This is a genomic window from Vibrio sp. L5-1 (assembly GCF_021728315.1).
In the GTDB taxonomy this organism is placed as follows: domain Bacteria; phylum Pseudomonadota; class Gammaproteobacteria; order Enterobacterales; family Vibrionaceae; genus Vibrio; species Vibrio splendidus_K.
The window spans coordinates 120,165-330,738 of record NZ_JAKKCQ010000004.1; the positions used below are offsets into that span (position 1 = coordinate 120,165).

Genomic DNA, 210,574 nt, shown 5'->3' on the forward strand with positions numbered 1-210,574 from the left:
TTCATCATCAGGAAGGTGTGTTTTGTTTGGAAGTCGTTTTGCGGATATCAGTCTCAAAGGAGACATGTTTGGCGGTGTCACCACTGCCATCATCTCATTGCCTTTAGCGTTGGCATTTGGTGTTGCGTCTGGTGCGGGCGCGGAAGCTGGCCTTTGGGGCGCTATCATGGTCGGTCTATTTGCGGCGTTGTTTGGCGGTTCGAGCAGTCTGATATCAGAACCTACCGGACCAATGACGGTGATCATGACGGCTGTGATGACGAGCATGGTGGCTAAGTACCCTGAAACCGGAATGGCAATGACCTTTACCGTGGTCATGATGGCGGGTGCTTTTCAGATATTACTTGGCACCTTAAAGCTCGGAAAATACGTTACTTTGATGCCATATAGCGTGATTTCTGGGTTTATGTCGGGTATCGGCGTTATTCTGATTATCTTGCAGATATCACCATTGTTAGGACATGCGGCTCCATCTGGCGGGGTGATGGGCACGCTTTCCGCATTGCCTGATACGTTAGCCCATCTGAAAATAAGCGAACTGTTTTTAGGGGCATTAACACTCGGTATTTTGTTTGGTTTTCCGGCTAAATATCGTAAGTATGTGCCCGCTCAACTGGTTGCTTTGGTTGCTGTCACCCTTTTATCCGTCATTATTTTTGATACCGACTCTATCCGCCGTATCGGTGAGATCCCCGCGGGTTTGCCCTCTCTCGTTATTCCGACAATCAGTTCTGAACAATTTACGACCATGGTTATCGACGCCTTGGTGCTGGGTACGTTGGGTTGCATTGATACGCTTCTGACTGCGGTTATCGGAGATTCACTGACTCGTAAAGAACATGATTCAGATAAAGAACTTCGTGGCCAAGGCATCGCGAATATGATCTCTGGTCTGTTTGGTGCGCTACCTGGTGCGGGCGCAACCATGGGTACCGTAACCAATATTCAGGTGGGTGCTCGTTCTCCACTTTCTGGTGTTATTCGAGCTTTAGTTTTGGCATTGGTGGTATTGGTTGCTGGTGGCTTAACTGAACCTATCCCTATGGCGGTATTGGCTGGCATTGCGATGTATGTTGGTTTCAATATTCTTGACTGGAGCTTTATCCAGCGAGCACACAAAGTGAGTTATGCCGGCATGGGTGTAATGTACGGCGTGATGCTGTTGACTGTATTCGTGGACTTGATTATTGCTGTTGGTCTTGGTGTCTTTATATCGAACATCCTGATTATTGAAAGATTGAGCCGAGAGCAAGCCAGACAAGTTAAGGCGATCAGTGATGGTGATGATGAAGATGATATCCCATTGACCGATAGCGAACGTCAGCTACTGGATAGTGCCAATGGTAAAGTGCTGTTCTTTTACCTTTCTGGGCCGATGATCTTCAGTGTTTCAAAGGCGATTTCACGTCAGCACTCTAGTATCTCTGATTACGAAGCGATGATTCTAGATCTAACAGATGTGCCGATGATTGATGTGACGGTTGGGCTTGCACTAGAAAATGCGATTAAAGATGCGTTGGATGCGCAGTGTGAAGTGTACTTGTTGTGTCCGAATGAGAATACTCGTCAGCAGCTAGAGAAATTCCACGTGCTTGATCTTGTGCCGGAATCTAACACTTACCGATTCAGGTATGAAGCTCTGACAGCTGCAACAAGCTATGTTGATAGAGATGAACATCAATTTGAGTCAGTCTAATTTTCAGTAATAATCTGACATGAATCAGTTATAGATGCCAAATCTAGTATTGGTGATTAATGCCGTTAAGTTATTAACTTAACGGCATTTTTATGTTTACTGAACACTAAACTGGTCTTTACGTAGCTAATATTCTTGTTCGCTTTCGAAAGAAACCCTCACTCGGTATTTGTATTAATCGTTAATCAACGATAGACTTGTTTGCAAAATGGCCGAGTAAATAAGTTTGGGTTAGTTTTCTGCTAGCTCGTTTTAAGCATTACTATCTTCCTCAAGCTCGGTCATCAACATCTTATCTATAGCAAATGGCAGTCTATCTCTATGTATGCATTAGAAATTGAGCAATTAAGAAAAACTTATGCTGGGGGCTTTGAGGCTCTTAAAGGCGTTAGTTTACAAGTAGAAAAAGGCGATTTTTACGCTCTGCTTGGTCCAAATGGTGCAGGTAAATCAACCACCATTGGTGTTATCTCTTCACTGGTTAACAAAACTTCAGGCAAGGTTAAAGTGTTTGGCTACGACATTGATACCGATCTGGAGTTGGCGAAACAGAACTTAGGTCTAGTGCCGCAAGAGTTTAACTTTAACCCGTTCGAAACCGTTGAGCAGATCGTGCTGCAACAAGCGGGTTATTACGGTGTGCCGAAAGTACTGGCGAAAGAGCGAGCGAAAAAATACTTATCTCAGCTCGATTTGTGGGAAAAGCGTAGCGAACGTGCACGTAACTTGTCTGGTGGTATGAAGCGTCGTTTGATGATCGCACGTGCACTGATGCATGAGCCTCATTTGTTGATTCTTGATGAGCCAACGGCGGGCGTTGATATTGAATTGCGCCGTTCAATGTGGGGGTTCCTGAAAGAGATCAATGAGAAGCAGGGTATTACCATTATCTTGACTACACACTACCTAGAAGAAGCGGAAATGTTGTGTCGTAACATTGGTATTATCAACCGTGGTGAGCTGATCGAGAATACAACAATGAAGTCGCTGCTGGGTAAGTTGAGTGCCGAGACCTTTATTCTTGATCTTGAAGAGGGCGTGACTGAACCTAAACTTGAAGGTGTGAATAGCCAAGTGATGGTTAATGGTTCGCTAGAAATCGAAATCGACAAGAACCTAGGTTTGAATACCATCTTTGCTCAATTGAGTGAACAGCAGGTGAAAGTCCTCTCTATGCGTAACAAAGCAAACCGTTTAGAAGAGCTATTTGTGAGTATTGTCCGTGAGGGGAGTAAATAATATGTACAGCCTATATTGGACCGCTTTCTGTAGCTTGTTGACCAAAGAGATCAATCGCTTTACTCGTATCTGGGTGCAAACGCTTGTCCCGCCCGCGATTACCATGACGCTGTATTTCATCATCTTTGGCAACCTTATCGGTGCGCGTATTGGTGAAATGAACGGCTTTAGCTACATGGAATACATTGTTCCCGGCCTGATCATGATGTCGGTGATCACTAACTCATATTCCAACGTTGCTTCATCGTTTTTTAGTGCCAAATTCCAGAAGAACATTGAAGAGTTGCTTGTAGCGCCAGTTCCTAACTACGTGATTATTGCTGGTTTCGTCATGGGCGGTGTGGTGCGTGGCTTGTTAGTGGGTACCATAGTCACATTCGTATCGCTTTTCTTTGTCGACCTGCAAGTTGACCATTGGGGCGTGATTATTGCGACAGTATTTCTAACGTCGGTTGTGTTTGCTCTGGGTGGTTTAATCAACGCTGTATTTGCACGCACGTTTGACGATATCTCTATTATCCCGACCTTTATCTTAACGCCGCTGACGTACCTTGGTGGTGTGTTTTACTCGATCAGTCTATTACCTGAATTTTGGCAAGGTGTGTCGAAACTGAACCCGATTGTGTACATGGTTAACGCGTTCAGATATGGCTTCTTGGGAGTGTCTGATGTGGGTATTGTAACGTCGTTTGGTGTATTGGGTGTGTTTATCGTAGCGCTGTATGGCGTTGCACACTATCTAGTGACTAAGGGGATTGGCTTACGTAGTTAATAAATAGCGGATTAAGCTCTGAATGACAGACAAAGAAAAAGGTCGATATTACATCGACCTTTTTTATGTCTTGCGTTCAAGCTAGAGGCTGATTACTCCGCCGTTTCTTCTTTCACTTCTTCTTTAGTTTCCGTTACCAAATCGAGAACTTGGTTGTCGATAAGACGCGTCTTACCTAGGAAAGCTGACATCAGGATCACGGCTTGTGTGGATTCTGAAGTGATAGCTTGCAACGTCTTAGCATCGCAAATGAAGATTTCATCGGGTTGAAGATCGGCTGCACGAAGCTGGTCTGTCGCATCTTCAATAACAGATGCGTAGTCATCACGACCGCCACGAATTGCGCTGCTGACCCAACGCATAGTACGCGCTAGAACAGGAGCTCGTTGACGCTCGTCAATCGTTAGGTTGCTATTGCGAGAGCTCATTGCCAAGCCATCCATTTCACGAACGGTCGCTACGCCGACAACTTCAATGTCTAACGCTAAATCTGTTGTCATCTGGCGAATAACAGCAAGTTGCTGAAAGTCTTTCTCACCGAAGCATGCAAAGTTTGGCTGAACGATATTAAACAGTTTAGTGACAATCGTTGATACGCCGCGGAAGTGACCTGGACGAGACGCGCCTTCAAGCATGTGAGATATGCCTGGAACTTCAACAAACGTCTGTTTATCTAATCCATCTGGGTACATGACTTCTGGTGTCGGTGTAAACACGAGCTCAACACCTTCGGCTGTTAACTTACTTAAATCAGCTTCTAACGTACGAGGGTAGTTGTTCAAGTCATCGGTACGATCAAACTGCATCGGGTTAACAAAGATGCTTACCACAACAATGTCCGCCAGTTCACGAGCTTTCTTGACCAGAGTCAGGTGACCTTCATGCAGGTTTCCCATTGTCGGGACAAAAGCAACCGTACGTCCATCACGCTTAAACTGTTTAATCTGCTCACGAAGAGCCGCTATTTCAGCAAAAGTTTGCATAGTTACTCCTAAGCGATTGTATGAGCATCATCAGGGAAACGTGCGCTCTCTACTTCTTCTTTGTATAGAGCGACGGCTTTACGCATATCACCTGTTTCAGCTAGGAAATTCTTAGAGAATTTCGGCATGTAGTTCGCAGAAATACCGAACATGTCATGCATAACCAGGATCTGACCATCGGTAACATTACCTGCGCCGATACCGATAACGGGTACGTCACAAGCTTCTGTAATTCGTTTTGCCAATGAAGCGGGTACACATTCAAGGAGAACGATTTGAGCACCTGCGTTTTGTAGTGCTAGAGCGTCAGCAACCATTTTGTCGGCTTGCTCGTCGTCACGACCTTGTACTTTGTAACCACCAAAAATGTTCACAGACTGAGGCGTTAAGCCTAAGTGTGCACATACTGGTACTGCACGCTCTGTTAGCATCTTCACAGTATCAACCAACCAGCTTCCGCCTTCGATTTTTACCATGTTCGCACCAGCACGCATCAATGTTGCTGCGCTCTCACAGGCTTGCTCTGGCGTTGCGTAGCTCATGAAAGGCATGTCAGCCATAAGAAGACAGTTTGGGCTACCTGCACGCACTGAGCGAGTATGGTAAGCAATGTCTTCAACGGTTACTGGTAATGTGTCGTTATGGCCTTGTAGAACCATACCCAGTGAGTCACCGACAAGCAGAACTGGCATTTCTTGGCTTTCGAATAACTGAGCAAAGCTCGCATCATAAGCTGTCGACGTCGCGAATTTACGGCCTTCACTTTTGCATTTGATCAGGTCGTTAATGGTTACTTTTTTCATTGGTTTTCCTTAATGCGCTTGGCTATTGTTGCCAAACATTGAGCCTGTTCTTATCAACTGTTTTGAGTAGTTCTGTCAGCTCAGTCCCATCAGGGAGTTGTAAACTTGGTGCGATTTCAGCAAGCGGGTAAAGTACAAACTCTCGTTCTTTCATTCCGTAATGAGGAACGATTAAGCGCTCTGAATCGATCACCTCATTGCCGTATAACACAATGTCGAGATCCAAGGTTCTTGGCCCCCAACGCTCGTCTTTACGGACGCGCCCTTGTTCTAGCTCGATCTTTTGAGTGCAATCAAGTAGTTCAATTGGCGTTAATTCGGTTTGGATTGCTACTACCGCGTTGATGTAGTCAGGTTGGTTTTGCGGCCCCATTGGAGTGCTACTATATAGCTGAGAGGTCGCAACAAACGTTGATCGCGGTAGGCTTTTTAGCGTTTCGATAGCCAAGTTTGCTTGGCTAACTGGGTCGGCAAGGTTGCTGCCGACCGCAATATAAGCCGTTATCATTCGGACTGCTTACTCTTTTTATTTCGGTAAGTCTTACGGCGACGATGGCCAGATTTTGATGGTGCTGCAACGTCGTTAGCCATCGCTTGACGCATGTTGCGGCCTGCGGTCTGATAACGCTCCCACCATTTTGCTAGTTCTTTGGTTTCGCCACCCTCAATCTCGCCACGCATTTCTAGGAAGTCGTAACCAGCACGGAACTTATTTAGTTCCATAAGACGAACGGCACGTTTACCGTTACGACGAGGCAGTCGCAATTGCAGTTGCCAAACTTCACGAACGGTCGCCGTGTGACGACGAGGAATAGCAATAGACTTAACTTGTTGGTCAAGAATGATGTTGCTCGCTTCCATGATCGCATCGTAATGCGCCATACCCTGTTCAGCGACAAGCTTGTCTGCGAGCTTGTTCATTGGGTACCAAAGAATCGCTGCAAACATAAATGCAGGGTTTACTCGCTTGCCATCTTCTATGCGAAGGTCGGTTGAGTCGAGTACTAAGTCAAGCATCTGCTCTGTATGAGAGTCGTAACCTTCAGTGAAGTGCTCTGCAATTGCAGGGAACATCTGTTGGAACAGATTGTATTCACGCATTAGGTGATAGGTTTCTAAACCGTGACCTGATTGAAGTAATTTCAGAGACTCTTCGTAAAGGCGCGCTGCTGGGATATCTTTTAGCAGGTGTGCCAGCTCTTCGATAGGGTCTGCTGTATCTTCTTCAATATCGAAATCCAGTTTAGCGGCGAAGCGCATTGCGCGAAGCATACGTACCGGGTCTTCACGGTAACGAGTTTCTGGATCGCCAATTAAGCGGATCAGCTTGTCTTCTAAATCTTCCACACCACCCGCGTAATCGTGAATGCTGTAGTCTGCAATGTTGTAGTACATCGCATTAATAGTGAAGTCACGACGCTCTGCATCTTCATCAACATTGCCGTACACGTTATCGCGTAGCAACATGCCTTCATCAGATTGCGCAGAAACGTTTTTCGATGGCTCTTGGTGGTGGCCACGGAAAGTTGCCACTTCAATGATGTCACGACCAAACATGATATGTGCTAAGCGGAAACGGCGGCCGATAAGGCGACAGTTTCTGAAGAGGTTTTTGATTTGTTCTGGTGTTGCGTTGGTCGCAATATCAAAATCTTTTGGCTGTGAGCCTAATAAGATATCGCGAACACCACCACCGACTAGAAATGCGTCAAAACCCGCACCATTCAGGCGATATAGCACTTTTAGTGCGTTGTCGCTGATCTGCTTGCGTGAAATATTGTGCTCTTGACGAGTATATATATTCAGAGCTAATTCGTGGAATCCGCGTTGTTCGCTTGAGGTATTGTCGTTTGTATTCATTAGTTTAGAACAAAGTAGGTATCGCCAACTTTGTTTTTCTCTTAGTCCAAAGTGGTAGTGCAGAGTATAATTGCGGCTAATGATAGCTTAGCGCGAGCCATTTGAGAACATCGTCTGCTTAACCACTGCTGTTGGTTATGGCATTTTTATGTGTCGTTTTTGCTATTTGCCGTTAGTTTTGAGTTAATCGCTGTGCTCTTTTTGTAAACTATCAGGTAACTGGCTGACGTTCCATTGCTGAGTTCCCCATAACAAAATCTCATCCATTGAAGCCTCACAGAGGGCATGCGGGATACCAAAACCTAAGAATCGCATAGCGTCGAGCAGCGTTGGTTTTGGGTTGTCGAGATCGATCGCGGTGGCATGGTTCTGTTTTGACAGTTTATTCCCCAAGCCATCGGTTGCCAATGGTAAGTGCAAGTAACTCACGGTTTTTTGCTTGAGTGTCTTATACAAACTGATTTGTCGACCTGTAGGCTCTATCAGGTCGGCGCCTCTTACGACTTCTGTTACCCCTTGATCGATGTCATCAAGGACAACCGCCAAGTTATAGGCAAACAATCCATCTCTGCGTTTGATAATAAAATCTTCTTCAGCTAATGCTTTAGGGATTTGAATCGTGCCGTGACGAACATCGTCAAAAGACTCGACTGGAAAGTCCATGCACAAGCGCACGGCTTGTTCGCCTGAATCAACCAAACCTGCGTTTCGGCAGTGACCATTATAAAACCCACCCAAAGACTTTATCTGCTTGCGTGTGCATTCACAGTAATAGGCTTGCTTGTCAGCGACCCATTGATCAATTTGAGCTTGGTAAAGGTTATGGCGTTGGCTTTGATAGACGACTTCGCCATCCCAAAATAGGTGGTAAGCCTCAAGCGTCTTAAGAATGAGGTCTGCAGCGCCGGCCATTTCTCTTGGTGGATCGAGGTCTTCCATGCGAACTAACCATTGTCCTTGGTTCGATTTCGCTTGAAAGTAGCTACCAAGAGCAGCAACAAGTGATCCAAAATGAAGAGGACCTGACGGTGATGGTGCAAAGCGCCCGATATAATTCATAAGTGAAAAACCTAATCTTGATGGTACCGCAGTAGCCGATTCTTAAGACGTTTATCTATTGCTTTGGTTCGTTTAGTCATCGTATTAATACGTAAAAACAAGCTAAAGCTGTTGATTTGTTATCAAAATCTTGAAATATCCAGCTTGGATAACAAACAAAAAAGGGAGCCAAAGCTCCCTTTCTTTACATCCGCAAGAATTAACCTTGCATCTGTTTCTCTTTGATCTCTGCAAGTGTTTTACAGTCAATACAAAGGTCAGCAGTTGGACGAGCTTCAAGACGACGAATGCCAATCTCGACACCGCAAGAGTCACAGAAGCCGAAATCGTCTTCTTCGATCTTGTCTAGTGTCTTCTCAATTTTCTTGATAAGACGGCGCTCACGGTCACGGTTACGTAACTCTAGGCTGAATTCTTCTTCTTGAGAAGCACGGTCAACTGGGTCTGGGAAATTTGCTGCTTCGTCCTGCATGTGGTGCACAGTACGATCAACTTCTTCCCTGAGCTGGTTGCGCCAAGCTGCTAAAATTTTTGTAAAATGTTCCGTTTGCTCAGGTGACATGTATTCTTCACCTGGTTTTGCTTGGTACGGTTCAACACCTGCGATGGCTAGGATGCCTAGCGCTTTTTTCTTAGATTCTGGCATACAGCATCTCCTATTTACACCTAGTCAACTGCAAAGCAGCTAATTTTAAGGCGGGTATCTATAGCAGAAAGAACGAATGGTGGCAAATACTCTTGCTCAAACTTGCAATCAATGTGAATAGTTCAGCATTTTTGCTTAGCTATTGATAAATTCAACAGCTTGTTTTAGTTGTATTTGAGTACTGCTGAGCTCTGCTTTATAGCAAAGCACTTCAACACCAGCGTCTTGTGCTTGTTTTAGTAATAACGAATATTTGGCGTCTATATGGTGTGCCGCAGACACTTTTTCAATACCTGAATGCAAAACAGTGAATAAAAGTACGGCTCTATTTCCAGATTCGACCATTTCTGTGAGTTCACGCAGATGTTTCTGGCCTCTGGTGGTGACCGCATCAGGGAAAAAGCCTTGCCCTTTGGTTGACGCTTGTTGTTTAGTTGATATTTGTTGCTTAGTGGACGTTTGTTGTTCATCGAGCAAAGTGACGCTTTTTACTTCGATATAGCAAGGTGGCTTTTCGTTATCTTCAAGCAGAATATCAATTCGACTATTCTCACTGCCATATTTCACTTCGGTTCGTAACGCGTTATAGCCTAAGAGTTCAACTATAGTATTATTTTCAATTGCTTCCACTGCCAACTGGTTTGCTCGCGCAGTATTTACACAAATACGGTGACCTTTGTCTGTTTCTGAGATCTCCCAGCTGTTTGGGTATTTTCTTTTTGCATTATCGGATGTTGAGTACCACACCGTATTGCCAGGGGTAGCACATCCCGTCATTGCTCCAGTGTTAGCGCAATGAATAGTACGTTCGCTGCCGTCTGGAAGTTGGATGTCAGTGAGAAAACGTTTATAGCGTTTAATAAGAGTCGCTGGCTCTAATGGAGGATTGAAGTGCATATTACTTATTTAGACAGGTAGGTTTTTATGTACAATGTTGCCAACATTACACCACAAGGTTCTCCCATTGCCACAACTGCCCATAGAAGCTGTGATGCCAGATCTGCTCGCTGGCGTAGAAACACATTCTCAACTTATTCTAAAGGCCGCTCCCGGTGCGGGTAAGTCAACGTTTTTCCCTCTGCAGTTGGTTAAAACCAATGCCGTTAAAGGGAAGATTATCATGCTCGAACCTAGGCGTTTGGCGGCAAGGAATATCGCAACTTACTTAGCCAGCCAATTGGGAGAAAAAGTGGGAGAGAGCATAGGTTTTAGAGTTCGTGGTGAATCTAAAACCAGCAGTGCGACTCGCTTGGAAATCGTCACTGAAGGGATTATGACGAGAATGATCCAAACCGACCCTGAATTGACTGGGGTTGATATGGTGATCTTTGATGAGTTTCATGAGCGCAGTATTCATGCAGATACCGCGCTGGCCTTTAGCTTAGAGATCCAAGAAGCACTGCGTGATGATCTAAAAGTGGTGGTGATGTCGGCAACCTTAGATCAACACGCGCTGCAAACTTTGTTGCCTGATGCCAAGTATGTTGAATCACAAGGGCGAACTTTCCCAGTTGACTTCCGTTATCAGCCATTAGGCTCGAATGAATATTTAGCCCCTAAGATGGCCAACGTGATTCGTTCTCTGATGGAGAAACAGTCAGGCTCACTTTTGGCTTTCTTGCCGGGTGTCTCGGCGATAATACAAGTGGAATCTCAACTAGAACAACTCGCCAGCGATATCGATGTTTGTCCTTTGTACGGTCAGCTCTGCTTCCCTCAACAACAAAAAGCGATCGCGCCATCAGAGAAAGGGCGCCGAAAAGTAGTGTTAGCCACCAATATCGCGGAAACTTCTTTGACGATTGAGGGGATTCGCTTAGTTGTTGATTCGGGATTGGAGCGAGTAGCAAAGTTCGATCTTAAAACCGGCATTACCAAACTTGAGCAAGTAAAAATATCACAATCCTCAGCGGAACAAAGAGCGGGTCGTGCAGGGCGAATCGAAGAGGGCTTGTGTGTTCGCTTGTACAGTGAAACACAGTTGGTGCAACAACCATCCGTTCCAGAACCTGAAATACTTCATTCCGATCTCTCTTCGCTGGTGGCTGAATTGACGCAATGGGGAGCAAGCCGTGCCGATGAGCTTCATTGGTTAGATGTTCCGCCACAGGCATCGATTGAGCAAGCGACAGAACTGTTACAAGAGCTTGATTTATTAGATAGTAATGGGCAATTTACTCCAGTCGGAAAGCAAGCCCAGCGCTTAGGTATTGAGCCACGGGTCGCCAGTATGCTGATCAAAGCGCAGCAAAACAGCCAAGCCTTGTTGAATGTCGCAATTGTCGCTGCCGCTTTGCTCGAAGAACCTGAACGTAACGTGACGGATATTCAACACTCGTTGCATCGACTTAAGCAAAGAAAGCACTCGAAAAACAGTGTTGTGATGCAGCGAGCGAAAAGTCTCGCCAGCAAACTCAAACATCACTTAGATTTGTCACAAGTTGACGAATCATTGCTACCATTAGTGCTTTGTTTTGCCTTCCCAGACCGAATTGCACAAGTGAGAAGCGCAACCAGCAGTGCTTTCCTTCTTGCGAATGGCCACGGGGCTGAGGTTCGTGACGATGATCCATTGGCGAACAATGACTATATCGTAGTGATTGATTTGATGCGCAGCACAGGGCGAGCCAGTCAGATTTTCTTAGCCACCGCCGTTGATATTTCGCAGCTAGAAGCTGAATTCCCAAAACTGTTTGTGCGTTCAGATTACGCCGATTGGGATGAGAAACGTGGCCGCTTAGTGGCAGAGCAGCGAGTGTCTTTGGGCAAGTTGATTATCAGCACCAAAGCTTTACCGGAGCCTGATGTGAATCAGGCGAGCAAAGCGCTACTCAATTATATCGCTCGATGCGGACTGGATCGCTTACATTGGACCCCTTCGGCTAAACAGTTTGTTGAGCGTGTACGCTGTGCAGAGCTTTGGATGCCTGAACATGATTGGCCAGCGATGGATGATGCGAGCTTAATTGAACATATTGATGAGTGGCTTTCGCCGTATTTGAATGGCATTAAATCAGCTAAAGGGCTATCGAATGTGTCGACTGAGCAAGCTTTGTCGGCGTACCTTGGCTGGCCTCTGAATCAAGAAATTGATCAATGGCTACCTACGAATTACCTGATGCCAACGGGCAGTAAGAAGTCGATTCGATACCAATATCTATCTGAGCCAATGATCTCTGTTCGAATGCAGGAAGTCTTTGGTGAGCAAGATTCACCCTTGATTGCCCAAGGGCGTAAAAAGGTGGTGCTTGAGTTGCTTTCTCCTGCGCAACGACCACTGCAAATTACTCAAGATTTAGCTGGCTTTTGGGCTGGCGCGTATAAAGATGTTCAAAAAGAAATGAAAGGCCGTTACCCCAAACATCCTTGGCCGGATGACCCTGCTAATCATGTAGCAACCACTAAAACTAAACGACAGTTGAACCGATGATGACCAAAATGTTAACGCCAAAAAAGGCACCACCTAAAAAAGCGCCAGCAAAGAAGTCACCAGCGACCAAAGCCAAGCCTAGAAAGCCAAGAGCAGCAGCGAAAAAGACTAAACCTAAAGCTAAGTCGTCTGGTAAGAGAGGTTGGTTGAAGATCCTGTGGGGCATTTCTTGGAAAGTGGGCCTAGCGCTCGCCGCATTGCTGTTGTTCGTCGGTATTTATCTTGATTCTGTGGTCAAGCAACGTTTTGAAGGTCAGCTGTTTGATTTGCCAACCGTGGTTTATGCGCGAGTGCTGGACCTGTCTCCGGGAACTCAGGTGAGTTTGGTGCAGGTTAAGAATGAGCTGGATGTACTCAATTATCGTAAGGTGAACGCTCCTCGTCACCCTGGCGAATACTCTTCTTCCTCAACCAAGATTGAAATGATTCGTCGCCCGTTCGAGTTTGTCGATGGACCGGAAGCGGATCGTCATGTGATGCTGCATTTCAACGGTAACGAGTTAACTCGTATTCAGTCGCTAGAGAAGAAAGGCGACATGGGGTATCTGCGTGTTGAACCAAAAATGCTTGGCATGCTTGAAAAAAGTAGCGATGAGCAGCGTCTGTTCTTAAAACGTAATCAGTTCCCAGAGGTGATGGTTGATGCATTGCTGGCAACCGAAGACCGAAATTTCTATCAGCACGATGGGGTATCGCCACTGGCAATCGCTCGTGCGATGGTGGTCAATGTAAAAGCAGGGCGAACCGTACAAGGTGGTAGTACGTTGACGCAACAGTTGGCAAAAAACCTGTTCTTATCTAGCGAGCGCACATTATGGCGTAAGGTTCGCGAAGCCTATATTGCACTTATTTTGGATCATCGTTACAGCAAAGACCGCATCTTAGAAGCCTACTTAAACGAGGTTTATCTTGGGCAAAATGGTGGGCAAGCGATTCATGGCTTTGGATTAGCATCTCGCTTGTATTTCGGGCAACCGATTCAAGAACTCCGAATCGACCAACTAGCACTGCTGGTCGGTATGGTCAAAGGACCTTCGTATTACAACCCGGTTCGTTACCCTGAGCGAGCTAAGACTCGACGAAATTTGGTTCTACGTTTGCTGATGCAACAAGACATATTGACGCCGAAACAGTACGAAGAAGCCGCAAGCCGAGACTTGGATATTCAAGATAACCCACGCATTGCGAGCCGTCAGCCCGCTTACTTCCAGCAAGTCAATATTGAGCTTAAGAGATATGTCGGTGATCGATTTGAAGCACAGAAAGGCATTCGAGTATTTACCTCTCTGGATCCGGTGTCCCAAGATAAGCTAGAAAAGTCGATTGCTCGTAAGGTGCCTGATTTATCTAAAACTGCAGGTAACAAGCTAGAGGCTGCTGCTATTGCAGTGGATAGAAATACTGGTGAAATTCGTGCGATGGTCGGTGGTAAACGCACTGGCTACGATGGTTTCAATCGAGCCTTGAATGCGAGTCGTCCTATTGGTTCTTTGGTTAAACCAGCAATCTACTTAACCGCATTAGAGCAACCCCAGAAGTACACATTGGCGACAACCTTGATGGATACTCCACTAAGCTTGAAAGGCAGTAAAGGCAGCGTATGGAGCCCAAGAAACTTCGATCGCAAGTTTCGCGGAGAGGTGCCTTTGTATGTGGCGCTTTCTAAGTCTTACAACGTACCAACGGTTCGCTTGGGCATGCAGTTAGGTATTGATAGCGTGTCGGATACGATTGGAAAACTGGGTGTCGATAAAAACGAAATTCGCCCAGTGCCATCGATGTTTTTGGGTTCATTCTCATTGACCCCATTTCAGGTAGCGCAGATGTACCAAACGATTACCAACTCTGGCCGTATAGCACCTTTGTCTGCGCTTCGTTCAGTGGTTGATAACGATGGTGAGGTTTTATATCAGTCGATCCCTCGTGTATCACAAAGCGTTGACCAGCAAGCAGCTTGGTTGACAACTTATGCCATGAAACGTGGTGTGTCGGAAGGTACTGGACGTTTCCTACAAGGTCAGTTTGCATGGGCAGGATTAGCCGGTAAAACGGGTACCAGTAATGACAGCCGAGACAGTTGGTTCGTGGGTGTTGATGGTCGTGAAGTCACTACCATCTGGCTAGGACGCGATGATAATAAGCCGACTAAACTTACGGGCTCTAGTGGTGCGTTACGTGTCTATGCCGATTACTTGAAACATCGAACTCCAGAGCAGTTATTGTTGCCTTGGCCGAATGGCATTACGACGGCAAGTTTTACTCGGACTTCTGAAGGGGCTTTAGAGTTTGACTGTGACGGTAAGGTTAAACTGCCGGTTTGGGATGAGAATGGAAACATTAAAAAGGGTTGTGAAAGTCAACCAAAACAGTGGCTAAAAAAGCTTTTTCAATGGTAAAGTCGTAAAAGAAAAGAATAACAAGGATAGTTTAAAGAATGATTTCTCGTTGGATTGTGAGCGGCTTAGGCATTGTCGGTACTGTGATCAGTTTTCAGCTGTTTGCATCTACTGTGACACCGGTGGAGCAATCTCAGCAAGCTCATAAAAGACCAACCGTTGCTGTCGTGCTTGCTGGTGGAGGGGCCAAAGGAGCGGCTCACATTGGGGTGCTTAAAGCCTTAGAAGAGATGCAAATTCCGGTTGATTACATTACCGGTACCAGTATGGGCGCTTACGTTGGTGGTCTTTATGCGACAGGGATGAGCGCAGATGAGATCGAGAGCTTTATTTATACGGTGGATTGGAATCGTGGCTATCGCGATCGCGTTAACCGTAGTGATCGCCGTGTGCGTGACAAAGAGTATGAAGACCGTTATCAACTGAATACCGACCTCGGTTTAGGTTGGGGTGAAATCAAAGCCAGAAAAGGTGTGGTTCAAGGCCAGAATATGTTGCGTATTCTGCGTGAGACCACAGGTAACTTATCTCCACTCGATTCTTTCGACAACCTCGCTATTCCATATCGCTCTGTTGCAACCGACATTATCGATCTTGAAGAAGTGGTCATCGACCATGGTCATCTTGTTGATGCGATGATGGCGAGTATGTCGGTACCCGGCGCGCTTCCTCCTTATGAGGTTGATGGACGAATGCTGGTTGATGGTGGTGTCACCAATAACATGCCAGTGGATGTTGCTCGAGCAATGGGAGCCGACATCGTTATTGCCGTTGATATCAGTACTAACTACAAAAGCAAAGAAGACTTTACTAACTTTTTAGCCGCAGCAGACCAACTCTCTAATTACCTTGTTCAACGCAGTACTCAAGAGCAAGCCGCTACGTTAACAGACGATGATTTTTTCCTACGTCCTGATGTTGGGCAAATGGAGACCACAGAGTTCGATAAAATGCCGACGGCTTATCATGCAGGATACGAAGCAACAAGGCAGTATACGGATCAGCTCTCTAAGTTGTCGCTCTCGAATGCGGACTACCAACACTATATTGATGATAAACAGAAAGCTCGAAAGCAGCTCAAGCATGGTGATAAAACGGTGGTGGATAAGGTCGTTATCAATAATAACACCCACTATTCAGATAAGTTGATTGCCAATCGTTTGAACCTCGATTCTGGCAAAATCCTTAAAACCAGTGAAATTGAATCTCAGGTTAAAGACCTCTATGCGCTCGACCGTTTTGAATTGGTCACCTATGAATTTGGAAATGTAGACGGTGAAGATCAACTGCAGGTAGATGTAAATGAAAAATCATGGGGTCCTAATTACCTCAACTTTCGATTTTATCTTGAAGATGACTTTGCAACCGAGAGCCAATATTCAATTGGTATGTCGGCTAATTTTACGGATATTAACTCGCATGGCGCAGAGTTAAGAACGAATGTAGAAATGGGCACTGATAAGCTCATTGAGGCTGAGTTATATTCTCCTTTTTTCTCAAGCCAGAAGTTATTTACATCGGCATCACTTGTTTATAGCAATCAGAAGAGAAACTTACCCGCCAATATTGACGATATCGAAGAGCCCACTCTTGACGTAACTAAAGACTACTTACCAATGACTTATCAAGAGTATATTGGTGAACTGGCATTAGGTTACCAGCCAACATTGTGGCAAGAATTTAAAGTGGGGGCTCGATACACCGATGGTGATGTTGAGGTAGCCTCGTTACCGTCTTTAGGTAGCGGTGGATATACACGTATTGGTGGGTTTATGAGTTATCGATTGGATACCTTAGATAACTTCAGTTTGCCAACCAAAGGGTATTTCGTTGATCTGGAGTATCTCGTTTCCCATGATGATTTTGATAATGACTCTTCTCTTGCTGATTCTGAATTTAACTCTGAAAGCGATACGGTTTATGAGATTTCAGCTAATTTCATGGCGGCGCAGAGTATTGAAAAGCATACTTTAGTCGCAAAGTTCGATTTTGGTATGGTAGAGAGTAAAAATTCCGTGTTCCCTATTGATCCAAAGGAGCTTGGAGGCTTCTTAAATTTATCGGGAATACCAAGAAATAGTCTTATTGGGCAAAACTTGGCGTATGGCAGTTTAATTTATCGCTATAAATGGTTTGAAAATGATTTTGGCTTGTTTAAGTCACCGTTCTACGTGGGTGCGTCCATTGAGCATGGTGGTGTATGGTCGAATAATGATTTGAACATTGACGAAGCGCCAATGTTCACCGCTGGTTCGGTCTTTGCCGGAGTCGACTCCCCATTAGGGCCGATTATTTTGGCTTATGGTAGAACCGAAGATAATTACGACTCGGTCTACTTAATTATTGGAACGTCTTACAAATAAACATGCGTGGGATAGCTCTTTTTCCGACTAAATAGGCAAAAATCGTAGGACTTTCGTCTTAACTTGCTATGTTGGTCAAAATGATAAGATTTTAATTTAACGTTAAATTTGCTATTCTACCGCCCACAGTTTGGCCTCTATGATGCCGCTCATCAATACAAATTGAATGACAAAAATGGCAATGGAGAGCCAAGTTTCCAAGGATGTTCACTTCTTTATTTTACTAATAATTATGAAGATAAGAAGTGAACCGCAATGAGAGGAAAAAAGTCGTGCTTGAAGCCTACCGTAAACACGTCGAAGAACGTGCTGCCGAGGGAGTTGTTCCAAGACCACTAGATGCTGAGCAAGTCGCTGGCCTAGTTGAACTTCTAAAGAACCCACCTCAAGGTGAAGAAGAATACCTTCTTGACCTACTAGAAAACCGAATTCCACCAGGTGTAGATGAAGCTGCTTACGTTAAAGCGGGCTTCCTAACTGCTATCACTAAAGGTGAAGTTGAATCTCCACTAGTAAGCAAAGCAAAAGCTGCGGAACTACTTGGCACAATGCAAGGTGGTTACAACATCGAATCTCTAGTTTCTTTGCTGGATGATGCAGAGCTTGCTCCTATCGCTGTTAAAGCGCTTTCTCATACTCTACTGATGTTTGACGCATTCTACGATGTAGAAGAAAAAGCAAAAGCAGGTAATGCTTCAGCACAACAAGTGCTTCAATCTTGGGCTGATGCTGAGTGGTTTACAGCTAAAGACAAAGTAGCGGAAAAAATTACCGTTAAAGTATTTAAAGTCACTGGTGAAACGAACACCGATGACTTATCTCCAGCGCCAGATGCATGGTCACGTCCTGATATCCCAGTACACGCAAAAGCGATGCTGAAGATGGAACGTGATGGTATTACTCCTGATGAGCAGGGTCACGTTGGTCCAATTACTCAAATTGAAGAAATGCAAAAAGACGGCATTCCACTGGCTTACGTTGGTGATGTTGTTGGTACTGGTTCTTCACGTAAATCAGCGACAAACTCAGTACTTTGGTTCATGGGTGAAGATATCCCATTCGTACCAAACAAGCGTACTGGCGGTGTTTGTCTTGGTGGTAAAATTGCTCCGATCTTCTACAACACAATGGAAGACTCAGGCGCGCTACCAATTGAGCTGAACGTACAAGACATGAACATGGGTGATGTGATTGATATCTATCCTTATGAAGGTGTTGTTCGTAAAGACGGTGCAGATATCTCAAGCTTTGAGCTAGGCAAAGTACTTCTAGATGAAGTGCGTGCTGGTGGTCGTATTCCACTGATCATTGGTCGTGGCTTAACGGGCCGTGCTCGTGATGCTCTAGGCCTAGCTGAAACCGATCTGTTTGCTAAACCAATCGATCCTTCTGCTTCTGATAAAGGCTACACGTTAGCTCAGAAGATGGTAGGTAAAGCGTGTGGCGTTGAAGGTGTGCGTGCGGGTCAGTACTGCGAACCTAAAATGACAACAGTAGGCTCTCAAGATACTACGGGTCCTATGACACGTGATGAGCTGAAAGATCTAGCTTGTCTTGGTTTCTCTGCGGATCTTGTGATGCAGTCTTTCTGCCACACATCTGCATACCCGAAACCAGTTGATGTAAACACTCACCATACACTGCCTGATTTCATCATGAACCGTGCGGGTGTTTCACTTCGTCCGGGTGATGGTGTTATCCACTCATGGCTAAACCGTATGCTTCTGCCTGATACTGTTGGTACAGGTGGTGACTCGCATACTCGTTTCCCTCTAGGTATTTCATTCCCTGCAGGTTCTGGCTTAGTAGCATTTGCTGCAGCAACAGGTGTTATGCCTCTTGATATGCCTGAATCAATCTTGGTTCGCTTTAAAGGTGAAATGCAGCCGGGTATCACGCTACGTGACCTTGTACATGCAATTCCTCTTTACGGTATCAAGCAAGGCCTACTGACTGTTGAAAAAGCTGGTAAGATCAATGAATTCTCTGGTCGTGTACTAGAGATTGAAGGTGTTGACCACCTGTCTGTTGAGCAAGCATTTGAACTTTCAGATGCATCTGCTGAGCGTTCTGCTGCTGGTTGTACTGTTAAGCTTTCTCAAGAGTCTATCGAAGAGTACTTGAACTCGAACGTCGTTATGCTTAAGTGGATGATTGCTGAAGGTTACGGTGATGTTCGTACTATCGAGCGTCGTATTACGGCAATGGAAGAGTGGCTAGCGAAGCCTGAGTTGCTTGCTGCTGATTCAGATGCTGAATACGCTCATGTTATCGAGATTGACCTTGCTGACATCGATCAGCCAATCCTATGTGCACCAAACGATCCAGATGATGCTCGTCTTCTTTCTGACGTTCAAGGCACTGAGATTCAAGAAGTGTTCATCGGTTCTTGTATGACCAACATCGGTCACTTCCGTGCTGCAGGTAAGATGCTTGAAGAGTTTAATGGCTCTTTGAATACTCGCCTATGGGTTGCTCCGCCAACTAAGATGGATAAAGACCAACTGACAGAAGAAGGCTACTACGGCATCTTCGGTCGTGCTGGGGTTCGTATTGAAACTCCGGGTTGTTCATTATGCATGGGTAACCAAGCTCGTGTTGCTGATGCTTCGACGGTTATGTCGACGTCTACTCGTAACTTCCCGAACCGTTTGGGTAATGGTGCGAACGTTTATCTAGCTTCTGCTGAGCTTTCTGCTGTTGGTGCGATTCTTGGTCGTATCCCAACTAAAGAAGAGTACTTAGCGTACGCTGAGAAGATTAATGCAACCGCTGCAGATACATACCGTTACCTGAATTTCCATAAAATGGGTCAGTACACGGAAAAAGCAGACACTGTTATCTTCCAAGAGCCTGCGTAAGCGGTTAATGGATTGCGATAAAGTGCCTACTGCGCTGCAGTAAAGCACTCGCTGCTAATACAACGCCTTCTCTTTGTGAGAGGGCGTTTTTGTTTATGCGCGTTGCTGGTGGTTTGTTCTTGGTGATTTGTTCTTGGTGGTTTAGTGCAGCATTAAACACACTCGATCTCTCGTAGACTTAGCTATATACTCTCGCCTCATTTTTGCTACTACCTATTTATTGAACCTTCTTTTTATTAGAACTTTGGAGCCTTATGGAATTCGAATTTACTAGAAGCACTCTAATGGGTGAATACTATGTGAAATGCAGCATGGGCCATGAGATTGTTGGCCGCTGGCTTCAAGAAGAGATCGGGAAAGATAAGCAGAAACTGGATCATGTGATGGCGTTGATTGAACAATCTCGACAGGATCTGAGTAATGAAGTGACGCTGCTTGGCAAAGAGATCAGCCTTGCTATCAATGAAGATGACGTAACGATTCAGGAAAACGTGTTAGCGCATGAGCAAGAGATGGAAGAGGGCAGTGAATTCGACTTCTATAACTGTGAAAGCCAAGCAAGCTGTGGAATCGATGATTTCGAGCGACTTATCGAACGCTGGATGGACTTTCTAGGCTATTAAGGTCTAACTTTCTACTCGCTAGTTAGCCCCTATTCTTGAGTCATTTAGAGCTTTGAAGGCTTGGTTGCCCAAAACTGGAGCAACAATAGCGCAACGCATTAAGATAGTGAAAAGGCCGCACCATATTGGTGCGGCCTTTTTCGTTTTTATGACCTTACCATTTACATATTATTTAAAATCAATAACTTAACATTTTGGCACGCTACTTGGATTGTAATAAGAGAATTAACGGATTAAGTGAAGAATTTAAGGAACGAATATGAAATTAATAAATGCCATTGTTAAGCCATTCAAATTAGACGATGTACGCGAAGCGCTCTCTGATGTGGGTATTGAAGGTATGACAGTTTCTGAAGTGAAAGGTTTTGGTCGTCAGAAGGGACACACTGAATTGTATCGTGGTGCGGAGTACCAAGTGGATTTCCTACCAAAAGTGAAGCTAGAGATTGCTACCCAAGCTGAAAACGTTGACCGAGTTGTTGAAGCGATTAGCCAAGCAGCACATACCGGAAAAATCGGTGATGGCAAAATTTTTGTGTATGACCTAAGCCAAGCCGTACGTATTCGTACTGGTGAAATGGATGCTGAAGCACTTTAAAGAATTACAAGGACTGGAGACTTTAATATGGAACTTACGACAACAGTAATGGAACTACGTTACGCACTAGACACTTTTTTCTTCCTCATTTCAGGTGCGTTGGTCATGTGGATGGCAGCAGGCTTCGCAATGCTTGAAGCTGGCCTAGTTCGTTCAAAGAACACCACAGAAATTTTAACTAAGAACATTTGTTTATACGCTATTGCTTGTACGACTTTCTTAGTGGTTGGCTACAACATTATGTACGTAGATAACGGTGAAGGTGGTTGGTTACCTTCATTTGGTACTTTAATCGGTACTCAAGGTGAAGGCGCAGACCATTCACTAGAATCTGACTTCTTTTTCCAAGTTGTGTTCGTTGCAACGGCAATGTCGGTCGTTTCGGGCGCAGTGGCTGAGCGTATGAAGCTTTGGTCATTCCTTATCTTCTCTGTGGTTCTAACTGCGTTTATTTACCCAATGGAAGGTTACTGGACTTGGGGTGGTGGCTTCCTATCAGAAGCAGGCTTCAGTGACTTCGCAGGTTCAGGTATCGTGCATATGGCTGGTGCTTCGGCTGCGCTTGCTGGCGTATTGTTACTCGGTGCTCGTCGAGGTAAATACGGTAAAAATGGTGAAATCTACCCAATCCCTGGTTCAAACATGCCGTTGGCAACATTAGGTACGTTCATCTTATGGTTCGGTTGGTTCGGCTTCAACGGCGGTTCTCAGCTAATGGTTTCAGACTTTGAAAACGCGACAGCGGTTGGTCAGATCTTCCTTAACACCAACGCAGCAGCAGCAGCAGGCGCAATCGCAGCATTACTAGTATGTAAAACAACTTGGGGTAAAGCAGACTTAACAATGATTCTTAACGGTGCGTTAGCTGGCCTAGTAGCAATCACTGCGGACCCTCTATCACCATCACCTTTATTTTCTGTAGCGATTGGTTCGGTATCTGGTGCCTTGGTTGTATTCAGCATCATTGCTCTAGATAAAGTGAAGATTGATGATCCAGTGGGTGCTATCTCAGTTCACGGTGTATGTGGCTTCTTCGGTCTAATGGCTGTGCCTCTAAGCAACGCGGATGCAACGTTTGGTGCTCAACTATTGGGTGCAGCAGTAATCTTTGCATGGGTATTCGGAGCTAGCCTAGCGGTATGGGCAGTGCTTAAAGCAACAATTGGTATCCGTGTAACCGAAGATGAAGAACTAGAAGGTATGGACATGCACGATTGTGGTGTTGGCGCTTACCCTGAATTTGTATCAGTAAAGTAATCAAAGAATAAAGCTTAATGTAGACAAAGAGTAAGCTAGTCTAAGAAACCCCATAACCATTGGTTATGGGGTTTCTTGTTATCTATGTCTAAGCAACAATGATCTCTCAAGAGAGAGTGAGCGAGTATTTTGAATAGGAGATGACATGAATATCCCCTGAAATACATTGTTACAAAAGTGCGAGCTTGATGGTGCTGAGTAGACGAATTTTTTGTCGGACATCATTGTAATTATGTTACTGATGAATATAATAACGCAACTGATATAGATTATCATTTCGATATAAAGGATTTTACAATGAAAAAACTGCTAACACTTTCAGCTCTAGCGTGTAGTGTGATTGCCCCGACAGCAATGGCTGCGGAAGAAGTGAACGTATACTCTTACCGTCAACCTTTCCTAGTTGAGCCTATGTTCAAGGAATTCACGAAAGAGACTGGCATTAAAGTAAACGTTAAGTTTGCTAAAAAAGGTTTAGCAGAGAAGTTAGCTCAAGAGGGTGAATACAGCCCAGCTGACGTTGTATTAACTGTCGATATTAGTCGTTTATCTGAACTAACTAAACAAGGTCTAGTTCAGTCTGTTGAAAGTGATGTACTTGAAAAGAACATCCCTGCTCAGTACCAAGATACTGCTAACGAGTGGTTTGCTCTAACAACTCGTACGCGTAGCGTTTATTCTTCACGTGACCGTGTTGGTCGTCTAGGCGAAGAGTTCACTTACGAAGATCTAACTAAGCCTGAATTTAAAGGCAAAATCTGTACTCGTAGCGGTAAGCACCCATACAATGTTTCTCTAGTATCTTCGATGATCGCTCACAAAGGTGAAGCTGAAACGAAAGAGTGGCTAGAAGGCGTAAAAGCAAACCTAGCACGTAAGCCTCAAGGTAACGATCGCGCACAAGTTAAAGCGATTAAAGAAGGTCTATGTGATGTTGCTCTTGGCAACAGCTACTACCTAGGTAAGATGGTTAACGATAAAGAGCAAAAAGCTTGGGCTGACTCTGTTTACATTAACTTCCCTAACCAAGAGACAACAGGTACTCACGTGAATATCTCTGGTATGGCAATGGCTAAATACTCTCCAAATGAAGAGAATGCCGTTAAGCTAATGGAATTCCTATCTGGTAACACAGCGCAAAGCATGTACGCAGAAGTAAACTACGAATACCCAGTGAAAGCAGACGTTAAACCTTCTGAGCTTGTTGCTTCATGGGGTGAATTCAAAGCTGATACAATTTCTCTAGACCAGATCGCTGAACACCACGCAGCAGCAATCAAGTTATTAGATGAAGTTAAGTTCGATCTTTAATTTATTACTGTAGGCTTCGGCCCAAGTAAAATGACAACCTCAAGTCACCATTTTCGGTCACTTGGGGTTGTTTGTTTTTGGAAAATCACTTTTTGATACAAAGCTCGTCGTTGATCCCTTGAGTTATTAGCATCTCACCTTGAAGTCGTTACAGTATATGGGTATAAATAACCCCACCATTAAAAGGATATGAGATGTATTTGCAAATGCATTTGTGTTTCATTAAGCCTCGTTGTAGTTAGGCGATGAAAGAAAAGAATTATTTATGGAACACCAGTAGCGGCATTATTGCAGTATTGCTGGTTTTACCGATCTTAGCGATTTTTACGACGGCTGTTGGAGAAACAGATGAGCTATTTTCTCATCTGATGTCCACAGTGATGCCCACCTATGCTTACAATACGGTGGTTTTAGTCATAGGAACCATGTTCCTGTCTTTAGTTTTTGGTATTCCGTCTGCTTGGATTATGGCAATGTGCCGTGTGCCGGGTGAGCGTGTTTTACAGTGGGCACTGGTACTGCCATTAGCTATGCCTGGCTATATTGTCGGGTATATCTTTACCGATTGGTTCGACTTTGCAGGCCCTGTTCAAGTGCTACTGCGAGATCTGACTGGGTGGGGGCCCGGTGAGTATTGGTTCCCGGATATTAGAACCTTATCGGGTGCCATTATTGTTTTGTCCCTCGTTCTTTACCCGTATGTTTACTTGTTGTGCCGCGCGGCATTTATGGAGCAAAACGTCTCCTTATTGCAATCCGCTCGGTTGCTAAAATGTTCACCTTGGGAAAGCTTTCGTCGTATTTCTTTACCGCTTGTTCGTCCTTCTATGGCGGTAGGTCTATCGCTTGTCGCAATGGAAACCATCGGTGATTTTGGTACCGTGAGTTACTTTGCTGTCAACACCTTAACGACAGCGGTTTACGATACCTGGTTAGGTTACTCAAGTTTAACGGCTGCAGCGAAAATATCGGCAATTATGCTGGTTATCGTGATCCTACTGTTGAGTTCAGAGCGCTATAGCCGTCGTAAACAGAAACTGTTCCAGAATCAATTCAGCAGTCGTGAAGACTTTCGCTACGACTTGTCCGGTTGGAAAAAATGGTTGGCACTGTTCTGGTGTTGGGGATTAGTGTGCGTTGCATTCTTGTTTCCTCTCGGTCAGTTGATGATCTATGCCTACAAATACTTTGCGCAAAGCTGGACGCCTGAATTCAGAGAGTATGCGATTAACAGCCTTTATGTGTCAGTAGTCGCGGCGATTATTGGCGTTATCATTGCGATGATTGTGAATTTTAATCAGCGTGTTAGCCCAAGTAAGAAAAATCAGGCTTACATGCGTATTGCTTCGATGGGCTATGCCGTTCCAGGCACCGTGTTAGCGATTGGCGTGATGGTACCTGTTTTGTTTATGGATCACTTGGTCAATGACATCGCTAAAGTGATGGAGTGGGGACGACCTGGTTTGATCTTCTCTGGTTCCATGTTTGCGCTTATCTTTGCAATGGTCGTGCGTTTTTCTGCAGTGGCGATCGGCAGTATCGAAAGTAGCTTGAGTAAAGTATCTCCTTCATTGGATATGGCTTCTAAAACCATGGGTTGTAATACCAACCAGATGTTACGTCGTGTTCATTTACCTTTGATTAAACGCGGCGCGTTGATCGCGGGTTTACTGGTGTTTATCGAATCAATGAAAGAGCTAAATGCAGCTTTGCTGTTACGTCCTTTCAACTTCGAAACATTGGCGACCTATGTTTATAACTATGCCTCAGATGAGCACCTAGAGTTGGCGGCAATGCCTGCTGTATTATTGGTGTTGGTGGGTTTAATTCCTCTGATCATCGTTAACCGTTCTTTGGAGCAGAAACACTAATGAGTTGTGCATTATCAATTAAAGATCTGACTTGTAAATATGAGTCGCAAACCATCTTGGAATCGCTCTCGTTAGAAGTTGAGCATGGTGAAATTGTTTGTCTTCTTGGTGCCAGTGGCTGCGGAAAAACGACTTTGCTTAAGGCGGTTGCAGGGCTGCTTCCATTAAGTAGCGGAATCATGAGCTTGAACTGTCAAACCATTGATGATGGTGATAATTGGTTGCCACCAGAGCAACGAAACATCGGTATGATTTTCCAAGATTACGCTCTGTTTCCGCACCTAACGGTAAACCAGAATGTCGGTTTTGGCCTTAAAGATCTCTCTGAACAGCAAAAGAAAGAGAAAGTCCAAGAGATGTTGGAGCTGGTTCATTTAGATGAATTCGGTGACCGATACCCACATCAACTTTCTGGTGGTCAACAGCAGCGCGTAGCGATTGCTCGTTCTTTAGCATACAAGCCAGATTTATTGTTATTGGATGAACCTTTCTCAAACATCGATACTCAGGTTCGCCATGAGTTGATCTCTCAGATTCGTAAAATATTTAAGAAGCAGGGTGTGACGGCTATTTTTGTGACTCACAGTCGTGAAGAGGCGTTCGCGTTTGCAGATAAGATGGCAGTAATGAACCATGGTGTGATTGAACAGTATGGTTCGGCATCGGAGCTTTATTTCCACCCTTCGAGTAAGTTTGTTGCAGACTTTTTGGGCGGCGGCAGTTACCTCAATGCACAGCGTATCTCAGAGCTGGAGTTTGAAACCAGCTTGGGTGTAGTTGAAGCTAAACCACAAACGGAGATTGAATTTGGCAATGCGTGTGAGCTTCTTTTAAGACCACAGCATATCCAAGCTAGTTACGAACAAGACAGTGCTATTTCAGTACTAGAGCAGCAATTTATGGGCGATCACTGTCGTTATGTTATTGAAGCACATGGTCAAAAGCTATTGGCAACCTCGTCAGAAGCGCTTGAAGTTGGTATGCCGGTTAACGTAAAAGTGGATACCAAAGGCGTATTGGCGTTCTAATTAGGTACAACTCATAGTACCGCTAATTCTTGATGAACCATAAAAAAGCCCAGCACTTTAATCTAAAGTACTGGGCAAAAGCTCTTCATCTATAGGGGTTAACAAGGCAGTGATTTGTTAAGTCCCATACAAGACTGCTGCGCTCTATAAGCCTATAGAGAGAGGAAGTCTTTCACTTTTTGAAGAACATGTTCTGCAGTGTCTTTATCTTCCATTTCTGCGAAAATTCGTAGCAATGGCTCAGTTCCTGAGAAACGAGCAATCACCCAGCCGCCATTCTTGAAGTACACCTTGGCACCATCTTCATAGCTGACTTTTTCAATTTCGTATTCAAATTCAGGCAGTTGTTTTTCGACGTAGATCTTGGTGTAGAGCGCTTCCTTCTCTGAAGGTTTAAACTTGCAATCGCCTTCCGCCGTATACGCATAGCCATACTTAGAGTAAATCTCATCAAGCAGCTCAGACAGCTTCTTGCCTGTCACACTGATCATCTCAACCAGTAAGCTCGATGCGAACACGCCATCCTTACCTTTGATGTGACCTCGAATGGTTAAACCGCCAGAGCTTTCACCACCAATTAGTGAATCATCGGCTTCCATTTGAGAGCTGATATGCTTAAAGCCTACAGGAACCTCAAAGCTCTTCTCACCATGATCTGCCGCTACTTTGTCAAGCAGATGTGTGGTGGCGATGTTACGCACGACAGAGCCTTTCCAGCCTTTGTATTCCAATAAGTAGTAGTAAAGAAGCAGTAACACTTCGTTAGGGTGAATGAAGTGACCTTTCTCATCGATGATGCCTAAACGGTCGGCATCGCCATCGGTACCAATACCAATGTCATAGCCTTCTGCTGCCACCAAATGCTTCAAACGGTAGAGTGTAGCTGCATTAGGAGATGGCATGAGACCACCGAAATCTGGGTTTTTACCATCATTGATTACATCAACATCACAGCGAGCGCTGATTAACACGGTTTGCAGTGCGTTTTTCGCTACACCGAACATTGGATCGATCAGAACTTTTAGGTTGGCTTGTTTAATCGATTCAATATCAATAGCATTAATGATCGAGTCAACAAAGGCGTTCATCGGATTGATGATTTCAATTTCTTTGTCGTTCAATGCTTGTTCAAAATCGACTCTGACGACATCCTCACTGGTTAGGTTCGAAATTTGTTGTTCGATCTTTTCTGTGATGATCTCGTCTGCATCACGGCCACCTTCAATGAAGATCTTTATACCGTTATAGTCTGCTGGGTTGTGAGAAGCAGTAATACAGGCTGAGTAGACACATCCCATCTCTTTCGCTTGGAACATCACGATAGGAGTAGGTACGAACTTATCGATAAAGCTCACTTTGATGTTGTTGGCTGCCAATACTTCAGCAAACCAGCACGCGGCTTTATCTGAAAGGAAGCGGCGGTCATAGCCGATAACGAAGCCGTTTTTCGCTGCATCTTCATTATTGATGATGTTTGCCAGTGCTTGTGCCACTAAGCGGACGTTTTCTCTAGTGAACTCTTCACCAATAAACGCGCGCCAGCCGCCAGTACCAAATTTAATCATTAGAAAATCCTTTTAGTCTCACTATCTCAAGCCAGTAAAGGCTTGAGATAGGAGCTGTTCATCAAATTAAGTGATTAGCCGAGTACAACGATAACTTCGTTCACGCTGCCTTCTGCTTGTACTGGGATTACGCCTTCAATCTGCTCACCGTTGATAGTGATAGAGGCAACTCCTTTACTTACCGCATTCGGGTTCTGCACTGTGATGTTGTAAGTTGCGCCACGCCATTGACGAGTTACTTCAAACTCAGGCCAATCAGTCGGGATACAAGGATCAACCGTTAACCCTTCAAAGCCAGTACGAACACCAAGAATGAAGTTGGTTACCGCAAAGTAAGCCCAACCAGAGGTGCCAGTTAACCAAGGGTGGTTTGCACGACCATGGTCTTGGTGATCTTTACCCATGATGAACTGCACGTACGAGTATGGTTCTGCGTAACGCGTTTCAATCATGTCGTTTTGGTTGTACGGGTTAAGTGCGTCGTAGAACTTCATCGCACGGTCACCACGACCTAGCTTCGCTTCTGCTACCCAAGCCCATGGGTTCGGGTGAGAGAAGATAGCGCCGTTCTCTTTAACGCCTTGGTAAACGCGAGTCACAAAGCCGATATCATCGTTTGGTGTTGCGAATGAAGGAGAGTTTAGGTGTAGGCCGTATTCAGAGAAAAGGTTCTCATCGACAGCGTCCATCGCTTTCTCGCCACGCACTTGAGATACCGCGCCAGAGAGAACCGCTAGCGTGTTTGACTCAAGGTGAACTCGACCTTCAGCTTGTTGAGCAGTGCCTATCTTGTCGCCATTTTTAGTCAGACCACGGATGTACCAGCCACCCTCGTCATCCCAAAGGTGCGTTTCACAAGCTTCGCGAACGTTCGCTGCCATTTCAGTGTATTTAGTAACGTCAGCATCGTTATTACGGAACTTAGCTAGGTCTAAGAATTCTTGTAGCGCCCAGAAGTGTAGGAATGAAACCATTGAAGACTCACCGCCACCAAGGTTCAAACAGTCATTCCAGTCTGCACGAAGGCCTTTACAGATACCGGTTTGACCAACGTATTCTGCAGAGAAATTCAGTGCGGCTTTCATGTGCTCGTAAACCGTTGCTTCGCCACCGTCTGCGTATGGAATCACTTCATCAAAGAAATCGTGTTCACCGGTTTCCATCACATATTTGATGATGGTTGGTACGATCCATAAGTGATCATCAGAACAGGTATCGTCAATGCCGTGGATCTTGTCGTCATCTGACGGTGTTGGAACAACCGTTGGTGATTTTGATGGCTCAACGTCGGCTTTCTCTGGATCGAACCAGTCAGGATCGAACAAGTGTAGACCGTAGCCCGCTTTCACTTGGCCGCGAAGCAGGTCGATAATACGTTTCTTGGTCATTTGTGGGTTGGCATGAGGTACTGAGATAGCATCTTGCGCCGTATCACGGTAACCAAGGCCAGTACGACCACCAACTTCGATGAATGAAGCAAAGCGAGACCAAACCACACAGGTTTCCGCTTGGTATAGCGTCCACGTGTTGATCATTGTGTCTAAGCCTTCGTTTGGCGACTTAACTTGGAATTTGTTGCAACGCTCGTCCCAGTGATCTTTGATACCTTGGAAAGCCGCATCTACGTTTGCTGTATCTTGGTATTTCTCACGTAGGCGTTCACCGTTGCCTTTACCGATACCGAGTACATAAGCAAAGCGAACTTCTTCACCCGGTTGAATCGTAAATTGCTTGTGCAGAGAACCACAGTGGTTGTAACAGGTTTGAGCGCTGTTAGAACACTTACCGTTTTCAACCGCAATTGGATTTGCTTCATCACGGTACATGCCTAGGAAGTTGTCACGTTGGCCATCGTAGCTGTCTGGTGAGAAAGTTGAAGCTAGGTAGTAGAAGCCTTCAAAGTCGTTAGTGTTGTAGTACAGGTCGTATTCCAGAACACCTTCTTGGTAAGACGTGCCTGCAGAGTACAGAGACATCTGATGGTTCTGGTTATCAGATTGGATGTGGCTGAAAGAGAACTCAACAAACGAGAAAGTGCTGATAGTACGTGGCTTGTCAGTGTTGTTCTTTAATACAACGTCCCAAACTTCTGCATCTTCACCTTTAGGTACGAATAGCGTCTTCGTTGCGGTAATGCCGCTGTATTCACATTTGAATTTTGAGTATGACAGGCCGTGACGAACTTCGTAGTTCGCTTCATCTAGGCTCTTTGCCACTGGCTGCCAAGAGATAGACCAGTAATCACCTGTCTCATCATCACGCAGGTAAACATAGTGTCCTGGACGGTCGAATGTGCCGTTTGGACGGAACTTAGTAACACGGTTGTATTCCGGAGAATTGTAGAACGAGTAACCGCCCGCATTGTGCGAAATTACGGTACAAAACTTTTCAGTACCTAGGTAGTTGGTCCAAGGTGCTGGTACATCAGGGCGAGTGATGACGTATTCGCGATTGTCGTTATCGAAATAGCCGTATTTCATTGTCATTTCCTTTTTAACAAACTGCATCTATGCAGCTAATTTTTAAATAGTGATGCTGAGTCTTATCTGACTGAACACCTTAATCAGGATTAAGCTGACACTCGGTGTGAGTGTGCTTTGGTTTTGTTTTATTGAGTATTCCAAGGGTTGCGATAGTCAACATTGAGTCTGTCGAGTAATGGCAGGTGACCCTTTAGGCGAGACAAGTAATCTAGCCAGTTTCGGTTGTTTTTATGTGTCCAACATCCTTCAGCTAAAGCGCTAATTCTTGGGAATACCATGTAATCCATACGCTTTTGATTGGTGACGATCTCACACCATAGAGCACACTGAATTCCGCGGATCCGCTTACGAATTGGGTCGGTGTCGGATATTTCAGCAAGCGCTTCGTAGGTATAAGCTTGTTCTAATGGGATTACGGCAGCCCAATCTACGCCCGGTTCTTCCGGTGCATAATCTTGGGCCATGTCGAGATAGGTAAATTGTGCCGGTTGCAGCACCACATCAAAGCCTTGGCGAGCGCAATTCACTGCCGCTTCTTCACTGAGCCACGAGTAGATGATGGTCTCTTTACTGACTTTGTCGCCGTGTTGCGCTTCTTCCCAGCCCACCATGCGCTTGCCAAGTTGCTTGAGTTTGTTCTCGGCATAACGGAATAGGTGACCTTGCAAGTCTTTACTGTCTTTATATTGATGCTCTTTCATCAGAGCTTGAGCAGCAGGGCTGTTGCTCCACACTCCTGGTGGCACTTCATCTGCGCCCATGTGGATCAATTCGCTAGGGAAAAGCTCTGCCACTTCTTCAATAACGGCATCTAGGAATTGGTAAGTACCCGGTAAACCTGGATTTAGCACGTTGTCGTTGTAGTGCTGAATGCTCTTGTATTGTGTGGTGTCTGCTTGCTCAACTAGCATGTCTGGCAGTGATTTGATCGCGGCGCGACAGTGTCCTGGGATATCGATTTCAGGAATAACCGTGATACTGCGCTGCTCAGCATATTCAATCACTTCACGAATCTGTTGTTGCGTGTAGAAGCCGCCATAATTGTCAGCAATGTGGGTGTATTGCGGTTCTAGTGCATGATCAGGACCACGCCAAGCGCCGATTTCAGTAAGCTGAGGTAGGCTCTTAATCTCAATTCTCCAACCTTCATCGTCAGTTAGATGCCAATGAAAAACGTTGAACTTGTAGTGCGCCAGTTGATTGATTAAGCGCTTCACTTGCTCTACCGAGTGGAAGTGACGAGCGCAGTCCAACATCATGCCTCGGTATTTGAAACGAGGCTGATCGGCGATTTTGCAACATGGCACAGAGAAGTTCTCGGCATCCAGTTGTTGTACCAATTGAATTAAGCTTGCTACAGCGTGTGTGAAGCCTGATTGGCTACCTGATTCAACCATTATTTGTTGTGCCGTGACGGTTAGCTTGTACTCGGCTTCGTCTAACGTCGGGTTGCTGCGAAATAGAATGTCGCAACTTTCGTCTTTTGAAAGTTCAGTTGAAAGCGCGTTCGAAAGAGATAGTTCAAAGGTAGAAAGCAATTCTTGTTGCAGCCAAGATACCGCCTTATCAGCAAGGTGAGATTGAACCTCAATTCTGCAGTCGTTATTTAGCGCGAATCTACTTAGCGCGAAACTACCTTGCTGAAATTCGATCTGATTCGGCTGAGGAATCAATGCCACTTCAGCTGCGCTTACTTCAGGAATTTGATTGCGTTCACGGTATGGCGAAGCCAGTACAATGGGTGATATCGCGACAGGCAGTACCGATGTTTCTCCATCATGATGTGATTGGATAAAGGCATCATTCAAGCCATCCGAATAGAAACGAAATGGTGCACTTTGAATACTGAATTCAAGGTAGTAATGGTTATTGGCCTTTAACACTGGCGAACTTGGTTTGAACGAGCAATAGCTTCCAACTTGAGTCAGTTCACCTTGCGATAAACTCTCAGGAAGGATGAATCGGTCAAAGGCAAAATGCAGTGACCAATCTTGTACGTCAAGATCACTTAAGTTATGTACCGTAAGGCCAAATCGGCAGTTATTTTTTTGTTCAGAAAGAACAGCTAAGTCGATGCGATAATTCATATAACTTCCCTGCTAAGCCTGTTGATACAAGTTGTGTTGTGGTTTCCCGGCAAACATCAATGCGCCTTCAATAGCGTCGAATTGAGGTTTAACTATCCATTGTTGTACTGGTGGTGATAGCCAGTTGAGAATACGCTCAGCGATACTTCCCATTAAGCACACCTTGTCAGCGCCTTTTCGATGAAGTGCCAAGACAAACATTTCGATATCAGCCGCGGTTTGCTTGAGCATCTCGATAGCCAGTTCATCGCCTTCGTTAGCGAGTTGAAAAATCACTGGCGAGAATTGACCGTAATCCTTTGGAATCGCGCCTTTCGACCACTCCACAATGGCATCTACATCATTATTGAAATGATTCATAACGTGTTGAGTCAGTGGAGTTTTGTTGCGAATGCCGTCTTCAGCGAGTAGAACTTGTTGAATTAAACGAAGGCCCATCACTGCGCCGCCGCCTTGGTCTGAAATTGGGAACTCACGACCGCCAACAACATGTTGCTCGCCGTCTTTTAGGTAGATTCCACAAGAACCCGTACCACCAATCATGATTGCGCCGTTTTGGCCGTTGTGAGCACCAATACAAGCTCCATAAGCGTCGGTATTTAGCGTCACGCTTGCGAAAGGCTGTGGTTGAGCCATGAAGTCGAACCATGCTGATTTTTGCTCAGCGCCAGCCAGTGCTAGGCCAACATGCATATTTGAAAAATGGTCTGAGTTGAGTTGCCCTTGTTGTGCCGCTTTTGTGATGGCATCAACAATAGAGTTCATCGCAACATCCACGCCCAGTAGGATGTTGGCACTGCCACTTTTCGCTTCACCAATCAGTTTGCCCTGGGCATCTCGAATTCGAGCTCGACAAGATGTACCGCCTCCATCAATACCTACGTAGTAAAGAGTCATGATTGTTGCTCCTTACTTTGTGCTAGGAAGTTGAATTGCGAAGCCGTTGCCAATAGGAACCAAGCGCCGTGAGGGATCCATTGTTCGCCCCAGCGCCAGTTTTGGAGCATGTCATCTTTTTGCGCTGGTGGGTTGAATGCGATGTCTTGCTCATCGTCAAAGCCCGCCGTGATGCCGTTGCAGACACCACCTTTTGCATTGAAGAAACCAAGCTGTGGTAGGTAGTCTGGGTTGTTATGACCGTGACCATCAAGCATGCACATGTGGTAAGGATTCAATCCTAAAATCCAATCAAGGCTGTTTTGTGAAAGCTGGATTAAGCGCTTTTGAAGATCGGCATCTTGAATGTGTGGTTGCACTAAATACGCCATGGTCGCAATTGAGCCAAGACGCGCGTTTTCACCTTGCCACCAGTAACCTGTCTCGTTCTGTTGAGCGACGAAGAAGGCATCACGCTTATCACCATCGACAGACTTAACGTATTGTCTTGGGTAGCCAAATGGGTTGATGACTTTGTCGGTAATGTTGATTTCGAACTGGCAAGCTTGCTCAACAGCTGTACGGGCCTGTTCTTTTAATTCAGCATTGGTTTCGTTGTCGATGTATTCGCATAGCGCAATCACAGGAAGGCCAGCTTCTGCTGCATGAAAGTATGGGCGAGAGCCATCAGAATTTGCAGACCAGAAGTACTCAAAGGAATCATCCGATTGCTGACGAGAGAGCAAGCGACTAGCCCAAGTTCTTGCTTCTGATAGATATTGAGAATCTTGTGTCACTCGGTACAACTCATTGGCAGCGAGTAGGGCACAATACTCATCGATGATGTTCTCTTCGCCATCGTTTAGGTATTGAAGGTTGTGTTCTTTAAGATGCCAATAGCCTTTCACAGCTGTATCAAGATAGGTTTGGCTAGAGTAACTACCAGAGGTTTCAAGCTCAGATGCAGCAGCCAGTGCTGCAATAGCAACGCCTGCACCTTGTCGGTAGCCCGCCTGTAAGTCCGTTGATTTATGACCCTCTTGAGTGGCATAAGCGCAGATGTCGCGCTGATTGATATCTTTGCTCCATTTGTCGAATACCGTCATATAGAAGTATCCGTCAGCGTCTTGCATACGCACTAAAAAGTCGGTACCGAACAGAGCCTCTTCCGTTAGACGAGTCATGGAGAATTTTGGGAAGTCTGGGTTATGGCTAGTCAAGCGTACGCTTTTTAGCATGTTCCAAACGACCATTGGAATTTGTTGTGGGTTGAGGTAATTGCCATAAGATAGGTGGCTAAAGTACTTGCTTACGTCACCCGATGCGTCGTACCAACCGCCATGGACATCGACGTATCTGTCAGTGCCCAGAATTTGTGCCTGTTGATCTTTCTTGTCGAAAGTACCGCCGCAACGTTGAGACTTAAAGTAATGAAGCACATCAGAAAACGTGTGGTTCATTAATAGGTTGCTACCAATCTCGAAGACTTCTGAACGCAGGTTGTCAAAGCGCACGTAGTAGCGACCAGGTTCAGCGAATAAACTGAAATCGATGGTGAAGAATTGCCCTTGATGCCAATTGGCTACGTAGCCTTGTTTAACCACATCAAAATTTCCGACAGTCATATGATTGTCTGCACAAACGAGTAAAGCCGTAGTGCTCGATAGACGAGCTTTCTTTGTTTGTAAGATAGCTTGCTTTGGGCCTGTGGATTCATAGCCAATATGGTTGGTCAATAACAGCATCAATATTCTCCGACAGTCCTAGTTTCTATTGGCTAGGTACTTGAATTTTTTGGACATAGATAGTTAGGGCCCGCAGACCCTAACTTGGTTTTATTGCTTAGCTTTCGTGTAGGTAACAACGTACAAAGTGGTTATCAGCTAACTGTGTAACCCCAGGCAGCTGTTCTTTACACTTGTCCATCGCGTGAGTACAACGGCCTGCAAATGGGCAACCTGCTGATACTGGTGTCCAAAGTGGGATCTCCCCTTTGTTACCTGCTAGTTGGTCGTGGATCGATTTCTTAGGATCTGGAACTGCCGAAACCAATAGCTGAGTGTAAGGGTGTTGAGGGTTAGCAATAACGTCATCGGTATCGCCCCATTCCACCATGTGTCCAACGTACATTACGGAAAGATCTTCAGCGATGTAACGAGCAGTTGCGATGTCGTGAGTGATATAAAGTAGAGACATTTGCTTCTCAAACTTCATCTCTTCCATTAGGTTCAAGACACCGGCTCGAATCGATACATCAAGCATTGAGGTTGGCTCATCTGCTAGAACAACTTCCGCACCTACCGCGATGTTACGTGCAAGGTTGACACGTTGACGCTGGCCACCTGAGAGTTGGTGAGGGTACTTTTCTGCCGTCGCTTGCGGTGGTACTAACCCCACTTGCTCTAGAAGATCGTATACACGTTCCTGTAACTCTCTCTTGTTGCCCGGAGATACTTTTTTGTGGATCAACAAAGGGCGAGCGATGTGGTGGAAGATGTTATGTGTTGGGTTCAGAGAACCAAACGGGTCTTGCCATACCATCTGCACGCCTTCACGGTAATGCATTAGATCTTTTCTGCTTGAGATCTCTTGGATGTCACGGCCTTTGTACTCGATCGTACCGCCTGATGGCGCATACATTTTTGCGATCATTTTTGCCGTTGTTGATTTGCCTGAGCCAGACTCACCAACCACCGCTAGGCCGCGGCTTTTGTACATTTTGAATGACACGTCGTTAATCGCACGCATCATCGGGGTTTGAATAGTGGTACTGCTTATTGGGAAGTCTTTTACGACGTTCTTACCTTCTACCAATAATTGACCGAAATCTTTGCTCATAATTGTCTCCAGAATCCTTGTTCGCTTTGCTTGCTTTTCGGCGGTCGAGCCGCCTTATTCGTTATCCACGCTGAGTGAGCGTGCAAGCTATAGCTTCCTTTGTACTATTGGGTCACCGTACAGGTGGCAGTTAGACAAGTGTCCCGGGTCGATAGAGCGCAGCTTGGTTGGCACCTTAGTACAAGCTTCATGTACACGGTCACAACGAGCTTGGAAACGACACCCTTCAGGAATCTCTAAGAGGTTCAGAGGGTTGCCCGGAATACCCGCTAGTTTTGTCTTTGGCCCTGTTAGTGGAGGGAAAGAACTACCCAGCCCCTTGGTGTAAGGGTGGTAAGGGTTTTCTAGAATATCTTGAGAGTTCGCGACCTCGATAAGCTCACCTGAGTACATGATGCCGATACGGTCAGAGAACTCGACCATCAATGACAAGTCATGGGTGATGAACAGAATTGAGAAACCAAACTCTTCTTTTAGTGCATAGATCTTTTGTAGAATTTCGCGTTGAACAACCACATCAAGCGCGGTCGTTGGCTCATCCATAATGATCAGCTTTGGATTCAATGCTAAAGCGATAGCAATAACTAAGCGTTGACGCATGCCGCCAGAGAATTGGTGAGGGTAGTCACTCAATCGGCTCGGGTGAATATCGACAATTTCAAGTAGACCTTCAGCACGTTGCTTAGCTTGTTCACGAGTCATGTTGGTGTGATGCATAATCACATCACAGAACTGTTCTTCCATTGGAAGTACAGGATTGAGTGCGTTCATTGCACTCTGGAATACCATCGACATCTCGCTCCATCGGAACGCTTGCATACGTTCGTCACTGTATTCAAGGATGTTCTCACCATTGAAGATGACTTCACCACCACTGATGTAAGCGGGCGGCTTATGAAGACGCATAAGAGAGAAAGCAACGGTTGATTTACCACAGCCAGATTCACCAGCTAAGCCGAATACTTCACCCGGAGCGATGTCAAAACTTACGTTATTACACGCGCGAACATCGCCAGACTCTGTGATGTAATCCACGCATAAGTTACGGATTGAAATTAGTGGTTCAGACATGATTATTTATCTCCGCTCCAAAGTGCATTTTGTGGTGGTAGTTCTGGTTCACGTTCTTCTTTATCTTGAGCCGCTAGTTTTTTCCAACGCTTCATGCCTTTGTGAGAACGCAGTTGCGGGTTGGCAATTTCATCGACCGCGAAGTTAAGTAGAGCGAGGCCAGTTACAAGTAGTGTCAATGCGATACAAGGAGCCAACAGTTCCCACCAAGCGCCAATCAGCATTGATGAAGAGGTTTGAACGTTGTAAAGCATGATGCCCCAGCTGATTGTGTTCGGGTCACCAAGGCCTAGGAACGAAATCGTAGCTTCCATCATGATTGCGTACATCACCGAACCGATGAAGCTCGCGCCAACGATAGAGATAAGGTTTGGAAGAATCTCTACGAAGATGATACGGAATGAAGATTCACCCAAAACTTCAGCGGCTTTTACAAACTCTTTTTCACGCAGTGCTAACGTTTGGGAACGAACAACACGCGCGCCCCAAGCCCAGGACATAAAGCCGATAACTAAGGTTATGGTGAGTGGCCCAGCCTCACCGATAAAGGCTGCAACTACGAACAGTAATGGGTATTGAGGAATAACCAGCATGATGTTCATTGCGGCTGTCAAAATGTCATCGACACGGCCGCCAAAGTAGCCCGCGGAAACACCGATAACCGTTGCTAGTAAACATACGGTAAGGCCCGCACCAAAACCTACAGCCAGAGATACACGTGCGCCGTATACCACTTGTGACCAAACGTCACGCCCCATACGAGTTGTCCCCAGTACATGGTCTGCCTTCTTAGACATGATAAGTGTGCGACGGTCGTCTGCTAGGTTTTGAGCAACCCAGCCGTCAGGGTTCGTTTGTGCAGACTTTACGACGAAGCCAGGGTACTCGTGTGGGTTACCTGTACGCTTGTCTGGTACATGTTTGGTGATCAATGGAGCCGCAATAGCACCAAGAATAAAAATACTTAGGATAATGACACCGGTTAGGGCCATCGGATTGCGCCAAATGAGTTTTAGAATATCTTTCATGATTATTTACCACCCTTACGAAGACGAGGGTCAAGAACAACGTAAAGCATGTCTGCAACTAGGTTAAAGAACAGCATGAATAGCGTCATGATAAGCAGTTGGCCTTGCAATACTTGGTAGTCACGAGCGTTAATTGCGTTGAAAAGTACGCTACCAAGACCTGGGTAGTTAAAGATGATTTCGATAATTAACTGACCGCCGATTGCCATACCTAGAGACATCGAAAGTGCTGTCACACTTGGTAGCATCGCGTTACGAGCTGCGTAATTGAATACCACTCGGTTTTCGCTAAGGCCTTTGCCTTTCGCCATGGTGATGTAGTCTTCTGCGAGTAGGTTGATCATGTTGTTACGCATGTTTACTAGGAAGCCACCAATTTGAACAACCGAAGCACATACCAGAGGTAAGAAAGCGTGGTAAGCAACGTCTTTGATGAATGTCCAACTTGTCCAGTCAGGTATCGTACCAGCGGTATAGGCGTAGCCAGTTGGGAACCATTTCAAACCAATTGCGAAGGTAAATAGCGCAAGCATGGCAATAACAACTTGAGGAACGGCTTGTAGAATAAGCATCCCTGGAGTAACAAAGGCATCGTATTTACTGCCACGTTTCCACGCTGCAAAAATACCTAGGATTGAGCCAATCGAGAAAGAAAGAATAACGGCAGTGCCTGCTAAGAATAGCGACCAACCGAATGCGCCACCTAACAGTGTATTTACTGAAAGTGGGTAGAATTGAATTGATGTACCAAGCTCCCAGCTTAGAATGTTCTTCATGTATGCGCCGTATTGAACCAGTAAGCCGCCATCAACGAAGCCTAATAGTTCTTTCATTGCCGCAATACGCTCAGGAGTAACTTGAACAGAAGCGTTCGCAAACATCATGGTAACTGGGTCACCAGGCATTGCTCTTGGAATAATAAAGTTTAACGTCGCTGCAACTAATAGCGCGACAAAATAAAATGACAAACGTCTTAAAAAATAACCCATAACTCACACCTTACTCACCCAGATTGTTTCCCTGTTTCTGGATTCAGGTCGCTCCTAGCGAAATTTGGAACGAAAAATCCCCTGACGACTAGCGCCATACTTTCAATTGATAGTGTGGGGATTTTTATAAGCGGCGTAAGAAGTTACGCCGCAAAGATTGAACGATTACTTATTTAACTGGTTTTAGGTCCAGTACATGAAGTAGACGCTCTGGAATACCAGCCCAAATGTTTGGACGGCCTTTTGGATTTTCTTCGTTCCACCAACCAGTGAAGCGAGTCGTGTTGTATTGGTACATGTAAGCACCAGACATCACTGGGATTGTCACTTGGTCTGCAGCGATGATTTGCTGGATACCGTGTGCAATATCTAGCTGCTCGTTCTTGTCAGCTGTTTTGTAGAAGCTGTTTAGAAGACCATCTAGCTTGTCGTTTTGGTAGAAGTGCATCGCGAAACGAGGCATACCATCACCAGATTGAAGTGATGAGTTGTAAGCACTGTTCCAGTACGTGTATGGATCCGCACCGTGGAAGTAGTTTGTGTATGCTACGTCGTATGTACCTTCAAGCATTGCTTGGTTGTAAACAGAGAAGTCAGGTGTACGAGCTTTCGCTTTAATACCGATTTCGTTTAGCTGTTCTACCGCTAGTTGAACTGTGTTGTTGAAGTCAGTCCAGCCGTTTGGCGATTGAATCATTAGTTCGAAAGACTTGCCTGATGGAGTATCAACAAAACCATCTTTGTTTACATCTTTGAAGCCAGCGTCAGCAAGAAGCTTCTTCGCGCCTTCAGCGTTGTAAGTGTTGAAGCCCTTGTACTTGTCGTGAGTTTTTTCATCAGACCAAGCTTCAAATGCGTAGCCAAGACCCGATGCGAAATCGTTCACAGTACCGCCACCGTAGAATGCGATATCGATGATAGTTTGACGGTCAAGAGCCATAGAGAAAGCACGACGGAATTCAACGTTGCTCAATGCTTCATGCTTCGCAGCATCAGGGTGCTTGAAGTTAACGATGAATGCCTGTGTACCTGCTGGCGGGTACCAGTAGTGGTGTTTAGGGCTAGCTGCAGCGTATGTACGATCGATATCTGGAACGAAAGAAGAAGTCCAGTCCATTTCACTGTTTACAACTTTACCTAGGAACTGGTCGTTGTTCGCAATTTGTGGAACACGTAGACAGTCAACATCTAGGTTGTCTGCATCCCAGTAGTTCGGGTTAGCACACTGGATGTATAGCTGAGCTGTAAACGTATCGATTTCTGTAAACGGACCAGAACCTACTGGGTTCTCATTGGTAAACGTTGATGGATCTTTCACGTCTTTCCAGATGTGCTTAGGTACTACTGGTACTTTAGCAATCTCGTAAGGTACGTTCGAGTTAGCTTCTGTTAGGCTGAACTTAACTTGGTAGTCGTTCAGTTTTTCTACAGAAGTTACCCAAGAGTTGATGCCAGATTGGTCAAGCTCTGGTTTCTCTTTTACAAGGTTGAAAGAAAAAACAACATCATCAGCAGAGAAAGTTTCTCCGTCAGACCATTTAACACCCTTACGAATGTCGAAAACTACGCTCATCAGATCATCTGACATTGTGAAGTTTTCAGCTAGACGGAACACTGGAGTGTTACCGTGCATTTCGTTAAATACTACTAGCGGCTCATAAAGGAAGTCGGTTGTAGTATGTAGGTTGGTAGCACCAAGGTACGGGTTAAAGTTACGTACGAATGTAGTGTACTCTTTCGGGTGAATAGTCAACTCACTGCGTTCTGCAGCTGTTGCTACTGATGCAAAACCTGTTGTAGCAGTTGCAATAATTGCTGTTGCTATTGCTGTTTTTTTTATATTGGCAAGCATAGCTGTTCCTTACTATTTGCTTTCATTTCACTAATGGATTGAATGTTATCTGTCGCTAAATTGTTTAGTAGATACACACTCTAGTTAAAGGCCTACCTCTTCTTCATTGCTCCAGATTCATCGTTGATTCTGAGAAGTGGTAAGAGTGGCCTGTAGGCCTTTGGCAGGAGTAAGAAAACACCTTATCGATGAATTAATCAAACTCGTTTCCCGTCAAAAACGTTAAAAAGACACAATCCCACGTCATTAACGTCAAAATGGGGTGCTTTGATGGTTTTTTGTGCGTAATTGTTAAGGTGATGTGACTCGCATTTGGTTTTGCTGTGTCGGTTAATTGTAAGTGGTCACTAACTGTATAGGCTTTTTATTATAAAGTCTTAGTCTGGAATGGTGTAATTGTAGATCTTGGTCACTTGCCGATTTTACGTTAAATTTCCCTAGAAAATTAAATCTGCCGTTCTGTTGTGACTCGCTTCTCAAACTGCAACAAAGAGTCAGAGGAATGTGAAATTCAGCCAAGAAAAAGCTTCCAAAGAGTGATTGAACTGATGATTGTTTAAGCTTGAGTAACGTGTCACTTTGCTTGTTTAATACAGTGAAATAAGTGTATCTGAATAGACGTTATTGTGCTTTGTTCGTGAATGATACTCATAAAAAAGCCCACGCTAGGTGGGCTCCATTATTTACAGTATCGTGATATTACTTCAGGGTTAGCTGGTCAGTAGTTTCTGCAGTTTATCTCTTAGCATCTCGATATGAGTTCTTTCTGGTGTTTGTTCTTTACAGTGCTCAAGAATGAATTCGATAGAGCTCAGTACCGTTCGCCAGCGAGGTGTTTTCGGTAGAGTTTCTACGCGTAGGTATTTGTCTAGCGTTCTAGTTTGTAGGGTACTACGGTCTAAGTAGACTCGCCACAAGCCACTCTTTTCTGCAAAAGCAAACTTAGTCTCCCCTGTAACCGACTCCCAGTAGATAATGGCATTGGTCATGACATCGACTAGTACTTCACGCATCAGCTCTTGTTTGTTTTTACCTTCACCGGTTGCCTTATCAGCAAGGCGAGTAAATTCACCGCCAAGCTCCTTCAGTTGTTGAAGCTTATCTTTGTCACCTTCAAAGGCGTAGCTTGAAAGTGCCTCAACCGCTGTTTCAAGGTTATTGACTCGGTTTGAGTTAACGCCACCACCGACATTGAAGATATACATGGTGTCGAGCCCTGAGCCTTCAGGTAGCTTAAGGATGTCACTTGGAATGCGCTGACGTGTGTCGTCTATATATATATCAATATCACCACAGTAGTGAGCTTGTTCCACCTTCAGGTATTTAGGCGCGATGATCTCGTCGGCCATTGAGCGCTTGAGTTGTTCTTGCCCACGTCTAAACAGCTTAGCAGCCGCTTCGTTGGCGAAGCGAATACGTTGGTCATCACGAATACAGATGATGGCTTCAGGGGCTGACTCCAACTGCTCCAACAAGCGACCTTGAGTTTCTAGTAGGTTAGCTTCAACCATGGCCCTGTGTTTAAGTTCTAGTTGCAGCTGATCATTCTCAAGACGTCTTTGCTCAGCTTTGCTTGCTGATAGGTGCGCAGTAATTCGAGCCGCCAGTTCTTGTTTGTTGAAAGGCTTGGATAAATAGTCATTGGCACCCGCTTCGAAACCGCGAACCCGGTCTTCTGCTTGATTAAGAGCTGTGAGCATGATGATTGGCAATTGTGCATGGTCATACTGTTTACGTAGCGCCTCACACACTTGATAGCCACTCATACCTGGCATCATAATGTCGAGCAGAAGTAATTCTGGTTTCTCTTTCTCAATCAGTTCAATCGTTTCTGGGCCGTCACATGCGGTGCGAACTCGATAACCTTCCAATTTCAAGAAGCTGTCTAGCACGCGTAAGTTTACCGGCTCATCATCAGCAATTACTAACAGCGGGCCATTCGGGTCTTCACTGATAGCGCTATTTTCTTGCTGAGTGTTATCAATCAAATCAGGCGCTTGGAAGTGTGAGTAGCTCCCTGATTCATTGTAACTATCCAATTCGTCTTGAGTAGCTAAAGGTAATGTAAAGCTGAATGTAGTGCCAAGCATAGGTTGGCTACTTACGTACAGTGAGCCACCCATTAGCTCAATCAGCTGACGACTAATGGACAATCCAAGTCCAGCACCTTGGCGATAGTTACTTGAGTCTTGTCCTGCTTGAATCAGTGGTTCAAAGATGTGTTCTAGGTACTCTGCTGGGATACCTTGGCCGGTATCGACAACTTGAACTCGAATATTGTCGTCGATAACACTCGCTGAGATAACAATCTTACCTTCGGATGTGTACTTGATAGCATTGCCGACCAAGTTATACATTACTTGTTCAAGGCGTTGTGGATCAGATGAGACTAAACCTAAGTCACTTGGCACTTGGTTAATAATACGGATCGGTTTGTTGCCTAACAGGTGATGAGATAACTCAAGCACTAAGCTGGTGGCAGCAGATAAATCAACAGCAGACTTCTTAATATCCAAGCTGCCATAGCGCATCTTGTGATAATCAAGCAGGTCATCAACCAGTGTCGCCAACCTCTGACCACTATTGATGATGATATCCAATTGGTACTTCTGGTTGGCAGGAATAGGGCCGTTAGCACCAGATATTAGCGCTTCAGCGATACCAACCATGCCATGCAATGGCGTTCTCAATTCATGTGAGGTGGTGGCTAAGAATTCATCTTTAAGTTTGTTCGCCAGTTGTAACTCTTCGTTTTGCTTTTGAATGGTCTTAAGGTTGTCCTCAAGCTCACCGTTTTGGCTCTTGATGAGTTGCATTTTTTCACGGATCGATCGCTGCATTCTTTCGAAGCTAACCGCGAGTCGACCTATCTCATCTTTGCGTTCGGTATTGATCATGGTTTCATCAAGATCACCAGCAGAGACTTTCTCGGCAGCCCATGTGAGCTTGAGGAGAGGGGAAGTGATGAAATTGGACAGATAATGCGATGCGACAAACACAAGAATGATCGCCGTTAGCATCACGATCACGAAGATCTTCTCTAACTGATGAATACGGGCAAACGCCTCTTTTTCTGGCAGCTCTACGACAAGAGCCCATGTTGCGTATTTCAGCTCAATTGGGGTATATGCTGCGATGATCGCTTGATCTTGAGTGTTGTTGAACGTACCTACGGCCGTTTCGCCAGCCAATGCTTTGTCGACAACGTCTAAGCTTAAATTAATCGACTCTTGCGAATGGGCGAGGCTGCGTGGCAGGTGATCATCACCCACAAGCAGTGTTTGAATATTTGAACTCTTGTTGAGATCCGCGATCAGCTTAGTAATCCCATTGATTGGCAGCCTAAACATGGCGTAACTGTGCAGGTAGCCTTGTTGAACAATAGGCGCACCTAACCAAGCCGTCTGCTTACCGTTCTCATCTTTAAAGTCAGAAACGATAACCGGTGTATAGTCCTCGTTGGATTTACGTTTGTCTTTTACGTCTTTTGCTAAGCGTTGAAAGGTAACGCCTAGGTTTGAATCTTTGTACTTACCTGTTAGCAAGTTAGTGCCGTAATCATCACGCTTAAAGATTGAGTAAGCGACGTTACCGTTAATGTCGACTAATAGAATGTCATCAAAGTCTGAACGCTTAAGCAATTCTTGATATGAGTTATGGTAGCGCTTGTGAAGCAGTCGATAACGTTCGCTGCCAATAAAGCTACTAGATTCTGGAAGAATCGACGTCTTGATTTGATCGCCAGAGCCTTGAATGTAACGCTGCTGCGCATTACTGCGTGCTTCGTCAATATCTAACCCTAAGCGTTGGAATGCATTGATTAAACCATAGAATCGCCCGCCACTGGCATTGGCAAGTTCTGAGCGAACAAAGCCCATGACTTGGGACTCTTGAGCTTGTAGGTAATCGACAATTTGCTGTTGCTTAGTATCACGGACCGAAACAAGGTGCGAAGTACTTTGTTCCTGAAGATCCTGACTGTGCGACTGGAGGAAAAATATCGCGATAAGTGTCACTGGGGTAATACTGAGGACAAGAAATGCCAGCATTAGGGTATTTTGAAGGCGCTTAAACTTCTGCTTACGATAGAATCTAAACATAAATTGGGTACTACTTTCCTTTGATGTACTGCTAAAAGGGGTGAAAACAAGTACAGAGAATAGAATTAACGGGTTCCAATTTAACGAAATTAACGAGTTTTTTTACTTTGACAAGTAAGTGGTATTTAAAGCGTGTGCAAAAGCTCATTTTTATAGAGTTTTGACAAAAATATGAACAGACAGCGCAGATAATGACCCTGCGCTGTGCTAGATAGGCTATTTGTTTGCGTGATAGATCGCGAATTTAGTGGTCTTATTTAGAGTCGCGCATTTTCCAAACGCTTGTTCAATAATTGGAACGTATTTTAAGAAACTGTTCGCAACAATAATCATCTCGCCAGAACGCTTCAAATGCTTAGGAGCCTGAGCAAGTAAGGTCTCAGTCGCGCTGTAGCTTGTATCCAAACCAGAATGGAATGGTGGATTACTGATGATGAATTGGTAGTCTTTTGACGTATCAGAATAGACATCTGAAGCAAACACATGACCTGTCAAACCATTCGCTTGCAAGGTGGCTTGACTCGATGCTACTGCGAAAGCGCTAATATCACACATTTCCAGCTCGATATCAGGGTTGCGAGATGCCATTACCGCGCCTAATACACCTGCACCACAACCGAAATCCAGTACCTTACCTTTCAGCTTTGGCAGAGTATCAAGTAGCAGTTGGCTACCTACATCAAATTGGCCGTGACTAAACACACCTGGAAGGCTTTTTACAGTCAGTGACTGTTCATCAATGTTAACCGTATAGGTTTTAAACCAGTCTTGCAGATTGAAGGCTTGTGGTTGCTCGAAGCATTGACCCCAGTAGAAAGAGCAACGACGTGCCGAATCGTATTTCACGACTTTACCGTAAGGAGCGAACATCTTCTCGATACTTTTAACACCAGAACGATTCTCGCCAACTACGACAATCTCGGTATCTTTACCTAGCTTGGCAAATAACATCGCCAACAGAAATTCCGCTTCCGCTTTAGCCTTTGGCCAGTACAGCATTACTAAGTCGGCTTTGGTTTCTTCGGTAAACTCCGCACCATAAAAACGTTGGATGGTGTTGCAGCCTTCTAATTGACGGTAGTAGCTGTAATTAGAGGTAAATACGGTGACTGATTCACAATGTTTCGCTAATTCAACAGGGAATAAGTCTTCTGCCTCACCTGCAACTAAAACATGTTTGCCTTCAAAGTAGGCGAGTTGGCGTTGAGCAATCTGGCTTGGGGCAATATAAGCTGACATAGGACACTCTATTGAATCGTTAGCAAAAAATGAGGGCGGATTTTCGCATAATCCGCCCAAAGCTTGAAGTGTTTAATACGTGTTCGCCAATCAAGTTGACGTCAAGTTCGTTAACTCTTGTCTTGCTGGTTCAAAAAGTCTTTAAACTCTTCATCGTAAATATTGAAAAGGACAATGGTAATCGCAAAGATCAGTGGGCCGTAAATAAGACCAATTAGGCCAAACAATTGAATACCACCTAACAGTGAGAAGAAGATCATCAAGGTATTCATGCCTGCACTGCCTTGCATCAGCAGCGGACGAAGCAGGTTATCAATCGAACCAACAATCGCTACACAGTAAACAGTTAGGAAAATAGCCCACGTTGTATCGCCTGTTAGGAACAAGTAGGTCGCCGCAGGGATCCAGATTAGAGCGGTCCCCACAACTGGGATGAAAGAGGCAAAGCCCATCATGGTGCCCCAGAATAGGCCTGGGAAACCGGCAATCCACATACCTAAACCGCCCGCAAAACCTTGTGCTATTGCGGTTAAGAATGAACCCATTACAGCTGATTTCGATACTTGCTCAATCTCTGTTAGAAGCTTGTCTTCTTGACTACGAGATAGTGGCAGAATATGGCGAACCACACTGATGATTTTGTCGTGATCTCTTAATAAGAAGAACAGAACAAACAGCATCAAGAAGAAATCCATCAAGAAATTGGTCGCATCACCAAGGATTTTTGCACTGATACCAACCAGTTTTGAGCCAAAGCTGGTCGCAAATTCACCGACTTTCTGTGCGATGGCTTGAGGCTCAATGTTGTCGAAAGGCAAGTAGTTATTCACAAATGACAGCGCTTTGACCACTAATGGGTGTGCAAAAAGAGTCTGAATACCGCCGTGGGTCACCCATTGGTAGGTGTTCTGAGAGAATAGAGAACCTTGCTGAACAATTGCTGCGAATACTGCCAATAAAGGGATAACAATAATGAAAGTCAGAATCACACAAGACAGCAGAGAGACGATATTTTCTTTATTCGGGAGTTTTTTTTCAAGCCACTCATGGATTGGGAACATCAATAGTGAAATGATAAAGGCCATCACGATTGAGTTGACGTACGGCTCTATAAGCAAGTAACAAGCATAAGCCGCCGCAAGTAGGGCGATGATGATCACCCAGTGGCTGGTATTGATTTTGAGTTTTTCTGACACGTTAATGGTCTCTATATTTGCGTTCTGAGTTTATAATGGCTGCAAAACAGAGAGTTAGCAATGAGGAGTTTTGATAATGGGATGCTGTAATAAAGATAAGAAATGCCAAGATGAAGAACAGCAAGCAAAAAAAGAGATCCCTTGGTTCAGAATGTTCCTTGGCACCTTGATGTTGTTGGTTTTTCTTTTCTGGGAACGTTAGTCGCTTTTGGTTTAGCTTTAGCCTTAATCGACGGCCAAATAAGCTGTCATATTTGTGGCTAATGAACGCGATGTATAAAAAAGGGCTGCATCTAATGCAGCCCTAAATTCAATCGGTTAGCGACTTATAAAGTGCTTTCGATTATTTGCTTTCAGCAGCAATGATCGCAAGAGAGCGGTCAGCAGCTTCTAGTGTTGCATCCAGTTCTTTTGAACCATGAGCAAGAGAAGTAAAGCTTGCTTCGAATGCTGAAGGTGCAAGGTAAACACCGTGATCTAGCATTAGGTGGAAGAAGCGCTTGAAGCGTTCTACATCACACTTAGTTACATCTTCGTAGCACGTCACAGTTTCTTGGTCAGTGAAGAAGAAACCAAACATACCGCCAACTTGATGAACTAGCATCGGGATGCCGTGCTTGTCAGCAAGTTGCTTGAAGCCTTTTGCCAACTGCTTGGTTTTTGAAGCTAGACGCTTTTCGTTGCCTTCTTCTCTTAGAAGGTTCAAACAAGCGTAGCCAGCTGCCATAGCAACAGGGTTACCTGAAAGCGTACCCGCTTGGTAAACAGGGCCTGTTGGTGCGATGTATTGCATCACGTCTTTACGACCACCGAAAGCACCCACTGGCATGCCGCCGCCGATCACTTTACCAAGACACGTTAGGTCTGGCTTGATGTTGTAGTAAGCCTGAGCACAACCTTCAGCAACGCGGAAACCTGTCATTACTTCATCAAAGATTAGCAACGCACCTTCTTGGTCACAGATTTCACGTAGACCTTCGTGAAAGCCTTCGACTGGAGGGATGCAGTTCATGTTACCCGCTACAGGCTCAACGATGATACAAGCGATCTCGCCTTTGTTTGCTGCGAAGATTTCACGTACTGAATCTAGATTGTTGAAGGTTGCTGTTAGCGTTAGTTTCGCAAAATCAGCTGGTACGCCAGGAGAGCTTGGTTGACCTAAAGTCAGTGCACCAGAACCTGCTTTTACCAGTAGGCTGTCTGCGTGACCGTGGTAACAGCCTTCAAACTTAAGAATTTTGTCACGACCAGTAAAGCCACGAGCAAGACGAATCGCACTCATTGTTGCTTCTGTACCTGAGCTCACCATACGTAGCTGTTCCATTGATGGAACCATCTCAGAGACAAGTTCAGCCATTTTGATTTCAGTTTCGGTTGGAGCACCGAAGCTAAGGCCGCGTTGCGCTGCATCAATGACAGCTTCACGGATAACTGCGTGGTTGTGACCAAGGATCATTGGGCCCCAAGAACCAACGTAATCGATATATGCTTTCCCATCAGCATCAAAAAGAAGTGGGCCGTCAGCTCTATCAACGAAGATTGGAGAACCACCTACACCGTTAAAAGCGCGCACTGGAGAGTTAACGCCACCTGGAATAGTTTGCTGTGCCTTTTGATACAGTTCTGCTGATTTGGTCATTGATATATCCTCTTTTGACTGTCGGACCAATTGGCACGCATTGTACCTATCCAGAATCCAACTAGGAATGCTTTCGCCGATATAATCCCCCGAATCTGGTTGTTTTGTGTGGTTACACGTTTTAATTGTCAGATATGGGCGAGTTTACGGCAGTAAAAGGAACGATCCTGTGGTGAATACTTGAACGTTTCAGTCAGGTATTAGATAATCACTAGAATATAAGAAAATACTCAACAACTATGGTCTCGAATTAGATTTGTATCATGTTGTTTTTGACACAGGTAAGAGAGGTTGTCGTGAGCGAAGTAAATATCCCATTGTCTTTTTCTGATGCAGCAGCTACACGCGTACAAACGCTAATTGCTGAAGAAGAAAACCCAGAACTAAAACTGCGTGTATACATTACAGGTGGTGGTTGTAGTGGTTTCCAATACGGCTTCACATTTGATGAAAAAGTAAATGATGGCGACACTACTATTGTAAACAGCGGTGTTACGCTGGTTGTTGACCCAATGAGCCTACAGTACTTAATGGGCGGCATGGTTGATTACACTGAAGGCCTAGAAGGCGCACGTTTCTTTGTGAACAACCCGAACGCGACAACAACATGTGGCTGTGGTGCATCATTTAGCGTCTAACGTGAACTGAAAGGTAGCTTGAACTGAGAGCTACATTAGAAATATTTTAAACGCTGAGCTCATGCTCGGCGTTTTTGTTTTTAAGAAATACATCATATAAAACAGACAGTAATTCGACCTATTCTAGCTATACACATTAAGAGGTATTTAGAGTGGGAATGTGTAATCTTTATTTCATCTACCTGACTTATAGTAAACGCCATATTTTTTAAACTGTCGATAGAGTCCAACTTCGTTGGGTGTGGGTCTGTTAAGGTTACCGCAGTGCATCAGGATGTTGCATATGACAGTGTTAAGCTAATTAGCGCGCCTTAATAACATCGGACAAAAGGATTTGCTATGCCCACTCTATTTTCTAACTCTCCACTTTTTCAGAAACTGAAGCAGCCGTGGTTGGTTTCTCTGATGCTAGTTGTACTGTTGTCGATTTGGCTTGGTTTAGGAGTGGGGCAAGCGGAAGAGTCACCTGAAAAAAAAGCGACAGAAATTCCGTTGGCTAAGGTTTCCTTTCAAACATTTACTTCATCACCGACCTTTAAAACGATTGATCTCTATGGTCGAACGGCGCCCGATAGGCATGCTCGTTTGGGAGCAGAAGTTGCGGGTAAGGTTGTTAGATTGAACGTTGTAAAGGGCGATGCGGTTAAATTTGGACAAGCCATTGCCCAGATAGATAAAGGTGATTTAGAGATTCAACTAGAGCGAGCATCTGCGTTATATCGCTTGAAGCAGAAAGAATTCAAAGCGGCGCAATCTTTGAAGAAAAGAGGGCTGCAAGGTGAGATAGCTTATACCACCGCTGAGGCTTCATTAACGGAAGCAAAGGCCATGAAGCGCAATGCGGAACTGGCTTTAAAGAATACTGTGATTACTTCGCCTTTTTCGGGTGTGGTTCAAGATTTGATGGTGGAGCTTGGTGACTTTGTTGGGGTTGGCGACCCGGTCGCGGGCGTGATTGACCTCGATCCTTTGGTTATTGAGGCCGATGTCAGTGAGCGTCATATCCAACACTTGTTAGTCAATCAATCTGCTTTGGTTCGTTTGTTAGGGCGAGAAGAAGCGGAAGGCCGTTTACGCTATGTTTCTCGTATCTCTTCTGCTGCTACCAATACTTTCCCAATAGAGATTGAAATTGATAACTCCAAAGGCCTATTACCTGCAGGTGTTAGTGCAGAAGTAACACTCAACCTAGAAACAAGAGATGCAATCAAGATTACACCTGCCATGCTGGCACTGGATGAGGCAGGTAACCTTGGGGTCAAAACTTTGGTTTCATTCGATGACTCACCAACCGTGAAATTTGTAGGCATTCAGCTAGTAAAGGCAGAGCAAGATGGAGTTTGGCTCACAGGACTTGGACAACGCGTCGATATCATCACAGTAGGCCAAGGGTTTGTACGTGATGGTGATTCGGTGATTGCTGTTGAGCAAGGCGCTGAACTCTCTAATGTAATTGCTGAGTAGGAGATAGCCGATGTATTCAATTATTGATGCAGCCTTGTCTCGCGCTCGAACAATGCTCTCCCTTTTAGCGTTAATCCTTGTCGCGGGTGCTGCGACTTATATTACGATCCCTAAGGAATCGAGCCCTGACATCACGATTCCTATTATCTATGTTTCTGTAGGGCATCAAGGTATCTCTCCTACTGATGCCGAACGTTTATTAGTTCGACCAATAGAACAAGAGCTTAGGTCTATTGAAGGCGTAAAAGAGATGACGGCAACGGCAGCAGAAGGCCATGCCTCTGTTGTGTTGGAATTTAACGTTGGTGTCGATCTGACTAAAGCTATGGCGGATGTGCGTGATGCGGTTGACCTTGCCAAACCAAAGCTACCAGAAGACAGTGACGAGCCGACCGTGAATGAGGTGACACTCGCTTCTGAGCAACCTGTGTTGTCAGTGGTTCTGTTTGGCACCGTCCCCGAACGCACCATTGTCCAAATTGCCCGGGATCTCGGAGATAAACTCGAAAGCTATCGTCAGATCCTTGAAGTCGACATTGCAGGCGATCGCGATGACATAGTAGAAATCATCGTTGATCCATTATTGATGGAGAGTTACAGCCTAGATCAAGCGGACATCTATAATCTGATTGCTTTGAATAACCGAGTGGTGGCGGCCGGTTTTGTTGATACGGGTTACGGACGTTTCTCGGTCAAAGTCCCTTCGGTGTTTAACTCTCTAAAAGATGTGCTTGAGCTACCAATTAAAGTGGATGGTAAACAGGTGGTCACTTTTGGCGATGTGGCTACGGTTCGCCGAGCGTTTCGAGATCCTGAAAGCTTTGCCCGTTTAGATGGCAAATCCGCGGTTGTCTTGGATATCAAGAAACGTGCGGGTGAAAACATCATTGAAACCGTTGAGCTAGTCAAAGCGGTAATGGCTGGTGCTCAGCAGCAAGCTGAATGGCCAAATAACCTATTGGTCAAATACACCTGGGATGAATCTAAAGATGTGAAGATCATGCTCAACGATCTTCAAAACAATATCTTATCCGCCATCATTTTAGTGGTGATCGTTATCATCGCCATTCTTGGTGTTCGAACCGCGCTATTGGTCGGAATTTCAATTCCTGGATCATTCCTCACTGGGTTGTTGGTATTGTCTGTGTTTGGTCTAACCGTCAACATCGTGGTGCTGTTCTCGTTGATCATGGCGGTTGGTATGTTGGTCGATGGCGCAATTGTGGTTACCGAGTTTGCCGACAGGCGAATGCAAGAAGGTGAAGGACGTAAAGCCGCTTACCGGGATGCCGCTAAGCGTATGGCATGGCCGATAACAGCGTCTACTGCGACAACGTTGGCGGCATTTGCTCCGTTACTGTTTTGGCCGGATGTGACGGGCGAATTCATGAAGTTCCTGCCATTAACGTTGATTGCAACCTTAACCGCTTCATTGATTATGGCGTTGTTGTTTGTGCCAGTGTTAGGCGGTTTGATTGGCAAACCTCAATACGTATCACCCCAAAGCCAAGCGCGAATGGTGGCATTGCACAATGGTGATTTCTCACAGGCTACTGGTTTAACCAAGGCTTATTACCACACGCTTTCGATTGCGATTAAACACCCATTTAAGATTCTCTTCAGTGCGATATTACTCGCGGTTGCGGTTGGTTTTACTTATTCAAAAGCGGGTCTAGGTGCAGAGTTCTTTCCAGAAGTTGATCCGCCATTCTTTAACGTCAAAGTTCGTTCTCATGGTGATCTATCCATCCAAGAGAAAGATGTCATCATGCGTGATATTGAACAGATGATGCTAAATCATGATGAGTTCGATACTGTTTACACGCGAACGGGTGGGGACGATCAGATTGGTTTGATATCGATCACCCCGGTGGATTGGCAATACCGTCGCAGTGTTAAGGCGATCATTGAAGAATTAAAGGTGCACACCGATCAATACGCAGGGGTCGAGATTGAATATAAGTTTCCAGATGCAGGGCCTCCGGTTGAGAATGACTTAGTGATTGAGCTGTCGGCAAGAACACCAGAGCAGCTGAATCAGGCTGCAAAAATTGTGAGAAACTGGGCGGATGGCAATCAGGCGCTGACCAATATAAGTGATACCGCGAGTAAAGATGGCATCGATTGGAAAGTGGATATTCGCAGAGATGATGCTGCGCGTTTTTCGGCTGATGCGACCTTGGTGGGTAATACGGTTCAATTCGTCACTAACGGGCTAAAGATTGGCGATTACCTCCCAGATGATTCTTCAGAAGAGGTCGATATCTTGGTGCGCTATCCAAGTGATAAAAGAGATATTGGGCGCTTTGACCAACTAAGAGTTAAAACACCAGCAGGCTTGGTGCCGATCACTAACTTTGCTCAGATTGTGCCAGACCATAAGCAGGACACGATAAAGCGTCTTGATGGTAAGCGTGTTGTGAACATCATGGCGGATATGGAAGAGGGTTATAACCTTGCACTCGAACTGCCAAAGATTGAGCAAGCGTTAAGTGAGTTAGGTTTACCAAGTAGTGTCGAGTTTCGTATTCGTGGTCAAAATGAAGAACAAGAAAACTCGTCAGCCTTCTTACAAAGTGCTTTCTTAGTTGCATTGGCGGTGATGGCTTTGATTTTGATTACTCAGTTCAATAGCTTCTATCAAGCGTTTTTGATTCTTAGTGCGGTGCTGTTCTCAACGGTTGGTGTGTTTGTTGGTTTGCTTATCTTCCAGCGTCCGTTTGGCATTGTGATGTCCGGTATTGGAGTGATAGCGCTGGCAGGAATTGTGGTAAACAACAATATTGTGCTGATTGATACCTATAACCAACTGATAAAACGCGGCTTGGACAAGCGAGATGCGATTCTCAGGACGGGTGTTCAGCGTTTAAGACCAGTAATGCTTACTACGGTTACCACCATTTTAGGCTTGATGCCGATGGTGTTAGAAATGAACATCGATCTGATTAATCAAAAGATAGAATTCGGAGCGCCGAGCACGCAGTGGTGGTCGCAACTCGCTACGGCAATTGCGGGAGGTTTGGCCTTTGCAACGGTACTAACCTTGGTCCTGACACCTTGTCTGTTGATGTTAGGGCGAGATAAGAAGCCCGATGTGCTCCCAAGCAACGACGGTTAAAGATAAGTCCTAGTTCGACGGAAATAAAAAGAGCGCCTAGGTGGGCGCTCTTTTCGTTGGTCTATATGGCTATTAATCTAATTGGTCACTAGTAGCCTAATTAGTTGCTAGTAACTGGCCGTATCGCTCAAGGTTACTCAATCGAATTTCTGAGTTCGCAATAAATGTTGCTTTTGCTTTACCTGTTAACGACTTAGATTGCGGTAATTTCACGGTACGCGCATTCTTATGTACGCCATTGACCAAGAATTCATAGTGTAAGTGCGGACCAGTAACACGACCTGTGCCACCCAAAGTACCAATGGTTTGGCCTTGTTTTACACGTTGGCCTGTTTTCACCATACGTCGCTTCATGTGCAGGTATTTGGTGATGTAGGTGTTGCTGTGTCGAATGAACACGTAGTTACCATTGAATTGGTTGTAACCCGACTTCTGGACAATACCGTCCCCGGCTGCCCATATCGGCGTGCCAACAGGAGCTGCATAGTCGGTGCCTCGGTGAGCTCGAACCTTGCCTGTTACTGGGTGTTTTCTGTTAGGGTTAAAGTTCGATGTCACACGACGGAAATCAATCGGTGAGCGCAGGAAGGCTTTCTTCATTGCGCGACCGTTCTCATCGAAATAGTTGCCACTCTTATCATCCAATACCGCGGTAAATGAATCACCTTGGTTTTTGAATACGGCCGCCATAATCTTACCGCGACCAACAACTTCGCCTTCAACCACTTTCTCTTGGTACAAGATTTTGAAGCTGTCGTTGTTGCGAATATCTAACGCAAAGTCGATATCCCAACCGAATATACCCGCCAGTTCCATGATTTGGTTTGCAGTTAGGCCTGCATTGACGCCTGCATTCCAGAAGTTAGAAGTGATGTTGGCTTCGGCATAGTTGTACTGGTAGGCCACTTCTTTTTTGTCGAAACTTGATGAGAAAGAATCGCCAGACTTAGTGATCTTGAAGCTTTCAAACGCACTAAGTTGTCGCTTTAACTGAATAAGGTCGTTGTTTTCATCAAAACCAAACTGCAATACATCGCCAGGTCTTAGGTTAGACAGCTGCTTCTTAATATCATTATTGGTATTGAGTAGCGTGATCAGCAAGCGGTATGAGAGGCCAATACGTTCAAATAAGACAGAGGTGCTTTCGCCAGAACGAACGGTGTATTTCTCCCAATTAAGCACTGCCGTCGGCGGAGCGTCACTTGAACTAACAAGCGCGGATGTATTGATAGTCAGTGGGTAATGTTTCCCCACCACTAAAGCGCCCGTATCGTCACGTAAACTGCTGACATCGGGGAGTAAGAAGATCGCGACGAAAATTACGGCACTAAAAAATGCGATAAAAGCCCGGTGCAAAATAGGAAGGCGTGCAAAAATAGACAACATGTTCCGGTTCGTTCTGTAAATATTATGAAAATCGACGACGGAATAGTGTAACTGGTTTCAAAATACATCGCTATTCAAGTAAGATGTCTAATTATTATATTTTTGCCAAATCTGTGGGAGTGAACAAGAATGGCGAGTATTGAAGCTGCACTAGCCGAGATCAAACGTGGCGTAGAAGAACTGATTCCAGAAGACGAACTGATTGCTAAATTAAAAGAAGGTCGTCCTTTACGCATTAAGCTGGGTGCCGATCCAACTGCTCCAGATATCCACCTAGGCCATACGGTTATCTTTAACAAGCTTCGTGCTTTCCAAGAGCTTGGTCATGAAGTGACATTCCTTATTGGTGATTTCACTGCAATGGTTGGTGATCCATCAGGTAAGAACTCAACGCGTCCACCGCTAAGCCGTGAAGACGTATTGAAGAATGCTGAAACTTACAAAGAGCAAGTATTCAAGATTCTAGATCCTGCGAAAACGCAAATTCGTTTCAACTCTGAGTGGCTATCTGAGCTTGGCGCTGAAGGCATGATTCGTCTTGCTTCTAACCAAACTGTTGCTCGTATGCTTGAGCGTGATGACTTTAAAAAGCGTTACGCTGGTGGTCAACCGATCGCAATCCACGAATTCATGTACCCACTTCTACAAGGTCACGACTCTGTTGCACTAGAGAGTGATGTTGAGCTTGGTGGTACTGACCAGAAGTTTAACCTTCTAATGGGTCGTGAACTGCAAAAAGCAGCAGGTCAAAAACCACAAGCGGTACTGATGATGCCATTACTTGTAGGTCTAGACGGCGTTAAGAAGATGTCTAAGTCTGCGCACAACTACATCGGTATTAGCGAAGCACCAAGCGAGATGTTTGGTAAGATCATGTCTATCTCTGACGATCTAATGTGGAGCTACTACGAGCTACTGTCTTTCCGTCCACTTGAAGAAGTTGCGGAACTGAAAGCTGGCGTTGAGGCGGGCAAAAACCCTCGTGACGTTAAAGTACTTCTAGCGAAAGAGATCATTGCTCGTTTCCACAGTGAAGCGGATGCTGAAGCGGCTGAGCAAGAGTTCGTTAACCGTTTTGCTAAAAACCAAGTTCCTGATGAGATGCCTGAATTTGAATTCGAAGCCGGCCTACCGATTGCTAACGTTCTAAAAGAAGCGGGTCTTGTAAACTCTACTTCTGATGCGATGCGTATGATCAAGCAAGGCGCTGCTAAGCTTGAAGGCGAGAAGATTGAAGACAGCAAGTTCGTACCTGAAGCTGGTACTGCAGTTTACCAAGTAGGTAAGCGTAAGTTTGCTCGTATTACTATTAAGTAATAACGCACATCAATAATTGAACAAAAGGCATCCACGGATGCCTTTTTTATTGACACAAAGTTGACGAAGTTTTTGAACGTGCATTGCTACACTATGCGCGCTGTCATATTGACAGTAATTCTGGAGATTTTTATGAACAATACCGACCATCCTCCTAGTTTGAATGGAGAAGAATAACCCGTCTCGGTATTGATCTATTGTCCTGCCGTTCGGGTAGGGTATCTTTGTTTTTCCCCCTCATTCTTTTCCACACACTAGATTCTAACAAGTAGACACACCAGTAGCTTTCAGCTTTTGGTGCGCATAAATCCATAAATCCATAAATCTATAAATCTATAAATCTATAAACTTATGCTATTTGTTTTGATGGTCGTTACCTTTGCCAATCGGGAGATTCGCCATGACGGTAATGAACAACACTTTTTTATCTATCGAAGCTTTGTACACAGAGCAAGACATCCAAGCTGTATCGAATGCATTTCAACAGTATGGGCGTGAGCAACAAATTAACCTTTTAAACCGAATGCCACTTGAAGATGCGGTGTTAGTACTTGGGCAATGCTCTCTCAGTATTATTCAGACTTTACTTAGTGAGCTAGAAGAGCAGGGCTTTGAGAAGCGTTCTCGACATCTAGCTCACCAACTAGGGCTGATCTACTCAGAGGTTGAGCCTCAACAAGGTTACCTTTCAACTGGAGTGCTTAGCCATGTTAGGCAGCGTATCGGTTGGATTATTGCATTAGCACTGCTGGGTATTGTCTCTGGGCTTATCATTGCTCAGTATGAAGACATTCTCAGTCAGTTGGTACTTTTGGCAATTTACATGCCTGTAATTGCTGCTGCTGGTGGTAACACCGGAACACAAGCCGCGACTTTGGTCATCAGGGCCTTAGCCACAGGCGAGTTGAAGAAGCGCCAATGGGCGAACGTTCTGTGGAAAGAATTTAGAGTTGCTATCTGCTTGGCACTTGCGATTGCCTTGGTGATGATAGGTCGCATCTTACTGTTCAGTGACAACCAATCAACGGGTGGTTATGACATTAATATGATTGCTTACGCGATTGCTGTCGCTCTGTTTATTCAAGTGACAATATCAACCGTGCTTGGCGCTGGATTGCCGATTGTTGCTCGGTTATTCAAGTTAGATCCGGCGGTGCTGGTGAGCCCTGTTTTGGCTTCAGTAGTCGACATTTCGGGGATGTGGATTTACTTCACGGTAGTGAATTCATTCTTGGGCATTGCTTAACGCCTTTAAATAAAGACTTTGGAAACAAAGAGTACCTCCGAAGAAAAACATCTTAGGAATAAAAATGGCGCTGAAGATCATACGATCTTCAGCGCCATTTTTATTGTTTAAGTAGAAGCTTACAGAGAGCTAAACATTACTTAGATTTGCTTTGTGTTTGACTGAATTCGACCACATCTTTGTAGAAAGCTCGTTCAAACTGGGTGATTGGTGCTTCTACAGGTTTTTCTGAATCTTGCTCTTCAGGGAAGTAATCACGGACAAACTGTACAAACAGAGAGTTTGGATTGCCAGCTTTATCTAAACCAAAACCTGCCATGTTGTAGCTACCGTACAAAGACCCACTTTTCGCAATAATATTACCTTGGATTGGTGCTTTTCTCATACTCTGACGGTATTTGAGCGTTCCATTAGTGCCAGATGTAGGCATAGCCTCAATCAGGTTGAGCTGTTTGTCGTTATCCCAGATGTAACGCAGAACCTGAGCCATAGTTTGCGAGGTCATGCGATTATTCCTAGATAACCCTGAGCCATCAACCAACTGTGCTTTGTTTAGGTCAATGTTGGCCTTGGTCAGTAATATCTGTTTTATCGCTTCGGTGCCGTTATTGAAACTACCAGGCTGGATATAAAACGTTGCACCCAGTGTTTTGGTAAGGTTGTCTGCGATTAGGTTGTCTGATTTCTTCAACATGGTATCGAGCAGTTCAGGAAGCTTTTCTGAGTTGTGACTAGCCACTAACGTGGTTTTTTCTGCTTTTGCTTTTTTGCCAACAATCACATCGCCTTTAACTTGGATTTTCAGCTCTTCAAGAAGCGATGTCACGACTTGATAGGTATAAAGCTCGGGGTTTTGAATCGCAAACTTGAGTGGTAGTGGCTTCTTACGCTCTACTAAGCAACCAGAGAGCTTGTAAGCGTTGTCTGGAGTGGTAATAAGCTCTAAGTCGCATTGTGTCGCCTTTTGCCCTGATCGAGTTACGGTGGCTGCGGTGGTTGTCACGTCTATCGGATAGTGAGCGGGAATATAGACACGAGTGCTGCCGTTATCTTTTGTATAAATAGAGGCTTGTGCGCAGTTGCTGTCTAAGGTCATCGCACTCGAAGGCGCGCTGTAACAAACCCCTAGAATGTCCCAAGGCCAACCCACCGCTCGCTGATAGCCCGTAAAAGTCGAGTTATCTAGGTATAAGTTGCCCTTGATGGTTCTGGGTTGAGATTTTGCGTATTGAGCCAAAAGGCTTTTAAGCTGTTCTCGTTGTAGGGTCGGGTCGCCACTAAATGAAATGATTGAATCATTACCAGAACGAACAATACTGGTCGTGTAGTGAAAGTCATCCCCTAGCTCCAACTTAGCCGCCAAAGCTGTCACCAGCTTTAAAGTACTAGCGGGGGGATAGAAGCCATCACTGTTGGAATTCATCTTGTTTGAATCGCCTCTCAGGGATTCCAAAATAACACTGGTGCTACTGCCATCAGGCAGTTTATCTAGAGGGGGGTAAGCGAAAGCGTTAACTGAGAAAGCGCTAATTGAAAAACTACATACAAGTAGTGTGGATAGAAGGCGCATAGAAGATTTCTTGGATGGCTGATGTTTTTCAAGTATACAGATATAAAAAACGCCCGCTAGAGAGCGGGCGTTTTGATTCTCAATTAACTAATTAATCAATTAGATAATCAGAATTAGAAGTCGTAACGTAGACCAATAGCTAGCTCGTCTTCAGCTTGTGCTTTAGTTGCACCACGGTTAACTACAGTATCAGCTGTACCGAACTTGTCGCCTTCACTGATTAGGTTGAAGTTGTACGAGATGTAAGTACGGAAGTTAGGCTTGAAGTAGTAAGTCGCATCTACAGCAACGTTATCAGCTGATGTATCACCATCTGTTTCTGCGTTGTTGTACGTTAGCGTGAATGCAGCTTTGTCTAGCGTGTAAGCAGTTGCGAATTCGTAGCCAGTGTAGTCGCCGTTGTCTTTCGATAGTTCACCGTCTGTGAATACACCAGCAAAGTATAGAGCTTCAGTACGGAAAGATGCCGCTAGCATGTATTCGTTTTGCTCTGCTTGATCAGCGTAACCTGCACCTAGCTTAACGCCAGAATCGCCGATTGCGTAGATACCAGATAGAGAGTAGCCATCTTCGTTGTTGTCATCGAAACCAGTGTCAGTTGTTGAATCTGTACGATCTGCAAAACGGTAGCTTGCTTTAACTGCTAGGTCTTGGAATTCACCTTTGTAAGAAAGCATGTTGTCTGTACGGTCAGCCGCTGCAATTTTGTATGCCGCTGAGTTACCGTGGTAAGACATGATATCGGTAAAGTCAGTGATTACGCCTAGCGCACCGTCGTTTTTACCGTAAGTTACTTCACCGAATGTACCGCCGATACCAGCGTATGTGTAACGGTGATCGATAGAATCAGCATCGCCTTCGTAGTCGTTTGCGTTGTATTCTGCTTCGTAGAAACCAACGCCGTATAGGCCGTCTTGGATTTCAACTTTACCTAGGAAGTTAAGACGTACTCGAGTGTTGTCTTGTGCTTTGCCATCTTTTAGAGATAGACGAGCTTCCGCACGACCACCGATCTCTAGAGAAGTGCCGTTTGAGCTGTATACAGAAGTACCGTCAATACCACCAGCTTGTTTACCGTCCGCTGCCACTGCGTTAGTAGCAAGAGCTGCAGCAGATACAGCAAGCGCGATCATAGTCTTGTTCATGTTATTATTTCCTAATTACTGTCCATAGAAGTTTTATCAAGGATTTGAACCCTTTTGTGTATTGCCTGTATTAATCAGGCTTCATAATCATGATTAGAACAGAAGTCTGAAAAATGCCAGTGCAATCCATGGGTTACTTTTTACCTCTAAAGTTCCATAGTCAGTTAGTAAAATGATATAAAACTAAAAAATGAACACTGTTTTATTATATCTCTTGTTGTTTAAGTATATGTTTTAAAGTGTTTTTTATAAAAGTGTGATCTGTGTTTATTTTGTTTGTTTTTTGTTTTTTTAGGTATTTAACTTTCTGCTTATTGATGAGGGAGTTATTATTCATTTTTGTGATGTCTGTAATTTAGACCTAGATAAAGCTTTTATAACGCAAAGTGGAATAAAGGTGATTTAGCCATAAAGTTTGTTTACACTAAGCCAAATCGTTTTGTTTCTATCACCCAATAAATGCGTTGGGTGTATTTATGTTGGCCAAAGAAAGCTTTGGCATAGAGGTAAAAAATGGAAAAGGTTCCAATGACAGTGCGTGGCGCTCAGCAGCTACGTGACGAATTAGATCGCCTACTTAAGCTACGTCCTATTATTTCAGCAGCTATTGGTGAAGCACGTGAACTCGGTGACTTGAAAGAGAATGCAGAGTACCACGCCGCTCGTGAAGAGCAGGGTATCTGTGAAGCTCAAATTCGAGATATCGAATACAAGCTATCGCTAGCTCAGATCATCGACGTAACTCAAATGGATAACACAGGCAAGGTTATCTTTGGTACTACGGTTACTTTGATTGACGTAGATACTGATGAAGAGTTCCGTTACCAAATCGTTTCTGAAGATGAAGCTGAAATCAAAACTGGCCGCATTTCGGTGAAATCACCGATCGCTCGTGGCCTTATTGGTAAGATGGAAGGTGACGAGGTTATTATCTCTACACCTGGCGGCGATAAAGATTTCGAAATAGACAAAGTAGAATACATCTAATTGAATTTACTTTGGTTTTAATAAGTAAAAAGGTCGCTAATGCGACCTTTTTCGTTTCTCACGCTACACTAAAAGATAAGCACAGTGGCTTTCTTATTGTGGAGCTAGCTTGATGTCAAACTAGCTTATTTGCGTGGAATCTCGATTTTACGTGCTTCTGACTGACGGAACAGTACTAGAACTTTACCGATAGTCTGTACTTTCTCAGCTTTAGATTCACGTACAATTGCATCGATAATCAGTTGCTTAGTCTCACGGTCTTCTGATGCAACTTTAATCTTGATCAGTTCGTGGTGGTCTAGAGCTAATTCGATTTCCGCTAGAACAGCTTCAGTAAGTCCATTTGCGCCCATTAGCACTACAGGTTTTAAACTGTGAGCTAGGCCCTTTAGATGCTGCTTTTGTTTGGTACTTAGGTTCATTACGCGGCCAATTTTATTTAGTATTAGGGTTGAAAAAACCTATTTTAACGCCATCTAAAGCTGAAGACTATAATTTATTCAGCAATTAGTACTTTCCTCCAATTTAGGTATCCAATGAGCAAACAGAAACACTCGGCCAGTTCAGGCCGTTGGTTGAAGGAACACTTCGACGACAAGTATGCAAATGAAGCAAGAAAAAGAGGCTATCGTTCGCGTGCTTATTTCAAAATGGAAGAGATTCAAACGAAAGATAAATTGCTGACTCCTGGGATGACCATTGTGGATTTGGGCGCAGCGCCTGGCGGTTGGTCTCAATATGCTGCTAAGATTATCGGAGGCAACGGTCAAATCATTGCTTGTGACTTGCTACCTATGGATCCGATTGCTGGAGTGAGCTTTTTACAAGGTGATTTCCGCGAAGAAGCTGTGCTAGATGCCTTGTTGGAACGTATACAACCAAACATGGTTGATGTCGTGATGTCTGATATGGCACCTAATATAGCAGGCAACAATTCTGTGGATCAGCCGAGAGCTATGTATTTAGTTGAATTAGCTTTGGATATGTGTCGACAAGTTCTAGCTACCAATGGTAGTTTTGTTGTAAAAGTATTCCAAGGCGAAGGGTTTGACCAATATGTTAAGGACGTCCGTGAGATGTTTAAAACAGTCAAAGTGAGAAAACCCGACTCTTCTCGAGCTCGATCTCGTGAAGTGTTTATCGTAGCAACTGGTTACAAAGGTTAACGATTCTCTTCCAAGAGTGAGAGTTAACAACATGGCTACAGGTTACAAACTGTAGTACCCTACCTTTAATTACAATTAGTTATCGAGAGGCTTACACCTTGAGTGACATGGCAAAAAATTTAATTCTGTGGCTTGTTATCGCGGTTGTGTTGATGTCGGTCTTCCAGAGCTTTGGCCCTGGGGAAAGTAACGGCAGAGCAGTAGATTACACCACGTTTGTACAGGAAGTTGGCCAAGGCCAGATTCAAGACGCACAGTTCAATAACAGCGAAATTACTTTCACACGTCGTGGCGGTGGTTCTAAGTATGTAACTTACATGCCTGTTTATGATCAAAAGCTACTTGATGACTTAATTAATCAAAACGTAAAAGTTCAGGGTACACCACCTGAAGAGCAGAGCCTGCTTGGCACTATCTTCATCTCTTGGTTCCCAATGATCTTACTGATTGGTGTGTGGATTTTCTTCATGCGTCAAATGCAAGGCGGCGGCGGCGGTAAAGGCGCGATGTCTTTCGGTAAGAGTAAAGCTCGAATGATGAGCGAAGAACAAATCAAAACGATGTTTGCTGATGTTGCTGGTTGTGACGAAGCAAAAGAAGACGTGAAAGAGCTTGTGGATTACCTTCGTGACCCAAGTCGCTTCCAAAAACTGGGTGGTAAGATCCCGACAGGTATCCTGTTGGTCGGTCCTCCTGGTACTGGTAAGACATTGCTTGCAAAAGCAATTGCTGGTGAAGCGAAAGTACCGTTCTTTACTATCTCAGGTTCTGATTTCGTTGAAATGTTTGTTGGTGTTGGTGCATCTCGTGTGCGTGACATGTTCGAGCAAGCGAAGAAAGCAGCACCTTGTATCATCTTTATCGATGAAATCGATGCTGTAGGTCGTCAACGTGGCGCTGGTGTTGGTGGTGGTCACGATGAACGTGAGCAAACACTTAACCAAATGCTGGTTGAGATGGATGGTTTCGAAGGTAACGAAGGTATTATTGTTATCGCTGCGACTAACCGTCCCGACGTGCTAGACCCTGCATTACTTCGTCCTGGTCGTTTTGACCGTCAAGTTGTGGTTGGTCTACCTGATGTACGTGGTCGTGAACAGATTCTTAAAGTGCACATGCGCAAAGTTCCACTATCAGGTGATGTTGAACCATCTCTGATTGCTCGTGGTACTCCAGGTTTCTCTGGTGCAGATCTTGCGAACCTTGTGAACGAGGCGGCGCTATTTGCAGCTCGTGGTAACAAGCGCAATGTATCGATGGTTGAGTTTGAACTTGCGAAAGATAAGATCATGATGGGTGCAGAGCGCCGTTCAATGGTGATGTCTGAAGAAGTGAAAGAGTCAACAGCTTACCACGAAGCAGGCCACGCAATTGTTGGTCGTTTGGTACCTGAACACGATCCAGTGTACAAGGTGTCAATCATTCCACGTGGTCGTGCACTTGGTGTGACTATGTATCTACCTGAGCAAGATCGCGTAAGCATGTCTCGCCAACACCTAGAGTCAATGATCTCTAGCTTGTACGGTGGTCGTCTTGCTGAAGAACTTATCTACGGTAAAGATAAGGTTTCGACTGGTGCGTCTAACGATATCGAACGTGCAACTGATATTGCTCGCAAGATGGTAACGCAGTGGGGCTTCTCTGAAAAACTAGGCCCTCTTCTATATGCTGAAGAAGAAGGCGAAGTTTTCCTAGGTCGTGGCATGAGCCAAGCGAAACATGTTTCTGACGATACAACTCGACTTATCGATGAAGAAATTCGTATTCTTATCGACCGTAACTATGCTCGTGCGAAGCAGATTCTTGAAGAGAACATGGATCTAATGCACTCGATGAAAGATGCGTTGATGAAGTTTGAAACGATTGATGCAGGTCAGATTGATGACTTGATGGAACGTAAAGACGAGATTCGCGAGCCTGCTGGTTGGGGTGATCAAGCAAAAGCAGAACCTGCAAAGGAAGAAGCCAAGCCTGAAACTGAAGCTAAATCAGAAGAACAAGCTAAAGCCGACCCAGAAGAATCGAAAGTTGAAGACGTTAAATCTGAATCAGATGATACTCAAAACAAAGATTCTTAATCGCTAAGCTATAAATTAAAACCCTGAGTACGCTCAGGGTTTTTCTGTTTATAGCCCAAGGTGTTTTTTACTCTTTAAGACCTGCCTTTCATGATATTAAAAGCAAATAATAAAACGCTCGTTTTAGATCGCCCACATGTAATGGGTATCCTCAATGTCACGCCTGATTCTTTCTCTGATGGCGGAAAATTCAACTCATTAGACAATGCATTGCTGCAAGCTGAACGAATGATTCAAGCCGGCGTTAGCATTATTGATATTGGTGGTGAATCGACTCGTCCTGGAGCACCGGACGTTTCCTTAGAGGAAGAGCTCGCTCGAGTTATTCCTGCAATTAAAGCGATTCGTGCCAAGTTTGATGTTTGGATTTCTATTGATACCAGCAAAGCGGAAGTGATGCGCCAAGCTGTTGAAGCGGGTGCTGATTTGATCAATGATGTACGCGCTTTACAAGAGCCAGGTGCCCTACAAGCTGCCGCTGAGGCTAATGTTCCTGTTTGCTTGATGCACATGAAAGGCCAACCAAGAACCATGCAAGCTAGCCCAGTTTACGACGATGTTCTAATGGATGTTGAAGCATTCCTACAAGAAAGAGTGGAAGCTTGTGAGGCTGTAGGAATCTCAAAAGAACAGCTGATTCTGGACCCTGGTTTTGGTTTTGGTAAAACCATTGAACACAATTACCACCTATTAGCGCACCTTGAAAAATTTCATGCGCTTGGGTTGCCAGTTTTAGCTGGGATGTCGAGAAAATCGATGATCTTTAAGCTACTGGACAAGGCCCCAGCAGATTGCATGGTAGCCAGTGTCACTTGCGCGACTATCGCAGCAATGAAAGGCGCACAAATTATTCGCGTTCACGATGTTGAAGATACACTGGAAGCGATGAAGATAATCGAAGTGATGAATAACAATCACTAATAATAATTAAGGAAAATCAATATGTCTGATAAAAGACGTTACTTCGGCACAGATGGTGTGCGTGGCAAAGTTGGCCAATACCCGATTACACCTGATTTTGTTCTGAAGCTTGGCTGGGCTGCAGGTCGTGTTCTTGCGAAGCAGGGCACCAAGAAAGTGATCATTGGTAAAGATACTCGTATCTCTGGCTATATGCTTGAGTCTGCGTTAGAAGCTGGCCTTGCTGCTGCGGGTCTTCAGGCTACGTTTACTGGCCCAATGCCAACTCCTGCTGTTGCTTACTTAACACAAACTTTCCGTGCTGAAGCGGGGATCGTTATCTCTGCATCGCATAATCCTTTCTATGACAACGGCATTAAGTTCTTCTCTTCTGAAGGCACTAAATTGTCGGATGACATTGAGTTGGCTATCGAAGCTGAACTAGATAAAGATATCGAGTGCGTGGAATCTTCTGCATTGGGTAAAGCTGTACGTTTAAATGATGCAGCTGGCCGTTATATCGAATTTTGTAAAAGTACATTCCCACACAAAATGACGTTAGCGGGCATGAAAATTGTGGTGGATTGCGCACATGGTGCGACTTACCACATTGCGCCAGCGGTATTTAAAGAGTTGGGTGCTGAAGTGATTGCAATGGGTGTTGAGCCAAATGGTACTAACATCAACCACGAAGTGGGTGCGACAGATGTGCGTGCTCTACAAGCTAAAGTACTTGAAGAAAAAGCAGCGTTAGGCCTAGGCTTTGATGGTGACGGTGACCGTATCATCATGGTTGATGAGCTAGGTAATAAGGTTGATGGTGACCAAATCGCTTACATCATTGCTCGTGATGCGTTGCGTCGTGGTGAGTTGAAAGGCGGCGTTGTTGGTACGCTAATGACGAACCTTGGTATGGAAAATGGCCTTAAGCAATTAGGTATTCCATTTGTACGTGCTGCTGTTGGTGACCGTTACGTTATGGAGCAACTTCTTGCTAAAGGCTGGAAGATCGGTGCAGAAAATTCGGGTCACGTTATCCTATTGGATAAAGTGACGACAGGTGATGCTATCGTTGCTGCTTTACAAGTATTGGCTTCAGTTGTTGATAGCGAAATGACACTGAATGAACTTTCTCAAGGTATGACGTTATACCCTCAAGTTCTAGAAAACGTTCGTTTCAGCGGTGACTCAAATCCACTCGAAGCAGAAGCGGTGAAAGCGGCGGTTGTAGAAGTAGAAGCTGAGCTTGGCGAGAAAGGTCGTGTGCTATTACGTAAGTCTGGCACAGAGCCATTGCTGCGTGTCATGGTTGAAGGCGAAGATGCTGAGCTTGTTCAATCTTCAGCGCTTAAGATCGCTGATGCAGTAAAAGCAAACTGCTAATTTAACCTTTTACTTAACGGGCGCAACGAATAGCGCCTGTGATTAGAAGTGATTGAGTTATATCAAGGTCAAAAGATATAACGGTCAAAAGAGACGTAAATGAGTTTTGTGTCGCTTTTGACCTTTTTTTAACCATTCGCTTGGTAAAGGCTTATTTTTTAGCAAATTCCCCTTGTCAGCCATCGTCGCATTCGCTAGTATTGCTCGGCCTTCAGTTAGGAGGTCGCTAGCCTTGTTCTTGAAAATAGTTTTTTGAACGGCGCTGGCTCAACAATTAGGAACATAGGTGGAAAAATGTTTACAGTTCTACTTGTGATTTACCTGTTGGCAGCGCTTGGTGTAATTGGCCTAGTGTTGATTCAACAAGGTAAAGGCGCAGATATGGGAGCCTCTTTCGGTGCTGGCGCTTCAAACACTGTGTTTGGTGCTGGTGGCTCAGGAAATTTCCTTACCCGAATGACTGCAGTTTTTGCAACTACATTTTTTATCCTTAGCTTAGTGCTTGGTAATATGTCTACACATAAAACTGAGTCACAATGGATTGACCCGACTCAAGGTCAGGTAATTCAGCAAGCTGAAGATGCAGTGAGTGAAGTTCCGACGCAAGGCGACGAAATTCCACAATAAGCTGCAAAGATTTGATGCCGAGATGGTGAAATTGGTAGACACGCTAGCATGAGGTGCTAGTGCCTTAGGGTGTGAGGGTTCGAGTCCCTCTCTCGGCACCATGTTTACAAACTTGTAAAACATCTTGTTGGGCGTATAATGCTCACAAGTCGGACGCGGGATGGAGCAGTTTGGTAGCTCGTCGGGCTCATAACCCGAAGGTCGTCGGTTCAAATCCGGCTCCCGCAACCAATTTCAATGCTATTATATAGCTTGTATTGGTAGCAAGTTTGCACAGTGTGAACCTCACTGTGAGTTAAGTGTGATATCGAATGTGATGACACTTAACATATAAGGGTCCAGCAACAAAAACCCCGGCTTATACGGGGTTTTTTGTTATCTAAGCATTTGTAAATGCCTTTAGATGATAATGTTTGCTTGGAATTTAAATTGGGCTTTGAGCCCTTTTTTTGTTTCTGGAGTGGTTAAATGACTGGTTTAGAGAGACAACTTACTGAAATGCTTGACGCTCCAGTAGCAGCATCAGGTTATGAGTTAGTTGGATTAGAATTTATTCGTGCTGGTGAGCACTCAACGCTACGTATTTACATCGATTCACCAAATGGTATCAATGTAGATGATTGCTCTGAGGTTAGTCACCAAGTAAGTGCCGTAATGGACGTTGAAGATCCAATTTCAGTGGCTTATAACCTTGAAGTGTCTTCACCAGGTTTAGAGAGACCACTGTTCAAAGCAGAGCATTACCAACAATTTATTGGTCACGAGGTAAGCATCGTTTTGAAAATGGCTGTCGGCAACCGTCGTAAATGGAAAGGTGATATCCAATCTATCGAAGGCGAGACAGTGAAAGTATTGGTTGAAGGACAAGAAGAAGAATTCGTCCTGAGCAATATTGCGAAAGCTAACCTGATCCCTAAATTTTAGTTCTCCTAGTGAGAAGAGCTTAAGAGGCTAGATTAATGAACAAAGAAATTTTGGCGGTAGTAGAAGCTGTTTCAAATGAGAAAGCAGTTCCTCGTGAGCGTATTTTTGAAGCGCTTGAAATCGCGCTTGCAACGGCAACAAAAAAGAAAAGCGAATTAGAAATTGAAGTTCGTGTAGAAATTGACCGTAAAACGGGTAATTTCGAAACTTTCCGCCGTTGGGAAGCTGTTGAGGAAGTTGAATTCCCAACAAAAGAAATCTCTATTGAAGCTGCAAAGTACGATGATCCAGAGATCGAACTTGGCGGTTTCATTGAAGATGATATCGAATCAGTAACGTTTGACCGTATTACGACTCAAACGGCTAAGCAAGTTATCGTACAGAAAGTACGTGAAGCAGAACGTGCTCAAATCGTTGAACAGTTTATTGACAACGAAGGCGAGCTCGTAACTGGCGCAGTTAAGAAAGTTAACCGTGACACAGTTATTCTAGACCTAGGTAACAACGCTGAAGCGGTAATCCTTCGTGACGACCAACTTCCTCGTGAAAACTTCCGTCCAGGTGACCGTGTTCGTGGTCTTCTTTACGCAGTTAAACCAGAAGCTCGCGGTTTCCAGCTTTTCGTTACTCGTTCGAAGCCAGAAATGCTAGCTGAACTATTCCGCGTTGAAGTGCCTGAGATTGGTGAAGAGCTAATTGAACTTAAAGGTGCTGCACGTGACGCTGGTTCTCGTGCTAAAATCGCTGTGAAAACAAACGACAAACGTATTGACCCTGTTGGTGCGTGTGTTGGTATGCGTGGTGCACGTGTACAAGCTGTTTCTAATGATCTTGGCGGTGAGCGTATCGATATCGTTCTTTGGGACGATAACCCAGCTCAGTTCGTTATTAACGCAATGGCGCCTGCTGATGTTGCTTCAATCATCGTTGATGAAGATGCACACTCTATGGACATCGCTGTTGAAGCCGATAACCTGGCACAAGCGATTGGCCGTAGCGGTCAAAACGTACGTCTAGCTTCTCAACTAACGGGTTGGGAACTGAATGTAATGACTGTTGCTGATCTAGAGAAGAAGCACCAAGAAGAAGCAGTTGCTTCTATTGAAAACTTCATGAAGCACCTAGACATTGAAGAAGACTTTGCTCAAATGCTTGTTGAAGAAGGCTTCTCTACACTTGAAGAAGTGGCATACGTTCCTGTGAACGAGCTTCTTGAAGTAGACGGTCTAGACGAAGGTATCGTTGAAGAACTACGTAACCGCGCGAAAGACGCACTGACTACTCTAGCGCTAGCGAAAGAAGAGACTTTCGACGGTGTTGAGCCTGCTGAAGACTTACTTGCACTTGAAGGTCTTGAGCGTGAAATGGCTTACAAGCTAGCAGCAAAAGGCGTTGCGACATTGGAAGACCTAGCTGACCAAGGCGTTGATGAACTAGAAGGCATCGAAGACCTAACTGCAGAGCGAGCAGGCGAGCTGATTATGGCTGCGCGTAACATCTGTTGGTTCGGCGACGAAGAATAATTCAGCAAGGAGAGAAAGCGGTATGACACAATTAACAGTTAAAGCACTGAGTGAAGAGATTGGTACGCCAGTTGACCGCTTAATTGAACAACTTGCTGATGCAGGAATGAAGAAAGCAGGGTCGGATCAAGTGACTGATTCAGAGAAGCAAACATTGCTAACGCACCTTAAAAAGGAGCATGGCGATACTTCAGGCGAAACAGAACCGACTCGTTTAACTCTTCAACGCAAGACCCGCAGCACGCTAAGTGTTGCCGCTGGAGGCGGTAAGAGTAAGGATGTTCAAGTAGAGGTACGTAAAAAGCGTACTTACGTGAAGCGCAGCACTATTGAAGATGAAGCGAAACGTGAAGCTGAGGAAGTAGCTAATCGTGAAGTGGAAGAGAAAGCACAACGCGATGCTGAAGAGCAAGCGAAACGTGATGCTGCAGAGAAAGCACAGCGCGAAGCCGAAGAAAAAGTAACACGTGAAGCGGATGCAAAACGTGATTCTGAAGAGAAGGCTCAACGCGCACAAGCTGAAAAGGCTAAAAAAGACATGAATTCAAAAAATGCAGACGCTAACGCACAAGCGAAAAAAGAAGCGGATGAACTTAAAACTCGTCAAGAGCAAGAAGCAACTCGTAAAGCCGAAGCTGAAGCAGCTAAGCTTGTTGAGGAAGCTCGTAAGTTAGCAGAAGAGAACCAAGAACGTTGGTCTGAAGAAGAGAAGAAGAAGAAAGAGCAAGAGAAATCTGCGGATTACCATGTGACTACTTCTACTTATGCTCGTGAAGCAGAAGATGCGGCTGATAAAAAAGATGAGAAAGCTCCTCGTCGTCGCAAGAAGAAACCTGCTCCAGCAGCTCAACCTGGCAACAACCGTGGTGGTCGTAACCAACGTGGTCGTGGCGGTAAAGGTAAGCTTGCTAAACCAACTTCAATGCAGCAAGGCTTTGATAAGTCAGCAACTGTTGCTAAATCTGATGTTGCTATTGGCGAAACTATCGTTGTTTCTGAACTGGCTAGCAAAATGTCAGTTAAAGCAACTGAAGTTATCAAAGTAATGATGAAGATGGGCGCTATGGCGACTATCAACCAAGTGATCGACCAAGAAACAGCACAACTTGTTGCTGAAGAAATGGGTCACAAGGTTATCCTACGTAAAGAAAACGAACTAGAAGAAGCAGTGCTAGCTGACCGTGATAGCGATGCTGTCGCAGAAGGTCGTGCTCCTGTTGTTACTATCATGGGTCACGTTGACCACGGTAAAACTTCTACACTTGATTACATTCGTAAAGCACACGTTGCGTCTGGCGAAGCTGGCGGTATCACACAGCACATTGGTGCTTACCACGTAGATACTGACAACGGCATGATCACGTTCCTTGATACTCCTGGACACGCGGCGTTTACAGCTATGCGTGCTCGTGGTGCTCAAGCGACAGATATCGTTGTACTTGTTGTTGCCGCTGATGATGGCGTAATGCCACAAACAATCGAAGCTATCCAGCACGCGAAAGCGGCAGGTGTTCCTCTGATTGTTGCTGTGAACAAGATCGACAAAGAGGGTGCAAACCCAGACAACGTTAAGAATGAGCTAGCTCAATACGACGTTATCCCTGAAGAATGGGGCGGTGAGAACATCTTCGTTCACATCTCTGCAAAACAGGGTACAAACATCGATGGTCTTCTAGAAGCTATCCTTCTTCAGTCTGAAGTTCTTGAGCTTACAGCGGTTAAAGAAGGCATGGCATCTGGTGTTGTTGTTGAATCTCGTCTTGATAAAGGTCGCGGTCCAGTTGCAACAGTACTAGTACAGTCTGGTACTCTAAACAAAGGCGACATCGTTCTTTGTGGTCAAGAGTACGGCCGTGTTCGTGCAATGCGTGATGAAAACGGTAAAGACATCGAAACTGCAGGTCCATCTATCCCTGTAGAAATTCTAGGTCTTTCTGGCGTTCCTGCTTCAGGTGATGAAGCAACGGTTGTACGCGATGAGCGTAAAGCGCGTGAAGTTGCGAACTACCGTCAAGGTAAATTCCGTGATGTTAAACTAGCTCGCCAACAAAAAGCGAAACTAGAGAACATGTTCGCGAATATGACGGCTGGTGAAGTTGCTGAACTTAACGTTGTACTTAAAGCTGACGTTCAAGGTTCTGTAGAAGCAATTGCTGACTCTCTACTGAAACTGTCAACTGACGAAGTTAAAGTGAACATCGTAGGTTCTGGTGTTGGTGGTATTACGGAAACTGATGCAACTCTTGCAGCCGCTTCTAACGCTATCATCCTTGGTTTCAACGTTCGTGCTGACGCAACTGCGCGTGGTACTGTTCAGAATGAAAACCTAGATCTACGTTACTACTCAATCATTTACCAACTGATCGACGAAGTGAAACAGGCGATGGGCGGTATGCTTGCTCCTGAATTCCGTCAAGAGATCATTGGTCTTGCTCAAGTTCGTGACGTATTTAAGTCGCCTAAACTTGGTGCAATCGCTGGTTGTATCGTTACTGAAGGTACGATTAAACGTAGCAGCCCAATCCGCGTACTTCGCGAAAACGTTGTTATCTACGAAGGTGAACTAGAGTCACTTCGTCGCTTTAAAGATGACGTTCAAGAAGTTAAAAATGGTTACGAGTGTGGTATCGGCGTTAAGAACTACAACGACGTTCGCGTTGGTGACCAGATCGAAGTATTCGAAATTGTTGAAGTTAAACGTACTCTAGACTAATCAGTCAGTACGACTCGACATATTGACTAAGGTTACTAACATTACCTGTAAAGGTAATAAGTAATCGGTTGTTGAATACACCATGGGGGGCTGGTAATTACCAAGCCCCCCATCTTTCTAAGTGAGAAAAGAAAATGTCAAAAGAATTTAGCCGCACACAACGTGTGTCTCAGCAGCTTCAAAAAGAGCTCGCACTTATCCTCCAACGTGAAGTTCGTGACTCACGCATTGGTATGGTAACTATTTCAGATGTCGAAGTGTCTCGTGACCTTGCATACGCAAAAGTGTTCGTGACTTTCCTATGTATCGGTGAGCAAACACCTGAATCATGTCTTGCTGCTCTTAAAGAGCATGAAGTGCCAGTTCGTATGGCTCTTGGCAAGCGTATTCGTCACCGTCTAACACCTGAAGTTCGTTTTACTTACGACAACACATTGGTAGAAGGCATGCGTATGTCTAACCTAGTAAGTGAAGTACTGAACGATGACAAGCGTAAGCAAGAAGAATCTGGCCGCACTGACGAAACTCAGTCTAAGGATGAAGAGTAATGGCTCGCCGTCGTAAAGGTCGCCCTATAAACGGGGTAATTCTATTAGATAAGCCAACAGGCATTTCATCTAATGATGCACTGCAAAAAGTAAAGCGTATTTACTTTGCAGAGAAGGCAGGGCACACCGGTGCTCTGGATCCTCTTGCGACTGGCATGCTGCCAATTTGTCTTGGTGAAGCAACGAAGTTCTCTCAGTTTCTTCTAGATTCTGATAAGCGCTACGTTGTTGTCGCGAAGCTTGGTGAGCGTACCAACACCTCAGATTCTGATGGTGAAGTGGTTGAAACGCGTGAAATCAACGTGACTCAAGAGCAACTTGAACGCTGCATTGCAAGCTTCAAAGGTGAAACCGACCAGATTCCATCAATGTTCTCTGCATTGAAGTATCAAGGTAAGCCTTTGTATGAGTATGCACGTGCAGGTATCGAGGTGCCTCGTGAGTCTCGCAAGATCACTGTGTATTCTATTGAGCTGCTTCGCTTTGAAGGTGATGAAGTTGAGATGGAAGTGCATTGTTCTAAAGGTACTTACATCCGTACAATCACCGACGATCTTGGTGAAATGTTAGGTTGTGGTGCTCACGTGACAATGCTTCGTCGTACTGGTGTTGCAAAGTACCCGTATGAACGCATGGTTACCTTGGAACAGCTGAACGAAATTCTAGAGCAAGCACAAGCGCAAGAGATTGCACCTAAAGAGTTGCTTGATCCATTGCTAATGTCAATGGACACGGCTGTAGAAGATTTACCTGAAGTTAACTTGAATGCGGAACTGACTGATCTTGTTCAGCACGGTATGCCCGTTCAAGTCGCAGGCGCTCCTACTGAAGGTACCGTTCGCATGACAAGCGGTGAAGAAAAGCTGTTTGTTGGTGTTGCTCAAATTGCTGAAGATGGCCGAGTTGCACCGAAACGTTTGGTTGTTTTCAGAGATGAAGAGCCACAAGCGTAGCGCTTAAGTCGAATCAGATAGTAGCTGTTCGTGTTTAAAGCGATCAAATAATTCAGAAAGCGGGCTCTTAAATTAAGTGGCTCGCTTTTTTAGTTTTTAAGGTGTTCGATTGTTATTGCACCAATTCATAAACTTCCCTATAATCCTCGGCTCGCGTAGCGGCTGAATCAGAGATTGGCTGCTACAAATATAAACTTACTCTTATCAGGAGAGATTTATGTCTCTGAATGCAGAAACTAAAGCAGCAATCGTTGCAGAATACGCACAATCTGAAGGCGACACAGGTTCACCAGAAGTACAAGTAGCACTACTTACTGCTTCTATCAACCACCTACAAGGTCACTTCAAAGCGCACAAACACGATCACCACAGCCGTCGTGGTCTATTACGTATGGTTTCTAGCCGTCGTAAGCTTCTTGATTACTTGAAAGGCAAAAACCTTACTCGTTACCAAGACCTAATCAAGCGTCTAGGCCTACGTCGCTAATAGCGATGTCTGCAAAGACAGTTTGAAGAAAAGGAGCATTTATGCTCCTTTTTTTGTGCCCGTAAGAAAATGTTTGGCTGGATGCACAGAATATCATCTGGCTTTTTCTGATAGGAAATATCTCTCCTAATAAAAATAGTTTATACTACGCCCGCCTATGCGTTTTCAACGCTGGGCAATCAACCTCTCAAGACGTTACAGTCACAGATGTCGGCCAATAGGTCGCGACTATTCAAAGGCGGATTTGGTCTTAATTCGGCGTATGAACTCATACAAAGAAGCATCATTCCCAAGTCTCTTTTCACTAGTCGCGATTGGTAATATCTTGAGTCAATCTTCACTTAATCTAAAGTCATGACTTTAGAGCTAAGGATATACAATGTTTGAAAAACCAGTTGTAAAATCGTTCCAGTACGGTAACCACACCGTTACTCTAGAAACGGGCGTAATGGCACGTCAAGCTACTGCTGCTGTAATGGCGACTATGGACGATACATCAGTATTCGTTTCTGTTGTTGCTAAAAAAGAAGCTGTTGCAGGCCAAGATTTCTTCCCTCTAACAGTTAACTACCAAGAGCGTACATACGCTGCGGGTAAAATCCCTGGTGGTTTCTTCAAGCGTGAAGGTCGTCCTTCTGAAGGCGAAACGCTAACAGCTCGTCTGATTGACCGTCCAATTCGTCCACTTTTCCCAAGTGCGTTTAAAAACGAAGTTCAAGTTATCGCTACGGTTGTTTCTATCAACCCTGACGTAAACCCAGACATGATCACTATGATCGCAACGTCTGCTGCACTTGCTATCTCTGGTGCACCATTCAATGGTCCTATCGGTGCTGCACGTGTTGGTCACATCGACGGCGAACTTGTTCTTAACCCATCAAATACTGAGCTTGAAAACTCTAAACTAGACCTAGTTGTGTCTGGTACAGAAGGCGCAGTACTTATGGTTGAATCTGAAGCAGATAACCTATCTGAAGAAGAAATGCTTTCAGCTGTTGTTTATGGTCACGACCAACAACAAGTTGTAATCAAAGCGATCAACGAATTTGCAGCTGAAGTTGCAACTCCATCTTGGAACTGGGAAGCGCCAGCAGTTAACACTGAGCTTAAAGCTAAAGTTGCTGAGCAAGCTGAAACTCGTCTATCTGACGCGTACCAGATCACTGAGAAAATGGCTCGTTACGAGCAAGTTGGCGCAATCAAGAGCGACACTGTTGAAGCTCTAATTGCACAAGACGAAAACCTAGATGAGCGCGAAATCCGCGGCATGCTTGGTTCTCTAGAGAAAAACGTAGTACGTAGCCGCATCATTGCTGGCAACCCACGTATCGATGGCCGTGAAAAAGACATGGTTCGTGCGCTAGACGTACGTACTGGTGTTCTTCCACGTACACACGGTTCTTCTCTATTCACTCGTGGTGAAACTCAAGCACTTGTTACTGCAACGCTTGGTACACAACGTGATGCTCAAATCATCGACAGCCTAATGGGTGAGAAGAAAGACAACTTCCTTCTACACTACAACTTCCCTCCATACTGTGTAGGTGAGACTGGTTTCGTTGGTTCTCCTAAGCGTCGTGAAATTGGTCACGGTAAGCTTGCTAAACGTGGTATCCAAGCAGTAATGCCTTCTGTTGACGAATTCCCATACACAGTTCGCGTTGTATCGGAAATCACAGAATCTAACGGTTCTTCTTCAATGGCTTCTGTATGTGGTACATCTCTAGCACTTATGGATGCTGGTGTTCCAATCAAAGCTTCTGTTGCAGGTATCGCAATGGGTCTTGTTAAAGAAGGCGACGATTTCGTTGTTCTTTCTGACATCCTTGGCGACGAAGATCACCTAGGTGACATGGACTTTAAAGTAGCAGGTACTAACGCTGGTATCACTGCACTTCAAATGGACATCAAGATCGAAGGTATCACTAAAGAGATCATGCAAATTGCTCTTAACCAAGCGCAAGGTGCACGTAAGCACATCCTTTCTGTAATGGATGAAGCTATCTCTGGTGCTCGTGAAGATATCTCTGAATTCGCTCCACGTATCCACACAATGAAAATCAGCTCTGATAAGATCAAAGATGTTATCGGTAAAGGCGGCGCAGTTATCCGTGCTCTTTGTGAAGAAACAGGTACTACAATCGAAATCGAAGACGATGGCACAATCAAGATTGCTGCTACTGAAGGCGCAGCTGCTCAAGAAGCTATCCGTCGTATCGAAGAGATCACTGCTGAAGTTGAAGTTGGCCGCATTTACCAAGGTAAAGTTGCTCGTCTAGCTGACTTCGGTGCATTCGTTACTATCCTTCCAGGTAAAGATGGTCTAGTACACATCTCTCAAATCGCTGACAAGCGTGTTGAGAAAGTGTCTGACTACCTAACTGAAGGTCAAGAAGTTCCTGTTAAGGTTCTTGAAATTGACCGTCAAGGCCGTGTACGTCTGAGCATGAAAGAAGCAGTTGAAACGCCAGCTGAAGGCGAAGCACCTGCAGCTGAGTAATTCTTAGCCTATTAATGGGACTATCGCTTTTTAGTGATTTCTAACCCATTGGTAAAAAAGCATGTTATAAAGGGGAGCATATCGCTCCCCTTTTTTATTGCGGTCATAACAGGAGTAATTATTTGTGAAATGGTTTCAAACCGCGAGTATGTGTTTACTGCTTGTACTAACTGGTTGTGCGACAACATCAGATAACACCTCACGTTGGGTTTATCCACCAATGGCTGTGCCGCTTCAACCAAGTGTTCAGCAAGAAGTGCAAATAGCGCGCCTTAGTCAGTTATTACAGCGCCCAGATTTGAACGATGAAGTTCGAGCTAAAATGTTGTTCGAGCGCGGTAACTACTACGACAGCGTTGGCCTGCGTGATTTAGCACGTCTTGATTTCAATCAGTCTCTTTCATTGAACCCCGCTCAGCCTGATATTTTCAACCTTTTGGGTGTTTACTTTACGCAAGTAGGGGAGTTTGATGCCGCTTATGAATCTTTTGATTCTACGTTAGAGCTTGATCCTGCAAACTCATATGCAGAACGAAATCGCTCTATCGCACTCTACTATGGCGAGCGCTATGACTTAGCCAATGAAGAGATGATGAAGCACTACGCCGATGATCCTAGCGATCCGTTTCGCGCTCTGTGGCTTTACATCATTCAGCATGAACTCACACCAGAACAAGCAAAGCTTGATTTGCAAAAGCGTTACGAGAGCCGTGATGAGCAGTGGGGCTGGGTATTAGTTGCGATCATGCTTGACGATATTACCGAAGAGCAGGCTTTCAAAGCTATCCTTACGGGGACTCGTGACAATACGCTCCTAGCTCAACGTCTGACTGAAACGTACTTCTACCTTGCTAAGCGTCACCACATGAATGGTGATTACGCGAATGCGATCTCTTTGTACAAGTTAGCGGTTTCTTTTAACGTGTATGAATACGTAGAACACCGCTACTCTTTCTTAGAGTTAAGCCGTATCTTCACTACGCTTAAAGCCGAGCATTTAGCGCAAGTTAAGTTGGCTGAGGCCGAAGAAGAAGCTAACGCTAAGTAAGCGATACATTTTGATTCTGAAAAGCCGCTGCCTGTCAGCGGTTTTTTTATGCTCCTTTTTTATAAACGGGGGTCTCGTTTTTGATTGCATTTTATTTAAACAAGATTAAAATAGTTAGCCTTGCTAACTAAATGTAAATTCTGTGGTTGGAAATCTATGCTGGACCAAAATCTAGAAAAAATTGAACGCTTTGCTTCTAAGATATGGCGAACTCAAGTTAATGAAGATCCTATCTGCCAGTTGAGCTTCAATGAGTACGATTATTTGAAGGTCATTCAAGCATCGTTAGAGCCTATTCGACTAACAGACCTCGCTATTGAGATGCAGGTGACAAAACCTTCTGCGACGACTATGGTTCAAAGGCTAGAAAGAAAAGGTCTAGTTGAGCGCAAAGCGTCTCTTGAAGATGCGAGATCAAAGCTGGTGATTTTGACCCAAAAGGCTGAAGTCGGTTTGGAAGAAGAAAGTAAAATCTATCAGGTCATGGCACAGGTACTGGAAAGTCGCTTGTCTGAGCAAGAATCTCACCAGCTGAACCTATTATTAAACAAGGCTTTGAAATAAATAATTTAGATATTTAGTTAGCCTTGTTAACTAGTTTTACGAGTCATATCCCATTGATATGCGACTCACTGAAGAAAGTAGAGTAAGAAATGAGTAACTCAATTAGTCGTCAATTCTGGCGATACACAATTCCTACGGTAGCGGCCATGTTAGTTAATGGCCTTTACCAAGTGGTGGATGGTATTTTCATTGGCCGTTATGTGGGGGCCGATGGACTTGCGGGCATTAACGTCGCGTGGCCTGTTATTGGGTCGATCCTCGGTATTGGTATGCTAGTAGGCGTGGGGACGGGTGCGCTTGTCTCGATCCGTCAAGGCGGAAAAGACACGAAAGGCGCTAAGCAGATCTTAGCAACTGGTCTAACATTGTTGTTGGCGATAACCCCCATTGTTTCTGGATTGTTGTTTCTGTTTGCCGATAACTTCTTGCTTTGGCAGGGTGCTGAAGGGCGAGTGTATGAACTAGGCCTGCAATACTTACATATTCTGATTGGCGCTAGTGTCTTCACTTTAGGCTCTATCGCGATGCCGTTTTTACTGCGTAACGATGACAGTCCTAACTTGGCCACCATACTGATGATTGTCGGTGCGGTGATTAACATTGTATTGGATTACCTATTTATCGCGCAGCTTGGTTGGGAGTTGAAGGGTGCAGCATTGGCAACCGCACTTGCTCAGTTTGTGGTAACGGGTTTGGGGTTGGCTTACTTTTTCTCACGTCGAGCAAACTTACGCTTACGTTGGAATGAACTGAGACTGAAGTTATCGGTGATTCCTGAAATCTTCGCCATTGGTACCTCAAGCTTCTTTATGTACGCTTACGGTTCGATGATGGTGGCGCTGCACAATGCCTTGTTCTCTCAATATGGCGACCAGCTGATGATTGGTGCTTACGCTATTTTGGGCTACATAGTGACGGTTTATTATCTCACGGCGGAAGGTATCGCCAACGGCATGCAGCCATTAGTGAGCTACAATCATGGTGCGCGTAATCAAGCCAATATTCGTAAGTTACTTAAGATTGCGATGGTAAGTTCAGTATTGATCGGTGTCGCGTTTGTATTGCTGCTGAACGCATTTCCAGGTGAGTTCGTTTCTGTGTTTAGTTCAGATGAGCCACAGCTAGTCGAGTACACAGTATTGGGTATCCGATTACACATGTTTGCACTTGCGCTTGATGGCTTCTTGGTGGTAGCGGGTGCTTACTATCAGGCGGTGAACAAGGGCAGTAAGGCGATGTTTGTAACGATAGGTAATATGCTTATCCAGTTACCTTTCTTGTACATTATGCCTAAATTGTACGGTGTGCCGGGGATCTGGATTGCCTATCCTCTGTCTAACATCGCGCTAAGTGTAGTGGTTATGATTATGCTCTATAAAGACGTAAAGAAGCTCGACGATGCGCCGCTAGAAACAGCGACAGCATAGGTCGCCTTTCTTGAACTGAATAAAAAAGGTCTAGCGAATGCTAGACCTTTTTTGTATCTGTTGCTGACAAGTTCAATTCGAGGAACTAGATGTTCTTAACGTCTAAACCCGCAAGCTGATGCCAATAGCCGTTGCATTGGCGGCTTTCAATGGTCTTTGGATTTTTACCTTGTTCGTTCGCTCTGAAGTTATTGATTTCAGAGAAGGTATCGATGCCCAATGGACTTAAGCGAACCACATCAACCAAGTCATGCATACTCGGTAGATCATTGACTAGGTTGTAGCAGTAACCGGATTGAGTTTGAATACCGTTAAGGTTAAAGACTGACTGGCCTTCTTGGCTATCGACCTGTAGGCCGGTAGGGTATTTGATGCAGCAGGTTTCGCAATCGTCTTTGGCTTTGTTTTCTGCGCGAGCGGTAAAGCATCGTGCTGAGTAAGCAAGCGGTAGGTAGCCGTGGCTAAATACTTCTACTTCGAACTTATTACGGATATTAAGCTCTTCGCACTGTGTCATTACGTTGCTTAGCCATTCGCGAGAAAGCTCAACAGGCATACACCAACGTGTCATACCTTGTTTCAAGAACAGGTTCAAAGTACGTGCGTTGTAGGTGTTAACCGCCGGGCCAACCACAAAAGGCACTTTGCTTTCGCTTGCTAATTGAATCGCAGACACGTCGTTGGCTTCAATCGCAAAGTCACCGTTATCAATGTACTTCTTCATGATGTTGACTTCGCTTGGTGCTTCTAGCAATGCCATGGTGGAAAGTACGACTTGTTTACCTGAAGCCGACAGCTCTTTGGCAATATCCATCCAGTGTTTTGCTTTCATCTCACGACGCTTTGAACACACGGCTTCACCTAGATAGATGATATCAGCAGAGCTTGATTTCGCTTGCTCATAGAAGCTTTCAACGTCTTGTTTTGGCCAGAAATAAAGAAGAGGGCCTAATGCGTATTTCATTGAGTTCTCCATTTGGCTCTATTGCCATTTACGGTGATAAGCGCCAAGCGTGGTTTGTGTACCTTCAGATACATTCGCCAGTGTCGCATTCCAAGCTTGTTCCACTCGGTATTGTTCTGGGTTCGCTAAGTAGCGGTCGATAGCTGCGCGCCAAGTACGAGTCACTTGCTCGACATAAGCAGGGCTACGTTGGCGACCTTCAATTTTCACTGAGGCAACGTTGGCAGCAAATAGCTCAGGTAGCATAGACAGTGTGTTGAGGCTGGTTGGCTCTTCAAGTGCGTGATAGCGTTTACGCTCACCATCGATTTCTGCTTCAAAGCGACCTTTACACAGTGTAGGGTAACCCGCGTTTTCGCCGGCTACGTACTTGTCGATAAGAATCTCATTCAAGCGCGACTCTAGGCCTGTTTCTGTTTCTTGCCAGCGAACGTATTTTGCTGGAGAGCAAGCACCAACGGTATTGGGTGATTCGCCGGTCATATATGAAGAGAGGTAACAACGACCTTCTGCCATGATGCACAAGCTACCAAAAGCGAATACTTCAAGGTCAACGTCAGAGGTGATGTTACGAGAAAGCTGTTTGACCTGATGAATCGACAATACGCGAGGCAATACCACACGCTTTACATTGAAGTTCTTGTGGTAGAAGTCGATTGCAGCCGCATTGGTCGCAGAAGCTTGAACCGATAGATGCAATTCTAGTTCTGGATATTTGTTTGCTGCGTACTCAAGCACTGCGATATCAGCAATGATCAGCGCATCAACACCTAGTGCTGCGGCGTTGTCTACGGCATTTGTCCAGCGTTCGAAGCCATTTGGGTGAGCAAAAGTATTTAAGGCAACGTGAATTTTCTTGTTGCGGTCATGCACATATTGCACAGCACGATCGAGCTTTTTACCCGCAAAGTTAAGGCCTGCAAAGTGTCGGGCATTGGTATCGTCTTTGAATCCGATATAGACAGCATCCGCACCACAATCAATAGCGGTTTTCAAAGCAGGTAAGTTACCCGCTGGGCATAAGAGTTCCATTTGCTCACTACCAGTAGAATGAAATTGAAGCGAGTATTTTATGAAGAATTATGAATGACGGAATTGATGTAAGGCAGGTTTAGATGGATAAATCTGCTTTTACTCCGTTTGGGGTACTGACTAGTAAGGCTTTTGTGCTTTCGTGTGGCTTTTGACAGGGTGATAGTTGAATCGTGTACTAGTTCTTATGGCGACGATTTTGGGCAAACAGCTCTTCGACGTCTTGTTTTGGTTGAGGACGATAGAAGTGGAAACCTTGAATGGAGCTACAGTTGAGGTTTGATAGAAGCGTCGCTTGTTCACTGGTTTCGACGCCTTCTGCCACTACGGTTAAATCGAGAGATTTACCAAGGTTGATGATGTTTTCGATTACTGTAATTTGTTTCGGCAGAGTATCGATATCAGAGATAAAAGCGCGGTCAATCTTAAGCTCATCAATTGGGAATCGAGCCAAATAAGACAGAGAAGAGTAGCCCGTACCAAAATCATCGATAGATAAAGCAAAGCCGAGTTTCTTTATAGCGTTAAGCATTTGAAGTGTGTGTTCACTATCACTCATCACCGCGCTTTCTGTCAGCTCAAAAGTAATTGCGCTTGGATCAAGCTCTGTTGAACGGAGTAGCTTTTCAACGTAATCAATCAGTTTCGGGTTACCAAATTGCTCTGGAGACAAGTTGATAGCCACTCTACCTGGCAAGATACCTTGCATCTTCCAGCGCTTAACCGTGGCAAATACTTCACGCATCACTACTCGGCCAAGTTGTTCAATAAGGCCAGCTCGTTCCGCAACTGGGATAAATGCGGCAGGGCTGATGTAGCCTTCTACTGGGTGCTTCCAGCGCACTAACGCTTCTGCACCGTTGATGGTGAAGTCACGCGCATTGACCTTAGGTTGATACCAAACCTCAAGTCCATTCTGTTGCAGTGCTTTTTGCAGCTCTATCTCCAACCACAATCGCATACGCGCTTCTTTGTTCATCTGTTCGTTGAACTTGATCAGGCGGTTACGTCCACGATCTTTCGCTTCATACATTGCGGTGTCTGCATTTTGCAGCAAGATACGTGCGTCTGTGCCATCTTGAGGAAAGCTCACGCTGCCAATCGAGCAGGCTAAGCGCTTACTAAAGTGGTGAAGATCGAAGGGTTGATTGATCAGGGAAATGATCTTTTCAGCGAGCATTTCAGGCGTTCGCTGATGTTCAGGTTCTGGCAGGATAATACCAAACTCATCCCCGCCTAAATGACCAATAACGGCCTGACGAGGTAGTAAACGTTTTAGGCGTGAAGCGACCTCTTTAATCACTTTATCGCCAATGTGATGACCTAGTGAATCATTGATATTCTTAAAGTTATCAATATCTAAGTAGAGCATCACAACTGGCGTATCGTTTTGAATGAACTGCTCAAGACGTTTGGTGAACCCAACTCGGTTGTAGAGCTTGGTCAGTGCATCGATGTAGGCATCTTCACTGTTTGCAGGCGTATACTGCTTTGTGGTCTCTTGTGCATCTTGGATAAGCACAAGCTGAGTGTTACTTCCAAGAATAGTGGTGGAGTCGATGTTGAGTTGAACTTTACGTTCAAAGCCGCATCGGGCACCCGTTAAGCAAACCAAACCAGACTCAGAAATAATAGAACTGAGGTTATTATTGAAGACTGTTTTGGTTTGTTCATCGATGAATAATCGTCCCAACTCTTCGCCAATTAACTCGGTGGTGGAGTTAAAGCCGAGCAAGCGTGCTGCTGCTGGGTTTGATGACAAGATGTAGTCACTTTCAACTAACAGTAATCCGTCAGGGAGTAGGTGAGATAGCTTGTGAAATTTCGCTTCGGATTCTTCTAAAGAACGTGCAAGTACTTGGTTTTCTGATGTGTCGAAGGCATGAAAGACAATGTAGTCGGTTTTGTTGCCATTCGTCAGCGGAGATAGGCTGAAATGAAGGCTGGTATCGAGGTCAGTTTCGTTGAGCGTGACTTCGGCCTCAATCGTTTCACCATTGAATGCACGCTCATAGTAAGGCTTAAGGTGTTGGTAGAATCGCTCACCTAATGTTTGGCGGTCATTCATGCCAGCAAGCTCGGTTTTACTCAAACCAGCAATATCGCAGTAACGCTCATTAACCATAAAATAGTTATGTTGGGCGTCAAGTACCGCAAAAAAGAACGGACTGTTTGCTGTTAGCTGGGTAAACCAATGTTGTAGTTGCTGGGGAGGCATCAAAGTACTACCAATTCTCCAAGAGCTTGAATATTCACTATCGATAAATATTTATTACTTTTTGTGTGGCTATCGATATTTACCTGTGAGTGCAGCGATCCGCTGTAATTCTCATGACCTGAGTTACTATAACTGTGATTTTCAGGATATTAAAGGTCGAGTATCAAACCGAAGTTAATTTGATACATAACAGTAACTGAGATTTCAACATCATCTATGATGCATTCCATATTATTGACAAAGTTACGGATAAGTCACGTGATAAACAAGATTCGCACTCAACTAGTTCAAAATGCCGCATCAATTTTGCGATCTCCAGTCCAGTTATTGCCTAAAACAGTACAAAAAAGAGCCTTATTGGAGGCGCTTAAGAATGTCTTTAAGGAAGCTTTAGAGGACGGTGACTTTGAATTCTTAGAAGACAAGTGGCTTAAAGTCTCAATAAAAGATATGGGGTTAAGTTGGTGTATTAGCTATCAAAATGAGCAACTAGTTGTAGCTGATAACGAGGTTGTTGAAGATGTAAGCTTTAGCGGAAACCTTAACGATCTTGTGCTGATTGCCGGGCGTAAAGAAGACCCAGATACGCTTTTCTTTCAACGTAGACTGTCTATTGAGGGCGATACAGAGCTTGGTTTAGAAGTCAAAAACTTGATGGATAGCGTAGATTTAGACGTATTGCCGACTCCTATGAAAACTTTGTTAAATCAATTAGCTGATTTTGTGCAGAAGGGAGTACAATCCCCAGATACACAAAGTGAGGTAATGAATGCTTATTCGAACTGAAGCACCGGCAGATATACTTGTCATTGATCGTTTATTGAAATCTGTTTTTGAAACAGATGCAGAAGCTAATTTGGTTATGAGCTTGCGTGAGAATAGCCATTTAACGCTATCGCTGGTGGCTTGTTCTGATGAGGGCGAGGTGGTTGGTCACCTGATGTTTAGCCCTATCACTCTCCATGGTGACGATCATAACTGGCAGGGACTTGCGCCTCTCGCAGTGAAAGAAGAGTACCGCAATCAAGGTATTGCCAAATCACTGGTTGAAGACGCATTTTCTACATTGGTAGATTTCGGTTACCCAGCCTGTGTTGTGCTTGGTGATCCTGCTTACTACGGCCGCTTTGGTTTTAAGGCTGCGAGCGAGTTTGGCCTGAGTTGTGTTTGGGATGTACCTGAAGGTGCTTTCCAAGCGATTGAGTTGGTAGAGGGTGTGTTTGCTGGGCATTCTGGTGAGATTGCTTACAGCCCAGAGTTCAACGACTTATAAGCTGATTTACCACGGAATCCGATACAAACTGATTTAGTCTAAATAAAGGAGCTTGATGCTCCTTTATTTTTTGTTAGTATCAGCCCCAATGAGCTCCTTTTCAGTTCGCTCTAAGAAGAGCAATACCAACAAACCTAAGGTTACACCGCTAGATATGTCACAAACACACGCACAATACCTGCAAGAGATGGGCATCAGCCAATGGGAGCTTAGTCACCCAGAGCGTTTGGTTGGCTACGAATCTGAATTGATTCCACTATCGAGCGACTGCAAGTTGCTACTGGTTTCGCCTGAAAAACCTCAGGAAGATCTCGCCGTGATGTTTGAACGCGTACTTAAAAGTATCAAGCTCGACTTATCTCAGGCTTTACACCTTCAACCACAACACTTGTCTGCTGTGGATTTAGGTTCGGTTGAATGGGTATGGTTTGCTGGTTGTGACTCTGCCCATGAACTGAAGGCAAAAACACTTCAATCTCCATTACTGTCTGACATTAACGGTAATAACCAACATCGCCGCGACTTATGGCAACAAATTTGTGCTTATGACTAATCAATTTTTACCCACTTCAGAACAACACCTAGACGCAATTTGGCAAATTGAGCAGACCGCGCATTCTCATCCTTGGTCTGAAAATATGATCCGTGATCTTAATAGTCGTGGAGGCAGCCACCGTGTTTTAAAAGTCGATGGAGAGGTTGTCGGCTATTTCTATGCTCAGAATATTGTCGGTGAGGTTACTTTGCTGACGATAGCGGTTGACCCTAAGCAGCAAGGTAAAGGCTACGGCAAAGCTTTGGTTGAGCACTTTCTCGATATGTGTGAACAAGCTGACGCTGAGAGTGCTTGGCTGGAAGTTCGCGAAAGTAATGTGAATGCTTTTAATCTTTACGAGAAGGCTGGCTTTAATGAAGTCGATCGCCGCCGTAACTATTACCCAACCAAGCAAGGCAACGAAGATGCGATCATTATGAGCTATCTTTTTATGTCGTTTAGTTAGGGCGTGTTACGTCTTTTAGCCGACTAGATAACTAACCACAGAATTAGCCACAAAATAGGGTGTAAACTGACCCTTTAGAAAGTGACTCGCTTTCTGTATAATCCGCACACAGAATTCAAGGGCAAGTATTATCTACTTGCCCTTTTTACGCTTTAGATCAGCAAAGGGCGACTATGTCTTTCCAACAAGAAGTGAGCAAACGTAGAACGTTTGCAATTATCTCTCACCCGGATGCGGGTAAAACCACGATTACTGAAAAAGTTCTTTTATTCGGAAACGCAATTCAAAAAGCGGGTACCGTAAAAGGTCGTGGCTCTAACCAGCACGCTAAATCTGACTGGATGGAGATGGAAAAAGAACGTGGTATTTCGGTAACCACGTCGGTAATGCAATTCCCATACAACGATTGCCTAGTAAACCTACTCGATACTCCAGGACACGAAGATTTCTCGGAAGATACGTACCGTACACTAACAGCGGTTGACTCTTGTTTGATGGTTATCGATGCTGCGAAAGGTGTCGAGGATCGTACTCGTAAATTGATGGAAGTAACGCGTCTACGTGATACTCCAATCGTAACGTTTATGAACAAACTTGACCGTGACGTTCGTGACCCAATGGAAGTGCTTGATGAAGTGGAAAGCGAGCTAGGTATGGCTTGTGCTCCAATCTCATGGCCAATCGGTTGTGGTAAAGAGTTTAAAGGTGTTTATCACATTCATCGTGATGAAACGATCTTGTACGAATCTGGCCATGGCCATGAGATCCAAGAAGTTCGCATCATTAAAGGTTTAGATAACCCTGAACTAGACGAAGCTGTTGGCGAAGATCTGGCGAGCAGTGTTCGTGAAGAGCTTGAATTGGTTATTGGCGCATGTCCTGAGTTTGATCTCGATTTGTTCCTTGCTGGTGAACTAACGCCTGTTTACTTCGGTACAGCATTGGGTAACTTTGGTGTTGACCACATGCTAGATGGTTTGACTAAGTGGGCTCCGGGTCCTCAAACTCGTCAAGCTAACGAGCGTGATGTTGAAGCGACAGAAGAGAAGTTCTCTGGTTTCGTGTTTAAGATCCAAGCAAACATGGATCCAAAGCACCGTGACCGTATCGCATTTATGCGTATCGTTTCGGGTACTTACAACCAAGGTATGAAGATGAATCATGTTCGTACTGGCAAGAACGTAAGTATTTCGGATGCGGTAACTTTCATGGCGGGCGACCGTGCGCGAGCTGAAAAAGCGTATGCTGGTGACATCATTGGCTTGCATAACCATGGCACAATCCAGATTGGTGATACCTTTACTCAAGGCGAAAGCTTGAAGTTCGCTGGTATTCCAAACTTCGCGCCTGAGCTATTCCGTCGTATTCGTCTACGCGATCCACTAAAGCAGAAGCAACTTCTAAAAGGTTTGGTTCAGCTTTCTGAAGAGGGCGCAGTACAAGTATTCCGTCCTATGCAGAACAACGACCTGATCGTTGGTGCGGTTGGTGTACTTCAGTTCGACGTGGTTGTAGCGCGCTTGAAAGCGGAATACAACGTAGAAGCTATCTACGAAGGTGTTAACGTTGCAACAGCTCGCTGGGTTGAATGTGATGACGCGAAGAAACTAGAAGAGTTCAAACGTAAGAACCAAGCTAACCTAGCGTTAGATGGTGGTGATAACCTGTCTTACATCGCACCTACAATGGTGAACTTGAACCTAGCTTCTGAACGTTTCCCTGACGTTCAGTTCCGAGCGACGCGCGAGCACTAATTTCTCCGCGATCTATTCGAGTTAAACAAAAACGTCTATTGTTCTGCAGTAGGCGTTTTTTAATACGTTTTATCTAAGGCTTAGAGGCTGAGGTTAGAGGCTGAGGTTAGAGGCTGAGGTTAGAGGCAATTATGTTCAGTTGGATAAAAGCTTGGATTAAGAAATACGATAAGTGGTGTGAAGAGCTTGGATTAACGCCTGAGAACAAGCGCAGTTGTGTTGCTTATCGTCGTGATCCCCAAGGGAAACAAACAGAGAGTAGGGAAGATGACACAGCAAATAAGTGACTTTCCGCTGTTTGATACTCATTGCCATGCGGATTTTGAGGCTTTTGAGCAAAATATTGTAATTGATCAGGGAGCTACACCTGATCAAAGTATTGATAGCTATCTTAAAGAAGCGAAACAAGCTCAAGTCGAGAAGATTCTTATTCCTTCTATTGGCCAAAGTAACTGGTCGAAGCTCGATAAAATCGCCAAATCTTACCCTAATGTTTACTACGCCTTAGGTTTTCACCCTTACTTTTTAGAGCAAGCCAATGGCGAGCAATTCTCAGAGCTTCGCCAATTACTCTCATCAAAAAACAGTCAATGCGTTGCGATAGGAGAGTGTGGTCTCGACTTTTTTGTCGATGTCGAGCGGGAGAAACAAGAACGCTTTTTCATCCAACAAATGGAGCTAGCGAAGGCATTTGAGCTGCCTTTGATCATCCATGAGAGGAAGTCTTATAACCGACTCATTGAACTATTAAAGCAGCACAAGTTCACTTTTGGTGGGGTGATTCACGGTTTTTCAGGGAGTGAACAGCAAGCTTTGGCGTGGATCAAGCTCGGTTTCTATATTGGTGTCGGTGGAACGATTACTTACCCCAGAGCACAAAAAACACGCACAACCATCGCAAAACTGCCTCTTGAATGCTTGGTATTAGAAACAGATGCACCGGATATGCCCACGTATGGCAATCAAGGAAATGTTAATCATTCCAAACATTTAGTTACGATCTTAAATGAACTTTTTCTGCTTAGAAAAGAGCCAAAGCAATCGGTTGCAGCGCAAATTTGGCAAAATAGCCATCGTGCATTCGGTATATGTGAATAAAATCGAAGGTTTTTGTTTATCGTTTGCGTAAATTGCACTGAGCTTGTGATTTGGTTCACATTTGCGTGTGAATGGTACATGAATCTTGTACGAAAGTGTGAGGACGGCATTACTTTATTAGTGGTCGCATGAGTATAATTGCCTCCGCTTTATAGCCCCATTTTGTAACACGCCAATAAATAACTAATAAGGAAGTCATAAACTATGAGCCTGTTTATGAGCCTCGTCGGAATGGTTGCACTGATTGCAATCGCAGTACTACTATCCGACAACCGCAAAGCAATTAATATCAGAACAGTGGGTGGCGCTTTCGCTATCCAATTCGCACTTGGTGCATTCGTACTTTACATCCCTTGGGGTCGTGATCTACTTGCAGGTTTCTCTGCTGGTGTAGCAAACGTGATCGACTACGGTAAAGATGGTACTGGCTTCCTATTTGGTAGCCTTGTTAACTTCTCAGTTGACGGTATCGGTTTCATCTTTGCATTCCAAGTTCTACCAACACTAATCTTCTTCTCTGCTCTTATCTCTGTACTTTACTACATTGGTGCGATGCAAGTTGTAATCAAGGTTCTTGGTGGTGGTCTTCAGAAAGCTCTAGGTACTTCTCGCGCCGAGTCAATGTCTGCAGCAGCAAACATTTTCGTTGGTCAAACAGAAGCACCTCTAGTAGTTCGTCCATTTGTTCCTAAAATGACTAACTCTGAACTATTCGCAGTAATGTGTGGTGGTTTAGCATCTGTTGCTGGTGGTGTACTAGCGGGTTACGCATCTATGGGTGTACCTCTAGAGTACCTAGTAGCAGCGTCATTCATGGCAGCACCTGGTGGTCTACTATTCGCTAAAATCATCAAGCCTGAAACTGATGAAGTTGACGAGAACTTAGGTTCAGACATCGACGGTGGCGACGACAAGCCTGCTAACGTTATCGATGCAGCTGCTGGCGGTGCGTCAGTTGGTCTACAACTAGCACTTAACGTTGGTGCAATGCTACTAGCATTCATCGGTCTAATCGCTCTTATCAACGGTATCCTAGGTGGCATCGGTGGTTGGTTCGGTATGGAAAACCTAACTCTAGAACTTCTTCTAGGTTGGATCTTCGCACCGTTAGCATTCATCATTGGTGTTCCATGGGAAGAAGCAACTATTGCTGGTTCTTTCATTGGTCAGAAGACAGTTGTTAACGAATTCGTTGCATACCTAAACTTCGTACCATACATCGGTGACAACGCTCAAATCGTTGAAGCGACTGGTCAAGTAATGTCTGTTAAGACTCAAGCAATTATCTCATTCGCTCTATGTGGTTTCGCAAACCTTTCTTCAATTGCGATTCTTCTAGGTGGTCTAGGTGGTATTGCTCCAAACCGTCGTCACGACATCGCACGTATGGGTGTTAAAGCGGTTGTAGCTGGTACTCTATCTAACCTGATGGCAGCAACAATTGCTGGCTTCTTCCTGTCTTTCTAATCAGTTAGAAATCGATATATAGACGCCATAATAATATCGCCCCGTAGCAAGAAATTGCTGCGGGGCTTTTTTGTTTTTGGGCCTAGTGATTTTGAGCATTAGCATGAGTGAATGCTTGGAGTCGAAAATGGGTCTAGAATGTTTTTTTGAGATACAAACCGTTTGCGTTCTAAGGAGCACTACAATTTATTGATGGATACCTATAATGTATAAGCTTAAGGGACAGGATGTCTCTTGTTGGCAAGAAAGTAACTGCTTGGATTTATCTAAAGGTTATTCTTCTGGGATTAAGCCAAACTTAGCGATACGCTATAGATGTTAGACACAACATGACTGATTTGTTGTGCCATAGACCAAACTGGTACTGTGCGGTGACAAGGATTGCAATTGATAGCGAAAGTTATCAAGTCTTCAGGGAACCAAGTCCGTTCATTTGTGACTACTGAGCATTACTAAAATATCCATCTATACTGGATGGGTGGCGAAGTAGTTAACTATTTGAATATATTGATCGGAGATAGAAATGAGCGATTTAAAAGCAGCAGCTCTACGTGCACTTAAACTTATGGACCTAACGACGCTAAATGATGACGATACTACTGAAAAAGTAGTGGCGCTTTGTCATGACGCGAAGACTGCAGTTGGTAACACCGCTGCAATCTGTATTTACCCTCGCTTCATCCCAGCCGCTAAGAAGGCGTTGCGTGAGCAAGGTACTCCAGAAGTACGCATCGCGACTGTAACTAACTTCCCTCATGGTAATGACGACATCGAAATTGCTGTTGCAGAAACGAAAGCAGCGGTAGCGTACGGCGCAGACGAAGTTGACGTAGTATTCCCATACCGTGCTCTTATTGCTGGCAACGAAGAAGTTGGCTTTGAGCTAGTTAAGCAATGTAAAGCCGCTTGTGGTGACATCACGCTTAAAGTGATCATCGAAACTGGTGAGCTAAAAGAAGAAGCACTTATCAAGAAAGCTTCTCAGATCTGTATCGAAGCGGGTGCAGACTTCATCAAAACTTCAACAGGTAAAGTGCCAGTAAACGCGACTCCTGAGTTCGCGCGCATGATGCTTGAAGTTATTCGTGACATGGGCGTGGCTAAAACTGTTGGTTTCAAACCAGCTGGTGGCGTACGTACAGCTGAAGATGCTCAAGCTTACCTAGCAATGGCTGATGAGCTACTAGGCGCTGAGTGGGCAGACAACATGCACTACCGTTTTGGTGCTTCAAGCCTACTGACTAACCTTCTTAATACATTAGAAGTGACAGACGAAACTGCTGATCCAGCAGCATACTAATTTACTCGTCATATTTGACGCCGCAGCGTTGTTGCCTGCGCAAGTTCCTCCTAATCACATAGAGCTTCTATGCTCATAGGAATGAACTTGCTGGCCGCCTAACTGCAACGCCAAATATTTAGAGTATTGATAACAATTAAGTCTGTTTGATGGAGTGGCGTTAAGTCACTCCATATTACCTCTTTCCCTACACACCATACTCACTAGAGTTTGGGAGGCACTAATGTATCTACCTCAAGAAATTATTCGCAGAAAACGTGATAACGAAGTACTGACCACAGAAGAAATTAACTTTTTCATCCAAGGTGTCGCTAAAAACACGGTTTCTGAAGGCCAAATTGCCGCATTCGCAATGGCTATCTTTTTTAATGAAATGACGATGCCAGAACGTATCGCACTAACGTGTGCAATGCGTGATTCAGGCATGGTGATTGACTGGAGCCACATGAATTTTGATGGCCCAATCGTTGATAAACACTCTACTGGTGGTGTTGGCGACGTAACCTCTCTGATGCTTGGCCCTATGGTGGCAGCATGTGGCGGTTTTGTTCCAATGATCTCTGGTCGTGGTTTAGGCCACACTGGCGGTACGCTAGACAAGCTAGAATCTATCCCTGGTTACAACATTACACCAACCAACGATGTGTTTGGTGCCGTAACCAAAGAAGCTGGCGTGGCGATCATCGGCCAAACCGGCGATCTAGCACCGGCTGATAAGCGTGTTTATGCGACTCGTGATATCACAGCAACAGTAGACAACATCTCACTGATCACCGCTTCAATCCTATCTAAGAAACTGGCCGCTGGTCTTGATTCTCTAGTAATGGACGTAAAAGTCGGTTCAGGCGCATTCATGCCAACGTATGAAGCATCTGAAGAGTTAGCAAAATCTATCGTTGCAGTAGCAAACGGTGCCGGCACTAAAACAACAGCAATCCTGACGGACATGAACCAAGTTCTGGCTTCTTCAGCGGGTAACGCAGTTGAAGTCCGTGAAGCGGTTCAGTTCCTAACAGGCGAATACCGTAATCCACGTTTGTTGGAAATAACACTAGCGTCGTGTGCGGAAATGTTGGTACTGGGTAACCTAGCTAAAGATTCCGATGAAGCGCGTGAAAAACTGATGGCAGTACTGGATAACGGTAAAGCAGCAGAGTGCTTCGGCAAGATGGTAGCGGGCCTTGGTGGTCCTGCAGATTTCGTAACGAACTACGATAACTACCTAGAAAAAGCAGAAATTGTTAAACCAGTGTACGCACTCGAAAGCGGTGTAGTATCAGCGATGGATACGCGTGCAATTGGTATGGCTGTAGTTGGTATGGGCGGTGGTCGCCGCGTAGCAACAGACAGCATTGATTACGCAGTCGGTTTTGATAGCTTCATTCGCCTTGGCGAAGTAGCAAGTGACGATAAACCATTAGCAATGATTCATGCTCGCAATGAACAACAGTGGCAAGAAGCTGCGACGGCATTACAAAATGCAATCACTGTGGGCGGAGAATATACAGCAACGCCAGACGTTTACCGTCAGATTCGTTCTGAAGACGTGTAAATAACAGGTATCGGTATACCTCGTGTATACCGATAAACAGAGTTCTGGTGCAAAGAGCAATAAGTTGGTGAAGAAAATGAAAAGAGCATTTATTTTAGTTTTAGATTCATTCGGTATCGGTGAAACAGCGGATGCTGACACATTCGGCGATGTAGGTTCGGATACAATGGGTCACATTGCTGACCATTGTGATCAAGGCCTTGCAGACAACGCGGATCGTAAAGGTCCACTAACGCTGCCAAACCTGTCTAAGCTTGGTTTAGCTATGGCTCACAAAGAGTCTACAGGTCGCTTTGCTCCAGGTATGGACGCAGACGCTGAGATCATTGGCGCTTACGGTCATGCTGCTGAGCTGTCTTCTGGTAAAGACACGCCATCAGGTCACTGGGAAATCGCAGGTGTACCGGTATTGTTTGACTGGGGCTACTTCACCGACAAAGAGAACAGCTTTCCAAAAGAACTGACTGATCGCATCCTTGAGCGTGCTGGTCTATCTGACTTCTTAGGTAACTGCCACTCATCGGGTACAGAAATCCTAGACAATCTAGGTGAAGAACACATGAAGACTGGCCTGCCAATCTTCTACACTTCTGCAGACTCTGTTTTCCAGATCGCTTGTCATGAAGAGACATTCGGTCTACAAAACCTATTAGATCTTTGTCAGATTGCTCGTGAAGAGCTAGCTGACTACAACATTGGTCGTGTTATCGCTCGTCCGTTTATTGGTGCTGGTAAAGGTCAATTCGAACGTACTGGTAACCGTCGTGACCTTTCTGTTGAGCCACCAGCGGCGACGGTACTTCAGAAACTGGTTGATGAGAAGGGCGGCAACGTTCACTCAATCGGTAAAATCTCTGACATCTACGCAGGTTGTGGTATCACTCAGAAAACCAAAGCAACAGGTATTCCAGCGCTATTTGAAGCAACTAAAGAAGCGATCACTGAAGCGGGCGACAACACTATCGTGTTCACTAACTTCGTTGATTTCGACTCAGCATACGGCCACCGTCGTGATGTTGCTGGTTACGCAGCTGCGCTTGAGTACTTTGATGGCCGCATCAATGAAATCATCGATATGATGAAAGAAGATGACGTGCTTATCCTAACTGCAGACCACGGTTGTGACCCAACATGGCCGGGTTCAGACCATACTCGTGAACATATCCCTGTGATTATTTACGGTAATAAGGTTCCAGCAGGCTCTCTAGGCCGTCGTGATAGCTTCGCTGATATCGGTCAAAGCTTAGCGTCATACTTTGGCACATCGCCAATGGGATACGGTACAAGCTTTCTGTAATGGTTAACTAAGAGAGAGGGAAACCTCTCTCTTCTTTTTTGTTTTGAGATTAAGGATATTTTCAATGGCTACTCCACATATTAATGCTGAAATGGGTGATTTCGCTGACGTAGTTCTAATGCCAGGCGATCCGCTACGTGCTAAATACATCGCTGAAACCTTCTTAGAAGAAGTGGTTCAGGTGTGTGATGTTCGTAATATGTTTGGTTACACGGGTACTTACAAAGGTCGTAAGGTTTCGGTTATGGGGCACGGTATGGGCATTCCATCTTGTTCTATTTACGCGACTGAGCTGGTCAAAGACTTTGGTGTGAAAAAGATCATTCGTGTCGGCAGTTGTGGTGCAGTGAGTGAAGATATCAAAGTGCGTGATGTGGTGATTGGCATGGGCGCGTGTACTGACTCAAAAGTGAACCGTATTCGCTTTAAAGGTCATGACTTCGCGGCTATCGCAGATTACAAAATGGTGCGTGCGGCAGAAGATGCAGCAAAAGCGCGTGGTGTAGACGTAAAAGTGGGTAACCTGTTCTCGGCAGAGTTGTTCTACACGCCAGATCCAGAAATGTTTGAGGTGATGGATAAGTACGGCATTGTTGGCGTTGAGATGGAAGCAGCAGGTATCTACGGTGTGTGTGCTGAATACGGCGCAAAAGCTCTGACTATTTGTACTGTTTCTGATCACATCAAAACTGGTGAGCAAACCACATCAGATGAGCGTCAAACGACCTTCAACGACATGATGGTTATCGCACTAGACTCTGTGCTGCTTGGTGACCAAGAATAATCATTTTTCTATAGTTTGATAAGCTAACAGATAACAAAAAGCCCCGTTGCTGCCTGAGCGTCGGGGCTTTTTATTGGTAATGATGTATTACTGAGCGCTATTTCTTGGATTCTGAAGGCTGTGTGATTTCAATCGAAATAATTCACCTTGCCTAATCCGAGGTTTTTATTTCGTGATTCCAAGAGCGCAAGTTTCCAAGATTCCAAGATTCCAAGATTCTATGACAAAGCTTATGAGTTTGCATTCTTAAGCAGCAAGTTCTCACCAGACTTTGTTTTTCTTCTACGAATGAGCATGACAAACAGCACGCCACTGACAAACCCCATCAACACCATGCCGATCATGTAGCGATCACTTTTACGATAATGGTGATCAGAAATCGCCGTCATCTTACCCGTTTCAAAGGTCACACGAATGAATCCAATGATCGCTTTCTCTGGAGAGTAGATAGGTTCAACTAATTGCTGTCTGCCGATACTTGCTGTTGAAAGTGGCGTATCTAAGCCTAGAACTTCGCGTACTGAGAGTGCTTTTTCACTCGAAGCCAGTCGAATCCCCTCTGCATCGTATATCGTGGTATCGAATACCAAGCGATCCTGAGACAGCTGATTGGTGAGATCAAGCAGTTGCTCTTGGTCTTGTTGTGTGATCGCTTTACTGGCAGAGAGTGATGCCTGAGAGATAAGCAATTTAGTCAGCGTTTCTAGCTGCTTTGCTTGGATCTTCTCGTTACCTTTACTGATCACGACTGTATTTTTAATCGTTACAACGAACATAGTAGCCAGCAAAATGAGGGCTAGCATTCGTAAAGCGTTACGTATTGAGAACAATGATTCATTCATGTTTCACGAAGCCTGAAATAAACAAATGTTATGATTAAGACATATTGAGACTTGCGTTTTCAAATTGCAATAGGTTAACGTTTAGCATAGTTAATTAGGAATCATACACATGGACGCTCAGAAATATCTGCCGATAAAAAGGCATACGACATTATTAACTCGACTCCCCGAGACTCGTTTCGCTTCTCAACTCGCTAAAGCCAAAGCCAACTGGATTGTATTCGGTGAGTATCTATCACCACAATCATTCGATGACATCGATTTTTTCACAGGCACTTACAACACCATTCTTGATACGTGGAAGGTAGGGCATTATGAAGTGGCTTTGATGTCAGGCAACCTAACACCAGCACACGAAGAAATCCTACAGGCCTTAAAGCTTGATTATGCTTGCCTTAGCGAGGTCCCAGACCTATCTAAGCCAGGTTTGATTGTAATGGATATGGATTCCACAGCGATTCAAATTGAATGTATCGATGAGATTGCAAAGCTAGCTGGAGTGGGGGAATTAGTCTCTGAAATCACAGAGCGAGCAATGCAAGGTGAGCTCGACTTTGAACAGAGCCTACGCCAACGAGTAGGCGCACTGAAAGGTGCGGATGAATCTATTTTGGAGCAAGTGCGTCAATCATTGCCATTCATGCCAGACTTGGTTGAGCTAGTGAATACTCTGAATAAGCTTGGTTGGAAGACGGCAATTGCTTCAGGTGGCTTTACTTACTTCTCTGACTATCTGAAAGATACGCTTGATCTTGACCACGCTCAGTCAAACACGCTTGAAATCATCAATGGTAAATTGACGGGTGAAGTCTTAGGCGATGTTGTTTCGGCGCAGACTAAAGCGGATATCTTGGTAGAGTTGGCTGAAGAGTACGAATTGGAACTGCATAACACTGTTGCCGTTGGTGATGGTGCTAATGACTTGGTTATGATGGGTTCTGCAGGTTTAGGCATCGCCTACCATGCGAAACCAAAAGTAGAGCAACAAGCTCAAACTGCTGTGCGTTATGCCGGTTTAGGCGGGGTACTTTGCATCTTGTCGGGTGTGTTAGCTAAGCAGCAAAAAATCAGCTGGCAAGCGAAGCCTTAGTCATATTTAAGACGGTATAACGGATACAAAAAAGCAGGCTATCAGCCTGCTTTTTTCTATTTCATGTTCAAGTTAAGACGCCGCTGTAGGTTAGCGAGTCAGCTCCAAGCGAATCAACACTTCATCGGTAATATCTTCTATCTCACCATAACCAATAAAAGCTGTGACCTCATTTTCTAGCTTCTTAGCTTGGTGCATGCTGATGCGTGAGAGCTCTTCTAAATCAGACTGGAATAAACTCGTTAGCGGATTAAAAATAGGTGCAGTAGTGACTCGTAGTACATACACGTCACCTAAATGCTGAGCTTTCTTGATGAATAAGATGCGTTCCTTTGCCGAGGCGAAGTCTTTGACCAACTTCGTGTGTACGGATTGGATCTTGTCGCCAAACTTAACCGCAGCAATATAGACATCATGGTGTTTAGGCTCAGCACCTTCAATTCTTTTCAGTGGTTCAGCCAACAGTGAGTTAGAGTGGCCTTTGAAAATAGGTTCGAGTGAGAACTTTTGGTTGTGGCCAAGTTTAGCGAGCAGTGCTAAGTGTTTATTCAGCGGAAAGTTTACGCCAATGATCTTACAACGCAGTGTTGAGCCCGGTTTATCGATGAATATTGGGTTGCTGACCATCTTGCTCAGCAAAATGTTGTGTAGAGACTCGAGCAGAGAGTGTGTTGGCAGTATCTCTTTCTTCTTAATCAACTTGCTTTGGTTTTGATCGATAAGCCCATTGAGAAAGGCGATAGTACGCATTGTCTTCGTGTTCTCGGCGATAACCAACTGCACGTTGCGACCATTCGGGCTGACTCGAATCACGTGGTAAGGCACGGTGCTTAATGGCAGGTTTTTGTCGTAGAGCTGCAGTTCATTGAAGTTTACTAATACCGGGTCATTAATCTTGAGTACCATCGGATGCTCAAGAGCAATGCTGAGTCCACGTTTTGAGATATCTAAGGTATGTCCGTTAGCCGCGGCGCCATCTTGTGAGGTGAGCTGTAACGGTGACTTAAATTGATACCTCGGTTCTTTACGACGAGTTTGAGAGTCGAAGTAGATACTTTGAATATTCCCCACTACAGAACGCGGGTGACGGAAGCGGTTCAGTTCACTGCTTGGAATGCGCGGTTTTTCACTCAATAGATAGTCAGCCGCACTTTCGTGATCGCCAATCTCTTGCAAAATTCCACAATGCGTCAGTTGTGCTGAGCTTTGAGCTAACGTATCCGAGTGCTTGGCTAAGGCTTGTCGCTCGGTGTCTGAAAGTTCGAACACCGAGAACTTGAACGCCTTCCAGCTTTTACGTTTACCACCGATGTGCCAAAACAACTGTCTTTGCTCTCGAGAGGCTTCAGGAAGCATCATTGAGTAGAACAAGGTCTTGTCTTGATGCTCATGAGTAAACGAGTAAATAACGTTACTGGTTCCCTTTACGCCAGGTTTAGCCAGCAAGTTCATTCGTTGTTCGTTGAACAGGGTACCCAGTGCTTGTTGGTTTCGCTCATCGTGCCAGTATTGCCACAGCGGATGGTTGTTATCCGTCAGTAGGGCAAGCTTTAGTTCACTGCCGCTAAAGAAAAGAGGAAGATTACAGGTGTGCTTGAGATAGGTGTGTTCGATACCTCGAGTACGAGTTCGAATGATTCTATCTTGATTCTCATGGCTGGTTTTCTTGCTTGAGCTATTCAAAGATTCATCAAGCAAGCGGGCTACAATATTGTTATTGCTTACCTTGATGGTTCTTAAAAATTTGACGGCGTTATTCTCGTAAGACTCATCAATGCCCAGAACGCGGAATTCGACCGCTTGGTAAACATCGTTTTCTTGCGACTTTTCGATAAGCTCTGTGAACTTAACGCTGATGATCTCACCGAGGTTGTACTTAAAGGCGCTCGGTACCTTGAATTTTGCACCCGACGGGGAAATATCAACCGTCACACCGTGTAGGCTTTGGCCTTTAGATGTGGTGATCTCAACCTGTGAGCTAATTTTGAGTCTGTTTTCTTGACGCTTTAAGTCGTAACCGAGGTTAATGGCTTCCGCTTCATACGGGCTATTAGCGTTAGTGAGATCTTGATTATGTTGAGACGAGGTTTTAACGATATTACGAAGTGGCTGAGTTCGCGGAGTCATCACTAACTCCCACGCGCCCTCTGTATAGCCTTTAAACTTTTTAGTACCACGTTGATACGCGTTCAAAGCAATATCATCAAGCCAGTGTTTACGACCATCTAACGTAAATTGACGACATTCAGTGTCAATACGTCCGCGTAAATCAATGCTCTTTGTGCACGGAGCCATGATACGATTCAATTCCATTTTAACAAGCAGCTTTAGAGACGGCGATTCGCCTTCTGTCATTTGAGAAAGAAGGAATTCAAAGTCCTCAGCGTGGTAGGCCGGGATAAGTCGTTCTGCTACAGATAGAATTTCAGATTGCTGCATACTTTTCTTGTTAGAATGGACGGTGCATTATTGTTATCGACAAGTTGTATTTGATCTTTAGGTATTCGTGGCCCCACTGCAACTTTTATTTTCATGCGTACGGTCAACAGGGTCACAAAATAGCAACATTTCCAGTTACCAAGCAAATTATTGAGGTTTTATGGCTAAGGCAAAGCGAGCTTATGTGTGTAATGACTGTGGTGCTGACTTTCCACGTTGGCAGGGGCAGTGCAATGCATGTGGTGCTTGGAACACGATTACAGAAGTTAGGCTAGCGGCTTCACCTCAAGTTGCGCGTAATGAACGACTCAGTGGTGGTTACGCGGGTGGGGCAACAGAATCGAGCGTTCAGACATTATCGGAAATTAACCTGCAAGAAGTTCCGCGCTTTAGCAGTGGTTTCAAAGAACTCGACCGCGTACTCGGTGGTGGTGTCGTACCTGGCGCTGCGATTCTGATTGGTGGTAACCCTGGTGCCGGTAAATCAACGCTGTTGTTGCAGACCATGTGTCAGCTCTCTTCTCAGTTGCCAACACTTTATGTCACTGGTGAAGAATCACTGCAACAAGTCGCGATGCGTGCTTCTCGACTCGGTTTACCGAAAGAACATCTCAAAATGCTCTCTGAAACCAATGTTGATAAGATCTGTCAGATTGCCGAAAAAGAGCAACCTAAAATCATGGTTATCGACTCAATCCAAGTTATGCATGTCGCTGATGTTCAATCGTCTCCGGGCAGTGTGGCGCAGGTGCGCGAATCGGCAACCGCATTAACGCGCTATGCGAAACAGAACAACGTTGCGGTGTTCTTAGTGGGACACGTAACTAAAGACGGCACATTAGCGGGGCCAAAAGTACTGGAACACATTATTGATTGCTCTGTGTTGTTGGATGGCGGAACGGATAGTCGTTTTAGAACCCTGCGTAGCCATAAAAACCGTTTTGGTGCCGTAAATGAGCTTGGTGTTTTTGCGATGACAGGCCAAGGACTAAAAGAAGTCAGCAACCCATCGGCTATTTTCTTGTCTCGCGGTGAAGAAGAAACCTCGGGCAGTTCGGTCATGGTTGTGTGGGAAGGGACACGTCCACTTCTTGTTGAAATCCAAGCGCTGGTGGACTATTCCCAGCTAGCTAATCCACGTCGTGTTGCTGTTGGTCTAGAACAAAATAGGCTTTCACTGTTATTAGCCGTGCTGCATAAACATGGCGGCTTACAAATGGCTGACCAAGATGTGTTTGTGAATGTCGTCGGTGGTGTTAAAGTAACCGAAACCAGTGCCGATCTCGCATTGGTGATGGCACTACTTTCTAGTTTCAGAGACCGCGCATTACCAAAAGATGTGGTGGTTTTTGGCGAAGTAGGCCTAGCGGGTGAGATTCGACCTGTACCGAGCGGGCAAGAGCGCTTAAATGAGGCATTTAAACATGGCTTTAAGAGAGCGATTGTTCCGGCGGCCAACATGCCAAAAGGGGGCATTCCAGGAATGCAGATCCATGGTGTGAAAAAATTATCAGAAGCAATTAATGCTTTTGATGAGTTGTAATTGAGCTCACTTCAGCTACTCTATACAGCAGAAATTCAGTCTAACTTAAACGCTATTTTCGCTTTAAGTTAGCACTAAACTTAACAATCATTTAGATTGTTTCTACAGATTGCCTTTTTCTATATGTTAGAAAAAGGCAAAGTTTTTTAGTCCCAAATGCATGCAAAGCTATCAGTCCTCACAGATTGTGATATACTCTGCGCGCATTTTATATCCTATTAACAGAGTAAGACAATGGCAGATTTATCGAAATACAGAAACATTGGTATTTTCGCGCACGTTGATGCGGGTAAAACAACTACCACTGAGCGTATCCTTAAGCTAACTGGTCAGATCCACAAGACTGGTGAAGTACATGATGGCGAATCAACTACTGACTTCATGGAACAGGAAGCTGAGCGCGGAATTACTATCCAATCAGCAGCTGTAAGCTGTTTCTGGAACGGTCACCGTCTAAACGTTATCGATACTCCTGGACACGTTGACTTCACAGTTGAAGTATACCGTTCTCTTAAAGTACTTGATGGCGGTATCGGTGTATTCTGTGGTTCTGGTGGTGTTGAACCACAATCAGAAACTAACTGGCGCTACGCTAACGAATCAGAAGTATCTCGTCTGATCTTCGTTAACAAACTAGACCGTATGGGTGCAGATTTCTACAACGTTGTTGACCAAGTTAAAAACGTTCTAGGTGCAACTCCTCTAGTTATGGTTCTACCAATCGGCCGCGAAGATGAATTCGTGGGTGTTGTAGACCTTCTAAGCCGTAAAGCATACGTTTGGGATGACACTGGTCTTCCTGAAAACTACGAAATTCTGGATGTTCCTGCGGACATGGTAGACGACGTAGAGCAATACCGTGAAGAGCTAATCGAAACTGCTGTAGAGCAAGACGATGACCTAATGGAAGCTTACATGGAAGGTGAAGAGCCTTCTATCGAAGACATCAAGCGTTGTATCCGTAAAGGTACTCGTGACCTAGCGTTCTTCCCAACTTACTGTGGTTCTGCATTCAAGAACAAGGGTGTTCAAATCATTCTTGACGCTGTTGTAGATTACCTACCTTCTCCAACTGAAGTTGATCCTCAACCTCTAATGGACGAGAACGGTGAAGAAACTGGCAACCACGCTATCGTTTCTACTGAAGAAACGTTTAAAGCGCTTGCATTCAAAATCATGGATGACCGTTTCGGTGCTCTAACTTTCGTTCGTATTTACTCTGGTAAATTGAACAAAGGCGACACGATTCTTAACTCATTCACAGGTAAAACTGAGCGTGTTGGCCGTATGGTTGAGATGCAAGCTGATGACCGTAACGAACTAACTAGCGCACAAGCTGGTGACATCATTGCGATCGTTGGTATGAAGAACGTGCAAACAGGTCACACTCTATGTGATCCTAAAGATCAAGTAACGCTTGAGCCAATGGTATTCCCAACTCCAGTAATCTCTATCGCTGTATCTCCAAAAGATAAAGGCGGTTCTGAGAAAATGGGTATCGCTATCGGTAAAATGGTTGCAGAAGATCCATCTTTCCAAGTTGAAACTGACGAAGAAACTGGCGAAACTATCCTGAAAGGTATGGGTGAGCTTCACCTAGACATCAAGGTAGATATCCTTAAGCGTACTTACGGCGTTGACCTAACAGTTGGTGCTCCTCAAGTTGCTTACCGTGAAACTATCACTCAAGCAATTGAAGATAGCTACACGCATAAGAAACAGTCTGGTGGTTCTGGTCAATTCGGTAAGATCGATTACCGTATCAAGCCTGGCGAACCTGGTTCTGGCTTTACGTTCTCTTCAAAAGTTGTTGGCGGTAACGTACCTAAAGAATTCTGGCCTGCTGTTGAGAAAGGCTTTGGTGGCATGATGGAAAACGGCGTACTAGCTGGCTTCCCTACGCTAGACGTTGAAGTTGAACTTTACGATGGTGGTTTCCACGCAGTCGATTCATCTGCAATCGCATTTGAAATCGCAGCTAAAGGTGCATTCCGTCAATCTATGCCTAAAGCTGGCGCGCAACTTCTTGAGCCAATCATGAACGTTGACGTATTTACTCCAGAAGATCACGTTGGTGATGTTATCGGTGACCTTAACCGTCGTCGTGGCATGATCAAAGATCAACAAGCTGGCGTAACTGGCGTTCGTATTAAAGCTGACGTACCACTTTCAGAAATGTTTGGTTACATCGGTCACCTGCGTACAATTACTTCAGGCCGTGGCCAATTCTCTATGGAATTCGCACAGTACTCTCCATGTCCAATGAACGTGGCAGAAGAAGTAATCGCTAAAGTTAAAGCAGAAAAAGAAGCTGGTAAGTAATTAGCTCTTTTCTAAATTAACTAAAAAAGCCCCGCAAGTGAAAGCTTGCGGGGCTTTTTGTTGCTTGTAATATACTGCGAGATGCGAGATGCGAGATGCGAGATGCGAGATGCGAGATGCGAGATGCGAGATGCGAGATGCGAGATGCGAGATGCGAGATGCGAGATGCGAGATGCGAGATGCGAGATGCGAGATGCGAGATGTGAGATGTGATGTGGCCCCGTACTAAGTGAATACGGGACAAATTTAGATAGAGCTAAAAAGAGAGGGACTAGCGTTTCAAATCAATGTAAATCTGCTCTACTTTGGTACGAGCCCAGTCTGTTTTACGCAAAAACTTTAAGCTAGATTTAATGCTTGGGTCTTTTTTGAAACAGTTGATGTTCACCATGTAACTCAATTCTTCCCAACCGTAATGTTCAACCAATTCTGTCAGTAGCTTCTGTAGAGTGATACCGTGAAGTGGATTATTGTCTTGTGTCATGAGATGTTCTCGCCATTGATTTGAGCTCAGTATACCAGTTTCGCTTTATGAATTATCAGACCATTTCAGCTCGTAATCTGTCTCGATAATAGAAAGTTCTTCTCGACCTTTATTTCCAAACAACTGAACCTGACTTTGCATCCAAGCTTCAAAGCGTTTGATTTTCTCACGATGAAAGTATCCAGCTGGCGCACATAGGAAGTAATTGTATTTGGGCTTAAGTGCGATGTTACCTATCCGTACCAGCTTCTTTTCCTGCAAATACCGATAAACCAAGCTGTGCTTAACCAGTGCGACACCTTGAACGGATAACGCGCCTTCTAAAACAAAATGCGAACCATCAAATTGCAGTGATGAGCGTCCTGCCTTTGCTCCAACAACATCTAACCATAGATTCCAATCCATATCAGGCCAGCGGTCTTCAATTAGCTCAGCTTTGTGTAGATCGTCGATGTCATAAATACCATGCTTCTCTTGGTAGATAGGGTGGCAGACAGGGTAAACCACTTCGTCCATTAACCAACGCGATTCAATGTTTGGATAATTACCATGACCATATCGAACGCAGACATCGACATTAGAGTCTTCAAACGTCACTAGTTTGTTGGTCGGTTCAATCAACATGGATAGATCAGGGTGGCGATCGCGAAAATCACCAATTCTAGGTACCAACCAGTGTTGGGCAAATGATGGCACGGTCGAAATAGACAGTTGAGTGGGGTTTGGGTCTTGGTTAATTCGCCTCACACCATCTTGAATGTGGGCAAAGCCTTTCTTAGCTTGCAGGTAAAGCACTTCACCTTCATGAGTGAGTACTATTTTTCGGTGCTGACGAATAAACAAGTCTGCACCTAACCACTCTTCAAGTTGACGAATTTGTTGGCTGACGGCAGCTGCCGTGACAAACAGCTTTTCAGCCGCAAGTTTAAAACTGCCAGTTTCAGCCGCAGTGTAAAAATAGTAGATCCCTTGGAATGGTGGGGTGCGTTCTCTCACATTAGTTTTCCTTAACTGAATGTCAGTATCTATCGTTTGTCGATGTTGCTCTGTTGGTCAATTATTGTCCATAACAAAGCGAAAGATCAACAGGAGAAAGGCTATGAACACGATAACAGCGACATCAAGGGCTAACCAATTATTCTTATCATCGTTATCAGTTAAGAAATTCTATTCTAACTTTGAGCGTTATCTTCAGAATCGTAGAACCAGACAACAGCTGTCTGAGTTACCAGAGTATTTATTGAGAGATGTCGGGATTACGCAGAATCAAGTCGATAAAGAACTGAAGAAATCGTTTTGGGAGTGAGTCAGGGCAACGTAGCTTTTACTCAACATAGCTTTGTCGGCGAGGAAGAGTTACGTTGCTATTCTGTATTTAGTTATTGGGGAACTGTTTATTTCAGGAGCTGATAGGCAGAGCTAGTTCTCCAATACCTCGTTTACTTCTTCATGTAACCAATGAGTAAACGCTGTCACTCGCTCTTTTCTTGGAGAGCTAGGATCAAAGCATAGGTTGACCTGAACACCGGGCGTCATCCCAATATTGAATGGCTTAACGAGTAGACCGCGTTCGATAAAATCACCAGCCAAGCTATCCGTAGCAAGGCAGACCCCATGTCCAGCCATGACAGTCGTTAACCCCATATCAAAGGTACCTACTTTCATCCACTGCATCGCTTTGCCTTGAGTGGATATGTTGGCTTGTTTGAACCACTCTTCCCAAGGGAAGCATCCGCTATTAAATTGAATTAACCAACATTTGAGTAATTGTTCTGGTGACGTGAACTTTAAATAGTTGGCCAGTTCAGGTGAACAAAAAGGATAGATGGGTTCGTTGATTAGCATCTCAAGACTCAAGCCTTCCTCAACACAAAGGTCTTCACCTTGTCGAATAGCGACGTCAATTTCTCCATGCTTTAAGTTTGGTGTGTCGCAGCCTGTAAGGATCTTGATTGGAATCTCAGGGTGTTTGACTGAGAATTTCCAAAGCCTCGGCAGCAGCCAGCGGGAAGCAAATGAAGGAGGGCTGCTAACAACAAGAACGCCTTGAAGGGGCTCTGATTGGATCTTATTTAATCCTACGATTACCTCTTCGAACCCGTCCGAGACATGCTTAAAAAGGGTACGTCCTTCTTGTGTTAAGGCCATTACGCGTCCTTTACGAATAAAAAGCTTACATCCAAGCTGTTCCTCTAGCTGGCGGATCTTTTGGCTGACGGCTGCTTGGCTAACAAACAGTTCTTCTGCTGCCTTGCTGTAGCTGCTCAAGCGAGCTGCGACTTCGAAGTAACGAAGTCCGGAAAGGTGGCGCAGTCTATTGTCCATAACTTCTTCTTATAGTTCTTGTTAGGAATGGTTGTTCGCTTATCGAACAGGTTGTTTTCATAATAGCGACAAGTAAACAAGGAATACAAGAGAGATAAAATGAAAACAATAACCTGTTGGGTCGGCAGATTTGTTAATCAGATGCTTAAAGTTGATGATAAAACCAAGATGAGTAAGACGGCTAAATCGAGACAAGTTATTAGTTTGGAATCGCTTAGCAGTCGAATGAGGGAGGACATCGGTCTGGACAATGGGAGCAATGATGCGGCTGATTACACTAAATACCTATAAGTTGAGCTTACAAAAAAAGGAGCCGTACTGGCTCCTTCTCGATTTTGATTACTCTTCCCAAACTACCAATTTATCTTTCGGCCAGTTATGACCGACTTCATGGTATTTCTGCTCAAGGATATGTCGCTTTATCTTGAGAGTTGGAGTAAGAACACCATTATCGATGCTCCATGGTTCCTTAATCATCAGTACGCCTTTGATCTTCTCATGCGAAGCTAACTGTTCGTTCATTTTTTCAATGACGCGTTTGCTTGTTCTTTCGTAACGAGCCCGATCAAAATTAGGGAAGTCATGCGGTACCACGAGCAGGATAGGGCCAGGCAAGCCTAAGCCTATCAAACACATCATTTCTACACGACTGTACTCAAACAGTTTATTTTCGATGGGTACAGGAGCGACAAACTTGCCTTTCGCGGTTTTAAAGGTATCTTTCTTACGCCCACGAATCGTTAAATAGCCTTCGCTGTCAACATCACCAATATCACCCGTATGAAGCCAACCTTCTGAGTTAAAAGATTCTTGAGTTGCAATGTCATTTTTGTAATAACCAGAGAACATGCCTTTGCTTCGAACTAAAATCTCTTCGTCTTCTGCAATTTTGAGTTCGATGCCTGGACCAGCATTACCTACAGTGCCAATTTTGTCTGCTCTAAACGGGTGGTTAATCGTGCTGTAGGCGAAAGACTCAGTCATTCCCCAAGCTTCGGTAATGTGTAGGCCAACACTCTCATACCATGCAAGTAGAGCTGGTGATACCGGAGCTGAGCCACAGCCAAGAACGCGAGCTTGGTCTAACCCCAGACCATCAGCCAGTTTCTTCTTAATGAGGTTATTCACGAACGGAATTTTAAGTAAGAAGTTCAGTTTTTTCTGTGGAAGTTTATCTTGGATTCGTTGTTGGAATAGAGTCCATAAACGAGGAACTGAAATAAACAAAGTTGGACGATGCATTTTTACATCATCAATAAATGTGTCTAAAGATTCAGGGAAAGCAGTAACCACCCCACCCATCACTGAAGAACCAAAGATGTACACTCGTTCGGTTATATGGGCAAGCGGCAGGTAAGAAAACAGGCGATCGCCAGGTTGGATACCAATGTGATCGATTAACCTCTGAACTGACCATGTAAAGGCACCATACGTGAGCATTGCGCCTTTCGGTAACCCAGACGTACCCGAAGTATAAACAAGCGACATCAGCTTATCATCGTGATGCTGAGGTCTTTTGGTTGAGGGTTCATGTGTTTCGATAAGTTGCTCAAAAGTGTGCTGGCACTTAGCGGCAGTATCGTAGGGTAACGAGATACTAATTAGACTCGGATTATCATCGAGTACTTTTTGAGTGGCTTTAGGATCATCAAGCTTACCGGCAATTACAATTTTACTTTCACTGTGTTCAATACAGTATTGAATAGTGTCTGCCCCCGCTGTTGGAAAGATTGGGACGCTGACAAAATCTCCTAACATCATGGCAAGATCACAGATAAACCACTCTGCACAGTTTTTTGAAACGAGAGCGACTCGATCGCCGGGTTGGGCTCCGAATCCTTCTAATGCTGACGCCAGTTTTAGTGCTTTGTCGGCCACTTCTTTATAAGTAAATTCAACAAATTGGCGGTTGATGATTTGTTTTAAATAGACTTCATCTGGGCGTTCTTCTGCCCATTTTAAAATCATGTCATTGGGTGTAGGGAGAGCTGTTGCTTTTTCTTGGCTAAACTCGTTAGGCTGAATCATTGTCTAACTCCATGTTTTTCGCTAAGTTATTTTTGTTAAAATCATGTTAAATGTACCATGGTTTTTTCTTTTAGGGAGTAAAATTAGCGTTTTCTGTTATCCGTGCAGGCACGTCTGTAACTTGCGGGTGTTACTCCGGTCCTTTTCTTAAAGATTCTTGAAAAATACGACACATCCTTGTATCCACATTGGTAAGAAATAACAGCTATTTTTGATTCGGTATCGGCTTCGATTAACTTTTTGGCTAACAGGATTCGTTTATCGCACACAAAGTCTCTAAAACTTACCCCAAAGTGTAGATGAAACTTCTTAGAAAAGTAGGTTGTTGAACAATGACACTTTTCTGCGATTTCTGTTTCTCTGATTTCTTTGTTGATGTTGTCCATAACAAAGTTAACGACTTCAGAGGTAAACAACTTTGCAGGTAATTGATTGTTGTTGTTTGTATCTCGGTCGAGATCAAAGTGAGGCTCGAAGATATGTTGCGTTTTACGTTGTAGTTCTTCGAACTTACTGGTCAGATGTTTACTGTTTGTTTCGATAATAAAAAATATATTCTTATGATTTCGAACGATATTAGGTAACGGGTCTGAGCAAATAATGACTATTCTTTTATTTAGGTTCTCGCAAATAGATAAAGCCATTGTAAGTAGTTGAAGTTTATCTGTCTTATTCAATATAAAAAACACCAGTCTGACATCTAAGTTACTGATTATAGATATATCTTGTCCAAAGTTTTTAATAGAAAAGTAGTGGCTTATTTTATTGATAATAACAGCATTAAAATCACTGTCTTTATCTGTTAATAAGGGCGTTATTACTTCCATATAAATACCAACTCTATTTCATATTAAAATGAAGGTGTAAAAATAGAACAATTACGTTGCGTAATAATTAGATTAGAAGTACCACAAAAAAGTGCAAGTAAATGGCAAAAAAATCCTAACCGAATATATCTCTCACCTCTAGATTTAGTTTACAGGTAAACAAAGCCTGATACGCAAATCAAGGAGAGGTTCTCATGGATAAGTTTTTGAATAATTGTAAAGAATTCATGAAAGATGAAGAAGGGTTGACTGTAATCGAGTATGTAATCGGTGCAGCTTTACTGGTATTAGGTTTGACAACCGTATTTTCTGGTTTAGGGACTACACTGGCAGCTAAACTGAATACAATCGTTAATGGTTTATGATCTAAAAGGAGTGAGGCAGCAAAGAGGGCTTACTTCGGTTGCCTACATTATCGCTGCAGCCTTACTTGTTATTGCTATAGGGTTGGTTTTTTCTGGGATGGCAGCAGCCTTACTGAGTAAAATCCAGAGCATTTTTTCGAATGTATGAATGAAATATATGATTAATGAGCCTTCAGTTTTTTGGGCATTGCTAATTGCAGTTTCGGTATACGATGTTGAGAAACATCGTATACCAAACAAAATATTGATACTGTTTTTGTTTGTGTACTTCTTATCAATGTTTAACCGCAATTACTCCTTTGATGTTTTCTTAATGTCCTTCGTTGGATTCGTAGTGTTTTTTTGTTTTGGATTACTCTTATATTTTTTAAGAGCTATGTCTGCAGGAGATGTGAAGTTATTGGGTATTGTGGGGATGTATCTCGGGTGGGGACAGTTACTTGGTGCGTCGTACTTTATCTTACTTTCTGCTGGAGTTATCGGGACTTTCTACCTGCTATATAACTTTTCCAACTCGAACAATCTTAGTATCAAAGGCTATTTTGAAAATAAGCTAATTGTGCTTGGTGGAGTAGCACCTGTATTAGATGAAAGTGCGAGTTTTCACGCTAGGTATTCAAATAAGGTGACGATGCCTTTTGCACCCTCTGTTGTCATGGGATTGGCGATGTATAGCTACTTTACTTAAATCTGTTGTTGGTTAGCTTTGTGGAGATGAATAATATATGGATATTATAGGGCGTACTGCTCCAACAACTTTGAAGCCTCAAATTTCAGCCCCAGCCGTTCCTACATCTATTGATATGCTGGGTGTTCCTGAAGTTGTTATAGAAAACCTTGTGTTGAAGCACCTGTCAGCCTACCCCAAGTCGGATGTTTTAGAGCTTTCTAACTATTTGTGTGTTGTGACACATATTGTTGAAAGTGCGTTGGCTGTGTTGAGAACAAAGTCATTGATTGAAGTTTTTCAACCAACCTCTAACCTTTCTCTCTCATCTGCATCTCATAGTCACGTTCGCTATTCCCTTTCTGAGAAAGGACTTGAAGAAGCTGATCTTGCCTTTAAACGTGATGCTTATTTAGGGCCTGCCCCCGTTTCACTTACTCAATATAGTGATGTGGTAAAGCAGCAGGATCTAAGAGCAGAGCTAGTGACTCGGCCACATGTCGAAGCAGCACTGAATGATGTATATGGTGTCGACAAAATGATTTCGGTATTGGGGCCAGCAATCAATTCGGGACGAGCTTTGTTGCTGTATGGGCATGCGGGGACGGGTAAAACATTTGTAGCTTCACGTATTGTCAATGCGCTGCATACGTCTGTTTTCATTCCTTATGCCGTTTATGCATTAGGCAACATCATTAAAGTGTTTTCTGCACAACATCATAAACCGTTAGATAACAACGGCAGCGATAAACGTATTTCCCTCAAAGATCAATACGACAAGCGCTGGCTTAATTGTGAAAGGCCAAATATCCAGGTGGGTGGAGAGCTCACTATGGATATGCTTGAAGTTAATCATTCTGAGAACAGTCGTGTCTGGTTAGCTCCAGTGCAAATGATGGCGAATAATGGGATTTTTATCATTGATGACCTTGGCCGACAGCCCATGCCTGTGGATGCGCTTCTTAACCGTTGGATTGTACCGATGGAATATTCCTTCGATTATTTATCGCTACCTAACGGCCAGCAAATCACGATGCCGTTTGTTCTAACGCTTGCCTTTTCTACCAATCTAAATCCCAAGAAAATAAGCGACCCTGCATTTTTACGTCGTTTAGGTTACAAAATTGAATTCAAGCCGCTGAGTCAGCGAGATTATGAAGCTTTATGGATGAGCGTCGTCGCTGAAAAAGAGATGGAGCTTCAAGATGGTTTCTTTGAGCGTTTGTCTCAAATGCACACGCTTCTTAAGGTGCCACTTTTCCCTTGTTTACCGAAAGATCTCGTTGGTATAAGCAAAGACATTCTTTCGTTTGAGCAACTCCCACCTGTTATCACATTCGATATTCTTTCCATGGCATGGGAAGTCTATTTTACCTCTGATGGACACGAGGAAGAGAATAATGAATAAGAGTCAAGTTTTCCTACTGTTTTTACTGTCCGTAGTATTCGGCTTAGCGGCTGTATTTTTTGCTAAGCAGTGGATGGATGATCAAGTTCAGCCAACCGTTGAAGTTGAAACGGTCGAGCGTCGCCCCGTTGTTGTCGCATCACAAGAAATTGAAGCCGGAACCATTATCGAGGATCAGTTTTTAACCACCAGGTTGATGGAAGTTGACTGGATTAATGAAAATAACTATTCGGATAAAGCGGACCTGATTGGCAAGGTTGTTGCTAATACTATCTATGCCGGAGAGGTGCTTCACAAGTTACGATTTACTGTACCAGGAGAAGGGTCAACACTTGCCGCTCTTATCCCTGAAAATAAACGTGCGGTAACGATACGTGTTGATGATGTTATTGGTGTGGCGGGGTTCTTATTACCGGGTAATAAGGTTGATATTCTCAATACCATTTCTTACGGAAAAAATTCTGCAGCGACTCAAACGGTTCTTAAAGATATTAAGGTTTTGGCTGTAGACCAAACAGCTAAAACGAAAGAAAACAGTCCGATTATTGTACGAGCGGTAACTCTTGAGATGACGCCGAAAGAGGCCGAGAAACTTCTCACGGCTAAAAGCAAAGGCAGCATTCAGCTGACTTTGAGAAACCCACACGAAGTAGAGAAAAAAGTGGTTCGTCGATATGTGCCTAGACCAAGTGTCACCATTATCAAAGGTACAGAAACATCTAATGTGCGCGTCAAGGATTGAGGTGAAATATGAAAATATTAATTGCGTGTGTTTTGAGCCTGATTTGTTTTTCGACGGCCAGTGTTGCGGCATTACAGACAGGAAAAACAGTCACGGTTCCACATCATAAATCTACGCATGTGGTGCTGTCGGGAAAAGCGGCGAAGGTTTCTCTTGGTGATCCTGAAGTCTTAGATATTGTAATTTTAAAGTCAAATGAACTGTTTTTAATTGGTAAAAAATTAGGTGCGACAAACCTGATGGCTTGGGATTCACGAGGTCAGTTGATCGAGTCTATTAACATCGAGGTTACTCATGATCTTAATAGCCTCAAAGCTAAATTGTATGAGTTTCTTCCGGATGAAACTATTGAAGTGCACAGTGCGCAGAATCGCTTATTGTTGAGTGGCCAGGTCAGTAACCAGCAACAAATGAATGTGGCGATGAGAATCGCGGAAACTTATTCATCGGGGCAAACCGCCGATAAATCTAATGAAAGTGGCAGTGAGCAAGCCGATGCGACAGGTGTTATCAACCTGATGTCTATAGGTGGTGCGCAACAGGTTATGTTAGAGGTGACGGTTGCCGAGGTTCAAAGAAGCTTAGTGAGAAAGTTTGATGCGAACTTCCATTTTTTCCAAACCAGTGGATCTGACTTTTCTTGGGGGGCGTCCTCTGTACCTGCCGGAGTATTAGGGGCTACGCCTATCTTCAATATTCCTACGTCGACGGACTACGGCATATTAGGGTCTTTCATTGATAGTAATACTCTGTTTACTTTCGCATTGGACGTAGCAAAACAAAACGGGGTCGCTAAGGTATTGGCTGAACCGAACTTAACCGCATTAAGTGGTTCTAAGGCTGAGTTTTTAGCCGGTGGTGAATTTCCTATCCCTGTGCCAGACGAAGATGGCATTACCATAGAATACAAAGAATACGGTGTAGGGCTTAAATTTATACCGACGGTACTCAGTGATAAGAAAATCAATTTAAATCTAGCCGTTGATGTTAGTGAGATAGCCAATACCAGCTCATTAACCATTGACCCGGGTACCACCAATGCCACTTATTTTATCCCACCTATTACTCGGCGTAGTGCGTCATCAACACTGGAGCTAGCTGATGGGCAAACTATTGGTATTGCGGGGTTGTTGAGTGAAAATGTTAGGGACATCAGTAACAAGATGCCAGGTTTTGGAGATGTGCCGATTTTAGGCCAACTTTTTAACAGTCAAGAGTACATATCTGGAGAAACTGAATTAGTAATCTTAGTAACTCCAAGGTTGGCAAAGCCTATTGATAGAAGCAAAGTGACCTTACCCACAGATGCTTTTGTTGACCCTAATGACTTGGAATATTACTTATTGGGTCGAGGCGCTTACATAGCTGAACCGTCTGAATCTGATTCAGAGCAATCTCAAGCGTCACAGGATATATCACCGACTGATGGTGGTAGCGAAGGCTCATTTGGGCATGATTTATAAGGGGATAGATATGACTAAAATAATGATGATCTTTCTCGCTATGTTATTAGTTGGCTGTGCGAACGATGCTCGTTTAGGGCACTCGGTAGCACTAGTGAAAACAGAGCAAACGTATAACCCTAATGCTACCCAAGAGAATTTACTCGAAGTACCTGATGGTACAGGGGAGCGGATGCAGACTGGTTACGACAAATATGTTGGCAGAGGTGAAAACGATCTGTCCGGAAGTAGTAGCCAGATCTTAGAAGATTTTAACTAAATCTGGAGGTACTCATATGTTGTATCGAGTATCACAAAGCCCGAAAAAACAGCAAGGCTTAGTTGCGGTGATGATTACTGCTGCTTTGTTGGTTTTTTTAGCTGTCTCAGCGTTAGCTGTAGACATAAACCATATGGTTGTGAATAAAACGCGCTTACAAAATGCAGTTGATTCTGCAACGTTGGCTGCTGCAACCATATTAGACAATAGTAAAGATAAAAACGCAGTAGACGCGGAGGTAGGCACGGCACTCAATGCCATGGCGGCTTCAACAGGGAACCAAGAAATTGATTTCTCGACCGCTTCTATAAGTATTGATTATTCGAATGATCCGCAGGATTTTACAGGCACGGCGACGTTTAATTCAACTGATGATGTGTATGTGCGTGTTCGCGTGGATGCACTAGAGATGGATGAATTCTTTATTCAACTGTTTGGTCTTGAAAAAGTGGTATCGGCAAGTGCTGTTGCAGGTCCCAGCTCAGGCCTCGCTTATAATAATGTTGTACCCATTGGAGTGTGTATTGGTGATGGCACCTCCGATAACGATATTTCTCCAGAAGACGGCTTTCATGATGAAACTGGTGAAGAGATAACCAGTGTGTTTGGTTATGAGATAGGGACTGTTCATGCCTTGAAGGTGGGAGACAGTAGCTTATCTGAAATGGGTAATGGTAATTATCACCTGTTGGACTTTGGTTCTGGTGGTAACACAATCAAAGAAGGCTTAGGTGGTAGTTATGATCAGCCAGTTAAAATTGGCGAAGATATCACAACCAAACCAGGTGGTACGGTTGGTCCTACAGGTGATGGTTTGAATACTCGTTTTGGTGATTATGGCGGTGGATTATCGGCATCCGATTACCCATCAGATTATGTGACTACAGAACCTACCAATGAAATCACGATTGATGCCAATACCGGAGAAATCACTTTCGATGAGAGCTACGATTACGCTCAATATGAATCAGATACCAACGCCTGTATAGCAAGTGGTGGTTCTGGGTGCGCATCTAATGGTGTTGCTTGGCGTCGTATTTTACCTATACCTATGGTGGACTGCTCGGGTAAAAGTGGCGGCTCTACCGACTTTACAGTGAATAAAATTGGCTGCTTTTTCTTGTTGCAAAGAGCACCAACTAACAACTCAGGTACACCCGCCGTTTTTGGTGAGTTTATCCACTCTTGCAGTGTCACTGGTGGCTCTGGTAGTAATCAGTCGACAACCGAAGGAGCTTACAAGATTGTTTTGTATAAGGATCCTGATAGTGGGGAGTCGTGATTATGATGCTATCTAATAAACATCAACGTGGTTTTGCTGCTGTAGAGATGGTCATTGCAACCCCTGTATTACTGTTTTTTTTGGGTTTGGTGATCGAGCTTGGCAATGTTCTGATTCACTACAATGTTATCTCTAAGTCTGTACAAAATGGCGCACGATATGCTGTTAGTGAGGTTTACGATACAAAAGGTGGCACTATTGCACCAACTTTAGAGATTCAAAATGTGGTGGTTTATGGTCAGAGCAGCGTTGGGACAGCAGTATTGTCTACATTGACGACTGCAGATGTAACAGTAACACCACCCTCTATTGACAGTTATGTGCGAGTCAGCGTGACATATGACTATGTGCCGTTGTTTTTATCTATTCCTTTATCTGCCACAAGTTTTTCTATTCCGTTAAGTGTCACTTCAGTGATGAGGGTACTGTGATGAAAAGGTTTAACAGGCGTATTAAAGGGCTTGCCATCATTGAATTTACCATTGTCTCGGGGTTTGTTTTTTTGTTGTTGTTTCTCATTTTAGCGTTAGGTGCGTATGTATTTTCGCTGCAAATGGTCAACGAAGCGACTAGGAAGGCAGCTAGGTTAGCGACGGTATGCTCCGTTCTTGATAGAGACAATATTGCGGGAATGGTGGTGGATGATATTCCTCTTGTTGGGTTTACTAATGCGAATTTAGAAGTGGCTTACTTAGACGCGAGCGGTAGTGAAATTACGTCTGGTTACGAGACTAACCCTGGATTTGGCACTATTAAATTTGTGCGTTCTAGGGCTACGGGTTATGGCATTCAGTTAATCAGTAACCTAAGCTTTCTAGGAGAGAATGGATTTCTTGCAGCCCCTGCGTTTGAGACAATACTACCAGCTGAAAGCTTGGGGGTAGTGAGGGCTGAAGCTGGCACTGACATCAAGAGTCGGTGCCCATAAGCGGTTATTTAAAGGAGATGAATGTATGGGGGAAGCGATCAAAATAACGCCTAATGAAAACGATAAAGATATGACGCGTTTAAGAACGAACCTAAAGGTTTGGTTAGTCTATAGCACTGACGCCTTTCATTCACATATGAGTCAAGAGCTAAAAAAATGCCGAAATGTTCATGTAACGTCATTTTCTCTTGGAGCAATGAGTGAAGAATACTTAAAAAGTGCAGATGTTCCAGAGCTTATTTTCGTTGAAGCTAATGGGAACTGGGCGCAAAAAATGGTTGAGTTGCAAGGGTATGATTTGTCTTTAGAAGACAAGGATTTGTCTTTAGTTGTACTAGGTGATGAAAGTGATAATGGGTCACTAAAAATCGCACTTCGCTTAGGGGCATCAGATTTTTTGTCTCACCATGTGACTCTATCGGACTTACTTCCATTATTGAAGAAAACCGCTTCCGAAAAACTTGAGAACTCCAGTTACGGGGAGTTTATCTTGTTTTTGAATACCAAAGGAGGGATGGGAGCAACCACCTTGGCGTTGAATACTGCCATTGAGATAGCTATTCAACACCCTAACGAAGTTCTTTTACTCGATATCGACCTTCAATTTGGCGTGATTCCAGATTATTTGAACATAGCACCGACTTATAGTGTTTCGGATGCGATCAACAGTTCTAATGACTTGGATGAAATGTCTTTGGGCTCTTTGGTAAATAAACACGAATCAGGCCTCCATGTTCTAAGCTTTAAACATGAAAATAACGCTGATGACTTCGAGCAGGCTCAGAAAATTGGCAGATTACTTCCAATTCTGCGTCGTTTTTACCCTTATGTGATCATTGATCTGTCTAGAGGCTTAGATCACGTATTTGCATCAGCAATATCACCTGCGACGAAAGTACTTTTGGTTTTGCAACAGAGCTTAGTGTCAGTAAAAAACACAAGTCGATTAATTAAATCTCTGAAATTTGAGTACGGCATACAAAGCGATTCAATAGAGGTCATTCTCAACCGTTATGAAAAGCGACATTCAATTAAGTTGAAAGACATTGAGCAAGCAGTGGGCAACCACGACATACACCTTATGCCAAATGATTTTAAAGTCGCGCTAGAGAGTGCCAACTTGGGGCAGCCGTTAGTTCAGTCGAGAAAAAAAAGCTCTATTACTCGCTCTATCATCGACTTATCTCATGTTCTTTCACCACCAGAGCAGGAAGAGAAAGGGTGGCTGAAAAAGTTGTTTTCATAATGGGTTGATGAAAAGTAAACACGAGGGATTGTGATGTTCTTTAAACGGAAAAATGTAAATCCAGAGTTTGAAAAAAAAGTAGAACAGATTTCGCATGATTCAGAAGATGCCAATCCTGTTGAAGGTTTATCAAGTGTTGAGACGTCTAGTCATACTCGGATAGAAGCGAGTGTTGAAAAAGAGAAGGCGATTGACGAGGCTCGAAAAGTACTGGAGCAAGAATTATCAATCAAACACTTCTTTCATAAGCAGCTGCTTGAAACCCTAGATTTAGGATTACTTTCGAGTTTGGAGAAGGAGCGCGCTAAGCTCGACTTACACGAAGCTATCGTTCAGTTGATGGCTGATGATGGTAGTCATGCACTCAGCGCAGAAGGACGTAAACGGGTTATCAAACAGATAGAAGATGAAGTTTTTGGCCTTGGTCCGTTGGAGCCCTTATTAGCTGATCAAACTGTATCGGATATATTAGTCAACGGCCCAAAAAGTGTTTACGTTGAGCGAAGGGGTAAACTCGAAAAAACGCCCTATACTTTTCTTGATGACCGCCATTTAAGAAACATTATTGATCGTATCGTCAGTCAGGTTGGTCGTCGTATAGATGAAGCATCACCTATGGTAGATGCCCGCTTAGTTGATGGTTCCCGTGTGAATGCGATTATCCCGCCTCTCGCACTCGATGGCCCTTCAGTTTCGATTCGTCGTTTTGCCGTCGATCGTTTGACGATGGATAACTTAATTGGTTACGACTCAGTCTCGCCTCAGATGGCTAAATTTGTAGAGGCTGCGGTGAAAGGTGAGCTGAATATCTTGATTTCAGGAGGGACGGGGTCAGGGAAAACAACCACACTGAATATCTTTTCTGGTTTCATTCCGCGAGACCAAAGAATTATTACCATAGAAGACTCGGCAGAATTACAACTGCAACAACCACATGTCATTCGCCTAGAAACCCGTCCTGCGAACCTAGAAGGGAAGGGAGAAATCAGCCAGCGCGAATTGGTTAAAAATACCTTGCGTATGCGACCTGATCGAATCGTGGTTGGGGAGGTTCGTGGTAGCGAAGCCGTTGACATGCTAGCGGCGATGAATACCGGTCATGATGGATCTCTTGCTACCATTCACGCGAATACCCCTCGTGATGCCTTAAGTCGTGTCGAAAACATGTTCTCGATGGCAGGGTGGAACATATCAACCAAAAATTTACGAGCTCAAATTGCTTCGGCTATCCACCTTGTTGTTCAAATGGAACGCCAAGAAGATGGTAAGCGTCGTATGGTGAGTATCCAAGAGATTAACGGCATGGAAGGTGAGGTGATTACGATGTCGGAAATATTCCGTTTTCAACGGAAAGGTATTGATGAAGATGGCAATATTATCGGTTATTTCACGGCAACAGGGGTTGTGCCCCAATACCATGACCAGTTAGTCAAACGTGGACTCGACCTGCCTTTCGAGCTCTTTAGTGAGACCAAAGGTTAAGGAGGGAATATGGATAATGTAAGCGTTTCATTAGCCCTATTGTTTATCGCAGTACTGTTTATTTCTCAGGCGTTGTTGTTACCTGCTGCGGGCAAGAAAGCGAAACATAAAGAGTTGTCTCGCCGCTTAAAAGAGACACAACGTAATATCGATGCAGAGAGTTTGTCATTACTCAAAGAACACTATAACAAAGAACTGTCCCCGCTAGATCGTAAGCTCATCGTTATCTCTTTTTTCGGTGGTTTGAAAAAAATGTTGGAACTAGCCGGTATGAAAGTGGCGTTAAGCCGGTTCTTACTTATTGTTTCTCTTTGCGCTGTATTGCTCTCATTGATATCGATAATGACCAACCAAGTATGGTTCATCAGTGTGGGGGCGTTCATTTTTGTTTGGGTTATCGCCTATCTATTTGTGCAAAATCGAGTGACTTACAGAATGGCTCGATTTGAGGAACAACTTCCTGAGGCTTTGGATATTATTCGACGCGCATTGCAAGCAGGACAACCGCTCGTCCAATCATTCAATGAAGTTGGCGAAGAACTTCCAGATCCAATCGGTATTGAATTTAAAAATACCTATAACTTACTTAACTATGGTTATGACTTACGCTTAGCGATTCTACAGATGACAGAACGAGTACCAACCGTCTCAATGCTGGCATTTTCTAGTGCCGTAATGTTGCAAAAAGAGACTGGGGGTAACCTATCTGAAAACCTGCAAAAGGTATCTGAAGTACTTAGAGCGCGTTTTAAACTGGAAAGGAAAGTCAGAACGCTCTCTGCTGAAAGTCGTTTATCCGCATGGATCTTAACGTTATCCCCATTTGGTTTGTTCTTCGCCTTAAGGGTCGCTAGTCCCGAGTATATCGAGCCACTCTATAAAGATCCCCGTGGCCTATCCATGGTGAGTGTCGGTATTGTTCTTTTGGCTATCGGAGCCTTGTGGATTAAAAAGATCATTAGCATAGAGATTTAACCTATGGAATTACTAAATATTGAAGTTTGGAAGCAGATGTTAGCAGAGTTTGGGATCAGCTCTCAGATGGTTATCTATTCGATGATTTTGCTTACAACAGTCTTGTTAACACTAACTCTTGGATTTCTATTTTTAGGAGCTCGTTCTCCTTTGGACAAGAAACTGAGACAGATATCAGAAGACGGGGCACCGACTGGCCGAAAACCATACGACTTCTCCAATACGTTAGAGTCATTAAGCCCTTTTATAAGTAAAGGTAATAAAAAAGATAATGAAACTTACTCGGAAAAGTTGATGCATGCCGGGTTCCATGAGAAGAGCTCGTTATCGGTTTTCTATGCGTTGAAGGTTTTATCTAGCTTGATAGGTATCGTCGCTGCTTTTATGGTTTATTACATAGCGTTGGGTGGAGACTACAATAATTTACTTATCATGACCTGTGTTTTTCTTGGCACATTCACACCTAATATTATTCTAAGTAAGCTGCAAAAAGAGCGTCAGAAAAAAATAAGAAACGGTGTCCCTGATGCACTAGATCTTCTTGTTGTATGTACTGAATCTGGGCTTGGTTTTAATGCGGCTCTTGGTCGTGTTGCATCAGAGCTCTATGTCTCTCAGCCGGAGCTCGCGGATGAACTAGAGACTGTATTTGCTAAAATCCAAGCGGGCGTCACTATGCCTGATGCGCTTAGGCAACTTATCGAACGAACCGGTTTAGTGGAATTGGAAGGCTTGGTTTCTTTGCTTTCTCATGCATCGAGAATGGGTGGAAGCTTAGCGCAAACGCTCCGTGACTATACTGAAGATTTTAGAGATAAGCGACAGCAAGCCGCTGAAGAAATTGCGGCGAAAATACCGACTAAAATGTTATTCCCTATGTTGATATTTATTTGGCCTTGCTTTTTCATTGTCGCACTTGGCCCTGGACTCTTGATCGTAATGGACGCATTAACTGCGCCGGGAGCAAGTTTATGATGTTATACAATAAGTTTCTTCTACTACTATTGCCAATTTTGCTACTTGGTTGTGCTTCTTCCGATGAGCCAACCAATCAATTTGATGCAGAATTGTATTCCGGCAAACCAATCGATACTTTGACTAGTGATGATCCACCGCTTAATGAAAAAGAAGCGATCATGCGCGGTGACATTGCTTTGCGTGACAATAATATAGACTTGGCGTTGTATGAATATATACGCTCTTTGTCTTTCCCTGAAAAAGAGTTTCACGATAAAACGTTGTTCACTATTGGCCAAATACATTCGTCTCGCGGTAATTATGCGTTGGCCGAAAGAGCTTACCTTGCAGCGCTAGATTTTAACCCCGCCCACACTGAAGTGTTGGAGCAGTTAGGCGTTCTATACACCAAACAACGTCGCACAGATGAAGGACGTAGTTATTTCTTTAAAGCGATTAATTCAGACCAAGTTCGTTTAAAAAGCAGTGAAACTATCCAAAACTACCAAGCATTGAACCAAAGTGAAGTGGCCAGTTTGAAGGTCGATAGTATGTCTCCAGCGCTAGCTTATATGGGGATTGGCGTACTGGAAGATGTTGACGGAAAGCATCAGATCGCACAAGAGTACTTTAAAAAATCACTGACGATAGACAAAAGTTCAGTCAAAGCTTTGTTGAATATGGGCTACTCCCACTACATGTACGGTAACTACAAGGAAGCGTATCAATACACGCGTTCAGCCTTAGAGTTAGAACCGAATAATGAAAAAGCTCAGAATAATTTGGCGCTTATTTATTTAGCCTCTGGGGATATTAAAAAAGCAACCAACGTATTTATGAGACATATGGAAGCGCCGGAAGCGTTGAATAATGTCGGCTACTTCTTGATATTACAAGGAAAGCCCGATCAGGCTGTTCCTTATCTACAGCAAGCTATCGATAAGAAATCATCTTACTACAAAGTAGCGAATGAAAATTTAAATAGAGCGTTATCAGAAGTGAGAGAGATGGAACAGTAGAAATTTGATTTTGGCTCAATGAAAAGGATATTCATATTGCCTAAAAGCGAAAGCTTTAATAAAGATATCATTGTAATTTCTGCCCTTTGGCTAGTTTGTGCCACAGTGATATTTTTCTATAAGTGGGAAAGTGTTTCAATACTCAACTTGAATGACAACGACGATTATATGCGTTTTGTTCAGTTTCAAGAGTGGATGAAGAACGGCCATTGGTACTTAGAGCCGATGAGTAATTTCAATGCCGCTGATGGTATTATTATTCATTGGTCTCGATTCCCTGACCTAATGCTATCTTTAGTTGCTTTCCCATTGTTATTTATGGTTGACGACAGTATTGCGTATGCAATTTCAATGTCTACTGTTCCTTTGCTCTATTTATTATTGTATGCGCTATCATGCTTTTATCTATGCGAACATTATTTTGGAGGGAAGTATCGATTTGTCAGTATGATGTTTGCTGTTTTTTCTCCTGCCATCATCCATTTCTTACCGGGTTCTATTGATCATCATAATATTCAACTTATTTTGGCTGCTCTATTTCTATCTGTAACACCAATTATTAATAGTAACCTGAAACAATCATGGCGAGTGTATGTCCAATCTATTTTATTGTCTTTATCCCTGTGGACAGGAATGGATAATATATTGTTATTTATGGCATTTCTTGTTTCTTATACGGTGTATTTCTGCTTTTTTCGTCGTGAGTGGTTTAGCTATGTATCTAGGTTATATTTGACCTGTACAGTTTTTGGTTCTTTTGCCGTCCTATTGAATAGGCCGTACGATGAGTTCTTTATTTTCAAGTATGACGAGATCTCATTTATTCTTGTTATTCTATTCTTTAGCGGATGGGCTTTCGTTAACTTATACAATCGATTATCGAATCAAAAACAGAGCTTGACCCAAAAGTTAATATTATTACTTCTCCTTAGTTTGTTATGTTTAGCCCCTGTCGCCGTTCTTTATCCATCACTCACCAGTGCATTCTTAATAGATTACCCACCGATACTTAAGCTGTATTGGCTTGATCAAGTTGCTGAAGCGAAATCTGTCGCAACATACATTGCAGTGAATGGTTTTTTTTCTTTAGATAACTATGTCTTGCTACTAACTCCTGCAATTTTATATCCATTATTTAGGCATAAAAATCACCACTGTACCATTCTGTATCTTATTCTTATGTTTAATCTAGCACTTGCGTTTTTTTGGCAGATTAGAGTGATTAGGTTGTGTTTTGTCTTAGCGGCTCCTTTACAGGCCTACGTTGCTATTCGAGTGTCTGAATACATCAAGTTTTCAATATTAAAAGCAATCATTATTTTTTCAGGAGCACCGTTAGCGATAGCATTTAGCATTCTTTTTCTGTCACCAACTGACGACGTTAAAACCCAATTTAATGGTAGTCCCGCCCCCAATCTCTTTGACGTGCTAGAGGACAATGAGATTTACTCACAAACAATACTTTCAGGTATGGAGACGGGTGCCCCTGTATTAGCGAAAACCAACAACAGTATTATCGCTGCGCCTTATCATCGAAATATTGTTGGTAACCAGTTTCTGATTGAGGTGATGTTGGAAGAAGATCTTGTGTTGGCTGAACGAAAGATCATAGGCAAAAACGTCGATGTTATTGTTGTTGGTAACGATCGTCACTTGTTAATTTTAAAAAAATCAGCGGGAGAGGGAGCGCTTATTAATAAACTCTATAGTTCAGATACGCCTGATTGGTTGGAGGTCATACACGATGAGATTGAAAGTGGTTATCGAGTTTTTAGGGTAAGGGGAAGTTCATGAATAGTGTGAAAGTAGCAATATTACTCCCATGTTATAACGAAGCCGGAGCCATTGGCGAAACGGTTACCTCTTTTCAACAAGCCTTACCTGATGCATCCATTTATGTTTACGACAACAATTCAACCGACAACACGGTCAACGAGGCGTTACAAGCAGGGGCGATTGTGCGACATGAGCCTCGCCAAGGTAAAGGGGAAGTCGTGAGGCGGATGTTCTCTGATGTTGAGGCTGATGTTTATGTGATGGCTGATGGCGATGACACTTACGATGCGTCAGTGTGCCCGGTGTTGATCGAGCAATTAAATAATGAAAAGCTCGATATGATTATTGGAAGTCGCGAGCGCTCTTCTGGTGCATATCCTAAAGGACATATCCTTGGCAACAAGATGTTTTCATCACTGATTAACTTAGCATTCAATGCACAATTGAATGATGTATTTTCTGGCTATCGAATTATGAGCCATCGATTTGTCAAAACCGCACCTATCTTCAGCGATGGCTTCCAAATAGAAACAGAGCTCACCGTGCATGCGTTACACCATAATATGTCAATCAAAGAAGTCTCAACTCAATACCAATCTAGGCCGGAAGGGACTTCCAGTAAACTGAACACCTTGAGTGATGGCCTCAAGATCCTCAACTTTATCTTGTTCTTATTGAGAGATGTAAAACCAATGTTTTTCTTTGGCGTGCTCTCGATATTGCTTGGTCTTATTTCATTGAGCTTAGGTATTCCCGTTATTGTTGAATTCGTTGACACGGGTTTAGTGGCAAGGCTACCTACAGCTGTTTTGTCTAGCTCAATAGCTTTGATCGCTGTGATGTCTTTTTTCTGCGGTTTGATACTCGATAACGTATCACGAGGTAGGCGAGAGATGAGAATACTCTCTATTTTAAGATTTAAGGACGATAAATAATTAGGCCGAGGTTTTTGGCCAAGGGAGCTGCACTCGAGTGCTTGAAGTGCTAGGTGGAGTTGCAATTGTATAGTTGCTGCTGTGATGGCGATTTTGATTAAAGTAAGAAGTAGGCGACTAGCTCCCCTACCTCTTACTCTCAATTATTACTTAGATTGCGAGACCGGTAATCGCACCCAATAACATGAAGATCCCCACTAAACCTACAATCGGCATCTTCACGGTTTTCAATAGCCAAACACCAACAATGATCAGAGCGAAGTCTAAGCCGCTACTCACTGCACTTGTGAAGATGGGTTGGTATAGAGCCGCAAGTAATAAGCCGACTACAGCCGCATTCACACCTGTAAGCGCCCCAGCTACTAGAGGCTTACTCGCAATTGCCTGCCAGTTCTTCAGTACGCCCAGTAGCAATAAGAAGCCCGGTAAGAACACTGCAATTGTTGCGAGCAGTGCCCCTGTGATCGGTGCTGATGGCATTAATACATAACCTAGGTAAGTGGCTAACGTAAACATCGGGCCCGGTACGGCTTGCGCTGCGGCATAGCCTGTTAGGAAGGTATCTTGAGACAGTTGGTCACCAATGCCATTCTGTAACAACGGAAGAACCACGTGACCGCCACCGAATACTAGGCTGCCTGCTTGGTAGAACAAGCCAAATACTTCAATGCCTTGAGAGTAAGCACTGAATAGAGGCAGACCAACCAGTAAAGCAACGAAAATCACGAGTGGTGTTAACGATATCTTGTGCGTCGAAGGTACTGTTTTTAATTCGTGTGAGGTTAAGAACTTACTGCCAACCATAGCAGCAAACAATAGAACTAATACCTGAGGCCAGATCCCAGGAATTAAAAGCAGAACAATCGCGGTTATCACACACAGTGCTGTTGCTATCTTTGATTGGCAAAAGTTTTTGTACATGCCGAAAGTGGCGTCAGCCACAACCACGACCGCGAGTAGCTTAAGTCCGTGGATGATTGAAATGAAAAGCGGTGCTTCCAACAACTGATTGCTCACTAAGGCCAATATCAACATTAGGATGACAGAAGGGGAGGTGAAGCCTACAAATGCGGCAATCGCACCGGTTAAGCCACCTTTTTTGTAACCAACCGCGAAGCCAACCTGACTTGAGCCTGGACCCGGAAGAAATTGACTGAGGGCGACAATTTGCCCGTACTCTTCGTCGGATAACCAATTCAGTTTCTCAACAAAGGTTTTACGGAAGTAGCCAATATGTGCCGCTGGTCCACCAAAGCTAATCCAGCCAAGCCAGAAAAAGGTTTTAAAAATTGAAAGCATGATCGATTCCAGATAAATGTTTAGCGTAATTTAGGTGGAGTTAGACTATGATTCAAATTAATTGTTTTAATTATAACTATGAATAATATGGGATTGGTTTGTGGCTGATTTTAACTGGAAAGGAATTGACCTTAACTTATTGATTGCACTGCAAGCTCTATATAAAACAAACAGTGTTAGTAAGGCGGCAGAACGTTGTTATGTCAGCCAATCAGCGATGAGTCATAGCTTACAAAGACTGAGAAAGCTGTTTGATGACCCTTTGTTTGAGCGTGTCGGTAGTAAGATGGAAGCGACCGACCGAGCGATTGAATTATCAAGCACCGTCGATGCCTTACTCAATACCATTCAGTCAGAAGTACTGTTGTCTAAATCGTTTGATGTAGCAACTTATAAAGGCACTTGGAAGATCGGACTTACTGATTATGCAGAGCAGATGTTCGCTCCAATGTTGTTTGATCTGATTAAGCAATCTTCGCCTTATTCTCAAGTGACGTTATTCAATGTCAATCGAAGCAACTATCAACAAGTGTTTGAAGATGCCAAGCTCGATATCGCGATCGGTAGTTTTGGCGAGGTACCAAAGCCTTATCGAACAAAGCATTTGTATACAGAGCAACATGTCTGTTTGTTCGACCAGTCGGTTTTATCTATTGAACAGCCAATGTCTTTAGATCAATTTGTGTCTGTAGAACATGCATTGGTTTCCCCTGCGGGGGCTTTAAAAACGGGTGTTGATATTCGATTGGCTGAGCTAGGTTTCAGTCGAAAAGTCGCTATATCTTCAAGTAACTTCTTGACAGTAAAACGATTAATTCGTGGTCGAGAGTTGTTGTGTATTGTTCCTCGACTCGTGGCGCGTAATGATATTGATACCGAAGATACTTTACTGGCGGTGAAACCACCTATTGATGTTCCAGATTTTGATATACAGCTTGTCTATCGCAAGGCAAAGCATCTAGATGATAAAAATAAATTACTTAGAAAGTTGATTGCTAAAGCTATTTCATCTGTGATTAGTGAGTAAATTTATGAGCTGCTATTTGTCGTTAAGTTTGTCCAAATTATCCCTAAAAAAATCCGGTTAATTACCAGAACGTGACTATACTTAATTTACGACTCAAAGCAGTCGTAAAGAATAGGCTTTTTGATTTACCTAAGTAAAAAAATTGGTTATATCCTTATGATATAGCTTAAAAAACTACCAGGCTAAACGGACTTAGTTGGTCTTAAAGCGCTAGCTCCCCCTAGCGCTTTTTCTTTTATGTCGATTCTGGCAAAAGGGTCTGAATTCTTTTCAGCAGTTGCTCGATCTCTTGTTTTTCATAGTGAGCCGTCACCTTAGGTTGGCTGCTTTCTCTTGGGAGTAATGCAGTTTCGATATGGTGCTGCAGTAAAGCATCTTGTGAGTTAGCGTTGAGCTTCTCTGCAAGTACCACAGCTTGTCGACCAATCGTGGTGAAGTCTTGTTTGATGGTGGTCAATGGTGGATTAAAAAACGCACTGTCCTCGATTCCATCAAAGCCGACGACCGCAACCTTATCAGGGACAGGTATCTGCAGTTCTTGCAGTGCACGTAAAGCTCCCAATGCCATCTGATCACTTGCCACTAACACGGCATCAAATACGGCTTGTTTAGAGACAGCTTCTCGAACGCCAAGATAACCACTTTCTGCTTGCCAGTTTCCTTGATATTGATACTGCACCTTACTCTCTGCATCTGATAACGCGGTTAACCAACTTTGATGACGAATCTTTGAGGCACTGGATTCATTCGGGCCAGTGATCAGCAGGAAGTCCGTTCGTCCGCTTTCAAGTAGATGTTGAGCTGCCAGTTTTGCTCCTTCCGCATGATCACCGCAAACATAGTTCACTTGGCTGTTAGAGGGAACATCAATGAAGATAAGGTTGAGGTGCTGATATTGTTCCACTAACCATTCTGCATCGGCACTCTCTAAAGGCACATTCAGAATAATGCTGTCTACCTGTTGAGCCATCAATTCACGAATGGCCTCACGGGTGTTCGCGAGATTAGGCTCGGAAACAACAGAGAAAGCGACACCATAACTCATATCATGAGCCTGCATTCGCACGCCATTGGCGATCATTGCTGCGCCATGCAGTGCCATATCGAGCGTGACTAAACCAACGCTGGTGGACTTGGCTCGACTGAGCATTTGAGCACCTTTATTGGGTACATAACCCAGTTGCTTTATGGCGGCGTTAACCTTGTTGCGGGTGGATTCCGCGACGTCTTGTGAGCCATTGGTTACTCGAGATACTGTCTGGGTAGATACCCCTGCCAGTTTTGCTACGTCTTTGAAGGTGATACTCATCGCTCTGCTCATCGAATATTTTAGAGTGAAATAAGCCTACCGAAATTTACCAAACTAAACTCTGCTCACTCTCAAATAAATGTCTTTTAAAACATTAAAAATGTTTCCGGAAACAGTCGATCTTGTGCAAATTTTTCGAATATTAAAGCCAATTTACATCACGATTTTGTGGGTTTTGGATACTAATCTGGCGTGATGGGTTCACTATTATTTCTATATTATGTTTACGAAAACAATAGAGATTAGTAATGAACGAATTTATTCACTTAAAGAGTAAAAACCATAGTTTGATCATTAAATCAGGGCGTGTTCCAGAGGTTTTGCATTGGGGGGCAAAGATCGCAAGTATTGATGAAGATCTTCTGCTTTCGACAGAAAGACCGATTTCTCAAGCTCGACTTGATGTGGATGTGCCACTTTCTCTTTGCCCTGAGTTAGGCAGTGGACACTTTAACGCTCCAGGCATTGAAGGTCACAGAGAAGGGCGTGATTGGGCTCCTGTCTTTAAGACCGTTCGTTACGATGCTCAAGATCAAGAGGCGTGTTTTTTCCTTGAAGACAAGGTTGCTCAACTGAACCTTAAGGTAGAGATTAAGCTGGATTCCGAATCTGACGTCGTCCAAAAGCGTGTAACCGTCACCAATAAAGGCAGCAATAAATACTACCTGAATAAGCTTTCTTCTACGTTGCCATTGCCGAATCATGCCAACGAACTCATGACGTTCCATGGCCGTTGGTGTCATGAATTTCAAACGCAACGTCAGCGTTTTGAACACGGCGGCTTCATGCAAGAGAACCGTCGCGGTCGTACTTCACATGAAAACTTCCCTGGCATGTTTGCAGGCACTCAAGGGTTCTCAGAGCAGAACGGTTTGGTGTGGGGATTTCATTTGGGTTGGAGCGGTAACCACCAAATGCGCGCGGATGTTCGTAGTGATGGCCGCCGCTTTGTTCAAGCGGGAGAGTTATTGCTAGCGGGTGAATCGATTCTAGAACCAGAGGCTATTTATCAGACACCTTGGCTCTATGGCTGTTACAGCAATTCTGGCTTGAACGGTATTGCTCAGCGTTTTCAGCAATTTGTTCGCGACAATATTATTAAATTCCCAACCGAAAAACCTCGTCCCGTTCATTTAAACACATGGGAAGGGATCTATTTTTATCACAAGCCTGACTACATCATGAAGATGGCAACAGAAGCGGGCGTGATGGGCGTTGAACGTTTCATTATTGATGATGGTTGGTTTGTGGGGCGTGATGGTGAACGTACCGCACTGGGCGACTGGTATTTGGATGAGGTGAAATACCCAAATGGCTTAGAGCCTGTGATTGAACATGTAAACCAACAGGGTATGGAGTTTGGCCTTTGGGTTGAACCTGAGATGGTAAGCCAAGATTCTAATCTTTACCGAAATCACCCGGATTGGGTGCTTGGTTTACAAGGGTATCATCAACCGTCTGGTCGTTGGCAATACGTGTTAGACCTACAAAATGAAGCGTGTTTTAACTACTTGTATGAACGCCTCAATGCGCTGCTGACTCGGTACAACATCACTTACCTTAAGTGGGATATGAACCGAGAGTTGGTTCAACCTGGGCATCAAGGTAAGGCTGCGGTGCATGGTCAAACGAAAGCACTATATCGCCTTGTTGATGAGTTGAATCTAGCGCACCCAGAAGTCGAGATTGAATCTTGTTCTTCGGGTGGTGGTCGTATCGATTTTGAAATTCTAAAACGAACGCATCGTTTCTGGGCATCAGATTGTAATGATGCCTTAGAGCGCCAAGCCATTCAGAAAGGCATGAGTTACTTCTTCCCACCAGAAGTGATGGGGGCGCACATTGGCCCAGCAGAATGCCACTCAACAAATCGTCGTCACGGCATCAATATGCGTGGTGTAACCGCACTCATGGGGCACATGGGTGTTGAGCTTGACCCTGTTAAAGAGTCACCGGAAGAGAAACAAGCATTCTCACATTACATCTCACTGCATAAGCAATTTCGTCATGTTTTGCATTCTGGTCGTAGTTTCCGAATGGATCCTTCGGACAAAAATCAGAATATTTATGGCGTTGAAAATGACGATGAAATGCTGATCACCGTGTGCCAATTGGCGATGCCTGAATATGCTCTGCCTTCGCCACTTCGTATTAGCTGTGTGGAAGACAACGCGATGTATCAAGTGAAGTTAGTGGACATGCCAAAAACCAGTTTCCAGTTGATGAAACAGCGCCCCCAATGGCTCGACAAAACGTTGACCCTGAGTGGCGATAACCTCAAGGAAATTGGATTGACCTTACCGATTCTAGACCCAGAGTCAGCCTTGATTGTTCATCTGAAAAAGATATGAAGCGTTAATTCTGAGCTCCCCCTACAAATAAAATTCTAAATATAAAAATATAATCGGCAGCGAGGAATTGCTGCCGCAATAACTAAACTTAAGGAAAACAAAATGTCTATTACAGTTCTGCTGTCATTCTTGTTATTTACTGGTTTTGTTGTCGCGTTTACCTACAACAAAGTTAAAAATGACAAGAATACCTCACAAGACGGTTTCTTTCTTGGCGGAAGAAGCTTAACCGGTGGTTTGATTGCCAGCTCCCTAATTTTAACCAACTTGAGCGCGACTAGCTTTGTTGGCATGAGTGCACAAGCTTATACCCACAACATGAGTGTCATGGGGTGGGAAGTGGCCTCTGGTGTCACTTTGGTGATCATCGCTTTGATGTTGGTACCGCGTTACCTGAAGCAAGGGATAACGACGATTCCAGATTTCTTAGAGAGCCGTTATGACATGTCGGTGAAGAAGTTCGTCACCTTACTTTTCTTATGTCAGTACGTCATCAATATTTTGCCAACCACACTTTATGCCGGTGCCGTTGTTCTCGGTGAGATCTTTGATGTTCAAGCTCTGCTTAATATTTCAGAATTCAGCTCTATTGCCCTAATTTCAGCGACGGTCGGTCTGCTTGGCTTCTTTTACGCGATTTATGGCGGCCTAAAAGCGGTTGTGATTGCGGATACGATTAATGGCGTAGGCCTGATTGTTGGCGGCATGATGATCCCTGTTTTTGGCTTGATGGCATTAGGGGAGGGTAGTTTTGGTGCTGGCTTAGATACGCTGTTGTACGCTGCGCCAGAGAAACTGCAATCGGTCGGTACAGAGACCGATCCACTGCCTTTCTCAACCTTGTTTACCGGTCTTTTACTTGTGAACCTATACTACTGGGGTACGGACCAATCAATCATTCAGCGTGCGTTGGGTGCTAAGAACTTAAAAGAAGGTCAGAAAGGGGTGATTCTTGCGGGGGCAATTAAGGTTATCTCTCCGCTGTTCCTAATTATTCCAGGCATCATTGCATTCCACATGTTTGGTGCAAATGCCGGTAACCCTGACACCATGTACACGCGCTTGGTAAACGAAGTGTTGCCTAAGCCGTTGGTTGGCTTCTTTGTCGCGGTTATGTTTGGTGCCATCCTAAGTACATTTAATGGTGTACTTAACAGTTCGACCACTCTATTTGCATTGAATGTCTACAAGCCTTTGTTTGGTCAAGGTAAAACCGATGAAGAGCTGGTGGGTAAAGGCCGTATCTTCGGCGTTGTGATCGCGATTATCTCTGTGTGCATTGCACCGTTCATCATGTATGCCCCTGAAGGTTTGTTCCAATACCTACAAATGGTAGCGGGCTTCTTCAGCGTGCCAATTTTTACGATTGTGTTTGTGGGTTATGTCTCTAAACGTGTACCTGCTGTGGCGGCTAAAGTTGCGCTGGTGGTGTTTGTAAGCTCATACGCTGCGATGCAGTTAGTGTTCAAAACGCCCATTCACTTCTTACACCAACTGGCGATTCTGTTTGTTGTATGTACGGCGTTGATGTTCATTATTGGCTACTTTATGCCACGTGAAGATGATTATGTGATGCCTGTGAATGAAAACATTGATGTTACGCCTTGGGCGTTCCGTTTCGAAGCTTCAGCGATCATTCTTTACATGGTGCTGGGCGCTTATGTGATGTTCTCTGATGTTGGTTTTGTATCTGATGATCCAACCATCATGCAAGTGTACGGTGTGTGTGGCATTGTGATGTTGTTTGGAATCGCAGCACGGTTGGCAAAGCGCAAGAAAGCACTTGAAGCTGCCGCATAACCTTCACATCGCCTGCCATTCGTTCCTTTAGATGAGCTTGATAAGTAAAAGGATCATAGTAGGCCAATAACTAAAAAGGCATCTCAGTCGTAATGAGAGAGATGCCTAAAGTGTTGTTTTTATTGATAGTTATTGCTTTGCTACTTACCACTTACAAAGAAAATCGAGTCCATTTCTTCGCTCGCCAGCGACGAACCATAATCAATCCGCGGAACCATTCGTCCATCGCGATTGCCATCCAAGCACCAAATACGCCATAACCCCAATGCACACCAAGTAAATAGCTCATCGCAACGCCAATGCCCCACATGCTAAGAATGCCCATTTTGATAGGGAACTTAATATCGCCTGCGGCTTTTAAGCAAGAAATGAAAATCAGGTTAAACACGCGACCAGCTTCTAACAAGATTGACCCGGCAATAAGTAATGCAGCAAGGGCGATGATTTCAGGATCTTGAGTAAATAGATCTAGGATCTCAAAACGGAAAATATAGACCACGCAGGTAATGGTGATAGAGGCGATGAAGCCTACTACAAAGTATCGTTGTACACGGTTGGCTATCTCATCTATCCAACCTTTACCTATGTAATAACCCGTTTGGATTTGGCTACCTTGGCCGATGGCTAAGGCAAAGGCAAAAGAGAGGCGTGCGATGTTTTGTGCGTAAGTAAACGCGGCCAGTGAAGACGTTCCCATCTGAACCACAAAGAAGGTAATACTGATTTGCGCCATGTTGTAAGAGAGTACTTCTCCAGCGTTCATAGAGCCGATCTTCATGATTTTTTGATAGATAGCTTTAGGCACAGATTTGAACTGTTTCATCGGTAGGTCAATGCCTTTGTTTCTTACGACACCGATTAAGATCAATAAGCCGATCACTTGGCTAATGACTGTCGCCGTTGCAACCCCTTGTACGCCGTAAACTGGCAACCCGAAAGGTTGGTAAAGTGCACAGTAGTTGCCGAAGATGTTGATCACACCTGCAATCATGTTGATGACCATCGGTGATTTTGAATAGCCATGGCTGCGCAGAATCGTGGTGAGAACGACACCTATCGTGACATTAAAGGTGAGAGCACCACTGATGAACAGATACTCTTGAGCGTACTGTTCGACTTGAGCTTCCAGTTGGTAGAGCGGAATAAAATATTCAGCACCGAGAATCGCAATAATACTGAGTAACACACCGGTAATAATGGCCAAGATAATGCTCGCCACGCCCACGTGAGCGCTCTCTTGAGTGCGAGAAGCACCGTTGTATTGTGCGATTAGGATGCCTGTACCACTGCTGACCATGGTTGAGACGATGATCAGAAAAAAGGATATCTGAGAGATAACACCAACGGCAGACACGGCTTTGTCTGAGTACCCCGATAACATGAATACATCACTGGTGTTGAGTGCGGTTCTTAAAAGAACTTCGATAAAAATTGGCCAGGTGAGCGCAACGATTCCCATGCGTTTATTTAGGGTGGAATCAGCATTAGGCATTTAGGTTTTCTCAGAAAGGGGTAGGCGACACTATAGTTTAGCCATTATTGAGTAAACGACTATCAAATTAATGTCCGGATAGCTATTAAGGGTAAATAAAGTTCGAATAAGCCTTCAGAGGCCAACATTTAGGTGTGAGTTATGAAACTTTTGAGAGATGTTTCATAAGGTAAAGAGGAAGAAAGTGGAAGCGTTTAACTACTTAAAAGTGGCACAAGAAATGAGTTTGAAATGAAGCGGTAAAGCTAGCGACATCGAGCTAGCTCTACCGTTTTTAAAGTTTAGTTAATACGCTGACCTTCAGCATCAAACAGATGGCAATCTTTTGATGCGAAATTTAAATTGAGAGACTGATAGCGTGCGACTTCTTGATCCCCGGGTAGATGAACCTTGAAGCTATCAACACCACATGATTGGCCAAACATATAGGTACTATTGCCCAATCGTTCTACCACTTCGCTCTGGAACTCAATCGTGATATCTGACTCGCCATTGATCTCCAAATGTTCTGGTCGAATACCAAGAGTCAATTTTTGTCCTTCGGCAAGGCCATCACTTGGCAATGGCAGAGTCATTTTATTAAGTCCATTGACGGTCAGTTGGGCGTGAGTGTCTGAGGTGCTATTAACCAAACAAGGTAGGAAGTTCATTTTCGGAGAACCGATAAAGCCGGCTACAAATTCATTTTGAGGAGAGTGATACAGCTCTAATGGCGAACCGACTTGTTCTACTCGACCATCTCTCAGTACTACGATCTTGTCAGCAAGCGTCATTGCTTCGACCTGATCGTGCGTGACATAAATCATGGTATTTTGCAGATCTTGATGCAATTTGGCGATTTGTAAGCGCATATCGACACGAAGTTCAGCATCTAAGTTTGATAAAGGTTCGTCGAATAAGAACACTCTTGGGTTACGAACAATTGCTCGACCGATAGCAACACGCTGACGTTGTCCTCCCGAAAGTTCTTTAGGTTTACGTTTCAACAAAGGGTCTAGTTGAAGCGTTTTCGCTGCACTGGTGACTTGTTTCTCGACGACTTCTTTAGCAACACCGTTCATTTTCAGGCCAAAGCCCATGTTTTCTTCAACCGTCATATGCGGATAAAGGGCGTAGGACTGGAATACCATCGCGACACCACGCTCGGCAGGATCGACATCGTTAACCAGATCATCGCCAATATGGATCTCACCTTCAGTAATCTCTTCCAAGCCAGCAACTAAGCGTAAGAGAGTTGATTTACCGCAACCAGACGGTCCAACGAATACTACGAATTCGCCGTTACTTATTTCTAGATCAACACCATGGATCGTTTGAACATCACCATATCGTTTGATGACCTGTTTTAAGCTGATATCAGCCATGCTCTCTCCTTGCTTCGTTGGACTGCATCTCTTTGCCTTTAAAACATACGCTTTCATCAGAAATTTGTTAGGTGCCTCGCATGATTTATTGATCGTGGTCATATAAATTTGGCGATCTATACTGATTTTTGTGGAAACGTTTACAAAAATAAAACATAACTGTGCGTAATATTATCAATAAGCCTAATATTTGAACGTAATTACCATAAATGCTGAGTTGCTAGATTGAATTTAGAAATCTAGGTGGAAATTAATCAAATAGTAAATGAAGCTTTTAATACAAGGAATTTCGGGAAATGGAGCAATCTGTGAAAACGATATACCCAGAAAATCGCATCCCATCGGCGAAAAAGAAAAGGCGCATTAGTTCTAAGGTGTCGCCTTGGCTGTTCTTGGCGCCAGCCATCGCTATCTTCTCTCTCTATGTTATCTACCCCATCTTGGACAGTATCTGGCTGAGCTTCTTTGAGTGGGACGGGCTAGGTGAAAAAGAGTGGGTGGGGCTTGAGAACTATCGTGAGCTATTTGACTCAGATGCTTTTTATACTTCGTTAACGAATAACTTCCTTTGGTTGATCTTCTTTATGCTCGCGCCACCGTGTGGCTTAGCGATTGCCCTTTTCTTAAACCAACAAGTGAAAGGCATTCGTGTCGTAAAATCCTTATTCTTTTTCCCCTTTGTTATTTCTCAAGTGGTGGTCGGCCTCGTATTTTCTTGGTTTTATGACCCGTCATTTGGTCTTTTCAATATGGTATTGGGTACGTTCGGTTTTGAGCCCGTTTCAATACTTGCTGATGAAGACTACGTCACCTATGGAATCATCGCTGCTGGTCTGTGGCCACAAATTTCTTACTGCATGATCTTGTATCTCACGGGGTTGAACAACCTCGACCCAGAGCAATTAGAAGCGGCGCGACTGGATGGTGCAAAGAAGTGGCGCATGCTCTGGTATGTAGTTCTTCCTCAACTAAGACCGGCGACTTTTATCGCCGTAGTCGTGACCGTGATTGGTGCCCTCCGTTCTTTCGATTTAGTGGCAACCATGACGGCGGGTGGACCTTGGGGCAGCTCGACGGTACTGGCGTATCAAATGTATGAAGAGTCTATCTTTAACTATCGAATGGGTTACGGTGCAGCGGTTTCTGTGGTGCTGTTTCTGATTATGGATATCTATATCGCTTACTTCTTGTGGCGCATGTTAAGGAGTGAAAAATAATGTTTCCGCAACCAATTCAAAAAGCCGGTCGCTTTACTAATATCAGCTACCGAGTCGCGTTACCTATCTCGATCGTGATGTGGTTATTACCGCTAATCGCCGTGATGATGACGTCGATTCGGTCGATGGATGACATCAACAAAGGTAATTACTGGGGCTGGCCGAGCGAGATTCAGTTCATTGAGAACTACACCCAAGTTTTTACCTCGACCTCAATGGGGCAGTACCTAATCAATAGCTTGATCATCACACTGCCAGCGGTCGCAGGGGCTGTCGCACTCTCGACTCTGGCTGGGTATGCCTTGGCGAAATACAACTTCAAAGCCAACGTTTGGATCTTTGCGATGTTTATCGCGGGCAACTTTGTTCCGTTCCAAATTTTGATGATTCCAGTGCGTGATTTAACCATTGGACTTGGCCTTTACGATACCCATTGGGCGCTGATTTTCTTTCATATCGCTTTTCAAGCCGGCTTTTGTACCCTGTTCATGCGTAACTTTATTGTTGGCATTCCCGATGCGTTAATTGAAGCGGCACGTGTCGAAGGGGTGAGTGAATGGAAAATATTCTGGCATGTGGTGCTGCCTTTGGTTCGCCCTGCTTTAGCGGCGTTAGCTGTATTGGTGTTTACCTTTATTTGGAACGATTTCTTCTGGGCACTAGTACTGGTTCAGAGTGATGACGTTCGTCCTGTAACTGCGGGTTTGAGCTCACTACAAGGCCAATGGCTGGCGTCTTGGCAGTTTATGTCGGCGGGTGCTGTAGTCGCGGCTATCCCACCGGTTGTGCTGTTTTTCACCATGCAAAAGCACTTTATCGCAGGTCTGACATTAGGTGCGACCAAAGGGTAAATAACGAGATAAGAATCGATACACGAATCTAGCAATAGCGAAGGCTTTAGTCGTTATTGCTACCGACATCCCGAATGGATGAATCATTGAAGAGAAACTAAAACACGAACAACCCTACGAGAGAAAACAATAAGAATTGGACTTAGAGAGCTTAGCTCCATAACAAGGACCTCAATATGAAATACGTGAAACATATCGCTGCCTCTGCAGTGCTCGCTGCCTCCATGTCTGCAACATCGTTTGCAGGCACCTTAGTCATCAACTCAGATGCTTCTGATCCAGCGCCAAAAGAGGCGTGGGGTGAGATCATTAACCGCTTTGAAAAAGAAAACCCAGATATTACGGTTAAGTACAATTTGTACGATCACGAGTCGTACAAAACAACGATTCGTAATTGGTTGGTCACTTCGCCGCCGGACGTGGTTTTTTGGTACGCGGGTAACCGAATGAAAGCCTTTGTTGACCGCGGCCTGTTTGAAGATGTGAGTGATATTTGGACTGACAACAACATGAAGCAAGATTTTGCTTCAGCCGCACCTGCAATGACGGTGAATGGCAAGCAATTTGGTGTGCCATACACGTATTACCAATGGGGCATCTACTACCGCAAAGACATCTTTGAACAGTATGGAATTGCTGAACCTAAAACATGGGATGATCTGAAATCAGCATCGGCAACGCTGAAAGAAAATGGTGTGGCGCCGTTTGCGATTGGTACTAAGTACTTGTGGACTGCTGCAGGTTGGTTTGATTACATCAACATGCGTACCAACGGCTTGGATTTCCACATTCAGTTGATGGAAGGCAAGGTGCCTTATTCTGACGAACGTGTGAAGAAAACGTTCGCTAACTGGGCTGAGCTTGTTGAGCCTGGTTACTATCTAGAAAATCACGCCTCTTATTCTTGGCAAGAAGCTCAACCTTTCTTGTACAACGGTAAAGCGGCGATGTACCTCATGGGGAACTTCATTACGCCTAACTTCCCGACTGAATTAGATGGCAAGATGGATTTCTTCCAATTCCCTGTCATCGATCCAAGTGTTCCTATGTCTGAAGATGCGCCTATGGATACGTTACACATTCCTTCTAAAGCAAAAAATAAGGAAGATGCTCGTAAGTTCTTAGAGTTTGTTGCTCGTGCTGAAAACCAACAGCTGATCAATGAGATGCTGTTACAAATTCCGACCAACAATAAAGCCAAAGCCAAGTCTGATCCGTTCTTAGATAAAGGTGTAGCAATGCTCGCTTCTACCGATGGTACGGCTCAGTTCTATGACCGTGATACCGATCCTGCGATGGCCAAAGAGGGCATGAAAGGTTTCCAAGAGTTTATGGTTCACCCTGATCGAATCGAAAAAATCTTAAAGAAACTCGATAAGGTGAGCAAGCGTACCTTTAAGTAATACGTTATCTGCCGCAGCGACTCTTGCTGCGGCTCTTTTCCTTTTCAGTTTGTCATTGCCAGTGTTATTTGATTAGTGTTCGTCGTTTTGAGCACAAGAGGCACCCAATACAACCTGCCTAGTACTACTTGCAATGATTCACTATATTCGGTTTATCGTAAGGAACACTCAATGAGAACTTTCTCTCAAACCATCTCTGCCCGCGAATGGGAAAACCAACACATCACTCATCATAACGTTGTTGAGGCTCATGCTCCTTTGAATGGTTACACCTCGTTGGCTGAGGCTGTGGGGAAGAACTCGTCACGCACCTTGTCTCTTAATGGGGTTTGGAAGTTTCAGCTGTTCGGTTCGCCTGAGTTGGTCTGCGAAGAGTTTGTCTCTGAACATTTTGATGATTCCTCATGGAAGTCGATCACAGTGCCAAGCAACTGGCAGATGCAAGGCTTTGATAAACCGATCTATACCAATGTGAAGTATCCTTTCGCTGATAACCCTCCCTTCGTCCCTAGCGATAATCCGACAGGGCTCTACCGAACGCATTTTAACTGTACGGAACCGGAGCTATTAGATACCCATAGGCTCACCTTTGATGGCGTTAACTCAGCGTTCCATCTGTGGTGTAACGGTAAGTGGGTTGGCTATTCGCAAGACAGTCGATTACCGGCTGAATTTGACGTGTCTGAATACTTACAAGCAGGCGAGAACACGCTCGCAGTCATGGTGCTGCGTTGGTCTGATGGTTCCTATCTTGAAGACCAAGATATGTGGTGGCTCAGTGGCATCTTTCGTGATGTGACTTTATTGAGAAAGCCCAAGGTCGCAATCGAGGATGTAGGTATTGAGACGCAGCTAGATGCTTGCTATCGCGATGCGGTTTTAAATATTTCTACGCAAATAACCAAGCACAGCAATGATGTAGAAGGCTGCGATAAGCTGAGAGCTGAACTTTATGATGCTCAAGGACTGTTGGTTTGTGAACCTCAAATTGTGGGCTTTGGTGAGCGAGTTGTGGATGAGAAAGGGCCTTGGTCTGAAGTCGCTGAACACCGCATTTCAGTGGTGAACCCGAACAAGTGGAGTGCCGAGTCACCCTACTTATATCGCTGTGTGGTGTCATTGCTCAATGAACATGATGAGCTTGTCGATTGTGAGGCTTACGATGTCGGATTTCGATGTATTGAAATTACCGATAGTTTACTCAAAGTTAACGGTAAGCCGTTGCTGATTCGTGGTGTGAATCGCCATGAACATCACCCTGAATTGGGTCACACCATGACTCGTGAAGGGATGATTCAAGACATCAAACTACTTAAACAAAACAACTTCAATGCCGTGAGAACCGCTCATTATCCGAATCACCCATTGTGGTATGAATTGTGTGATGAGTATGGCCTGTATCTGGTTGATGAAGCGAATGTGGAAACCCATGGTCAGTTTCCGATGTGTCGACTGTCTAATGATTCGTCGTGGTTGAATGCGTACATGAGACGAATGACAAGGCTAGTGGAGCGCGATAAAAACCACGCCAGCGTGATCATTTGGTCGTTGGGTAATGAGTCGGGGATTGGTCGTAATCACCATGCGATGTATCAATGGGTGAAACAAACTGATCCAACACGCCCGGTTCAGTATGAAGGTGGCGGGGCAGATACAGCAGCGACCGATATCTTGTGCCCAATGTATGCGCGTGTTGATTGGGATTTACCTGTTGTTGAGAGTCAACCTGAAGTGACACCTCGCGTGGGTATTCGCAAAGCGATCGCTCTGCCAAACGAGCAACGTCCTCTGATTCTCTGTGAGTACGCCCATGCAATGGGGAACAGTCTGGGTAGCTTTGATAAATATTGGCAAGCGTTTAGAGACAACCCAAGATTACAGGGCGGATTTATCTGGGATTGGGTCGATCAAGGGATCACAAAAACCGATTCGAGCGGCAAGCCGTATTGGGGATACGGTGGTGATTTCGACGACGAGATTAATGATCGCCAGTTCTGCATTAATGGTTTGGTATTCCCAGACAGAACGGTACATCCAACGTTGCATGAAGTGAAAAAGGCGCAACAGTTTTATCAGTTCAATCTGGTTTCTGCATCACCACTGGTGATTGAGGTACACAGCGAACACCTATTTGTGACCAGTAGGATTGAAACGTTGAATTGGACGGTTACCCAGAATGGTGTGGTGACGAGCGATGGTTGTATCGAATTGATGGTTGGTGCGGGTGAGAGTGTTCAGATAGAACTCAATGGTGTGACTATTCCTCATACGGCCAATGCGCTTAATTGCCTTAACCTAGAAGTGGTATTAAATGCCAATACTGCGTGGGCGAATAAAGGCCATGTGACGGCGATTGAACAGCTTACCTTACCCACTCAGCCGCAATTGATGTTGGATGCCAACCTCTCTCAATTTCCACCGAAAGTGACTGAAACCGACGCGCTGCTGACGGTGAGTGGCGATGCTTATCAAGTTGAGTTCGACAGGTTATCTGGGACATTAGAGAGCTGGAAAATCAAAGGGGTGGAACAGCTTGCGAGTGGTCTTCGAGATAACTTTTATCGTGCACCATTGGACAACGATATCGGTGTCAGTGAAGCAAACCGCGTCGACCCTAATTCATGGATAGCACGCTGGCAGGCGATGAGGTTGGATAGGCTCACTCCAGAATGTATCGAATTTTCATCCATCACTCAGAAAAACGGGGTGTCGGTGACGGCAATCATTGCTCACACAGTGGAAGGGCAGGTTCGTTTGTTGTCGACTTGGCGGTACCAATTATTTACCGATGGTGAGGTTAAGTTAGATGTGGATGTACAAGCGGCGACAGGTTTGCCATCTCTGCCTCGAGTCGGCTTTGAGTTTGCTTTGAACCATGTGCCTGACGGGGTGGAATGGTTTGGTCGTGGGCCACACGAAAACTATCCAGATCGAAAAATGTCAGCCCATATGGGGCGATATCAGCAGAACATTGAGCAAATGCATACCCCGTATATTTTCCCTTCTGATTGCGGCTTGCGTTGCGATGTTCGTGAGGCAAAGGTTAGTAAATTTGAACTGCAAGGAGACTTCCATTTCTCAGTCAGTCGTTTTGGGTTACAGCAGCTACAGAAGGCAAAACATACTTGTGACTTAACCGAACAAGAACAGCTGTTTGTTTATGTGGATGGCTTCCATATGGGGGTTGGCGGTGACGACTCATGGACACCAAGTGTTCATGATGAATACAAATTATTGAAAGAGCATTACCATTATCAGGTGCGCTTCTATTGTGATGAGAACGGTCAAAGTACAGCGAATGGAGTAAAAGGGTCATAGTAGGCCAAATAGTTTAAATGCTTGTTTGTTCGATTATTTGGCTTCAGATATAAAAAAGGCACTCAACATAACGCTGAGTGCCAAAGCCTGAAATTTGTTAATTCGCAGTATCTTATTGAACCGGTGTATTAATGAATCTCAGAGGACAGGTAAAAAGGTTCGATTTACTCTGCGTCAGTAAAGAAATCGTTGTAAAGCATGTACAAGTGAGCCGCACTCCAAGAGAAGTTTGGTGCGCCTTGTTGTTCGCCGGTTAGTGGGTTGTAGTTTTCACGGATTGGACCGTCTTGAACTAATCCATCGGCGTGGTCAAAGAACGCACCTGCCATTTCAATCGCATCGTCACGGTAGCCGTAGCTGTCCATGCCTTTTAGGCCGAAGTAGAATTGATCTACCCATACACGTCCACGCCAGTAAATGTCTGGGCCAAATGCAGGGCTAGAAAGCGCTGCTGTGCCTAGTGGAACGTAGGTATTGAACTCTTCTGTATCTTTCATTACAGAGACAACTGCATCAGCGTTAGCTTGAGTGGCAGCAGCATTGAACAATGGTGACCAACCTTCAGGGCCTTTACCACGCTCTACAATCGGTTTACCTGCACAGCCATTCGCGAGTGGTTTGTCCTCAATGCGAATGTCGTAGAAGAAGTTAGTGCCTTCATCGAACATACAGGTGTTGATGTAGTTCGATAGATGCTCAGCTTTTTCACGGAACTTTTTCGCTTCTGCGTCTTTACCAAGAATGTCAGCCATTTCTGCTAGGTACTTGTTATCGCTGTACATATAGCTTGCTTGATCGACAGATTCTTGCAGTAGTGAGTAGCCAAGTAGCGTGCCATCTTCAGCGCGGTTTTGAGCGAACTCAACATCCCAATCACTGCGCTTGCCGCCATTCGCTACATACGCGTCTAGCTGGTCTTTATCGATGAAACCAAATGCGGCTGCATCATCACGACCCGACTCCCAAGACGCGGCAGTTTGTGCTGGGCTTTCGATGTAATCGTAGTTACCTTCAGCAATCACTTTATCCAGTGCAGCTTGGCCTATAACTGTCTCGTGCTTATCGCCACGAACCACGGTGAAGTACATTTCACCTTCAGGCGTGTTGTGTGCTTTATCGCGTGCTGCGCCGTATTCAGGTACGCCGTTGCCGTTGTTGTCACGGTTGCGCAGCCACCAATCGTGGTATGCCACTAGCTTTGGATACATCTCTTCGAGCCAAGCTTCATCGCTGGTGGTCTTATAGACTTCCATTACTGCCCATGCTGCTAGGCTTGGTTTGGTATTACGTTCATTCCAGTTACCGCCATCGCCGCCACGTTCTGGACTTAGGTTGTAAGCGAGTAGATCGGGCACGTAACCTTCATCCCAAGGACGAACGGCATCGTCAGCCTGAATTTGGTAAGCGAACATCGCGCGGATGTTATCTTTCGCTACATCTGGGTTGAAGTGAGCCATTGCGTAGGCTTGCTTCCATGTGTCCCAAGGCCAAGTTTGGTTGCCCGAGAACCAACGTGCGGTCACGGATGGTGTCACAGAGTCAAACTCCATCGCACCTGCAGCGCCACGCCAGTTACCGTTTAGGGTTTCCATCGCTTTAACCGCAACACGCTCTTGCTCTGGTGTCGCGTTCGGGTTGGTTAAACCCATCTCAAGATAGCCTTCCCAACGTTCTGCTGATGCCGCTAAGAAGTCGGTAGGGTTTGCCATGATCTTTTTGATTTCAGGCTGTTCCGCTTGCGCTTCTTCTGCCGTTAGAACATGCGAGTATGTGGTGTAGATAGTCGTCGATGCTTCAATGTTTGCCGTTGAAGTAAACGCTAAACCATCAACCGTGGTTTTCGTTGGAATCGACTTGTGAACTTGGTATTCAGACTCACCAGAAGTCAGTAGATCCCATGTCGAACGAACCTTACCGAAGGTCACCTTTAGGCCATCGTCGGTTGCGACGATTTGACGGTCATACTCAGGGTAAGTTTCAGCGATTGTTTTGTCGGTTTGTGCCACGCCTTCTTTGGCGTGCGTCTTTTCTAGCAGTTCACCATCCCACACCAATTCAACCGGTGAGTCGGTAGTGATTTTGGTTTCTAGCAGAGAGGTACGGTTTGAAGCAAAGCGCATCGTCATCTCTACCGTGACATTGTCAGATTTTAGCGTCTGAACCAATGCGCCCGGTAGGCTGTAAGCTTCCATAGTGAAAGCCACTTTTTTGCCGTCTTTGAACACGCTTAGGCGGTCGAAGTTATCAGCCATGAAGTTGATGTATTCTTCGGTAAGCAGTGCTGTACCTGGGAATCCGCCCATGCCTTCTGCACTGTCTGGCAGCAGGTGACCGTGCCATGCACCTAGGTCGAAGAATGGGTTAAAGCGTTGGTGGTCATCGAAGTCGTAGTCACGCATGTATTCAGGTGAGCCAGTACGGTCGATAACGTTCTTAAATTCGTTGGCTTGCAGTTGCTCTGTGTCATAACTTGAGCCAGAGATTGAGTTTGAAGCACAACCAGTAACGACAAGGGCTGCACCGATAGCGAGAGCTGCGAATGATTTATTCAGTTTCATGATGAGTTCCTGTTATTACCAGTAGAAGTATTGCATTGCGAACACTTGCGCGTCGCCGATTTCAGTGTCGCTGCCTACGCCAAAGCGGCTGTCGAACGCAGTAGCAAATGCGCCGTTTCCGTATTCGTACCAAACGCCGGCATTGATGTAAGAGGTGATTTCTTTGTCGCCATTGTCACCGTCAAAGTTTGCGTAGTTGTAGGCTGCAGATAGGTAAACGCCTTGTGCCGCTTCGTACCATGCACTGGTTTGAATACCAGACTCGCTACCGAAAGACTCTTGGTTGCCTTTATCGGTATCGTGCCAAACACGAGTGGCGAAGTTTTTGTACTCAGCACCCAATAGCAATAGTTCACCACCATCGTTGTTACGAACTTCACCACCACCCATTAGGGTTAAGTCGTCGGTCAGATCGTATTGAAGGTAACCATTGACCATGGCGTTCTTATCTTTCCATTGGTCTGCGAAGCTGTCGTATTTACCGAAGTGAACAAGAGCATCGTCTTCCGAGAAGTCAGACTCTGGCGCGAAAGAAACGCTGTAGCGAAGCTTGCCTTCTAGGTTTTGAATCTTCACACCAAGGTGCACGTCTCGCGTGTTTGAGATCGCGTAGCCGTATTCAACCGTAGGGTCACCCCACCATTGAACGTCATCTAATGAAGAGTCCATACGACCAATCATGAATTCTGTTTTGTTATCTGTGCGGTAGCCAGCGTAAAAGCGGTTGAAACCACCTTCAAAACCGCCCCAGCCGTGGCCCGTTGCCCAAGCATTGCCTTCGTCATCGGCTTGTACTGTCCAGCCCTCCATATAAGCAAGACCAAACCAATTACCGTGCTCGATAGCCAAGCCAGCTTCAATGTAAGTACCGTCTGCGTAGCGGCCTTTATCATCACCTTCGAGTGCCACGTGACCACCAAGGCCAAGCTCACCATAAAAGTTAAATAGGGTTTCAGTTTCTGTCTGAGGAGGCTGAGTATCACTGTGGTTTGCTGCGGACTCTTCCGCGTGGGCAGTGGTACTTAAGGCAGCAAGAATACAGCTTGTAATAAGAGTGTTTTTAGTAAAACTACTTTTCATTTTAATCACTTCTGTGTCGGGGTTATAAATGAAGGTTCGCAAGCAGTTCTGACTTCTAATATGGGGTGCTCTTCAAGGCGTATTGGTCAGGTTACTTACGATCGCAAAACCAATATTAATGATAATTTTGATGTTTAAAATTAATTAAGTTTAAAAGTGTGATCTATTTTTAGTAAATATTTACTTTGTTTTTATTTTGACTTTAAGTTGAATTTGCAGAGGTATGGCTAGGGTTGTAAGTATTCGGGAGGTGAATTGTTTGGTGGGTGGTTAGATTGCTGGTTCGAATGCTTTGATTCTTGAATGGCTTTGATTTAATCGAGATGGTTAGTGGATATGTACCGACAAATAAAAAGGCACTCACCAAATGCGAGTGCCTGAATTTTAAATGAGAGTGCCTGAAGTTTAAATCATAGTATAGGGGAAAACTAAGCGTTCGCCGGTTCAGGTTTTGCCTCTAGTTTTTTCTCTTCTGGAGATAAGCTTTTTTCATATTTGCCGTACTTCCACCACGCGTAGCCAAGGAAGATAACAATCCCGCCCACGTTGTAGAAGATGATGGTCATGATGTCAGCACCTGTTGGGAAAGTAGACGCAAAGAAACCAACAGTGAAAATGCCGATCAGAATAGAGACCACGGTAATGCCTGTCATACGTGAGCCCATTCTGAAATCACGAGGTAAGTGATCCAACTTCAAACGTAAATTAAGGTACGCGATCATGATGAATAGTGGTGGCAACATCGATGCTGCAGCCGTCATGTTGATAATGGTACTCATCAGATCTTGTACTGTATCGGACGCCAGTGTCGGAATGAACATCAGTGGAATCACAATCAAGAACTGAATCCAAGCCGCACGTTCTGGAACGCCTTGTTTGTTTAGAGCGACCGTTTTCTCACCGAAGATACCTTTAGGGATTTCAGAGAAGAAAATCTTAACGGGTGTCGCTGTCCACATCAGTAGAGAGCCCAGCATCGCCGTGAATGAAACCACGCCCACAAAGCGATTCATTAGGATTTCAGACAACCCAAAGTGTCGTGCTAGCCCTTCGAATACCTGCACTGAGCCGCCAGTAAATTTAAGCTCTTCTCGCGACACAAATACGTTTGCTAGTACTGAACCCACCGAGTAAAGCGCACCAATGAAGATACCCGCGATGATGATTACTTTAACGAAAGACTTGTGACCGCCTTTGATGTCGTTAACGTAAACCGCTACCGATTCTGCACCGCCAGCCGCCATGAAGATCCAAGTGATTACGCCAAGGAATGCCCAGTTAAAGCTTGGTGTCATCGCTTCAATGGTGATTGGGTCTGCTGGCTCGATACCACCGATCAAAGCACCGCCAGACAACAAGATGTAAGACATTGTTAGCAACAACATAAGCGACGATGTTAGTGAGGTGATGGGGCCTAGTAGTTTCGCGCCATTGTTTGAAATGTGCGTAGCAATCGCAAATAAAATGGTGCTGAGGATCGCCGTGGTGATTGGCGTGAATATGTACTCAAATCCTAAGAACGCATACGACGCATAAGCGATGATTCTAGGCAGCAGAGAGGTGAAGAAGAACAGGTTAACAAACCAGTAGGTATAAGCCGAAATAAACGCCCAGCGGCCTCCTAGAGAGCTTTTAACCCAAGAATAAACGCCCGCTTCAGAGTTTTTATTCAGTGACACAAACTCTGCGACGATCAAACAAAAAGGCACAAAGTAAAAGATGGTGGCTAGAAAGAACATCGGCGCCGAGGAAAGGCCGATCTCGATGTTGTTGTTAATGATGTTGTTGAAGCTGTATACCGCCGCGAAGGTCATAGACAGTAGGGCAAACTTGCCTATCGTACTGCGTTTATTTTCGGACATGATGTTCTCCGGTGAATCACGTTGATGATCGTTATAACTTGGTCCTAGAGAGGGAGGCTCTAGGCCGCACTTTTATTGTTATGTTGGTTTGGCAAACACCCGCTTTGTTTTGTCAGGGTTGGCTCATTGTTGTTTTGATAGATTTACGATCGGACTTCTTAGTGCTTTTCTTTCTTGATTTTCAGTAAAGTTATTACCAAAACAAAGAGTTAAAGGTTAAGAGGTTCATCAAAGAGGTTGTTTGTTTCATGAACGACGATTTGTAAGGCTTGTAGGGGCTTTTTGTCGTTTTTAAATATGAACTCGTTCGTCTCTTCAGCAAGAAGATTAAAGATTAAGCGGCGGGAAGTTAATCAAAATTGATCAAATATGTGACCTTGAGTGAATAAATTTAGTTAATGTTTTACCTTTGTTTTTGTTCGGGTTTTATTACGATTTAATTAACGTTTTTCGTGATGTGAGCCCTTGACGGAATGGCGTTTTTATTTTCGGGTGTTGGTTTTTAATTGTCTGATTTAAAACAAAAAAAAGCGCCACGGTAGGCGCTTTTTAAATTAGTTCTAATGTTGCTAAGTATTACGATTGCTTAGCCGCTTCTAGCTTTGCATCTTTACCTGCTTGCTTCTTTTCAAAGCGAGAGATCCACCACCAAGCGATAGCTGAGAATACAGCCGTCATAAATACGTTGACGAAGAACGCTTGCATCAGGTCTACACCCGTTGGGAATGCTGATGCCGTCATGCTGACAACAAAGATACCGATAAGTACTGACACAACAGACATACCTTGAACTCGAGTACCCATGCGGAAGTCACGTGGTGTATCGTCATGTTTCAAGCGGAATACAAAGTACGCCACCATGATGAAGATAGGCGGTAACATTGCGGTACCTGCTGTTAGGTTGATTGCTGTGTTCATCATGTCTTGTACAGACTCAGAACCGAAACCGTTAACCACTAGCATTAGGAATACGAAAGCGAATTGCCACCATGCTGCGCGAACAGGCACGCCGTGCTCGTTAAGCTCAGTCGTTTTCTCACCGTAAACACCTTTAGGGATTTCAGAGAAGTGAATTTTTACTGGCGCTGCTGTCCACATCATCATCGAACCGAACATAGCGACGAACAGAATGATACCGACGAAGCGACCCGTTAGAGATTGTGAAATGTCGAAGTAGTTCGCCATACCAGTGAAGATTTCAACCATGCCGCCAGCATAAGTGAGTTCATCACGAGCAACGAATACGTTCACTAATAGAGAGCCGACTGCGTACATGATACCGATAGCGATACCCGCGCTGATGATCACCTTGATGAAAGACTTATGACCGCCTTTAACATCGTTTAGGTAAGCGGCTGCAGTTTCTGCACCACCGGCTGCTTGGAAGATCCAACACATAATGCCTAACGTTGCCCAGTTGATGGTTGGTGTCATAGCTTCAAGCGTGATTGGCTCTACCGGTTCATGGTTACCACCGAGTGCCATCATGGCGCCGATAACGTAAACCGCGAACAGTGCAAATACACCGTATGCAACGATCTCTGCAATTTTACCTAACCAGCTCGCACCTTTGGTCGAGATGTGTGTCGCTGCTGCAAACAGACCTATTGAGATTGCCGAAGTCACTATCGGAGAGAAGGCGTACTCGTAGCCAAGCATCGCGTAAGACGCGTATGCGATAACGTTGGGCAGTAATGATACAAACCAGAATAGGTTCACGAACCAATAGAGGAATGAACCTAAGTAGGCCGCTTTTGAACCCAGCGGTTGTTTAAGCCAGTCATACATGCCTGACTCAGAATTTTTATTTGCTGATACGAATTCAGCAATAATGAACACGAATGGAATGAAGTAAATAAGGGTGGCGAGCAAAAAGATAGGAGCAGAACTCAATCCCAATTCGATGTTGTTATTTACAATGTTGCGAACGTTAAATACCGCTGCAAATGTCATGGAGAGCAAGGCAAATTTACCTAACTTACCGCGTACAGATTCAGACATAGTGTCCTCCAAGGGTCACGTAATTATAGTCGTTATTTCTTTAGGCTTCCTTGTAGGGAAGAAGCGTAAAGGCGTTGTGCAGTGTGACTGAGCCTTGAACGGCAAGGCTCGGTACACACTGTGAATAGATCTTGTTGTTGCTTTCGTTTGTTTAGCTCCAGTTACTTACTTATTGAGGAAGTAACCGTCTTCGATAGTCACTTTCAGTACCACTTTACGAACTCGGTTATCACCGTGGAATCGGTAGGCTTTGCTGTTATCAAAGATCGCCACTTGGCCTTCAGCTAACTCGCAAGTCTCGCCGTTACCCATTAGGTGTTCGCGGTCAGTCTCATCGCTGTAAGCTTGGATTTGCTCTAGCTCTGACTTGGCTGCGAACTCGACGGTTTCACGACCTTCTAGGTAGTAATGCACGTCGAAGTAACGACGGTTGCCAGTAAAGTTTTCTGTGTTACGAGCCACGCCGTCTTCAATCATGTAAGCCAGTGAGTCACCAATGGAATACATCACGCCATCTTTGATGTTGCCGATGTTTTCAATCGCTTCTACACAGCGTTGCCATTTACGACCGTCGCGGTAAACGACTTTAAATTGCTCTAGGTTGTCTAAAACGATCATCGCTTATGCCTCGTTCTGTTGTGGTTGAGCTTTCGGTGTATTCGCCGTAAAAAACTCATCGCCAAAGTTGTGATTGATTAGGTGCTGCGCGTCGCAATCGCCTGCTTGGAATGGAATCAGAGTTAAGCCGTAACTGAACTCGTCCATATAAACTCGGTAAGAGTCGAGCACTTCGCTGCCCCAAGAGTTCGAGCCTAAGCCCATCACTTGGTGATCTAGGTTTAGCGTGATGTAACCGCTCTTCTCTAGCTCAATGGTGTGTTGTGCTTGATGTAGGTTTTGGTTGGTGTAGAACCATGCGCTGAAGTTGATTTCTTGCTGTGGTTTTACTGCAATACCATTACCCGCGCGGCTTGAAAGCGCAGCCCAACGAACGTGTTGGCGGTTGCCGTTGTTTTGTGGGAACGGGTAGTTCTCGAACATGTCAGCCACGGTTGATTGGTAAACATCAATCATGTTGGCTTGATTGCTGTCTTGGTAGTTCTCTTCAGGACCGCGGCCGTAGTATTGAACTTGGTCGAAGTCACCGTTAATGCCCATGTCGAAACCAATCACTGGAATCACGTGAGGGTAATCACCGTAACGTTCGCCACTTAGCTCAACGTTCAGTTGACCTTCAGCACTGATCTGGTAGCGATACTCACAACGCATGCCGAAATCAAATACTGGTGGAGCAACGATGCTGGTGGTGGTGATCTCTACCTTGCCGTTAACTTGCTCAACGTTTAGCGTGCGGAAGTGCTCTTGCATGATCTGTAGGTGTGCAGGCTCCCAGTAACCATCGTGCTCTTGCTTATGGTTATCAATCATTGGCTTGAAGAAGTTCAGCTTAGGCTCAGACTTAATCAGTTCCTCGCCATTCACTAACCATGACGTCAGTTTGCCGTTCACTTTCGAGAAGTTCAGAGCAAAGTTGTGTCCTTTGATTAGGTAGGCTAAGCGAGATTCTTCAACATTCAGTGCTGTCGCATTATTGTTAGTGAAGGCGTCAAGTTGTGCAGTGTTCTCTTTCACTTGGAACTGATAAACCGCAATGTCGTGGTTCGCTTCGCTGTATGAAGTACGAGAATCCTTACGAACTGTAAAGTTCACAAACACTTCACGCTCATCAAGCTCTGGCAAATTAAGCGTCAGTTCACGGCTAGAGTTCTCAGCCAGCTCTTCAACCTTGATATGCTGTACCGCAATGGTTTTACCCTCAGCGCGGATTTCCGCAGTGATGGTGTAGTCATCGATGTTTGAGAACCAAAGCTTGTTGTCTACTGTGAAGGTGCCCGTTTGTGCATCGAAATCGCGAAGCTTCACTGGGGCAATCACTTGTTTATATTCTTTCAAGCCAGGGCCTGGCGTTTGGTCTGGGTAGATCAAACCATCCATACAGAAGTTGTAGTTATTCGGATAGTCACCGTAGTCACCGCCGTACTTGTAGAACTCTGTGCCTGCTTCATCACGCGCCAGAATGCCGTGGTCACACCATTCCCAAACATAGTGACCTTGAATCGCGTCATGCTTGTAGAACACGTTTTGGTATTCAGTTAAACCGCCTGGGCCGTTACCCATTGCGTGTGCGTATTCACAGATGATGCGTGGTTTTTCGTGTGGGAACTCACCGAAGGCATTCATTAGTTGAGCACGTGAGTACATGGTTGAAATGATGTCGACCACTTCAGCATCACGGTCTTCTTCATAGTGAACTAGACGGGTGTCATCAATCGCTTTTGCTGCATCGTACATAGAACGGATGTTGCAGCCGTAGCCAGACTCGTTACCCAGTGACCACATGATGATAGAAGGGTGGTTCTTTTGAGCGTGGATATGACGTTCGATACGTTCAACAAACACCGCTTCCCATGCGGCATCGTTAGTGATGCGGCTTAGGTCGCCAACGTTAGCAAAGCCGTGAGTTTCAACATCGGTTTCGCCCATCACGAATAGGCCGTAGATGTCACACAATTCGTAGAAGCGTGGGTCGTTCGGGTAGTGCGCTGTACGTACTGAGTTGATGTTGTGTTGCTTCATCAGTACTAAGTCTTTCTCTACGCGATCCATGCCAACAGCACGACCTTTCAGGTGGTCGTTGTCGTGACGGTTAACACCGTGCAGCATCACGTACTTGTTGTTGATGTAGAACAGACCATCGCGAACTTTAATATCACGGAAACCAACGCGTTGTGGAATCACTTCCAGCACCTTGCCGTCAGCGTCTTTCAGCGTAAGCAATAGTTGGTATAGGTAAGGGTTTTCAGCGTTCCATTGAACAGGGTTAACCACATCAATAGAGAATTGAGTATCTACATTGCCACCAGTCTTATGATTAGGGACGGCTAAGCTATCAACTGAGCCTTGCGAGATAACTTGGCCGCCATCAAGCAATGCGTACTCAAGGGTTGCGTTTGTTGCTGCTGCTAGGTTTTCTAGGGCAACGTTGCACGACAGGGTAGCGCTTTGGTAAGCGTCGTCGAAGTCAGTGCGAACGGTAACGTCTTGAACGTGCAGTTGTTCTTTACCTACTAGGTAAACATCACGGAAGATACCGCCCGTCCACCACATGTCTTGGTCTTCAATGTAGGTTGAGTCGGCCCATTGCATTACGCGAATAGAAAGTAGGTTGTTGCCTGCTTTTACATGGCTAGAGATATCGAACTCAGCGGTTAGGCGACTGCCTTTGCTGAAACCCACGTACTCGCCGTTTACGTAAACTTCGAAATAAGTTTCAACGCCATCAAATTTGATGATGGTTTGTTTCTCGTCCCAGCTTTCGCCTAGGAAGAAAGAGCGTTGGTATGCACCGGTTGGGTTGTCTGATGGTACGAAAGGCACATCAATTGGGAATGGGAAACCTTCATCTGTGTATTGAAGATCGCCGTGGCCTTCCATTTGCCACATGTTTGGAACCGTAATGTGGCCCCAGTCTTTCATTTCTTGAGAGTAGAATTCTTCAGGAACCAATAGTGGATTGGTGAAATAGCTGAAATTCCATTGGCCACTCAATAGTTGGAAGTGGCTGCTAAGTTCACGCTGAAACGTTTTTGCATTCTTTTCTGATGCGTATGAGAAGAAATATGCACGCGGTGCCATACGGTTCTCATGTAAGTTCAGGAAGTTTTCCCAGTTGTTCACGTTGCCTCTCTCTCGGCCTAAATGCAATTTGCTGACCGACGTTCTTATGCGTAATTGGGTCGTAGTGAATACGAGTATTTTTGGACTGAGGCAATTATTAGTAAAACTTTTACTAAATGAAATTGGTGAAAACGTTTTACTTTAACTCCATCACGTTTTTTATGGTCTTTTTACAGTGCTGTGTGATCCACTTAAAAGAATGCTATTGGCTGTTTTATGAAGCAGGCTAAAGAGGCAGGTATGTGTATATAGGCGTATGTGATGGGCACAAAAAAGGCCACCTTCAACAAAGGTAGCCTTAGTTTATCTATTTGATATTTTTAACTATTTTGTCGTGTCACGCAGCTTTAATTTGCTTGGTACATAGACACGTAGTGGGATAGTACGGCCGTCGCGTACTTTCTCAATCAACAGGTTAACGCCTTGAATTCCCATTAGTTCAGAGTGAATACGAACAGTCGATAAAGATGGAAAGGTAAATTTAGCTGTTGGGATGTCATTTACACTGATCAGCGCAATATCTTCAGGAATGTTTAATCCGTGCTCATGAACGGCTCGTAAAACACCAATTGCGATGGAATCTGACGCAATAAACATGGCTTTAGGGTGGTCGCCAGTCGCTAGCATCTGTTTTGCAAGCTTATAACCTGAAGAGCTAGAGAAGTCTCCACGATAGATGTCTTGCTCGCTGACAACATTCTTAAGGCTACCGTATTCAGCAAAGGCGACTTCGCGAATATCAGGAGTGTTGACGTTATCTTGTCCGCCAATAAAACCAATGCGTTGATAGCCTTGGTTGATAAAGAAGTTGGTGATCTCTTTGCTGATCAAAGCCAGGTCGATATCGACAGAGTCATAAGGTTCAGAGTGATCAGTGAAATCGACATAACAGATATTATCGCTTAGCTTTTTGGCTTGTTCGATAACCTCCGGTGTCATTCTCCCCACCAACAATACACCAGTGATAGGTGCTGAATTTACGTGTATTTTACTTTCATAACAGTTGGTTAGTTTAACTTCCATCTTGTCACATTGGGTTTCAATCCCGTGGCGAATCGATAGATAGTAAGGGTCATTCACTTCAGCTTCTTGCTTGTAGTTATACAGCGCAAGGAAGTGATGATTTTGTTTTTTACTGCTAACGGCTTTTCGTGAGCTGCTGGTTTTGTATTCCAACTTCTCTGCAATTTCAAAGATACGCCTTTTGGTCTCTTCCTTGACGCTTAATGTTGGATCTTCATTGAGAACCCTTGAAACTGTAGCCAATGAAACATGTGCTTCAGTCGCGATATCTTTTAACGTTGCCATACTCACTTCCTGTTATTGGAACATTGCGCTGCTTTGAAATTGGTATTTAGTAAAAAAGCAATGCACCTCTTTATTCTACAGACCTATTGTAATCAAACTGGAAGTCATTGCATTAACTTTTAGTAAAATAAATGTTCAACTCCTCTATGATGTCTCAAATCTAACTATCTATAATTATCTTATTAAAATTCAATGGATTAGATGTATTTATTTATAGGTTCTTCCTATGTCACGTTCAGTAACAATGACATGAGTTAGTGTAAACGTTTACACTTCGTGGTTTTGATCACAGAATTATAGCCAAAATGGCTGCTACTATTTCTGGCATACGGTGCTACTGAGCTGAATGTCAGTTCGAGTTAGTCCAAGAATGACGACAAAGAGAGGTTGATTGTGAAAGTACTGGTTACGGGCGGCATGGGTTACATCGGAAGTCATACATGTATTCAAATGATACAGGCGGGTATGGAGCCAATCATTGTTGATAACCTTTGCAACAGCAAAGAGCTAGTACTGGAGCGAATCGAATCACTGACCGGTAAGCGACCAACTTTTTATCTTGGCGACATTCGTGATCAATCTTTTCTAGATAGCGTTTTTTCAGAAAACGATATCCAAGCTGTGATTCACTTTGCTGGCCTGAAAGCGGTTGGGGAGTCGGTGTCTAAGCCTTTGGAGTACTACGATAACAACGTCAATGGATCATTGGTGTTAGCTCGCAGCATGAAGATAGCGGGTGTGAAGAGCATTGTATTTAGCTCTTCGGCTACCGTTTACGGTGATCCAGAAGTGGTGCCAATTACTGAAAGCTCTCCAACGGGTGAAACAACTAATCCTTATGGTCGCAGTAAGTACATGGTCGAAGAATGTTTGAGTGATTTGTTCAACGCTGAGAACGATTGGAGTGTGACATTACTGCGTTACTTCAACCCAGTTGGCGCCCATTCATCAGGCACCATGGGTGAAGACCCACAAGGTATTCCAAATAATTTAATGCCGTTTATTGCTCAAGTAGCGGTAGGTCGTCGCGACAAATTGGCTGTTTTTGGAAACGATTACCCAACAGTCGATGGCACAGGCGTTCGCGACTATATTCATGTTATGGATTTAGCGGACGGACACGTAGCCGCATTGAAAGCGGTTGGCGAGAAGGCGGGTTTACACATTTACAACCTAGGCACGGGCAAAGGCTCAAGCGTACTCGAGATGGTTGAAGCCTTCGCACAAGCATCGGGTAAGCCAGTTCCTTATGAACTTTGCCCACGCCGCGCTGGTGATATTGCTGAATGTTGGGCAAGCACTGAAAAAGCAGAGCGCGAACTTGGCTGGAAGGCGACGCGTAGCGTGATGGAGATGACAGCGGATACGTGGAATTGGCAGTCGAATAACCCGAACGGCTATTCCCCTTCGTAATTGAAGCCGCAGCGTTGTTAGCTGCAACTCCAATTTCTTTGGAGAATACAGATGAAGAGAGATTCCAGATATCTCGTCCCTCGATTCTGGAATGACGAATTTTAAAACTACGATTTCTGAACGTCATTCCCTACAGCGAGGAACGAGCGTGATAGGGAATCTCCTTGTAGAAGAATTATTCATCTTGGTTAATTGACCAAGACACAAAATTTGAGAGCAATCTAAACATGTCAAAAGTTGAATTTAACCCAGTAGACCATCCGCACCGTCGTTATAACCCATTAACGGGTCAGTGGATCTTGGTATCACCGCACCGAGCAAAGCGTCCTTGGAGTGGCCAAGATGAAAAACCATCGACTGCGCAGCTTCCTGCGTATGAGAAAGAGTGTTTCTTGTGCCCAACCAATACGCGTATTTCGGGCGATGAAAACCCAGATTACGACGGCACTTATGTATTCAGTAATGATTTCGCGGCGTTGATGCCTGACTCACCTGATGCTCCAGAGTCTGATAACCCTCTATTCAAGACTCAAGGTGTACGTGGGTTGAGCCGTGTGATCTGTTTTTCTCCGGACCACAGCAAAACGCTGCCGGAGCTTCCGGTAAACAAGATCCGTGGTGTTATCGATACCTGGAATGAACAGATTGAAGAGCTAGGTAAAGACTACCTGTGGGTTCAAGCGTTTGAAAACAAAGGTGAGACCATGGGCTGCTCTCAGCCACACCCACACGGTCAAATCTGGGCAAACAGCTTTTTACCCAACGAAATTGAACGCAAAGAGAAACTGTTAAAAGAGTACTTCGAACAACAAGGTTCTAATCTTTTAGTGGATTACGTTGAAGCTGAAATGAAAGACAGCTCTCGTACTGTGGTTGAAACCGAACATTGGATTGCTGTGGTGCCTTACTGGGCAGCGTGGCCATTTGAAACCATGTTGCTGCCAAAAACACACATCCGCCGTATGAGTGAACTGACTGACGAGCAGCGTGATGATTTAGCGCTTGCGATTAAGAAGCTGACGAGCCGTTACGACAACTTGTTCCAATGCTCATTCCCTTACTCAATGGGCTGGCACTATGCGCCGTTCTTCGAAGAAGGTACTGACATCGACCATTGGCAGCTACATGCGTTGTTCTACCCGCCACTGTTGCGCAGTGCTTCGGTTCGTAAATTCATGGTCGGCTACGAAATGTTGGCTGAGTCTCAGCGTGATTTAACCGCAGAACAAGCGGCGCAGCGTTTGCGTGATTTGAGTGACGTTCATTACAAAGAGCAGAAATAGCCTGTTTCGTTGATAGTAAAACTAATCGATAACTCGGTTACTAAATAAAAAAGCGAGATTCCTGATATCTCGTCCCTCGATTCTGGAATGACGGCAGGTGAGAAGCCGATGTTGTCATTCCCTACCGTGAGAGACGAACGAGGTAGGGAATCTAAAAGAATTAAAGTGGTGCCGTAAAGGGGCCATAACCAATTGATTAAAGAGTTTAAGCAGAGAGTTTACTTATGTCTGATCTAATCCAAAACGTGAAAGCATCTTTTGAGCAAGTCCTTGGTTACCAAGCGACTCATATTATCCAAGCGCCAGGCCGTGTGAACCTGATCGGCGAGCACACTGACTACAACGATGGTTTTGTTCTACCGTGTGCCATTAACTACCAAACGGTAGTGGCAGCGGCTAAGCGTGACGACAACATCGTGCGCGTAGTATCAGTGGACTACGGAAATGCAGTGGATGAGTTCGACTTAACTCAAGAGATCACATTCCAACAAGATAAGATGTGGGCTAACTACATTCGTGGTGTGGTGAAGTGCTTAAAAGGTCGTGGTTTTGAATTTACAGGTGCAGACATCTCTGTAACGGGCAACGTGCCTCAAGGTGCAGGTTTAAGTTCTTCTGCGGCACTGGAAGTGGTCATCGGTCAGACATTCAAGGTGCTTTACAACCTAGAGATCAGCCAAGCTGAAGTTGCATTGAATGGTCAGCAAGCGGAAAACGAATTTGTAGGCTGTAACTGCGGCATCATGGACCAAATGATCTCAGCTGAAGGTCGTGCAAATCATGCGATGCTTTTGGATTGTCGTAGCCTAGAGACTCAAGCGGTTTCTATGCCAGAAGATATGGCTGTGGTTATCATCAACTCGAACAAGAAACGCGGCTTGGTCGACAGCGAATACAATACGCGTCGTGAACAGTGTGAAGAAGCGGCGCGCATCTTTGGTGTTCCTGCACTTCGTGATGTGACTATTGAACAGTTCAAAGCGAAAGAGTCTGAGTTGGATGACATGGTCGCGAAACGTGCCCGTCACGTGATCACTGAAAATGACCGTACCGTTGAAGCGGCTCAAGCTCTGCGTACTCATGACATGAAACGCATGGGCGAATTGATGGCTGAATCACATGCGTCAATGCGTGATGATTTTGAAATTACAGTCAAAGAAGTCGACACCTTAGTTGAGCTGGTAAAACACGTGATCGGTGACCAAGGTGGCGTGCGTATGACTGGCGGTGGTTTCGGTGGTTGTATTGTGGCATTGGTTCCACCTGCATTGGTTGATGAAATTAAAACAACCGTTGAACAGAAATATCAAGCGGCGACGGGTCTAAAAGAATCTATTTATGTGTGCCAAGCGAAAGACGGAGCAGGCTTAGTTGAAGTAATCTAACGGCTTCGAGACTTAATATAGAGCTTACCAAGTGAAAAGATCATGGTAGGCCAAATGCTAAAGCCTTTATTTCAGGTAGAGGCTTTTTACTGGCACTAGAAGGAATTTAGAATGACACAAGAGCAAAACCTGCATCAATCCATGACACAAACTCCAGCCTATGATGGCCAACCCGCTCAGTTAGTGACGCTATCAAATACGCGTGGCATGGAAGTGACATTCATGGACATTGGTGCAACATGGTTGAGCTGTATCCTGCCAGTAAAGGGAAATAAAAGAGAGGTTTTGTTGGGTGTTAACTCAATGGAGAACTTCGATAAACAAGCCAGCTATATGGGTACAACTGTTGGTCGTTATGCTAACCGCATAGCCAATGGTCGTTTCAAAATTGATGGTCAAAACTACAAGCTGGAAACCAACCAAGCGGGCAATACTTTACATGGTGGTCCGAACGGTTTTGATAAACGTCGTTGGAATATTGCCGAGCAAACCGAAACGTCAGTGATGTTTACTCTTGAGTCTGCTGATGGCGACCAAGGATTCCCGGGGAATTTGAATGTGTCGGTGCGTTATGACATCACCGAAGACAATCGAGTTTCCATTAATTACTCTGCAACCACAGACAAGCCGACCGTAGTCAACCTAACGAATCATGCGTACTTCAATTTACTTGGTGCAGAAGCCGGCCACGATTGTTTGTCACACATTGTGAGCATCAACGCCAATCAGTTCTTACCGACCAACTCGGTAGGTATTCCATTAGGCAATCTTAAATCGGTGAAATCGACCAGCTTCGACTTCAATCAGCCTATGATGATCTCAGAGCGTTTGTTGGGTGATGAACAGCAGAAAGCAGCAAAGGGTTACGACCACTCTTTCTTATTAGCTGACGGCTGCAAGCGCACTCAATGCGCTGCGACCGTAACGTCACCGGACGCGCTAGTCTCACTAAAAGTATTTTCAACCAAACCTGCAATGCAGCTATACACCGGAAACTGGCTTGGTGGTACACCAAACCGAAGTGGTGGCAGCTATGAAGACTACGCTGGTTTGGCGTTAGAAACCCAGTTCTTACCTGACTCTCCTAACCACCCAGAGTGGAAGCAGGACAGTTGTATTCTCAAGCCTGAACAAGAATATAACTACCGTACCTGTTACCAGTTTGAATTTTCGGGGGATTCTTCAAACTAGTACGCTCTAGCTCAAAACGGTTACGCCAATTGCTTTTGTTTGTGAATAGAACGATGTGAGTTATAGCGTTGTTCTTGGGGGATGAGCAAAAGTGGCGCTCAACGAGTGTGTGATTTATTAAGCGCGATTGTTGGGTATCAGAGTAAGGTAGGAAAGCCCTAACAGAAGCGATTCTGTTAGGGCTTTTTTTTGTTTGTTGTTTGGTGAGTTGACCAGAGCTTAGATTTTCTCTACCGAATTACGGCGCACCAAAGTCGGAGAGAACATCATTGGCTCCGTTGAGGTGTTTTCACCTTTGGCTAAGTGCAACGCGAGTCGTGTCGCTTTCTCTGCCATCATCTGAATCGGGTAGCGAATGGTGGTTAGCTTTGGATGAATATAGCGTGCAATCAAGCCATCATCGAAGCCGATGATCGACATTTTGTCCGGCGCTTGAATACCGTTCTCATCTAAGACAGACAAAGCACCTGCCGCCATGTAATCGTTGTACGCAACAATGCCTGTGATTGGCAGTGATTTAGTCAAAAGGTTGGTCATGGCGTATTCACCCCCTTCACTGGTGGGAGCTGAGTACTCAATATAGCTGTCAGATAACGCTATTTTGTAATCCGAGAGTGCTGACAAGTAACCTTGTACACGCTCATCGGCATCTTCAATGCTGTGCGATGAAGCGATACAGGCAATATTTTTATGACCATGACGGATCAGATATTCAGTCGCAAGATACGCGCCTTTCTTGTTGTCCAAGAAAATACAACGGTTGGCAATCTCAGCAATATAGCGATTGATCAGCACTAAGCCTTTGACTTCTTTTGCATAGGCAATCAGTTCTTCGTCTGTCAGGCCTTTTGAGTGGATCACTAAGGCGTCGCAACGGCTATTGATCAGTAACTCAATCGCTTGTCTTTCTTCTTCACGATCGTGTGAGCCATTACCGACGAGGATATGCTTTCCGTTCTCACGAGCGACATTATCGACAGCCTTAACCAGCGTGCCAAAAAAAGGATCGGAGATATCACCAACCAACACACCGACGGTATTGGTGCTCTGGCTTACCAGCGCGCGAGCATTGGCATTCGGGCGATAGCCGAGTTTTGACATCGCTTTGGTGACGGATTCAATTGAGTTCGCACTTGCCTTCGGAGACTTATTTACGACTCGAGATACGGTTGCAACAGAAACACCAGCTTCCCTTGCGACATCTTTAATTGTTGCCATTTTTAACCTCTATACATTGCTGCATCTATTTAACACCGACAATGAGTGCAAGGCAACGAAACTCTCATTTTACTTCCAGTAATGAGATCTTTACCGCTTGTAATTATTAGGCTTAATGCTAGTGTAAACATTTACATTTTACTTAATTTTAGTAAATGATTTAATGAGTGAAAATAAATCAATATAGGAAGTGAGAAATGGATACTGTCTCTTATGGTGACTTTGCTAAGTTAGAAATGCGTGTGGGTAAGATCATTGAAGTTGTGCGTCATGAAAACGCAGACAAGCTTTACATCGTGCAAGTGGATATCGGTGAGAAAACGCTACAAACGGTGACTAGCCTAGTACCTTACTACACCGAAGAAGAGTTGATGGGTAAGCAGGTTGTTGTTTTGTGCAATCTAGCGAAGGCGAAGATGAGAGGCCACACTTCTGAGTGCATGTTGTTATGTGCCGAAACTGAAGATGAATCTGAAAGTGTATTGCTGACACCGGAACGTGCGATGCCTGCAGGTATTCGTGTCGTTTAAGATCGTTTTAGGTTGGAGAGCGATCCAGCTCACCAACCTAGATTAACTGGCGATTTAGATTAATTAACTGTGTAGATCAATTAACTATGTACATCCATTAATAACGTACATCAACTAGCTTCGAACAGTCAGTATCAAGCCATCAATCACACTGTGGTGGTGATCTGAAACCCCAGCAAGATTGCCGTATTTAGGCTGGTGGCGATCATTTTCTAATGGGTGATGCCAACCTTGTGTGTGTTGAACAAAGTGCGCCGCAAAGCTTTCAGACACTTCTAAACATCCTGCTAATACCGTATCGACATAGGTTTGAACGATAGGGCTGTTTTCGCAAGGTGCTTCAATCTCGTCTTTGATGTAAACCCAGATCGATTGATCCTGTTTAAACTCATTTTGGCTTTCTATCTGAGAGGCCTTTAATTCGATTCGGTGATAACCACGCTCACGGCGATCAAACTCAGTCAGCGCAATATCATCCACCTCAAGTAAAACTCCATTCACTTGTCCCTCACCGAGATTGACGATCAAAGGAGACAAAACATAGCTGTCATCGATCTTACTCCAGTGACGAACTAGGCCATGCACTATTGCAGGAATCGCTTGTCCTGTTTGACCTGTGAGTTGACGAGAAGAGGAGTTGATCAAGCTACCATAACCAAAAATATACATCGCGTTCCCTGTCTGTTCTTTTGTATTTGAGACTAGTCTTACTATATGTTTGGCTTCATCAAATGTCAGTAGTTTTTTATTTTACACACTCATGAGTCTAAATGACTTTTATGGGGTGTGTTTAATTGACACTTTTTTGAAGCCTAAAGACTCCTTGTTGATTGTTTTTATTGGCTTTATACCTTTGGCGCGTTTCATGCATTACGTTAGGTAATATTGCAGTGATGATTACTGCATCATGAATTTGACTATGAAATAGCAATTCCCAGAAGCCACTCTTGGCTTGTTATCTGAAGTGAGGAACGAGTTTGTTAAATATCACAGATAAAAGTGTAGAAGATGCGATTCCTGCATATCTTCGATTAGGTTTTAGACCTTTCTTCTTTTTAGGCAGTCTCTATGCTGTGATCGCGATTGTGGCTTGGGTCATCATGTTCCAAAACGGTCAGCCAGAAATGCTAAAAGTACCGGCGCTTTGGTGGCACGTACATGAAATGCTGTTTGGCTTTGCCATGGCGATTGTGGTCGGTTTTGTGTTAACAGCGGTGCAAACGTGGACGGGTGTCAATGGAACCAAACACTATCGATTAGCCGCACTGGTTGGTTTGTGGTTAGCACCTCGTATTCTGTTTTGGACCCCCGCACCGTTATGGCTGATCTCATCGGTTGAGGCGTTGTTCTTGATCTTTGCCGCTTACGAAATTGGTTTCCGAGTCGTTAAATCGAAAGGCTGGAAGAATCTATTCTTTGTACCGCTGTTTATATTGGCTATCGTGGCGAACTTTGCTAGTTACGCAACTATTAAGGGTATGCCTCCATTTCCATCGTCTGCAGTTTGGCAAGCGATGTTGTGGTGGTTTACGTTGTTATTGTCTGTAATGGGTGGACGAGTGATTCCATTCTTTACGGCGCGTCGTTTTGATTTTGAAAAAGCACAGCCACTCGTTTGGTTAGAATGGTTAGCGAATCTACCTTTGGTTGGTTTATTTGTATTGAGCTTCTTCCCATTGACCTTTGCTCAAGTTGGCAATGAGTTGATGGTATTTGCAGGTGTGACTCAGTTGGTGCGCTTTATCCGCTGGAAGCCTTGGACTACGTTATCTGAACCCTTGGTGTGGTCGCTGCATGCAGCTTACCTATGTATTCCTTTAAGCTTGCTGCTACGTGGTTTATTAGACAACCCGTTCGCGAGCCACAACATGCTGCACTTGTTTGCGATTGGCGGTTTGAGTGGATTAATTCTTGCGATGATTACGCGCGTGACAATGGGGCACACGGGGCGTGCTATCTATAAAGGGCCAAGTATGGCTTTAGCGTTCTCGGCTATTTTTATCGCGGCTTTGGTTCGCAGCGTAGGTGTGACATTCTTCCCATCGTATTTATTTGAGATGGTGAACATCAGCGCGGGTTTATGGACGTTAGCATTTGGGTTGTTTATCTGGAAGTTCGGTATGATGCTTTTAACGCCAAGAGTGGATGGTCATCCGGGGTAAGCGTATTGATTTTCGAGCCCATTTTGAAAGGGAAGCACTGAGCTTCCCTTTTTTGATCGCAGCAAAGCTCCATTCTCAAAGGTCTATTCTCTTAGTGAGTATTCTCGGCAAGATATTGGCGCACTTGTGCAATGAGATCTTCTTTGGCGTGAGGCGAGATGAAACTCGCTTCGACAGCATTAATACTGAATTGCGCTAATTCGTTTTTAGTCAGTGGATGAGCATTGGCGACGGCGAGGAAGTTATCATTCATATAGCCGCCGAAGTAAGCCGGATCATCGGAATTGATGGTGACGCACAACCCTTTTCTCAGCAACTCGACGATGTTGTGCTCTTGCATGGTGTCGAAGACCTTGAGCTTTGTATTCGACAACGGGCAAACGGTCAAAGGGATACGCTTCGCGGCTAACTTTTCCATTAGCGCGTCATCGTCGATACAGCGAACGCCATGATCAATACGAGTAATGCCTAACAGACTTAATGCATCGATAATGTTTTGTGCTGGCCCTTCTTCTCCGGCATGTGCAACGGCCAAGAACCCTTGATTGATGGCCTCTTGAAATACGTGTTTAAACTTCTCTGGTGGGTTGCCTTGCTCTGATGAATCAAGTCCGACACCTATAATTTTGTCTTTGAAGGGAAGCGCTTGTTTTAGTGTTTCAAAAGCACTCTCTTCATCAAGATGGCGCAGAAAGCACATGATCAGTTGGCTGCTGATCCCTAGTTCTTGCTCGGCTTGATTCAAAGCTTGAGTAATCCCACTTATGATGACTTCAAAGGCAATGCCACGTTCGGTGTGGGTTTGAGGGTCAAAAAAGATCTCAGTATGAACCACATTATCTTGTTGGCACTTGAGTAGATAAGCCCAAGTCAGGTCATAGAAATCCTGTTCATGAATCAGTACGTTTGCGCCTTGATAATAGATATCGAGAAAAGACTGAAGATTGTGGAATTGGTACGCGTCTCTTACTTGGTCTGGGTTATCAAAGGGAATCGACACGTTATTGCGCTTGGCCAGTTGGAACATCAGCTCAGGTTCTAGCGTGCCTTCAATATGTAAATGCAGCTCAACCTTGGGTAAATGTTTGATGAAGCTATCCATAGCAACTCCTTAGCTATTTTAATTATGGGCGGAGTAGGCGAGACAGTAGAGTCTGTAAACCTGAGCCTGCAGGTTATCTCTTTCATTTATCTCTGTTTGAGCATAGTTCATTTCATTGTTGTCGATAAAACTGCACAGAAGTTGATGATGAATCGAGAGTTACGAACCCATTGAAATCCGGCGCAAACGATTTGCAGCAATGGAGTGTGATCCGCTGCAAATATTTGCAGCAATATTCATTGATTTGTGCTCTAATACCGCGCTTACCAAGGGATGGTGTTAAAAGATGCTCACTTAGATGGAGTTATCAAAGTGACCGATCCCTTAATGATCTCCCTTAGGAAAAAATAGAACATGTCTAAGAACAAAAAATTTGATATCCGCCTTACAGAAAAACGCAACGGTTGGTGTGCAGAGATTACTCGTCAAGTAACGTCTCGCAGCACAACAGTATCTAAGCGTGAGTCTGGTTTCGAAACTGAAGCTCTAGCACAAGAGTGGGCAGAGAAAGAGCTAGCATCTTTCATCTCAAACCAAGCTGAACGTAACGAGCGTAAATCAGAGCAGCGTAAAGAGCGTGACGAACTACGTCACACTAAAGAGCTTAAAGCTGAGCAAGCACGTGAAGCACGCGCAAAAGCTCGTGAAGAAGAGCAAGAAGACGCTGAGTAATCCAGTGCACAATTAATTTACAGGTCCCTTAATTTTAAGATAAGGGACAAGTAAAAAAAGCCCCGATATAGCTTTTCTCTTTCTAGTTAAAAGTTTATCGGGGCTTTTTCATTTGTGGCGTATTAGTCTGGAGCACGTAACCACTCATGGCTGGTGGCTACGTATCTGATTCACTAATTACCCGAATTCGGTCCTTAGTTGTTTAGTGCTGTCAGCCAATCGTCTTCCGCGACTTCTTCAATGTAACTCTCTACAGACTGTCCCACTTCATCATCATCTTGCTTGAAGTAAGCAATGTGGAATACCGCGTCACCTTCGTTTACCAACGGTAGAGTTTGTTGACCAATCACGATACCGCCTTTAGTGGTGATTACTTGGCCTTCTTGGTGACCCAATGGAGAACTGATGTAAGCCAGGGTTTGTCCAGCTTCAACTTGTTCGCCAAGCCTTACCATATTACGCAAAATGCCGTCTGATTCAGCGCGGATCCAACTGGTCGATTTGCTTAATACTGGCTCTGGTAACTTCTTACGGTTAGGGCGTAGCATACCGATTTCTTTCATCACTTGATGCACGCCAAGGTAACCCGCACGAATCGCTAGGTGATCAAAACGCAGCGCTTCACCACCTTCGTAAGTTAATACAGGAATACCCAGTTTTTCCGCTTCGCTGCGCAGTGAACCGTCACGCAGTGGAGAATCTATGATCACGGGTGTTGCGAACGCTTTTGCGATGCGCAGTGTTTCAGGGTTCGACAGGTTTGCACGGATCTGTGGCAAGTTAGTACGGTGAATCGCACCTGTGTGAAGATCCAGAATGTAATCACAGTGCTTCGCTACGTTCTCAAAGAAGGTGTGAGCGATGCGTGATGTCAGTGATCCTTTTTCACTTCCTGGGAAGCAACGGTTCAGGTCACGACGGTCTGGTAGGTAACGAGACTTATGGATAAAACCAAATACGTTAACGATAGGCACAACAAGTAGTGTTCCTTTCAGTTTCTTTGGATCAATCGCATTGGTCAGTTGTCGTGCAATCTCTACACCGTTTAATTCATCTCCGTGGATCGCCGCGTTTACCATCAGTGTTGGGCCCGCTTGACGACCATGAATAATTTCAATCGGGATCGAAAGTGGAGAATGCGTGTAAAGCTGAGCCGCTTGCAGTTCAATCTCCATTCTCTGTCCTGGCTGAACAGTATAACCAAGTAATTCGAATGGTTGATTAGGTTTTAGTCTTGCCATTTAGGTTGTTCTCAACATGGTGATAATTCGTTAACACGGAATGTATCAATCGTTGATTTTTAGTACGAATCAATCGCTTTACGGTGACGACAAAACTTTTTTATGGAGGGGGTTCTTAATTGGTTTCTGTTTTTGATTTGGCTAGTTAGAAGGGGTTTAGAATTGTGAATTTCCTGACAATACATTGATTTAACGCTGATATTTATTGTTCGGTTGGTTGGTATTATCCATCGCCATTTTTTGGCGGCCAAATTCAAATATCGAGATCAAAATGAAAAAAACAATTTCAAAAGTTGTAGCACTAGCGGTGGTATCTGTTGCTCTATCTGGCTGTGTGGGTAGCAACGCAGTAACGGGTTACCTAATGAAGTTCAACATCAAGGCTGTTGACAACCGCTACGCTCGTGGTGGTTTGAACATACTACTTGCACCTGCGTACGGTCTAACGGTTGCTGCCGATTACCTAGTATTTAACTCACTAGAGTTCTGGACGGGTAGCAACCCACTAACAGGTGCTCCGCACATCTTTGATACTAAGACTGATACTTACCTTGATATCAACGATCAGCTTGATAAGTCACTGACTGAAGCACCAGTAGGCCCGATCACGAGTGCCGATATGATTGAGAAAGGTCAAATGCAGCAGATCGACGAAAACACTATCCAAATGGACATCACTTACCAGTCTGGTGAGCGTGCGACGTTAATCGGTGTTCGTGATGGCGAGATGGTGACGTACTTCATCGACGGCGAAGTCGTGGCACAAACTTCAATTGATGAGCTAGAAAGCTACGCGGCTTCACGCGCTTAATTATTTAGTCACAAGTAGCAGTGACAAAGATTAGATACAAAAACAGGTACTCATTGAGTACCTGTTTTATTTTGTTCTTAATAAACGGTGTTTACTGAAAAGTGCTATTTATTGAAGAGCCCATTTATTGGAAACACCATTTACTGAAAAACACATAGCTAATCGATTTATACTTTTTCTGGAATGGCTGCTAGTAATGCAACCATTTGGTTCCAGAACAATTCAACAGTATCGATCTTCACTTTCTCATCAGGAGAGTGTGGGAACTTGATCGTTGGGCCGAAAGAAACCATATCCATGTTCGGGTAAGGTTCTTTGAACAGACCACACTCAAGGCCAGCATGGATAACCATAATGTTTGGCTTGTGACCGTAGATGCCTTCGTACATGTCGCGGAAGATATGCATGATCTCTGAATCTGCGTCTGGTTTCCAACCTGGGTAAGCACCAGAGAACGCGATGTTAGCGCCTGCTAGTTCAGCAACAGAGTGAAGCATACTTTCTACTTGGCTACGACCAGAGTCGATAAGAGAACGGATCAAGCAAAGTACTGTGATTGAATCTTCTTCCGTTGTGATAACACCTACGTTTAGAGACGTTTCAACAACACCTTCAATCTCGTCACTCATACGAATCACGCCGTTTGGACATGCGTTAAGTGCCGCGATAAAGCGAGCTTGGTCTGCTGATGCTAGTGTGCCCATTTCAACTGAAGCTTCTTCGTTGAAGGTCACGATGCTGTCTTCTACTTTACCTAGCTCTGTTGAAAGCAGCTCTGTGTAGTAGTTGTATAGCGAAGCCAGTTTTTCTTGGTTTACAGCAGGAACCGCAACCGTTACGAAACCTTCACGAGGGATCGCATTACGAAGGCTACCACCTTTGAATTCTACGATGCGAAGGTCTAGTTCTTTTGCGTGACCGGCTAGGAAGCGAGCAATCAGTTTGTTTGCGTTTGCACGACCAGTGTGAATGTCACAACCAGAGTGACCGCCTTTTAGGCCTTTTAGCGTTAGCTTGCGTGTTACGAAGTCAGCTGGAATTGCGTTACGTGCAATTTCAAATGTCATTGCGCCGTCGATACCGCCAGCACAACCCATGTACACTTCACCTTCTTGCTCTGAGTCAGTATTAAGAAGGATATCGCCTTCTAACCAACCTGCTTCAAGACCAAACGCACCAGTCATGCCTGCTTCTTCATCTACAGTGAGTAGAACTTCGATAGGGCCGTGTTGGATTTCGTTTGAAGCAAGAACCGCTAGGCAAGAAGCCATGCCCATGCCGTTATCAGCACCAAGCGTTGTGCCTTTTGCTGTAACCCATTCGCCATCGATGTATGGCTGGATTGGATCTTTTGTAAAGTCGTGATCAGTGTCTTCGTTCTTTTGTGGAACCATATCGATGTGAGCTTGTAGCACGACACCTTTTTTGTTTTCCATACCCGGCGTTGCTGGCTTTTTGATGAATACGTTGCCCGTTGGGTCGCGACGTACATCTAGGCCTTGCTCTGTTGCCCACGCAATAATGTATTGAGCAAGCTCCTCTTCATGTTTCGAAGGGTGCGGGATTGAACAAATTTTATCGAAAAACTGCCAAATAGGGGCAGGGGACAATTTACTGATCTCAGAATGGAATTCAGACACGGATGACTCCTTTTTTATTTGATAACCATATATTTAGGATTTCTATAGGTAAAAACTTAGAATAAAAATCTAAAATATGGGTCTGTTTTGATGGCAACAGCATACCACTTGAGCGTTTTGACGAGTAGCGGTTATAAACCTCAAATACCTCAAATTTTGAAAGCGATCTTGTCCATCTGATCATAATTAAGAGACTTGATGCTTATAAATGGCGCAAGCAAACGTTTGTTTAATTCTTTTGTGTAATTTAATTACAGAAATAAGTTTTAAAAATAACAATAATTGGTCAAAAGTGTGACGTAGAGCAAAAAATACTTGTAATCTTTTTTCTTTAGGGTATATTAATAACCAACTTCTGAGATGAAGAGTAAATGCTCAAAGGATGAGTCCGTTTTATCGCCTCCAAGGAACCGAGAAATCAAATTCGTTTTTTATTGATTTATTAAGGTGATAGTTATGAAAGGTTTACCATCTGCAATGTTCTGGATTAACAGCTCTGTTTACACTAGCAACTTTGCATACCCTACAAGCTTTGGTTACTAATACCGTAAGCATGTAACTCGAACAGTTTTGTTCACCCCTATATATTGGAATTCTTTTACAGCCCTTTTGGTTGACAGATTCTACCGCCACTCAGTTTTGAGTGGCGTTTTTTTTGCCTGCTACTTTTCCAAACCGCTTTCGCTTGTCACTTTCTTTGCTGTTCTGAGTGGTTGTTTTTTAAACGCCAAAATATCAATTTGCGTCTTATTACTGATCCTGTTGAAAAATACACAACTCTTGTGGGTTTAAATTGAGAATATGATGGCTACATTCTCAATGAAAATAACTGATGGTTTAAAAAATAGCCAAGTGATCTCATGGTATTGGCTTTTGCTAACATATTGTTTTTATTTGTTATTTTTCCTTTCGGTCTTCGTTTTTAATCGCTTTGTTTCATACGGCATTCTGATAAATATCGATTAGAGCCTTAATTCTATCTGGAATTTGTTATTTGATAACTTTATAATCCACAGCCAATCGTTTACGCAACCGTTTACTTTTTACCCTTATAGGATTCGATAATGTTCGAAAAGCTATTCAAACTCAGTGAAAATGGCACCAATGTGCGCACTGAAATCATCGCAGGTCTAACCACCTTCCTAACAATGGCTTACATCATTTTTGTAAACCCAATGATTCTAGCTGATGCTGGTATGGACCATGGCGCTGTATTTGTAGCAACCTGTTTAGCGGCTGCTATTGGCTGTTTCATCATGGGCTTTGTTGCTAACTACCCAATTGCTCAAGCTCCAGGCATGGGTTTGAACGCATTCTTTACCTACGCTGTTGTAATGGGTATGGGTTATACATGGCAAGTTGCTCTGGCAGCGGTTTTCGTATCAGGCGTGATCTTCATTTTCTTAAGTATCTTTAAGATTCGTGAATGGATTATCAACTCGATCCCTATGTCTCTGCGTGTTGGTATCTCTGCTGGTATCGGCCTTTTCCTAGCGTTTATCGCGCTTAGCAATGCAGGCATCGTTGTTTCTAACCCAGCGACTAAAGTTTCACTGGGCGACATTACCGCGATTGCTCCTATCTTAGGCGCGCTTGGTTTCTTCATTACTATTGCTCTTGTTCACCGTGGTGTGAAAGGCGCAGTAATGATCGCGATTCTCGCTATCACAGCGATTGGTATTGCGATCGGTGACGTTCAATACGGCGGCATCATGTCGACACCACCAAGCCTTGCACCTACATTCATGCAGCTTGATTTCTCTGCTGTATTTGAAATCGGTATGATTTCAGTTGTATTCGCATTCTTGTTCGTCGATTTGTTCGATACCGCGGGTACCTTGGTTGGTGTTGCAACGAAAGCAAACCTAATCAAAGAAGACGGTAAACTACCGCGCTTGAACAAAGCACTGCTTGCTGACTCTACAGCAACATCTATTGGTGCATTACTAGGTACGTCAAACACAACTTCTTATGTTGAGAGTGTTGCGGGTGTTGCTGAAGGCGGTCGTACCGGTCTAACTGCGGTTGTTGTTGGTATCTTATTCCTACTGGCTCTTTTCTTCTCGCCACTTGCAGGTATGATTCCGGCTTACGCAACATCAGGTGCACTTTTCTATGTAGCAATTCTGATGATGTCTGGACTAGTTGGCATTGATTGGCGTGATCTTACGGAAGCCGCACCAGTCGTGGTAACATGTCTGCTTATGCCGCTGACGTACTCTATCGCTGAGGGTATCTCACTAGGTTTCATCGCTTACGCTGCAATTAAGCTGCTAAGTGGTAAAGGTCGCGACGTTTCACCTGCGGTATGGGTAATGTCCGTTATCTTTATTCTTAAATACATTTTCGCTTAATCGTCTAGATTTCTGCTTAATCGCTGAAGAGGCTATGTTTGAAATAGCCTCTAATAACATGACAAAATTATTAGGTTTTATACTATGAGCAACAAATTCATTATCACTTGGGACAACATGCAGACTTACTGCCGTCAACTTGCTGAAAAGCAAATGCCAGCAGAGCAGTGGAAAGGCATCTGGGCGGTAAGCCGTGGTGGTTTGGTTCCTGGTGCAATCTTGGCTCGTGAGCTAGGTATTCGTCACGTAGATACGATTTGTATTTCTAGCTACGACCACGATCACCAGCGTGATATGACTGTAGTTAAAGCACCTGAAGGTGATGGTGAAGGCTTCTTAATCGTTGAAGATCTTGTTGATAGTGGTGACACTGCACGCAAGCTTCGCGAAATGTACCCTAAAGCGAAACTGATTGCTGTTTGTGCAAAACCATCTGGTGCACATTTATTAGACGAGTACATCGTGGATATCGCTCAAGACACATGGATTGAGCAACCTTGGGATACTAGCTTAAGCTTCATTGAGCCAGTAAATCGCAAGTCAAAATAAGCGTAAACTTAGTTTTTTGAGAAATGACCCTTTATAGGGTCATTTTTTTTTATATGATTAGTAACAACCATTTCTTATTAAGTATCCCAATGTCTGAATCAGAAGAAACGAGCTCGAACCTTTCGGAAACATTGTTTGTAAAGCACAAGCAGGCCAAAGAGACCTCAATGCTTACTCGCTACATGCCAAGTTCAGAAGAACTGTTGGATAAAAAGCGTGAAGAGCAGAACTCATCTTGGTATCGAAACCTAAGACGTCTTCAGTGGGTATGGCAAGGTGTTAACCCAATTGAGCAAGAAGCGGTATTGGCTCGCATTGCGTCATCAGACAATTCACGCACGACGGACGAGTGGCTAGACACCGTGATGGGCTATCGCAGCGGTAACTGGGCATACGAGTGGACCAAGCTGGGTATGCAGCATCAGAATCGCTCTAATGAAAAGAACGGCGAAGAAATGGCTGAAGAGTTATTTTCAGCATCGCTGTGTTTCAGCATTGCGGGCTACCCACATCTAAAGAACGATAACCTTGCTGCTCAGGCACAGGTATTAGCGAATGCGGCGTATTCTGAAGCGATCAAACACACCAAATTGATCGTCAAACAAATCGAAGTGCCGTATCAAAACAAAAAGATTAAGGCGAACTTACATCTAACCAAAACAGACAAACCACAACCTGTCGTGATCGTGAGTGCAGGTTTAGATAGTCTGCAAACTGACATGTGGCGTTTGTTTAGAGATTACCTAGCACCGAAAAACATTGCGATGCTAACGATTGATATGCCGTCGATAGGGCACAGTTCGCATTGGCCTTTGACGGAAGACTCTTCTTGCCTGCATCAAGCCGTGCTGAATGAACTGCCTAACATTCCATGGGTGGACCATCATAAAGTCGGTCTGTTTGGTTTCCGATTCGGTGGTAACGCGATGGTGAGGTTATCCTTCCTTGAGCAGCACAAACTTAAAGCCTGTATCTCTCTTGGCGCACCGATCCACGATATCTTTGTTCATGCGGACAAACTAAAGCAGATGCCCAAGATGCATTTGGATGTGTTGGCTTCTCGCCTTGGCAAAGGAGCTGTGGATATCAATAGCCTTTCTGGGCAACTGATGGCTTGGTCATTGAAGGTGCAAGGCTTGCTGGCTAACAGTAAAACCAGTGTTCCTATTTTGGCATTGGCTTTGGAAGGTGACCCTGTTTCACCGCATCTGGATAATCAACTGGTTGCTATTTACAGTGATTACGGCAAAGCGAAGAAAATCAAAACCAAATCAATTACACAGGGGTATGAGCAATCCCTCGAATTAGCGATAAAGTGGCTTGAGGATGAATTATTTAGATGACATTTCTCCGAAATTAGTTAAGCATGAAAAGTGTACAAAGTAAGTACCTGATACTCAGAGATAATTTATAAAATCCAACTGCGTGCTTTCTACGTATTGCAGTCTGAGTAACGTCATTCTTAACATTGAAATGGAGATTCAATATGTCAGAAGTGACACAACAACCTACGCATTATCGCTTGTTAAACGTTTTAAAGGCTATTGGGCCTTACTTGAGGGAGCCGCAATCAGAAGATGGTCATTACATTTTTGATTGCTTGTCTGTGTGTGTGAACGATAAAAAGTCACCAGAAGAGCGTGAGTTCTGGGGCTGGTGGTTAGAGTTGGATAAGTCGGAAGAAGGATTCTCGGCGAAGTACAACACGGGTAAATACAACATTGATGGTAACTGGGATCCTTTGCCATTACCTAAAAAGGCGGTCGCTGAGGTGTCTCGAACTCAAGAAGGCTTTCACCAAAAGCTGGTTGACGAACTTCAAAAGAAATTTGAAATCGGCGTTCAGTTAGACGAAGAGTCTGTCGAATTCGTCTGATTTTGAAGGTTACTCTTCTCTATAAAGCAAAAAGGTGCGATTTCGCACCTTTTCTGCTTGTGAATTCCCCTGTTGATTGCTAAAACATCACCTCTTATTTGTTTTATTCATAAAAGACTTCATGACAACAAATCATCAAAGCGGGACAACAACACAGAGTAAAACTGTCGTTGTTAAACTGGGTACCAGTGTCTTAACTGGTGGAACATTGGCATTAGACCGCGCTCACATGGTTGAGCTGGTTCGTCAATGTGCTGAATTAAAAAAACAAGGCCACTCTGTGGTTATGGTTTCGTCTGGTGCAATTGCAGCCGGACGTGAGCACCTTGGTTACCCCGCACTTCCCAACTCGATGGCGAGCAAACAATTGCTTGCAGCAGTTGGGCAAAGTCAGTTGATTCAAGTTTGGGAGTCTTTGTTTGCTATCTATGGCCTTAAGATTGGCCAGATGCTACTGACTCGTGCTGATCTCGATGATCGCGAGCGTTTTCTGAATGCACGTGACACGATCAACGCGCTCGTTGAGCACGATATTATTCCGGTAGTAAACGAAAACGACGCAGTAGCCACCAATGAAATTAAAGTGGGCGACAACGATAACTTATCGGCACTGGTTGGTATTTTATGTGGCGCTGATAAGCTTTTGTTACTCACTGACCAAAAAGGCCTGTTTACGGCAGACCCACGTAAAGATCCGAATGCTGAACTTATCAAAGAAGTAAAAACCATTGATGACACACTGCGTAAGATCGCAGGTGGCAGTGGTACTACGTTAGGTACCGGCGGCATGGCGACAAAACTGCAGGCGGCTGATATTGCTCGTCGTGCGGGTATCGAAGTGATTATTGCAGCAGGCAGTGCTGAAAATGTGGTGTTTGATTCATTGAGTGACAACCCACAAGGCACACGTTTCTTGCCTTTAGCTGAAGCGCTTGAAAACCGTAAACGTTGGATTCTAGCGGGCCCAGCTTCTGCTGGTGACATCGTAGTCGACGATGGAGCGGTGAACGCAGTTAACACCAAGGGCAGTAGCTTGTTGGCGAAAGGGGTTGTTCGAGTTAAAGGCGAATTCTCTCGTGGTGAAGTCACTCAAGTCACAGACAGCAAAGGCAAAGTCATTGCGCGTGGTATCGCTAGCTATTCAAGCCAAGACCTAGCAAAAATTGCAGGCAAGCACAGTAAAGATATTGGCGACATTCTTGGATACGATTATGGGTCAGAAGTCATTCATCGTGACGACCTAGTTGTGATTCAAGAGTAGTTCGTGATGATAAGGCGATGCGCTGCGAATATACATAATCGTAAATCGCCTTTTTACATCCAAAGACAGACAGAATTTAGGGAGAGTTAAACGTGGATTTAACTAACATGGGTATTGCAGCAAAAGACGCTGCTTTCCACCTAGCGACCGCATCAACGGCGCAAAAAAACAAAGCATTGGCGATCATCGCTGATGAGCTAGAAGCAAACGCGGCAACGATTCTAGAAGCGAACGCGAAAGATATCGAACTTGGCCGTGAAGCGGGCCTGACTGATGCACTTGTAGATCGTCTATTGCTGAACGAAGAGCGCTTAACCGGTATCGCTAACGATGTGCGTAACGTGATTAGCCTGAATGACCCAGTTGGCAGCGAAATGGACAGTAAGGTACTTGAAAACGGTATGTCACTGTCTCGCCGCCGCGTACCACTTGGTGTGGTGGGTGTTATCTACGAAGCGCGTCCAAACGTAACTATCGATATTGCAGCACTGTGTCTGAAGACAGGTAACGCAAGCATTCTACGTGGTGGTAAAGAGACGTTCTTCTCGAACATGGAACTGGTTAAAGTAATCCAGTCTGCATTAGAGAAAGCGGAGCTTCCTGCCGCTTCAGTTCAGTACATTGAAAAACCTGATCGTGAATTAGTATCTCAACTGCTTAAGTTGGATGACTACGTGGATATGATCATTCCTCGTGGTGGCGCTGGCTTGCACAAGATGTGTAAAGAGAACAGCACCATTCCAGTGATCATTGGCGGTTTTGGTATCAGTCATATCTTTGTTGATGAAAGCGCTGACCTTGAAAAGTCTGTTGATGTGGTTGAAAACTCTAAAGTTCAACGCCCGTCTGCGTGTAATTCACTCGATACATTATTAGTGCACGAAGCGGTTGCTGAGGCTTTCTTATCGCAGCTAACACAGCGTTTAGCGGGCAAGGTTACCTTGGTTGCTGATGCTAGCGCAAAATCGCTGCTAGCGGGTTTTGAAGACCAACGTGATGCGATTGAAGGCGACTTTGACACTGAATGGCTAAGCTACACGCTAGGCGTAAAAGTGGTAGCGGATGTGGCAGAAGCGATTGACCACATGCGTGTACACAACGCGAGTCACTCAGATGCGATCATGACCAACAGCCTAGAGAGCTCAGAGCGCTTTATTAACTCTGTCGGTTCTGCGGCGGTTTATGTAAATGCATCAACACGTTTTACTGATGGCGCACAGTTTGGTTTAGGCGCTGAAGTCGCAGTCTCAACCCAGAAGCTGCACGCTCGCGGTCCAATGGGCTTAGAAGAACTGACAAGCTACAAATGGGTAGGTAAAGCGAACTATTTGATTCGCGGATAACGCTGGTCGTTAATTTTACTCCTCAGCTCATTTTTGAAATTGCTTTTGAGTAGTAATAATCAATGAATCACCACACAAAAGGGCCTTAATTGGCCCTTTTTCTTTCCTAACGTTTGGCAATTCCGTTACACTGATATTCAATTATTTGGAGGTGATATGCATTGTCCTTTTTGTTCAGAGAACGACACTAAAGTAATCGATTCAAGACTGGTAGCCGATGGCCATCAGGTTCGTCGTCGCCGTCAATGCCTTGCATGTAGTGAACGTTTTACGACTTTCGAATCGGCAGAACTTGTGATGCCTAAAGTCATAAAGTCGAATGGAAACCGCGAACCATTTAATGAAGATAAAATGGTGGGTGGTGTACAGCGCGCCCTAGAAAAACGCCCAGTGAGTGCTGATGCGATTGAACTTGCGATCAGTACGATTAAGTCACAACTCCGTGCAACTGGTGAGCGTGAAGTACCAAGCGAGATGATTGGTAATCTTGTTATGGGTCAATTGAAAGAATTGGATAAAGTGGCGTACATTCGTTTTGCCTCTGTTTACCGCAGCTTTGAAGACATCCGAGAGTTTGGCGAAGAAATCGCTAAATTAGAGGATTAACGCCTCAGTCATGTCAAACTTTACTCCCCTAGATTTTCAAATGATGTCGCGTGCTATTCAGTTAGCAAAGCGCGGCATTTACACCACTGCCCCCAACCCTAATGTTGGCTGTGTCATCGTACAAAGTGACGGTCAGATCGTTGGTGAAGGTTTTCATGCTAAAGCTGGCGAACCTCATGCTGAAGTGCACGCTATGCGAATGGCGGGCGACAAGGCAAAAGGCGCGACCGCTTATGTCACGCTAGAACCTTGTTCGCACTATGGTCGAACACCACCTTGTGCTGAAGGCTTGATTAAGGCTCAAGTTTCAAAAGTAATTTGTGCCATGCAAGACCCAAACCCGAAGGTCGCAGGCCGTGGTATCAAGATGCTACGCGACGCGGGTATTGAGGTTGAAATCGGCTTGTTAGAGCAAGATGCTCTCGACTTGAACCCTGCATTTATCAAGCGTATGCAAACGGGCATGCCATTTGTTCAGTTAAAGATGGCGGCGAGCCTTGATGGCCAAACGGCATTGGAAAATGGTCAAAGCCAGTGGATCACGTCGCCAGAAGCGCGTCGTGACGTTCAGAACTACCGAGCCAAATCAGGTGCTGTGTTATCAACCAGCCAAACGGTGATTGAAGACAACGCGTCGCTGAATGTTCGCTGGGCCGAATTGCCAAGCATTACCAAAACAAATTACGTTGAAGACGAGCTGCGTCAGCCGATTCGCGTGATCCTTGATCGCCAAAATCAGCTGTATCCTGAGCTCAAGTTATTCCAGACTCCCACTTCGGTATTGAGAGTTGCTGAAACCTCTGCTGATATTGAGGTCGGAACAACGGACGCTGGTCAGCTTGATTTACACGATTTGATGCGTCAATTGCCAGCGAACCATATCGATCATATTTGGGTCGAAGCGGGCGCGACATTGGCAAAAAGCTTGATTGAAGCGCAGTTAGTGGATGAGCTAATCCTCTATTTAGCGCCTAAACTTATGGGCAGTGACGGGCGAGGTTTAATGGGCGCATTAGGGCTCACTTCAATGTCTGATGTGATTGACCTAGAAATTAAAGATGTTCGACAGGTTGGTGTGGATATTCGCATCGTCGCGAAACCTATTATCGCGACGAAACCACAGTAGAAATAGTCATTCCAACAGCATACGTGTCGTTGACAACAAAAAGAGTTTTAAAATGTTTACAGGAATTGTAGAAGCCGTAGGTACATTGAGTGCAATTACTCCCCGCGGAGAAGACATCACCGTAACGGTTAATGTTGGTAATCTTGATATGGCTGACGTTAAGTTAGGCGACAGTATCGCGACCAATGGTGTGTGTTTGACGGTAGTTGAGTATAACGACCACAGCTATAGTGCAGACCTTTCGCTTGAGACCCTGAAAAAAACGGGTTTTGTCGATTACCAAGCTGGCGACAAGGTCAACCTAGAGAAAGCAATGCTACCGACCACGCGTTTCGGTGGTCATATAGTTTCGGGTCACGTTGATGGCGTGGGTGAGATTGTTGAGCGTAACCAAGTCGGTCGTGCGATTGAGTTCTGGGTTGAAATGCCAGCAGAGATCTCAAAATATGTGGCTCAAAAAGGTTCAGTCACCGTTGATGGCATTAGCCTGACGGTGAATGATTTACGCAAGAATGCCTTTAAGCTGACGATTGTTCCTCATACCTCTTCAGAAACGACCATCGACCAATTCAATGTCGGTCGTAAAGTGAATCTAGAAGTTGATGTATTAGCGCGCTACATGGAGCGTTTACTGCAAGGCCAGCAGCAAGAGTCTGAGCCTGAATCTCGATTGACGATGGAATTCTTACAGCAGAATGGTTTTGCCTAATCGTTGATACAAAGTTGGTTAAACGAGACTTTGTAAAGCGAAGCAATATCATCAGGTTTAAATAGTGTCGGTTCTAGGAAGCAGAACCATTTCAAAGGATATAGAACAATGCCAATTAGTACTCCTCAAGAAATTATTGAAGACATTCGCCTAGGAAAAATGGTTATCCTGATGGATGATGAAGATCGCGAGAATGAAGGCGATCTGATCATGGCAGCAGAACATGTGACGCCAGAAGCGATTAACTTCATGGCGATGTATGGCCGTGGCTTAATTTGCCTAACGTTGACGAAAGAGCGTTCAAATCGCATGGGTCTAGCGCCTATGGTTCAAGACAACAATGCTCAATACACGACGAACTTTACGGTTTCAATTGAAGCTGCTGAGGGCGTAACAACGGGTATTTCTGCATCAGACCGCGCTGTTACCGTTCAAGCGGCTGTGGCAAAAGATGCGAAAGCGGCTGACTTAGTTCAACCTGGTCATATCTTCCCACTGACAGCTCAAGAAGGTGGTGTTCTAACACGCGCAGGCCACACTGAAGCAGGCTGTGATTTAGCTCGTCTAGCAGGCTGTGAGCCAGCTTCGGTTATCGTTGAGATCCTAAATGACGACGGCACCATGGCACGTCGCCCTGATCTTGAAGTCTTCGCTGAAAAACACGATATCAAATTAGGCACCATTGCTGACTTGATTGAATACCGCAACAACACAGAAACGACGATTGAACGTGTAGCGCAATGCCATTTGCCAACAGAGTTTGGTGACTTTGAGCTTGTGACTTACCGTGACACGATTGATAACCAGATCCACTACGCGATGCAAAAAGGTGACCTGTCTGTGGGCGCTCCTCTAGTACGTGTTCACCTGCATGACACATTCACCGATCTACTTCACTCAGACCGTGGTACAGAACGTAGCTGGTCACTAGATAAAGCGATGAAGCGCATTGGCGATGAAGGCGGTGTGTTGGTTATTCTGGGCAACGAAGAGTCGTCTGATTCTTTGATTCACAAAGTGAAGACATTCGAAGCGCAAGACAAGAACGAGCAGCCAACCATGGCTAAGAAGCAGGGTACCTCTCGTCGTGTTGGCGTAGGTTCTCAGATTCTACAAGACCTAGGCGTTCACGATATGCGTTTGCTGTCTTCAAGTACTAAGCGTTACCACGCATTGGGTGGTTTTGGTCTTAACGTTGTTGAGTATGTTTGCGAGTAAGTCGATATATCTCTGTTTATAGCAACATAATTTACCGATGATTCCAGTGGCTCTTTTGGTGATTAGTTTTGCCAAAAGAGCAAAGTAGTTAAGCCCGATTCAAAACGTGTTAAATACACGAGCTTGACTACTGGTTGCTCCTATATGGTTGAGAGCCGTGCTGCGTTATCATCTTTACATCTCCGGTGTCTGCTCTTCTAAATTAGCATTAGATATTGCTCACAGTTTTGTGCTAGAATCCGGCGATTCTCACTTGATGAAAATAGTTAAAGGAAGGCTTATGAAAGTGATCGAGGGTGGCTTCCCAGCGCCAAATGCAAAAATTGCTATCGTTATTGCTCGTTTCAACAGTTTTATTAACGAAAGTTTACTTTCTGGTGCAATCGATACTTTAAAGCGTCATGGACAAGTAAGCGAAGACAACATCACTGTTGTTCGTTGCCCTGGTGCAGTAGAACTTCCACTTGTAGCGCAACGCGTTGCAAAAACAGGTAAGTTCGATGCGATTGTATCTCTTGGTACAGTAATCCGTGGCGGTACACCTCACTTTGACTATGTTTGTAGTGAATGTAATAAAGGTTTGGCACAAGTGTCTCTGGAGTTTTCACTTCCAGTCGCGTTTGGTGTTCTTACTGTTGATACGATCGATCAAGCTATTGAACGCGCAGGAACCAAGGCTGGTAATAAGGGTGCAGAAGCCGCACTTAGCGCACTTGAGATGATCAACGTTCTTTCTGAAATCGATTCCTAATGGGGGCCAGTGTGAAACCAGCCGCACGTCGTAACGCACGTCAATTTGCTCTACAAGCAATTTATTCTTGGCAAATTACTAAAGAAAATATTGCTACCGTTGAAGAACAGTTCTTATCTGGTGGTAAGTATGATGAAGAAGAGCATCATGCCGCAGAACCTGCTCTCGCTATGCCAGAAACAGACGTTGCATACTTCCGCGACTTACTAACTGGTGTTGCTCTTAGCCACATGGAACTTGATAGCAAGCTTCGTCCATTCGTATCTCGCCCTATGCAAGATCTGGATTTGATGGAACTAGCGCTTCTACGTTTAGCTATGTACGAGATGACTCGTCGCGAAGATGTACCATACAAAGTGGTTATCAACGAAGCTATCGAGCTTGCAAAAGTATTTGCAGCAGAAGACAGCCATAAGTTTGTTAACGGTGTGCTTGATAAAGCTGCACCACACGTTCGTAAGAAATAAGACGTTCGTATATTGAATCTAAAGGTCAGCTTTTATGCTGGCCTTTTTTGTAACTAAATTTCTGTAATATCAATAATTACGGTGATTTGTATGAAGACTAAAGATAGGGCATGTGATGTCTGGCGAATTTAACCTGATTGAAAAATATTTTGTAAATCGACAACCACAACGTAAAGACGTACATCTGGCTGCGGGCGATGACTGTGCTTTAGTCAAAGCGCCAAGTAATGTTGAGATAGCGATCAGCACCGACACCTTAGTTGCAGGTACACATTTCTTAGCAGAGGCTAACCCTGCTTGGGTGGCACACAAGGCTTTGGCTTCCAATATTAGCGACCTTGCTGCGATGGGTGCGACACCTGCTTGGGTTTCATTTGCGTTAACTATGCCAGAAGTTGATGAAGAATGGCTTGCTCCCTTCTGTGACTCCTTCTTCAAGCTCGCTGACTACTTTGGTATTCAGTTAATTGGCGGTGATACAACCAAAGGGCCCCTAAGTCTGACATTGACTGTACAAGGTTTTGTGCCAGAAGGTCGAGCACTGCGTAGAGATGGCGCTAAAGTGGGCGACTGGATTTACGTAACGGGTAACCTAGGTGATAGCAAAGCCGGCCTAGAAGTATTGCTTGATCCTGAACAGAACAAAGTCAAACCTTATGCTCTCGAGCTTGAAGAAAGACACTATATGAGCGTTCCTCGAGTATTGGCTGGTCAAGCGCTAGTGAACCTTGCTTCGTCTGCTATTGATATCTCTGACGGTGTTATTGCTGATTTAAAACATATCCTTAAGCGTTCTCAGGTTGGTGCGAGCATTGATGTGAGTACGCTGCCAATTTCTCCAGAACTACGCCAGTTCGCATCTGATATTGCTTCGGCTCAACAGTATGCGTTGACCAGTGGTGAAGAGTACGAACTGTGCTTTACTGTGCCGGAAGAGAATAAAGGCTCATTGGAAAGTGCTTTGTCACACACTGGAACAAAAGTCACCTGCATTGGCCAGATAAGACCTGTAGAATATTTTGAATTACACAATAATGGTGAACCACTGAGTTGGAACTTAACTGGTTACGATCACTTTAAGGTTAATTGATGACAAACCCAATTTCTGCAATCTCTCTTAAAAATCCTTGGCACTTATTGGCAACGGGTTTTGGTAGTGGCTTATCGCCGATTATTCCCGGCACCATGGGCACGCTTGCGTCGATCCCATTTTATCTATTGCTGGTTCAGTTACCTTTCCCTATTTATGTCATTCTTGTGGTTGTGAGCTGCATTATTGGTATCAAAATATGCCAAGTGACGTCTGATGACATGGGCGTGCACGATCACGGCTCTATTGTATGGGATGAGTTTGCGGGCTTTTGGATCACCATGGGCCTAGTGCCGTTGTTGGGTATTCCTGTTAATGATTGGAAATGGCTATTTGCTGGCTTTGTTCTGTTTCGTTTTTTCGATATGGTAAAGCCTTGGCCAATTGGTTGGTTAGACAAGCGAGTTCACGGCGGCTTAGGTATCATGATTGATGATATCGTGGCGGGTATTATGGCGGCGATTTCGCTGTATGCAGTGGCTCATTTTTCAGGTTGGCTCGTTTAAGAATCAATATCCAAAGCACTGACGATAATAGATCAAAACAAGGAATTACAATGTCTAAGAAGGTTTACTGCGTTGCTCAATTTCAGCCTAAAGAAGGCAAATTGAACGAGTTGTTTGAAGTGTTAAAGTCACTAGAGCCAAACACAATGCGTGAAGACGGTTGTATCCAATATACAGTGACTCGTCACATCAAGAGCCCATTTGCTGAAGGTGAGAGTTTCCCTATCGCATTCAATGAAATCTGGGCAGACAACGAAGCGTTTGAAGCGCATTGCCAACGTCGTGAGATTCAGCAATTCTTCCAAGAGCAGTGCGTTGAAGAGACAGGCTTGGTTGAGAACTTCAACGTTGCTATCTACTCTGACGAACCAGAGAACTATGACGCACCAGTACTTAAGCCTTGTTGCTAAGCAGGCTTAATTGCTAATAACTAACAGCTAAACAACGAATAGTTTATCAGTTAGCAGATACTAAAAAGGTTGACCCTAGGGCCAACCTTTTTTGTTTTGCAGCTTATGCTGTTTGCTTGTGAAAGCTATTTGGCAAGGTAGTCGGAGATAGACTTCTCAATACCTTTCGCATCTAAGCCAAGCTCTTCATGCAGCTCACCTTGAGTACCTTGAGCAATAAATTTGTCAGGTAGGCCAAGGTTTAAAACAGGCATCAGTAGTTTTTCTTGCATCAAGAACTCAATCACACCCGCGCCCGCACCACCTGCAATCGCGTTTTCTTCGATAGTCACTAGTACATCGTGGTCAGCAGCAAGTTGTTTGATCAGAGCTTCATCTAGCGGTTTCACAAAACGCATGTCTGCAACTGTCGCATTGATAGCATCTGCGGTTTGAAGTGCACTTTCAAGGAAAGTACCAAAGCTCAGGATAGCGACCTTCGAGCCATCTTTTGCTTTTGCACTTTCGCGAACGATACGACCTTTACCAATCTCAAGAGCGGTAAACTCACTTTGAATCTCAGTACCCATGCCATTACCGCGAGGGTAACGAACGGCACTTGGCCCCGTGTGCTGGTGACCGGTGTAAAGCATTTGGCGACATTCGTTTTCGTCGCTTGGTGCCATGATCACCATATTTGGAATGCAACGCATAAAGCTTAAGTCGAATGCACCTTGGTGTGTTTGACCATCGGCACCGACAAGACCTGCACGGTCAATAGCGAACATAACCGGTAGATCCATGATTGCCACATCGTGGATCAGTTGATCGTAGCCACGTTGTAGGAAAGTCGAGTAGATAGCCACAATCGGCTTATCACCGGCAATCGCCATACCGGTTGCTAGTGTCACAGCATGCTGCTCAGCAATCGCTACGTCGAAGTATTGATCTGGATACTCTTTCGAGAAGCGCACCATACCAGAACCTTCACGCATTGCTGGCGTTATCGCCATTAGCTTAGGATCTTGAGCGGCCATATCACACAGGAAGTCGCCAAAAATCTTAGAGAAAGTTGGTTTAGAGCTGGTGCTCTTAGGCAGACTTGAATGTGCAGGATCGAACTTAGGTACGCCATGGTAGCCAATTGGATCTTTCTCAGCTGGCTCGTAGCCTTTGCCTTTCTTCGTCATGATATGCAGGAACTGAGGGCCTTTAAGATCTCTCATGTTCTTCAGCGTTTTAATCAGCTCATTGACATCGTGACCATCAATTGGACCAATGTAGTTAAAGCCTAACTCTTCAAACATGGTGCCGGGGACAACCATGCCTTTTAAATGTTCTTCTGTACGACGAACGAGCTCTTTAATCGGCGGAACACCTGATAGCACTTTCTTGCCACCCTCACGAATTGACGTGTAAAGACTGCCAGAAAGAACTTGAGCGAGGTGGTTGTTTAGAGCACCGACGTTTTCAGAGATCGACATTTCGTTATCGTTAAGGATAACCAGCATGTCATTGTGAATATCGCCCGCGTGGTTCATGGCTTCGAAGGCCATACCTGCGGTAATTGCGCCATCACCAATCACACTCACGACTTTACGGTTCTTACCTTCTTTCTTCGCACTGATCGCCATACCGAGTCCGGCGCTGATCGATGTTGAAGAGTGACCAACAGATAGGGTGTCGTATTCGCTCTCTTGACGCCATGGGAATGGGTGCAGTCCATCTTTTTGACGGATAGTCGACAAGCGGTCGCGACGACCCGTAAGAATCTTGTGTGGATAGGCTTGGTGGCCAACATCCCAAACCAATTGGTCAAAAGGCGTGTTGTACACATAGTGCAGAGCAACGGTTAGTTCTACTGTACCTAAGCCTGACGCTAAGTGACCACTTGACTGGCTCACCGAGTTAAGAAGATAGGTACGTAATTCATCACAAAGCTGTGTAAGCGTCTCTTTTGGAAGTAGACGCAAATCCTCTGGCTTATCAGCCAAAGCAAGAGTTGGGTACTTTGATATATCAAGAGTCATAGGTAATGCGCGCTTATTGTCTTAGTTCTTGCGCTCGATGACGTATCGGGCGAACTCTTCGAGTGACTGGGTATTGTATGGGATTGCAGCCAAAGCTTGAAGCGCTTCCTGTAGCAGAGTTTGCGCTTTTTCTTGAGCGCCCTCTAAACCTAACAAAGAAGGGTAGGTGCTTTTGTTCAAATCTTGGTCAGAGCCCTGTGGTTTACCCAAAGTTTCGGTATCGCTAATGATATCTAAAATATCATCCTGAACTTGGAAGGCTAACCCGATTGCATCGGCGTATTTATCTAATTGAGGCATCACTTCAAACGCTTTTTCGCCAGCAGCCAGAGCACCTAAACGAATCGCACTCTTCATTAGAGCGCCAGTCTTGTTACGGTGAACTTCTTCTAACTCTTCTAGCGTGACAGAGCGGTTTTCAGCTTCAATATCAAGCGCTTGTCCAATGCACATACCTTGTGCACCAGACGCTTCAGCTAGGCGTTGAATCATTCGAACGCGATTGCTTTCCCCGTCAGCACTTAATGTGCCTTCCGCAAGTATAGTAAACGCGAGAGTTTGTAGGGCATCGCCAGTTAAAATTGCCGTTGCTTCATCGTATTTGATGTGACAAGTCTGATGGCCACGACGAAGTTCATCGTCATCCATTGCTGGAAGGTCGTCGTGAATCAGAGAATAGGCATGAATACATTCGATTGCAGAAGCTGGAGTGTCGAGTTCTTCAGCGGTACAGCCGAGCATTTCCCCTGTAATGTAGACAAGAAATGGACGTGCGCGTTTGCCGCCTAAAAGTAACCCATAACGCATCGCGTTGATAAGGTTCTGATTTTGGTGTGGCAGGCGATCAAGCCAAAGGTTCAGCTGCTCGTTATTACGTGCTTGATAAGACAATAAAGTCTCGATCATAGGGGATCTCATACAATTCGTTATTCTGGTTGTGGGTTAAAGTCACTAAGTTCTGCATTTTCATCATTTTGCAGTAAGATGCTAACACGCTGTTCAGCATCGTTTAGTTTACTTTGACCAGCACGAGCGAGGGAGATGCCTCGTTCGAACTTTTTCAGCGCATCATCTAAAGCTAGATCACCATTTTCTAGTTGATCAACCAAGCCATCAAGCTCTTCGATAGCCGCTTCAAAGCTCATATTTTCAGGTTTCTTAGTAGCCATAATAAATCTGCGTTTGGAAATATGAACGAACGTTACCCTAGGCCGCTGAGATGGTCAAATGTAACCAAGAAATTTTGCTAGAAAGTTCGTTTTTAAGGGGCTTGAACTCACTTTGGTTGAATAACCTTAGCTTTATCGAGTTTATGCGCTAAGGATAAGAGCAAAGTAAGCCAATAATTGTGATTCAAAAACGAAAAGTGTGATATTTAGGCCAAGAATTTACTAAAAGATCTTATAGTCTGGCCGATAAAAAGATTATCGTCGACGTAGAGCTACAAAAAAGCATGAGGAGTGCTCAGTGGATTTAGCAACCCTAATAGGTTTGATTGGTGGATTTGCCTTTGTAATCATGGCAATGATCCTAGGTGGAAGCCTCGGGATGTTCTATGACACGACATCCATTTTGATCGTGGTGGGTGGTTCAACGTTTGTTGTTCTAATGAAGTTCACCATGGGACAATTCTTTGGAGCAACCAAAATCGCTGGCAAAGCATTTATGTTTAAGGCCGATGAGCCTGAAGATCTTATCGCTAAAGTGGTAGAGATGGCGGATGCAGCACGTAAAGGTGGCTTCTTGGCACTTGAAGAAATGGAAATCAGCAACAGTTTCATGCAAAAGGGCATCGACCTATTGGTAGATGGCCATGATGGTGATGTGGTGCGTGCTGCACTGCAAAAAGACATCGCATTAACCACAGAGCGTCATGAGCAGGGCGCGAAAGTGTTCTCTGCATTTGGTGATGTTGCACCTGCGATGGGTATGATTGGTACCTTGGTTGGCTTGGTTGCCATGCTTTCTAACATGGATGACCCAAAAGCGATCGGCCCTGCGATGGCGGTTGCACTCTTGACTACGCTTTACGGTGCAATCCTTTCGAACATGGTGTTCTTCCCAATTGCGGACAAGCTTGCGCTGCGTCGTGACCAAGAGACACTAAACCGTCGTCTGGTGATGGATGGTGTATTAGCGATTCAAGATGGTCAGAACCCACGAGTTATCGATGGTTACCTCAAGAGCTACCTCAATGAAGGTAAGCGCACGATTGATGGTGAACCCGCGTAAGAGGAGTTGAAGATGGATGAAGAAAATCCATGTAAATGTCCTCCTCCGGGGTTACCTCAATGGATGGGGACATTTGCTGACTTGATGTCACTGCTGATGTGTTTCTTCGTACTGCTGCTCTCATTCTCTGAGATGGACGTACTGAAGTTCAAACAGATCGCTGGATCGATGAAATTTGCGTTTGGTGTACAAAACCGCTTGGAAGTGAAAGATATTCCTAAAGGGACTAGCATCATTGCGCAAGAGTTTCGCCCTGGTCGCCCAGAGCCGACTCCTATCGATGTGATCATGCAGCAGACCATTGATATTACGCAGCAAACGCTTGAGTTTCATGATGGTGAATCTGAGCGTGCTGGCGGAACAATGCGTGACCAAGGCAAGATGACGGGAGGCAAGTCGCCAGAGGTCTCTACTCATGACAATCAAAACTCTGAGTCAGACCAACAGCAACAGCAAGCCGAAGCTCAATCGCAAGAGATGGAAACCTTGATGGAAAGCATCAAGAAGGCGTTGGAGCGAGAGATCGACCAAGGCGCGATTGAGGTTGAAAACCTTGGCCAGCAGATTGTTATTCGAATTCGTGAGAAAGGTGCGTTCCCATCGGGGTCTGCTTTCCTACAACCTAAGTTTCGACCATTGGTTAGACAGGTCGCTGAACTGGTAAAAGATGTTCCGGGCATTGTCCGTATCTCTGGGCACACGGATAACCAGCGACTGGATTCAGAGCTTTATCGTTCTAATTGGGACTTATCATCGCAGCGTGCGGTGTCTGTGGCTCAAGAGATGGAAAAGGTACGTGGCTTCTCTCATCAACGCTTGAGAGTGCGCGGTATGGCCGATACAGAGCCTGTTGAACCCAATGATACTGAATGGCAGCGTAGCCTCAACCGCCGTGTTGAAATCAGCATAATGCAGGGTGAGCCGCTTTATAGTGATGAAGTGCCTGTTATTGGTCAGTAGTAGGCAGAGAGACAGCGATTAGTCTTCAGGTACGCATACGTTAGATATACATACGTTAATCAGCAGATAGCATCGAAAGCCCAACCTTATGATGAGGTTGGGCTTTTTGTTTTGTGGTCTTCAATGATGCTCTCAGCTGTATTTATGTCGTTTTGAAATCTGCTACTTTTAATAACAGGCAGTTTAATGATGAGGTTGAAGCACGCACTCTTTTCCTTGTTTGATTTTCTCATGTATAATTCGCGCCCTTAGATTTAATATTGATCTATTATTGCTTCAATAACTATGTGAAATGACCTTTTACGTGGTGATGAACCTACTAAAATTTGTGAACCTTATTGGCGTGAAAGTACTATGAAATTTATTGTTAAGCCTCATCCGGAAATTTTTATTAAAAGTGAATCGGTGCGTAAGCGCTTCACAAAGATTCTAGAACGTAATATTCGTACTATTCTTCAGCGTCGTACTGAGTCTGTGGCTGTCTTCAACCGTCGTGACTACATCGAAGTGACGTCTGAGAGCGACAAATACTTTAAAGAAACACTCGAAGTATTGACGCAAACTCCGGGTATTCATCACTCCCTTGAAGTTCAGCAATCAGAGTTTAAAGACCTGCATCATATTTACGAGCAAGTTCTTGAGCGAAGCGGTGCTCTTATTGAAGGTAAGACTTTCTCTGTACGTGCTAAGCGTCGTGGTAAACATGACTTTACCTCTATTGAGCTAGAACGCTACGTAGGTGGTGGTTTAAACCAAGCGGTTGAATCAGCAAAAGTAAAACTGAAAAATCCAGATATTACCGTTAAAGTTGAAGTCGAGAACGAGAAGCTAAACCAAGTTATTGAACGTCATAAAGGCCTAGGTGGTTTCCCTCTTGGTACTCAAGAAGATCTGCTTAGCTTGATCTCTGGCGGTTTCGATTCTGGCGTTTCAAGCTACTTACACATCAAACGTGGTTCTAAAGTGCATTACTGCTTCTTTAACCTAGGTGGCCCTGCGCACGAAATTGGTGTTAAGCAAGTTTCTCACTATCTATGGGATAAATACGGCTCATCGGCAAAGGTGAAGTTCATCTCTATCGATTTTGAACCGGTAGTCGCAGAGATTCTTGAGAACGTTGAAGATGGCCAAATGGGCGTGGTTCTTAAGCGTATGTTCATGCGTGCTGGTGGTATGGTTGCAGAACGCTTCGGTATCGAAGCCCTAGTAACCGGTGAAGCATTAGGTCAGGTTTCTAGCCAAACGCTAACTAACCTTCGCCACATTGACAACGTGACCGATACTTTGATCCTTCGTCCGCTTATTAACTGGGACAAAGAAGACATCATCGACCTGTCTCGTAAGATTGGCACTGAAGACTTTGCGAAAGTAATGCCTGAGTACTGTGGTGTTATTTCTAAGAAGCCAACAGTGAAAGCGAAGAAAGGCAAATTAGAAGCAGAAGAAGCTAAGTTTAACTTTGAAGTGCTGGAGCAAGTGATCGAGAACGCTCGAGTTATGGATATCCGTGACATCGAGAAAGAGAGCCAAGAGCAAGCGCCGGAAGTTGAACAAGTTCAAGCTGTTGCTGAGCACGCTATCGTTCTTGATATCCGTAGCCCAGACGAAGAAGACGAAAGCCCACTAGAGATCGATGGTGTTGAAATTAAACATATCCCGTTCTTCAAGCTTTCGACTCAGTTTGGTGACTTGGACCAAGCAAAAGAGTACTTGCTGTACTGTGACCGTGGTGTAATGAGCCGTCTACAGGCACTTTATCTAAAAGAGCAAGGCTTCCATAACGTGAAGGTTTACCGCCCATAGTGGTATAGAGTAGCCGAATATTTTGCAAAGCCGTTTACTGAAAAGTAAGCGGCTTTTTTATTTTCTATTGTGAATGTTTTACAGTAGGCAGTAAGAGGCGCGAGTTTGTCGAGTTATCATCATGTTCTGTCTTGAGATTCTGAGATTGAAATGATGGGGTTTGAGTTGGCTTGTAGGTGACCGAAAAAGTGTGAGTATCTGAGGAACTCTGTTACTTTTTAGTGCTATTCAATGGTTCTATTTGTATGTGTTCAGTTGATTATTTGAGTGGGTGTCTGATTCTGTGATTAACGATGAAAAATAACAAAGATTAATTAGTACAGCTATTGATAAACTTGTTGTTATTTTTCTTTGCACATAAAAAAACACCGCCCATAAGGCGGTGTAAACAAATTTGACAGACAGGTCAAAATAAATACAGGAAGTACATGTCTCGTTTCAGTATAGAACTGCAACAAAACATTTGGTAGAACTCTACCCAACTCGAAAAGAACGAGTTTGCAAACACAACATCGCAGGAGCTAAACCAATTGATTCTAGAGAGAATCAAGCCGTTCAGGCTAGCTGCTGCGGGATGAAATATAGAATTTCTCTGGCCGCTAGGCAATGGACAAATTATAATGTTTCAGATAAAAAAAACTAATGCTTATTTAGAGAGTACCTATGTCTCGTCGATTACCCCCATTAAACTCGCTAAGAGTGTTTGAAGCCGCTGCTCGACACTTGAGTTTTACGCGCGCTGCAGAAGAGTTGTTTGTTACTCAAGCAGCAGTGAGTCATCAGATTAAAGCGCTTGAAGAATTCTTGTCTTTGAAGCTGTTTCGTCGAAGAAATCGCTCTTTGCTGCTGACTGAAGAAGGTCAGAGCTACTTCTTAGACATCAAAGATATTTTTACATCACTGGCAGAAGCGACGGATAAAGTGCTTGAGCGAAGTGAGAAGGGTGCATTGACCATCAGCTTACCGCCAAGTTTTGCCATTCAATGGTTAGTGCCAAGGCTTGCAGACTTTAATCAGCAAGAACCTGATATCGACGTACGAATTAAAGCCGTTGATATGGATGAAGGCTCGCTGACCGATGACGTAGACGTAGCTATTTATTATGGTCGAGGCAACTGGTCGGGGCTTAGAGCCGATAAGCTTTATCAAGAATACTTGATCCCTCTTTGCTCACCTTCAGTGTTGCTTGGTATCAAACCATTAGAATCTCTAAGCGATTTAGCATGTCATACGCTATTACATGATACTTCTCGAAAGGATTGGAAGCAGTTCGCTAAGCAAAATGGCATCGATGGGGTAAACGTCAATCACGGTCCTATCTTTAGTCACTCAACCATGGTGTTGCAGGCAGCAGCTCACGGCCAAGGTATTGCACTGGGTAACAACGTGTTGGCGCAACCTGAAATCGAAGCGGGTCGTTTGATTGCGCCTTTTGACGAAGTGTTGGTGAGCAAGAATGCCTTCTATGTGGTTTGTCATGAGAAACAAGCCGATATGGGCCGTATCGCCACCTTCCGCGATTGGATGCTGGCGAAAGCGCAAAGTGAACAAGAGGATTTACTCGATGAATAATGTCATCATTGACGGTGAAGACAATCCAATCACCTTTATCTTTGCACATGGTGCTGGCGCAGGTATGGATCATGAATTCATGCAGTCGGTGGCAAAAGGGTTAGCCTTTAAAGGGATACGAGTGATTCGTTTTAATTTCCCTTACATGATTAAACGTGCTGAAGATGGCAAGCGTCGTCCACCTGACAGAGCCCCTAAGCTGCTTGAAGCTTACCAAGACATCATTGAGCAGTGCGATGCCGATAAGCTTGTGATTGGCGGTAAATCGATGGGAGGGCGTATGGCGAGCCATTTGTCTGAAGTTGATAAGGTGGCAGCGATGGCGTGTTTAGGCTTTCCTTTCCACCCTCCTGGTAAGCCAGAGAAGTACAAAGGTGAGCACTTAGCTGAGTTACAAAAGCCATGTCTTATTCTGCAGGGTGAACGCGATACCTTTGGTAAGCGTGAAGAGTTTACTGATTTCGACCTGTCGGATTCTATTCGTGTTGAATTTATCCCAGACGGTGATCACAGCTTTAAGCCTCGTAAGAGCTCTGGTTACACAGAGCAGCAGAATATTGCCTTAACCGTTGAGAAGCTATCGGCGTTTATCAAAGGGGTACTCGATGAGAAGTAAGTATTTACTCACGTTTGCAGGTATCTCTGGCGCGATTGCTGTGATGCTTGGTGCATTCGCCGCTCATGGCTTAAAAGCGATCTTGCCTGAGTATCTTTTGGGTGTGTTTGAGACGGGTGTTCAGTATCAGTTTATTCATACTCTAGCGATATTGGCATGTGGTGCTCTGTTACAGATGAAACTTGGCGCTAAATCACAAAAATATTTTTTCATTGCGGCAATTTGCTTTATCATCGGCATCCTTTGTTTTAGTGGCAGCCTTTATGGCTTGGCACTGACAGGAATAAAATGGTTTGGCCCTATCACTCCGTTTGGTGGTCTACTATTTATCATTGGTTGGGGAGTCTTCTCCTTCGCTGCTTTGAATATAAAAGAGGTAACTCAGTGAAACACGTACTACTTTATTGTCGCTCTGGTTTTGAAAAAGAATGTGCTGGCGAAATTCAAGACAAAGCAACACAACTGGAAGTGTTTGGTTTTCCTCGCTTAAAGAACAATACAGGCTTTGTATTGTTTGAATGTTATCAAGCAGGCGAAGCCGATAAACTGGTTAAAGAGATCGACTTCCAATCGCTGATCTTTGCTCGTCAAATGATCGCGGTAGCGGTTGAAATCAAAGATCTGCCGACTGATGATCGTATCTCTCCAATTCTTGATGCGCTTTCTGAGAAAGAAGGTTTCCCACGTTGTGGCGATATCCGTATTGAAACGCCAGACACCAATGAAGCGAAAGAGCTTTTGAAGTTCTGCCGTAAGTTTACCGTGCCAATGCGTCAAGCTATGCGTGGTAAAGGCCTGATGACAGCGAAAGACAATGTTAAGAAGCCTGTGCTTCACTTATGTTTTATCGCTCCGGGTCATTGCTTGGTCGGTTACTCTTACCCAACCAATAACTCACAGTTCTTTATGGGCATTCCTCGTTTGAAGTTCCCATCAGATGCGCCAAGCCGTTCTACATTAAAGCTAGAAGAAGCGTTCCACGTATTCATCCCTCGTGATGAGTGGGATGAGCGTCTTGCTCCAGGTATGTGGGGCGTAGATTTAGGCGCGTGTCCAGGTGGTTGGACTTACCAACTGGTTAAGCGTTCTATGTTCGTTCACTGTGTTGACAACGGCATGATGGCGGACAGCCTAATGGAAACGGGTCAAATTAAACACCATATGGTAGATGGCTTTAAATTTGAACCTGATCGTAAGAACGTGACTTGGATTATCTGTGATATGGTTGAGAAGCCAGCTCGTGTTGCTCACTTAATGGGTGAGTGGATCATCAAAGGCTGGGCGAAAGAAGCACTATTCAACCTTAAACTGCCAATGAAAGGCCGTTACGATGAAGTACTGCAGGATATCGAGAACCTAAAACAGTTTCTGATTGATAACAAAGTTAAATTCAAGATGCAGGCGAAGCACCTTTACCATGATCGCGAAGAGATCACGGTTCACATTCAGTCGCTTTCGAATATCTCGCCGTACTAATACGCGGTTAATGAACATACAAAACGCTCCTCATAAGGAGCGTTTTTTTGTTATGAGAGGTTTACTCTGAAGTAGGCCACATCTCCCAAAGCATTGCTTCCATATCACTTTCTACATCATCGCTAGTGTTTGCGAAAAAATCCAAGTTGGTGCGGACTTCTACTTCGTCAATAGTTGTGACAAAGCTTGCGAGCTCACTGCTCGATACGTCACGGTGCGGCACAATAAAAGCAATCGCATCGTTGTAATACGGGTCGAGAATCACTTTGTAGAATGCACTTGGAATCATAACGCCATTGCCAATAAAGGTTTCATTCCCGTCATAAATAGGGCCTGTCACCACATAGAGCTCTTGATATTCATTGGCAAGATCACGTACATGCTCTTCTAGCAATCGCCAGCCAACTCGGTTAAACCCAGGAAGTTGTGGTGACATATTGCTTAGCAAGAAGCTTTCTTGCATCGACACTTCGCTGAAGTCCATTGCTGCAGATGGAGCAAGATGGCCGCGGTCATAACCGGATTTGGAGTAGTCGCTTAGTGTTGATTGGGCGTATTCGGGGAGTTCTGAATCGGCTTTAAAGCGGTTACTTCGTTTGAACTGTCCATTGACGCTTTCTGCGGTGACATGATAGGCGACCCAATCAGCATTCTTCATGGAATAGTTGTAGCCAATGGCATAACCGGTTCGACAAAGCATTTGATCAGAGGATTCTGAAGGCAAACCTTTGACTAGGTGTTCACCACAGGCTTCGGTTGCGACAGCAAGAGGCGCGATATTAAGTAAGAGGGTAGTTAATGATAGTAATAGTATGTTTTTCATTGTGTTCTCCTTATTGGAGCAATGAAATTAAATACTTATATCAATAAGACTGTGATGAAGGCTAAATGTTAATCAATACTCGGTAAGGTATTGATTAACATTATAATTAGGTTGTGAATGTAATGGAGAACACAACAGAAAAGATGAACATCTAGAAGTGTTAAGCTTGGTTATCAGAGTAGCGAATATCTTGAAGGTTGAAGCCCAAATCGATGTCGGTTTTGAGTGCTGAAACGAGCTTACATACGCGAGCCGATTCAATATGCTCATCGAATTTCTTACGATACTTTTTCGGTAAATCTTCAGCTAGGAATGCCGTTTCTATATCTGGATACGTTGTTAATATCTCTTTGGCCGCTTTTGGTCCAACTCCAGGAATCCCCGGTACTTGGCTTGAGCTAACGCCAGTTAATCCCCAGTAGTCAGCGAGTTGTTCCGGCTTTACACCGAACTCAGCTTCAATAAAGGGCTTGTCTAACCAGCGGTGTTGGAAGTAATCACGGATCTGTAGCGTTGGTGATAACAGTTGGCAATAGCCCTTATCGGTAGAGATTATTGTGACCTTTTCGCCGTGGTCTGCCACTTTCTTAGCGAGTGTTGCTACTAAGTCATCCGCTTCATCACCATCAGATAGCAGTGAATCAATCCCTAATTCCCACCAAGCTTGTTGGATAGCATCAAGGCCTTTCATTAATGGTTCAGGCATCGGCTTGCGGTTTTGCTTGTAGGCAGGAAGGACTTCAGCGCGCCAGCCTCGATCTTGTAAATGATGATCAAATACCGCAATGATATGGGTTGGCTTTGATTCTTTTAGGATGCGATTAAGAGTACGAGCAGTAGTGGTGATGGTTCTTGCAATATCGGTTGGGTCCGGCTGAACAGAGTGAACGCGTCGGATGAGATTCAAAGCATCGATAATAACAAGATGGATAGACATAAGTTTCCACTAAATAGGCAATAAATAAGGGGCTGCTAGCCCCTTATAGTAACGTATCACTTGGTGAGTTGAAACGTTGGCGACGTAAACGTCATGACTTGTTTAGCTTTATGCTTGTGGCCTTTTATCAGTCACTTGTCGTTATTCGCTGCTAGGCATAATTTTATAGCAAGGAACATAGTCAGTGCCACCCGGCAGTTTCATGCGATGTTGTTCAACAAAGTCATTCAGCAGTTGATCCATTTTGGTCATCAGCTCTTTGTCGCCATCAATCAGGAATGGGCCGTGTTTCTCTATCTCTAGAATACCTTCGGCTTTGACGTTACCGGCCACAATGCCAGAAAACGCTTTACGTAGATTAGCCGCAAGGCTTTCTGTTTTCTGGTCCATATGAAGATCAAGTGCCGCCATAGATTCATGTGTCGGATCGAAGGGCAGTTGGAACTCAGGCTCAATATGCAGTGACCAGTTATAGCTATAAGCATCGCCGGTCTCTTTACGGTGAGAACGTACATCTGGCATCGCTTGTTTCATGATTTTCGCTGCGCGTGCTGGATCATCAATCACGATTTCGTAGTGTTTCTGAGCCTCTTCCCCGAGGGTTTCACCGATGAACTTATCGATAGAGCGGAAGTAAGCTTCACTCTCTTTTGAACCCGTTAATACAATCGGCATGGGTTGGTCGACGTTATTTGGGTGCATCATGATCCCTAAGATATACAGCAACTCTTCAGCCGTACCGGGGCCACCAGGGAAAATAATGATGCCATGCGCCATACGAACGAATGCCTCAAGACGCTTCTCGATATCTGGCATGATCACCAGTTCGTTCACTATCGGGTTTGGTGGCTCAGCTGCAATGATTGATGGTTCAGTCAACCCTAAGTAACGATGATCAGTATAGCGCTGCTTAGCGTGACCAATAGCCGCGCCTTTCATTGGTCCTTCCATTGCACCTGGTCCACAACCCGTACAGATGTTGAGTTCACGTAGGCCAAGTTCATTACCTACTTCACGAGTATATTGGTATTCAGTGGCATTAATTGAGTGGCCACCCCAACACACGATCAGGTTAGGTTCGATGCCCGGCGTAAGTGCACCTGCATTTCTCAAAATACCAAATACGAGGTTGGTAATATGAGTGGCATTAGTCAGGTTGAGTCTTTGGTTGTCTGCAAGATGCATGTTGACGTAGACAATGTCACGCAGCACTGAGAATAGGTGCTCTTGGATACCCTTGATGATTTCACCATCGACAAAGGCATGCTCTGGTGGGTTGCTTAGTTCGAGCTTGATACCACGCTCACGTCGCACGACTTCAACATCAAACGATTGATACTTGTCGAGCAACTCTTTGGAATTGTCGGTGTGGCTTCCCGAGTTAAGTACCGCTAACGTACAGTTACGATACAGTTGGTACAGATCACTAGATGCGGTTTTCTTAAGACGCTCAACTTCAAGTTGAGAGAGTAAATCCATGCTACCGGCAGGGCTGATATGAGTGATCATAGTGCCTCCTTGTTGAAAAGAGCAGGGGGACGTTGAAGTGACCCTCTGACTCGAGAGTGAGAAGCAAACGTTGAAAGTGTTTGGTTAAAGGGGAGAGAGTTAACCAGACGAAACGGTTACGACAGCGTTGCTTAATGGATTATATAATCTTGCTTAACAGTCTATATGCAGGTGCTTAACAGTATATACATGGGTGCTTAATAGCAGATGTATAGATGCTTAAGAGCTAATATAAAATAAATTAAGAGCGTATATACAGCATTGCTTGCCAAGAATGCTTGTTAAGCGAATGTTAATCATTAGCTTAGCAAACATTGAGGGAAATGGTATGTGATAAGTATTTGAAAAAATGAAATAAATTAAATCTAAGGCTGACTTAGTTCCAAACAAGTTGGTTGGTACCGCGTTGCTTTGCTTTGTTTAGCGTCTTATTAAGTCTCTCTAATACTTCTTCAGGCGTATCAGACTCTTTAAACTGAGTACTTGCCGCACACAAGGTAATCGTGATTTGTTGGTCACGGAACTTAAAGGGTAGGCGGCTTACTTGAGCTTGGATGTTTTGAATCACCTGGTGGCAATATTCATCGGTTTGTTCTGGCAACAGCAAGACAAACTCTTCACCAGAAAAGCGAGCCACGGTATCGGTTGTGCCTGCTTCTTTAGTAATAGTTCTCGCGATGATTTTAAGTGCCTTATCACCCGCGGTATAACCAAAGCTGTCGTTGATGGCTTTGAAGTTGTCGATGTCGAGCAGCACTACGCGCAGTGAGTGTTGTGCACGAATCCAACGGCGATACTCAAGCTCTAAGCGATCAGTAAAGGCGGTGCGATTGTAAACTTTTGTGAGCGGGTCAAGTAGCATACGCTGAGCCTGATCTTCTAAGCGCTTGCGGTAATCTTGGGTGACTTCATAGAGTGAATCTAACTGAGTCTTTCCATAACTCATTCTCTCTATTAGAGCTTGTTCTTTCTGTTCTGCGTGATTCAGTCTTTCTGAAAGAGAGGCGATTTCAGTGAGTAGCGGATTAATCGTTCGCTTTAAACTATCAATTTCTTTCGCTTTCTCTACAGAGTTCTGGCTCTTAATGACAAGTTCACTTAACTCAGAGTTAAGGCCTTGGCGGTGCTCAAAGTAACTTTGGCTCTGATCGGCATTTTGGTCTGCCGTTTTGATACTGGAGGCCAGCGAGGAGTTTAGCTGATCGATAAATTGTTCAGACTTCTTACGCTCTAGGTTGGTGCCTTCAATTACCAGTTTGAGGATCTGAAGTGTCAGCTCAAGCAGATTTTGTGTGGAAACACCCAGTAACAGTTTCGCTCGAATATCGGTAAGCAAATCACCCGACTCACCCTCGAAATCGAGTTCAGTGATCAGATGTTGTAATTCGTTTGATAGGTCGGAAAGGAGTTCTTGTTCCGGAGAATGCGTAACGTCGGCAAAATGAGTGCGTGAGTTATTCGCCATAATCTTAATGGCACGCTCATAAATACCGAGAAGTTTCATGGCATGGTCGACTTTCTGACTGCCATTGCATTCGGAGAAGCTAAGTAAGTTTCGTAGGTCGCGTTTAAGCTGCGCTGGAAGGCCTGTTATGCGTTGCAGCGTTTCCCCACTGTGCTTAATGCTATCGTCCAGATATCCGTTCTGTTTATCCATAGCCAACGTTTTCTGCTTAAGCATCCTTTCTAATACTGCCAGCTTTGGGATCATCGAGCTAATGTCTTTTTGCTTTTCTAGCTCTTCCCGAAGGGCAATGAGGTTTTCATCTAAATGGCTGTTACTGCCAACACATGCGTCACTTAAAGATGTGACGATACGCTTTAGAACTTTTTGTTCTCTAATAAATTTGAACGAGGTGTCTCTTTGCGTCAAACGGACCTGCTCCAACTGAAGTTTCAGCTGGTGGAGTTGCGCCTGAATGTCTTTTTCAAGAATGCCCATAGATGTATTAATTAGCGCCGCGTAGACCGAGCTCGATCATTTTGATGAAATTCCGTTGCATCGATAATAACAAAACTAAAAATAAGGTCACGGCTTGCCGCTCTTAACCGCTCGCAAATCAGTCATCTTTTAGCATTTTTTTGATGTTGTCCTCATTCTGGTATGACGATTGTATCTTTATTAACCCTTGATTAATCGCATGTTTACACGCTTCTCTTATGTTACCAGTTGCAAGGCTCGCTGCGGGCGCATTATCGATAGCTTTTAAGTATACCCATTGACTGCTGCGCTCTTTGAGACTGATCTCACGCGCAAGATTGGTCGACATCAATAACACATCGAGCAGTTCTTGGTCGTTAATTGCAGTGTAAGCACGCGGCAGGAACGGGTAGTCAGCGATGCCCATACGGACTGTTCGGTTGATGTTTCGCTCGGGTTCGAAGTTATTAACCCAAGATTGAATCTTTCTGAACAGGGCCTCAGGTGATAAATCACGGTCAGCGTTGGGCTCGATATAAAGCAGGTTCGCGTCCGAGAAATGGTAAACACGAGCTGGACCTTCAAGCTTAGATTTGAGGAATTCGCCAAAAGCATCTTCGAGTTCTAGGCCCGCTTTGTAACCGTTCTGCGTGTACATATTACGTAGGAAAGGTAAGTCAATCATCACGAAGCGTAAACGGTCGTTGAGCGGTTCATGAATCAGTTCACCAAGCTGCCACTGCTCAAAGGTTTGGCTGGTTTGTTCCAATGAATTTGAGAGTTTCGCATTCAGCATTCTTAGATTAGGAAGCTTAGAACGCGAATGCGTAAAGAGGTCGGTACGCAGTGAATCGACCTCTTTGGCTAAGGTTTGAATGAGGTAGCCTCGGCGCAGCACAAAGAAGAATAAGACAATGCTGAACAAGAATAGGGCAAACGAAATCTTTTGGAACTTACGATGTTCTAGTTTGTATTTCTCTAGCTCTTGTTCTTGGCCTGCATAGTGCAGGGTTTGTTCGGCAAACTCTTTTTGTTGGCGGAATGCGTCTTCCCCAACACGGTTGAGTTTTTGCTGCTCTAAAGAGACAAGGCTGTTGTATTGCTTGAGATTTGCCAATGCTTGCTGTGGACGACCTGCCTGTTCATAACCCAAAGAAAGTAAATAGTATGAGCGTTGCGACAGGCGCATATTTTCTACCTGACGCGATATCTCAAGTGCACGTGTCGCATGCTTGATCACATCTTCGCTCTCTTGCAGGTGGTAAGCCAATCCTGCTGATAATAGCGCGGCACGACCTTCCAGTTTTGGAATGTCGGTGTACTCTAGTAGTTCAAGGGCCCGGGTTAAGTACTGCTCAGCTAGAGGGTAATTATAGAGACGTAAGTAAGTTGCCGATAGACTTAGACGAATATCGATGACTTGGTGTATATCTCTGTCGGTACTTTCGTGATCAAGAACGTTGAAAAAGTGCACTAGGGCAAGGTTATATTTTCCTTGATAGAAGTACACATCACCCATCTTTTTAAGTACTTGAGCTAATATGGGGGAGTTTTCAAAGTTATCATAAAAATCAGCGGCTTGAGAGAGGTGCTCTAATGCTTTATCTAACACCTGGCGCTCAAAGAAAAGCTGTGCAAGCAGGCGATTGACCTTGGCTAAGCGTGAACTCAGGTTACCTTCTACTGATTTCCAGTAGCCATACAACAACTCAGAGAGTGCGTGGTTGTACTCTTTATGGGTTAGATAAAATTCACCGACCGTGATGTGGTAGTCGATGGTAACTTTTTCTGAGTAACGCTGATCGAGGTAGGTTTTCGCTTCTTGGTAGAACTTCTCGGCTTCGTCGACCTTATTGTCATAAGAGGCGATATCAGCTTTCAGCATGATCAAACGATAGGTAATACCCTCTGTTAAACGTAAGGTTTTATTCACCGATTCTAGGTTTGCTTCAATACTTGTCAGCTCTGCTGTTGCTGTGGCTGACTTTCTGTCACTCAGCCAAAGTAAGCGAACTTTTAGGATCTGAAGGTCCAGCTTTAAGTAATTAAGCTTATAGGTTTTTGCGAGCTCAGAGGCTTTGTCGATGTTTTTAATCGCAATACGAATGTTGCCTAGGTTGTATTCCGCCTTGGCTAAGATCTTATACGCATCGATACTGCTGTTTGGCGTTCTAATTGAAGAGTCTGTCTCTTCGCGAGAAATCGCTGAAGGGCTTTTCTCACGTTGATCAGAAAGGACACGAAGCGTTAGGTAGCTGTTGGCCATTTGTTTTGCTTGGCTTGGCTCGATCTCAACCAAGTTATTGGCTTCATTGAGTAGCGCCGACGAATAAACCGACGCATTGACCGATGTGCTTAAGCTTAAAATAAATAGACTAACAACGTATAACCAACGCATTTCAATGTCCCTTTAAAGATTTGGTAGGTTCAAATAAGTGTGGGTGGTTCACGCCTGATTATTGGCGAGCCATACGCTTATTGTGGCTTGGTCTATCTTGCTCTGTTGAACGGTATGGATTGATATCCAGACCACCACGACGCGTGTAACGTGCAAACACGGTTAGCTTCGATGGCGCACAGTATTTCATGATATCAGTGAAGATACGTTCAACGCATTGTTCGTGAAATTCATTGTGCTCACGGAAAGAAACTAAATAGCGTAGCAGAGCTTCACGGTCAATTTGCTTGCCTGAATATGCGATCTCAACGCTGCCCCAATCCGGTTGGTTGGTGATCAAGCAGTTCGACTTCAATAAGTGGCTATGCAGAGTTTCTTCTACTTCTTGTTCGCCAGCAGCACCTTCAAGCAGTGACGCTTCAAAATCATAGCTGGTGATTTGGATGTCTTGATTGTCGATACAGTCACCTTCCATCGTCACGATTGGTTGGTTAGTGTAGTCGGTTACTGAGTTTACATTCACAATCACAGGTTCGCCTGCACATGCAGACAAATCTTGGGTCAGGCGCTCAGTGACTTGAGCCCAGTTTTCAAATTGAGTCTGGTTATAGCTGTTTAGGTACAGCTTGAAAGATTTTGATTCAATTAAATTTTGGCTGGTGGCTGGGATGAAAACTTCGCCCACCGCTACTTGTGGTAGGCCGTTGGTGTTTAGCCACGAAAGCTCGTACATCGTCCAAATATCATGACCAACAAAAGGCAGCTCGCCGTTTAGCGCAAGATCATCGCGATTAAGGCTACGAGGTACTGGCTGCAATAAACTTGCATCGTATTGGTTAGAGTACTCAGTTTTTTGGCCAAGGGTTAAACCCGCTAGCTCTTTTGCGTCAGAATATTTGCTCATACTTTCGTTTCAAATTCGATTAGAATGGGGTCGATTTTACTGAATCCCCATTACCCTGTCATTAAGTCATCGCTTAATCGGTGCTGAAAGGGCTCGGATTCTATTTATTATTTTGTGTTTAGGAGATTTTCATGACTCAACGTGCTCAAGACGCACTACTTTCTTTTAGTCAGCGATACGTTGACGCGTGGCAGCAGCAACACCAAAGCTTACCTCGTAATGAGGAATTGGTGGACATCGTATCGCCATGCGTAGAAGAAAAGAGTGGCGATGCCGTGTTGTGGAAGCACTATCCACGTGAGCAATTTGCGGATTTCACCAACGTTGAAACCGGTATTGAGTTGACTCTGCATGAAGACATTAAGACTTTCTACGGTGCACAATTCAGCGCAGATATGAACGCGACCTTCGATGGTAACGAATTGACTCTGTTACAGATTTGGAGTGATGAAGACTTCGAATGCCTGCAAGAAAATATTTTAGGTCACCTAGTCACTCAGCGTCGTTTAAAGCTAAAACCAACGGTTTTCATTGCCGCGACCGATGCAGAGCTTGATGTTATCTCTATCTGTAATCTGACGGGTAACGTGATCCTAGAGCGCTTAGGCACCAAAAATCGTGATGTACTAGCCGAGACATTGGCAGAATTTTTAGAAAAGCTACAACCAGCGGTATAAAGTGAGCTCTTCTAATGAAGACTTTCTATGATATCAAAAGACTAGGAACGTCAACCTAAGCCTAGGTTGACGATGATATTTACACTATTGGTTAGTTATTGATCCAAAGCTTATAAAAATCACTGTATCCCGACTTGTTTATGCAAAGCCCATTAACTTGTTTCGCTTGAACTACTTCTTCTTGTCCCCAAAAAAGTGGGAGTAAAGAGCTTTCAGAACATAGTTGATTAAACCGCGTGACTAATTGCGGTAGTTGGTCTTCATTTGCTAATCGCTTATGAAGGTCAGATGTGTGTTCTAAAAGTTGTTTATAAGGGTAAATAAATCGAATGGCAGTGCTGGCTAACAGCCATTCATAAAGACCGAACTCTAAGGGTTGTTCTATAACCTCTTCTACAAATAAGAGATCGGCTTGATCTCTAAGCATTTCTGGTGTGCTCGCATTGGGTAAGATAACGACATCCACGATTATACCTGTCTCGGAAATTTTTTTAATTAACCAGTTAGAAAGGTGCTCAAGATACTTAATTGTCCATTTCGGGTGCGTTAAGACCAACTTTCCACTTAATATCGGTGTCGAAATCGGGTTTATAGAGCATGAAGAAGACTCATTTAGTGTCATCGGGTGTAAGTTTTCACTGGCGCTAAATTGGTTTCGAATTGATTTTAGGTACTTAAAAAGGTTATCGATCGTGTGGGGTGAAATATCACTACTTTCACGCATATTATAAGCTAAGTATGAAAAGGCTTGGATTAGATGCTTTTCTGTTTCGAGGGCTGGATGATTGAAACTTACAAAGTGCTCAAGTTGGCTGCCTTGGTGTGAAAGCGTTATTTCTTGAAGCAATGCGTTTTTAGCAAAGTAATGTGGGTTCTTTCTTAGTACGACCTTATCTTTATCCCAACAAGATAGTGAGAATGGACCGGTACCGATGGGTATATTTCTCTTCTTAGAGAAGGAAAGGTTGCGACTAGTAAAAACTGAAGCATTCGCTGTAGCAAGACAATATAGGAAAAGTGGATTTTCACTTTCTAGTTGAATGCAAACGGCTCTTTCAGACTCTGAAAAATAGATATCTTCAACTTGCTTGAATAATAGACTAACTGGACCTTGTGTATTTTTTAGTTCTCTAAGGCTAAAAACCACATCATCTATAGTCAAAGGCAATCCATCATGGCAAATTACTTCTGGTCTGATCCAGAGGTAGATACGTTTGCCATCTACCCTGTAATCATAGGCTAGTTGAGTCTCCAATTTCCCGTGTACATTAACTATCAGTAAGGTGTCATAAAGACTTCGAGCTATTTGTAGCTCTGAAAACCGGTAAGTCAAAGTTGGATTTAGTTCATTAACCCAGGGATATTGAGTGATCACTAGAGAATTTGATTCTTCTTTATTCCTATTGGATTCAAGCATTGCTTGATTTAAAGCGTTGGCCGCAACCTCTTGATAGGTATGTAGAATCTTCGCAATAACGTCAAAGTTACTTGATTCGATTTCACTGCTAAGGGTCTGATAGATTGCTTGATACATTGAGACTGTTATTTGGATGGTGCTACTTTTTCCTCTCCCTATTCCTGGTTGCCAGAAAATCCAATTGTAATCCCCTAAAATTTTTAGAATGTTAGATGTGTTACGTCGGGAGGTGGCAAACACGTTCTCCAGTTCATCTAAGTTAACCTCATAAAGGACTGAATGATCGTAGTGGCCCAACAATTGGTTTAGCCTGCGAAGGCATGTTTCAGTCATATTTCTATCGCTATATAATGTGTTTGGGCTTTTAAGTAAATCGAGTTCTGTGGATATAGTTGAGCTAATCTAAATATAGAGTTGGGAATATGGTGTACATACGCTATTAACGATGTTGTTATAAGCATTATTTGATGATTCTGCTAATGTATGAAACTTTATTAGTATTATATTGGCGTGAAGTGATTGCTAATGATTGTTAATTTTAACACACCATTTATTTCCTTTTTATTTTCGGGATAATAATATAACTATTTATAAATAATGGGTGGTTGTTTTTTGGTTGTTATTATAAAGTCTCAATATTGAGACAAGGATGGGATGCACTGCATCCCATCTTATCGTGTTAATGTGATTTTGGAAGAGTTGTAAATATACTCCACTCTTCTTTTACTTCACCTTTATGCCCTACGACCGTAGCTGTAACCTTTCGATTTAGAGCATGGCTTATTTCATCAATACCTATTGAACTCAGTTGAGTATCACCAAAGCCTACAATCCTTATTCGACTTTCTGTTATACCCAAATTTATTATTTTGTTACGAACTTGTTTAGCTCTACGTGTCGAAAGAGTCATGTTGTATTGGTGATTTCCGACGTTACTGGCGTAACCTTGAATTTCAATTGCGGTATTCGAATACTGCTTTAAGAAGTTAACCATACCTTTGATTTGCTGATCATAAATAGAATTTATTGTATCGGAGTCATTATTGAATAAGATTCGAATAACATATGAATCCTCTGTCTCAACAAGGCTTCCACATCCATCATTGTCTATCTCGGCAAATTGAGGGGTGTCTGGGCAAAGGTCTCTTTCATTGATGACCCCATCACTATCTTGGTCAAATTGGTCTGCAACTTGACTTATATTCGGGGTTGGGATGTAACTAATTTCATCACTTGCTTGAATGTTGAAAGTGAAAAATAGAAAAGACCAAAAAATGGTTTGTTTGTACATTAGTAATCCACCTTATCTGTCCACTCTTTTGGTAAGTTAACTCTCAATGCATTCAATAGGTTGCCTGTGGAAGTAAGGACTCTATATTTAGCGTATTGCTCGGAGTATTTTGCTTCAACGTAACCTTTTCGTGACTCGAAAAGTTCATTTTCAGTATTCAAAAGATCGAGCAAAGTACGTTTGCCTATTAAGTATTGTTTTTCGTAAGCAATGACTGTTTCAGAAGCCGAGTCCACATGATCTGCAAGGAACACTTTTTGTTGAGATGTCATCTCTAAAGCGCTCCAAGAAAGTTGTAGCTCTTCTTTAACTGAGCGATATGCTCTCTCTCGTAAATCTTTGGCTTTGTTTAATTGGTAAGCCATTTCTGAGCTCTTTGCTGAATCTCGACCTCCATTATAAAGATTATAATTAAGTCGTATCATCGCTGTTGTTTCATCGCTACTACCTTTTATTCCTCCAGCATCCTCTTTCCAGCTCTGCTTAGCTTCGAATGAAAGTGTTGGGAAGTAGTTCGATTGGCTTTGTTTATATTGGAATTTTGCAGACTCAACATCCACTTGTGATATTTTAATAACAGGATGAGCTTCATAAGCTTGCTCTTGAGCTAGCTCTAACGTTAATGGGATAAAGTTTTTATCGGCTCGAGGAAAAACAAGGGACTGAGGGGCTTCTCCAACAAGGCGAATGAAAGTGGTCTGTGAGTCGATCAAGTTATTTTCAGCTGCGATTAAATTACTGTGTGCTTTTGCTAGGCGTGCTTCAATTTGCGTGAGATCTGCAGTTGAACTGATACCCGAGTCAGTGCGCTTTTTTATGTCCACGTATATTTTTTCGTGTGTTGCGAGATTACTTTCTGATAGAGCGAGAATCTCAAAGCCTTCAATAGTCTCAATATAAACTCTGACTACGTCGAGTGCTGTATTTTGTGCATTCGATAATAGCTGTAGTCGAACTGACTCAGCATCTGCAGAGACGCGATCAATATCATTCAGAGTTTTTGAACCATCCCATATCAACTGATTTAGCGTAAGTGATGCTTCTCTACGTGTCATTTCAGTTGATCCGCGAGCGATTTCAGAAGCCGGATTAATTGCTTCATATCCTATTCCTGCATCTAAATCCAAACTCGGTTTATAGGCTCCTGTAGATGCATCGATTAAATAGCGTTTGCTTATATATTCATTAAACGCACTTTTAATTTCTGGATTTGTGGCAAAGGTTTGTGATACCGCTTGCTCTAAAGACTGTGCCCAAGACGGTAGTGGTAATAAAAGTCCACTGCACAGTAAGCTACAGTAAATTAGCTTCAAGGAAATTCTCCAATTTGTTAATAATATTTAAGTCATTATTTGTTTTTATTGATTTAGAATGAATGAGCATGCTTAAAGAATGTCATTCAATATTCTGAGATTATTACTGGTCATAAACTTATTTTTAATCGAAAAATATATGACACTTCTTCAATTTTTAATGTGTTAATAAAATATTATTGTTTGAATAAAAATAAAACCAATTTAAAACATGAAAATTTAAGCCCATAAAAGTGCGTGTTTTATAAGGGCCGTTTGATGATAAATTACCCAATTATTTTTCTTATCAATAAATGAACTTGTTGTGTTGGGTTTGATTGATGAATCTAATCGATGATTTCTAGGGGATATGAGCAGTGGTCGACAGAATGAAGTTAGCAGTAGAAACGCATGTTGTTATAGGTTTGGATGGTAAAATTAAAGTAGTCGAACCTGGGCAGCAGTTGTTTCCTGGTGAAATTATTGTCGAAACGTTTGAAGGCAATAAAGAACCTGAAGTTACGTTTGTTGATCAACACGAAAATATTGACATATCACCAGATGTTATTGCGTTATTCAATGCTCTCGAAGACGGCTTAGACCCTACTTTATTAGGGAGTGAATTTGCTACCGCGACTGGAAATGTCAGTGGCTCTAGTTTGATAACTTCTGGAAGTATTGAAAGAGATGGCGTGGAAGTTTTAGCGAAAACGTTCTTTGAGACCAAGGGGATAAATGAAGCTCAACAAGTCACTTTGAACACTGTTTTTAATTCTACTATTGATGTTATTTCTGAATCAGTATCCGCTATTATTAGTGGAAGCGATAACGGTGACTTGCAAGAAGACGTGACGCTGACCACCGGTGGCAACCTCAATGTCGACGACCCGGATTTGGACGAAGCGGTGTTTACCGCGCAGACCGATGTTCAAGATGGTCACTACGGCTCGTTCAGTATCGATGCGGACGGTGAGTGGACCTATGTGCTCAACAATGACCACGCCGATGTCCAAGCACTAGATGCCGACTCTGATCCAATTGTTCGCACCTTCACGGTCGCGACTGCGGATGGCAGAACGCATGAGATTGCAGTGACCATCACGGGCTCAGACGACGCGGCGGTCATCACGCCAAGCAAAGCTGGCGATGATAAAGGCGCCGTGCAAGAAGACGTAACTTTAACTACAGGCGGCAACCTAAACGTTGATGATCCAGATTTAGGCGAAGCCG

Annotated in this window: 169 protein-coding genes and 2 tRNA genes; 108 read left to right on the plus strand and 63 right to left on the minus strand. The window is 44.4% G+C overall.

What is annotated here, in order from left to right:
- Window positions 1–64 precede the first annotated feature (64 nt).
- From L3V35_RS16830 to L3V35_RS16840, 3 genes are all read left to right on the plus strand, one after another.
- Window positions 65–1,696 (plus strand): SulP family inorganic anion transporter, encoded by a 1,632-nt coding sequence (locus L3V35_RS16830; protein WP_237300357.1) that lies wholly within the window; start codon window positions 65–67, stop codon window positions 1,694–1,696.
- Window positions 1,697–2,017: 321 nt separating this feature from the next.
- Window positions 2,018–2,935, plus strand: a complete 918-nt coding sequence (locus L3V35_RS16835; RefSeq protein ID WP_237300307.1) for an ABC transporter ATP-binding protein — start codon at window positions 2,018–2,020, stop codon at window positions 2,933–2,935.
- Between the two features lies 1 nt (window position 2,936).
- Window positions 2,937–3,707: an ABC transporter permease gene (locus L3V35_RS16840; RefSeq protein WP_004735456.1), complete on the plus strand. Its 771-nt coding sequence runs from the start codon at window positions 2,937–2,939 to the stop codon at window positions 3,705–3,707.
- 92 nt (window positions 3,708–3,799) lie between these two features.
- Here L3V35_RS16840 and panC read toward each other — a convergent pair whose 3' ends face one another.
- From panC to sfsA, 7 genes are all read right to left on the minus strand, one after another.
- Window positions 3,800–4,690 (minus strand): pantoate--beta-alanine ligase, encoded by an 891-nt coding sequence (gene panC / locus L3V35_RS16845; protein ID WP_065205139.1) that lies wholly within the window; start codon window positions 4,688–4,690, stop codon window positions 3,800–3,802.
- Between the two features lie 8 nt (window positions 4,691–4,698).
- Window positions 4,699–5,493 carry a 3-methyl-2-oxobutanoate hydroxymethyltransferase gene (gene panB, locus L3V35_RS16850; RefSeq protein ID WP_054547495.1) on the minus strand — a complete coding sequence of 265 codons (795 nt, stop codon included), beginning with the start codon at window positions 5,491–5,493 and terminating at the stop codon, window positions 4,699–4,701.
- Window positions 5,494–5,515: 22 nt separating this feature from the next.
- Window positions 5,516–6,001 carry a 2-amino-4-hydroxy-6-hydroxymethyldihydropteridine diphosphokinase gene (gene folK, locus L3V35_RS16855; protein ID WP_237300308.1) on the minus strand — a complete coding sequence of 162 codons (486 nt, stop codon included), beginning with the start codon at window positions 5,999–6,001 and terminating at the stop codon, window positions 5,516–5,518.
- Window positions 5,998–7,353 carry a polynucleotide adenylyltransferase PcnB gene (gene pcnB, locus L3V35_RS16860; protein ID WP_065205138.1) on the minus strand — a complete coding sequence of 452 codons (1,356 nt, stop codon included), beginning with the start codon at window positions 7,351–7,353 and terminating at the stop codon, window positions 5,998–6,000. The genes folK and pcnB overlap by 4 nt, the downstream gene beginning before the upstream one ends.
- A gap of 183 nt (window positions 7,354–7,536) precedes the next feature.
- The gene (gluQRS, locus tag L3V35_RS16865; protein WP_054547497.1) at window positions 7,537–8,412 is read right to left on the minus strand and encodes a tRNA glutamyl-Q(34) synthetase GluQRS; all 876 of its coding nucleotides are present in this window, start codon (window positions 8,410–8,412) and stop codon (window positions 7,537–7,539) included.
- Window positions 8,413–8,611: 199 nt separating this feature from the next.
- A complete protein-coding gene (gene dksA, locus L3V35_RS16870; RefSeq protein ID WP_017073117.1) occupies window positions 8,612–9,058 on the minus strand; it encodes an RNA polymerase-binding protein DksA in 447 nt (148 codons plus the stop codon).
- 135 nt (window positions 9,059–9,193) lie between these two features.
- Window positions 9,194–9,955, minus strand: a complete 762-nt coding sequence (gene sfsA, locus L3V35_RS16875; RefSeq protein WP_054547498.1) for a DNA/RNA nuclease SfsA — start codon at window positions 9,953–9,955, stop codon at window positions 9,194–9,196.
- Window positions 9,956–10,049: 94 nt separating this feature from the next.
- Between sfsA and hrpB the strand changes: the two genes are divergently transcribed.
- The 10 genes from hrpB (at window position 10,050) to L3V35_RS16925 (ending at window position 26,796) form a co-directional block, all read left to right on the plus strand.
- Window positions 10,050–12,488 (plus strand): ATP-dependent helicase HrpB, encoded by a 2,439-nt coding sequence (gene hrpB, locus L3V35_RS16880; protein ID WP_237300358.1) that lies wholly within the window; start codon window positions 10,050–10,052, stop codon window positions 12,486–12,488.
- Window positions 12,485–14,884, plus strand: coding sequence for a penicillin-binding protein 1B (gene mrcB / locus L3V35_RS16885; RefSeq protein WP_237300309.1), 2,400 nt, complete (start codon window positions 12,485–12,487; stop codon window positions 14,882–14,884). Before hrpB ends, mrcB begins: the two co-directional genes overlap by 4 nt.
- 38 nt (window positions 14,885–14,922) lie before the next feature.
- The gene (locus L3V35_RS16890; RefSeq protein ID WP_054547501.1) at window positions 14,923–17,247 is read left to right on the plus strand and encodes a patatin-like phospholipase family protein; all 2,325 of its coding nucleotides are present in this window, start codon (window positions 14,923–14,925) and stop codon (window positions 17,245–17,247) included.
- A 272-nt stretch (window positions 17,248–17,519) separates the two neighbouring features.
- On the plus strand, window positions 17,520–20,108 hold the full coding sequence (gene acnB / locus L3V35_RS16895) for a bifunctional aconitate hydratase 2/2-methylisocitrate dehydratase (RefSeq protein ID WP_054547502.1): 2,589 nt from the start codon (window positions 17,520–17,522) through the stop codon (window positions 20,106–20,108).
- Between the two features lie 254 nt (window positions 20,109–20,362).
- Window positions 20,363–20,731, plus strand: coding sequence for a YacL family protein (locus tag L3V35_RS16900; protein ID WP_237300310.1), 369 nt, complete (start codon window positions 20,363–20,365; stop codon window positions 20,729–20,731).
- Between the two features lie 259 nt (window positions 20,732–20,990).
- On the plus strand, window positions 20,991–21,329 hold the full coding sequence (gene glnK / locus L3V35_RS16905; protein WP_004738200.1) for a P-II family nitrogen regulator: 339 nt from the start codon (window positions 20,991–20,993) through the stop codon (window positions 21,327–21,329).
- A gap of 27 nt (window positions 21,330–21,356) precedes the next feature.
- Window positions 21,357–22,586 (plus strand): ammonium transporter, encoded by a 1,230-nt coding sequence (locus L3V35_RS16910; protein ID WP_017088370.1) that lies wholly within the window; start codon window positions 21,357–21,359, stop codon window positions 22,584–22,586.
- A gap of 297 nt (window positions 22,587–22,883) precedes the next feature.
- Entirely contained in the window at window positions 22,884–23,897 is a 1,014-nt protein-coding gene (locus L3V35_RS16915; RefSeq protein ID WP_054547503.1) for a Fe(3+) ABC transporter substrate-binding protein, read from the plus strand.
- Between the two features lie 245 nt (window positions 23,898–24,142).
- Window positions 24,143–25,768, plus strand: coding sequence for an iron ABC transporter permease (locus L3V35_RS16920; protein ID WP_017091574.1), 1,626 nt, complete (start codon window positions 24,143–24,145; stop codon window positions 25,766–25,768).
- On the plus strand, window positions 25,768–26,796 hold the full coding sequence (locus L3V35_RS16925; protein WP_237300311.1) for an ABC transporter ATP-binding protein: 1,029 nt from the start codon (window positions 25,768–25,770) through the stop codon (window positions 26,794–26,796). Before L3V35_RS16920 ends, L3V35_RS16925 begins: the two co-directional genes overlap by 1 nt.
- 152 nt (window positions 26,797–26,948) lie before the next feature.
- Here the strand turns inward: L3V35_RS16925 and L3V35_RS16930 are convergent, their stop codons facing one another.
- The 13 genes from L3V35_RS16930 to L3V35_RS16990 form a co-directional block, all read right to left on the minus strand.
- Window positions 26,949–28,361, minus strand: a complete 1,413-nt coding sequence (locus L3V35_RS16930; protein WP_237300313.1) for a phosphoglucomutase/phosphomannomutase family protein — start codon at window positions 28,359–28,361, stop codon at window positions 26,949–26,951.
- A gap of 74 nt (window positions 28,362–28,435) precedes the next feature.
- On the minus strand, window positions 28,436–30,841 hold the full coding sequence (locus L3V35_RS16935) for a N,N'-diacetylchitobiose phosphorylase (RefSeq protein WP_237300314.1): 2,406 nt from the start codon (window positions 30,839–30,841) through the stop codon (window positions 28,436–28,438).
- A gap of 128 nt (window positions 30,842–30,969) precedes the next feature.
- On the minus strand, window positions 30,970–32,931 hold the full coding sequence (locus L3V35_RS16940) for a family 20 glycosylhydrolase (RefSeq protein WP_237300315.1): 1,962 nt from the start codon (window positions 32,929–32,931) through the stop codon (window positions 30,970–30,972).
- A 12-nt stretch (window positions 32,932–32,943) separates the two neighbouring features.
- Window positions 32,944–33,828, minus strand: coding sequence for an N-acetylglucosamine kinase (locus tag L3V35_RS16945; RefSeq protein ID WP_054547507.1), 885 nt, complete (start codon window positions 33,826–33,828; stop codon window positions 32,944–32,946).
- Window positions 33,825–35,552, minus strand: coding sequence for a glycoside hydrolase family 9 protein (locus tag L3V35_RS16950; RefSeq protein WP_237300316.1), 1,728 nt, complete (start codon window positions 35,550–35,552; stop codon window positions 33,825–33,827). The genes L3V35_RS16945 and L3V35_RS16950 overlap by 4 nt, the downstream gene beginning before the upstream one ends.
- Window positions 35,553–35,649: 97 nt before the next feature.
- The gene (locus L3V35_RS16955) at window positions 35,650–36,645 is read right to left on the minus strand and encodes an ABC transporter ATP-binding protein (protein ID WP_102487635.1); all 996 of its coding nucleotides are present in this window, start codon (window positions 36,643–36,645) and stop codon (window positions 35,650–35,652) included.
- An 87-nt stretch (window positions 36,646–36,732) separates the two neighbouring features.
- Entirely contained in the window at window positions 36,733–37,716 is a 984-nt protein-coding gene (locus L3V35_RS16960) for an ABC transporter ATP-binding protein (protein ID WP_004734530.1), read from the minus strand.
- A 2-nt stretch (window positions 37,717–37,718) separates the two neighbouring features.
- Entirely contained in the window at window positions 37,719–38,744 is a 1,026-nt protein-coding gene (locus tag L3V35_RS16965) for an ABC transporter permease (protein WP_004734531.1), read from the minus strand.
- Window positions 38,745–38,746: 2 nt separating this feature from the next.
- Window positions 38,747–39,733, minus strand: a complete 987-nt coding sequence (locus tag L3V35_RS16970; protein WP_065205125.1) for an ABC transporter permease — start codon at window positions 39,731–39,733, stop codon at window positions 38,747–38,749.
- 169 nt (window positions 39,734–39,902) lie between these two features.
- On the minus strand, window positions 39,903–41,585 hold the full coding sequence (locus L3V35_RS16975; protein ID WP_004734533.1) for an ABC transporter substrate-binding protein: 1,683 nt from the start codon (window positions 41,583–41,585) through the stop codon (window positions 39,903–39,905).
- Window positions 41,586–42,295: 710 nt separating this feature from the next.
- On the minus strand, window positions 42,296–45,685 hold the full coding sequence (locus L3V35_RS16980) for a response regulator (RefSeq protein WP_237300318.1): 3,390 nt from the start codon (window positions 45,683–45,685) through the stop codon (window positions 42,296–42,298).
- Between the two features lie 216 nt (window positions 45,686–45,901).
- Window positions 45,902–46,924, minus strand: coding sequence for a 16S rRNA (guanine(1207)-N(2))-methyltransferase RsmC (rsmC, locus tag L3V35_RS16985; RefSeq protein ID WP_054547510.1), 1,023 nt, complete (start codon window positions 46,922–46,924; stop codon window positions 45,902–45,904).
- Between the two features lie 110 nt (window positions 46,925–47,034).
- Window positions 47,035–48,120 (minus strand): AI-2E family transporter, encoded by a 1,086-nt coding sequence (locus tag L3V35_RS16990; RefSeq protein ID WP_004734536.1) that lies wholly within the window; start codon window positions 48,118–48,120, stop codon window positions 47,035–47,037.
- Between the two features lie 76 nt (window positions 48,121–48,196).
- Between L3V35_RS16990 and L3V35_RS25470 the strand changes: the two genes are divergently transcribed.
- The gene (locus L3V35_RS25470; protein WP_267136153.1) at window positions 48,197–48,322 is read left to right on the plus strand and encodes a hypothetical protein; all 126 of its coding nucleotides are present in this window, start codon (window positions 48,197–48,199) and stop codon (window positions 48,320–48,322) included.
- Window positions 48,323–48,463: 141 nt separating this feature from the next.
- Here L3V35_RS25470 and hemL read toward each other — a convergent pair whose 3' ends face one another.
- Entirely contained in the window at window positions 48,464–49,759 is a 1,296-nt protein-coding gene (gene hemL, locus L3V35_RS16995; RefSeq protein ID WP_004734538.1) for a glutamate-1-semialdehyde 2,1-aminomutase, read from the minus strand.
- A gap of 296 nt (window positions 49,760–50,055) precedes the next feature.
- Here hemL and erpA point away from each other — a divergent pair, with 296 nt between their 5' ends.
- The 3 genes from erpA to L3V35_RS17010 all read left to right on the plus strand — a co-directional run bounded on the left by erpA (window position 50,056) and on the right by L3V35_RS17010 (window position 54,979).
- A complete protein-coding gene (erpA, locus tag L3V35_RS17000) occupies window positions 50,056–50,397 on the plus strand; it encodes an iron-sulfur cluster insertion protein ErpA (protein ID WP_004734539.1) in 342 nt (113 codons plus the stop codon).
- 339 nt (window positions 50,398–50,736) lie between these two features.
- On the plus strand, window positions 50,737–51,861 hold the full coding sequence (locus tag L3V35_RS17005) for an efflux RND transporter periplasmic adaptor subunit (protein ID WP_237300319.1): 1,125 nt from the start codon (window positions 50,737–50,739) through the stop codon (window positions 51,859–51,861).
- Between the two features lie 10 nt (window positions 51,862–51,871).
- Window positions 51,872–54,979, plus strand: coding sequence for an efflux RND transporter permease subunit (locus L3V35_RS17010; protein WP_237300320.1), 3,108 nt, complete (start codon window positions 51,872–51,874; stop codon window positions 54,977–54,979).
- A gap of 96 nt (window positions 54,980–55,075) precedes the next feature.
- Here the strand turns inward: L3V35_RS17010 and L3V35_RS17015 are convergent, their stop codons facing one another.
- Complete coding sequence (locus L3V35_RS17015) at window positions 55,076–56,365, minus strand: peptidoglycan DD-metalloendopeptidase family protein (protein ID WP_237300321.1); 1,290 nt, start codon at window positions 56,363–56,365, stop codon at window positions 55,076–55,078.
- Between the two features lie 129 nt (window positions 56,366–56,494).
- Here L3V35_RS17015 and tyrS point away from each other — a divergent pair, with 129 nt between their 5' ends.
- Both tyrS and L3V35_RS17025 read left to right on the plus strand, forming a co-directional pair.
- Window positions 56,495–57,682, plus strand: a complete 1,188-nt coding sequence (gene tyrS / locus L3V35_RS17020; protein WP_004734518.1) for a tyrosine--tRNA ligase — start codon at window positions 56,495–56,497, stop codon at window positions 57,680–57,682.
- A gap of 400 nt (window positions 57,683–58,082) precedes the next feature.
- Window positions 58,083–58,928, plus strand: a complete 846-nt coding sequence (locus L3V35_RS17025; protein WP_026012370.1) for a magnesium transporter — start codon at window positions 58,083–58,085, stop codon at window positions 58,926–58,928.
- Window positions 58,929–59,064: 136 nt separating this feature from the next.
- Here the strand turns inward: L3V35_RS17025 and dacB are convergent, their stop codons facing one another.
- Window positions 59,065–60,498 (minus strand): serine-type D-Ala-D-Ala carboxypeptidase, encoded by a 1,434-nt coding sequence (gene dacB / locus L3V35_RS17030; protein WP_237300322.1) that lies wholly within the window; start codon window positions 60,496–60,498, stop codon window positions 59,065–59,067.
- 113 nt (window positions 60,499–60,611) lie between these two features.
- Window positions 60,612–61,643, minus strand: coding sequence for a porin (locus tag L3V35_RS17035; RefSeq protein WP_114633978.1), 1,032 nt, complete (start codon window positions 61,641–61,643; stop codon window positions 60,612–60,614).
- Window positions 61,644–62,156: 513 nt separating this feature from the next.
- Here L3V35_RS17035 and greA point away from each other — a divergent pair.
- Window positions 62,157–62,630, plus strand: coding sequence for a transcription elongation factor GreA (greA, locus tag L3V35_RS17040; protein ID WP_017084249.1), 474 nt, complete (start codon window positions 62,157–62,159; stop codon window positions 62,628–62,630).
- Between the two features lie 125 nt (window positions 62,631–62,755).
- Here greA and yhbY read toward each other — a convergent pair whose 3' ends face one another.
- Entirely contained in the window at window positions 62,756–63,052 is a 297-nt protein-coding gene (gene yhbY, locus L3V35_RS17045; RefSeq protein WP_004734509.1) for a ribosome assembly RNA-binding protein YhbY, read from the minus strand.
- Between the two features lie 114 nt (window positions 63,053–63,166).
- Between yhbY and rlmE the strand changes: the two genes are divergently transcribed.
- The 17 genes from rlmE to L3V35_RS17130 all read left to right on the plus strand — a co-directional run bounded on the left by rlmE (window position 63,167) and on the right by L3V35_RS17130 (window position 81,471).
- Window positions 63,167–63,796 (plus strand): 23S rRNA (uridine(2552)-2'-O)-methyltransferase RlmE, encoded by a 630-nt coding sequence (rlmE, locus tag L3V35_RS17050; protein WP_237300323.1) that lies wholly within the window; start codon window positions 63,167–63,169, stop codon window positions 63,794–63,796.
- A gap of 107 nt (window positions 63,797–63,903) precedes the next feature.
- Window positions 63,904–65,874, plus strand: a complete 1,971-nt coding sequence (gene ftsH / locus L3V35_RS17055; RefSeq protein ID WP_114633977.1) for an ATP-dependent zinc metalloprotease FtsH — start codon at window positions 63,904–63,906, stop codon at window positions 65,872–65,874.
- A 90-nt stretch (window positions 65,875–65,964) separates the two neighbouring features.
- On the plus strand, window positions 65,965–66,795 hold the full coding sequence (gene folP / locus L3V35_RS17060) for a dihydropteroate synthase (protein WP_237300324.1): 831 nt from the start codon (window positions 65,965–65,967) through the stop codon (window positions 66,793–66,795).
- A 21-nt stretch (window positions 66,796–66,816) separates the two neighbouring features.
- Window positions 66,817–68,157, plus strand: a complete 1,341-nt coding sequence (gene glmM / locus L3V35_RS17065) for a phosphoglucosamine mutase (protein ID WP_017087432.1) — start codon at window positions 66,817–66,819, stop codon at window positions 68,155–68,157.
- Window positions 68,158–68,451: 294 nt separating this feature from the next.
- The gene (gene secG, locus L3V35_RS17070; RefSeq protein ID WP_004734504.1) at window positions 68,452–68,784 is read left to right on the plus strand and encodes a preprotein translocase subunit SecG; all 333 of its coding nucleotides are present in this window, start codon (window positions 68,452–68,454) and stop codon (window positions 68,782–68,784) included.
- A 16-nt stretch (window positions 68,785–68,800) separates the two neighbouring features.
- Window positions 68,801–68,885, plus strand: a tRNA-Leu gene (locus L3V35_RS17075).
- A 53-nt stretch (window positions 68,886–68,938) separates the two neighbouring features.
- Window positions 68,939–69,015: transfer RNA gene (locus tag L3V35_RS17080), tRNA-Met, on the plus strand.
- A gap of 237 nt (window positions 69,016–69,252) precedes the next feature.
- Entirely contained in the window at window positions 69,253–69,708 is a 456-nt protein-coding gene (gene rimP, locus L3V35_RS17085) for a ribosome maturation factor RimP (protein WP_004734501.1), read from the plus strand.
- A gap of 35 nt (window positions 69,709–69,743) precedes the next feature.
- The gene (gene nusA, locus L3V35_RS17090) at window positions 69,744–71,231 is read left to right on the plus strand and encodes a transcription termination factor NusA (protein ID WP_004734499.1); all 1,488 of its coding nucleotides are present in this window, start codon (window positions 69,744–69,746) and stop codon (window positions 71,229–71,231) included.
- A 22-nt stretch (window positions 71,232–71,253) separates the two neighbouring features.
- Entirely contained in the window at window positions 71,254–73,944 is a 2,691-nt protein-coding gene (gene infB / locus L3V35_RS17095) for a translation initiation factor IF-2 (protein ID WP_004734497.1), read from the plus strand.
- Window positions 73,945–74,078: 134 nt separating this feature from the next.
- Window positions 74,079–74,492: a 30S ribosome-binding factor RbfA gene (gene rbfA, locus L3V35_RS17100; RefSeq protein ID WP_004734495.1), complete on the plus strand. Its 414-nt coding sequence runs from the start codon at window positions 74,079–74,081 to the stop codon at window positions 74,490–74,492.
- Window positions 74,492–75,445, plus strand: coding sequence for a tRNA pseudouridine(55) synthase TruB (truB, locus tag L3V35_RS17105; protein WP_054547520.1), 954 nt, complete (start codon window positions 74,492–74,494; stop codon window positions 75,443–75,445). Before rbfA ends, truB begins: the two co-directional genes overlap by 1 nt.
- A 217-nt stretch (window positions 75,446–75,662) precedes the next feature.
- On the plus strand, window positions 75,663–75,932 hold the full coding sequence (gene rpsO, locus L3V35_RS17110; RefSeq protein ID WP_004734493.1) for a 30S ribosomal protein S15: 270 nt from the start codon (window positions 75,663–75,665) through the stop codon (window positions 75,930–75,932).
- Window positions 75,933–76,311: 379 nt separating this feature from the next.
- On the plus strand, window positions 76,312–78,432 hold the full coding sequence (gene pnp, locus L3V35_RS17115; protein WP_004734492.1) for a polyribonucleotide nucleotidyltransferase: 2,121 nt from the start codon (window positions 76,312–76,314) through the stop codon (window positions 78,430–78,432).
- 124 nt (window positions 78,433–78,556) lie between these two features.
- On the plus strand, window positions 78,557–79,480 hold the full coding sequence (gene nlpI / locus L3V35_RS17120) for a lipoprotein NlpI (RefSeq protein ID WP_004734491.1): 924 nt from the start codon (window positions 78,557–78,559) through the stop codon (window positions 79,478–79,480).
- Between the two features lie 156 nt (window positions 79,481–79,636).
- Entirely contained in the window at window positions 79,637–80,044 is a 408-nt protein-coding gene (locus L3V35_RS17125) for a MarR family transcriptional regulator (protein ID WP_017090142.1), read from the plus strand.
- A gap of 89 nt (window positions 80,045–80,133) precedes the next feature.
- Window positions 80,134–81,471, plus strand: coding sequence for an MATE family efflux transporter (locus L3V35_RS17130; protein WP_054547521.1), 1,338 nt, complete (start codon window positions 80,134–80,136; stop codon window positions 81,469–81,471).
- 85 nt (window positions 81,472–81,556) lie between these two features.
- Here L3V35_RS17130 and L3V35_RS17135 read toward each other — a convergent pair whose 3' ends face one another.
- The 3 genes from L3V35_RS17135 to L3V35_RS17145 all read right to left on the minus strand — a co-directional run bounded on the left by L3V35_RS17135 (window position 81,557) and on the right by L3V35_RS17145 (window position 85,685).
- Entirely contained in the window at window positions 81,557–82,435 is an 879-nt protein-coding gene (locus L3V35_RS17135) for a U32 family peptidase (protein ID WP_017084242.1), read from the minus strand.
- A gap of 18 nt (window positions 82,436–82,453) precedes the next feature.
- Window positions 82,454–83,467: a peptidase U32 family protein gene (locus L3V35_RS17140; protein WP_054547522.1), complete on the minus strand. Its 1,014-nt coding sequence runs from the start codon at window positions 83,465–83,467 to the stop codon at window positions 82,454–82,456.
- 178 nt (window positions 83,468–83,645) lie between these two features.
- The gene (locus L3V35_RS17145; RefSeq protein WP_054547523.1) at window positions 83,646–85,685 is read right to left on the minus strand and encodes a bifunctional diguanylate cyclase/phosphodiesterase; all 2,040 of its coding nucleotides are present in this window, start codon (window positions 85,683–85,685) and stop codon (window positions 83,646–83,648) included.
- 216 nt (window positions 85,686–85,901) lie between these two features.
- Between L3V35_RS17145 and L3V35_RS17150 the strand changes: the two genes are divergently transcribed.
- The 12 genes from L3V35_RS17150 to deoD all read left to right on the plus strand — a co-directional run bounded on the left by L3V35_RS17150 (window position 85,902) and on the right by deoD (window position 97,211).
- Window positions 85,902–86,471, plus strand: coding sequence for an SCP2 domain-containing protein (locus tag L3V35_RS17150; RefSeq protein ID WP_017080003.1), 570 nt, complete (start codon window positions 85,902–85,904; stop codon window positions 86,469–86,471).
- Window positions 86,455–86,958: an N-acetyltransferase gene (locus tag L3V35_RS17155; RefSeq protein WP_004734484.1), complete on the plus strand. Its 504-nt coding sequence runs from the start codon at window positions 86,455–86,457 to the stop codon at window positions 86,956–86,958. Before L3V35_RS17150 ends, L3V35_RS17155 begins: the two co-directional genes overlap by 17 nt.
- Before the next feature lie 154 nt (window positions 86,959–87,112).
- Window positions 87,113–87,511, plus strand: coding sequence for a DNA polymerase III subunit psi (locus L3V35_RS17160; RefSeq protein ID WP_054547647.1), 399 nt, complete (start codon window positions 87,113–87,115; stop codon window positions 87,509–87,511).
- On the plus strand, window positions 87,504–87,959 hold the full coding sequence (rimI, locus tag L3V35_RS17165) for a ribosomal protein S18-alanine N-acetyltransferase (protein WP_054547524.1): 456 nt from the start codon (window positions 87,504–87,506) through the stop codon (window positions 87,957–87,959). The genes L3V35_RS17160 and rimI overlap by 8 nt, the downstream gene beginning before the upstream one ends.
- Window positions 87,960–88,132: 173 nt before the next feature.
- Window positions 88,133–89,713, plus strand: a complete 1,581-nt coding sequence (gene prfC, locus L3V35_RS17170) for a peptide chain release factor 3 (RefSeq protein WP_054547525.1) — start codon at window positions 88,133–88,135, stop codon at window positions 89,711–89,713.
- A 131-nt stretch (window positions 89,714–89,844) separates the two neighbouring features.
- On the plus strand, window positions 89,845–90,000 hold the full coding sequence (locus L3V35_RS17175) for a DUF5363 family protein (protein WP_157936365.1): 156 nt from the start codon (window positions 89,845–89,847) through the stop codon (window positions 89,998–90,000).
- The gene (locus tag L3V35_RS17180) at window positions 89,981–90,811 is read left to right on the plus strand and encodes a TatD family hydrolase (RefSeq protein WP_054547526.1); all 831 of its coding nucleotides are present in this window, start codon (window positions 89,981–89,983) and stop codon (window positions 90,809–90,811) included. Before L3V35_RS17175 ends, L3V35_RS17180 begins: the two co-directional genes overlap by 20 nt.
- A gap of 204 nt (window positions 90,812–91,015) precedes the next feature.
- A complete protein-coding gene (locus L3V35_RS17185) occupies window positions 91,016–92,278 on the plus strand; it encodes a NupC/NupG family nucleoside CNT transporter (protein WP_004734478.1) in 1,263 nt (420 codons plus the stop codon).
- A gap of 523 nt (window positions 92,279–92,801) precedes the next feature.
- Window positions 92,802–93,578: a deoxyribose-phosphate aldolase gene (gene deoC / locus L3V35_RS17190; RefSeq protein ID WP_017080007.1), complete on the plus strand. Its 777-nt coding sequence runs from the start codon at window positions 92,802–92,804 to the stop codon at window positions 93,576–93,578.
- A 223-nt stretch (window positions 93,579–93,801) separates the two neighbouring features.
- Window positions 93,802–95,130 (plus strand): thymidine phosphorylase, encoded by a 1,329-nt coding sequence (gene deoA / locus L3V35_RS17195; RefSeq protein ID WP_029225893.1) that lies wholly within the window; start codon window positions 93,802–93,804, stop codon window positions 95,128–95,130.
- A gap of 76 nt (window positions 95,131–95,206) precedes the next feature.
- Window positions 95,207–96,427, plus strand: a complete 1,221-nt coding sequence (locus L3V35_RS17200) for a phosphopentomutase (RefSeq protein WP_237300325.1) — start codon at window positions 95,207–95,209, stop codon at window positions 96,425–96,427.
- A gap of 64 nt (window positions 96,428–96,491) precedes the next feature.
- Entirely contained in the window at window positions 96,492–97,211 is a 720-nt protein-coding gene (gene deoD, locus L3V35_RS17205; protein WP_237300326.1) for a purine-nucleoside phosphorylase, read from the plus strand.
- 230 nt (window positions 97,212–97,441) lie between these two features.
- Here deoD and L3V35_RS17210 read toward each other — a convergent pair whose 3' ends face one another.
- Window positions 97,442–98,053, minus strand: a complete 612-nt coding sequence (locus L3V35_RS17210; protein WP_237300327.1) for a YtjB family periplasmic protein — start codon at window positions 98,051–98,053, stop codon at window positions 97,442–97,444.
- Window positions 98,054–98,162: 109 nt separating this feature from the next.
- On the opposite strand from L3V35_RS17210, the gene serB reads away from it, so the two are divergent.
- The gene (gene serB / locus L3V35_RS17215) at window positions 98,163–99,143 is read left to right on the plus strand and encodes a phosphoserine phosphatase (protein ID WP_004734472.1); all 981 of its coding nucleotides are present in this window, start codon (window positions 98,163–98,165) and stop codon (window positions 99,141–99,143) included.
- A 90-nt stretch (window positions 99,144–99,233) separates the two neighbouring features.
- Here the strand turns inward: serB and L3V35_RS17220 are convergent, their stop codons facing one another.
- Entirely contained in the window at window positions 99,234–101,582 is a 2,349-nt protein-coding gene (locus L3V35_RS17220; protein ID WP_237290378.1) for a PilZ domain-containing protein, read from the minus strand.
- Between the two features lie 160 nt (window positions 101,583–101,742).
- Between L3V35_RS17220 and radA the strand changes: the two genes are divergently transcribed.
- Both radA and fusA read left to right on the plus strand, forming a co-directional pair.
- Window positions 101,743–103,125, plus strand: a complete 1,383-nt coding sequence (radA, locus tag L3V35_RS17225; RefSeq protein ID WP_054541846.1) for a DNA repair protein RadA — start codon at window positions 101,743–101,745, stop codon at window positions 103,123–103,125.
- Between the two features lie 234 nt (window positions 103,126–103,359).
- Complete coding sequence (gene fusA / locus L3V35_RS17230) at window positions 103,360–105,447, plus strand: elongation factor G (protein ID WP_004734469.1); 2,088 nt, start codon at window positions 103,360–103,362, stop codon at window positions 105,445–105,447.
- Window positions 105,448–105,718: 271 nt separating this feature from the next.
- Here the strand turns inward: fusA and L3V35_RS17235 are convergent, their stop codons facing one another.
- Entirely contained in the window at window positions 105,719–105,931 is a 213-nt protein-coding gene (locus tag L3V35_RS17235; RefSeq protein ID WP_012604684.1) for a VF530 family protein, read from the minus strand.
- Between the two features lie 45 nt (window positions 105,932–105,976).
- The gene (locus L3V35_RS17240) at window positions 105,977–106,927 is read right to left on the minus strand and encodes a LysR substrate-binding domain-containing protein (protein WP_102326217.1); all 951 of its coding nucleotides are present in this window, start codon (window positions 106,925–106,927) and stop codon (window positions 105,977–105,979) included.
- Window positions 106,928–107,030: 103 nt separating this feature from the next.
- Between L3V35_RS17240 and L3V35_RS17245 the strand changes: the two genes are divergently transcribed.
- Window positions 107,031–107,237, plus strand: a complete 207-nt coding sequence (locus tag L3V35_RS17245) for a DUF1127 domain-containing protein (RefSeq protein WP_076645905.1) — start codon at window positions 107,031–107,033, stop codon at window positions 107,235–107,237.
- 113 nt (window positions 107,238–107,350) lie between these two features.
- On the opposite strand, the gene L3V35_RS17250 is transcribed toward L3V35_RS17245, so the two are convergent.
- The 3 genes from L3V35_RS17250 to L3V35_RS17260 all read right to left on the minus strand — a co-directional run bounded on the left by L3V35_RS17250 (window position 107,351) and on the right by L3V35_RS17260 (window position 111,111).
- Window positions 107,351–108,256: a LysR substrate-binding domain-containing protein gene (locus L3V35_RS17250; RefSeq protein ID WP_237300328.1), complete on the minus strand. Its 906-nt coding sequence runs from the start codon at window positions 108,254–108,256 to the stop codon at window positions 107,351–107,353.
- 339 nt (window positions 108,257–108,595) lie between these two features.
- Window positions 108,596–110,284, minus strand: a complete 1,689-nt coding sequence (locus L3V35_RS17255) for an AMP-binding protein (protein ID WP_054547534.1) — start codon at window positions 110,282–110,284, stop codon at window positions 108,596–108,598.
- An 83-nt stretch (window positions 110,285–110,367) separates the two neighbouring features.
- Window positions 110,368–111,111 (minus strand): AraC family transcriptional regulator, encoded by a 744-nt coding sequence (locus L3V35_RS17260; RefSeq protein WP_054547535.1) that lies wholly within the window; start codon window positions 111,109–111,111, stop codon window positions 110,368–110,370.
- A 194-nt stretch (window positions 111,112–111,305) separates the two neighbouring features.
- Between L3V35_RS17260 and L3V35_RS17265 the strand changes: the two genes are divergently transcribed.
- From L3V35_RS17265 to L3V35_RS17340, 16 genes are all read left to right on the plus strand, one after another.
- A complete protein-coding gene (locus L3V35_RS17265) occupies window positions 111,306–111,476 on the plus strand; it encodes a hypothetical protein (protein ID WP_004734461.1) in 171 nt (56 codons plus the stop codon).
- A 157-nt stretch (window positions 111,477–111,633) separates the two neighbouring features.
- Entirely contained in the window at window positions 111,634–112,164 is a 531-nt protein-coding gene (locus tag L3V35_RS17270) for an A24 family peptidase (protein WP_029222297.1), read from the plus strand.
- A gap of 37 nt (window positions 112,165–112,201) precedes the next feature.
- On the plus strand, window positions 112,202–113,551 hold the full coding sequence (locus L3V35_RS17275; protein WP_054547536.1) for a hypothetical protein: 1,350 nt from the start codon (window positions 112,202–112,204) through the stop codon (window positions 113,549–113,551).
- Window positions 113,544–114,293 carry a Flp pilus assembly protein CpaB gene (gene cpaB, locus L3V35_RS17280; RefSeq protein ID WP_004734457.1) on the plus strand — a complete coding sequence of 250 codons (750 nt, stop codon included), beginning with the start codon at window positions 113,544–113,546 and terminating at the stop codon, window positions 114,291–114,293. The genes L3V35_RS17275 and cpaB overlap by 8 nt, the downstream gene beginning before the upstream one ends.
- An 8-nt stretch (window positions 114,294–114,301) precedes the next feature.
- Entirely contained in the window at window positions 114,302–115,756 is a 1,455-nt protein-coding gene (locus L3V35_RS17285) for a type II and III secretion system protein family protein (protein WP_004734456.1), read from the plus strand.
- Complete coding sequence (locus L3V35_RS17290; RefSeq protein ID WP_017087444.1) at window positions 115,719–116,015, plus strand: hypothetical protein; 297 nt, start codon at window positions 115,719–115,721, stop codon at window positions 116,013–116,015. The genes L3V35_RS17285 and L3V35_RS17290 overlap by 38 nt, the downstream gene beginning before the upstream one ends.
- 16 nt (window positions 116,016–116,031) lie before the next feature.
- Window positions 116,032–117,297 (plus strand): TadE/TadG family type IV pilus assembly protein, encoded by a 1,266-nt coding sequence (locus tag L3V35_RS17295; RefSeq protein WP_054547537.1) that lies wholly within the window; start codon window positions 116,032–116,034, stop codon window positions 117,295–117,297.
- Window positions 117,298–117,299: 2 nt separating this feature from the next.
- Entirely contained in the window at window positions 117,300–117,728 is a 429-nt protein-coding gene (locus L3V35_RS17300; RefSeq protein ID WP_054547538.1) for a TadE/TadG family type IV pilus assembly protein, read from the plus strand.
- The gene (locus L3V35_RS17305) at window positions 117,728–118,225 is read left to right on the plus strand and encodes a TadE/TadG family type IV pilus assembly protein (protein ID WP_054547539.1); all 498 of its coding nucleotides are present in this window, start codon (window positions 117,728–117,730) and stop codon (window positions 118,223–118,225) included. The genes L3V35_RS17300 and L3V35_RS17305 overlap by 1 nt, the downstream gene beginning before the upstream one ends.
- A gap of 25 nt (window positions 118,226–118,250) precedes the next feature.
- On the plus strand, window positions 118,251–119,471 hold the full coding sequence (locus L3V35_RS17310; RefSeq protein WP_054547540.1) for an AAA family ATPase: 1,221 nt from the start codon (window positions 118,251–118,253) through the stop codon (window positions 119,469–119,471).
- A gap of 33 nt (window positions 119,472–119,504) precedes the next feature.
- Window positions 119,505–120,953 (plus strand): CpaF family protein, encoded by a 1,449-nt coding sequence (locus tag L3V35_RS17315; protein WP_054547541.1) that lies wholly within the window; start codon window positions 119,505–119,507, stop codon window positions 120,951–120,953.
- Window positions 120,954–120,962: 9 nt separating this feature from the next.
- Window positions 120,963–121,928 carry a type II secretion system F family protein gene (locus L3V35_RS17320; protein ID WP_054547542.1) on the plus strand — a complete coding sequence of 322 codons (966 nt, stop codon included), beginning with the start codon at window positions 120,963–120,965 and terminating at the stop codon, window positions 121,926–121,928.
- Window positions 121,929–121,931: 3 nt separating this feature from the next.
- Entirely contained in the window at window positions 121,932–122,903 is a 972-nt protein-coding gene (locus L3V35_RS17325; protein WP_054547543.1) for a type II secretion system F family protein, read from the plus strand.
- On the plus strand, window positions 122,900–123,904 hold the full coding sequence (locus L3V35_RS17330) for a tetratricopeptide repeat protein (protein WP_004734447.1): 1,005 nt from the start codon (window positions 122,900–122,902) through the stop codon (window positions 123,902–123,904). The genes L3V35_RS17325 and L3V35_RS17330 overlap by 4 nt, the downstream gene beginning before the upstream one ends.
- 18 nt (window positions 123,905–123,922) lie before the next feature.
- Window positions 123,923–125,698 carry a hypothetical protein gene (locus L3V35_RS17335; protein ID WP_237300329.1) on the plus strand — a complete coding sequence of 592 codons (1,776 nt, stop codon included), beginning with the start codon at window positions 123,923–123,925 and terminating at the stop codon, window positions 125,696–125,698.
- Entirely contained in the window at window positions 125,695–126,615 is a 921-nt protein-coding gene (locus tag L3V35_RS17340) for a glycosyltransferase family 2 protein (RefSeq protein ID WP_237300330.1), read from the plus strand. The genes L3V35_RS17335 and L3V35_RS17340 overlap by 4 nt, the downstream gene beginning before the upstream one ends.
- Window positions 126,616–126,765: 150 nt before the next feature.
- Here L3V35_RS17340 and chrA read toward each other — a convergent pair whose 3' ends face one another.
- Window positions 126,766–127,914 (minus strand): chromate efflux transporter, encoded by a 1,149-nt coding sequence (gene chrA, locus L3V35_RS17345; protein ID WP_146454869.1) that lies wholly within the window; start codon window positions 127,912–127,914, stop codon window positions 126,766–126,768.
- Between the two features lie 100 nt (window positions 127,915–128,014).
- Here chrA and L3V35_RS17350 point away from each other — a divergent pair, with 100 nt between their 5' ends.
- Window positions 128,015–128,941, plus strand: a complete 927-nt coding sequence (locus L3V35_RS17350) for a LysR family transcriptional regulator (protein WP_016784936.1) — start codon at window positions 128,015–128,017, stop codon at window positions 128,939–128,941.
- A gap of 235 nt (window positions 128,942–129,176) precedes the next feature.
- Here the strand turns inward: L3V35_RS17350 and L3V35_RS17355 are convergent, their stop codons facing one another.
- Window positions 129,177–130,250, minus strand: coding sequence for a LacI family DNA-binding transcriptional regulator (locus L3V35_RS17355; RefSeq protein ID WP_016784938.1), 1,074 nt, complete (start codon window positions 130,248–130,250; stop codon window positions 129,177–129,179).
- Window positions 130,251–130,498: 248 nt separating this feature from the next.
- Here L3V35_RS17355 and L3V35_RS17360 point away from each other — a divergent pair, with 248 nt between their 5' ends.
- Window positions 130,499–132,601: an alpha-galactosidase gene (locus tag L3V35_RS17360; protein WP_016784940.1), complete on the plus strand. Its 2,103-nt coding sequence runs from the start codon at window positions 130,499–130,501 to the stop codon at window positions 132,599–132,601.
- Between the two features lie 102 nt (window positions 132,602–132,703).
- Window positions 132,704–134,401: a solute:sodium symporter family transporter gene (locus L3V35_RS17365; protein ID WP_237300331.1), complete on the plus strand. Its 1,698-nt coding sequence runs from the start codon at window positions 132,704–132,706 to the stop codon at window positions 134,399–134,401.
- Between the two features lie 151 nt (window positions 134,402–134,552).
- Here L3V35_RS17365 and L3V35_RS17370 read toward each other — a convergent pair whose 3' ends face one another.
- Both L3V35_RS17370 and ugpC read right to left on the minus strand, forming a co-directional pair.
- Window positions 134,553–135,893: an MATE family efflux transporter gene (locus L3V35_RS17370; RefSeq protein WP_237300333.1), complete on the minus strand. Its 1,341-nt coding sequence runs from the start codon at window positions 135,891–135,893 to the stop codon at window positions 134,553–134,555.
- 281 nt (window positions 135,894–136,174) lie between these two features.
- Entirely contained in the window at window positions 136,175–137,257 is a 1,083-nt protein-coding gene (ugpC, locus tag L3V35_RS17375; RefSeq protein ID WP_237300334.1) for a sn-glycerol-3-phosphate ABC transporter ATP-binding protein UgpC, read from the minus strand.
- Between the two features lie 296 nt (window positions 137,258–137,553).
- Here ugpC and L3V35_RS17380 point away from each other — a divergent pair, with 296 nt between their 5' ends.
- The 4 genes from L3V35_RS17380 (at window position 137,554) to L3V35_RS17395 (ending at window position 144,046) form a co-directional block, all read left to right on the plus strand.
- Window positions 137,554–138,474: a sugar ABC transporter permease gene (locus tag L3V35_RS17380; protein ID WP_017080042.1), complete on the plus strand. Its 921-nt coding sequence runs from the start codon at window positions 137,554–137,556 to the stop codon at window positions 138,472–138,474.
- A complete protein-coding gene (locus tag L3V35_RS17385; RefSeq protein ID WP_004734435.1) occupies window positions 138,474–139,325 on the plus strand; it encodes a carbohydrate ABC transporter permease in 852 nt (283 codons plus the stop codon). The genes L3V35_RS17380 and L3V35_RS17385 overlap by 1 nt, the downstream gene beginning before the upstream one ends.
- A gap of 176 nt (window positions 139,326–139,501) precedes the next feature.
- Complete coding sequence (locus L3V35_RS17390; RefSeq protein WP_054547551.1) at window positions 139,502–140,728, plus strand: extracellular solute-binding protein; 1,227 nt, start codon at window positions 139,502–139,504, stop codon at window positions 140,726–140,728.
- Between the two features lie 171 nt (window positions 140,729–140,899).
- A complete protein-coding gene (locus L3V35_RS17395; protein WP_054547552.1) occupies window positions 140,900–144,046 on the plus strand; it encodes a beta-galactosidase in 3,147 nt (1,048 codons plus the stop codon).
- Window positions 144,047–144,210: 164 nt separating this feature from the next.
- Here L3V35_RS17395 and ygjK read toward each other — a convergent pair whose 3' ends face one another.
- The 7 genes from ygjK to ebgR all read right to left on the minus strand — a co-directional run bounded on the left by ygjK (window position 144,211) and on the right by ebgR (window position 156,593).
- On the minus strand, window positions 144,211–146,604 hold the full coding sequence (ygjK, locus tag L3V35_RS17400) for an alpha-glucosidase (RefSeq protein ID WP_054547553.1): 2,394 nt from the start codon (window positions 146,602–146,604) through the stop codon (window positions 144,211–144,213).
- A 15-nt stretch (window positions 146,605–146,619) separates the two neighbouring features.
- Complete coding sequence (gene ygjJ / locus L3V35_RS17405; RefSeq protein WP_004734431.1) at window positions 146,620–147,684, minus strand: protein YgjJ; 1,065 nt, start codon at window positions 147,682–147,684, stop codon at window positions 146,620–146,622.
- A gap of 428 nt (window positions 147,685–148,112) precedes the next feature.
- Entirely contained in the window at window positions 148,113–149,546 is a 1,434-nt protein-coding gene (locus tag L3V35_RS17410; RefSeq protein ID WP_017080740.1) for an amino acid permease, read from the minus strand.
- A gap of 576 nt (window positions 149,547–150,122) precedes the next feature.
- Window positions 150,123–151,547, minus strand: coding sequence for an amino acid permease (locus L3V35_RS17415; RefSeq protein ID WP_004734429.1), 1,425 nt, complete (start codon window positions 151,545–151,547; stop codon window positions 150,123–150,125).
- A gap of 165 nt (window positions 151,548–151,712) precedes the next feature.
- The gene (locus tag L3V35_RS17420; protein ID WP_054547554.1) at window positions 151,713–152,165 is read right to left on the minus strand and encodes a beta-galactosidase subunit beta; all 453 of its coding nucleotides are present in this window, start codon (window positions 152,163–152,165) and stop codon (window positions 151,713–151,715) included.
- A 3-nt stretch (window positions 152,166–152,168) separates the two neighbouring features.
- Entirely contained in the window at window positions 152,169–155,285 is a 3,117-nt protein-coding gene (gene ebgA, locus L3V35_RS17425; RefSeq protein ID WP_054547555.1) for a beta-galactosidase subunit alpha, read from the minus strand.
- Window positions 155,286–155,609: 324 nt separating this feature from the next.
- Window positions 155,610–156,593, minus strand: coding sequence for a transcriptional regulator EbgR (gene ebgR / locus L3V35_RS17430; RefSeq protein ID WP_237300335.1), 984 nt, complete (start codon window positions 156,591–156,593; stop codon window positions 155,610–155,612).
- Between the two features lie 393 nt (window positions 156,594–156,986).
- Between ebgR and galE the strand changes: the two genes are divergently transcribed.
- From galE to galM, 4 genes are all read left to right on the plus strand, one after another.
- Entirely contained in the window at window positions 156,987–158,006 is a 1,020-nt protein-coding gene (gene galE / locus L3V35_RS17435) for a UDP-glucose 4-epimerase GalE (RefSeq protein WP_237300336.1), read from the plus strand.
- Window positions 158,007–158,233: 227 nt separating this feature from the next.
- Entirely contained in the window at window positions 158,234–159,289 is a 1,056-nt protein-coding gene (locus L3V35_RS17440; RefSeq protein WP_237300337.1) for a UDP-glucose--hexose-1-phosphate uridylyltransferase, read from the plus strand.
- A gap of 224 nt (window positions 159,290–159,513) precedes the next feature.
- Window positions 159,514–160,674, plus strand: coding sequence for a galactokinase (galK, locus tag L3V35_RS17445; RefSeq protein ID WP_237300338.1), 1,161 nt, complete (start codon window positions 159,514–159,516; stop codon window positions 160,672–160,674).
- Window positions 160,675–160,785: 111 nt separating this feature from the next.
- A complete protein-coding gene (gene galM / locus L3V35_RS17450) occupies window positions 160,786–161,865 on the plus strand; it encodes a galactose-1-epimerase (protein WP_237300339.1) in 1,080 nt (359 codons plus the stop codon).
- A 219-nt stretch (window positions 161,866–162,084) separates the two neighbouring features.
- Here the strand turns inward: galM and L3V35_RS17455 are convergent, their stop codons facing one another.
- Window positions 162,085–163,083: a substrate-binding domain-containing protein gene (locus L3V35_RS17455; RefSeq protein WP_114633937.1), complete on the minus strand. Its 999-nt coding sequence runs from the start codon at window positions 163,081–163,083 to the stop codon at window positions 162,085–162,087.
- 197 nt (window positions 163,084–163,280) lie between these two features.
- Between L3V35_RS17455 and L3V35_RS17460 the strand changes: the two genes are divergently transcribed.
- A complete protein-coding gene (locus L3V35_RS17460; RefSeq protein ID WP_004734420.1) occupies window positions 163,281–163,613 on the plus strand; it encodes a tRNA-binding protein in 333 nt (110 codons plus the stop codon).
- 114 nt (window positions 163,614–163,727) lie between these two features.
- Here the strand turns inward: L3V35_RS17460 and L3V35_RS17465 are convergent, their stop codons facing one another.
- Window positions 163,728–164,282, minus strand: a complete 555-nt coding sequence (locus L3V35_RS17465) for a gamma-glutamylcyclotransferase family protein (protein ID WP_017080053.1) — start codon at window positions 164,280–164,282, stop codon at window positions 163,728–163,730.
- Between the two features lie 308 nt (window positions 164,283–164,590).
- On the opposite strand from L3V35_RS17465, the gene L3V35_RS17470 reads away from it, so the two are divergent.
- The gene (locus tag L3V35_RS17470; protein WP_237300340.1) at window positions 164,591–165,775 is read left to right on the plus strand and encodes an NnrS family protein; all 1,185 of its coding nucleotides are present in this window, start codon (window positions 164,591–164,593) and stop codon (window positions 165,773–165,775) included.
- Between the two features lie 91 nt (window positions 165,776–165,866).
- On the opposite strand, the gene L3V35_RS17475 is transcribed toward L3V35_RS17470, so the two are convergent.
- On the minus strand, window positions 165,867–166,877 hold the full coding sequence (locus L3V35_RS17475; protein ID WP_237300341.1) for an adenosine deaminase: 1,011 nt from the start codon (window positions 166,875–166,877) through the stop codon (window positions 165,867–165,869).
- A 354-nt stretch (window positions 166,878–167,231) separates the two neighbouring features.
- Here L3V35_RS17475 and L3V35_RS17480 point away from each other — a divergent pair, with 354 nt between their 5' ends.
- Window positions 167,232–167,549 carry a DUF3622 domain-containing protein gene (locus L3V35_RS17480; RefSeq protein WP_004734416.1) on the plus strand — a complete coding sequence of 106 codons (318 nt, stop codon included), beginning with the start codon at window positions 167,232–167,234 and terminating at the stop codon, window positions 167,547–167,549.
- 194 nt (window positions 167,550–167,743) lie between these two features.
- On the opposite strand, the gene L3V35_RS17485 is transcribed toward L3V35_RS17480, so the two are convergent.
- Window positions 167,744–168,790 (minus strand): succinylglutamate desuccinylase/aspartoacylase family protein, encoded by a 1,047-nt coding sequence (locus L3V35_RS17485; protein ID WP_004734415.1) that lies wholly within the window; start codon window positions 168,788–168,790, stop codon window positions 167,744–167,746.
- A 271-nt stretch (window positions 168,791–169,061) separates the two neighbouring features.
- On the opposite strand from L3V35_RS17485, the gene L3V35_RS17490 reads away from it, so the two are divergent.
- Window positions 169,062–169,601: a DUF3332 family protein gene (locus L3V35_RS17490; protein WP_065205066.1), complete on the plus strand. Its 540-nt coding sequence runs from the start codon at window positions 169,062–169,064 to the stop codon at window positions 169,599–169,601.
- Between the two features lie 167 nt (window positions 169,602–169,768).
- On the opposite strand, the gene L3V35_RS17495 is transcribed toward L3V35_RS17490, so the two are convergent.
- Window positions 169,769–171,241 (minus strand): aminoacyl-histidine dipeptidase, encoded by a 1,473-nt coding sequence (locus tag L3V35_RS17495; RefSeq protein ID WP_237300342.1) that lies wholly within the window; start codon window positions 171,239–171,241, stop codon window positions 169,769–169,771.
- Between the two features lie 1,064 nt (window positions 171,242–172,305).
- Here L3V35_RS17495 and L3V35_RS17500 point away from each other — a divergent pair.
- From L3V35_RS17500 to L3V35_RS17570, 15 genes are all read left to right on the plus strand, one after another.
- Window positions 172,306–173,595 (plus strand): NCS2 family permease, encoded by a 1,290-nt coding sequence (locus tag L3V35_RS17500; protein WP_004734411.1) that lies wholly within the window; start codon window positions 172,306–172,308, stop codon window positions 173,593–173,595.
- Between the two features lie 84 nt (window positions 173,596–173,679).
- A complete protein-coding gene (gene tet(34) / locus L3V35_RS17505; protein WP_017076234.1) occupies window positions 173,680–174,144 on the plus strand; it encodes an oxytetracycline resistance phosphoribosyltransferase domain-containing protein Tet(34) in 465 nt (154 codons plus the stop codon).
- Between the two features lie 89 nt (window positions 174,145–174,233).
- Complete coding sequence (gene frsA, locus L3V35_RS17510) at window positions 174,234–175,487, plus strand: esterase FrsA (protein WP_026012376.1); 1,254 nt, start codon at window positions 174,234–174,236, stop codon at window positions 175,485–175,487.
- Between the two features lie 143 nt (window positions 175,488–175,630).
- Window positions 175,631–176,020, plus strand: a complete 390-nt coding sequence (gene crl, locus L3V35_RS17515; protein ID WP_237300344.1) for a sigma factor-binding protein Crl — start codon at window positions 175,631–175,633, stop codon at window positions 176,018–176,020.
- Window positions 176,021–176,141: 121 nt separating this feature from the next.
- Complete coding sequence (gene proB / locus L3V35_RS17520) at window positions 176,142–177,281, plus strand: glutamate 5-kinase (protein WP_032498927.1); 1,140 nt, start codon at window positions 176,142–176,144, stop codon at window positions 177,279–177,281.
- Between the two features lie 92 nt (window positions 177,282–177,373).
- On the plus strand, window positions 177,374–178,624 hold the full coding sequence (locus L3V35_RS17525; protein ID WP_237300345.1) for a glutamate-5-semialdehyde dehydrogenase: 1,251 nt from the start codon (window positions 177,374–177,376) through the stop codon (window positions 178,622–178,624).
- Between the two features lie 156 nt (window positions 178,625–178,780).
- Window positions 178,781–179,230, plus strand: a complete 450-nt coding sequence (gene nrdR / locus L3V35_RS17530) for a transcriptional regulator NrdR (protein ID WP_004734394.1) — start codon at window positions 178,781–178,783, stop codon at window positions 179,228–179,230.
- Window positions 179,231–179,240: 10 nt separating this feature from the next.
- A complete protein-coding gene (ribD, locus tag L3V35_RS17535) occupies window positions 179,241–180,356 on the plus strand; it encodes a bifunctional diaminohydroxyphosphoribosylaminopyrimidine deaminase/5-amino-6-(5-phosphoribosylamino)uracil reductase RibD (RefSeq protein ID WP_237300347.1) in 1,116 nt (371 codons plus the stop codon).
- 52 nt (window positions 180,357–180,408) lie between these two features.
- The gene (locus L3V35_RS17540) at window positions 180,409–181,065 is read left to right on the plus strand and encodes a riboflavin synthase (RefSeq protein ID WP_004734396.1); all 657 of its coding nucleotides are present in this window, start codon (window positions 180,409–180,411) and stop codon (window positions 181,063–181,065) included.
- A gap of 108 nt (window positions 181,066–181,173) precedes the next feature.
- Window positions 181,174–182,283 carry a bifunctional 3,4-dihydroxy-2-butanone-4-phosphate synthase/GTP cyclohydrolase II gene (gene ribBA / locus L3V35_RS17545; RefSeq protein ID WP_004734397.1) on the plus strand — a complete coding sequence of 370 codons (1,110 nt, stop codon included), beginning with the start codon at window positions 181,174–181,176 and terminating at the stop codon, window positions 182,281–182,283.
- Between the two features lie 280 nt (window positions 182,284–182,563).
- Window positions 182,564–183,034 (plus strand): 6,7-dimethyl-8-ribityllumazine synthase, encoded by a 471-nt coding sequence (gene ribE, locus L3V35_RS17550; protein WP_004734398.1) that lies wholly within the window; start codon window positions 182,564–182,566, stop codon window positions 183,032–183,034.
- Complete coding sequence (nusB, locus tag L3V35_RS17555) at window positions 183,034–183,501, plus strand: transcription antitermination factor NusB (protein WP_004734399.1); 468 nt, start codon at window positions 183,034–183,036, stop codon at window positions 183,499–183,501. The genes ribE and nusB overlap by 1 nt, the downstream gene beginning before the upstream one ends.
- 115 nt (window positions 183,502–183,616) lie before the next feature.
- A complete protein-coding gene (thiL, locus tag L3V35_RS17560) occupies window positions 183,617–184,591 on the plus strand; it encodes a thiamine-phosphate kinase (protein WP_171311724.1) in 975 nt (324 codons plus the stop codon).
- Window positions 184,591–185,097: a phosphatidylglycerophosphatase A gene (gene pgpA, locus L3V35_RS17565; protein WP_237300348.1), complete on the plus strand. Its 507-nt coding sequence runs from the start codon at window positions 184,591–184,593 to the stop codon at window positions 185,095–185,097. The genes thiL and pgpA overlap by 1 nt, the downstream gene beginning before the upstream one ends.
- 50 nt (window positions 185,098–185,147) lie before the next feature.
- Entirely contained in the window at window positions 185,148–185,507 is a 360-nt protein-coding gene (locus L3V35_RS17570; protein ID WP_065205060.1) for a putative quinol monooxygenase, read from the plus strand.
- A 125-nt stretch (window positions 185,508–185,632) separates the two neighbouring features.
- Here L3V35_RS17570 and dxs read toward each other — a convergent pair whose 3' ends face one another.
- From dxs to xseB, 3 genes are read right to left on the minus strand one after another with little or no spacing between them, the layout of a single operon-like run.
- Window positions 185,633–187,516: a 1-deoxy-D-xylulose-5-phosphate synthase gene (dxs, locus tag L3V35_RS17575; RefSeq protein WP_171311722.1), complete on the minus strand. Its 1,884-nt coding sequence runs from the start codon at window positions 187,514–187,516 to the stop codon at window positions 185,633–185,635.
- Window positions 187,517–187,537: 21 nt separating this feature from the next.
- Window positions 187,538–188,422, minus strand: a complete 885-nt coding sequence (ispA, locus tag L3V35_RS17580; protein ID WP_004734404.1) for a (2E,6E)-farnesyl diphosphate synthase — start codon at window positions 188,420–188,422, stop codon at window positions 187,538–187,540.
- Window positions 188,423–188,442: 20 nt separating this feature from the next.
- Complete coding sequence (xseB, locus tag L3V35_RS17585) at window positions 188,443–188,685, minus strand: exodeoxyribonuclease VII small subunit (protein ID WP_004734405.1); 243 nt, start codon at window positions 188,683–188,685, stop codon at window positions 188,443–188,445.
- Window positions 188,686–188,983: 298 nt separating this feature from the next.
- Here xseB and pomA point away from each other — a divergent pair, with 298 nt between their 5' ends.
- The 7 genes from pomA to rlmM all read left to right on the plus strand — a co-directional run bounded on the left by pomA (window position 188,984) and on the right by rlmM (window position 196,175).
- Entirely contained in the window at window positions 188,984–189,748 is a 765-nt protein-coding gene (gene pomA, locus L3V35_RS17590) for a flagellar motor protein PomA (RefSeq protein WP_004734406.1), read from the plus strand.
- 12 nt (window positions 189,749–189,760) lie between these two features.
- Entirely contained in the window at window positions 189,761–190,708 is a 948-nt protein-coding gene (locus L3V35_RS17595; RefSeq protein ID WP_237300350.1) for a flagellar motor protein MotB, read from the plus strand.
- A 354-nt stretch (window positions 190,709–191,062) separates the two neighbouring features.
- Window positions 191,063–192,511: a tRNA uracil 4-sulfurtransferase ThiI gene (gene thiI, locus L3V35_RS17600; RefSeq protein WP_102447355.1), complete on the plus strand. Its 1,449-nt coding sequence runs from the start codon at window positions 191,063–191,065 to the stop codon at window positions 192,509–192,511.
- Between the two features lie 663 nt (window positions 192,512–193,174).
- A complete protein-coding gene (locus L3V35_RS17605; protein ID WP_171308090.1) occupies window positions 193,175–194,083 on the plus strand; it encodes a transcriptional regulator GcvA in 909 nt (302 codons plus the stop codon).
- Complete coding sequence (locus L3V35_RS17610; RefSeq protein ID WP_171308089.1) at window positions 194,076–194,699, plus strand: alpha/beta fold hydrolase; 624 nt, start codon at window positions 194,076–194,078, stop codon at window positions 194,697–194,699. Before L3V35_RS17605 ends, L3V35_RS17610 begins: the two co-directional genes overlap by 8 nt.
- Window positions 194,689–195,087: a DUF423 domain-containing protein gene (locus tag L3V35_RS17615; RefSeq protein ID WP_004734382.1), complete on the plus strand. Its 399-nt coding sequence runs from the start codon at window positions 194,689–194,691 to the stop codon at window positions 195,085–195,087. Before L3V35_RS17610 ends, L3V35_RS17615 begins: the two co-directional genes overlap by 11 nt.
- The gene (rlmM, locus tag L3V35_RS17620; protein WP_237300351.1) at window positions 195,084–196,175 is read left to right on the plus strand and encodes a 23S rRNA (cytidine(2498)-2'-O)-methyltransferase RlmM; all 1,092 of its coding nucleotides are present in this window, start codon (window positions 195,084–195,086) and stop codon (window positions 196,173–196,175) included. The genes L3V35_RS17615 and rlmM overlap by 4 nt, the downstream gene beginning before the upstream one ends.
- A 61-nt stretch (window positions 196,176–196,236) precedes the next feature.
- Here the strand turns inward: rlmM and L3V35_RS17625 are convergent, their stop codons facing one another.
- The 6 genes from L3V35_RS17625 to queF form a co-directional block, all read right to left on the minus strand.
- Entirely contained in the window at window positions 196,237–196,998 is a 762-nt protein-coding gene (locus L3V35_RS17625) for a DNA/RNA non-specific endonuclease (RefSeq protein WP_054547574.1), read from the minus strand.
- A 160-nt stretch (window positions 196,999–197,158) separates the two neighbouring features.
- The gene (gene xni / locus L3V35_RS17630; protein ID WP_146454820.1) at window positions 197,159–197,935 is read right to left on the minus strand and encodes a flap endonuclease Xni; all 777 of its coding nucleotides are present in this window, start codon (window positions 197,933–197,935) and stop codon (window positions 197,159–197,161) included.
- A gap of 141 nt (window positions 197,936–198,076) precedes the next feature.
- Window positions 198,077–199,444 (minus strand): nucleotide 5'-monophosphate nucleosidase PpnN, encoded by a 1,368-nt coding sequence (gene ppnN / locus L3V35_RS17635; protein WP_004734386.1) that lies wholly within the window; start codon window positions 199,442–199,444, stop codon window positions 198,077–198,079.
- A gap of 376 nt (window positions 199,445–199,820) precedes the next feature.
- Complete coding sequence (locus tag L3V35_RS17640) at window positions 199,821–201,386, minus strand: GGDEF domain-containing protein (RefSeq protein ID WP_004734387.1); 1,566 nt, start codon at window positions 201,384–201,386, stop codon at window positions 199,821–199,823.
- Between the two features lie 118 nt (window positions 201,387–201,504).
- Window positions 201,505–203,763 carry a tetratricopeptide repeat protein gene (locus L3V35_RS17645; protein WP_054547576.1) on the minus strand — a complete coding sequence of 753 codons (2,259 nt, stop codon included), beginning with the start codon at window positions 203,761–203,763 and terminating at the stop codon, window positions 201,505–201,507.
- A gap of 58 nt (window positions 203,764–203,821) precedes the next feature.
- Window positions 203,822–204,667 carry an NADPH-dependent 7-cyano-7-deazaguanine reductase QueF gene (queF, locus tag L3V35_RS17650; protein ID WP_017087479.1) on the minus strand — a complete coding sequence of 282 codons (846 nt, stop codon included), beginning with the start codon at window positions 204,665–204,667 and terminating at the stop codon, window positions 203,822–203,824.
- Window positions 204,668–204,798: 131 nt separating this feature from the next.
- On the opposite strand from queF, the gene syd reads away from it, so the two are divergent.
- The gene (syd, locus tag L3V35_RS17655; RefSeq protein ID WP_017089736.1) at window positions 204,799–205,344 is read left to right on the plus strand and encodes a SecY-interacting protein; all 546 of its coding nucleotides are present in this window, start codon (window positions 204,799–204,801) and stop codon (window positions 205,342–205,344) included.
- A 91-nt stretch (window positions 205,345–205,435) separates the two neighbouring features.
- Here the strand turns inward: syd and L3V35_RS17660 are convergent, their stop codons facing one another.
- From L3V35_RS17660 to L3V35_RS17670, 3 genes are all read right to left on the minus strand, one after another.
- Window positions 205,436–207,094: an ABC transporter substrate-binding protein gene (locus L3V35_RS17660; protein WP_237300353.1), complete on the minus strand. Its 1,659-nt coding sequence runs from the start codon at window positions 207,092–207,094 to the stop codon at window positions 205,436–205,438.
- A 346-nt stretch (window positions 207,095–207,440) separates the two neighbouring features.
- Window positions 207,441–208,052, minus strand: a complete 612-nt coding sequence (locus L3V35_RS17665) for an OmpA family protein (RefSeq protein ID WP_237300354.1) — start codon at window positions 208,050–208,052, stop codon at window positions 207,441–207,443.
- Window positions 208,052–209,365 (minus strand): TolC family outer membrane protein, encoded by a 1,314-nt coding sequence (locus L3V35_RS17670; RefSeq protein WP_054547580.1) that lies wholly within the window; start codon window positions 209,363–209,365, stop codon window positions 208,052–208,054. Before L3V35_RS17670 ends, L3V35_RS17665 begins: the two co-directional genes overlap by 1 nt.
- Window positions 209,366–209,733: 368 nt before the next feature.
- On the opposite strand from L3V35_RS17670, the gene L3V35_RS17675 reads away from it, so the two are divergent.
- Window positions 209,734–210,574 (plus strand): VCBS domain-containing protein (locus tag L3V35_RS17675; protein WP_237300355.1); only part of this gene is annotated, 841 nt, incomplete at its 3' end.

Excerpts from the sequence above, each read along its gene's own strand:
- galK (WP_237300338.1), top strand. The coding sequence starts at position 159,514 with ATGTCTGATCTAATCCAAAACGTGAAAGCATCTTTTGAGCAAGTCCTT.
- panC (WP_065205139.1), bottom strand. The coding sequence starts at position 4,690 with ATGCAAACTTTTGCTGAAATAGCGGCTCTTCGTGAGCAGATTAAACAG.
- truB (WP_054547520.1), top strand. The coding sequence starts at position 74,492 with ATGGCTCGCCGTCGTAAAGGTCGCCCTATAAACGGGGTAATTCTATTA.
- L3V35_RS17315 (WP_054547541.1), top strand. The coding sequence starts at position 119,505 with ATGTTCTTTAAACGGAAAAATGTAAATCCAGAGTTTGAAAAAAAAGTA.
- L3V35_RS17235 (WP_012604684.1), bottom strand. The coding sequence starts at position 105,931 with ATGACACAAGACAATAATCCACTTCACGGTATCACTCTACAGAAGCTA.
- L3V35_RS17025 (WP_026012370.1), top strand. The coding sequence starts at position 58,083 with ATGACGGTAATGAACAACACTTTTTTATCTATCGAAGCTTTGTACACA.
- xni (WP_146454820.1), bottom strand. The coding sequence starts at position 197,935 with ATGTCTATCCATCTTGTTATTATCGATGCTTTGAATCTCATCCGACGC.
- ribD (WP_237300347.1), top strand. The coding sequence starts at position 179,241 with ATGTCAAACTTTACTCCCCTAGATTTTCAAATGATGTCGCGTGCTATT.
- L3V35_RS17255 (WP_054547534.1), bottom strand. The coding sequence starts at position 110,284 with ATGATTCAGCCTAACGAGTTTAGCCAAGAAAAAGCAACAGCTCTCCCT.
- L3V35_RS17265 (WP_004734461.1), top strand. The coding sequence starts at position 111,306 with ATGGATAAGTTTTTGAATAATTGTAAAGAATTCATGAAAGATGAAGAA.
- L3V35_RS17185 (WP_004734478.1), top strand. The coding sequence starts at position 91,016 with ATGAGCCTGTTTATGAGCCTCGTCGGAATGGTTGCACTGATTGCAATC.
- L3V35_RS17370 (WP_237300333.1), bottom strand. The coding sequence starts at position 135,893 with ATGCCTAATGCTGATTCCACCCTAAATAAACGCATGGGAATCGTTGCG.
- fusA (WP_004734469.1), top strand. The coding sequence starts at position 103,360 with ATGGCAGATTTATCGAAATACAGAAACATTGGTATTTTCGCGCACGTT.
- ribE (WP_004734398.1), top strand. The coding sequence starts at position 182,564 with ATGAAAGTGATCGAGGGTGGCTTCCCAGCGCCAAATGCAAAAATTGCT.
- rimI (WP_054547524.1), top strand. The coding sequence starts at position 87,504 with ATGACTAATCAATTTTTACCCACTTCAGAACAACACCTAGACGCAATT.
- thiL (WP_171311724.1), top strand. The coding sequence starts at position 183,617 with ATGTCTGGCGAATTTAACCTGATTGAAAAATATTTTGTAAATCGACAA.
- L3V35_RS17440 (WP_237300337.1), top strand. The coding sequence starts at position 158,234 with ATGTCAAAAGTTGAATTTAACCCAGTAGACCATCCGCACCGTCGTTAT.
- sfsA (WP_054547498.1), bottom strand. The coding sequence starts at position 9,955 with ATGCACTTCAATCCTCCATTAGAGCCAGCGACTCTTATTAAACGCTAT.
- L3V35_RS17595 (WP_237300350.1), top strand. The coding sequence starts at position 189,761 with ATGGATGAAGAAAATCCATGTAAATGTCCTCCTCCGGGGTTACCTCAA.
- L3V35_RS17480 (WP_004734416.1), top strand. The coding sequence starts at position 167,232 with ATGTCTAAGAACAAAAAATTTGATATCCGCCTTACAGAAAAACGCAAC.
- L3V35_RS16960 (WP_004734530.1), bottom strand. The coding sequence starts at position 37,716 with ATGTCTGAACCACTAATTTCAATCCGTAACTTATGCGTGGATTACATC.
- L3V35_RS17335 (WP_237300329.1), top strand. The coding sequence starts at position 123,923 with ATGAAAAGGATATTCATATTGCCTAAAAGCGAAAGCTTTAATAAAGAT.
- L3V35_RS17475 (WP_237300341.1), bottom strand. The coding sequence starts at position 166,877 with ATGGATAGCTTCATCAAACATTTACCCAAGGTTGAGCTGCATTTACAT.
- radA (WP_054541846.1), top strand. The coding sequence starts at position 101,743 with ATGGCTAAGGCAAAGCGAGCTTATGTGTGTAATGACTGTGGTGCTGAC.
- deoC (WP_017080007.1), top strand. The coding sequence starts at position 92,802 with ATGAGCGATTTAAAAGCAGCAGCTCTACGTGCACTTAAACTTATGGAC.
- ppnN (WP_004734386.1), bottom strand. The coding sequence starts at position 199,444 with ATGATCACTCATATCAGCCCTGCCGGTAGCATGGATTTACTCTCTCAA.
- pgpA (WP_237300348.1), top strand. The coding sequence starts at position 184,591 with ATGACAAACCCAATTTCTGCAATCTCTCTTAAAAATCCTTGGCACTTA.
- pcnB (WP_065205138.1), bottom strand. The coding sequence starts at position 7,353 with ATGAATACAAACGACAATACCTCAAGCGAACAACGCGGATTCCACGAA.
- L3V35_RS16950 (WP_237300316.1), bottom strand. The coding sequence starts at position 35,552 with ATGCTGTTATTGACCAACCATATTGGCTATGAATCCACAGGCCCAAAG.
- L3V35_RS17605 (WP_171308090.1), top strand. The coding sequence starts at position 193,175 with ATGTCTCGTCGATTACCCCCATTAAACTCGCTAAGAGTGTTTGAAGCC.
- hrpB (WP_237300358.1), top strand. The coding sequence starts at position 10,050 with ATGCCAGATCTGCTCGCTGGCGTAGAAACACATTCTCAACTTATTCTA.
- L3V35_RS17160 (WP_054547647.1), top strand. The coding sequence starts at position 87,113 with ATGTCACAAACACACGCACAATACCTGCAAGAGATGGGCATCAGCCAA.
- L3V35_RS17355 (WP_016784938.1), bottom strand. The coding sequence starts at position 130,250 with ATGAGTATCACCTTCAAAGACGTAGCAAAACTGGCAGGGGTATCTACC.
- frsA (WP_026012376.1), top strand. The coding sequence starts at position 174,234 with ATGTCTGAATCAGAAGAAACGAGCTCGAACCTTTCGGAAACATTGTTT.
- L3V35_RS17290 (WP_017087444.1), top strand. The coding sequence starts at position 115,719 with ATGGTGGTAGCGAAGGCTCATTTGGGCATGATTTATAAGGGGATAGAT.
- L3V35_RS17300 (WP_054547538.1), top strand. The coding sequence starts at position 117,300 with ATGATGCTATCTAATAAACATCAACGTGGTTTTGCTGCTGTAGAGATG.
- hemL (WP_004734538.1), bottom strand. The coding sequence starts at position 49,759 with ATGACCAAATCAGCAGAACTGTATCAAAAGGCACAGCAAACTATTCCA.
- L3V35_RS17135 (WP_017084242.1), bottom strand. The coding sequence starts at position 82,435 with ATGAAATACGCATTAGGCCCTCTTCTTTATTTCTGGCCAAAACAAGAC.
- L3V35_RS16970 (WP_065205125.1), bottom strand. The coding sequence starts at position 39,733 with ATGGGTTATTTTTTAAGACGTTTGTCATTTTATTTTGTCGCGCTATTA.
- L3V35_RS17455 (WP_114633937.1), bottom strand. The coding sequence starts at position 163,083 with ATGGCAACAATTAAAGATGTCGCAAGGGAAGCTGGTGTTTCTGTTGCA.
- L3V35_RS17360 (WP_016784940.1), top strand. The coding sequence starts at position 130,499 with ATGAACGAATTTATTCACTTAAAGAGTAAAAACCATAGTTTGATCATT.
- L3V35_RS17180 (WP_054547526.1), top strand. The coding sequence starts at position 89,981 with ATGACACAGCAAATAAGTGACTTTCCGCTGTTTGATACTCATTGCCAT.
- prfC (WP_054547525.1), top strand. The coding sequence starts at position 88,133 with ATGTCTTTCCAACAAGAAGTGAGCAAACGTAGAACGTTTGCAATTATC.
- L3V35_RS16900 (WP_237300310.1), top strand. The coding sequence starts at position 20,363 with ATGGAATTCGAATTTACTAGAAGCACTCTAATGGGTGAATACTATGTG.
- L3V35_RS17485 (WP_004734415.1), bottom strand. The coding sequence starts at position 168,790 with ATGGCAAGACTAAAACCTAATCAACCATTCGAATTACTTGGTTATACT.
- L3V35_RS17125 (WP_017090142.1), top strand. The coding sequence starts at position 79,637 with ATGCTGGACCAAAATCTAGAAAAAATTGAACGCTTTGCTTCTAAGATA.
- glmM (WP_017087432.1), top strand. The coding sequence starts at position 66,817 with ATGTCTGATAAAAGACGTTACTTCGGCACAGATGGTGTGCGTGGCAAA.
- greA (WP_017084249.1), top strand. The coding sequence starts at position 62,157 with ATGGAAAAGGTTCCAATGACAGTGCGTGGCGCTCAGCAGCTACGTGAC.
- L3V35_RS17305 (WP_054547539.1), top strand. The coding sequence starts at position 117,728 with ATGAAAAGGTTTAACAGGCGTATTAAAGGGCTTGCCATCATTGAATTT.
- L3V35_RS17310 (WP_054547540.1), top strand. The coding sequence starts at position 118,251 with ATGGGGGAAGCGATCAAAATAACGCCTAATGAAAACGATAAAGATATG.
- L3V35_RS16975 (WP_004734533.1), bottom strand. The coding sequence starts at position 41,585 with ATGCTTGCCAATATAAAAAAAACAGCAATAGCAACAGCAATTATTGCA.
- L3V35_RS17150 (WP_017080003.1), top strand. The coding sequence starts at position 85,902 with ATGATGCATTCCATATTATTGACAAAGTTACGGATAAGTCACGTGATA.
- L3V35_RS17465 (WP_017080053.1), bottom strand. The coding sequence starts at position 164,282 with ATGTATATTTTTGGTTATGGTAGCTTGATCAACTCCTCTTCTCGTCAA.
- cpaB (WP_004734457.1), top strand. The coding sequence starts at position 113,544 with ATGAATAAGAGTCAAGTTTTCCTACTGTTTTTACTGTCCGTAGTATTC.
- L3V35_RS16920 (WP_017091574.1), top strand. The coding sequence starts at position 24,143 with ATGAAAGAAAAGAATTATTTATGGAACACCAGTAGCGGCATTATTGCA.
- L3V35_RS17415 (WP_004734429.1), bottom strand. The coding sequence starts at position 151,547 with ATGTCTGAATCTGTACGCGGTAAGTTAGGTAAATTTGCCTTGCTCTCC.
- deoA (WP_029225893.1), top strand. The coding sequence starts at position 93,802 with ATGTATCTACCTCAAGAAATTATTCGCAGAAAACGTGATAACGAAGTA.
- rimP (WP_004734501.1), top strand. The coding sequence starts at position 69,253 with ATGACTGGTTTAGAGAGACAACTTACTGAAATGCTTGACGCTCCAGTA.
- mrcB (WP_237300309.1), top strand. The coding sequence starts at position 12,485 with ATGATGACCAAAATGTTAACGCCAAAAAAGGCACCACCTAAAAAAGCG.
- L3V35_RS17660 (WP_237300353.1), bottom strand. The coding sequence starts at position 207,094 with ATGACTGAAACATGCCTTCGCAGGCTAAACCAATTGTTGGGCCACTAC.
- L3V35_RS17540 (WP_004734396.1), top strand. The coding sequence starts at position 180,409 with ATGTTTACAGGAATTGTAGAAGCCGTAGGTACATTGAGTGCAATTACT.
- L3V35_RS16890 (WP_054547501.1), top strand. The coding sequence starts at position 14,923 with ATGATTTCTCGTTGGATTGTGAGCGGCTTAGGCATTGTCGGTACTGTG.
- L3V35_RS16915 (WP_054547503.1), top strand. The coding sequence starts at position 22,884 with ATGAAAAAACTGCTAACACTTTCAGCTCTAGCGTGTAGTGTGATTGCC.
- serB (WP_004734472.1), top strand. The coding sequence starts at position 98,163 with ATGGACGCTCAGAAATATCTGCCGATAAAAAGGCATACGACATTATTA.
- L3V35_RS17200 (WP_237300325.1), top strand. The coding sequence starts at position 95,207 with ATGAAAAGAGCATTTATTTTAGTTTTAGATTCATTCGGTATCGGTGAA.
- L3V35_RS17250 (WP_237300328.1), bottom strand. The coding sequence starts at position 108,256 with ATGGACAATAGACTGCGCCACCTTTCCGGACTTCGTTACTTCGAAGTC.
- L3V35_RS17460 (WP_004734420.1), top strand. The coding sequence starts at position 163,281 with ATGGATACTGTCTCTTATGGTGACTTTGCTAAGTTAGAAATGCGTGTG.
- thiI (WP_102447355.1), top strand. The coding sequence starts at position 191,063 with ATGAAATTTATTGTTAAGCCTCATCCGGAAATTTTTATTAAAAGTGAA.
- L3V35_RS17035 (WP_114633978.1), bottom strand. The coding sequence starts at position 61,643 with ATGAACAAGACTATGATCGCGCTTGCTGTATCTGCTGCAGCTCTTGCT.
- L3V35_RS17140 (WP_054547522.1), bottom strand. The coding sequence starts at position 83,467 with ATGGAACTCTTATGCCCAGCGGGTAACTTACCTGCTTTGAAAACCGCT.
- nusA (WP_004734499.1), top strand. The coding sequence starts at position 69,744 with ATGAACAAAGAAATTTTGGCGGTAGTAGAAGCTGTTTCAAATGAGAAA.
- L3V35_RS17395 (WP_054547552.1), top strand. The coding sequence starts at position 140,900 with ATGAGAACTTTCTCTCAAACCATCTCTGCCCGCGAATGGGAAAACCAA.
- rbfA (WP_004734495.1), top strand. The coding sequence starts at position 74,079 with ATGTCAAAAGAATTTAGCCGCACACAACGTGTGTCTCAGCAGCTTCAA.
- dksA (WP_017073117.1), bottom strand. The coding sequence starts at position 9,058 with ATGCCAGAATCTAAGAAAAAAGCGCTAGGCATCCTAGCCATCGCAGGT.
- L3V35_RS17625 (WP_054547574.1), bottom strand. The coding sequence starts at position 196,998 with ATGAAAAACATACTATTACTATCATTAACTACCCTCTTACTTAATATC.
- L3V35_RS17210 (WP_237300327.1), bottom strand. The coding sequence starts at position 98,053 with ATGAATGAATCATTGTTCTCAATACGTAACGCTTTACGAATGCTAGCC.
- infB (WP_004734497.1), top strand. The coding sequence starts at position 71,254 with ATGACACAATTAACAGTTAAAGCACTGAGTGAAGAGATTGGTACGCCA.
- L3V35_RS17260 (WP_054547535.1), bottom strand. The coding sequence starts at position 111,111 with ATGGAAGTAATAACGCCCTTATTAACAGATAAAGACAGTGATTTTAAT.
- L3V35_RS17365 (WP_237300331.1), top strand. The coding sequence starts at position 132,704 with ATGTCTATTACAGTTCTGCTGTCATTCTTGTTATTTACTGGTTTTGTT.
- yhbY (WP_004734509.1), bottom strand. The coding sequence starts at position 63,052 with ATGAACCTAAGTACCAAACAAAAGCAGCATCTAAAGGGCCTAGCTCAC.
- proB (WP_032498927.1), top strand. The coding sequence starts at position 176,142 with ATGACAACAAATCATCAAAGCGGGACAACAACACAGAGTAAAACTGTC.
- L3V35_RS17270 (WP_029222297.1), top strand. The coding sequence starts at position 111,634 with ATGATTAATGAGCCTTCAGTTTTTTGGGCATTGCTAATTGCAGTTTCG.
- L3V35_RS16935 (WP_237300314.1), bottom strand. The coding sequence starts at position 30,841 with ATGAAATACGGCTATTTCGATAACGACAATCGCGAATACGTCATCACT.
- secG (WP_004734504.1), top strand. The coding sequence starts at position 68,452 with ATGTTTACAGTTCTACTTGTGATTTACCTGTTGGCAGCGCTTGGTGTA.
- L3V35_RS17640 (WP_004734387.1), bottom strand. The coding sequence starts at position 201,386 with ATGGGCATTCTTGAAAAAGACATTCAGGCGCAACTCCACCAGCTGAAA.
- L3V35_RS16945 (WP_054547507.1), bottom strand. The coding sequence starts at position 33,828 with ATGACTCTTTACTACGTAGGTATTGATGGAGGCGGTACATCTTGTCGA.
- crl (WP_237300344.1), top strand. The coding sequence starts at position 175,631 with ATGTCAGAAGTGACACAACAACCTACGCATTATCGCTTGTTAAACGTT.
- L3V35_RS16955 (WP_102487635.1), bottom strand. The coding sequence starts at position 36,645 with ATGAGCAAAGATTTCGGTCAATTATTGGTAGAAGGTAAGAACGTCGTA.
- folP (WP_237300324.1), top strand. The coding sequence starts at position 65,965 with ATGATATTAAAAGCAAATAATAAAACGCTCGTTTTAGATCGCCCACAT.
- L3V35_RS17130 (WP_054547521.1), top strand. The coding sequence starts at position 80,134 with ATGAGTAACTCAATTAGTCGTCAATTCTGGCGATACACAATTCCTACG.
- L3V35_RS17155 (WP_004734484.1), top strand. The coding sequence starts at position 86,455 with ATGCTTATTCGAACTGAAGCACCGGCAGATATACTTGTCATTGATCGT.
- ygjJ (WP_004734431.1), bottom strand. The coding sequence starts at position 147,684 with ATGAAAAGTAGTTTTACTAAAAACACTCTTATTACAAGCTGTATTCTT.
- L3V35_RS16940 (WP_237300315.1), bottom strand. The coding sequence starts at position 32,931 with ATGAATTATCGCATCGACTTAGCTGTTCTTTCTGAACAAAAAAATAAC.
- L3V35_RS17145 (WP_054547523.1), bottom strand. The coding sequence starts at position 85,685 with ATGCCTCCCCAGCAACTACAACATTGGTTTACCCAGCTAACAGCAAAC.
- nusB (WP_004734399.1), top strand. The coding sequence starts at position 183,034 with ATGGGGGCCAGTGTGAAACCAGCCGCACGTCGTAACGCACGTCAATTT.
- ftsH (WP_114633977.1), top strand. The coding sequence starts at position 63,904 with ATGGCAAAAAATTTAATTCTGTGGCTTGTTATCGCGGTTGTGTTGATG.
- dacB (WP_237300322.1), bottom strand. The coding sequence starts at position 60,498 with ATGCGCCTTCTATCCACACTACTTGTATGTAGTTTTTCAATTAGCGCT.
- L3V35_RS17340 (WP_237300330.1), top strand. The coding sequence starts at position 125,695 with ATGAATAGTGTGAAAGTAGCAATATTACTCCCATGTTATAACGAAGCC.
- ispA (WP_004734404.1), bottom strand. The coding sequence starts at position 188,422 with ATGATCGAGACTTTATTGTCTTATCAAGCACGTAATAACGAGCAGCTG.
- L3V35_RS17390 (WP_054547551.1), top strand. The coding sequence starts at position 139,502 with ATGAAATACGTGAAACATATCGCTGCCTCTGCAGTGCTCGCTGCCTCC.
- L3V35_RS17325 (WP_054547543.1), top strand. The coding sequence starts at position 121,932 with ATGGAATTACTAAATATTGAAGTTTGGAAGCAGATGTTAGCAGAGTTT.
- L3V35_RS17175 (WP_157936365.1), top strand. The coding sequence starts at position 89,845 with ATGTTCAGTTGGATAAAAGCTTGGATTAAGAAATACGATAAGTGGTGT.
- ebgR (WP_237300335.1), bottom strand. The coding sequence starts at position 156,593 with ATGGCAACGTTAAAAGATATCGCGACTGAAGCACATGTTTCATTGGCT.
- L3V35_RS16930 (WP_237300313.1), bottom strand. The coding sequence starts at position 28,361 with ATGATTAAATTTGGTACTGGCGGCTGGCGCGCGTTTATTGGTGAAGAG.
- L3V35_RS16965 (WP_004734531.1), bottom strand. The coding sequence starts at position 38,744 with ATGAAAGATATTCTAAAACTCATTTGGCGCAATCCGATGGCCCTAACC.
- L3V35_RS17645 (WP_054547576.1), bottom strand. The coding sequence starts at position 203,763 with ATGCGTTGGTTATACGTTGTTAGTCTATTTATTTTAAGCTTAAGCACA.
- tyrS (WP_004734518.1), top strand. The coding sequence starts at position 56,495 with ATGGCGAGTATTGAAGCTGCACTAGCCGAGATCAAACGTGGCGTAGAA.
- L3V35_RS17385 (WP_004734435.1), top strand. The coding sequence starts at position 138,474 with ATGTTTCCGCAACCAATTCAAAAAGCCGGTCGCTTTACTAATATCAGC.
- deoD (WP_237300326.1), top strand. The coding sequence starts at position 96,492 with ATGGCTACTCCACATATTAATGCTGAAATGGGTGATTTCGCTGACGTA.
- ygjK (WP_054547553.1), bottom strand. The coding sequence starts at position 146,604 with ATGAAACTGAATAAATCATTCGCAGCTCTCGCTATCGGTGCAGCCCTT.
- L3V35_RS17615 (WP_004734382.1), top strand. The coding sequence starts at position 194,689 with ATGAGAAGTAAGTATTTACTCACGTTTGCAGGTATCTCTGGCGCGATT.
- L3V35_RS17005 (WP_237300319.1), top strand. The coding sequence starts at position 50,737 with ATGCCCACTCTATTTTCTAACTCTCCACTTTTTCAGAAACTGAAGCAG.
- L3V35_RS16925 (WP_237300311.1), top strand. The coding sequence starts at position 25,768 with ATGAGTTGTGCATTATCAATTAAAGATCTGACTTGTAAATATGAGTCG.
- nrdR (WP_004734394.1), top strand. The coding sequence starts at position 178,781 with ATGCATTGTCCTTTTTGTTCAGAGAACGACACTAAAGTAATCGATTCA.
- L3V35_RS16840 (WP_004735456.1), top strand. The coding sequence starts at position 2,937 with ATGTACAGCCTATATTGGACCGCTTTCTGTAGCTTGTTGACCAAAGAG.
- L3V35_RS17285 (WP_004734456.1), top strand. The coding sequence starts at position 114,302 with ATGAAAATATTAATTGCGTGTGTTTTGAGCCTGATTTGTTTTTCGACG.
- ugpC (WP_237300334.1), bottom strand. The coding sequence starts at position 137,257 with ATGGCTGATATCAGCTTAAAACAGGTCATCAAACGATATGGTGATGTT.
- L3V35_RS17275 (WP_054547536.1), top strand. The coding sequence starts at position 112,202 with ATGGATATTATAGGGCGTACTGCTCCAACAACTTTGAAGCCTCAAATT.
- L3V35_RS16980 (WP_237300318.1), bottom strand. The coding sequence starts at position 45,685 with ATGTTTAGATTCTATCGTAAGCAGAAGTTTAAGCGCCTTCAAAATACC.
- folK (WP_237300308.1), bottom strand. The coding sequence starts at position 6,001 with ATGATAACGGCTTATATTGCGGTCGGCAGCAACCTTGCCGACCCAGTT.
- xseB (WP_004734405.1), bottom strand. The coding sequence starts at position 188,685 with ATGGCTACTAAGAAACCTGAAAATATGAGCTTTGAAGCGGCTATCGAA.
- glnK (WP_004738200.1), top strand. The coding sequence starts at position 20,991 with ATGAAATTAATAAATGCCATTGTTAAGCCATTCAAATTAGACGATGTA.
- panB (WP_054547495.1), bottom strand. The coding sequence starts at position 5,493 with ATGAAAAAAGTAACCATTAACGACCTGATCAAATGCAAAAGTGAAGGC.
- gluQRS (WP_054547497.1), bottom strand. The coding sequence starts at position 8,412 with ATGAATTATATCGGGCGCTTTGCACCATCACCGTCAGGTCCTCTTCAT.
- dxs (WP_171311722.1), bottom strand. The coding sequence starts at position 187,516 with ATGACTCTTGATATATCAAAGTACCCAACTCTTGCTTTGGCTGATAAG.
- L3V35_RS17295 (WP_054547537.1), top strand. The coding sequence starts at position 116,032 with ATGTTGTATCGAGTATCACAAAGCCCGAAAAAACAGCAAGGCTTAGTT.
- galM (WP_237300339.1), top strand. The coding sequence starts at position 160,786 with ATGACACAAGAGCAAAACCTGCATCAATCCATGACACAAACTCCAGCC.
- L3V35_RS17220 (WP_237290378.1), bottom strand. The coding sequence starts at position 101,582 with ATGCAGCAATCTGAAATTCTATCTGTAGCAGAACGACTTATCCCGGCC.
- chrA (WP_146454869.1), bottom strand. The coding sequence starts at position 127,914 with ATGCTTTCAATTTTTAAAACCTTTTTCTGGCTTGGCTGGATTAGCTTT.
- L3V35_RS17015 (WP_237300321.1), bottom strand. The coding sequence starts at position 56,365 with ATGTTGTCTATTTTTGCACGCCTTCCTATTTTGCACCGGGCTTTTATC.
- L3V35_RS17320 (WP_054547542.1), top strand. The coding sequence starts at position 120,963 with ATGGATAATGTAAGCGTTTCATTAGCCCTATTGTTTATCGCAGTACTG.
- L3V35_RS16910 (WP_017088370.1), top strand. The coding sequence starts at position 21,357 with ATGGAACTTACGACAACAGTAATGGAACTACGTTACGCACTAGACACT.
- rpsO (WP_004734493.1), top strand. The coding sequence starts at position 75,663 with ATGTCTCTGAATGCAGAAACTAAAGCAGCAATCGTTGCAGAATACGCA.
- L3V35_RS17420 (WP_054547554.1), bottom strand. The coding sequence starts at position 152,165 with ATGATCGTTTTAGACAACCTAGAGCAATTTAAAGTCGTTTACCGCGAC.
- L3V35_RS17665 (WP_237300354.1), bottom strand. The coding sequence starts at position 208,052 with ATGTACAAACAAACCATTTTTTGGTCTTTTCTATTTTTCACTTTCAAC.
- L3V35_RS17330 (WP_004734447.1), top strand. The coding sequence starts at position 122,900 with ATGATGTTATACAATAAGTTTCTTCTACTACTATTGCCAATTTTGCTA.
- L3V35_RS17245 (WP_076645905.1), top strand. The coding sequence starts at position 107,031 with ATGAACACGATAACAGCGACATCAAGGGCTAACCAATTATTCTTATCA.
- L3V35_RS16835 (WP_237300307.1), top strand. The coding sequence starts at position 2,018 with ATGTATGCATTAGAAATTGAGCAATTAAGAAAAACTTATGCTGGGGGC.
- queF (WP_017087479.1), bottom strand. The coding sequence starts at position 204,667 with ATGAGCAAATATTCTGACGCAAAAGAGCTAGCGGGTTTAACCCTTGGC.
- L3V35_RS25470 (WP_267136153.1), top strand. The coding sequence starts at position 48,197 with ATGGGATGCTGTAATAAAGATAAGAAATGCCAAGATGAAGAACAGCAA.
- syd (WP_017089736.1), top strand. The coding sequence starts at position 204,799 with ATGACTCAACGTGCTCAAGACGCACTACTTTCTTTTAGTCAGCGATAC.
- L3V35_RS17500 (WP_004734411.1), top strand. The coding sequence starts at position 172,306 with ATGTTCGAAAAGCTATTCAAACTCAGTGAAAATGGCACCAATGTGCGC.
- pnp (WP_004734492.1), top strand. The coding sequence starts at position 76,312 with ATGTTTGAAAAACCAGTTGTAAAATCGTTCCAGTACGGTAACCACACC.
- L3V35_RS17490 (WP_065205066.1), top strand. The coding sequence starts at position 169,062 with ATGAAAAAAACAATTTCAAAAGTTGTAGCACTAGCGGTGGTATCTGTT.
- L3V35_RS17610 (WP_171308089.1), top strand. The coding sequence starts at position 194,076 with ATGAATAATGTCATCATTGACGGTGAAGACAATCCAATCACCTTTATC.
- rsmC (WP_054547510.1), bottom strand. The coding sequence starts at position 46,924 with ATGTCAGCTTATATTGCCCCAAGCCAGATTGCTCAACGCCAACTCGCC.
- L3V35_RS17380 (WP_017080042.1), top strand. The coding sequence starts at position 137,554 with ATGGAGCAATCTGTGAAAACGATATACCCAGAAAATCGCATCCCATCG.
- ribBA (WP_004734397.1), top strand. The coding sequence starts at position 181,174 with ATGCCAATTAGTACTCCTCAAGAAATTATTGAAGACATTCGCCTAGGA.
- L3V35_RS17410 (WP_017080740.1), bottom strand. The coding sequence starts at position 149,546 with ATGTCCGAAAATAAACGCAGTACGATAGGCAAGTTTGCCCTACTGTCT.
- rlmE (WP_237300323.1), top strand. The coding sequence starts at position 63,167 with ATGAGCAAACAGAAACACTCGGCCAGTTCAGGCCGTTGGTTGAAGGAA.
- L3V35_RS16830 (WP_237300357.1), top strand. The coding sequence starts at position 65 with ATGTTTGGCGGTGTCACCACTGCCATCATCTCATTGCCTTTAGCGTTG.
- L3V35_RS17570 (WP_065205060.1), top strand. The coding sequence starts at position 185,148 with ATGTCTAAGAAGGTTTACTGCGTTGCTCAATTTCAGCCTAAAGAAGGC.
- L3V35_RS17010 (WP_237300320.1), top strand. The coding sequence starts at position 51,872 with ATGTATTCAATTATTGATGCAGCCTTGTCTCGCGCTCGAACAATGCTC.